The sequence below is a fragment of the Burkholderia gladioli genome (genome assembly GCF_000959725.1).
Lineage (GTDB): Bacteria > Pseudomonadota > Gammaproteobacteria > Burkholderiales > Burkholderiaceae > Burkholderia > Burkholderia gladioli.
Genome location: NZ_CP009322.1, coordinates 113613 through 344298 on the forward strand (window position 1 = coordinate 113613; position 230686 = coordinate 344298).

Consider the following 230686-nt stretch of genomic DNA (forward strand, 5'->3'; position numbering starts at 1 on the left):
TGGAAAATCCCGTTTTCCCACAGCGACTGGCCGGCGCCGCGCACATAGAGCGAGACGCCCACGACGAGACGCTTGCCGCCGTTCGGAAGATCACGGACGGGAATATCGGACATGCAGGTTCTCCCGCGGAAATCGGTCAGGCCAGGAGGCGCTCGACGTAGGCGTCGAGGTTCGCCGGATTATCGATCGACACGCGCTGCAGCAGGGCGTTTGCCTTCGCGCGGTAGCTGTCGAGGTTGGCGTCGTGCTCGCGCCAGGCCTGGTGCAGCACGCGCCCGCCCGTGGCCGAATCGAACTCCGGATAGTAGTAGCCGGCGTCGCCCAGCATCGGCGAATTGTGGATCAGCGGATAAGCGCCGTACAGCACGTCGTAATAGAGGTAGTTCTGCGGGTTCTCCCACTGGTGGGAGATCACCGCGTCGGTGTGCTGGGCCAGGAACGAAGGCAACTCGACGCGCGGCTCGAAGGTGGCCTTGTGGTGGCGCACCAGGTCGAGGCTGTTCGCGAAATGCACGAAGGTGCTGTGCTCCTTCATGTGCATCGAGTTGATCACGAACATGTGCTTCACCGCATCGGGCTGCGCGCGGTAGAACTCGTCGGCGACCAGCATCGGGTAGTGGCAGCTCTTCACCACCGAGATGTTCGGTTCGAGGATCGCGAGCCGCCAGTCGGTGCGGCGGCCCGCCTGATAGCCGAACTGGATGCCTTCCTGCGCGAGCGCGGCGATGCGGCGATCGACGAAATGCGGCGACCAGATATGCGGCATCGAATAGACCGGCGCGCGCATCAGCGTGCGCAGCAGCGGCTTGGCCGTCTTGTCGTCCTTGGGCAGGATCCAGACTTCGTCGTAGGGGCCGCCGTTGAAGATGTGGCCCGAAGGCTGGTTGAAGATCGGCGTTTCGCAGAGGCCGGCGTAGACGTTGCCGACGAAGCACATGATCAGCTTCTTGCCCAGCGTCTTCATGTACTTGAGCCAATCCACCTGCAACTGGGCGCCCATCTCGATCACCACGTCGAGCTGGTGCGAGACGTCGCGCGGATTGACCAGTTCGACGTCGAGTCCGCCGAAATCGAGGCCGGTGGGGATCTGCTTGGCATCCCCGCCGTTGAGGAAATAAATCCGGCCGATGCGGCCGGATTTGCGGAGCATCATCGCCAGGAAGGCGATGTTCTGATGAATACCGTTTTCCCAGATCGCCTGGCCGTCTCTCGCGAACAGCGAGATGCCGACGGTCAGGCGCCTGTCAGGTTCCCCCGCGGGGGACGATGGCAAGGATTCGATCACCAGCTGTATCCATATCCGACACCGTACGTCTTGTTCTGGCCCGAGACGCCGATGCCCAGTTTCAGAATGCCGTTGGTCGTCACGTGCGCGCTTGCGCCGAACGCCATGCCGGACTCGCCGGCGAAGCGCGCGACACCGATCGCCATGTTGACGGTCTTGCCGGGCTCCACCTGCGGCAGCATCGTCAGCGCCGTGGCGGCGGCGATCCCCTGCCGTGCCATCTGGTTGGTCTGCTGGACCGCCTGCTGGGTCTGCGCGAGCTGCGAACCGAGCAGGTTGAGCTGGCTTTGCTGGCCGGAGAAGGATTGTGACATAGAAGTCGACAGCGCATTCAACTGGTTGAGGTTGACTGCGTCCGTGCCTTCCGTGCCCGCCGCGACGTTGGTGATCTGGCGTTGCTGGGTCGAGCTGCCGACCGACACCACGTTGGATCGGCCGCCATCGGTCGAGCCCTGGCCGAGCGCCACCGAGTTCGAGCCGGCGCTGACCGACGGCGCCTGCGCGCCCGGCGCCGACATGTCGGCCGCGTAACCGCCGGCGCTCAGCGAGCGCGTGGTGTTGTTGGCCGCCGTGGTGGACAGCGAGGCCACCTGGGCGCTGACCGTGCCGAGGCTCGAGGACAGCGAGGTGACCGAGTTGTTGGTCGACGACAGGCTGGTGGACAGCGAGCCGATGCTGGTCGAGGTGGCGGTCGACAGCGACGTCACGCTGCTGCTCGTGTTCGACAGGCCGGTGGACAGCGAGCCGGTGGTGGTCGAGGTCGAGGTGGACAGCGAGGAGACCGAACTGTTGGTCGTGGACACCCCCGTCGAGAGCGAGCTCAGCGAGGTGGAGGTGGACGAGGACAGCGCGTTCAGCGAAGTCGAGGTCGAGGTGGACAGCGAGGCCACCGAGCTCGAGAACGCGCCGGCTGCGCTGCTCAGGCTGCTCGACAGCGAGGCCACCGCTGCATTGGTCTGGAACAGCTGGCTGCCGTTTACCGCGTCGGTGCTGGTGGCCGAGATCCGGCCGGCGGCGAGGCCCGTCAACTGCCGTTCGAAACCGGGCGCGCCGATGTTCACCGTGCCGGCCGGGTTGCTGCCGGCGAAGTTGCCGAAGGTGATGCCGCCGACCGTCGCCGAACTCACCGGCACCGCCGTGGTGGTGATCGAGCCGCTGCCGATGGCCACCGAGTTGTCGATGTTCGCGACGGCGTTCGGGCCGATCGCGACGCTGTCCACGCCGGTGGCGATCGAATCCGCGCCCGTCGAGTTGGTGTGGAAGTACTTGATGCCGTTCGAGTTGACGCTGTCGAGCGCATCGCCGACGTTGTTGACGTTCGCGGTGGTGCCGTTGGCCTTGTAGGTCGTGTAGGTCGGTGCCGTCAGCGTGCCGGTGGCCGAGTCATAGGTCGAGCCGCCGCCCAGTGCCGAAGCCACGCTGTTGCCGATCTTGCCCGACGAGTTGGCGATCGAGCTGACCGAGGTCGACAGCGAGCTGACGCTCGACGAGGTGGACGTCGACAGCGAGGCGACGTTGCTGTTGGTCTGCACCAGGCCGGTGGACAGCGAGCCGGTTGCCGTCGACAGGGAACCGATGCTGCTGGTGGTCGAGGACAGGCCGGTGGACAGCGAGCCGATGCTGGTCGAGGTCGAGGACGACAGCGAGCCGATGTTGCTGTTGGTGGTGCTGAGGCCGGACGACAGCGAAGTGACGTTGCTGTTGGTGGTCGAGAGCCCGGTGGAGAGCGAGCCGACGCTGGTCGAGGTCGAGGACGACAGCGAGCTGATGTTGCTGTTGGTGGTGCTGAGACCGGACGACAGCGAAGTGACGTTGCTGTTGGTGGTCGAGAGCCCGGTGGAGAGCGAGCCGACGCTGGTCGAGGTCGAGGACGACAGCGAGCTGATGTTGCTGTTGGTGGAGCTGAGGCCGCTCGACAGCGAGGAGACGTTGCTGTCGGTGGTCGAGAGGCCGGTGGAGAGCGAGCCAACGCTGGTCGAGGTCGAAGACGACAGCGAAGTGATGTTGCTGTTGGTGGAGCTCAGGCCGGACGACAGCGAGGTGACATTGCTGTTGGTGGAGCTGAGGCCGGACGACAGCGAGGTGACATTGCTGTTGGTGGAGCTCAGGCCGGACGACAGCGAGGTGACGTTGCTGTTGGTGGAACTGAGGCCGCTCGACAGCGACGAGACGTTGCTGTTTGTCGTCGACAGACCGCTGGAGACGGACGAGGACAGCGACGAAACATTACTGTTAGTGGAGCTCAGGCCAGACGACAGCGAGGTGACATTGCTGTTGGTGGAGCTCAGGCCGGACGACAGTGACGTGACATTGCTGTTGGTTGTCGACAGACCGCTGGAGACGGACGAGGACAGCGACGACACATTGCTGTTGGTAGAGTTCAGTCCTGACGACAGCGATGTGACGTTGCTGTTGGTGGAGCTAAGGCCGCTCGACAGCGACGAGACATTGCTGTTGGTCGTGGACAGGCCGCTGGAGACGGACGAAGACAACGACGACACATTGCTGTTGGTGGAGCTCAGGCCGGACGACAGCGAGGTGACGTTGCTGTTGGTGGAGCTAAGGCCGCTCGACAGCGACGAGACATTGCTGTTGGTCGTGGACAGGCCGCTGGAGACGGACGAGGACAGCGACGACACATTGCTGTTGGTGGAGCTCAAGCCGGACGACAGCGAGGTGACATTGCTGTTGGTCGTCGACAGACCGCTGGAGACGGACGAGGACAGCGACGACACATTGCTGTTGGTAGAGCTCAGGCCGGACGACAGCGATGTGACGTTGCTATTGGTGGAGCTAAGGCCGCTCGACAGCGACGAGACATTGCTGTTGGTCGTGGACAGGCCGCTGGAGACGGACGAAGACAACGACGACACATTGCTGTTGGTGGAGCTCAGGCCAGACGACAGCGAGGTGACGTTGCTGTTGGTGGAGCTGAGGCCGGACGACAACGAAGTGACATTGCTGTTGGTCGAGCTCAGGCCGGATGACAGCGAGGTGACGTTGCTGTTGGTGGAGCTAAGGCCGCTCGACAGTGACGAGACGTTGCTGTTTGTCGTCGACAGACCGCTGGAGACGGACGAGGACAGCGACGACACATTGCTGTTGGTGGAGCTCAGGCCGGACGACAACGAAGTGACATTGCTGTTGGTCGAGCTGAGGCCGGACGACAGCGAAGTGACGCTGCTGTTGGTGGAGCTGAGGCCGGACGACAACGAAGTGACATTGCTGTTGGTCGAGCTGAGACCGGACGACAGCGAAGTGACGTTGCTGTTGGTGGAGCTGAGGCCGGACGACAGCGAAGTAACGTTGCTGTTGGTGGAGCTCAGGCCGGACGACAGCGAGGTGACATTGCTATTGGTGGAGCTCAGGCCGGACGACAGCGAGGTGACGTTGCTGTTGGTGGAGCTGAGGCCGGACGACAACGAAGTGACATTGCTGTTGGTCGAGCTGAGGCCGGACGACAGCGAAGTGACGTTGCTGTTGGTGGAGCTGAGGCCGGACGACAACGAAGTGACATTGCTGTTGGTCGAGCTGAGGCCGGACGACAGCGAGGTGACATTGCTGTTGGTGGAGCTCAGGCCAGACGACAGCGAGGTGACGTTGCTGTTGGTGGAGCTGAGGCCGGACGACAGCGAGGTGACATTGCTGTTGGTGGAGCTCAGGCCAGACGACAGCGAGGTGACGTTGCTGTTGGTGGAGCTGAGGCCGGACGACAGCGAAGTGACGTTGCTGTTGGTGGAGCTGAGGCCGGACGACAACGAAGTGACATTGCTGTTGGTCGAGCTGAGGCCGGACGACAGCGAAGTGACGTTGCTGTTGGTGGAGCTGAGGCCGGACGACAACGAAGTGACATTGCTGTTGGTCGAGCTGAGGCCGGACGACAGCGAAGTGACGTTGCTGTTGGTGGAGCTGAGGCCGGACGACAACGAAGTGACATTGCTGTTGGTCGAGCTGAGGCCGGACGACAGCGAGGTGACATTGCTATTGGTGGAGCTCAGGCCGGACGACAGCGAGGTGACGTTGCTGTTGGTGGAGCTAAGGCCGCTCGACAGTGACGAGACGTTGCTGTTTGTCGTCGACAGACCGCTGGAGACGGACGAGGACAGCGACGAAACATTGCTGTTGGTCGGAGGCGTCAGGCCGGACGACAGCGAGGTGACGTTGCTGTTGGTGGAACTGAGGCCGCTCGACAGCGACGAGACGTTGCTGTTTGTCGTCGACAGACCGCTGGAGACGGACGAGGACAGCGACGACACATTGCTGTTGGTGGAGCTGAGGCCAGACGACAACGAAGTGACATTGCTGTTGGTGGAGCTGAGGCCGGACGACAGCGAAGTGACGTTGCTGTTGGTGGAGCTGAGGCCGGACGACAACGAAGTGACATTGCTGTTGGCCGAGCTGAGGCCGGACGACAGCGAAGTGACGTTGCTGTTGGTGGAGCTGAGGCCGGACGACAGCGAAGTGACGTTGCTGTTGGTGGAGCTCAGGCCGGACGACAGCGAGGTGACATTGCTATTGGTGGAGCTCAGGCCGGACGACAGCGAGGTGACGTTGCTGTTGGTGGAGCTAAGGCCGCTCGACAGTGACGAGACGTTGCTGTTTGTCGTCGACAGACCGCTGGAGACGGACGAGGACAGCGACGACACATGCTGTTGGTGGAGCTGAGGCCGGACGACAGCGAGGTGACGTTGCTGTTGGTGGAGCTGAGGCCGCTCGACAGCGACGAGACGTTGCTGTTTGTCGTCGACAGACCGCTGGAGACGGACGAGGACAGCGAAGAGACATTGCTGTTGGTAGAACTCAGTCCGGATGACAGCGAAGTGACGTTGCTGTTGGTCGTGGACAGGCCACTGGAGACAGACGAAGACAGCGACGACACATTGCTGTTGGTTGAACTCAGTCCGGACGACAGCGAAGTGACGTTGCTGTTGGTCGTTGACAGACCGCTGGAGACGGACGAGGACAGCGACGACACATTGCTGTTGGTAGAGCTCAGTCCGGACGACAGCGAAGTGACGTTGCTATTGGTCGTGGACAGGCCGCTGGAGACAGACGAGGACAGCGACGAAACATTGCTGTTGGTGGAGCTCAAGCCGGACGACAGTGACGTGACATTGCTGTTGGTTGTCGACAGGCCGCTGGAGACGGACGAAGACAACGACGAGACGTTGCTGTTGGTCGTCGACAGACCGCTGGAGACGGACGAGGACAGCGACGAAACATTGCTGTTGATCGAGCTCAAGCCGGACGACAGTGACGTGACATTGCTGTTGGTCGAGCTCAGGCCAGACGACAGCGATGTGACGTTGCTATTGGTGGAACTGAGGCCGCTCGAAAGCGAAGTGACGTTGCTGTTGGTAGAGCTTAGGCCAGACGACAGCGAGGTGACGTTGCTGTTGGTCGAGCTCAGGCCGGACGACAGTGACGTGACATTGCTGTTGGTGGAGCTCAGGCCGCTCGACAGCGAGGTGACATTGCTCGTTGTCGTTGACAGTCCTGTCGACAGTGATCCAACGCTTGTCGAAGTCGAAGACGACAAGGACGAAACAGTGCTGTTCGTGTTGCTTAACCCAGTGGATAGCGAGCCGATCCCCGTCGACAGCGAGCCGACACCGGTAGACAGCGAACCAATCGTCGTGGAGAGCGAGCTGACGCCGGTCGACAGTGAACTGATACCTGTCGACGCTGATGTCGAAAGGGAGCTGATTCCTGTCGAAACCGAAGTCGATAAAGATGTGACGTTGCTATTGGTTGTCGACAGGCCACTAGAGACGGACGAAGACAGCGATGACACATTGCTGTTTGTGGAGCTCAATCCACTCGACAACGAGGTGACGTTGCTGTTGGTCGTTGACAGACCGCTAGAGATGGACGAGGACAGCGACGAGACATTGCTGTTGGTGGAGCTCAGGCCGGACGACAACGAAGTGACATTGCTATTGGTGGAGCTGAGGCCGCTCGACAGCGAAGTGACGTTGCTATTGGTCGTCGACAGGCCACTAGAGACAGACGACGACAGCGACGAGACATTGCTGTTGGTTGTCGACAGGCCGCTAGAGACGGACGAAGACAACGACGACACATTACTGTTGGTGGAGCTCAGGCCGGACGACAGCGAAGTCACATTGCTATTGGTCGTGGACAGGCCGCTGGAGACAGATGAGGACAGCGACGAAACATTGCTGTTGGTGGAGTTCAAGCCGGACGACAGCGAGGTGACATTGCTGTTGGTGGAGCTCAGGCCAGACGACAGCGAAGTGACGTTGCTGTTGGTGGAGCTAAGGCCGCTCGACAGCGAGGTGACATTGCTGTTGGTAGAGCTGAGGCCGGACGACAGCGAGGTGACGTTGCTGTTGGTGGAACTCAGGCCGGACGACAGTGACGTGACGTTGCTGTTGGTCGTGGACAGGCCACTGGAGACGGACGAGGACAGCGACGAGACATTGCTATTGGTGGAGCTCAATCCACTCGACAATGAGGTGACGTTGCTATTGGTCGTCGATAGGCCGCTGGATACAGACGAGGACAGCGACGAGACATTGCTGTTTGTGGAGCTCAGTCCAGACGATAACGAAGTGACGTTGCTATTGGTCGTCGACAGGCCGCTGGAGACAGACGAGGACAACGACGACACATTACTGTTCGTGGTGCTCAGTCCAGACGACAGCGAAGTGACGTTACTGTTAGTCGTCGACAGACCGCTGGAGACGGACGAAGACAACGACGACACATTGCTGTTGGTGGAGCTCAGTCCGCTCGACAGCGAAGTGACGTTGCTATTGGTCGTCGACAGGCCGCTGGAGACGGACGAAGACAACGACGACACATTACTGTTCGTGGTGCTCAGTCCAGACGACAGCGAAGTGACGTTGCTATTGGTCGTCGACAGACCGCTGGAGACGGACGAGGACAACGACGTCACATTGCTGTTCGTGGAGCTCAGTCCAGACGACAGCGAAGTGACGTTACTGTTAGTCGTCGACAGACCGCTGGAAACGGACGAAGACAGCGACGTCACATTGCTGTTTGTGGAGCTCAATCCACTAGACAGCGAAGTGACGTTGCTATTGGTTGTCGACAGGCCGCTGGAGACAGACGAAGACAGCGATCCGACATTGCTGTTCGTGGTGCTCAGTCCAGACGACAGTGAAGTGACGTTACTGTTAGTCGTCGACAGACCGCTAGAGACGGACGAAGACAACGACGACACATTACTGTTGGTGGAGCTCAGTCCGCTCGACAGCGAGGTGACGTTGCTGTTGGTCGTCGACAGGCCGCTGGAGACGGACGAGGACAGCGACGACACATTGCTGTTGGTAGAGCTCAGTCCACTCGACAGCGAAGTGACGTTGCTATTGGTCGTCGACAGACCGCTGGAGACGGACGAGGACAACGACGTCACATTGCTGTTCGTGGAGCTCAGTCCAGACGACAGCGAAGTGACGTTACTGTTAGTCGTCGACAGACCGCTGGAAACGGACGAGGACAGCGACGAAACATTGCTGTTGGTTGTCGACAGACCGCTGGATACAGACGAGGACAGCGACGAGACATTGCTGTTTGTGGAGCTCAGTCCAGACGATAACGAAGTGACGTTGCTATTGGTCGTCGACAGGCCGCTGGAGACAGACGAGGACAACGACGACACATTACTGTTCGTGGTGCTCAGTCCAGACGACAGCGAAGTGACGTTACTGTTAGTCGTCGACAGACCGCTGGAGACGGACGAAGACAACGACGACACATTGCTGTTGGTGGAGCTCAGTCCGCTCGACAGCGAAGTGACGTTGTTATTGGTCGTCGACAGGCCGCTGGAGACGGACGAAGACAACGACGACACATTACTGTTCGTGGTGCTCAGTCCAGACGACAGCGAAGTGACGTTGCTATTGGTCGTCGACAGACCGCTGGAGACGGACGAGGACAACGACGACACATTACTGTTGGTGGAGCTCAGTCCGCTCGACAGCGAGGTGACGTTGCTGTTGGTCGTCGACAGGCCGCTGGAGACGGACGAGGACAGCGACGACACATTGCTGTTGGTAGAGCTCAGTCCACTCGACAGCGAAGTGACATTGCTATTGGTCGTCGACAGACCGCTGGAGACGGACGAGGACAACGACGAGACATTGCTGTTAGTGGAGCTCAATCCACTCGACAGCGAGGTGACGTTGCTAGTGATCGTCGATAGCCCGCTGGAAATCGACGTCGCGCCCGAGGACAACGATGCCACCGTGCTGTTGGTGCTCGACAGTCCTGACGAAAGGGAAGTCACCGAGCTGGTGGTCGTGGACAGCCCGGTCGAGAGCGATTCAACGCTGGTCGAAGTGGACGACGACAACGAAGTCACGTTGCTGTTGGCCGTCGACAAGCCGCTGGAAATCGAGGTCACGCCGGATGACAGCGAAGTTACCGAGCTATTGGTACTCGAGAGGCCGGACGACAGGGAGGTCACGGAGCTTCTGGTCGTGGACAAACCAGAGGACAGCGACGTGACATTGCTGTTCGTGGAGCTCAGCCCGCTCGAGAGCGAAGTGACATTGCTGTTGGCCGTCGACAGCCCGCTGGAAATCGAAGTCACCCCCGACGACAGCGAAGTCACCGAGCTATTGGTGCTCGACAGCCCCGACGACAGAGAGGTCACCGAGCTGCTGGCGGTGGACAAGCCGGAGGAAAGCGAGCCGACGCTGGTCGAAGTGGACGACGACAATGAAGCCACGTTGCTGTTGGCCGTCGACAAGCCACTAGAAAGCGAGCCGACGCTGGTCGAAGTAGACGACGACAACGAAGCCACGTTGCTGTTAGCCGTCGACAGCCCGCTGGAAATCGAAGTCACCCCCGACGACAGCGAAGTCACCGAGCTATTGGTGCTCGACAGCCCCGACGACAGAGAGGTCACCGAGCTGCTGGCGGTGGACAAGCCGGAGGAAAGCGAGCCGACGCTGGTCGAAGTAGACGACGACAACGAAGCCACGTTGCTGTTAGCCGTCGACAACCCGCTGGAAATCGAAGTTACCCCCGACGAAAGCGAAGTCACCGAGCTATTGGTACTCGACAAGCCCGACGACAAGGAGGTCACCGAGCTGCTGGCGGTGGACAAGCCGCTGGAAAGCGAGCCGACGCTGGTCGAAGTGGACGACGACAACGAAGCCACGTTGCTGTTAGCCGTCGATAACCCGCTGGAAATCGAAGTCACCCCCGACGAAAGCGAAGTCACCGAGCTATTGGTGCTCGACAGGCCCGACGACAGGGAAGTCACCGAGCTGCTGGCGGTGGACAAGCCGCTGGAAAGCGAGCCGACGCTGGTCGAAGTGGACGACGACAACGAAGTCACGTTGCTATTGGCCGTCGACAATCCACTGGAAATCGAGGTCACGCCCGAAGACAACGAAGTCACCGAGCTATTGGTGCTCGACAGGCCAGACGACAGGGAAGTCACCGAGCTGCTGGCGGTGGACAAGCCGGAGGAAAGCGAGCCCACACTGGTCGACGTGGACGACGAGAGCGAAGCCACATTGCTGTTGGCCGTCGACAGCCCGCTGGAAATCGAGGTCACCCCCGACGACAACGAAGTCACCGAGCTATTGGTGCTCGACAGCCCCGACGAAAGCGAAGTCACCGAGCTGCTGGTGGTGGACAAGCCGGTCGAGAGCGATTCGACGCTGGTCGACGTGGACGACGAGAGCGACGCGACGTTGCTGTTGGCCGTCGAGAGCCCACTGGAAATCGACGTCACACCGGATGACAGCGAAGTCACCGAGCTGTTGGTGCTCGACAAGCCGGACGACAGCGAGGTCACCGAGCTTCTGGTGGTGGACAGCCCGGAAGACAGGGACGTGACATTGCTGTTCGTGGAACTCAGTCCCGACGAAAGGGAGGTGACGTTGCTGCTGGCGGTGGACAAGCCGCTGGAAAGCGAGCCGACGCTGGTCGAAGTGGACGACGACAACGAAGCCACGTTGCTATTGGCCGTCGACAGCCCGCTGGAAATCGAGGTCACCCCCGACGACAACGAAGCCACATTGCTATTGGCCGTCGACAGCCCACTGGAAATCGAAGTCACCCCCGAAGACAACGAAGTCACCGAGCTATTGGTGCTCGACAGCCCCGACGACAGCGAACCGATGGAGCTCGTCGTCGACGACAAGCCCGACGACAGGGATGTGACGCGGCTATTCGTGGTGGAGAGCCCGCTCGAGGTCGAGGTCGACAGGCTGGCGATCGAGCTGGTGGTCGTGCTCAGGCCGGTGCTGAGCTGCGAAACCGTCACGGCATCGGTCGGCGCCGAGCCGTCGGCGACATTGGTGATGCGCCGCAGCGCGGTGGCCGAGCCCACCGACACTTCCGAGGTCGGCGCGGCTTGGCCGGTCAGGAAACCGGTGGTGGTGGGCGCGGCCGCGGCGGTGGTGCTGCCCGAGCCGATCGCCACGCTGTTCGCATACTGGGCGGAAGCGTTGGGCCCCAGCGCCACGGCGAACTGGTCCGATGCGGTCGCCCCCGCGCCGGCAGCCAGCGAAGAGGTGGCCGTGGCGACCGAGAACCGGCCGATCGCGATCGAGGTTGCACCCGACGCGGTGGCGCCACCGCTGCCCGTGCTGTTGCCGCCACCGATCGCGATGGCACTGCTGCCGGTCGCGAGCGTGTCGTTGCCGATCGCGGACGCGCCCACGCCTTGCGCGTTTGAACCGGAGCCGACTGCAATCGCGCTCGAGGCAGTCGCCACGGCGTTGTGGCCGAACACGGTGGAAAACACGCCGGTGGCGGTGGCGCCGTTGCCGATGGCCATCGAGGTCGAGCCGGTGGCGGTCGAGCCGTAGCCGAGTGCCATCGAGGCCGCGCCGGTCGACGTCGCGTTCGAGCCGAGTGCGATCGAGCCGGTGCCGCTCGCGGTGGTGCCACTCGGCGCGAATACTCCGAGCACGGCCGCATTGCCGCCGATCGCGATGGTCGAGGTCGAGGCCGCGACCCCGCCGCCGGTCGCGTACTGCGCCTGCGCGACCTGGTTGGTCGCGCCGGCTACCAGCACCGCGGTGGTCACCGCCTTGGCCACGGCCGACTTGTTTGGTTTTCCCCGTGCCGAATCGTTTTCGGAAGCAGCCACCCACGCCCCGAGAGATTCGTTCCAGATCGAGCGGTAATTGCGATTCATGCGGCCTATCTCCACGGACCCGTGCAATGAATCAGGCAGTTTCAGTCGCCGTCTATGCCTTGCGCGGGGAAACCAATCAATTGCGCGGATTCTATTTGAGGCGGCTAATATCAAATGAAAACAACTGCAAACTGCCTGAGATCAACTGTGAAACATTGTTGTCGATTACTGCTCCATCGGTCTGTTAAATTTCTTCAAGAGCCGGTAAATCGTTTGCGTGGAGCCTCCGTGGACGCCGAAAAGTCCGTGTTGAATAGCTTGAAGTTACTGATACTAAAGGATATTCAACAATTTTACAGAATCATTCAGTGATATTTAGAGTATCGAAATTTGACAATCCTGCGATTTTGTACTCTACAATCCGTATTCGGTATTGATAAAAGATAAAACCTTAAGAGAGCCCTCTGTTTGATTATTGAGCAGGTTGGAAACGATTTTTCTAATCGTTTAAGTATCGATATTGCACCGCGGCAAAAATAGGAATTGGGGATGAATCGCTGCGAGCCGCCCGGCGTCGCGGGAGGCTGGTCCCGATGGAATTCCCGGTTTGAAACTCGAGAGGGACCGACGGGGATTTCAGACAGGACGTGGATAATCCTGTCCACGTTCACGGCAGCGCGCCGCCCGCCGGCACGGGCCGCGTCCCAACATGCGGACAGATGGTGACGAAGTGTGTCGTGACGAACGACGCGCGATCGCAGGCGTTGTCGGCCGGCAACAGCCGTGTGCGCATGCAGCAGCTATCGCGATCGATGCACGCGCATGCGATGAAGCGATACGGGGAAGGCAAGGAAAGAAAGGTGCCGATGCAACCAACCGGCCGCGCCCGATGCGAGCGCGGCCGGGCTACTGCTCCGGCGGCTTACTTCTTGATGAACTTCAGGGCGAGGCGGGCCATGCGCGGGACGAACTTCGGACGCAGCAGCCGAGGATCGTAGCCCGCCATGCGGCGCTCGTTCTCGGCCAGGCAGAGTTCGATCAGCTCACGCGGCTTGAGCGCCTCGTTGCCGACCGTCGCCGCGGCATTGGCCGGAAAGTTCGCGTCGTGGGCCACGCCGTCGGTATCGATGCCGCGCGCGATGCCGATGCGGTCGCGGATCAGCGTGATCCAGATCGCCGCGACGCGCAGGAAGAACCACGGCCGCTTCCACCAGGGCAGGTTGCGCCAGTACCAGGCGTACCAGTTCACGAAGAACAGGATGTGGCGGCCTTCTTCCTGGATCACGGGCTCGAAGGTCTCGACCAGTTCCTCCGGGAAGAAGCCTGATTGCTGGGCCGAGCGGAACAGCCCGAAGGCGAAGAAGCTGTCGATGCATTCGCTGAAGCCGGTCAGCACCCAGGCCCATTCGGGATCCGTCGGCGCGGGATAGGGCGGTTCGGGCGCGAGGGCGATGCCATAGGCTTCCACCAGCTTCGACAGCACCACCTTGTGGCGCGCTTCCTCGCCGCCATCCATCTGCAGCGCCGAGCGTAGCAGCGGATCGGCCACGGTGGCCGCGAAGGTGGCCACCCGGATCGAGGCGCGGCCTTCGGTCTGGACCGCGATGTCCCAGATCGGCAGCGCCGTGAGCCGCTTCAGTTCGGCCGGCGATAGCGGCGGCCAGTCGATCACGGCCGGTTTGTAGGGGTTATGAGTGTCGAGGAGCATTCGGCAGAACATCTGCTTGTGCGCCTCTGAGCCGATGCGGACGGGACCGGTGCTGTCATGCGCCCAATGGCGCATGGCGTGATCGGCCGCCTGCTCGTGCTGTAGCGTGTCGGACATGAGCTTGATCTGAGTGTCTGGCGGGAAATCGCAGCTGCTTATTCTTGCATAGGCAGTCGATTTTCGCGTTTTCGGGCCAGGACATTGCCCACGTCCGTCTTGCCGAAGCTCAACTATGCGCGTCGATCCAGATGCGCCCCCAGCGCGAGGCGTAGGCCAGCGCGTGGGCCTCGTCGAAGAAGAAGTCGATCGCATCGAACGAGTAGGCGCGGGAGGGGCCCGCGGCGGTCTTCTCGATGGTCAGGTTCGCGGCGAACAGCCCGTTAGGCTGGCGGGCGGCCGCAGGCGCCATTTCGTAGCCTTTGTAGCGGATCGGACGAATCATTGCAGGACGAAATCGAGTACGGGAGTGTGCAGCGTAAGCCGCGCGCGAGCCGGCCGGAACCAATCTTTCCGGCGAAGCATATGCGTGGCTCGGCGCGAATGCATATGGCCCGGCACGATGCCGCGCGGGCGGATGGAAAACGGAAGGAACTGCAAAAAACAACAAAAAAGGCCCCAAAAGGGCCTTCAGGCATGCCGAAAACGGCAAGAAACCGCAAAGTCGCCAAAATTCGCCGATCCCGCCGCCCGGCCGAAGCCGGCGCGACGCTCAGTTCGAGGCGAGCTTGAGCACCGGGGCGGCGATCTGCGTCGCGGCGCGGTGCGAGGCGAAGGCCAGCGCGAACTCCGCGGCCTGCGCGCCGACCGTCTCGAGCTGGCCGGCGACCTTGGCGTCGGAGCAGGTGTCGGCCGTCTCGAAGCGCGTCTCCAGCGTGTTGACGGCGGCGCCGAACGGCGTCGGCCAGCCGCGCAACGCGTGGACGATCGAGCGCAGCGAGCTCAGCACCGTGCCGGCGGCCTGCCAGCCATAGGCGGTGACGATCACGCCTACCGCGCGTCCATCCAGGTAGGGGCGCTGGTCGGCACGCAGTTCCTCGAGCGTGTCGAGCGCGTTCTTCACCAGGCCGGACACGCCGCCGTGGTAGCCGGGCGTCGCGATGATCACGGCGTCGGCTTCGCGCACCGCCTCGATCAGCTCGATCTGGGATTCGCTCAAGCCTTTTTGTTCCGGCGCGTAATGGGGCAGGGAATGCAGGAACGGGCCGTCGAACAGCCGCGTGCGCGCGCCGGCCGCCTGGGCGCCGCGCAGCGCGAAATTCAGGGCGCGTTCGGTCGACGAAGCCGCGCGGGTGGTGCCGCCGATGCCGACGATGAACGGCCGGCGGTGTTGATCGAATGCAGTCAAGATGTGCTCCCGGGAATGCGGTGCCTGATCAGACAGGCTCGAACGAGCATGTTAACGAGCCGTGCCGGCTGCGGGAAACGACTTTTCGTTCTATCGATATGCCTTTGCGCGAGGCAAGTCCTGGCCGCCGGAGCTCGTTTGGATAGCAGAAATGCTTGGTTCGACCGGCCCCGGCCCGTCGATATGATCGTTTCATGGCACCTCGCTGGTGTCGTCTCTGACATGGGTTGGCCCCGCCCTCGGCAACGTCGGCGGGGCATTTTTTCGTGGTCCCGGCGGCTTGGGGGGCCGCAGCGGAAATCCGGCGCGCCGGGTCCGAGCTTTCGGGCCTAACATGAGGGCCTGCCCAACCAGACCGCTTCGTTTCGATGAGTACCATCCTCCTGACTGGTTTCGAGCCCTTCGGCGGCGACACCCTCAACCCTTCCTGGGAAGCCGCGCGCTGCGTCGACGGCGAAACCCTCGCCGGCGCGCGCGTGGTGGCGCATCGCCTGCCCTGCGTGGTCGAGTCGGCGCCGCGCGCGCTGGCCGAAGCCATCGAGGCGACCGATCCGGCGCTGGTGCTGTGCCTGGGTCTGGCCAGCGGCCGTCCCGACGTTTCGGTCGAGCGAGTCGCCATCAACGTGGTCGATGCGCGGATTCCCGACAATGCCGGGCACCAGCCGATCGACGAGCCGGTGGTGGAGGGCGGCCCGGCCGCCTATTTCTCGACGCTGCCGATCAAGGCGCTGGTGCGCGACCTGCGCGAGGCCGGGATTCCCGCCTCGGTCTCGCAGACGGCCGGTACCTACGTCTGCAACACTGTCTTCTACGCGCTGATGCACTTCGCCGCCACGCAGCGTCCTTCGCTGCGCGGCGGTTTCATCCATGTGCCCTGCCTGCCCGAGTTGGCCGCGCGCCATCCCGGGCTGCCGAGCCTCTCGCTCGATACGCTGGCCCAGGCGATTCGCATCATGGCCGTCACCGCGCTCGAGCGACGCGAGGACATCCGGCTGGGCGCCGGCGCCGTGCATTGAGACGGCGGGGCGCCGTTCGAGATCGGGGCGGGTACCCCAGGCAATCGCTGCGCAATCCTCAGGAAACCTGAGCATTCTCCTTGTCATGGGAAACCGGTGCATGCGCAAGCAACCATCGTCGAGCGCGCGCGAGCCGGTGCCGCGAAGCTTTCAGGCCGATATCGCCGGCCGGGCGGTGGTGCGACCGGGTTGCACCTGCCGCGCCCGGCCGCATCGAACGATCGTGCGCCGAAGGGGCAGCGGGCCGCATCGGCGATCGGACATGTTCTTGTCGAATTGCGACCTCGCCGCTTGTGTTTTTCCGCCGCGATCCGCGCCGCGCGTCGCTCATGCCGCGTTGCGGGATCATGGGGCACGATCCGCGTCCATCAAGGCTTTTCGCTTGACGCGGCGCCGCAAGCGGGCCCTCGCCGCCGCGTCTGCCGCGCCGGTGCTGGCGGAGCACGACAAATACCCGTGTCGTATTTGCGCAAGCGACTGTCGGAATTCGTCGGCTACCCCAAGTTTTTTCTGGCAACCATTGAGGCACGCTCTGATGGTGAGCCCCAGCTACACGAGGAGAAGGTTTCGATGGATGCCCCCAAGGTCGTAGTCGAAGGTCTGTGCAAGGTTTTTGGTAACAACCCGAAGCAGGCGCTCGACATGCTCGCAGCCGGGTCGACGAAGGACGATATTTTCAAGCAGACCGGCCAGGTGGTCGGGGTGCACGACGTATCGTTCGACGTGCAGGAAGGCGAGATTTTCGTGCTGATGGGCTTGTCCGGTTCGGGCAAGTCGACGCTGATCCGCCTCGTCAACCGCCTGGTCGAGCCGACCGCCGGCAAGGTGCTGATCGACGGCCGCGACGTGGCCTCGGTGCGCCGCTCGGAGCTGACCGCGCTGCGCCGCACCGACATGAGCATGGTGTTCCAGTCCTTCGCGCTGATGCCGCAGCGCACCGTGCTGTCGAACGCCGCGTTCGGCCTGGAAGTGGCCGGCGTGGGCCGCAAGGACCGCGAGCGCCGCGCGATGGACGTGCTCGAGCAGGTCGGCCTGGCCGCGTTCGCGAAGAAGCTGCCCGCCGAGCTGTCGGGCGGCATGCAGCAGCGCGTCGGCCTGGCCCGCGCGCTGGCCGTCAACCCCTCGCTGATGATCATGGACGAGGCCTTCTCGGCGCTCGATCCGCTCAAGCGCAAGGAAATGCAGAACGTGCTGCTGCAGCTCCAGAAGGAGCAGCGCCGCACCATCATGTTCGTCTCGCACGACCTGGAGGAGGCGCTGCGCATCGGCACGCGCATCGCGATCATGGAGGGCGGCCGCCTGGTGCAGGTCGGCACGCCGCAGGACATCATCGCCAACCCGGCCGACGATTACGTCCGCGCCTTCTTCGAGGGCATCGACACCAGCCGCTACCTGACCGCCAGCGACCTGATGCAGACCGGCGCCGTGCCGATCGTCTCCAGGCTCGACGCGGCCAACGTGGCCGCCACGCTCAACGGCAGCGCCGAATACGCCTTCGTGCTCGACGAGGCGCGCAAGATCCGCGGCTTCGTCACGCGCGACGCGCTCGGCATGGCCGCGCCCAACGTGCGCCAGATCGAGTCCATCCCGCATGACGCCACGCTCGACCACGTGGTCGAACGCGTGGTCGCCAGCCCCAACGCGCTGCCCGTGGTCGACGACCAGGGCTGCTACTGCGGTTCCGTCGATCGGGCCGTGCTCCTGAAGGCCATCACCCGTTCGCGAGGCTCCCATGTCTGAACTGATTCCGCTCGGCACCTGGGTCGACCAATCGGTCCGCTACCTGCTCGACCACGACGCGAAGACCTTCGACACGATCGGCCAGGTGATCGAGAGCCTGGCCGCGCTGGTCGAGCACGGCCTGCAGGCGATCCCGATGTGGCTGCTGATGGCGATCTTCATCGGCGTGGGCCTCTGGCGCGTGGGTTGGCGCTTCGCGATCTTCACCACGCTGGCCCTGCTGCTGATCTTCGCGACCGGCTTCTGGGACCAGACCGTGATCACCCTGGGGCTGACGCTGTCGTCCACCATCATCAGCCTGGTGCTGGGCATCCCGCTCGGCATCTGGGCGGCCAAGAGCAAGTGGGTGTCGGCCATCGTGCGGCCGATCCTGGACCTGATGCAGACCATGCCGGCCTTCGTCTACCTGATCCCGGCCGCGATGCTGTTCGGCCTGGGCCGCGTGCCGGGGATCCTCTCCACGGTGATCTTCGCGATGCCGCCGGCGGTGCGCCTGACCAGCCTCGGCATCCGCCACGTGAACCGCGAGATCGTCGAGGCCGGGCAGGCCTTCGGCTGCACGCCCTGGCAGCTGCTCTACAAGGTGCAGTTCCCGAATGCGCTGCCCTCGATCATGCAGGGCGTGAACCAGACCATCATGATGGCTTTGTCGATGGTGATCATCGCCTCGATGGTCGGCGCCGGCGGCCTGGGCAACGACGTGCTGGCCAGCATCCAGCGCCTCGACATCGGCCTGGGCTTCGAGAGCGGCCTGTCGGTGGTGCTGCTCGCGATCATCCTGGACCGCATCACGGAGAGCTTCGGCCGTGCCCCGGGCGCTGCCCGCGCGCCGCTGTTCTCGGGCTTCCGCCAGTTGTTCGGCATGAAGCCCGCCGTGCAGGCCTGAGGCCGGCGCTCCCGCCTTTCCCGTTCCATCCGCTTCGCTTCTGTTGCCGGTGCCGGCGGCCGCATGCCGCCGGGGCCGGCTTCGTGCAACCTGCTCCTGCCGGAGAGCGACCGTGAGCCTTGCCGTCGACACCGTTCCCGTCGCCCGCGCGACCTCCGCCCCGTCGCTCGCGCATTTCGGTTTCCTGACGCTGCCGCATTTCTCGATGATCGCCTTCAGCAGCGCCGTCGAGGTGCTGCGCATGGCCAACTACGTGGGCCGCGCCGAGCATTACCGCTGGTCGATCCACTCGCTCGACGGCGGGCCGGTGCAGGCCAGCAACGGCATCGCCGTGCGTCCCACCGAGGCGCTCGACCTGGACGGCCCGCTGCCCGACGTGATGATCGTGTGCGGCGGGATCCGCATTCGCGAGGTGGTCGACGCGCGCACCCGCGAGGCGCTGGCGGGCCTGGCCGCGCGCGGGCTGCCGCTGGGCGGGATCTGCACCGGCGCCTACGCGCTGATGTCGGCGGGCCTGCTCGACGATTACCGCTGCACCGTGCACTGGGAGAATCTCTCGGCGCTGCATGGCGAATTCCCGCAGGTGCGCTTCGCCGACGAACTGTTCGTGGTCGATCGCGACCGGCTCACCTGCACCGGCGGCACCGCGCCGCTCGACCTGATGCTGAACCTGGTGGGCGCGCGGCTCGGCCAGCCCCTGGCCGCCCAGGTATCCGAGCAGTTCATCCTGGAGCGCATCCGCGGCGCCGGCGATCCGCAGCCGATCCCGGTCGATGCGCGCGTCGGTTTCTCGCGCGCCGAGCTGGTGGAGGTGGTGCGGCTGATGGAGGCCAATATCGAGGAACCGCTCTCGCTCGATGAACTGGCGCGCCTGGTGCGGCTCTCGCAGCGCCATCTGCAGCGCATGTTCAAGGTCTACCTGAACGTCTCGCCCACCCACTATTACCTGACGTTGCGCCTGAAGCGCGCGCGCGACCTGCTGCGCACCACCGACGCCTCGATCGCGCGCGTCACGACGATCTGCGGTTTCCATTCGCCCTGCCATTTCAGCAAGGCCTATCGCGCGCAGTTCGGCCACGCGCCGAGCTACGAGCGCCGGGCCACGCCGACGCGCCAGTGAGGGCCTGGCGCATGCCTGCTTGCCTATGAATCGAACGACGTGTTGAACCCAGCTGAGGAGAGAAGAAGATGAAACGATTCCTGATCACGGCGGCCTGCGGGCTCGGGATGGCCGTGGCACCCTGGACGGCGGCGCAGGCGGCCGACCCGCAAGCCTGCAAGAGCGTGCGTTTCGCCGATGTCGGGTGGAGCGACATCGCGGCCACCACCGGCCTGGCCTCGGCCATGCTGGCCGGGCTCGGCTACACGCCGACCAAGACCATCGCCTCGGTGCCGATCACCTTCGCCGGGATCAAGAGCAAGCAGATCGACGTGTTCCTCGGCTACTGGTCGCCGACCATGGACCCGATCATCGCGCCGTTCACCAAGGCCGGCACCATCAAGGTGCTGGCCACGCCGAACCTGACCGGCGCGAAGTACACGCTGGCGGTGCCGGACTATGTCTATCAGGGGGGGCTTAAGTCCTTCGCCGACATCCAGAAGTTCGCCGACAAGCTCAACGGCAAGATCTACGGCATCGAACCCGGCAACGACGGCAATGCGCTGATCAAGAAGATGATCGACGGCAACCAGTACGGGCTCGGCAAGTTCAAGCTGGTGGAGTCGAGCGAGGCGGGCATGCTGGTGGAGGTCAATCGCGCGATCCGCGACAAGCAATGGATCGTGTTCCTCGGCTGGGAGCCGCATCCGATGAACGTGCAGTTCAAGATGGACTACCTGAGCGGCGGCGACGACGTGTTCGGCCCGAACTACGGCGAGGCCCGCGTGCTGACCGCCACGCCGCCCGACTACGCGGCGCGCTGCCCGAACGTGGCGAAGTTCGTCTCGAACCTGCAGTTCAGCACCGAGATCGAGAACCACGTGATGGTGCCGATCATGAACAAGCAAGACCCGAACAAGGCTGCCGCGGCGTGGCTCAAGCAGAACCCGCAGCAGCTCGACAAGTGGCTGGCCGGCGTGACGACCTTCGACGGCAAGCCGGGCCTGCCGGCGGTGAAGACCTACCTGGGCATCCACTGAGGTCGTAGCGGCGTCTTCACGACGTGAAAGAAGGCCGGCCCCTCGGGGCCGGCCTTGTCGTTCGCTGCGGGCGCCGCCGTCAAACCGGGATCGAGCCGCCGCGCAGGCGGATGCCGAGCCGGATCAACTGGATGATGCCGGCCGACAGCAGCCGCAGGCTGGTGGGCAGGTCGCGGCGGCGGATGTCGAGCAGCAGCACGATGCGCACCTCGTCGCTGTCGTTCCAGACCTCGTGCACGAAGGTATCGTCCCACAGCAGGAACTGGCCGTCGTCGAGACGATGCTCGCGGCCGTCGATCTTCAGCACCGCGGCGGCTGAGCCGTCCTCGCGCTTCGGCATCGACAGCACCAGGTAGCCGCGCAGCACGCCGCGGAACGGCCCGCGATGCGGCGGGATGTGCTTGCCGGGGGCGAGGAAGGATAGCGAGGCCGACAGCACGTCGGGCGAGGCGTCGACGATCTCGCTCAGCACTGGGCAGCGTACGCGGTTCTTCTCGAAGCGCACGCCGTAGGCCTGCATGATGAACATGCGCCAGTCGCGTGCGTCGTTGTCCGAAATATCGGCCTGCTCGCGCATGATCTCGTGAAAGCGCGGGATGCGCGGCAGGTCGCGCGCCACAGCCAGCGCCTCGGCGCGGATCGTCTGCCATGCGGCGGTGAAGCGCCGTGCGTCCGGGAACAGGGTCGTCGTGTCGAGCACGGCGGCGCTGCGGATCTTGCGGTCGTAAAGGTGGCGCAAGGTGCGGGCGCCGAAATCGTAGAGAGCGGCCATGATGGGTTTCGATTGGCCCGCCGGGTTTTCGGTTCGCCTTGCAGCACGAAAGCTTGCGACCCTGAATGCGAGCGTTGATCGATCATCCCAGATATGGTTTACGCCTAGCTAGCTGAGCTGTAACAATCTGTGTCAAACGAGCGTTCGGTAATAATGCGTGACGCTTCGACGTGCGACGGCTTTTTGTCTGATGTGACGCGTCGCTTTCAACCGCTTTCAACCACGTTCCGACGCGCCCGTCGTGCCGGCACTAGGCGGCGCCGGCCTGGTCGAAACTGCCGGATGCCAGATGATCGAGCAGGGCCAGCAGGTCCTGGGTCTCCTGCTTGCCGAGAAACGCCTCGAAGCGCTGCTGCACCGGTTTCCACAGCCGCCTGGCATGCCGCAGCCGCTCACGGCCTTCCGGTGTCAGCGAGATCAGCCGGCGGCGATTGTCTTCGGGATCCTTGTCGAGGGTGATCCAGCCATCGCGGATCAGCGGCTTGAGCGTGTGCCCGAGCGCGGAAAGATCCATCACGACCTCGGCGGCCAGCTCGCTTTGGGTGGGAGCGCCGAGCCGCTGGACCGCGCGCAGCAGGTTGTACTGCGCGGCATTGATGCCGGCCGGCTCCAGGGCCTGGTCGTATTGCTGGCTGATGCCGCGGGTCGCGCGCCGGAGCGCTCCGTAACTGCAGACGCTGGGGGTCAGCGGCCGGACGTTCATGGATCGGCTCCTGTTCGATGCACGCATGCGGCGTGGCGGCTCGGGACGAGCGCCGGCCTGCGTCGGCGAATTATGGCATATGCCAGTCATTCGATCCGACATCGCGAGCGGCAGGGCAGGGAAACATCGGCACCTGCTTGCGCTATAAAATGGTATATGCCAGTATTCGGCAACGCCGGATCGCCGGCAACCGATGACTCAATCCGCAGTGAAGCCGGGCGATGGCCCAGGCCGTGGCCCATGAACAGAAAACTTCTCCTCCTGCTTTGCGTGTCGGTGCCGTCCTTCATGATCAACCTGGACGCCAACATCGTCGCGGTGTCGCTGTCCTCCATCGCGAAGTCGCTGCATGCGGATTTCTCGGCGATCGAGTGGGTGATCTCCTCCTACACGCTGGCGTTCGCGAGCCTGTTGATGCCTGCCGGCGCGCTGGCGGACCGCTTCGGGCGCAAGCGGATCCTGATCATCGGTCTGTCGATCTTCACGCTGGCCTCGTTCTTTTGCGGCGCCGCGTCGGTATCGATCGTCCTCAATCTCGCCCGCGCGATGCAGGGCGTGGGTGCCGCCCTGCTGCTGAGCGCGGCGCTCGCGGTGCTCTCGCATGCCTTCCACGGCAAGGAGCGGGCCAAGGCCTTCGCTTTCTGGGGATCGGTGATCGGGGTCGCGGTCATGATGGGGCCGGTCGTCGGCGGCTTGATCACGCAATTGCTGGGATGGCGCTGGGCCTTCTACGTCAACCTGCCGATCGGCGTCGCGATGATCGCGCTCACGGCCTGGACGGTGAGCGAGTCGAAGGATCCCGGCGCCAGCAAGCTCGACGGGATGGGCGTGCTGCTGTTCAGCGGCTTCCTCGGCTTGCTCACCTGGGGGCTGATTTCCGGCAACCGGGAGGGCTGGGGCGATGCTTCCGTGCTGCTGCGCATCGGTGTCGCCCTGATCCTGTTCGTCGCCTTCGTCCTGGTGGAACTGCGGGAGAAGCGGCCGATGGTCGAGCTCGCCTATTTCGCGAAGAAAACCTATCTCGGCGCGAGCGTGGCCGGCATCGCCTATCCCGTGGCATTCCTGACGATGCTGACCTATCTGCCGTTCTTCTTCCAGACGGCGCTGCATCGCTCTCCGCTCGAGGCGGGCCTGCTGATGCTGCCGCTCGCGGTTCCGCTGTTCGCGGTGCCGCGCGTGGTGTCGGTCCGCCTCGAGCATCGCTTGTCCGGGCGTGCGCTGCTTTCCATCGGCCTGGTGCTGGTGGCGGCCGGGCTGGCGGTCGCATCGGTGACGGTGCAACTCCTCAGTTATGCCGCCGTGGTGGTGCCGATGTTCGTCGCTTCGCTGGGCGGCGGCATCCTCAACGGCCAGGTCGCGAAGGTCAGCATGACGGTGATCCCCGTCGAGCGCGCCGGCATGGCCTCGGGCGTCGCTGGCACCTTGCGCTTCAGCGGCCTCGTGCTGGGATTCGCCGCGCTCGGCGCCGTGCTCGTCGATCGCATCGCCGCGGATGTCCAGCTGCATTACCCGTTGCTGGACGCGGGCCGGCAATTAGCCGTGACGCGCCTGATCCTCGACGGCCATCTCGGCGATGCCGCTTCGCTGGCGGGGGCACGGGACGGCTTCGCGCCGATGCTGGAGGCCAGCCTTGCCCAGGGATACACGGGGCTGCTGGCTGTCGCGTCCGCGCTGGCCTTTCTTGCCGCGGCCCTGTGCTGGCGGCTGGTCGATCCGCTCGAAACCCGTCCCCTGGCCAGCGCCGCCCCGCTAGCCGTCCAGGCGCTCCCGGATTGACGCCGGGCGCCGCGAACGCGCCGCCCTCGGTCGTGCGGCGGGCCGGGCCATCCACTCCTCGTACAAGGACAATGCCATGCAGGATCATCAGGAAGCCGGCAGCCAGGCGGCCCCTCATCAAGTTGACTCGGTGAGCGCGAATCCGGAATCGGTTTCGCGCCGCAAGGCGATCGCCGGCCTGGGCTTCTTCGGCGCGGCGATGGCGGCCCTGGTGGGCAACCGCGCCTGGGGGCACGAGAGCGTGCAGGGCAGCTTCGGCAACGAGGCGCTCGCCTTGCCGCCCGGCCCGGCCCACGCAGAGATGGACGAGGAGGAGCGGGCGATCAAGATTGCGCGCGCGATGCAGGCCGGCCCGTCGCAGATCACCCGCGATGCTACCGTGGCCGAGATGGACATGCACGGCAACATGTACAGGATCCTGCGCCAGGGCAGCAACGGCTGGGTCTGCACGCCGGGCAACGAGAACCGGATCGGGGATCCGCCGATGTGCGTGGACCGGGTCGGCATGCAGTGGTTCAAGGACATTCACGACCGCAAGCCGCGCCCGTCCATCACCACGCCGGGGCTTTGCTATATGCTCTGCGGGGCGACCCAGCATAGCAATAGCGATGCCCTGGACACCACCAGCCCGGCGATTCCGATCGGGCCGCACTGGATGGTGCTCTGGCCGTTCGATGCCGCGCATTGCGGGCTGCCCACCGACGTGCGCGACGCGGGCGCCTGGATCATGTTCGCGGGCACGCCCTATGCCTACCTGCACGTCTGCGGTTCGCCCTGGGTGGGCAACTCGTACACGCCGGGGGATCGGGCCGTGTGGACCATGCGCTACGCGAAATCCAATGATTGAGGAGCAGCCTGCATGCCGGAATCGATCGTCGAGCAGGGCGAAGGCGCACATGCGTTGGACACCCTGATATGGAATGCCCTGTCCACGCGGCAGGCCGAATTCGCGGTGCCGGGCGAGCGCGTGCTGCGTTTCCAGCCCGAGGTCGCGCCGTTTGCCGCGCTGGCCGATCTCACGCCCGAATCGTTCGGCGCCTTGCGCGAGTCGATCGAACGATACGGGCCCGCCGCGCTGGTGACGGTCGACGAGATCGAGCCGCCCGAGGGGTTCGACGTGCTGCGGCGCGCGACGCTGATCCAGATGGTCGCCGAGCGCGAACCCGAACCCGTCGCGCTCGAGCACGTGCGGCTCGAGCCCGGCGACGTGCCGGACATGCTGGCACTGACCGCCGCGACCCAGCCGGGGCCGTTCGGGCCGCGCACCATCGAGCTGGGCCGCTACCTTGGCGTGCGCCGGCAGGGAAGGCTGGCGGCGATGGCCGGCGAACGCCTCAGGATCGACGGCCACGCCGAGATCAGCGCGGTCTGCGTCGATCCCGCGTTTCGCGGGCAAGGCCTGGCGGCCGGCTTGATGCGGCTGCTGATGGCGGCCATGCGCGCGCGCGGCGAGATCCCGTTCCTGCACGCGGTGGCGTCGAACCAGAATGCGATTGCGATCTATCGTGCGATGGGTTTCGTCGCGCGGCGCGAACTGCATCTGCTGGTGTTGGGCGACGCCGGGGCCTGATTGCCCGGCACTCTGCGCGAATGTCGGGAATTGCCGTGTCCATGTCGGTTCGCCGGTTTTCTCCAATGTTAAGGTTTGCTGACGAAAACCGACAAAGGAGCATGACCATGGCACTCAAGGGTGAACCACGTGATATGAACCGCTGGCGCGAGGTCGTTCTCGATCCGAGCCTGCGATTTCCGGGCGAATCAGGCGACTATCGCCGCGCACGCGACGAGTTGATGGAGGCGGAGGACGAGCTGCGGCGGCTCAACGAGAAGGTGATCGCCCAGCGCCGCGCCTTGCCGCCGGGCGGCCTGATCCAGGAGGATTACGAATTCGAGCAGGCCGGTGACGGCAGGAAGATCCGCTTTTCCGAGCTGTTCGCGCCGGGCAAGGATTCGCTGGTGATCTACAACATGATGTTCCCGCGCTGGCCGGAAGACCGGCGCGCGGGGGCGCCCTGCGGCAAGACCGCTGCGCTGCCGCTGGTGGAGCAGCCTTGCCCCTCCTGCACCTCGGTGGTGGACGGTCTCGAAGGCGCGGCCTTCCACCTCGCGGAGCGGACCAACCTGGTGGTGGTGGCGAAGACCAGTCCCGAGCGGCTGGGTACCTTCGCGCAGGAACGCGGTTGGCAGAACCTGCGCCTGCTGTCCTCGCGAGGCAACCACTTCAACCGCGACTACTACGCCGAGAAGCCCGATGGCGTGCAGCTCGCGATCCTGAACGTGTTCTCCCGCCACGCGGACGGGATTCGCCATCACTGGGCCAGCGAACTCGCCTTCAAGCACGGCACGACCACGCCGCTCGAGTCGATCTGGCCGATCTATGGAATCCTCGGCGTCACGCGCGAGGGGCCGGGGGATCGGGCAGCCTATCCGAACCTGCAGTACTAGCCCGGTTGCCGGAGGCGGTTCGGATGAATGTTCCTGCCTGGTGGTCTGGCGCGTTGGCGGCCTTGATGATCGCCGCCGCGCTGCCCGGTGCGTGGCGCGTCGCGCTCGCCCGGATACCGGTGGCGGCGAGCGCGGCGACGATGCAGCGTTCGCCGCGGCGTCGCCCGCGCCGCGTCGGCAGGCTCGATGCGGAAATTTCGGCGTCGCTGATGGCGCTGGCGATGACCGGCATGCTGCTGCCGAGTTTCGCGATCCTGCCGGACCGGGCCTGGGCGGCCACGTTCGTGCTGGGCGCGGCCTGGTTCGTCGGGCGGTGCACGGCGGCCGTGCGTGCCGCCGGGTTTCGCGCGCTCGGGAACGGTCACGACTTCACGCAAGTGCTCCACTGCGCGGCGAGCGCCTATATGTTCGCCTCCGCGCCGATCGCATCGATGTGCGCGCAAGCACCCGGTATCGGCAAGTACCTCTCTCTTTCCTCGGCCATCGCCTTCGTGCTGGTCGGCGATTGCCTGCGGGAGGGATGCCGCGCGAGCGTCGCGCGGGCGCTCATGCCCGGCGCTTCGGCCGATGTGGCGAGGTCTGCCTGCCGCATCGTCATGGGCATGGCGATGGCCGCGATGCTGCTCGCCATGCCGTGAGCCGTTCAGGGCTCGACGCGATCGTCCTCCTCGCTCGACGGATGGCCGAGCGCCTGCCGCCTGACCATATGCGGCGGCAGGCCGAACGCCCTTAGAAAAGCGCGGCGCATCCGGTCACGATCGCCGAAGCCCGTCATCTGCGCGACCGCGTCGAGCGAGTGATGGCTTTCCTCCATCAGCACCCGCGCCTCGTCCAGCCGGAGCTGTTCGATCGCCTTGGCCGGCGTGCGGCCGGTCTCGGACTGGAAGGTTCGACCGAACTGACGCGGCGAGAGGTTCGCGACATCGGCCAGTTCCTCCACGCTCAGGCGTTTGCCGAGGTTCGCGCGGGCATAGGTCAGCACGGCCCGGATCCGGTCGGTCCTGGGTTCGAGTTCGAGCAGCGAGGAGAATTGCGACTGGCCGCCGGCGCGGCGGTGATAGAGCACCAGGCGTCGTGCCACGGCACGCGCCGCTTGCACGCCCAGGTCGTCCTCGATCAGGGCCAGGGCGAGGTCGATGCCGGCCGTCATGCCGGCGGAAGTCCAGATCGGGCCGTCGGCGACGAAGATACGGTCCTCGTCGACCTGCACCGACGGATATCGGGCACGCAACTCGGCGGCGCGATCCCAGTGCGTGGTTGCCCTGCGGCCGTCGAGCAGGCCGGCTTCGGCGAGCACGAAGGCGCCGTGGCAGGTGGCGGCGATACGCCGGCAATGCGAGGGCGCTGCGCGGATCAGCTCGATCGTGGCAGGCGAGGCATCTTCCAGGCTCGCGCCCACCACGACCAGGTCGTAGGCCTGCCTGGCGAAGCGCTCGGTCATGACCTCGAAGCCGAGCGAGGTGCGGATCGGTCCGCCGTGTTCCGACACCATCCGGATGTCGTAGACGGGCCTGGCCGCCTGCAGGTTCGCCGTTTCGAACGGGGCTGTCACGGCGATTCCCATTGGCTGATAGCCGGGGAAGAGGAAAAAGGCGATCTTGCGCATGTCCGACCCATGTCTTGAATTGTCGTTAGTGTGACATTTCAGACATGGGTTTGCCACGCCGGCGAGACTCAGCGCAGTTCGTCCTCGATATGCGCGCGAATCACGTCGGCGAACGAAGCGTCGCCGACCAGGCCCAGCGATTCGGCGCGCGAGGTATCCCACCGCCCTGGCCAACTGCCGACGATGGCCACCACGCGCGGGTCGATCTCGTGGCGGATCCGGGCCACCGGCGCGTCGCCGGCCACTTCGCGCAGCGCCTCGATCATCTCGCCCACGCTCACCGAGATCCCCGGCAGATTGATCACGCGACGCTTGCCGAGCCGCTCGCCGTCGAGCTCCAGCCCGGCCACCAGCGCGTCGATCGCGCGGCGCGGCGAGAGCAGCCAGAGCCGCGTGTCGAGCGGCACCGGGCAGACCGCGTCCTCGCCGTTCAGCGGTTCGCGGATGATGCCGCTGGCGAACGAGGAGGCCGCCGCGTTCGGCCGGCCCGGGCGCACGCTGATGGTCGGCAGGCGCAGCACGCGCCCGTCGACGAAGCCGCGCCGCGCGTAGTCGCCCAGCAGCAGCTCGGCGATCGCCTTCTGCGTGCCGTACGAGGATTGCGGGTTGAGCGCGGTCTCGTCGAGCACCACCTCGGGCAGCTCGCCGCCATAGACCGCCACCGAGCTGGTGAACAGCACGCGCGGCCGGTGGCCGAGCGCGCGGCAGACTTCCAGCAGCGAGCGCGAGGCGTCGAGATTGATGCGCATGCCGAGCTCGAAATCGGCCTCGGCCTGGCCGCTGACGATCGCGGCCAGGTGGAAGATCGCGCCGGTTTGCGTATCGATCGCGCGCTCCAGCACGGCGCGATCGGCGATATCGCCGACCAGGGTCTTGACGCGCGCATCGCTGAAGCCGCTCGCCTCGACCACATCGAGCAGCAGCAGTTCGTCGATGCGCTCGGGCGCGCCGTTCGGGCCGGCCAGTTCGCCGCGCGCCAGCAGTTGGGTGGCCAGGCGCCGGCCGAGGAAACCGGCGCCGCCGGTGATCAGGACTTTCATGGAGGTGTCGTTCGCGTGAGGTTACAGGTAGGGGCGCAGCCAGCCGAGCCCTTCGGAGGTGCCGGCTTTCGGGCGGTATTCGCAGCCGATCCAGCCGTCGTAGCCGAGCGTGTCGATCAGCTCGAACAGGTAGGGGTAGTTCAGTTCGCCCAGGTCCGGCTCGTGGCGCTCGGGCACGCCGGCGACCTGGATATGGCCGATGCCGGCGAAGTCGCGCTTGAGCTTCATGGCGATGTCCCCCTCGACGATCTGGCAGTGGTAGCAATCGAACTGCACGCGCAGGTTCGGCGCGCCCACGTCGCGGCAGATCGCCTGCGCATCGTCCTGGCGGTTCAGGAAATAGCCGGGCATGTCGCGCGTGTTGATCGGCTCGATCACCACCAGGACGCCGGCCGCGCGCGCGGCCTCGGCGGCATGCGCGAGATTGCGCAGATAGACCTCGCGATGGCGCGCGCGATCGGCGCCGGCCGGCAGCAGCCCGGCCATCACGTGCAGCTTGTCGTTGCCGAGCACGCGCGCGTAGTCGAGCGCGGTGTCGAAGGCGCGGCGGAATTCGTCCTCGCGGCCCGGCAGCGAGGCGAAGCCGCGCTCGCCGGCCGCCCAGTCGCCCGGCGGCGCGTTGAACAGCGCCTGCACGAGGCCCGCATCGGCCAGGCGCGCCTTCAGCTCGTCGGCGGCGAAGTCGTAGGGAAACAGGTACTCGACGGCCCGGAACCCGTCGCGCGCCGCGGCGGCGAAGCGCTCGAGGAACGGGTGCTCGGTGTACATCATCGAAAGATTCGCGGCGAAGCGTGGCATGGCGGCGGTTCCGTCAGGAGAGTGGAGCGGCGCCGCGCGCTGCCCGTGTCGACACGAGCAGCGCGCGGCGGCGAAAAATCAGCGGTTCACGAGTTTCGCGGGCGTCAGCCACACGGCGATCGAGCCGATCACCAGCATGCCGGCCAGCATGACCATGCCCGAGGCGGTGCTGTGCGTGGCATCGCGCAGGTAGCCGATCACATAGGGGCTCGCGAAACCGGCGAGGTTGCCGACCGAGTTGATGATGGCGATCCCGGCGGCCGCGGCGCCGCCGGCCATGAAGGCGGTCGGCAGCGACCAGAACAGCGGCGCGCAGGTCAGCACGCCGCCCGCCGCGATCGACAGGAACAGGATCGACACGGCGGTATTGTGCGGGAACATGGCCGCCACCGCGAAACCCACGGTGCCCATGGTGGCCGGGATGATCAGGTGCCAGCGGCGCTCGCGGCGCTTGTCCGAGCTGTGGCCGAACAGGTTCATCACCACGATCGCGACCAGGAAGGGGATCGCCGAGAGCAGGCCGATCGTGAAGTTGTCCTGGATGCCGGTGGACTTGACCAGGGTCGGCATCCAGAAGGTCAGGCCATATTGGCCCGTCACGAAGGTGAAGTAGATCAGCGACATCCACCACATGCGCGGATCGGCGAACACGGCGCGCAGCGAATGCCTCTCCTTCGATTTCAGGTGCGGCTGCGCGTCGATCTCGTCCTGCAGCAACTGCTTCTCGCGCTGACTGAGCCACTTGGCCTGGGCGATGCCGTTGTCGAGGTAGAGCAGGGTCGCGATCCCCACCAGCACGGCCGGCACCGCCTCGATCATGAACATCCATTGCCAGCCGTGGAAACCCGCGCCGCCCTGGAATTTCGACATGATCCAACCCGACAGCGGGTTGCCGAAGATGCCCGAAACCGGGATCGCCGACATGAACACGGCGATGATCCTGGCGCGCCGGTGGGTGGGGAACCAGTAGGTCAGGTAGAGGATCACGCCGGGGTAGAAACCCGCCTCGGCCAGGCCGAGCAGGAAGCGCAGCACGTAGAACTGGGTGGGAGTCCTCACGAATGCGAACGCGGCGGAAAGCAGGCCCCAGGTGATCATGATCCGCGCGATCCAGATCTTCGCGCCGATGCGGTGCATCAGCAGGTTGCTGGGCAGCTCGAACAGGAAGTAGCCGACGAAGAAGATCCCCGCGCCGAGCCCGAACACGGTCTCGCTGAAGGCCAGGTCCTGCGACATCTGCAGCTTGGCGAAGCCGACGTTGACGCGGTCGAGGTAGGCGACCACGTAGCAGAGCATCAGGAACGGCACGATGCGCCAGAACACCTTCTTGTAGGTGGCGTCGAGTTCGGCCGGGCCGGCCTGGGCGGCGGCGGGAGTCGCCGTGGCTTGATACGGGGTCATGCTTGTCTCCAGGTGGTGGCGCGCGCGATTCGTTTCGCGCGTCGTCGATGCGCGTGGCCGCCGTTTGTCACGCCGCCACGCCGTCGCGGCTCCGGCGCGAGGCGGAAGCCGCGCTATGCCTTGTCCTACCAGCGCGTGCCGAACACGGCGCCCAGCTCGTCGAGCGCGGCCGCGTCGAGCGGCGCCGGCTTCGGGTCGGTCATCAGCCACAGCCGCGCGGTTTCCTCCAGCTCCTCGAGCACGGCCGAAGCCTGCTCGACGCTCGGCGCCCAGACCACCGGGCCGAGCCGTTCGAGCAGCACGCCGCGAACGCGATCGGCCAGCGCCGCGACCTCGGCCGCCACGGCCGGGTCGCCGGGGCGCCGGTAGCGGATCAGCGGGATGTGGCCGACCTTCATCACGTAGTAGGGCGTGATGGGCGGCAGCACGTCGTCCGCTTGCCAGACGCCGGCCAGGGTCAGCGCCACCAGGTGGGTGGAATGGGTATGGACGATGCCGCGCGATGCGGGGCTGCGTTCGTAGATGCCGCGATGCAGGGCCAGCGTCTTCGAGGCCTTGTCGCCCGAGACCTGCTGGCCGGCCAGGTCCACCTTGGCGATGCGGGCCGGGTCGAGCCGGCCCAGGCAGGCGTCGGTGGGCGTGATCAGCCAGCCGTCGTCGAGCCGCGCGCTGATGTTGCCGGCGGTGCCGACCGCGTGGCCGCGCGCGTAGAGGCTGGCGCCGACCGCGCAGATGGTCTCGCGCAGGGTGTGTTCCGTGCTCATCCGAGGGTCTCCAGTTGCGCGAGCGCCTTGGCGAAGAAGTCGACGGCGCCGAAATTGCCCGACTTCAGCGCCAGCGCGAGCCCGCCGTCTAGCGTCGCCGTGGCCGGCACGCCGGGGTCGATCTGCGCGCCGATCTGCAGCGCGCGCACGCCCAGCGCCTGCACCACCGCGCCCGAGGTTTCGCCGCCGGCCACCACGAAGCGGCGCACGCCGCGCGCCTGCAGGCCGGCGGCGATCTCGGCGAGGGTGCGTTCGACCAGCGCGCCGGCGGCTTCCACGCCGAGCTGCTGCTGGATCGCCTTGACCTGGTCGGGCGTGGCGGTGGCGTAGATCAGCACGGGCACGGGCAGATGCTGTTCGGCGAAGGCGAGCGCCTGGGCGGCCACTGGCTCGCCGCGCGCGGCGGCCAGCGGATCGATGCGGAACGCGGGACGGCCCTGCGTGTCGCGCCATTCGGCGACCTGGGCGTTGGTGGCCCGGGAGGCGCTGCCGGCCAGCACCACGGCCTGGCCGTCCACCCTGGGCAGCGCGGCCGCGTTGCCGCGCTCGGGCAGCAGGCCGGCGCGGCGGAAGTTGGCGGGCAGGCCGAGCGCGATGCCCGAGCCGCCCGTGACCAGCGCGTGGTCGGCACAGGCCTCGCCCACCACGTGCAGGTCCGCGTCGGACAGCGCGTCGGTGATCGCGTAGCGCACGCCGTCGGCACGCAGCGCCGCGAACGCGTCGCGCACCGCCTGCGCGCCGCGCGCGATGGTGTCGTGGCGCACCAGCCCGACCTTGGACGGTGTTTGAGCTTGCAGCACGCGCACCAGGTTCGCGTCCGTCATCGGCGTGAGCGGGTGGTGCTCCATGCCCGATTCGCTGAGCAGCGCGTCGCCCACGAACAGGTGGCCGCGATAGATGGTGCGGCCGTTCTCGGGGAAGGCCGGGCAGGCGATCGCGAGCTGCCGGTCGGCGCCGAGCGCCTTGGCCAGCGCGTCGGCGACGGGGCCGATATTGCCGGCGGCGGTCGAATCGAAGGTCGAGCAGTACTTGAAGTAGATCTGGCGGCATCCTTGCGCGCGCAACCAGTCGAGCGCGGCGAGCGACTGCGCGACCGCGTCGGCGGGGGCGATCGTGCGCGACTTCAGCGCGACGATGATCGCGTCGGCGTCGAGCGAGGCGCCGGCCTCGGGCACGCCGATCGTCTGGATCGTGCGCATGCCGCTCCTGACCAGCATGTTGGCCAGGTCGGTGGCGCCGGTGAAGTCGTCGGCGATGCAGCCCAACAGCGGCTGGGCGGGAGCAGCGGAGGAAGCTCGGGAGGAAGCGGTCATGGCGGCGGTCGGGATCAGCGGGCGGGCGGCAGCGTGATGCCGGGGAAGGTCTTGATCACGGCCGAGTCGTCCTCGCCGCCGTGGCCGGCGCTCGAGGCGCTCATGAACATCTGGTGCGCGGTGGCCGACAGCGGCAGCGGGAACTTGCTGCGGCGCGCCGTATCGAGCACCAGGCCGAGATCCTTGACGAAGATGTCGACCGCCGACAAGGGCGTGTAGTCGCCGTTCAGGATGTGCGGCACGCGGTTCTCGAACATCCAGGAGTTGCCGGCGCTGTGGGTGATCACCTCGTAGAGCGCGTCGGCGTCGACGCCCTCGCGCAGGCCCAGCGCCATCGCCTCGGCGGCCGCCGCGATATGCACGCCGGCCAGCAACTGGTTGATGATCTTCACCTTCGAGCCCGCGCCGTGTTCGGCGCCGAGCCGGTAGACCTTGCCGGCGATCGCGGCCAGCACGTCCCCGCAGGCCGCGTAGGCTTCGGCCGGGCCGGAGCTCATGACGGTCATCTCGCCCGAGGCGGCGCGCGCGGCGCCCCCCGAGACGGGCGCGTCGAGCATCAACAGCCCGGCCGCCTCGACGCGCGCGCCGAGCTGGACCGCGAAGTCGGGCGCGACCGTCGCGCTGGAGATCACCACCGAGCCGGCGCGCATGGCCGGCACCGCGCCCTGTTCGCCGAACAGCACGGCTTCGGTCTGGGCGGCATTGACCACCAGCGTGATCAGCACCTCGCAGCGCGCGCCGAGCTCGGCCGGCGTGGCGCAGGGCACGCCGCCCTCGGCCGCGAACGCGGCCAGCACGTCCTCGCGCAGGTCGCAGGCGTGGACGCGGAAACCGGCGCGCAGCAGCGAGCGGGCGACGCCCAGCCCCATGGCGCCGAGACCGATGACTCCTACTTGTCGTGACATGGATGAACCTTCGTATGAGCGGGTGGCCCGGCCTGGCCGGGCACGGGATCAGCGGATGCCGGCCTGCGCCAGGCGCCGCGCTGCATTGACCATGTGGGTGCGGGCCGCGTTGCTGGCGGCCAGCGCGTCGCCGGCGCGGATCGCGTCGACGATCGCGGCGTGCTCCTCGCGCACCTGGCGCGAGAAATCCTCGCGCGTCGCCTCGTTGCGGCGCGTGACGGCCACGCCGGCTTCCAGGTACTGGTTCAGGAAGCTCAGCGTCTTGAGGAAGTAGGGATTGCCGGTGACGGCGGCGATCGTGCGGTGGAAGGCGACGTCCTCGGCCACGCCATCGAGGCCGGCGGCCACGGCCGCGTCGATCTTCGCCAGCGCCTCGTCGATGCGCATCATGTCGGCGTCGGTGCGGCACTTGGCGGCCTCGGCGGCCACCTCGGCCTCGATCGCGCGGCGCACCGACAGCAGGTGCACCAGCGAGCCCGATTCGACCGCTTCCGCGTAGTCGATCCGCAGCGGCCGGATCGCGCCGTGCGTCGCGATGAACACGCCGCTGCCCTGGCGCGGCTCGACCACGCCTTCGTTCTTCAGGCGCGAGATCGCCTCGCGGATCACCGTGCGGCTCACGCCGAATTCCTGCGCCAGCACCGTTTCGGTCGGCAGCTTGCCGGTGCCGGCGAAGGCGCCGATCTCGATCTGCTTGAGCAGTTGCTGGGCGACCGTGTCGCTCATCGCGCGGGCCGGGATTTTCTCGAACATGGATGGACCGGGTTATCAGGTTATGTGGTCATCATACAAATTTTTGTTCGAGAGGCGGCATGAGGGATTACCCGGGGAAGGCTTGGAAAGTCCGCCGTCTAGTGGAGCCGGGCGTCGAAGAACGCCAGCGCCTTGGCGTTGAAGTCCCGGTGGAAGGCAGCGCGATCGAAGCCCGCGCCATCGGTGCAGAGCGCCGGCGAATCCTGCGCGAGGCTCGCCGGGCAGGGCGGCAGAAACGCGAAATGCGCGGCGCCGGGCACCACGTGCGATTCGGGCTTGGCCGGCAGCGAGCAGGCCAGCGCCGCGATCGTGCCGGCCAGCACGCCGTCGCCGCCGAGCTCGGACGCCCAGAGCTGGATCGGTGCCTTCACGTCCTTCAGGTCCTCGGGATCGGGAAACTCGTTGAGCGGATCGGCCAGCACGTAGGCGCGGATCCGCGGGTCGCGCGCGAGCGGCTGGCTGGGCAAGCGGCGATTGCGGATCTGCTCGCAGATCGGCAGCTTCGGGTCCGGGCAGGGCACGTTGGCATGCACGAAGTCGGGCCGGCCGCCGGCCAGCACCAGGCCCGTGTAGCCGCCGCGCGAGAAGCCGAAGAAACCGATCCGGTCGGCATCGATCGATTCCGCCACCGGCGAGTTCGTCAGCAGGTAGTCGATCAGGCGCCGGATGTCGGCCGGCCGTTCGACGAAGGACGAGATATCGGCGTTGCGGCTCATGTCGGCATGGGTATCGCCGGGATGATCGATCGCGGCGACCACGTAGCCCGCGTCGGCCAGCGTCTCGGCCAGGTCGTGATGATTGAGCAGCGAGCCGCCGTGGCCATGCGAGATCACCACCAGCGGCAACTGCCTGCCGAGCGTCGGGCAGTCGCGCGTGGCGCTCAGCGCATAAGGGCCGATCGTCAGCGCTTGCGCGGCGGCGGCGCAGGGCGTCCAGATCGCGAGCTTCAGCGCGGGGCCGTCGCCGTCGGCGGGAACCTGGGCGAAACGCAGGCCGGCCGCCTGCGAGAGCGTGGTGGACAGACCGAACAGCAGCAGCGCCAGCAGCCAGCGTCTCATCGTGTCTCGCTCCGAGGCGGGCGAGCGCGTCGCGGCGGGGAGCCGCAAGCGCCCTGCAAGGTTCGCATTCCGAACGGGCCGCGCTGTCGCGATGCGCAATCTGCAACGTGCAATGCGTTGAGGGCGCGGCGCCGCCGTGAACGACGACGATGTATAGCCGTGCGCGCGAGGCGCGTCAATCGTGCGCCGCGTCAGGCGGCGGCGCGCCGCTCATCGATCGCGCGCCCTCAGCCGTTGCGCGAGGCCACCAGGAAGGCGCCGAGCACCAGCACGCCCGCGCCCAGCAGGGTCCGCGCCGACAGCGCGCCGCCATGCGCCCCGGCGCTGTCGAGCAGCAGCCCGAACACCAGTTGGCTGGCCACCAGCACGGCGATCGTGGTGCCCGCGCCGAAACGCTGGTAGCCATGGATGCTGGCGAACACGAAGAAGGCGCCGAGCAGCCCGGGCACCAGGCCCCAGCCGCGCAGCGCGCCGGCCAGTTCGCCGAAGCCGGCCTTGCCCGAGCGCATCGCCAGCAGGGTCAAGAGCGCGGCGAGCCCGACCGAGGAATTGACGATCAGCGCGATCAGCACCGTCGAGGCCGATTCGGTGATGCGCGCCATCAGGGTGTTCTGCACCACCACGGCCGCGCCCGCGCCGACCAGCAGGCAGAACGGCAGCCACGGCATCATGGGCGCGGCGCGTCCGGGGTCGGCCGCGCATCCAGCGTCAACTGCATGAATGTCAGGTCCAGCCACTTGCCGAACTTCATGCCGACCTGCTTCAGGGTGCCGGTATGGACGAAGCCGAGCCGCTCGTGCAGGCGCACCGAGCCGGAATTGTTGGCCTCGATGCCGGCCACCATCACGTGCTTGCCGATCGCGCGCGCCCGCTCGATCAGCACCGCCATCAGTTGCGGGCCGAGGCCGCGGCCGCGCTGGTCGTCGCGCACGTAGATCGAGTGCTCGACCGTGCCGCGAAAGCCGTCGAAGGCGCGCCAGTCGCCGAACGAGGCGTAGGCGAGCACCTCGCCGGCTTCGTCGATGCCCACCAGCACCGGATAACCGGCCTTGCGCCGATCGGCGAGCCAGGCCAGGCGATTGGCCGTGTCGACGGCGGTCTCGTTCCAGATCGCCGTGGTCTGCAGGACCGCGTGGTTGTAGATGGCCGTGATACCTTCGATGTCCTGCGGGCCCGCGTCGCGAATTTCCATGCCAGCCTCCTTGGGCTGTCCACTAAATTGAAACGAGTGTACACCATAGTAGACGATATCGATCAACGAATCGGCGCCCGGATTCGCGCCGAGCGCGAGAGCCGCGGCTGGTCGCTGACCAATCTCGCCGAGAATTCGGGCGTGTCGCGCGCCATGATCCACAAGATCGAGCGCGGCGAGAGCAGCCCGACCGCCACCTCGCTGGCCAAGCTGGCGGGGGCCTTCAACCTGAGCATGTCGGCCCTGCTGGCGCTGGCCGAGCTGGAGGACGGGCGGCTGCTGCGGGTGGACGACCAGCCGGTCTGGGTCGATCCGCAAAGCGGCTACGTGCGCCGCCACGTCTCGCCGAAATCGGTGTCGCCGCTGACCCTGGTCGAGATCGACCTGCCGCCGGGTGCCGGGATTCCCATGCCGGCCTCGGCCTACCTGAACATGCGGCAGTTGATCTGGGTGCTGGACGGCACGCTGGTGTTCGTCGAGGGCGGCGAGCGCCATGAACTGCAGGCGGGCGACTGCCTGGAGATCGGGCCGCCCGCCGATTGCGAATTCCGCAACGACAGCGCGGCGAACTGCAAGTACGCGGTGATCGTGCTGAGGAAGGGCTAGGGCGCCCCGCCCGTGCAAGGATCGGGCGCCGTGGGGAATAAAGTCCCGGGCCGGACCGTTCTGTTGTCGAGCCGATGCGCGTCCACGCTGCATCGGGGCTTTCCGTTCGACATCCACAGGAGGCTGCATGGCCCTCGGCTTGAACCGGTTTTTCCTCAGCGACACGCAATCCTTCACCAAGCAGAACTACCTGACCACGGCCGGCGTGTTCCAGGTCGGCGATCAGGTCGACGCGGTCGACCTGCGCAAGGTGGGCGAGGGCCAGCTCAAGGCGGTGCGGATCGCGCCGACCACCCAGGCCGAGATCGCCGACGACTCGCCGATCCCCGCTTACTGGGTGCCGCAAGGTGGCTCCTGCGATATCCCGGTGCTGGCCACCGATCGCAAGTATGTGTTCACGCCGGATTTTTCCGGCTGCTCGCTGCTGGTCGACCAGCTCAACGACCGGACCTTCCGCGTCTATCACGTCACGGGCGGCAGCAGCTATCTGCAGACCGAATACAAGAACCGCCGCGCCTCGAGCTCGAAGCTCGCCGCGGCCCTGACGCACGAGGGCTACGGCACGCGCGAATCGCCCCGCGCGCTGCTGTTCATGATGTTTGATTCGGGGCGCTGGTGGATCTGCTACCAGAGCCAGACGGGCGCCGGCTACGGCCTGGTGGATGGCGACAAGGTGATGCCGGTGGCGGGCTCGAGCGCGCTCGACACGATCCGCAGCGCGGGCCGCATGCCGGTGGCCAACGTGCTGCGGGGCGAGTCGCCGCTGTTCACCGGCGACAAGCTGTGCGACGGACAACTGATCGTGTCGCGCCCGCCCAGCCCGGTGGCGGGGCAGCCGCGGTTGCCGCCGCTGTCGCCCCAGCCCTGGCTGCACCCGGAGGCTTGAGCGCGCCGGGTTCGGGCCGTGTCGGGCCCTTGCTCAGCCCTTGGTCGCGCCGAAGGTCAGCCCCGCCACGAAGTGCTTCTGCATCAGGAAGAACATCGCCACCGAGGGCATCGCGGCCAGCACCGAGCCGGCCGAGACCAGGTTCCAGGAGGTGGTCCACTGCCCCTTGAGGGCGGCCACGCCGACCGTGATCGGCGCGGCGTCGTCGCCCTGCGTCAGGCACAGCGCCCAGAAGTAGTCGTTCCAGACGAAGGTGAACACCAGGATCGAGAGCGCGGCCAGCGCGGGCCGGATCAGCGGCAGGATGATGCGCACGAACACGGTCCATTCGCCGGCGCCCTCGATGCGCGCGGCTTCCACCAGCTCGAACGGCAACTGCTTGATGAAGTTGCGCAGGAACAGCGCGCAGAAGCCGGTCTGGAACGAGAGATGGAACAGGATCAGGCCGCCCACCGAATTGTAGAGGCCGAGCTTGAGCGTGAGGTCGCGCACCGGGATCATCAGCACCTGGATCGGCACGAAATTGCCGGCCACGAACACGGTGAACAGCGAGGCATTGCCGGGAAAGCGGTAGATCGCCAGCGCGAAGCCGGCCATCGCCGCCAGCAGGATCGCGCCGGCCACGGCGGGCACCGTGATCAGCACGCTGTTCCAGAGGTAATGCAGCATCGGCGAGGCGGTCAGCGCCTCGCGGTAGTTGGCGACGATCGCGATGTGTCGTGGCCAGTCCCAGTAGTGGCCCGCGCTCAGTTCCTCGGAGGAGCGCACCGAGGTGAGCAGCACGGCGAGCAGCGGCAGCAGCCACACCAGCAGCGCGAGCGGCAGCGACAGCTTGTAGAGCGCGCGCGAGGCGGGTTTCCAGCGTTCGATCGGAGTCGGAAACATCGGGGTCTCCCGGGTGGCCTGGGGGTCAGCGTTCGCTGCGCAGCAGGTGGCGCAGGTGGAACACGATGTAGAGCATCATGATCGCGAACAGCACGACCGCGATGGCGGACGAATAACCGAGCCGGTAGTACTTGATCGCCTGGTCGTACATGTAGTACGCGAGCACGGTGGAGCTGTCGAACGGGCCGCCGCCCGTCATCACCGAGATCAGGTCGAAGCTGCGCAGCGCGCCGATCACGGTCACCACGATCGCCATGAAGGTGGCTGGCCGCAACTGCGGCAACACCACGTGCCACAGCAGGGTCCAGCCTTTCGCGCCTTCCATGCGGGCCGCCTCGATCTGTTCGGCGTTGAGCGTGGTCAGCCCGGTCAGGTAGAGGATCATGCAGTAGGCGGTTTGCGGCCACAGCGCCGCGAAGATGATGCCGGGCGTGGCGTAGCGCGGATCGCCGAGCACCGGGATGCCGTGCCCGAGCAGCAGCTTGAGCAGGCCGAAGGTGGGATCGTAGAACCACGAGTAGATCAGCCCGACCACCACCCCCGACAACACGAAGGGCGCGAAGAACAGCGACTTCAGCAGCCGCATGCCGGCCAGCGCCTGGTTCAGGTACAGCGCGATCGCCAGGCCGAAGGGCGGCGCCAGCAGGAACAGCAGCAGCCAGATCAGGTTGTTCTTCAGCGCCGTGTAGAAAGTGTCGGCGTGCAGCAGCTCGGCGTAGTTGTCGAGCCCGATGAAGCCGGGCTCGCTCATGCCGTCCCAGTGGTAGAAGGACAGGCGGATCGTCGAGATCACCGGCCACACCACGTAGAGCGCGAACATCAGGCAGGCCGGCGCGAGGAACAGGAAGGCGGCGAGCCGGTGGCGATGCGGCCGCCGGCGACGCGCGGGCGGCGCCAGCGAGCGTTCGCGCCGCGCGGACGCGGGGCGCGCGCCCTCGTCGCCGGGCGGCGCGGCGGTGGGCGAGAGCGACGAGGACACGGACGAAGGCAAGACGGAACGGGGCACGGCCGATCTCCTGAACCTCCGGAAGCGGCGGCGCGCGAGGCTGCGCCGCCGCTTCCGGCTTACTTCCTGTAGATGCGCTGGCGGGCGGCTTCGAGTTGCGCGAGCACCGCGTCGAGCCGGCTCGGGTCGGCCAGGAACTGCTGCATGCCCTTCATGCCCTCGTCGGCCATCTCCTTGGTCATGTCGCGATCGTAGAACTGCGCGAGGCCGCCCTTGGTGCCGGCCAGCATGCGGAACGCGATCTGCGAGATCGGCTCGTCCGGCGCCGGCGACTGGCTGTTCGCCGACAGCGAGCCGAGCCCCTTGGCGAGCTGCGCGCCCACGGCAGGCGTCTCGACGAAGGCGAGGAAGGCGCGCGCCTCGGCCTTGTTCTTCGCCTTGGCGGGAATGTGCAGCGATTCGACCGGCGCATCCTCGGCGGTCGGCACGTTCGGGTCCATGATGGGGAAGCGGAAGAAGCCGATGTCCTGCCGCGCGGCCGGCGTGAAGCCGCCGGTGATGAAGGTGCCCATCAGCATCATCGCGGCCTTGCCCTGGAACAGGAAGGGCTGGGCCGCGTCGAGATCGTAGGACAGCGCGTTGTCGATGAAGTAGCCGGCGTCGATCAACTGCTTCCAGGCGGCATAGACCTTCTTCACGCGCGCGTCGGTATAAGCGACCTCGCCCGCCATCAACTGCTGGTGGAAGGCATTGCCGTTCAGGCGCAGGTCCAGGTAGTCGAACCAGCCCGCGAGCGTCCAGGCATCGCGCCCGCCCACCGCGATCGGCGCGACGCCGGCCGCCTTCAGCTTCTTGCAGGCATCGAGGAATTCGGCCCAGTTGCCCGGCTCGCCGGCGATGCCGGCCTTCTTGAAGGCGCTGCGGCTGTAGAACATGCCCCAGCCGTAGTAGACGGTCGGCGCCGCGTAGGGCTTGCCCTGGTAGGAGGAGGCTTCCTTGGTGGAGGCGTACATGCTGTCCCAGTGGTTCTTCTGCCAGTCCTGGGAGAGATCCTCGAACAGCCCGCGCTTGGCGTAGTAGGCCATGCGCTCGCCGTCATGCCAGTTGACGATGTCGGGCGGCGCGGTCATCAGCCAGTTCGGCAACTGCACCTTGTAGGCCTCCTCGTCGACGAAGGACAGCTTGACCTCGGTGCCGGGATGCGCCTTGCGGAACGCGTCGATCACCTCGCTCCAAACCGCGCGCTGGCTCGCGCCCTTGAAGGCGATATTGACGTTCAGCGTATCGGCCTGCGCGAGCGGCGCGCCGAGGCCGGCGAGCAAGGCGGCGAGCGCGACGTACCTGGCGAGGCCGCGGCGCGTGCGTGACTGATGGATCTGCATCTGCTGTCTCCTTGTCTGGACTGCGTTTTATGGTGTCTCGGTCCTGGCTTATTGCGTGGCGTCGTGCTCGGGCGAGCGATAGGCGGCGACGCCGGCCGCCTCGATGTGCCGCGTGCCGATCACGATCGCCGCATCGGGGATGGCTGCATCGAGCGTGTGGGCACCGGGGCCGTAGTTGAAGACCCAGGTGAGCTTGCCGCGCCGGCTGACGCGCACCGCGTCGCCGAGCGCGACCGGCTCGAGGCCGGCTTCGCGGGCGATGCGGGCGAACAGCGCGGCCGTGGTGGCCTCGTCGAACAGGCTCGCGAGATAGTGCAGCGAGCCGTGGCGCAGCCAGGCCGGGTGGCCGTCCTCGAAGCGCGCGCGAATTTCGGTGGCGGCGTGCCCGGCCTCGACCAGGTCGCGCCAGTGATGCGCCTCGCCCCGGTGCGCGGCCTCGTGTTCGGTCGCGGCGAGTTGTACCGGCTCGGCCAGGTTCGGCCGCAGCGATTCCACGCGCCACACGCGGATCGGCAGGATCGAGGCCAGCGGGCCGGGCGGCAATTCGGCGGGAATCCGCAGCTCGGCCGTCTTCGAGCCGCTGCGCGGGCCCAGCACCACCTGCGCGCCGCTGGCGGCCAGCCGCGCGGCGAAGTCGTCGGGCAGGATCGGCAGCGGCGGCACCACCACCAGGCGGTAGCCGTCGAGCGGCGCGTCGGCCGGCACGATGTCGACGTCGAGGCCGAGCGAGCGCAGCGCCGAGTAGTACTCGACGGCGAAGCGCGGATAGTGGAAGTCGGCGCCTTGCGGGTGGATCTCGAACAGCCATTTCGCGGTGTAGTCGAACACCAGCGCGACGCGGGCGCGTATCGGGCCGCTCGCGTCGGCGTCGCGATCGGCCCGCAGCGCGCGCAGTTCCTCGGCGACGACGGCGGCTTCCTTGCCGCCGAGATCGAGCCGGTTGTCCGGCGTGTTCAGCCCGGCATGCATCTGCTCCTGCGCGAACGGCGCCTGGCGCCAGCGGAAGTAGGACACGCAGCCGGCGCCGTGCGCGAAGGCTTCCCAGCTCCACAGGCGCACCATGCCCGGCAGCGGCGAGGGGTTCCATTGCGCCCAGTTGACCGGCCCCGGCTGCTGCTCCATCACCCAGAACGGCAGCTTCGACATGCCGCGGTAGAGATCGTGGTTGAAGCTGGCGAAATCGGGATGCCCGGTGCGCAGGTAGCGCGCCTTCACCGCCGGCGCGTACCACTGCTCCTCGAGCGCGCCGAGCGGGTAGCTGTCCCAGGCGGCGATGTCGAGATCGGCCGCCACCGGGTAGTGGTCGAACTCGGTGAACAGTTGCATGAAGTTGTGCGCGATCGGCCGTCCCGGCGAATGCGCGCGGATCAGCTCGACCTGCATGCGGTTGTAGCGGCGCACCTCGTCCGAGGCGAAGCGGCGGTAGTCGAGCCGATGCGAGGGATGCGCCTCGGTGACGGTGCCGACCGGCGCGTCGATCTCCTCGAAGCCACGATACTCCATGCTCCAGAACACCGTGCCCCAGGCCGCGTTGAGCGCGCCGATGTTGCCGTAGCGCGTGCGCAGCCAGTCGCGGAAACGCGCCAGCGCGGCCGGCGAGTAGCTGAGCACCGTGTGGTGGCAGCCGTATTCGTTGTCGGTCTGCCAGTAGGCGACGGCCGGATGTTCGCCGTAGCGCCGCGCGACCGCCTCGCAGATGCGTCGTGAGGCTTCGAGATAAACGGGCGAGGAGAAATCGTAGTGGCGCCGCGAGCCGAACTGGCGCGGCCGGCCGTCGGCGCCGATCGCGAGGATCTCGGGATGAAGGTCGATCAGCCATTTCGGCGGCGTCGCGGTGGGCGTGCACATCACCACCTGCAGGCCCGCCGCGCCGAGCGTGTCGATCGCGCGATCGAGCCAGCCCCAGTCGTATTCGCCGGGCGTGGGCTCGATCCGGCTCCAGGCGAATTCGGCGATGCGCACGCGCTCGATGCCGAGCGCCTTCATGCGCGCGGCGTCGTCGCGCCAGAGGGCTTCGGGCCAGTGCTCGGGGTAGTAGCAGACGCCAAGATGCATCGGGGGTTCCTCGTGCGGGTACGTTCGTCAGGTCAGGTCAGGTCAGGGAGGGCAGGGCGGCGGCCTGCGCCGCGCGTGGCGCGATCGCGAAACCGTCGGCGCCGAACAGGTGGCAGGACATGGCGGGTGCGTGCAGGCTGAGGGTGTCGCCGCGCGCCACGCGCAGGCCGCCGGGCGCCTTCGCGATCAGCGTCGCGCCGGGCTGGTCGAGATGCACGTAGCTGTGTTCGCCGAGCGCCTCGACTAGCGTCACGCGGCGCGTCAGCGTCACGGCGGCGGCGGTGGCTTGCGCGCCGTCGTCGCTCGCGGCGAGCACCAGGTGCTCGGGGCGGATGCCGAAGCACACCTCGTCGCCGGGCCGCAGGCGGCTCGGGTCGACCGGCAGCCGCGCGCTTTCCTGGCCGCCCTCGAGCCGGATCGTGACGCCGTGCTCGTCGGCTGCCAGCACCTTCGCCTCGATGAAGTTCATGCGCGGCGAGCCGATGAAGCCGGCCACGAAGCGGCTGGCCGGGCGATGGTAGAGCTCCAGCGGCGCGCCGACCTGGGCGATGCTGCCGTGGCGCTCGGTATCGGCGCCGCTGTGCAGCAGCACGATACGATCGGCCAGCGTCATCGCCTCCACCTGGTCGTGCGTGACGTAGACCACGCTGGCCTCGCCGAACTGGCGATGCAGGCGGCCGATCTCGATGCGGGTCTGGCCGCGCAGCGTCGCGTCGAGGTTCGACAGCGGCTCGTCGAACAGGAACACGCCCGGCTCGCGCACGATCGCGCGGCCGATCGCGACGCGCTGGCGCTGGCCGCCGGAAAGTGCCTTGGGATGGCGCTCGAGCAGGGCGTCGAGCTGCAGGATGCGGGAGGCCTCGCGGACCTTGCGGTCGATCTCGGCCTTGGGCGTCTTCGCCAGGCGCAGGCCGAACGCGATGTTCTCGTAGACCGTCATGTGCGGGAACAGCGCGTAGCCCTGGAACACCATCGCCACGCCGCGCTGCGCGGCGGGCACGTCGTTGACGCGGCGCCCGCCGATCGACAGCTCGCCGCCGCTGACGTCCTCCAGCCCGGCGATCATGCGCAGCAAGGTGGACTTGCCGCAGCCCGAGGGCCCGAGGAACACGCAGAACTCGTGCGCGCCGATTTCCAGGTCGACGTCGCGGATCACCGGCGCCGCGTCGCCATAGGCCTTCCATACATCCTGCAAAACGATGCTGGCCATTCCCGCGTCTCCATGATTTAATTGCGCTCGAAGTGCGATTAAGCGCTTAACCACTCAGCTTCGAAAAAACGATCGTCGAGGCGATCGTCGTTTCCAGGCTCGGGTTGTTCATCGATCATCTAGCGCGATGCGCCAACTGGCAACTATTTTTCCGCTGTCCCAGATATTGACCTCATGCCGACCCTGATCGACGTGGCCCGCGCCGCGGGCGTGACACCCGCCACCGTTTCCAACGTGCTGCGCAATCGCGGCCGGGTGGGCGCGAAGACGCGCGAGCGCGTGCTGGCCGCGATCGAGGCGCTGGGCTACCGGCCGCACCTGGCGGCGCGCGCCTTGGCGGAAGGGCGCGCGCCGACCATCGCGCTGATGGTGTCGAGCATCGCCAACCCCTTCTATCCCGAGTTCGCGCTGGCCGTCGAAAGCGCGCTGCGGCGCAGCGGCCGTTTCCTGATCATCTGCAATACCGAGGGCGATCCCGATACCGGCCGCGCCTATCTCGACCAGATCGCCGGCACCTTGTCCGAAGGCGTGCTGGTGATGAACGCGAACCTGCGTTTCGAGGACCTGCACGCCACCGAGGCACGCGGCGCGGCGGTGGTGCTGTGCATGTGGGAGCGGCCTGATGCGCCGCCGGGGCTGCCCTGCGTGGCGGTCGATTTCCGGCGCGCCGGCGAGCTGGCGGCCAATCACCTGCTCTCGCTCGGGCATCGCCGGATCGGCGCGATCGTCGGCAGCAAGGCCTGGGGCATCCACACGGCGCGCTACGAGGGCTTCGTGGCCGCACTCGACGCGGCGGGCCTCGACGGCGCGGCGGCGCCGATGGTCTACGCGCCCGATACGATGCAGGGCGGCCAGGCCGCCGCGCGCGAACTGCTCGACGCGCATCCCGACCTGAGCGCGCTGTTCACCACCAACGATCTGCCTGCGCTGGGCGCGATCCGCGCGGCGGCCGATGCCGGCATCGCCGTGCCGGCCGAGTTGTCGATCGTCGGCATCACCGATATCCAGCTCGCCAGCGAATTCCGGCCGGCGCTGACCACCGTGACGGTGCCCACCGTCGAGGCGGCCGAGCAGGCGGTGGCCTTGCTCGACGAGTTGATCGCCGCGCGCGACGGCAGCGATTCCGGCCAAGGCGCCGCGCCGCGCATGTCCGTGAGTTCCGAGCCGCGCCTGGTGGTGCGCGATTCGACCGGGCCGGCGCGTCCGATGCGCGACTAGCGCGGGCGCTCGTTGCGTCCGCAACGAGCCGTTTCCGTTCCGTTTCCCGTCATGGCTTGCGCCGCCCATTGCCGGCGGCGGTAATCCTCCGACGATTTCCCTTCTTCCGTCCGACCTTTGTGCGTCGCATCGAGACGCTTGCTCATTGAATGATGTTCGTCATATCATGTTGCATGATGGTCGTCATACTATGGTGATGCGCGGCGCCCGTGAGCCCCGCCCGGCAAGGCGCCGGGGCGTACACGGGCGCCGCGCGCGCATCCGGCCGCTCCCCGTCAGCCAGGGCCGGGCACCCCGCAGCGGTGGCCCGACCTGCCAGGCCCCCCCGATTACAGGAGTCAAGCATGCAAGACAACAACGCCGCCGCAGGCGATGCCGCGGCAGGGCGCGATGCACCCCGCAAACGACGGATCATTCCTTTCGTCATCCTGACGGTCGTGGTGATCGGGGCGGTGGGTTACGGCATCTACTGGTGGTTGAGCGGACGTTTCTACGAGTCGACCGACGATGCCTATGTCGGCGGCAATGTCACGGTGATATCGCCGCGCGTCTCGGGCTACGTGGCGCGCGTGCTGGTGGCCGACAACGCGCTGGTCCATGCCGGGCAGCCGCTGATCGAGCTCGATCCGGCCGATTTCACGGCGCGCCTCGATGCGGCGCAGGCCGAGGTCGACGCGGCCAAGGCGGCGCTCACGCGCCTCGACGCGCAGCACCAACTGGTGGAGGCCGACATCGCGCAAGCCCAGGCGCAGGCCGATGTCGACACCGCCTCGCTGCAGTTCGCCAATCGCGACGCCGAGCGCTACAGCAATCTCGCCGAATCGCATTCGGGCACGCAGCAGGATTCGCAGCGCGCGCAAACCTCGCTCGACCAGGCTCGCGCCCGCGTGCGCGCCTCGGCGGCGGCGGTCAACGCGCAGCGCCGCCAGTTGACGGTGATCGAGGCGCAGAAGGTCGAGGCGCAGGCGCGCGTGGAGCAGGCGCAAGCCTCGATGCGCAATGCCAGGCTCGATAACGGCTACACCACGCTCTACGCGCCGGTCGACGGCTACGTCGGCAATCGCTCCGCGCATCCCGGCACCTACGTGGCGGCCGGCACGCAGTTGATGTCGCTGGTGCCCGCCAAGGGCCTGTGGATCGACGCGAACTTCAAGGAAGACCAGATCCGTCACATGCGCATGGGCCAGGCCGTCGAGATCGAGGCCGACGTCGACTCGGGCCTGAAGATCGAAGGGCACGTGGAGAGCCTGGCGCCCGCCACCGGCTCGGTGTTCAGCGTGATCCCCGCGCAGAACGCCACCGGCAACTTCACCAAGATCGTGCAGCGCGTGCCGGTGCGTATCGCGCTCGATCCGGCCGTCGCCTCGGTCGGCGCGCTGCGTGCCGGATTGTCGGTGGTCGCCACCGTCGATACCCGATCGGTCGCGCGATGAGCACGCCCGCCCAGGGAGCCGCGAGCGCCCATCCCCCCGTGCTGCCGTTCGCGGTGATGTGCATCGGCATGTTCGTCGCGCTGCTCGACATCCAGGTGGTGGCCGCCTCGCTGCAGGACATCGGCGGCGGCCTGTCGGCCGGCCAGGACCAGATCGGCTGGCTGCAGACCGCCTACCTGATCGCCGAGATCATCACGATTCCGCTGTCGGGCTGGCTCACGCGCGTGTTCTCCACGCGCTGGCTGTTCGTGGCCTCGGCGATCGGCTTCACGATCGCCAGCATGCTGTGCGGGCTGGCCTGGAGCATCGGCAGCATGATCCTGTTCCGCGCGTTGCAGGGCATGCTCGGCGCGTCGATGATCCCCACCGTGTTCACCTCGTCCTTCCACTACTTCCAGGGCAAGCGCCGGCAGATGTCGGCCGCGGTGATCGGCACCATCGCGGCGGTGGCGCCGGCGCTCGGGCCGGTGATCGGCGGCTGGATCACCGACACGATGTCGTGGCGCTGGATCTTCTACATCAACGTGATACCGGGCCTCCTGGTCGCGCTCGGGGTGGCGACCATGGTGCGCATCGACGAGCCGGACCTCTCGCTGCTCAAGGATGCCGACTATCCCGGCATCGTGCTGATGGCGGTGTTCCTCGGCTTCCTCGAGTACGTGCTGGAGGAGGGCTCGCGCTGGAACTGGTTCGACGATGCCGACATTCGCCACTCGGCCTGGATCTCCGGCATCGCCGGCGTGTTGTTCGTGTGGCGCAGCCTGGTATATGCGCATCCGGTGGTGGACCTGCGCGCCTTCGGCAACCGCAACTTCACGATCGGCTGCATCCTGTCCTTCATCACCGGCATCGGCATCTTCAGCACCATCTACCTGCTGCCGCTGTTCCTCGGCTACGTGCGCGGCCTGTCGGCGCTGCAGACCGGCGCGATCGTCTGCGCCACCGGGCTGGGCGGCTTCCTCGGCGTACCGGCCTACATGTCGCTCGCCAACCGGGTCGACACGCGCTACCTGATGATGTTCGGTCTCGCCATGTTCGGCCTGTCGATGCTGAGCTTCGCGCAGATCACGCACGAATGGGGCGGCGACCAGTTGTTCTGGCCGCAGATCATCCGCGGCCTGCCGCAGGTGTTCGCGGTCGCGCCGGCCGTCACGCTCGGGCTCGGCAGCCTGCCGATGTCGCGCGTGAAGTATGCGAGCGGGCTGTTCAACATGATGCGCAACCTGGGCGGCGCGGTCGGCATCGCGATCTGCGGGGCGATCCTCAACAACCGCACGAACTTCCACTTCGAGCGCATCGCCAGCGCGCTGACGAGCAGCAATGCCGCCATGCAATCGCTGCTCGACGGCTCGCGGGCGAGCTTCGGGCAGGCCTTCGGCGACACCGCGCACGCGGCCTCGGCCACGCTGCTGCAACTGCGCGCGCTGGCGTTCCGCGAGGCCTCGACGATGGCCTACGCCGATGCGTTCCTGGTGATCGGCGCGGCCTTCGCGCTGGCCGTCCTGCTGGCCCCGATGCTGCGCAAGGTAGGTGCGCCGCCGCCCCCGAGCCGCGACTCCGGACACTGACATGGATGCGAACAAGATGGTTTCGATGAATACCGAGCGGCGCCTGCCATGGCGCGCGCTCGCGCCGGCCGCGCTGGCGAGCCTGCTGCTGGCGGGCTGCATGGTCGGCCCCGACTATCACCGGCCCGAGCTGGCGATGGCCGACCACTATCATTCGGGCGCCGCGCTCGGCCAGCTCGCGAGCGACGGCAATACCGACCTGGCCCGCTGGTGGCGCGGCTTCGACGATCCGGTGCTGACGCGCATCGTCGAGCGCGTGCTGGCGCAGAACCTCGACCTCGAGGCTGCCCAGGCGCGCGTGATCCAGGCGCGCGCGGCGGCGGGGCAGGCCGCGACCGGCTGGCTGCCGCAAGGCAGCCTGGACGGCAGCGTCACCGAGCAGCGCCAGTCGCTGGTGAGCCCGTTCGGCACCGTGGCGAGCCAGTTCCCCGGCTACAAGCGCAACATCACGGTCGAGCAGATCGACGTGGGCGCGAGCTGGGAGCTCGATCTGGCGGGCGGCCTGCATCGCCAGGCCGAGGCGCTGCGCGACGAGGCCGACGCGGCCGAAGCCTCGCGCATGGGCACGCGCGTCTCGGTGGTGGCCGAGGCCGCCGACGCCTACTTCCAGCTGCGCAGCGCGCAGGCCGCGATCGTGCTGTTGCGCGAGCAGATCGATACCGACCAGGCCTATGTGCGCGTGATGGACGACCGGGTCCACCAGGGCGTCGCGCTCGATCGCGAGCGCGACGACGCCGAGGCCACGCTCGCGCAGGATCGCGCGCTGCTGCCGGGGCTGCGCACGCTGGCCGAGCGCCAGCGCAACCGGCTCGACGTGCTGATGGGCGACGCGCCCGGCACCAACGCGGCCGCGATCGGCGATACGCCGCCCGACATGTGGGTTTCGCCGGGGCTACCTGCCGACCTGCGCCCGGCCGACCTGTTGCGGCGGCGGCCCGACGTGATTTCGGCCGAGCGCAAGCTGGCCTCGTCGACGGCCGGCATCGGCGCGGCGCTCTCGCAGTATTACCCGGATATTTCCCTGTCCGGGCTGCTCGGCTTCGATCGCATGAACAACGGCAGCCTGTTTACCGCGCGTGCCTTCGAACCCACCGCGCTGGCCGGGCTGCACTGGCGCCTGTTCGATTTCGGCCGCGTCGATGCCGAGGTCACGCAGGCCAAGGGCGCGCGCGCCGAGGCCTTCGCGCGCTACCGGCAATCGGTGCTGCGCGCCAGCGAGGACGTCGAGAACGCGCTGGTGGCGCTGGCCGAGGCCGGCGAGAACACCGATCAGTGGCGCGCGGCGGTGAGCGCGAACAGCCGCGCCGAGCAGTCGGCGCAGCGCAGTTACCAGCAGGGCGCGGCCGCCGAGGGCGACCTGCTGCTGCGCCGGCGCAGCCTGCTGGAAGCGCGCCGCGCCTGGGTGCTGGCCAGCGGCGATCGCGCGCGCGCCACGGTGGCGGCCTATCGCGCGTTGGGCGGCGGCTGGGCGCCGGAAGCGCCGCGGGATTCGCACGAGGCGGCGCTGGCGAGCAATGCATCGGCATCGACGCAGCCGGTAGCGGGGACGCCGCACGCGAACGCGACGCCGTAAGGGCCGCGCGCCCGCTGCCCGGCCTCGCGCCCTGCGAATGGGGGCGGGTCGCGGCAGGGGCCGGCATGGTATGTTGTAGCGTTATTTGGCGAGGTGAGACGGATGCGATACAGCCCCGAGCACAAACAGGAAAGCCGCAATCGCGTGCTGGCGGCGGCGGCGCGCGCGATCCGCGAACAGGGTCCGGACAACGTCAGCGTGGCCGCCGTGATGGCCGAGGCGGGGCTCACGCATGGCGGGTTCTACGCGCATTTCGCATCGAAGGGCGCGCTGATCGTGGCGGCCATCGACTTCATGTTCGACGAGACCGCCGCGCGCCTGGACAAGCGCATGAACGGCAAGCCGCCGCGCGAGGCGCTGCTCGCCTATATCGACCACTACCTGTCGGCCACGCATTGCGCCGCGCGCAACACGGGTTGCCCGATCGCGGCGCTCGGCTCGGATATCCCGCGCCTCGACGACGAGACGCGCGCGGCCTTCGCGCGCGGCATGGAGCGGCAGCACCAGCGCATCGCGGCGCAATTGCAGTTGCTCGGTTACGAGGATGCCGATTCGATGGCGCGCTCGATGCGCTCGGAGATGTTCGGCGCGCTGCTCAGCGCGCGGCTGGTGGGCGGCGAGGCGCGCGAGGAGATTCTGGAGACTTCGCGGCGCGTGTTGTTGAAGCGGTTTCATCTTGAAACCGAAGCGGTGGAGTGAGTCGGGAGTGGATCGGGGCGCGCCGCGACGAGCAACGGCTCGCCTGTTCCTTCAGATGCGCTATTGAGGTCTGAATATTCTCCGCGTCGAATTTCCATTGTCGACGCCCACGTGATATCCCTTGTCGGTTTTTCTTTCGCATAAGAATATATGCGGCCAGCCCTGCCGGGACGCGTGAGAGACGTTCGTTTCAGCGGGCTGCCTTTATGAACCTGCAGGAAATAAAAAATCTCGAGTGTGGGGGTGGGCGTGATCTCGATAGTGTCGAAACCTCGGCATTCGCCGATGGGCGTGATTGCACGAGTATCGATCGCGCTGCTGTTCATCGTGGGCATTGCAACCAGCGCCCGGGCTCAGCAGATGGATTTCGGTGGCATGTACGGCATGGGCGGAACGCCGCCGGGTACCTATTTCAACAACCCGGCCACCCATGCGCCGTCGTGCCCGGGGGGCTATACCGCTTATCAGGTGCTCGGCACGTCCAACGTGGACTGGCCAGCCTTCTGGTGCGGGCGTCCGCATGTCAGCGGTGTCGATCCGCTATTCGATTTTGGCGGAACCTACGCTTATTCATCGAGCACGGCCCAGGGTGCCGTGCCATGGAAAGGCTATAACGCCTACGTCAATCCGTTCACTCATACGGATACCTGTCCACCGGGATATTCGAGCAGCCAGGTTCTGGGCACACCGAACGTCGACAACACGCTGTACTTTTGCTATCGGCCCCATCAGGCAAGTGGCCCGTCGATGACATTCGGCGGCATGACGGGAGACGGGCTGCCGCCTTATCCGAATCCGGCCACCGGCACCAGCTACACCTGTCCCCAGGGTTATGTGCGATACAGCGCCTACGGAACGCCTGGCGTCGATTATGCGATCTTCTACTGCGGAATCGCGGTCGATGCGTCGTCCGTCAAGGCCGGCGATGGCTCGCTTGGCATTGGCGAGCCATTCGTATCGAACACCATTGTCAACAACTGGGGACTGCAGGATCAGATCAATGGCATCCTCTCGCTCCGTCCGCGTGTCGTCAGGATGTGGATGTTGAATTGGCAGGAATTCAGCGGCATATCGGCCGGTGTCGTTCAGCCGAATCCCGCCAACCTGGCGCTTTACCAGCAATCCGTCGATCAACTGGTGCGGGCCGGTGTGACCGTGGTGGGAATGGACAACTCCTATCCATCCTGGATGACCGGCTCCAGCACGACGGCCGATTCGGCGAGCATTCCGTGCCCGGGCAGCGGTGCACCCTACACGACATTTCTCGCCAACTGGCAGGCTACCTGGAAGGCACAAGCGCTGGCATTTCCCGGCATCGCCCAATGGGAAATCGGAAACGAGCTCAACGGCGCAAGGACGCTGTTGCCGATCCAGACCGGCGCCGGTTCGTGTGGCAAGACAACGTTCAATTATGCCGATCGCCTCAGGATTTCCCTCGATCTCATGTACTGGGGAGATCGCGGCGTCAAAGCTGGTAATCCGGGCGCAACGGTGTACATGCCGGCCGCGGCGCCTGTCACGGCGGATGACATTGCCTCGAACGATCCGAGCCTGAATGGAATCGCAAGGTATCTGGGCGACATCTACCGGGCCATCGCCGCGAATGGCGCTCTGTCGACGAACAAGCGTGATTATTTCGACGGGGCGAACTGGCATCCCTACATCGCCCAGGACGCCACCATGAGCACCTGGGTTGCCACCAACCAGGCGGTGCACGATGTCCTGGCAATCAATGGGGACGGCGGCATTCCGGTCCTGCTGTCGGAGGACGGCTATACCACGCCCAACACGTCGGCTTCACAGCAAGCCATGCTCGACACGATCAATCTCACGCAGACGAACCTGCCCTGGGTCCGGTACCTGATCTGGTTCAGGGCGTTCGCCAACAGCCCGGATCCGGAATACGCCATCCTGCTTGGATTCCCGTTCCAGCAAACCTTGTCGTCCCAGGTGTTTTGCCAATTCACCGGATGCAGCAATCTCCCGTATCGGCAGTATTGACAGGGGAGCAGGCATCACGCCACGAGACCCGAGCGGCGGATGTCCCGCGCCGCGAACCTCGTCGATAATCGCTCGTAGTCCAATTACAAAATCTCACCGCTAGGGCCGCAAGATGCAAGGGCGAAAATGGATGGGGGCTGACTGCTGGCAGCGATGCTTGCGTGGCTGCCAGCAGCATGGGCTACGCCCACCGACGTGTCGGCTGGTTCTTTTGTCTTCCTCAGCCCGGAAACCGCCTGCGCAGCGAACGCGCAGAACTGCATCACCACCAACGCCGCGGCGGCGGGGGCGGCGGTCGATGCGCTGGTCCAGGCCGGTGGCGCATTCTTCCTGCTGCCGTCCCTGGACCGGTTCGATCCGCAGATGCTCGAATCCGCCATCGCGTCCCGCCACAAGACATTCCTCAGCTTCGAGGAATGGGCCTCCCAGGCGGCGCGATCGTCCGGCAAGTTCGATTGCGCGTCCTATACGGCAAACCGCATCGTCCCGTTCCTGTTGCCCTTGAAGGCTGCCTATCCCGACGCGTTCTACGGCTTCAATCTTGCCGACGAGCCCGGCAGTTCGGTTCATGCGGACCTGGGACAGTTGCGCGCCTGCCTGAAGCAGCAACCCCAATTCGCGTCGATGAAGATCTTCGTCAACCTGGGGCCGGCCAATGCGAATTCGGCGGCCCTGAACGATTACCGCTCGCCCAAGGCAGATATCCTGTCTCCGGCCGAGTACGGGGTGGACTGCAGCAGCAATACCATTGCCAACCGCAGCCTGACCAACATGGTGATTGCCAATTACGGCACCTATGTCCGTTCGGCCATCAACAACATCGGGCCGGACATCCTGGCGTTCGACAATTATCCGTTTACGCCTACTTTCGATACCTGCTCCGCGGCGCGCGAATTGATCACCAGCGAGAACATGAGCAATATCGCCGGCATCGCGCGTACCGCCGGCATTGCCTCGGTCGCCTACCTCCAGAACATGCGCACGCCGCCCGGCGTCACCCCGGTGAGATTCGACAGCGCGGGGTTCCACGCGCTGCGCTGGTACTCGGCCTGGTTCTTCACGTTCGGCGGGCAGGGTTTCGCGAACTTCCTCAGTCATGACGCGTCGGCGAGCGTCGCGGGAATCCCGATGCAGGGCATGCTCTCGATCGACAACACGCCGCGCGATCTGCTCAACGAGCAGCAGTCCACCTTCGGGATGAACAGCCAGGTCCAGGCGAACCTCCAGGGATATCCGTTCCAGGATTTCGTCGCGCCCTGGTTGGGTGTCAACACCGGCACCGTGGTCGGCTGGCTGCCCTCGACGGATCTGATGGCGGGCGAATATGGCACGCCGGCCGGCGGCCGCGTGATGCTCTTCATCGCAAGCCGGCCGATCACGGGCACCGTCGGCACGACGCTCGGGCTCAATCAATGGTGGGCGAAGATCGAGCAGCTCGATTTCAATACCGGCACGTGGAAGGTGGTGGGCACCAGCACCAATGCCATCACGGTGTCGCTGGGCGATTTCCCGGGCGCGCTCTATCGTCTATCGAGCCAGCCCTGAACGAAGGGCGGACCTCGGTCCGCCTCACCCCTCCCGCCGATTCCCATGCTCGTCCCGCTCCCGCGCGGGCGGCATGTGCAACAAGGCCTCGACCCGCTCCATTCTCTGCCGGGCCAGCTCCGGCTGCCGGCTCACCATGCTGATCACCAGCATCTCGCAGAGCGCGAGCGCCGGCACCGAACTCTCCAGCACCTCGTAAGGCCGCCCGTGCACGCGCAGCACCACCTCGGCGAAGGCGCCGATCGGCGACATCCATTCGTCGGTCAGCAGCAGGATCCGCGCGCCCTGCCGATGCGCGGTGGCGGCGAACTCGATCACCGATTCCTGGTAGCGGCGGAAGTCGAGCAGCAACAGCAGGTCGCCGGGCCCGATGTCGGCGAGGATGCCCCACGACGAGGCCAGGTCGGGCTGGATCAGCGCCACGTTCGGCCGCGTGTAGGCGAGCGAATAGGCCAGCGAGGACGCCAGGAACGACGAATAGCGCCCGCCGCCGCAATGCACGCGCAGGCGCTCGTCCGACAGCAGCGCGACCGCGCGCCCGAAGGCGGCCTCGTCGAAATGCGCCTTGGTGTCCTGCAGCGAGTCGGTCAGCCGGTCGAGCATCGAAGCCGGCGTCGGCTCGCCGCTCAACTCCGAGCGCGGCATGTCCATCCGGCTCAGCGGTGAATTCATGGCCGCGTCGATCTCCGCGTGCAGCGCCTGCTGGAAGGCCGAATAACTGTCGAAGCCGAGCTTGAGCGCGAAGCGGAACACGGTGGGCGCGCTCACGCCGGCCACCTCGGCCACCTCGGCGATCGGCAGCAGCCCGAGGCTCGGGTAGCGCTCGAGCAGCGCCGCGGCGATCCGGTGCTCGGAGGCGGTGAAATCGGGCGGGGCCGACAGCAGGGTGGTGCGGATCGTCTTGCTCATGGTGCCGGGGTTTCGCTTGCCGCCTATATGGATGGAGAGGAGAGAGCCTGTAACGGACATTACATCCTGCCCGCGAGGAAAAGGCGAAGCAAGGGCGTCGAGCGCGGGTATACACCGGGATTTTGTCCACATATTGCACATGCTACGATCGCCGTCATTCCGATATGTACCGAACGTTACATCCATCGGCAAGGCGGGCAGGCGCATTTCCGGGGGGATCGCGGCTCGGCCGTGAACCCGTCCCCCATGGAGCGCTTATCCGATGCGGCGATTTCTTCTCGTAGTCACCGTCCTGACGTTGGCCGTCCAATCGATTGCCCAGGCGGCATCGGAGCCCGCCGTCGAGGCGCAGCACGGCATGGTGGTGTCCTCGCAGCATCTGGCCTCCGAGATCGGCGTGCAGATCCTCAAGCAGGGCGGCAATGCCGTCGACGCGGCGGTGGCGGTCGGCTACGCGCAGGCCGTGACCAACCCCTGCTGCGGCAACATCGGCGGGGGCGGCTTCATGACCCTGCACCTGGCCGACGGCCGCGACCGCTTCATCAATTTCCGCGAGAAGGCGCCGGCCGGCGCCTCGGCCAATATGTACCTCGACGAGGCCGGCAACGTGAAGCCCGGCGAGAGCCTGTACGGCTATCGCGCGGTCGGCGTGCCGGGCACGGTGGCGGGCCTGAACCTGGCCGAGCGCAAATACGGCAAGCTCACGCTGCGCCAGGTGATGGCACCGGCGATCAAGCTCGCCCGCGACGGCTTCGTGCTCACACGCGGCGACACCGACATCCTCGATACCACCACCAAGCGCTTCCGCAGCGATCCGGACGCGGCGCGCATCTTCCTGCGCGCCGACGGCTCGCCGCTGCAGCCGGGCGACCGGCTGGTGCAGAAGGATCTCGCGGCGACGCTCGAGAACATCGCCCGGCACGGCGACGAGGCCTTCTATCACGGCAGGATCCCGCAGGTGGTCGAGGCGGCCTCGAAGCAGGGCGGCGGCGTGATCAGCGCGGCCGACTTCGCCGCCTATCGCGCCGAGGACACCGAGCCGCTCAAGTGCGACTATCGCGGCTACACCTTCATCTCGGCGCCGCCGCCGAGCTCGGGCGGCGTCACGCTGTGCGAGACGCTGAACATCCTCGAAGGCTACGACATGCGCGCGCTCGGCTACCACTCGGCCGCGGCGGTGCACTACATGACCGAGGCGATGCGCCATGCCTACCTGGACCGCAACACCCTGCTGGGCGACCCGCACTTCATCGACAACCCGCTCGACAAGCTGCTGAGCAAGGACTACGCGGCCGAGCTGCGCAAGACCATCAGCGAGGACAAGGCCTCTTCGTCGAAGGACGTGATCCCGGGCTTCAGCGTGCATGAGAAGCCGGAAACCACGCACTACTCGATCATCGACGCCGACGGCAACGCGGTCTCGACCACCTACACCGTCAACGGCCGCTTCGGTGCCGTGGTGATCGCGCCGGGCACGGGCTTCTTCCTCAACGACGAGATGGACGACTTCACCGTCAAGGTGGGCGTGCAGAACCTGTTCGGCCTGGTGCAGGGCACGCGCAACGCGATCGCGCCGGGCAAGCGGCCGCTCTCGTCGATGGCGCCCACGGTGGTGACCAAGGACGGCAAGACCTTCATGGTGATCGGCTCGCCGGGCGGCTCGCGGATCATCACGATCACGCTGGAAACCGCGCTGAACGTGATCGACTACGGGATGGCGCCGCAGGACGCGGTGGACGCGCCGCGCATCCATCATCAGTGGCTGCCCGACGAGGTCTATTACGAAACCCTGGGCCTGTCGCCCGACACGCTCGCGATCCTGCGCAAGATGGGCTACAAGATGGTCGAGCAGACCCCCTGGGGCGCCGCCGAACTGGTGCTGGTCGGCCTGCCCGGCACCGAGGTGGCCAGCCGCGTCAGCTCGGGCAACGATTCCTCGGTGTCCGGCATCGTGCGGCCCGGCTTCATCTACGGCGCGAACGATCCGCGCCGTCCCGCCGGCGCGGCGGTCGGCTACTGATCGATCGCTGGCGCCGCCTCGCCCCGCCGATATCGCGGCGGGGCGGCTCTCTCGGTTCTCTCTTCTCCCGCGGGCGCGTCCGATGACGATGCGCCCGTGTCTTTTCCGGCGGCCCGATTTCTTCCCGGGCGCTCGATCGTTGACGCTGGTGGAACAGTGATGCCCATTCCGGGCGGATGATCTTTGCGGCGCGCTCGCGCATCATCGATGCCAGTCCCCGGTCCCGACCGGGAGCCCCGTTCGGCAAGGCGGGCCCGCGCATCGTGGGCGTCCCGCCTGCCACGACCCGCTGGAGTCCCGCTCGATGCCGCGCCGCCTGCTTCGCCTGTTCCCGAGTTTCGTCGCGCTGCTGGCGATGCTCGGCATGACCGCCTGCAGCGGCAAGCCCGAACCCGACGCCGCCCGGAACCTGACCATGAAGCCCTCCGTCACCTATCTGCACCTGCTGCGGCATACGCCGTTCTTCACCGCGCTGTCGACCGAGCAACTGCAATGGACCATCGATCATTCGCGCGAATGGGAAGCCCAGGCCGGCGCCGTGATCGCCACCTGCGACGAGGCCGTCGACACCGATGCGCCCTACTGGATCCTGCTCGACGGCGGCTGGCGCGTCGAGGCACGCGATCGCGCGTTTCCGGCCGGGCACGCCGATCCCGGCAAATGGTTCAGTGCAACCGTGGCGAACGGTGCGTCCTGTCGGCTCGTCACCACCGAGACCAGCTACGTGATGCGCATTGAACGCCAGGAAATGCAGCAGATGCTGGCGCGCGGTTTCGGATTCGGCGCGCATCTCGAGGCGGGGGAGGCTTACTACCGGCGCTTGTTCGCCGGCGAGTGAGCCGGGCGCGCGATCACGATGCCCGCATCATGTCGGCATGGATCTTCGTGCCGGCATGACAATCCATGTCGCTTTTCGCGACATTGTTTCGTGTCGCCGAGCGAAACCGGTGCAGCCGCCCGAAGGCTCGGGCCAACTACACGAAACTCGACAAAATTGTTCCCGGCTTCCGCTCAACTTCCGGGGCTCGATGCCGTTAATCCTGCCGACAAATCAGGTTGCGCCCACACGCATGGCGCGCAACGCCTTGGGGAAGGAAGTCATGAACATACAGTCGGGTTCCGGCAATACCGCGGCCGGATCGATCTCGTCTGTCACCTCCACATCGCGTACCGGCAACGGACGTGCGATGCGGACGGCGACGAGCCAATCGAACGCGACGGCACGCTCGGCCGTCAGTCATGCCGCGTCGACGCAGAACACCGGCACGCAGCAGGGCAGCAAGACCGGCACGCAAAACGGCGGCAAGCCCGCCAGCAATTCGACCAGCACCGCGAACACCTCGAATACCGCGAACACCTCGAATACCGCGAACGGCTCGAAAGCCGCGAGCGGCGCGAATGGCTCGAAAGGCAGTAACAGCAGCAGTTCGATCACCGACGATCCGAACTGGCTGCCCAAGCTCAGGAAAAGCATCTCGGGCTGGCGCCAGCAACTGGCCGACGCGCACCATCGCTGGTGGACCTCGCGCCACGATCGCGGCGCACGCAATGCCGCCCGCAAGGACGAGCGCACGCTGCAGGCGTCGATCGCCAGCGCGAACCAGTTCATCGATACCGAGTTGCGCAGCGAACGCATCCGCGTCGGCTCGAAGATCAACACCAGCGCCTGAGGCACGCGTCGACGGCCGCGCCATGCAATGCGCAGCCGCCGCGCCGTCTCTTCATCCGCCAGGAGAACCAGCATGATCATCCCGCCGGGATCCGCCAGTTACACGAGCGCTTTCGATACCTCCTCCTCGGGCACCGGCAACGGCGACCGCGACAGGCAACGCCGGGCCGAGGCCGCGGCCGCGGCCGGCACGGCCAACGCGGCGAATGCTGCGTCTGCCGGCAAGGCGGCGCAGCCCGTGAGTTCCGCCGGTGCCATCGGCAGCGATGCCGCCGGCAAGGCAGCGGCCGCGACGTCGCCGAACCCGGCGTCCACCGCAGTCACCACGGCCTCGACCAGCGCATCGAGCGACGCGAAGTCCTCGAATGCTTCCACGTCCTCGGGCACGTCACCCGCCGCGAGCACCGCGAAACCGGGCAAATCCGGCGGCGCGGCGGGCGCGAGCGGCAGCGGCCAGTCGAACAGCGGCGTCGCCTTGATCGAGCAGGTGATCAAGCGGCTGGAGCAGATGCTCAAGCAGGTGGAGAAGCAGCTCGCGCAGGCCCACAACGAGACCGAGCGACAGGCCCTGCTGCAGGAGATCGAACTGATCAGCGGCCAGTTGCAGCAGGCGCTCGCGGCGCTGTCGAAGGCCATGAACGGCCAGACGGGCGGCGCGACCTCGGTGGACATCCACGCCTGAGCGGATGCCCTGCTATTTCTCGATCATGGCATCGACGAAGCGCGCGGCACGACGGTCGAATTCCCGGAAATCCGCGCCGCAGGTCTTCCTGACGAGAAACCGGAACAGGTAGCGGCCGGCGACGACGTGCTCGAATTCGTAGTTGGCCGACCATGCCCCGGCGTCCCGGACGCTGACGGTGTCGCCGAACGCGTCGTCGAACACACGATAGCGAATCGGCGTGGACACGCTCGCGGCCGAATCGGCATACAGCCGGAACCCGTCCTGATCGGCGAGCCGGTAAGCGCCCGCTGCTGCCTGCTGCGCCTGGTCGGGCCCGCGGGGAACACCCATCACCACCAGGTGATCGCCTGGCGGGCAGGTGGTGGCGCTGCTGAATTCGAGTCTCGGGATCGGGCGGTTGATGGCGAAGAAGCCGGTGTTCACGATCGGCTCGAGATCGCCAGCGATCGTGAATGTCTGGCGGGAGCCGTCATCGGCCGGGATGTTCACGTGGATCGACTTCGCGGAAGCTTCGGCAGCCTGTTGCCGATACGTCCAGCCCCAGGCCAGCAGGATCGCGGCCAGCGTGGCGACACACCACCAGGTCTTTTTCATCGCGTATCGGCCCCGTGCTCTCTCATTCGTCCTGATTCGATGGAGCAATCGCCGGCGGGGCCGGCGACGCATCGATAGTGGCGAATATACGATATTGCGCGCGAATCTATCCGCGCATCGGGGCGGGGCCGCCCCGACGGCGAGCCACACGCCGGCGGCTCAGCCCCCGCGCGGCGCGAGCAGCCGCTCCGCCACGCCCACGATGTCGCGCATCGCGTGCTGCAAATGCTCGCGCAGCAGCGCGGCGCCGCCGCGCACGTCGCGCGCGCGGCTCAGCTCGATCATCTCTAGGTGCTCGCGACGCGTGTGCTCGCGAATCGGCACGTTCACCACCTGAAAACGGAAATAGCGCTCGTTGCGATCGTTGAGGCGGCGCAGCGTCTCGATCGCCAGATCCAGCCCCGAAGGTGCGTAGAGCGTTTCATGGAAACGCCAGTTCAACTGCCCCCAGGTGGTCTCGGTCGCCTCGTCCATCTGCAGGACCAGCGCGCGGGCGGCCTCGAAGGTCGTCTCGCTGGAGGCCGGCATCGCGCGGCCGAAGATCCAGGGTTCGAGGCGCAGGCGGATCTCGAAGGTCTCGCGCACCTCGTCGGCCGAGATCGCGCAGACATAGGCGCCCTTGTGCGGAATGATCGTCACGAAGCCCTCGCCCTGCAGACGCGTGATCGCCTCGCGCACCGGCACGCGGCTCACGCCGAGTTCCTCGGCCAGCGCTTCCTGGCGCAGCGGCGCGCCGGGCGGCAGCTCGCCGCGCAGGATCTTGCCGCGGATCGCCTCCAGCGCGAGATCGACGGTGGTCGAACGAACCAGCTTGCCGGAGGACGGCGAGCGGGCAGGGGAGGAGCCGGGCGGCTCGGACAGGTCTTGCATCGTCATCGTGATTCCTGAATTACAGGCCAGATCATGCCACAGACAGTGCTTGACACCAAAAAACGCGTACAGCATATTGGATACAATCTACAGTGTTCAGGATATCGCAGCACGCTGACAGGTTCGATCCGGCCCCGCGGGCCGATCCCCCATCCTTTCAAGAGGTCAAGGCTCATGCGCTGGAGCAGGACATTTACGGTGGTGAACTGCCACGCCGAAGGCGAGGTCGGCAACGTGGTGACGGGTGGCGTGTTCGACGTGCCCGGCACCAGCATGTTCGAGAAGATGATGTACCTGGAGGAGCAGGCCGACGAACTGCGCCGCATCGCCATCTTCGAGCCGCGCGGCTCGGCGAACCAGAGCGTGAACTTCATCCTGCCGCCTACCGACCCGCGCGCGCAGATGGGCTACGTGATCGCCGAATCGACCGAATACCCGGCCATGTCGGGTTCGAACACCATGTGCGTGGCCACCGTGCTGCTCGAGACGGGCATCCTGCCGATGGTCGAGCCGGTCACCAACCTGCTGCTCGAATCGCCAGCCGGGCTGATCTCGATCCGTTGCGAATGCTCGAACGGGAAAGTCACCAAGGTCGAGTTCACCAACCAGCCGGCCTTCGCCAACCATCTCGACCAGATGATCGAGGTGGAGGGCGTGGGCACGCTGAAGGTGGACGTCGGCTACGGCGGCATGACCTACGTGATCGTCGACGCCGAGGCGCTCGGCTTCGGCATCACGCCCGACGAGGCGCGCGAGCTGTGCGAACTCGGCCAGATCATCAAGGCCGCCGCCGCCGAGCAACTGCCCTCGCCGCATCCGCTCAATCCCTACATCAAGGGCATCACGCAGACCGAATTCGTGCTACCGGTGCGCCGCGAGAACGGCGTGCTGAAGTCGCGCAACACCGTGATCGTCTCGCCGGGCCGCTGCGATCGCTCGCCCTGCGGCACAGGCACCTCGGCGCGGCTCGCGGTGCTGCACGCGAAGGGGCTGATCAGCGTCGGCGAGACCTTCGTGCACGAGTCGATCATCGGCTCCATCTTCGAAAGCCGCATCGCCTCGCTGACCAAGCTCGGCGATCGCCCCGCGGTGGTGCCGGTGGTATCGGGGCAAGCCTGGATCAGCGCGATCTCGCAGGTCGGCGTCGATCCGACCGACCGCTTCCAGACCGGTTTCACGCTGTCGGATACCTGGCTCGAGGCCGTCGACGACAAGCTGATCAAGTCGCGCCAGTAAGCAGCAAGGCATCGATCGACCACGCGGCGCGAGCCGCGTATCGTCACGGAGGACACAGCAAGGCACGGCAGGATCGGAACCGTGGGTTCCGCTCATTTTGTTATTGAGGATTCCGGATCGTTACGGCACCTGGAGCCAGGCCGCCGCCCCGGCTCTCCAGTTGTTGAACCAACCCGTAGGACATGACATGAACAATCTGACCAAGGCAGTGGCAGCGTGCAGTCTTTGCGTGGCGTCGGCGTGGGCGATGGCCGACTCGACGGTGACGATCGGGCTTTCCGGCCCGCTGACGGGCCCCCAGGCCGGCAGCGGCAAGGACAACGAGAACGGGGCGAAGCTGGCGATCGCCGATCTCGATGCGAAGGGCATCACGGTGGGCGGGCAGACGGTCAAGCTCGCACTCGATTCGGAGGACGACCAGGGCGACCCGAAGGTGGGCGTGCAGATCGCCCAGAAGCTGGCCGACAGCCATGCGCTGGCGGTGCTCGGTCCGAACAACTCGGGCGTGGCGATTCCCGCCTCGCGGATCTACCAGAACGCCGGCGTGGCGACGCTGCCGGTGGCCACCAACCCGGCGCTGACCGCGCAGGGCTACAACACGATCTTCCGGATCGGCGCGAGCGACGCGCAGCTCGGCAGCTCGATGGCCGATTTCGCGCAGAAGGTGCTGAAGGCGAAGAAGGTGGCGGTGATCGACGATCGCACCGCCTACGGCCAGGGCCTGGCGCAGGAGTTCATCAGCGAGGCGCAGAAGATCGGCCTGACCGTGGTCGGGCGCGAGTTCACCAACTCGAACGCGGTGGATTTCCGCGCGATCCTGACCAACCTGAAGGAGAAGGCGCCCGACGCGATCTTCTACGGCGGTTACTCGGCGCAGGCGGGCCCGATGCTCAAGCAGATGCGCTCGATGGCGATTCCGGCCAAGCTGCTCGGCGGCGACGGCATGTGCTCGGCCGAGCTGCCGCAACTGGCCGGCGACGCCTCGGTCGACGCCTACTGCGCGCAGGGCGGCACCGCGCTCGACAAGACGCCGGCCGGCCATGCCTTCGTGCAGCGCTACAAGTCGACCTATCACGTCGACATGCTGGTGTATGCGGCGAACTTCTACGACGGCGTGATGATGATCGCCAAGGCGATGCAGGCCACCGGCACCACCACCGATCGCGCCAAGATCCGCGGCTACCTGGCGGGCATCGAATACGACGGCATCGCCGGCCATTATTCGTTCGACGCCAACGGCAACCTGAAAGGCGCGCCGACCACCGTCTACACCTTCCGCAAGAACACCCTCACGCCATACTGAGCGCGCATCCGGATGAATGGCGATTCATCCGGTCAAGCGGGGCGGCGTTCGCGCGTCGGTGCTCCCCGCGGGCTGCGAGGTGACGGCGGGCACTCCCCCCGCCCGCCGTCACCAAGCGGTTTTCCTGCTGGTTTCTTTTCCTTCCCGGGATTCAGAGCGAAGGCGGATGGCCTGGCGAGCCGTCGTGCGTCGCCGCGTCGAGCAGCTCGGCCGCCGCGATTTCCGCGGCTTCGGCTGTTTCCCCCGGCACCTCCGCCGCCGCGCCCCCTTTCTCCCGATACGCCGCCGGCGTCGCCCCGAATTGCTTGCGGAACTCGCGCCCGAGATGCGAGGCATCGGAGAAGCCGCAACTGGTGGCGATGTCGGCCACGGTGCGATCCGAGCTGGTCAGCAGCCACGCGGCGGTGCGCAGCCGGACCTGCTTGGCGAAGGCCTGAGGGCTCTTGCCGGTTTCCGCCTTGAACAGCCGCTCGAGCTGCCGGGCCGACAGATCCAGCTTGCAGGCCAGCTCGTCGAGCGGCAGCGCGCGCCCGACATGCTGCTCCATCAGCAGGATCGCGCGCTTGACCTTCGGGTGCGTGGCCGGCTCCAGCCCCGGCGGATGCGGCTGCGGGGCGTTGCCCTTCTGCATCTCGCCCACCAGCAGGATGCGCAGCGCCTTCTGCACGGTGGCGTGATCGAAGTGGCGCAGCAGGATCGCGGCGGCCACGTCGATCGAGGCGCGCCCGCCCGAGCAGGTGATGCGGCGCCGGTCGATCACGAACAGCCGGTCGGCGATCAGCCGCTCGGCGTCGACGTTCGGGAAGCGCTCGATGAAATCCCAGTAGTGGAACCAGCTCACGCAGATCCGGTGCGCGTCCAGCACGCCGGCACGCATCAGCGCGAACACGCCGGTGCAGATCCCCACCACGTTGGCGCCGCCCTCGGCCGCGCGCCGGATGAACTGCAGCGCCTCGGGGCTCGCCTGCGGCCCGGAATGCAGCAGCCCGCCCACCACCACCACGTAGTCGTAAGGCTCGCCGCCGGCGTCGAAGGTCTCCCAGGGCGTGATCTGGATCCCGCAACTGGCGCGCACCGGCGCCAGCGTGTCGCCGATCACGCTCCAGGCGCAGCGCACCGGCTTGCTGTAGTCGCCGTCGTCGGCCGACAGCCGCAGCATGTCGACGAAGCCGGAAAAGGCGGTCAGCGTGAAATTCGGCAGCAGCACGATGCCGAAGCGCAGCCGGGTGGGGGCCGGGTCGGCGGAGAGGAGCGAGGCGGGCAGGTCGGGCGTCATTGCAGCGTGTTCAGGGAAAGCGAGAAGCCGGGGGCGCCCCGGCCGGTGGCGGCGCCCCGTGTGTCGAGCGTCGCCGATCGCCGGCGGGCGGACTTGCGTTTTTCCGTCGCGAATCATCGCCAAAACGCACAATCCGGCCCCGCCGGCGCCGGGGTGGCGGCGGCATCCCACTTCGATGCCGGTTTTGTTCTATCGGCGGATTTTACGCTTTGATGTACTGACGCCATTGTCCAATCCCCGCGTTTCCACCGGAGAAGCTCCCAGATGAACGTCAGCGTTTTCGATCTGTTCAAGATCGGCATCGGCCCGTCGAGCTCGCACACGGTCGGCCCGATGATCGCGGCATGCCGGTTCGCCTCGCATGTCGAGGACGCCAACCTGCTGGCCTTCGTGCGGCGCGTGCGGGTCGAGCTGTACGGCTCGCTCGGCGCCACCGGCAAGGGCCACGGCACCGACAAGGCGGTCCTGCTGGGCCTGGAAGGGCACCTGCCCGACCTGATCGACCCGGACCTGATCGAGCCTCGCCTGAAGGCGATCCGCGCCGAGAAGACCCTCTGCCTGCTGGGTCGGCGCTCGGTGCGCTTCGAGGAGAAGGAGGACATCGGCTTCTACCGCCGCATGATGGCCGGCACCAGCGTGGTCCACCCGAACGGGATGCGCTTCCAGGCCTTCGACGAGAACGGCCAGTTGCTGGTGGAGAAGGAGTATTACTCGGTCGGCGGCGGCTTCGTGGTGAACCGCGACGGCGACCGCGTCAACGGCGTGCGCGCGGCGGCCGAGGTGCCGTACCCGTTCCGCACCGGCGACGACCTGCTGCGCGCGAGCCGCGAGAGCGGCCTGTCGATCGCCGAGCTGACCTTCCGCAACGAATGCGCGCTGCGCCCGGCCGAGGAAGTGCGTGCCGGCCTGCTGGCGATCTGGAACACCATGGCGGCCTGCGTCGAGCGCGGCTGCAAGGTGGAGGGCGAACTGCCGGGCCCGATGCGCGTGAAGCGCCGCGCCGCCGAGCTTTACCACCGCCTGCGCAACCGCTCCGAGGAATCGCTGCGCGATCCGCTGTCGATGCTCGACTGGGTCAATCTCTACGCGATGGCCGTCAACGAGGAGAACGCCGCGGGCGGGCGCGTGGTGACGGCCCCCACCAACGGCGCGGCCGGCGTGATCCCGGCGGTGCTGCACTACTACGTGAAGTTCGTGCCGGGCTCCAACGAGCAGGGAATCATCGACTTCCTGCTGACCGCCGCCGCGATCGGGATCATCTACAAGGAAACCGCCTCCATCTCGGGCGCCGAGGTGGGCTGCCAGGGCGAGGTGGGGGTGGCCTGCTCGATGGCCGCCGCCGCGCTGGCGGCCGTGATGGGCGGCAACCCCGACCAGGTCGAGAACGCCGCCGAGATCGGCATGGAGCACAACCTCGGCATGACCTGCGACCCGGTGGGCGGGCTGGTGCAGATCCCCTGCATCGAGCGCAACGCGATGGGCGCGATCAAGGCGCTGAACGCCTCGCGCATGGCGCTCAAGGGCGACGGCACGCATTACGTGTCGCTCGACTCGGTGATCAAGACCATGCGCGAGACCGGCGCCGACATGAAGACGAAATACAAGGAAACGTCCCGCGGCGGCCTCGCCGTGAACGTCATCGAGTGCTAAAGGAAGGTACCTGGAAATGAGCCGCTACTCCGTATTCAGCCTGTTCCGCAACGGCCTGTCGTACCACGAGAACTGGGAACGCCAGTGGAAGAGCCCCGAACCGAAGAAGGAATACGACGTGGTGATCGTCGGCGGCGGCGGGCACGGCCTGGCCACCGCCTACTACCTCGCCAAGGAGCACGGCATCACCAACGTGGCGATCCTCGAGAAGGGCTGGATCGGCGGCGGCAACACCGCGCGCAACACCACCATCGTGCGCTCGAACTATCTGTGGGACGAATCGGCCGGCCTCTATGAAAAGGCCATGAAGCTCTGGGAAGGGCTTTCGCAGGACCTCAACTACAACGTCATGTTCAGCCAGCGCGGCGTGATGAACCTCGCGCACACGCTGCAGGACGTGCGCGACACGCAGCGCCGCGTCAACGCCAACCGCCTGAACGGGGTGGATGCCGAGTTCCTCACGCCAGCGCAGATCAAGGAAATCGAGCCGACCATCAACCTGAACAGCCGCTACCCGGTGCTGGGCGCCTCGATCCAGCGGCGCGGCGGCGTGGCCCGCCACGACGCGGTGGCCTGGGGCTTCGCGCGCGGCGCCGACCGCGCCGGCGTGGACATCATCCAGAACTGCCAGGTGGTCGGCATCCGCCGCGACGGCGACCGCGTGACCGGCGTCGATACCGTCAAGGGCTTCATCAAGGCCAAGAAGGTGGCGGTGGTGGCGGCCGGCAACACCACCACGCTGGCCGACATGGCCGGCGTGCGCCTGCCGATCGAGAGCCACCCGCTGCAGGCGCTGGTGTCCGAGCCGATAAAGCCGGTGGTCAACACGGTGGTGATGTCGAACGCGGTGCACGCCTACATCAGCCAGTCCGACAAGGGGGATCTCGTGATCGGCGCCGGCATCGACCAATACACCGGCTTCGGCCAGCGCGGCAGCTTCCAGATCATCGAGGGCACGCTGGAGGCGATCGTCGAGATGTTCCCGGTGTTCTCACGCGTGCGCATGAACCGCCAGTGGGGCGGCATCGTCGACGTCTCGCCCGACGCCTGCCCGATCATCAGCAAGACCGACGTCAAGGGCCTCTATTTCAACTGCGGCTGGGGCACCGGCGGCTTCAAGGCCACGCCCGGCTCGGGCTGGTGCTACGCGCACACCATCGCGCGCGACGAACCGCATCCGCTGAACGCGCCCTTCGCGCTGGACCGCTTCTACAGCGGCCACCTGATCGACGAGCACGGCGCTGCCGCCGTCGCCCACTGAGCCACCACCACGAGGAGAACCGAACATGCTGCTGATCAACTGCCCGTGGTGCGGACCGCGTGCCGAATCCGAATTCTCGTGCGGCGGCGAGGCCGATATCGCCCGCCCGCTCGACACCGACGCGCTGTCGGACCGCGAATGGGGCGACTACCTGTTCATGCGCGAGAACCCGCGCGGCGTGCATCGCGAGCAATGGCTGCACACGCAAGGCTGCCGCCGCTGGTTCAAGGCGACGCGCGATACGGTGAGCTACGAAATCCAGGGCTACGAGACGTTCGGCGTGCCCGCACACGACGCACAAGAGGGCAACACCAAATGAGCCAGAAAGACCGCCTCGGCGCGGGTGGCCGGATCAACCGCGCGATTCCGCTGACCTTCACGTTCAACGGCCGCACCTACCAGGGTTTCCAGGGCGACACGCTGGCCTCGGCGCTGCTCGCCAACGGCGTGCACTTCGTGGCGCGCAGCTTCAAGTACCACCGCCCGCGCGGCATCGTGACGGCCGACGTGGCCGAGCCGAACGCGGTGGTGCAACTGGAGACCGGCGCCTACACGGTGCCGAACGCGCGCGCCACCGAGATCGAGCTGTACCAGGGGCTGGTGGCCTCGAGCGTCAACGCGGTGCCCTCGCTCGAGCACGACCGCATGGCGATCAACCAGAAGTTCGCGCGCTTCATGCCGGCCGGCTTCTACTACAAGACCTTCATGTGGCCGCGCAAGTTCTGGCCCAAGTACGAGGAGAAGATCCGCGAGGCGGCCGGCCTGGGCAAGGCGCCCGAGGCGCTCGACGCCGATCGCTACGACAAGCAGTTCGCGCATTGCGACGTGCTGGTGGTGGGCGGCGGGCCCACGGGCCTGGCGGCCGCGCATGCGGCGGCGGTTAGCGGCGCGCGCGTGATCCTGGTCGACGACCAGCGCGAGCTGGGCGGCAGCCTGCTGTCCTGCCGCGCCGAGATCGACGGCCGGCCCGCACTGCAATGGGTCGAGAAGATCGAGGGCGAACTGGCCAAGCTGCCCGACGTGAAGATCCTCACGCGCAGCACCGCCTTCGGCTACCAGGACCACAATCTCGTCACCATCACCCAGCGCCTGACCGAGCACCTGCCGGTGTCGATGCGCAAGGGCAGCCGCGAGCTGCTGTGGAAGGTCCGCGCCAAGCGCGTGATCCTCGCCACCGGCGCGCAGGAGCGGCCGATCGTGTTCGGCAACAACGACCTGCCGGGCGTGATGCTGGCCGGCGCGGTGTCGACCTACGTGAACCGCTACGGCGTGCTGCCGGGCCGCGAGGCGGTGGTGTTCACCAACAACGACCGCGGCTACCAGGCCGCGCTGGACCTCAAGGCGCACGGCGCCAAGGTCACCGTGGTGGATTCGCGCGCGGCCGGCAACGGCGCGCTGCCGGCCGCCGCCAAGCGGCACGGCATCGCGGTGCTGAACGGCTCGGTGGTCACCAGCGCGAGCGGCAAGCTGCGCGTGCAATCGGTGGAGGTGGCCAGCTACGCGAACGGCAAGGTGGGCGCGCGCGGCGCCACGCTGTCCTGCGACCTGCTGGCGATGTCGGGCGGCTACAGCCCGGTGCTGCACCTGTTCGCGCAATCGGGCGGCAAGGCCCACTGGCATGACGAGAAGGCCTGCTTCGTGCCGGGCAAGGCGATGCAGCCCGAAACCAGCATCGGCGCGGCGGCCGGCGAGTTCTCGCTGGCGCGCGGCCTGCGCCTGGCGGTCGACGCCGGCGTGGACGCGGCCAAGGCGGCCGGCTTCAACGCCGCCCAGCGCCCCGTCGCGCCGCAGGCGACCGACGCCGCCGAGGCGCCGCTCGAGCCGCTCTGGCTGGTCGGCAGCGGCGAGCAGGTGACGCGCGGGCCGAAGCGCTTCGTCGATTTCCAGAACGACGTGGGCGCGGCCGATATCCTGCTGGCGGCGCGCGAGGGCTTCGAGTCGGTCGAGCACGTCAAGCGCTACACGGCGATGGGCTTCGGCACCGATCAGGGCAAGCTCGGCAACATCAACGGCATGGCGATCCTGGCGCAGGCGCTCGGCAAGACCATTCCCGAAACCGGCACCACCACCTTCCGGCCCAATTACACGCCGGTCACCTTCGGCACCTTCGCGGGCCGCGAGCTCGGCGATTTCCTCGATCCGATCCGCAAGACCTGCATCCACGAATGGCATGTCGAGCACGGCGCGCTGTTCGAGGACGTCGGCAACTGGAAGCGCCCCTGGTACTTCCCGAGGAACGGCGAGGACCTGCACGCGGCGGTGGCGCGCGAGTGCCTGGCGGTGCGCAACAGCGTCGGCATCCTCGATGCCTCGACGCTCGGCAAGATCGACATCCAGGGCCCGGACTCGGTCAAGCTGCTGAACTGGATGTACACCAACCCCTGGGGCAAGCTCGAGGTGGGCCGCGCCCGCTACGGGCTGATGCTCGACGAGAACGGCATGGTGTTCGACGACGGCGTGACGGTGCGCCTGGGCGAGCAGCACTACATGATGACCACCACCACCGGCGGCGCCGCGCGCGTGCTGACCTGGATGGAGCGCTGGCTGCAGACCGAATGGCCCGACATGAAGGTGCGCCTGTCGTCGGTGACGGACCACTGGGCCACCTTCGCGGTGGTCGGCCCGAACAGCCGCAAGGTGGTGCAGAAGGTCTGCCAGGACATCGACTTCGCCAACGCGGCCTTCCCGTTCATGAGCTATCGCGACGGCACCGTGGCGGGCGCCAGGGCGCGCGTGATGCGGATCAGCTTCTCGGGCGAGCTGGCCTATGAAGTCAACGTGCCGGCCAATGCGGGGCGCGCGGTGTGGGAGGCGATCATGGCCGCCGGCGCCGAGTTCGACATCACGCCCTACGGCACCGAAACCATGCACGTGCTGCGCGCCGAGAAGGGCTACATCATCGTCGGCCAGGACACCGACGGCTCGATCACGCCGCACGACCTCGGCATGAGCGGCCTGGTGGCGAAATCGAAGGACTTCCTGGGCCGGCGCTCGCTGTCGCGCTCGGATACCACCAAGTCCAACCGCAAGCAGTTCGTCGGCTTGCTGACCGACGACCCGGCCACCGTGCTGGAGGAAGGTGGCCAGATCGTCGAGCCCAATGCCGCGGCCAACGCCGAGGGGCTGACGCCGATGATCGGCCACGTCACCTCCAGCTACTACAGCCCGATCCTCAAGCGCTCGATCGCGCTGGCGGTGGTGAAGGGCGGCCTGAGCAAGATGGGCGAGTCGGTGGCGATCTCGCTGGCCAACGGGCGCAAGATCAACGCCAGGATCACGAGCCCGGTTTTCTATGACACCGAAGGGGTACGTCAGAATGTGGAATGAAACGCGCAACCAGTCCTCGGTGGCCTCGCAGGCGGCCGGCCCGCGGCTCGAATCGCCGCTGATCGGCGCCCAGGACGTGCTCAAGCCCCACCAGGCCCGCGCCTCGCAGAAGTTCCAGCTGCGCGAGCGGCCCTTCCTCGATCTCGTCAACGTGCGCGGCGAGTTGTCGGATCCGGCCTTCGTGGAGGCCTTCGAGCGCGTGGTCGGCTGCCGGCCGCCGGCCAGGCCGAACACGGTGGCGCGCGGCGCCGACTACGACGTGCTCTGGCTCGGTCCCGACGAGTGGCTGGTGCGCTCGAACGGGCCGGTGGCCGCCGGCCTGCTGGAAGGCAAGCTGGCGCCGGCGCTGGTCGGGCTGTACGCGGCCGCGGTCGATATCGGCAGCGGCTACACGGTGCTGGAGATCAGCGGCGAACGCGTGCGCGACGTGCTCGCGCGCGGCTGCCCGCTGGACCTGCATCCGCGCCTGTTCGGCGTCGGCCAATGCGCGCAGAGCCACTACTTCAAGGCCTCGCTGACCCTGCTGCCGACCGGCGAGCAGAGCTACGACCTGGTGATCCGCCGCAGCTTCGCCGACTACTTCTGCCGGATCATGCTCGACGCCGCGGCGCCGCTGGTCTCATGAAGCCGGTCGACGATCCGTTCGCGGCGCTCGGTACTGCCCGCGCCAAGGGGCGCGGCTGGAGCGTGTTCATCGAGGAGCTGAAGGTGCCGGCGCGGATCGGCATCCACGCGCACGAGCACGAGGCGCCGCAGCCGATCGTGATCGACGCGCGGCTCGGCTATCGCTGCGAGCCGGTCGAGCAGGGCGCGATCGGCTTCGTCGACTACGACGGCTACTGCACGCGCGTCGCCGCCTGGCTCGCGCACAAGCCGCATACGCGCCTGCTCGAGACGCTGGTGGTCGAGCTGGCGGCGCTGTCCTTCGAGGAATGGCCGGCGCTGGAAGCGGTCACGCTGTCGATGCACAAGCCGAAGATCCGGCCCGGCACGCGGCGCGTCGGTGTCGAGCTGGACTGGACGCGGGCCGATTACCTGGCCTGGCGCGAGGCGGTCGAGGCGCGTCGGCGCGGGGCGGGCATCGCTGCGCGGGTGGGCGGCACGGGAAGTCTCGGCGCGGACTTCACCGCGCATTGAGCGGCGCTCGCGCCGGCGGGCTTGCCGGCATCAGTGCGCGGCGAGCCGGCTCGACTGGCTTTCGAGTTCGCGCAGGCGCGCGACGATGTCGTCGAGCTGGGTGCGCTCGGCATCCTGCAGGCCGCCGCGTGCCAGCACCGCCTCGAGCCGTGCGAGCCAGAGGGCGATTCGAGCCGGCTCGCCGGGCGTGAGCCGCGCCACCAGTTGCTCGAGCGTGGACAGGTCGGCCTCGATGGCCGTCGGTGCTGCGTCGTCCGTTGCTGAGTCCTCGTTACGATCGCCTGGCATGGTGTCCTCGGTCTGTTGCTGGGTTGGCGCCTCGATGGTGATCGGCGCCGCGTCGCGGGACCGGTCTCTCAGGCCGGCAAGACGATGCCCGGCCGTGGCCGGGCATTCGCGACATTGTGGTCGAAGCGGATGACGCTGGCGAGACACGCGAGCGAAAAACGGCCCGAATGTCCCCTCCAGTGCGTCATCCTCATCCTGTCATCGCCATTGCATCGTTGCGCGGGCGTGCTCAGTGATGGTCCTTGTTGCGCATCGCATCCTTCGCGGCGTCCTTGACGTCGCCATAACCCTTGCGGGCCTCGCCCTCGGCCTGCTGGAGATCGCCCTTGACCTCCTGCTTGGTATTGCCGGTGGCCTTGCCGACCGCCTCGTTGACCTTGCCCTTCACTTGCTCGGCCGTGCCCTTGATGTGTTCCTTGTTCATGATTCACCTCCAGGTTTGAGTGCTTGCAGATCAGCCTGTTGACGGATCGACGCCCGCCGTCACGGGTACCCACTTCCTTGCCGCGCCCCGCTGGCGGCGCGCGGGCGTGACGCTCAGTTCACGTTTTTCTTCTTCAGCTCCGGCGGCAGCCCTTCGAGCAGATCCGCCATCTCGTCGGCGTGTTCCTCCTCGACCGCGAGGATCTGCTCGAACAGGCGGCGCGTGGTCGGATCGCGATCGCCGATGTACTGGACCATCTCGCGGTAGCTGTCGATCGCGATCCGCTCGGCCACCAGGTCCTCGTTGATCATCTCGACCAGGGTGCTGCCTTCCACGTACTCGGCGTGGCTGCGCTGCGCAAGCTGGTTCGGCGCGAGATCGGGACTGCCGCCGAGCTGGACGATACGCGCCGCGATCATGTCGGCATGGCTCTGTTCCTCGTTCGAGTGCGCGAGGAATTCCTCGGCGATGCCCGACGAGTGGATGCCCTTGGCCATGAAGTGATGGCGCCGGTAGCGCAGCATGCAGACGATCTCGGTGGCCAGCGCCTCGTTGAGCAGGCGCAGCACCGTCTCGCGGTCCGCGTGGTAGCCGGCGGTCACGGCGCCTTCGTCGACATGCTGGCGGGCGCGTTCGCGCAGGGTTTTCACATCCGTCAATTGCGTGTTGTGGGCCATCGCAGTTCCTCTTTGTCGGTCTGTCGAATAAGACGGCGGCTGGCGTTTCGCCTGGGGCGAAGCCGGCTGCCTCCGGCGAGGATCAAGCAGGAGCCGTGCCTGTCCGGGCATGCAGGCGCTGACGGCGCGATGCCACGGGGCTTCGCGGGCATGGCGGGCTGACGGGCGTGCTTGCGTGGCGAGGGTGCAGGCAAGCCTGGCGGGAAGGGCTTTGTAATTTGTACAGACGCGAGCATCGAGGCGCATTTCGGCGTGCCGGGGCGCTTATTTGCCCTGGCGCGAGCGGGCGGTGGGCCGCGTTTGCCGTGTTTTCGTCGATTGCGGCGGCCTCGCCGCCAGCGAGGGCGAGCGCTCCTCCAGCGCCGGCGCCGCCTCCCGCTCGCGCTCCGCGCGCCCGGCACCGGCGAACTGCTGCCGGTAGGCCAGCGGCGTGAGCGCCCTGGCCGCCTTGAACTGCCGGTTGAAATTCGCCGCGTTCGGAAAGCCCGAGCGCTCGGCGATCACCGAGACCTGCATGCGCGTATCGGTCAGCAGCCGGCAGGCATGGCCGATCCGCACGCGCGTGATGTAGCGGCCGACGCTCTCGCCGAGATGGCGCGTGAACTGGCGCGTCAGCGAGCGCTCGGACAGGCCCGCGGCCCTGGCCAGCGCGGCCAGTTGCAGCGGCCGCGCGAACTGCGTGTCGATCAGCGCCAGCACGCGGTCGAGCCGCCCCGCCTCGGGGCTGGCGCGCGCGCCCTCGACCGCGCCGAAGGCGCTGGGCGCGGCCAGCGAGGCCGCTGGCGCCCCCGCCAGCCGGTGCAACACCTCCAGCACCGCCGCCAGCCGCCGCTGCGGCTCGGGCGACAGCAGCGCGTCGAGCCGCTCGCGCATCGCCGCGCTGGCGCCGGCCTCGAAATGCAGCCCGCAGGCGGCGCGCCGCAGCAGATCGCGCAGGACGTTGTGTTCGGGGCAGACGTCGGCGAGCCTCTCGATCCAGTCGCCGTCGAACCAGACCACGATCGCGACCTGCGCCGCCGCCGCGTCGATCGAGCGGTTCGAGGCCCAGGTGTGCGGCAGGTTGGGCGGCACCAGCACCAGGTCGTCGGCGCCGTAGGCGGCCACCGAATCGCCGATATAGCGCTTGCCCTGGCTGTTCAGGGTCAGCGTCAGTTCGTACTCCGGATGGTGATGCCACTCGAAGGGGATCCGCGACAGCCGGCGATGGTAGATCCGCACCGAGCAGCCCTGGCCGAAATCGACATGTTCGTAAGCGGGTTTCATGGCCGGATCCGCAATGAGAATGGCGGGATCGTATCACTTCCGTCCACCGTGCCGACATACGATCCGTCTCACCCACAACAGCAGACGGAGACGACATCATGGCCCTCTACATCGACGACCTGCCCGCCGCCATTCGCCAGGCCAAGCGGGAATTGCGCGCGGCGCTGCCCCATTATCGCGAGGTGTTCGCCGAGGTCGAGGCGGCCATGCGCGAGGCGGTGCGCGAGATCGCCGAGGAGCGCGCGCGCGGCGCGGCGGTGATCCCGGAGATCGAATTCGCGGCGATCGTCGCCGGGCGGGTGAGCGAGGCGCAGCTCGCGCGCGTGAAGTCGCGCGGGGCCTGCGTGATCCGCGGCGTGTTCGAGCGCGAGCGCGCCGAGCGCTGGGATCGCGAGATCGCCGACTACGTGGAGCGCAATCGACTCGACGCACGCCTCGAACATCGCGCCGAGGACAAGTACTTCGGCCAGCTGGCTTCCAGCAAGCCGCAGATCCATGGCGTGTACTGGTCGGCGCCGCAGGTGGAGGCGCGCCAGTCGCCGGAGTTGACGCAGGCGCGCGTGTTCCTGAACCGGCTGTGGCGCGCGCACAGCGAGGGGCGCCGCCATTTCGATCCGGACCAGGTGCCGGCCTATGCCGACCGGCTGCGCCGCCGCCCGCCCGGCTCGGCTTCGCTGGGGCTGTCGGCGCATTGCGACGGCGGCTCGGTGGAGCGCTGGATCGAGGCCAACTTCCGCCGCGTCTATCGCCACGTGTTCGCCGGCAACTGGCGCGACTACGATCCCTTCGACGCGGCCTGGCGCACCGAGGTCGAGGAGATCGCCTCGCCGGCGGTCTGCTCGATGTTCCGCACCTTCCAGGGCTGGACCGCGCTGACCGCGCAAGGCCCCGGCGACGGCACGCTGCAACTGGTGCCGATCGCCAACGCGATGGCCTATGTGCTGCTGCGTGCCTTGCAGGACGACGTCGCCGAGGACGACCTGTGCGGCGCGATGCCGGGCCGCGCGCTATCGATCCGCCCCGAGTATCACGCGCCGCTGTTCGAGGCGCTCTCGTCGATCCCGCTGATGCAGCCGGGCGACACGGTGTTCTGGCATGGCGACGTAATCCACGCCGTGGAGGACGCGCATCGCGGCGCCGGCTACAGCAACGTGATGTACATCGCCTCGGCGCCGGGCTGCGCGAAGAACGAGGCCTATCTGCGCCGGCAACTGCCGAGCTTCCTCGCCGGCGAGAGCCCGCCCGATTTCCCGGCCGATCACTTCGAGGTCGATTTCGACGGCCGCGCGAGCGCGGTGGACCTGACGCCGCTCGGGCGCGCGCAGCTCGGGCTGGACGAGGTGGAGACGGCGGCGCGCTGAGGCGCCGCTGGCGGCGGCGATGGCGATGGCACGCCGGCGATCGCGCCGCGCGCCGCGTGATCGTGCCGCCGCGCGCCGGCGCTCAGGGCGTGGCGCTGCTGCAATACTCGGCGAAGCCGGGGCGCGCCGAGAGCCGCTGCTGGTAATAGGCCTCGACGGCCGGCAGCGAGGGCTGCTGGAACGGCGTGCCGAACCAGCGATGCACCGACAATCCGATCGCGATATCGGCGATCGAGAAATGCTCGCCGGCCACGAAGGCGCCGGTGTCGGCGAGCCGCGCGTCGAGGATGCGCATCAGCCGGGTCCAGCCCGCGATCGCCTCGGCGGTGGCTTGCGGATCCTGGTGCGCGGGCGACTTGCGCACGAGGCCCAGGAAGGCGTAGCTCCAGGCGCGGTTGAGATCGGCGGCCTGCCAGTCGAGCCACTGGTCGACGCGCGCGCGGGCGATCGCCTCGGCCGGGTAGAGCGCCGCGCCGCCGTAGCGCGTGGCCAGGTAGCGGATGATGGTGTTCGATTCCCACAGCACGAGATCGCCGTCGCGCAGCACCGGCACCAGGCCGTTCGGGTTCAGCGCCAGGAATTCGGGCGTGTTGGGCGAGCGGAAGCCCGCGCCCCAGTCCTCGCGCTCGAACGGCAACTGCAGTTCGGCACAGGTCCACAGCACCTTGCGCACGTTGATCGACGGTATCTTTCCGAGAATGTTCAGCATGGCGGCTCCGCTCGCGGGGAAGGGGGAAGGCGAGCCGGCAGTGTAGGCGAGCGCGGGCCGATCGGCCATGCACAGTTGAGCGGCGCGTGCGCGGGAGAGTGTGCGGAGGCTGGGCGGGACGGTGCCTCGACAATTCTGCACATCCGGGTTTTTTGCCGCTTGGCATGATGCCTGACGATATCGGCATCGACGGAAACAGGATCATGCGTTTCGGGTGGAGATTACTGGCTGCCGGCTTGCTCGTCGCGACGACGGGCGGATGTTCCAGCCTGACCGGCCTTCTGTATTGCCAACAAAGCGGGATCCGGATCGTGGACCTGCGCTGCTTCCCGCTGACTTCTCCTTGAACGTGGGCGAATCGGAAAGGCCACTGGGACATTTCCGATTGCCGTCCTGGCGATACCCTCAGAACCGCTGCCGGATTCCCAGGCTCACCAGCGCCTGCGAGCGGGATGCCGAGGAATGGCCGTTGCCCTTGTCGGATACCGAGGCGCTGGCCGCCACCACCTGCCCGTTCGCGTCCAGCGTGCTGCCCGAGGCGTGTTGCCAGCCGGCCAGCAGGTAGACGGTGGTGCGCCGCGAGAGATCGTAGGTCGCGCCGGCTGAGACGTTGTGATAGACGGCGCGCTCGTCGAGCCCGTCCAGTTCGCTGCCGCGCGTGTAGCTGTAGCCGAGGAACAGTTGCGCGGCCGGGCTTGCCTGCCAGCGCGTGAACACGCCGGCGATGTTGAAGCTGGCGTGGCCGCGGAACAGCGACTGCGCGCCGGCGCGGTACTGCACGTTGCTGTAGTTGACGCCCACCACCGTCGAGCCGAAATCCCAGGTCGCGCCGGTCGCCACGATCTGCTGCGTCTGCGCGCTCGCGTAGCCCTCGCTGATCGATGAGTTGAAGGTGCCGTCGTCGCCGCTGGCCCAGCCGCCGGCGCTGCTGTCGCCGGGGCCGGTCTTGCTGTTGTCGGAGCGCTCGAAGCCGGCGCCGAGCTTGAGCGGCCCGTTCGCGTAACCGGCGCCCACGCTCCAGGTGCCGCGACGCTTGACGCTGCCGGCCTGGTTGCCGAAGCCGTACATGGCGCCGAAGCTGAAGCCCGCGTAGTTCGCGCTGGTGTACTTGACCGAGTTGTCGACGCGCACCGTCTGGTCGAGATCGTCGATATCGCCCGGATGCGCGCCGAAGCCGCCGATATAGCTGACCGGCGCCACGCCGGACACGAAATCGTCGAGCGGCGTGTACTGGCGGCCGAGCGTGAGCGTGCCGTAGCGCGGGTTGCCGAGGCCGACGTAGGACTGCCGGCCGAACAGGCGGCCGCCCTGGCCGGCGCGGCCGTTGCTGACGTCGAAACCGTCCTCGAGCGTGAAGATCGCGCGCCAGCCGTCGCCGAGCTGCTCGGTGCCGCGCAGGCCCCAGCGGCTGCCCGACAGGTTGCCCGAGCTCAGGCCCAGGTCGGAATGGCCGGTCGCGCCCGGCCCGGTGCCGGTGCGCTCGTTGCTGCGGTAGGTGATGCCGGCATCGACGATGCCGTAGAGCGTGACGGACCCCTGCGCGGAGGCGGCGGTCGCCAGGCTCAGCAGCAGCGGGGCTGCGGTCAGTTGCTTTTTCATGATGAGCGAGTGTCGTTTTATGTGGTCGGGCCGGACGAAGCGGGGCGTCCGGTGATGCGGCGAGGGCGAGTGCGGAGGCGGCGGCCTGGCCGGGATCGACGGCCGGGGCGGTGCGGCATGCCGATGACGGGATCGGCCGCGGCTGGCGCGCATCCTGCAGCCGCTCGCCTCCGTGTGCGTCATGCTAGATGGGACCGGTTCCAGAATGAAGCGCGGCGACGTCAATAGACCGTTGCGTATCGCGTGAGAGTCGGCGGGAGGGGAGCAGTTGTCGTACCTGCTGCGCCGCTCCCGGCAGGGGGCGAGCGCGCTAGACGCGCGAGGCGATCGGTACCTCGAGCCGGCGCTTGGCGGGACGCGAGAGCCAGGCCCGCAGCGGCGCGTCGACGTAGCGGTCGAGCAGGGCGACCAGCACCAGCATGCCGGCCACGAAGGCGGCCAGCGCGGGCTTGCCGTACACGGCGTGCCGATGCGGCTCCAGCAGCCGGTAAGCCAGCAGCAGCACCGGCACATGGAGGATGTAGAGCCCGTAGGAGACGCGGCCGAGCGTCTCGAAGGCGGGCGCGAGCCAGGCCGTCGGCTCGAACGAGGTGGCGGCATGGACGATCAGCGGGATCGCCACGAACACCTCGGCGATCGCGGCCGGGCCGGCCCAGCGCGGCGGGATCTTCGCGCACAGCATCAGCAGCACGGCGGCCAGCGCCAGCAGCGAGACGGCGGCGCTGGCCGGCCGCGGCCCGCCGCGCCGCAGCCGGAACAGCAGCGCGCCGGCCGAGAACGAGAAGCCCACCCGCGCCAGCGCGAGATACCACTTGCCGAGATCCCAGCCCTCGTCGATGCCGTGATGGTCGAGCGCGTAGCGCAGCATCACGATGGCGCACGGAATCATCGCCAGGACCAGGATGCGCGGCACCGCGCGCCGCACGATGGCCGCGAAGGCGAGGTTGGCGACGATCTCGTAGAACAGCGACCAGGCCGGGTTGTTGACCAGGTAGAGCGGCGTGGCGCGCGAGGGCAGCATCAGCAGCGACAGCAGCACGAACAGCGTGGTGGCGAACAGCGACGGAAGCGGCCGGCCGTGCTGATGCGCCATCGCCACGAAGTGGCTCGCCAGGCCCAGCACGATGCCGATCAGGTAGAGCGGGTAGAGCCGGATCAGCCGCAGTTTCGCGAAGGCGAGGAAACCGAGCGCGCCCGAGCGCAGCCGTGCCTCATAGGCGTTGGCGACCACGAAGCCGCTGATCGCGAAGAACAGGTCGACCGCCAGGTAGCTCTGCGGGAAGCTCGGCGAATGGAACAGCAGCGGCGCGTGGCGAAACACGATCAGGATCGCGGCGAGCCCGCGAATGGCATCGAGGTTGGCGTACTTCCACTTCGTCATGGTGAATGAAGCGCGTTCTCTGGTGGCGCGGCGGCCGGCGCCGGCTGGCGACCGGGGCGGCTCGACGGTGATGGGCGGCAGGCAGCGGCGAGGCCATGGCGAGGGCAGCGGCGAGTCGCTGGCCGTCGCGGGCGGTGCCGCGGGTGCTGAATATCGGCGGGCGTGATTGTAAGCCGGGATGCGAGGCGCTTGCAGAGGCTTTTCCGCTTGCTTGCGGGTCGCCAGGCGAGTGGAACAGGAGGGGTAAGCGAAGCGGACTTCAGTTCGATGACGCGGCAATGCCCCCGTGCCGGCCGCTGTTTTCGATGGCGCCGACACGGCCGCGTGCGATACTCGCCGCTCGTCCGCGCGAGCGGAGCCAGTCACCGGAGGAGCCGCCGTGTTCGCGAGTTATGATCCGACCCATACGGGTTTCGTCGCCGAGATCGACGGCTGTCGTTGTGTCATCGAGGGCATCGCCTCGCCGATCGCGGACCAGATCGACTGGCGCTGGACCATCTCGATCGCGCACCTGGACAATCCCGACGGCATGGATCCCGACAAGTTCGACGTGCTGGCGACGGGGGAGACGGTGACGCCGCTGCAGGCCTCGCAGCAGATCGTGGCCTGGCTCGATGCGCATCCGCCCGAGGACGATGAGGAGGAAGACGCTTCGCCGGAAGGCGGCGAGGGGCGCTGAGCGGCGCTTCTTGCGCCGCCCGCGCCTGAAAGGAACCTGGCTTCGAGGGGCGGCGCGCCCCTCCTTGCCTCAGCGCCAGGCTTGCGTGAACTCCGCGATCACGCGCGTCAGGTGCGCCTGCATCGCCTCGCGCGCAGCCTGCGCGTCGCGCGCCATGATGGCCGAGAAGATCCGCTGGTGCTCGTCCTGCGAGGCCTCGCGCAAGGCCGTGTCGTGGAAATGCTCCTCGATCTTGCGCCACAGCGGATCGGCCCGCGAGCCGTCCCACATCGCCGCCACCATGTGCCTCAGCACCGCATTGCCGCTGGCTTCGGCGATCCCCAGATGGAATTCCCGGTCGGCCGCCTCGTTGGCGGCCTTGTCGGCCATGTTCTCGCGCATCGCGCGCAGCGCGGCGAACAGGCGGTCGAGATCGGCGTCCTTGCGCTCGGTGGCCGCCAGCGCGGCGATTTCCGCCTCGATCAGCGCCCGCGCGCGCAGCGTCTCGATCGGCCCCGGCCCGCGCGGCAGATCGAAGGGCGTGGGCCGCGCCTCGCGCGTTTCCGCCACGTAGATTCCCGAGCCGACCCGCACCTCCACCACGCCCCGTACCTCCAGCGCGATGATCGCCTCGCGCACCTGGGTACGGCTCACCGCGAAGCGCTCGGCCAGCGTGCGCTCCGAGGGCAGGCGCGCGCCGGCACCCACGTCGCCCGAGGCGATCAGTTCGTAGATCTGTTTTGCCAGCCCGACGTAGGAACGGTCGGCCGCGTCGGCTTCGGCGGCGCGGCCCGGCGGCGTGGAAAAGACTTCGGCCATGCGATGTGCTCTCGAGATAAGGCACCGGCCGGGAAGGGCCGGCCGGGGGAACGCGAAAAATGGTACACCAGTTTGGCCGGCCGCCGGCCACGGTCGATCCGGCCTCGGCCGAAATCCTTGCCGGCCGGCCCGCTGGGTCTGGTCGACATGTTTTCTCAACTGGTAAACCACTATTCCGCCGAATTGGTTGACCAGTGAGAATCTGGTCTAACCAGGCGGGGCCGGACCACCCGGCGCGCCGCCATGCGACGTTCATGAAGGAGGAGCGCACGGTGAAGATGTCCTTTCGTTGGTACGGCGATGCCGATCCCGTTTCGCTGCAGTACATCCGCCAGATTCCCGGCGTCACGCAGATCGTGTCGGCCGTCTACGACGAGCCGGTGGGCGAGGTCTGGCCGCTGGCGAAGATCGAGGCGCTGAAGGCGAGGATCGAGGCGGCCGGGCTGCGCTTCGAGGTGGTCGAATCGGTGCCGGTGCACGAGGACATCAAGCTCGGCAAGCCCTCGCGCGATCGCCTGATCGCCAACTACCAGCAGACCCTGCGCCACCTGGCGGCGGCCGGCATTCGCGTGGTCTGCTACAACTTCATGCCGGTGTTCGACTGGACCCGCACCGAGCTGGCCAAGACGCTGGAGGACGGCTCCACCTGCCTGGCCTTCAGCACCGCCGAGGTGGAGCGCATCGATCCGGCCGAGGGCATCTCGCTGCCGGGCTGGGATTCGAGCTACCAGCCCGGGCAGTTGCAGGCCCTGCTGGCCGAGTACCGCGAGATCGACGAGGCTCGGCTGTGGGCCAACCTCGAATACTTCCTGAAGGCGATCGTGCCGGTGGCGGCCGAATGCGGGATCCGCATGGCGATCCATCCCGACGATCCGCCGCGCCCGATCTTCGGCTTGCCGCGCATCGTCAAGAATCGCGACGACCTGGCCCGCATCCTGAAGGCGGTCGATCACCCGGCCAACGGCCTGACGCTCTGCTCGGGCTCGCTCGGCGCGGGGCCGCAGAACGACGTGGAGGCGCTGGTGCGCGAGTTCGGCGCGATGGGCCGCATCCACTTCGCGCATATCCGCAACGTCAAGATCACGCCCGAGGGCGACTTCGAGGAATCGGCGCACCTGTCGAGCTGCGGTTCGCTCGATATCGCCGCGATCGTGAAGGCCTACCACGACACCGGCTTCACCGGCTACGTGCGGCCCGATCACGGCCGCATGATCTGGGGCGAAACCGGCAAGCCCGGCTACGGGCTCTATGACCGCGCGCTGGGCGCGGTCTACCTGAACGGGCTCTGGGAAGCGCTGCAGAAGTTCGATCACGCCTGAGCCGCGCGCGGATGCGGGCGCGGCGCCATGAGGCCCGCGCCCGCGTTTCATCGCGCGAGACGCGATACACCACCGACTACACCGACAAGCACGCCAACGTGCGACCGATGACGTCCGCCTGACACGGGCTGACGCGCCGGCAACCCAACGAAGCGGAGACCTTCGATGCCGAACATCCGATGGGCGATGATCTTCATGTGTTTCCTCGCCAACGTCATCAATTTCGTCGATCGCGCCAACCTCGCGATCGCCGCGCCCAGCATCCGCGCCGAGCTCGGCCTCGATGCGGTCGGCATGGGCCTGGTGCTCAGCGCCTTCTTCTGGACCTACGCGTTCCTGCAACTTCCGGCCGGCTGGTTCATCGACAAGGTCGGCGTGCGCGTCGCGCTGGCGCTGGCGGTCGGCTGGTGGTCGGTGTTCACGGTCGCCACCGGTGCCGCGCGCGGGCTCGGGCAACTGGTCGGCATGCGCCTGATGCTGGGCGTCGGCGAGTCGGCCGCGATTCCCTCGTTCGCCAAGGTCGCCTTCAACTGGTTCCCGCGTCGCGAGCGCGGGCTGGCCAGCAGCATCTTCGACAGCGGCTCGCGGGTGGGCTCGGCCCTGTCGCTGCCGCTGGTGGCCTGGCTGATCTCGCTGATCGGCTGGCGCGGCTCCTTCGTCGTGACGGGCGGGCTGGGCATCGTCTGGGCGCTGGCCTGGTGGTTCATCTACCGCGACCCGGAGCGCTATCGCTCGATCGCGCCGGCAGCCGTCGATGCGTTGCTGGCCGAGCGGGCCGGCGCGGCCGACGTCGGCGGCAAGCCGGGCGCGCCCGCCGCGTCGGGCCCTGAAACCGCCGCGCCGCGCGTGTCCTGGCTCGACCTGTTCCGCTATCGCACCATCTGGGGAATGATGATCGGCCTGTTCTGCCTGAACTTCGCGATCTACTTCTTCATCACCTGGTTCCCGAGCTACCTGCTGCAATCGCGCGGCTTCTCGCTGGCCTCGCTCGGCACGCTCGGCATGCTGCCGGCGCTGGTCGCGATCCCGGGCGGCTGGCTCGGCGGCTACGTGTCCGACGCGCTGTTCCGGCGCGGCTGGAGCGCCACCGCCGCGCGCAAGACCTGCCTGGTGGGCGGCATGCTGGCTTCCTCGTCGATCGCCTTGTCGGCGCTGGTCGACAACGTCGGCCTGTGCCTCGCGCTGTTCTCGCTGTCCTATGCGGGGCTGTCGTTCGCCGGCGCCAACGTCTGGACCCTGGTGGGCGAGGTGGCGCCGTCGCCGGCCCATGTCGCCTCGATCGGCGGGATCCAGAACTTCGCCGGCAACCTGGCCGGCATCTTCATCACCACCTTCACGGGCGTGATGCTGTCGATCACGCGTGGCTCCTTCGTGGTGCCGCTGGTGGCGGCCGGCACGCTCTGCGTGGTGGGCGCCTTGTCCTACCTGTTCCTGGTCGGCCGGGTCGAGCCGCTGCCGCCGCTGCGCGGCGGCGCGCCGGCCGGCGGGCGCGCCAGCGCGGCCTGATGATGCGAATGCGCCGGCGCGGCCGTTGCCGCTGGCCTCGCATCGGACGTCGCCATCTTCGGCGCGTGCGGGGCGAGGCCTTGCGGCGGGTGCTGTCGCAGGCGGCGCCGCTCAGTCGATGAGCCCGACGCGGCGCGCGGCCGAGGCGAGATAGAGCGGCGAGGGATCGCGCTGGTATTCGCGCCAGCAGGTGTAGCTCATCTTGATCACGTGCTCGTCGTCGGCCTGCACGGCGCGGCGCAGGATCTCGTCCCAGTCGGCATCGACGCGCGGCAGCGGCTTGTCGACATCGAGCGGCACCTCGATGCTCGCGTAGGCGGCGCACAGCGCGACCCACAATTCGGGCAGGCTGCGCGCGACCAGTTGCGGCGGAAGTTGCGCGAACAACAATCGCGAGGCATGCGTGGCCGTCACGGTGTGCAGCACGGTGAAGTCGGGCGCGCGCCAGTAGGCGGCGATGGTGGCCGCGGCGATCCCGTCGAGCAGGTGCCCGGTCTCGGGCGGCGCGAGCAGGGCCTCGCGAAAGCGCGGGTGCTTCGCGACCAGGCGCAGGCGATCGGTGATGAAGTCGCCGCTGATCTCCCGCTTGTCGATGGCGCGTGCGGCCTGCACGAAGGCGGTATCGATCCGCTCGGCGCGCGGCCGCGAGGCGGGGTCGATCTCGATCGGCAGGTGCCCCGACACCAGCGCCGCCAGCGCGGCGGCGATCTCTCCGTCGTGCGCGGCCTCGATGCCGTAGGCCAGCCGGATCACCGCGTGGAAGGCGCCCGAGGCCGGCGCCAGCGGCATCTGCTTGAGCACCGCGACGATCACGGCCGTCGCGCCCTCGTCGCCGATCCAGTCGACGAAGCACAGCCGCAGCGCGCCGAAGGCCTTGCCGTCGCCTACGTGGCGCCGCCAGTCGCCACGCGCGATGCGGGTGTCGACGGCGGGCGCGGGCAGCGCATATTCGCGCGACCACATGTCGAAGTAGGCCTGCAGGCGCTCGGGCGACGCGCCCATGCGCGCCAGCGCGACCAGCGCCATCGGCAGGTGGTTGGTGGTGCCTTTCGCCTTCAGGTCGAAGCGGGCGTTGGCGTCGAGCAGCGTGTTCAGCAGGGTGTCGGTGTGGTGTGTCGACATGGTTCCTCTCCTGGTCCAGGATGCGGGTCTCGATTCTAGAAGTTCAAGTGCGCTTGAGAACAAGCAAACCCCTTCGCGCGTGATGGGAACGTCGCGAGCGGGGGCATCGAGAGACAAGCAGATCCCGTACCGGGAATGCGGCCGTGAGGCTGGCGCCGGCGAGCAGGAGCGGCGCGGTGGGGAATGGCTGCGAGACGGAAGGCAATCGGAAGGCAATCGCTCAATAATCGCGGCGATTTCGCACGAGCGAGCAAGTGTGCGGATGCACTATTCGCTTGTCGATATCCGGCCATGCGCGAGCCGAATAGGATTGCGAGCCGAATGCTGAATGATGCGTGGCACTGGATCGAAACGCGCGAATGGCATGTGTCTTCAGTGGCGGGGCTCTTCGCGCCCACTCGAGTAAAAATCCCCATGCCCTTGCAATAAGGTGCTATTCGATCGATGGCGGTGTGCCGATGCCGAGCAGGCCATCGTTCCAGGCTTGTCGTGAGTTTTTTTAGTCCGCAGCCGTCTATCGATATACCGATTAATTGGTGGTGCGCCTTTCATGGCGGCAACAAAATCGTCGATTGCATCGCTTTCCGATCTCGACCGACATCATGAACCCCTCCGATTCCGGCACGACGCAGCAAACCACGCGCGGCCGTTTGCTGAACCTTATTACGGCGTTCGGCAGCGCGATGTTGTTCGCCGTATCGTCCGCTGCCCTGGCGGCCCAGGCCGACATCACCACCCCTGCCCCGAAAGGCACCCTGGTGTTCTGCAGCGAGGGCAGCCCGGCCGGTTTCGATCCTGGCCAGTACACCACCAGCACCGATTTCGACGCCAGCACCAACACCGTCTACAACGGCCTGGTGCGCTTTCGCCAGGGATCGCTCGATCTCGAGCCGGCGCTGGCCGAAAGCTGGGAAAGCTCGCCCGACCAGCGCATCTACACATTTCACCTGCGCCACGGCGTGAAGTTCCAGACCACCGCCTGGTTCCGCCCCTCACGTGATTTCAATGCCGACGACGTGTTGTTCACCTTCAATCGCATGCTCGATCCGCAGCAGCCGTTCCGCAAGGCCTATCCGACCAGCTTCCCGTACTTCAGCGACCTCGGCTTCGACAGGAACATCGCGAGCATCGATCGCGTCGACGACTACACGGTGCGCTTCGTGCTGAAGTCGCCCGACGTGATCTTCGTGCGCAACCTGGCGATGAGCTTCGCGGCGGTGCTGTCGGCCGAGTACGCGGGGCAGTTGCAGGCGCGCCACCGCGAGGCCGACATCAACCAGTTGCCGGTTGGCACGGGGCCCTTCGTGTTCCGCTCGTACCAGAAGGACGCGCTGATCCGCTACGACGCGAATCCCGACTACTGGCGCCCGCAGGACGTGCGGCTCGCGCACCTGGTGTTCGCGATCACGCCCGATCCGGCGGTGCGGATCCAGAAGCTGGCCAGCGGCGAATGCCAGGTGTCGGTGTTCCCGCGCCCGGCGGACCTGCAGACGGTGCGCCGCAATCCCTCGCTGAAGCTGGTGTCGGGCGTCGGTTTCAACGTCGGCTTCGTCGCCTACAACACTCAGCATCCGCCGCTGGACCACGTCGAGGTGCGTCGCGCGCTCGACATGGCGATCGACAAGCCGGCCATCATCCAGGCCGTGTTCGCCGGCGACGCGAAGGTGGCCACCAACCCGATGCCGCCCGCGCAATGGTCCTACAACCCCGCGCTGAAGGACGCGCCCTTCGATCCCGCCAAGGCGCGCGCGCTGCTCGCGCAGGCCGGCTTTCCCGATGGTTTCGAACTGACGCTGTGGGCGATGCCGGTGCAGCGGCCCTACAACCCGAACGCGCAGTTGATGGCACAGATGATCCAGCAGGACTGGGCGAAGATCGGCGTGCGCGCGAGGATCGTCAGCTACGAATGGGGCGAGTACAACCGGCGCGCCAAGCAGGGCGGCGAGCACGACGTGCTGCTGTACGGCTGGTCGGGCGACAACGGCGACCCCGACAACTGGCTCGGCGCCTTGCTCGGCTGCGATGCCGTGCATGGCGGCAACGTGTCGAAGTGGTGCGATCCGGGCTTCAATGCGCTGATCGAGAGGGCGCGCGCCGATCCGAACCAGAAGGAACGCGCGGCGCTCTATGAACGCGCCCAGCTCATCTTCAAGCAGCAGGTGCCGTTCACGCCGATCGCGCATTCGATCGTGTCGATACCGATCTCGAAGCGCGTGCAGGGGCTCGTCTTCACGCCGCTGGGCAATCATCGCTTCGACGGCGTCTGGCTGCAGTGAGACCTGACGATGCGCCGGTTGGCGATGCAACCGGCGTGCGCGACGTTCAGGGCTTGTCGGGATGAAGGAGGAAGCGCCGCAGCGAGGCGGTGAAGGCTTCGGGCTGTTCGAGCATCGGCAGGTGGCCGCAATCGCGCAGCACCTCGTAACCCACGCAGCCTTCCAGCGCCCATTCGGGCACGTTCCACCCGCCGCGCGAGCGTTCGCCGGCGAGCAGGTAGACGGGATGACGCTCGACCACCTCGTGCAACTGCTCGAGATAAACGGTGTCGCCGGTAACTTCGACCACCGAGCGGCCCATCGCGCGCAGCGTCGAGGCCGGCTGCGCGTCGAGCCAGCACTCGGCGACATGCGCCAGCCCGGGGGTGACCTTGGCGATGGCGCCGCGCAGCCAACGCGCGGGATCGGCGCGAAAGCCGGCCAGCATCGTTTCAGCTTCGACGGGCGTCATGCGCCCGACCGAAGCGGACCAGAACGCGTCGTCGAGCGTGAAATTGCCTTCGATGTTCACGATCCGGCGCACGCGTTCCGGGTAGGTCGCGGCGAACAGCATCGCGATCGCGCCGCCCACCGAATGGCCGACCAGATCGACCACGTCAAGCTCCGGCCGTGCATCGAGGCAGGCGCGCAGGTGCTCGACCTGGGCCGGCAGCGAGATGCGCTCGAACGGCACCTCGCGATGTTCTCCATAGCCGAGCAGGTCGGGCGCGAAGTGCGGCGCATCGTAGGCTGCGGTCTCGAACGATCCGATGAAGCCGTGGACGAACACGGCGGACGGCTGGCTGGGCATGGCGCGATTCATGTCTGGGAAGGGGCGGGGCCGAGCTCGGCGAGCAGTTCGTCGAGTTCGAGGCAGTGGGTGCGATCGTGGTCGAGCAGCTCGCGCACGAGTTCCTCCAGCGTCATGCGGCGCACGCCGTCGCGCAGCCCGCAACGGGCGAGCTGATCGGCATCGAGCCGCTTCAACGTATTGCAGAGGCGCCGGCGCGAGGCGCGGAAGGCGGCCAGCGCCGCCTCGTGATCCTGTTCCTGGTAGCCGCGCTGCTCGGCCAGGGCGGTGCCGTCCACCGAGTCGAGCACCGGCAGCGCGGCGGTGCGCACGGCCTGGATGCGGGCGGCGAACACCGTATCGAGGTCGCGCAGATGGCAGGCGTGCTCGACCAGCGAGAAGCCGGTGCCTTCCGGGCGCTGCCGGTGCCGCGCCGGCGGCAGGCGCGCGACGAAGCCGGCCAGCGTCTCGGGCATGGCCGCCAGCGCCTCGATCACCTCGGCGAACGGCAGCCGCAGCGGCCGCGCGCTGAACACGGCGCCATAGCTGAACAGCGTGCCGCCGATGCGCCCGCGCGCCTGCACCAGCTCATGGCCGTGGCGGCGCATCATCTCGGCCACCATCGCGCCGCAGAACTGCCGCGCCGTGGTATCGCCTTCCACTTCCGGAAATTTCTCGGCGACATCGTCGCGAATCGCCGCGATCGCGGCTACGCCGATCCGCGACAGCGCCGCGAATTCGACGTAACGCTCGGGCAGGTCGATCAGCGCCTCCAGTTGCCGGCCGAGCGGCGTGGCACGGAAGCGATCGAAACGGGAATGCATGGCTCGTTCGCGGATCAGATAACGTCGCGAAACGATACGTTATGAAAAAAATCCGGTCAAGGCCGGCGCTCGGGAGCGGGCTCGTCGCCGGAAAAGCAATGGCCCGCGCGAGCATCGCGCGGGCCGCGAGGCCGGGTAGGGCGAAACTCAGTGCCAGGCCTGCTCGGCGAACTTGCCCTCGTCGAGATCGGCGATCAGCGTCGGCCCGGTCGGCTTCCAGCCGAGCCGCGCCTGCGTCAGCGCGCTGGAGGCCGGCATGTCGAGCTGCACGAACATCGCCATCCAGCCGAAATGCGCGGCCGCCTCGCCCGGCTCGATCGAGACCACCGGCAGCTTCAGCCCGCGCCCGAGCACCTCGGCGATCTCGCGGCTGCGGATGCCTTCCTCGCCCACCGCGTGGTAGCGCGCGCCCGGCTGTGCCTTCTCGATCGCGAGGCGATAGAGCCGCACCGCGTCGGACAGATGGCCGGCCGGCCAGCGGTTGTTGCCTTCGCCGACATAGGCCACCACGCCCTTGTCGCGCGCGATCGCCACCAGCGGCGAGACCAGCCCCTGCCGATACGGGTTGTGAACCTGCGGCAGCCGCATCACCGACACGTTCACGCCGGCCTCGAGCAGCGCATTGCCCGCTTCCTCGGAGCCGATGCGCGGATTCGGATGCCGGGTGTTGAACACGTCCTCGCTGGCCGGCTCGCCGTGCTCGCCGCTGCCCACCCCGGTGCCGGAGGTGATCAGCAGCGGGCGGTTCGAGCCATTCAGCGCCGAGCCGAGCGCCGCGATCGCACGCTTGTCCTTCTCGCAGTTGGCCACGAAGTTGCTGAAGTCATGGTCGAAGGCCGCGTGGATCACGGCATCGGCCTGGGCGGCGCCGCGGCTCAGGCTGTCGGGATCCTCGAGCGTGCCGTGATGGGCTTCGGCGCCGGCCGCGCGCAGCGCCTGCGCGCCCGCCTCGGAACGGGTCATGCCGAGCACCTGATGGCCGGCCTGAATCAGTTCGGGAACCAGGGCCGAGCCGATGAAACCGGTCGCGCCCGTCAGAAAAATACGCATGGTGAACTCTCCTGGGTCGTCACGAGGCGTACTATCCGGTGTCTGCTTATCCCGTTAAAGTAGTGACTTTATCGTAGTAAAACGACTAACAGGCTTGCCATGAGCGTCGATCCCGCCCGTTCCCTGGGCGACTTCCTGCGCAGCCGGCGCACCCGGCTCGATCCCGCCAGCTTCGGTTTCGCGGGCCGCCGGCGCACGCCGGGGCTGCGTCGCGAGGAGGTCGCGCAGCGCGCCAACATCAGCCCGACCTGGTACACCTGGCTCGAACAGGGGCGCGGCGGCGCGCCCTCGGCCGAGGTGCTGGAGCGGATCGCGGGCGCGCTGCTGCTGACCGACGTCGAGCGCGAGCACCTGTTCATGGTCGGGCTGGGGCGGCCGCCCGAGGTCCGCTATCGCTCGGTGGCGGGCGTCAGCCCGCGCCTGCAACGCGTGCTCGACTCGCTGGAGGCGAGCCCCGCCATCGTCAAGACGCCGACCTGGGACGTGGTGGCCTGGAATCGCGCGGCGGCCGTGGTGCTGACCGACTACAGCCTGCTGCCCGTCGGCGGGCGCAACATCCTGCGCTTCCTGTTCGGCAATCCGGCCGTGCGCGCCAAGCAGCACGATTGGGACGCGGTGGCGCGCTTCGTGGTGGGCGCGTTTCGCGCCGACGTGGCGCGCGCCGGGATCGCCTCCGAGGTGGGCGACCTGGTGGACGAGCTGTGCGGGATCAGTGCCGAATTCGAGGCGCTGTGGCGCGACAACGAGGTGCTGAGCCACGGCGAGGGCGATGGCGTGAAGCATCTCAAGCATCCGCTGCTCGGCTCGATCGAGCTCGAATATTCGGCCTTCGCGGTGGATGGGCGGCCCGACCTCGGCGTGATCGTCTACACGCCCGTCGATGCCGGCATGGCGGCGCGGATTCGCGAACTCGCGCACGAGTATGGCGCCGCCCTGGCCGAGCGGGAAGGCGCGCAGCCGGGGCCGGCCTAAGCGAGCGGGAAGAAGCGGGCACGCGTTGGTGCGCGCCCGCCGGGCCTACGTTTCAAGCCCCAGCCGCCCAGACCGTCACGCCGGCCGCGTCGATCGCCACGCGGCAGGTGGCGATGTCGTCCACGAAGGCACCCTCGACGGCGAGCTCGAAGGCGTGGCCGCCGAGCATCACGCGCGCGTGGCGTTCGCCGTCGCGCAATTCCACCGATTCCACCTGTGCCTCGTAGGCGCCTTGCGCGTCGACGCGGATCGACCTCGGCGCGACGCGCCACATCACGGCGTCACCCGGCGCGAGACCCGTATCGACCTTCGCCGCCTCGAGCACCGCGCCTTCGCCGATCGCCACGCGCCTCGGCGCCGCCAGCGTGCCGGCCCCGAGGTTGCGCAGCCCGAGCAGCTCGCCCACGCGCGGATTGGCCGGGCGCGCGAACACCTCGGCCACCGGCCCCGCCTGCAGGGTCTCGCCGTGATCGATGACGAGCAGCTCGTCGGCCAGTTGCGCGGCCTCGTCGGGATCGTGCGTGACGATCACCGTCACCGCGCCGATCTCGCGCTGCAGCGCGCGCAGCGAGCGCCGCAACTGCCGGCGGCGCGGCGTGTCGAGTGCCGAGAACGGCTCGTCGAACAGCAGCAGATGGCTGTGCCGCGTCAGCGCCCGGGCCAGCGCGACGCGCTGGCGCTGGCCGAGCGAGAGCTGCCGCGGCAGGCGCCGCGTCAGCGCGCCCAGCCCCAGGTGCTCGACCCAGTAGCGCGCCGCCACCGGATCGGCATCGACCGGGAAGGCGAGCTGGCGCGCCACCGTCAGGTGCGGGAACAGCCCGTAATCCTGCGGCATGTAGCCGATCTGGCGATGCTCGGGCGGCAGCGCGCCGAGCTCGGTCGCGCCCAGCGTCACGCTGCCCTCGTCGTTGTGCTCGAGCCCGGCGATCAGCCGCAGCGCGAGCGACTTGCCCGAGCCGGAAGGCCCGACGATCGCCAGCCGCCGCGAAGCCGGCGCCCAGTCGACGGCGAGCCGGAACGCGCCGAGCCGCTTGCGCAGCCGGATCGCGAGCCGCGCCTCGGTCGCGTCGGCCAGGGCTTCGGCGTCGAGCGGCGCGGCGGTGCGCGCCAGCGGCGGCTCGTCGCCGTTCTCGGTCGCGGCCGCTTCGTCGCCATCGCGCGCGCCGAGCCGCAGCACCGACAGCATCGCGCAACCCACCGCGATCGCCAGCGTCGGCAGCAGCAGCGGCATCATCGCCGGCAGCCCCTGGCCGCCGAACACCACGTAGGTATAGACCGGCAGCGAATACGGGTGATAGGCCACCATCACGGTCGCGCCGAACTCGCCGAAGGCGCGCAGCCAGGCCAGCACCAGCCCGGCGCGGATCGACGGCCAGGCGGCCGGCAGCGCGACGCGGAAGAAGCGGCTGCCGGCGCGATGGCCGAGCGTGGCGGCGACATCCTCGAACACCGGGTCGAGCGCGGCGAAGGCCGAGCGCGCGGCGACGATCAGGAAGGGCGCGGCCACGAAGGTTTCCGCCAGCACGATGCCGGCGAAGGAATCGGTCAGCGCGCCGCCGCTCCACTGGCCGAGCGGGCTGTAGGGGCCCAGCAGGAACAGCAGCAGCACGCCGCTGGTGAGCGGCGGCAGCGCCAGCGGCAACTGCACGATGAAGCCGATCGGCGTGGTGGCGCGCGAGCCGGAGCGCGCCAGCCAGTAGCCGAGCGGCACCCCGCAAACCAGGGTGAGCAGGGCGGCCAGCGTGGCGCTGCCGGCCGACACGCCGACCGCCGACCAGGTGGCGCCCCAGTCGACGCCGGCCCAGTCGGCCTGGCCGATCTGGGGGATGGCGGCGAGGAAGGGGGCGCAGAGGTAGACCGCCAGCAGCAGCGAGAGCAGCCGCAGCGGTCCGGCGACGCGTCGCGTCATGGCTGGGCGGCGTCGATCACGGCCTGCAGCGAGGGCGGCAGGGCCTGTGCGTTGCCGCTCACCTTGGGCGTGACCACGTCGACGCCGTGCTGCTTGAGCAGGGCGCGGCCCTGGGCGCTCAGCAGGAAGTTGGCGAAGCGCGCCGCGCCGGCCTGGTTGGGCGCATCGGACAGGATCGTCAGCGTGTAGCTGGCCTTGGCCTGCAGCTCGGGCGCGGGCGCCACGGCCGGGATCTTCAGGTCCGAGGTCTCGGTCGAGTAGAAGAAGCCCGCGTCGAGCTGGCCCGATTGCAGGCGGCCCACCAGGGTTTCCTCGGGCAGCACCTGTTCCGGGTTCTCCGCCGTGCCGAGCGTCTTCTCGACCAGGTCCGGCTGGTGGTAGAAGCTCGCCGCCTTGCTCATCATCTCCACCGTGAAGGCGCCCTTCGGATCGAGCTTCGGATCGGTGCGGCCGATGCGGATGCCCGGCTCCTGCAGCACCTGGTCCCAGCGCTTGGTCTTGAAGTCCTTGGCGAAGCGGCTCTTGGCGTTATAGCCGATCAGCAGCGGCGACTCGGCGAAGTTGACGTACCAGGCCACGTGGCCGCCGTTCTCCTCGCCCATCAGGCCGGTGTTGACCTTCGGGCTCGCGCTGATGAACACGTCGCCGCGCCGCAGCTTGCCCTTGATCTCGTTGGCGATCTTGTTCGAGCCGGCCGCGTAACCGTGGAAACGCAGCCCGGTCTCCTTCTCGAAGGCGGGGCCCACGCTGCGCTCCATCAGGTTGACCAGCGAACCCGCGTACAGCACGTTCACGGTGTCGTTGTCGGCGGCCTGCGCGTTGGCGGCAAAGGCACTCGCGACGACGGCGCCGCACACCAGCAGCTTGCGAAACATGGATTCACTCCGTAGCGTTATAGAGGTCCGTATATTACGGTGGGACGGCGCGATTTGGGCGGAAACGACGGAATCGCGGCGGTGATTCGTTGCGTTTACACTGGCGTCCTCGATGCGCCGGCATCTCGGCCGGCACCAACCTGACAGGAGACCTCCATGCGCACGAGTGCCCGTAACCATTTCGTCGGACAGATCGTCGACGTGAAGCCCGGCGCGGTCAACGACGAGGTCACGCTGCGTGCCGCCGACGGCCTCGAGATCGTCGCGATCGTCACCCACGGCAGCGCCGAGTCGCTGGGGCTGGCCGCCGGCAAGGCCGCATTCGCGCTGGTCAAGGCCTCGTCGGTGCTGGTGATGGTGGACGTCGACGCGGGGCGCGTCTCGGCGCGCAACTGCGTGGCCGGCACGGTGGCTTCGCTGACCAAGGGCGCGGTCAATGCCGAGGTCGCGATCGCGGCGCCGGGCGGCGCGCAGGTGGTGGCGATCGTCACCAACGACAGCGTCGATCGCCTGGGCCTGGCACCCGGCAAGCCGGCCAGCGCGATCTTCAAGGCCTCCAGCGTGATCATCGGCGTGGACGCCTGAGCGGAGCCGCCCGATGAGCACCGAAGCGCCGCCGCTCCTGGCCGGCCATCCCGGCCCCGGCATCCTGAGGATCGAGGGCGACGTGCTGCGGCCGATGTCGCTGTCGCTGGCCGAGCTCGCCGCCTTGCCGGCCACGCGCTGCGAGCCCTTCGCGCTGCGCTGCTTCACCAGCGGCCGGTACATCCGCGACGTCGAGCCGTATCGCGGCGTGCGTCTGACCGAGCTGTTCACGCTGGCCGGGCTGCACGATCCGGCCAGCGGCGATTTCAAGCGCACCGTGTTCCTGGCGATCGGCCACGACGGCTACGTGGTCACCTTCTCGTGGCACGAGCTGTTCAATACCGCGATCGGCGAGCAGGCGATCGTCGCCTACGAATGCGGCGGCCGCGCCTTGGGCGAGGCGGGCGCGCCGCTGCTGTTCTCCGGCGCCGACATCTCGCCGGCGCCGCGTCACGTGAAGCGGCTCGCGTCGCTGGTGGCGCGCGTGATCGCGCCGTGAGCGCCCCAGGGGAATTTGTCGATGCCGGGATTTTTTCCTCGAAAAATGACTCGATGTCCTTATCCGGATGAAGATGGGATGGCCCATCGGGAGAAACGAGTCATGAGGAAATTCCGTTCCATGCTGGTGCTGGGCATGCTGGCGGCCGCCGGCGCGCAGGTGTCCTGCCTGGCGGCGCCCGCAATCGGCGCCGACGATCACGCCGCGGCGCAGGGTACAGCCGCCGGCAAGTCCGCGGCCCCGCCGAGATTGACGGTGGGCGTCAGCGATCCGAACACGCGCCTGATCCTGCCGTGGTTCCTCGCCGACACGATCGACGCCGTCAATTCGCGCAGTTCGCTGAACGAGACGCTGCACAAGTTCAAGCGGGATCTGTAGCCCTGCCTCGCGCGGCCCTGGACGGGGCCGCTCGACCCGATCGCATCCGCGCCGGACACAGCCGGCCGGGATGCGATTTTTCATTGGGCGGCCGATTTCCCTCGCGACTGTCCTCGCGATTGCCCGCGATCTCGCTGGCAGGAGCCCGCCGTGCCCCGTGCCGGCTCCCTCCCTTTACGGCAAGGCCGCCGCGCTCACGCCCTCGGGCAGGCTGGCGCCGTCACGCACGAACAGCGGCAGCGTGTCGACGTCCGGCACCCAGGAGCAGGCGTGCTCCCGGGCCATTTTCATGTGACGGGCTCCTTTCTCGGCTCCGCGTCAGGCGGGGCCGTCGCGCGGCGAATCGGCGAATCGGCGGCTCGCGAGGCGGCTGGCCCATCGTGTATGCTTTCGCGCATGAGCAAACCCGATCTCCCTTCGACCGAGCCCGCGCCCGAGGCAGCCGAGTCGTCCTCCTTGCCGCCGGGGCCCCCGCAAGTCAATTTCCGGATGCGGATCCGGCGCGGCGACACGGTCGCGCTCGGCCCCGGCAAGGTCACCCTGCTCGAGGCGGTGCGCGAGCACGGCTCGATTTCGGCGGCCGCGCGCCATCTCGGCATGTCCTATCGCCGCGCCTGGCTGCTGATCGACGAACTGAACCGCTCGCTGCGCGCGCCGGCCACGCATTCCGAGCAGGGCGGCGCGAGCGGCGGCGGCTGCACGCTGACCCCGGTTGGCGAGAAGATCATCGCGCTCTATCGCGAGATCGAGGAAGAGGCGAAGCGGCATTGCGACAGCCAGATCGCCGAGCTGACGGGCTTGATGCAGTCCTGAGGCGGTTTTGAGTCGGCCCTGATGCCGTCTCTCGATGCGGGCGCCGGGGCGGCGCCCGTGGGTGGTTCGGCGCTCAGCCGTGCCGCGTCGCGATGGCCGCCGCCGCGCGTTCGGCCGAGCGCGCCAGCCCCGCGATGGCATCCACCACCTCGGCCAGGTTGGCCGCCTTGATCCTCCTCAGCGGCACCCCCTGCTTCGCGCAGGCTGCCGCGATGCCGGCCAGCGCTTCGCAGGCCACGGCATCGGTCGCCACCACCACCAGATCGGCTTCGGCGACTCGCGACATCCAGCTTCCCGCGCTCGTGTCGGTGCCGTCGTGCACGGTGGCCGAGCCGCCCGCCGCGTCGATCAATCGCGCGAGCGCCGCATTCGATCCCTCCCGCCCGCCGACATAGACGATCCGCCGGCCGCGCATCGCGCGCAGCGACGGCCGCGCCAGGTCGACGCCGCCCGGCACGGCCGCGAAGGCCTGCTCGAGCACGGCGGCCTCGCGCTTGGCCGCGTTCAGCACATGCAGGGCGTCGTCGAGCTGTTCGCGCAGCATCCGCACGCGAGCCTGCTCCACCTCGAGTGCCTGCTCGGCCGCCGCTGCGTGGCCGGCCAGCAGCACCGCGTTGGCGTCGCGTTCTGCCAGCGCGCGCCGCAGCCGAGCAAGCTCGGCCTGCGCGGCTGCGGCGCCGTCGCCCGCCTCAGAGCAGCGATCCGGCGACGGCGACATCCGGCTCGGCCGCGACGGCGGCACGGCGGGTGGGGGCTCGACGCGCCGCACGGCGCGGCGCGGCGGGAGCTTGGGGGGAGTGTCCATCGGCAGCCTCCTTCGAGGGGCGCGCGGCGGCCAGCGTGTCGCGCGTCCGGCTTTCGAGCACATGCTCGACGCACAGGCCGATCAGCTCGGCGTCGAGGCGTTCCAGCGAGAGCGCCGCCTCGCGCAGCGCGGCGGGGCCGGCCGAGGGCGGCGGCGCGAAGATCACGTCGCGAAAGGTTTCGGCGCGCGTGACGCGCTCGACCAGCCCGCGCAACTCGGCGAGCCGGCGAAAGCGCGCGCGCTCCGCGCTCAGCACCAGGGCGGCGAGCAGCACGTCGAAGCGCGGCGAATCGACCGCGGCATGCCCCGCATGCGCGGCCGCGGCGGGGTAGGCCGCCGGCGGCTGGGCGTCGGCGAACAGCGCGACGAAGCGCACCAGGCTGCCGCGCAGCCGCGCGAACGCGTCCACCACGTCGACGATCAGCGCCGCGCGTTCGGTATCGTCGCGGCGCCGCACGGGCACGATCCGCGCCGACAGTTCGCCATGCCGGACCTCATCGTCCGTCCATTGTGTTGACATGCTCATGCACCTGTCGCGCCACGCGCGGCTGCGGACCCGAACAGCGGGCCATCGCGCCGCCGGCACGATCCTGTAGATCGGGTTGAGAGATGTTGCGTAATATACAACTAAATATAGCGATGCCGATATGTACGGCATCCCGGGATCGGCACGACAGTCGTGCCGGCCCTCAGGCGATGGATGCTGGAGATCCGGATCGCGCATCCGACGCGGCCGTTCGGCGCGTTCTACGAGGATCGGCTGATCTCGGGCGGCGGGATTCGTTGAATCGCGGGGCGAAGCGATTGCGCTGGAATTCGGGCGGCTGCGGCGGCGAATTCCGGCGTGGAGGGGAATGTGACGCCGCATTCGCATTGCTCCGACTTGCTGCCATCCACCCGTCAGCCGCGCGCCAGCCCCTGCTTGCTACACTGTCCGGCATCCCCGCCCGTTCCCGGTGAATCGCGATGAAGCCGACCCTGCTGGTCCTGATTCCGCTGCGCGACGACGCGCGCGCCGCCATCGCCGCGCAGTTCGACCTGATCCATGCCCCCGACGAGGCCTCGCGCGCGCAGGCCGTGGCCGAGCACGGCGCCAAGGTCGAGGCGGTGCTGACCAACGGCAGCACCGGCCTCACCGAGGACGAGCTCGCGCGCCTGCCCGGGCTCGTCTTCCTCAATGCGCTCGGTGCCGGCTACGAGAACCTGCCGGTGGCGGCGGCACGCCGGCGCGGCATCGCGATCGCGCACGGCGTGGGCGCCAACGACGATTGCGTGGCCGATCACGCCTTCGCCCTGCTGCTGGCGACGGTGCGCGGCGTGGTCCGGCTCGATGCCGCCTGCCGGGCCGGCGTCTGGCGCGACGCGCTGCCGATGCAGCCGAATTTCTCGGGCAAGCGGATCGGCATCGTCGGGCTGGGCCGGATCGGCGCCAAGATCGCGCGCCGCGCGGCTGCCTTCGATCTGGAGATCGGCTATCACAACCGCCGGCCGCGCGAGGGCGCCGAATTCCGCTACTTCCCGGCCGTGGTCGAGCTGGCGCGCTGGGCCGACTACCTGGTGGTCGCCACGCCCGGCGGCGCCGACACGCGGCACCTGATCGACGCGGCGGTGCTGGCGGCGCTCGGCGCGCGCGGTTTCCTCGTCAATGTCTCGCGCGGCAGCGTGGTCGACACGGCCGCGCTGGCCGCCGCGCTGCGCGACGGCCGGATCGCCGGTGCCGGCCTGGACGTCTATGAAGGCGAGCCCGAGCCGCCCGCCGAACTGGTCGGGCTCGATTCGGTGGTGCTGACGCCGCACGTGGCCGGCACGTCGCCGGAGGCGCGCGATCGCACCATCGAGCTGTTTCTCGAGAACGCCGCGCGCCACTTCGCCGGGCAGCCGCTGCTCACGCCGCTGCAAGCCTGAGCCGGCCCAGGCGAGGTGACGAAGGGCGGCTTCATGCGAAGCGAAAGGCCGGGCGCGCGAATGGCGTACTTCCCGGTTTCCGCGCAAAACCCCCCTCGAAAAGCCCGATTTCCTGCGGAAAACCGTATCGAAATGCGTGACGCGAAGCGGCGTATCGAAATGCGAAGCGCCTGCGAACAGCCGCTTCGCGAGCCTCGATCCGCGACACTTCCTGGCATCGCGCCGCCCGCTTTCTCCGTACCAACCCTTGCGGATTGCTTCTTCCTGCTTGCTTTTGCGCTTTCGCCAACGCCGAAAACGATGCAATTTCGCAACTGATTCGACAGCGAATCGACACGTCTCTTTGGCCTGACGAGCCGAAGCAGTACACTCGCGCCGCGGTCATCCCGACATCCACCGCGCCGATACCGGCCAACGCGGCGACACGTTCGCGCAACCGGTTCGGGCGCTGCCGGCACAACCGGCCATCGCTTCGATAACACTCAATTCACACCGCACCCGATTCGGTGCTGCCTCGCTCGCCGTGCTCGCGCACGGCCCGGCAGCGCCGTTCGCAGGAGACGACCTTGCTCAAGAAAATGACCGCCGCCGCGGCAATCGCCGCTTTCGCTTCCCTCGCGCACGCCCAGAGCAGCGTGACGCTTTACGGCCTGATCGACACCGGCATCAGCTACGTCAACCACAGCGCGGTGGGCACCACCGGCTCGGCCAAGCGCTTCAAGTACGACGACGGCGTGGCGCAGGGCACGCGCTGGGGCCTGCGCGGCTCGGAAGACCTCGGCTCCGGCCTGAAGGCGATCTTCTTGCTCGAGAACGGCTTCAACACCGGCACCGGCGCGATCAACCAGGGTGGCGCGATGTTCGGCCGCCAGGCCTATGTGGGCCTGTCGAAGAACGGCATCGGCTCGCTGACCTTCGGTCGCCAGTACACGTTCTCCACCGACGTGCTCGGCAACCAGTATTCGGCCGGCACCAACACCGTCGCGGGCAACTACGCGTACCACATCAACGACTTCGACCAACTGGTGAACAGCCGCATCAACAACGCGGTCAAGTTCTCGTCGGCGAACTTCTCGGGCGTCACCTTCGGTGCCCTGTACGGCTTCTCGAACCAGGCCGGCGCGTTCAGCGGCTCGGCGCCGGTGAACGGCTCGACCGGTTCCTCGCGTGCCTACAGCTTCGGCCTGAACTACGCGGCGGGCGCCTTCTCGATCGGCGCGGCCTACACCGACATCAGCTACCCGAGCGCCGAAGTCCCGGCCTTCCCGACCTCGATCGCCAACGTGGCGGCGGGCGGCACCGGCGGCGGCAAGGACCTGCGCACCTTCGGCGTCGGCACGCGCTACCAGCTCGCCAACGCGGCCCTGTTCGCGCTGTACACGAACACCCGCATCGAGGCGCTGAACGGCGCGACCACGGCGCTCGACGCGGTGGACGTGGGCGGCCGCTACAACTTCACGCCGGCTCTCGCGGGCGGCCTGGCCTATACCTACACGCGCATGCACGACGCGTTCGGCGGCCACTGGAACCAGGTCGACGCGAGCCTCGATTACGCGCTCTCCAAGCGCACCGACGTCTACCTGCTGGCGATCTACCAGAAGGCTTCGGGCCGCAACGGCGCGCAGGACGTGCAGGCGCAGATCGGCTCGAGCACGGCCTTCTTCGGCCCGTCGGGCAACGGCACCAGCAACCAGGTGGCCGCGCGCGTGGGTATCCGCCACAAGTTCTGATGTCCTGATCGATATCGCTTCGGAGGGGCCGCTCGCGGCCTGTCCGGAACGAGACAGCGCCGGTCCCGCGCAAGCGGGCCGGCGCTTTTTCATTGGCGTGGCGATATCAGCGCGGCTGGGCTTCGACGGGCGCCACCACGTCCGCCTGCGCAAGCTCGGGCGGGTTTGCCGCCTTGGCCTCGGCCTGGCCCTGGCCTGGCTCGACGCGCGGCCCCAGTTCGCCTTCCCACTTCGCCAGCACGGCGGTGGCGATGCTGTTGCCGAGCACGTTGGTGGCGGTGCGCCCCATGTCGAAGAACTGGTCGATGCCCATCACCAGCAGCAAGCCCGCCTCGGGCAGGTGGAACATCGGCAGGATCGCCGCGACCACCACCAGCGAGCCGCGCGGCACGGCGGCCATGCCCTTGCTGCTGATCATCAGGATCAGCAGCATCGAGACCTGCTGGCCCAGCGACATCGGCACGTTGAAAGCCTGCGCCACGAAGATCGCCGCGAAGGATTGATACACCATCGAGCCGTCTAGGTTGAAGGAGTAACCGAGCGGCAGCACGAAGCCGACCAGCCGCTTGCGGATGCCGAAGCGCTGCAGCACCTCGATCAGCTTCGGGTAGGCCGCCTCGCTGCTGGCGGTGGAGAAGGCGATCATCACCGGCTCGCGGATCGACACGGCCAGCTCGCGCATGCGCGGGCCCAGGCAGGCGCGGCCGATCGCGTACAGCGCGAGCCACAGCGCGGCGAGCGCGACATAGAACCAGCCGATCAGCTTGCCGTAGGTGAGGATCACCGCCAGCCCCTGCACCGTCACCACGCCCGCGATGGCCGCGAAGATGCCGAGCGGCGCGAAGCCCATCACGGCATGGGTGGCCAGCAGCATCACCTCCACCAACCCGTCGATGGCGCCTTTCAGGAAGCGCCCGGGCTCGCCGCGCAGCTTGCCCAGCGCGATGCCGAAGAAGGCCGAGAACACCAGGATCTGCATGATCTCGTTGTTCGCCATCGCCTCGGTGATGCTGCGCGGGAACAGATGCGTGAGGAAGTCCTTCAGGTTCAGCGCGTCCGTCTTCAGGTGGGTGGACTGGCTCGCGGCGGGCAGCGCGATGTCCAGATGCGCGCCCGGCTGCGCGAGATTGACGAAGGCCAGGCCCAGCGCCAGCGAGACCAGCGAGGCGCAGGCGAACCAGCCGATCGCGCGCAGGCCGATGCGGCCGATCGTGCCGGTGTTGTCCATGCTGGCGATGCCCGACACCAGGGTGGCGAACACCAGCGGCGCGATGATCATCTTGATCAGCCGCAGGAAGATGTCGGTGACGATCGCGAAGTTCGCGGCGATCGCGTTGGCCTCGGCGGCACTGCCCGCGGCCAGGTGGCAGGCATAACCGACCGCGACGCCGAGCGCCATCGCGAGCAGGATCCAGCGGGTGAGCTTGCGTTGCGGATTCATCTCGGGACTCCTGATTGACGGGGCTCAGGCGGGACGCGCCAGCGCGACGGCCTCGACCTCGACGGCCGCGCCGTAGTGCAGCTCGCTCACGCCGGCCACCGCGCGCGCCGGGCGATGCGCGCCGATCCACTCGGCGTAGAGGCGGTTGAAGACCGGCCACATGGCGATATCGGTGACGTAGACACGCACCTGCACCAGTGCCGCACGCGTCACGCCGGCTTGCGCCAGGCAGCCGTCGAGATTGGCGAGCACCTGGCGGACCTGTTCCTCGAAGGGGCGCGCGGCGAGCGGCTCGCCGGCCGCCGACACGGGCAACTGGCCCGAGACGTGGACCAGGCCGGCGGCCACGCAGACATGCGAGTAATGGCCGGCGGGCGGCGCGATGCGCGCGCAATTGGCGGTGAGGATCGGCAGGGCCGTATCGAGTTCGGACATGTTGGGGACTCCGGAGGAATGGACGGGCGGCGGCGAACGGATTCGCGAACTGGACGAAATATACAATAATAGAAAAAATGTACAATAGCGGGAATGACCGATTGCCGGTCGGTAACGGGCGCGCCAGGATGGCGTGCCCCCGCGCGAACGAAACATGGATGAGGAAGGAGCCCGACGATGAGAAACCAGGCCGAATTGCTGCTGCTCGACAAGAACGTGGTGGAGCGCCTGCTGACGCCCGATGACGTGCTGGCCGCCGTCGAGACCGCCTTCGACCTGCACCGGCGCGGCGCCGGGCGGGTGTTTCCGGTGATCCGCGAGCCGCTGGCCGGCGGCGGCGTGTTCGGCATCAAGGCCGGCGACGTGCCCGACGAGGCGCTGCTCGGCTTCAAGGCGGCCGGCTTCTGGCCCGCCAATCGCGGCCTGGGCGGTGAGCCGCACCAGGCCACCGTGATGCTGGTCGATCCGGCCACCGGGCGGCCGCGCTGCGTGATCGACGGCAATGCGATCACCACCATGCGCACCGGCGCGGCGGGCGCGCTCGGCCTGCGCGCGCTGGCGCGGCCCGACAGCCGCCGGCTGTGCGTGTTCGGCACCGGCGTGCAGGCGGGCGTGCAGCTGGATTTCGCGCTGAGGCTGCTGCCTTCGATCGATTCGGTGGTCTATCTGACGGCTACGCGCGAGCCCGATCCGGCCTTCGAGGCGCGCTTCGGCGCGCGCTGCGCGATCTCGGCGGCGCGCGACGCCGATGCGGCGGTGGCCGGCAGCGATATCGTGATCACGGCCACGCCGGGCGGCGGCGCGCTGTTCGGGCTGGAGGCGGTGGGGCCCGGCACGCACCTGAACGCGGTCGGCGCCGATACCAAGGGCAAGCGCGAGCTGCCGGCGGGTTTGCTCGACCGCGCGCGGCTGGTGGTCGACGATCGCGCGCAGGCGCGCCAGATCGGCGAGGCGCAATGGGCGCCCGAGCGCGAGTGCGCCGAACTCGGTGAACTGCTGGCCGCGCCCGGGGCCTTCCCGCGCGGCGCCGACGAGATCACCGTATTCGACATGACGGGCCTGGCGCTGCAGGACCTGACCGTGGCGCGCATGCTGCTCGAGCGCGCCGAACAGGCGCGGCTCGGCACGCGCGTGGCCTGGCCCTGGTGAGGCGGGAGGTGCTCGGCCGCGCTTACCAGCCGTAGAAGCGCGGCCAGGTCTGCACCGAGCCGTCGGCCGCGATCGCCTGGTACTCGGGATGCTGGGCGCCGGTGGCGCAGGCGTGGTTAGGCAGAATCCGCAGCCGCGTGCCGATCGGCAGGCGCGTGGCGATGTCCCGATCGGGCTCGCCCACGCGCTGCAGGATGCCGTGCTCCTGGTTCGCGCTGCCGAGCAGGTAGCCGTCGAGCACGCTGCCGTCCTCGGCGCATACCAGCCCGTAGCCGAAGTCCCGCGTCTGGCGCTGGGTGCCGCGATCGCGGCTCATCGCCATCCAGCCCGCGTCGACGATCGCCCAGCCTTTTTCCTCCTGGTGGCCGATCACGGTGGTCAGCACGCTCAGCGCGATCTCGTCAGTGCCGCACACGCCGACGTTGTGCATCACCAGGTCGAACATGACATACACGCCCGCGCGCACCTCGGTCACGCCCTCGAGCCGCTCGGCCGACAGCGCGGTGGGCGTCGAGCCGATGCTGACCACCGGGCAGGGCAGGTCCGCCGCGCGCAGCCGCTCGGCCGCCAGCACCGCGCCGGCGCGTTCCTGCTCGGCGATCCGCACCAGGTCCTCGTGGCGGTGATAGTCGTAGCTCGACCCCGCATGCGCGAGCACGCCGCCGAGCTTCATGCTGCCGTCCACCAGCGCGCGGCCCACCTCGATCAGGCGCTCGTCGGCGGGCGCGAGGCCGGAGCGATGGCCGTCCACGTCGATCTCCACCCACACCTCGAAACTCGCGCCCTGCTCGCGGCCGAAGGCGGCGATCGCCTTGGCCGAAACCAGGCTGTCGGCCACCAGCTTCAGGTCGCAGCCGCGCCGGATCAGCGCCAGCGCCTGGGGCAGCTTGCCGGGCACCATGCCGACCGCGTAGACGATGTCGTCGATGCCCTGCGCGAAGAACTGCTCGGCTTCCTTGAGCGTCGAGACCGTGATGCCGTGCGCGCCGGCCGCGAGCTGGGCGCGCACCACCGGCTCGCACTTGGTGGTCTTCACGTGCGGGCGGAAGCGCACGCCGAGCGCGTCCAGGCGCTGTTGCATGCGCTCGATGTTGCGCTGCATGCGCGGCACGTCGATCAGGGCCGACGGGGTGGGGAGCGTGTCGATTCGCATCATGGGATCCTTCGGGGAGCGCGGCGCGGGCAAGGCCCGGCCGCGTCGGGTTTCGGTTCGAGCATGATAGGGGCGCTGCGCCCCGCCGGGATTAAGCGCGGCGAAACCGGGCATTCAGCGCGCCTGAATGCCGGCGTGCCGCCTTCTGTCTTAAGCTGCGGGTTCGATGCGCGGTTCGCGTGCCTTCATCGAGTTTGACAAAAAGTATCGATTTGGACAAAATATCTCGAATCCGGTCCAGCCGACCGAGCTCGATTTCCATCGATCCGTCCCAGTGAGTCCCTCATGAGCCAGCCGAACCTCCCGACCTATGCCGATGTCGCCGCCGCCGCCGAACGCATCGCGGGTCACGCCCACCGCACGCCCGTGCTGACCTCGCGCACCGTTGACGAGGAACTGGGCGCGCAGGTCTTCTTCAAGTGCGAGAACCTCCAGCGCATGGGCGCCTTCAAGTTCCGCGGCGCCTTCAACGCGCTGTCGCGCTTCAGCGAGGCGCAGCGCAAGCACGGCGTGGTGACCTTCTCCTCGGGCAACCATGCGCAGGCCATCGCGCTGTCGGCCAGGCTGCTCGGCATGCCGGCCACCATCGTGATGCCGCACGACGCGCCGGCCGCCAAGGTGGCCGCCACGCGCGGCTACGGCGGCCGCGTGGTGATCTACGACCGCTACCGGGACGACCGCGAGCAGATCGGCCGCGCGCTCGCCGAGAAGGAAGGCCTCACGCTGATCCCGCCTTACGACCACGCCGACGTGATCGCCGGGCAGGGCACGGCGGCCGCCGAGCTGTTCCAGGAAGTGGGCGCGCTCGACGCCGTGTTCGCGCCGCTCGGCGGCGGCGGGCTGCTGTCGGGCACCGCGCTGGCCACCCGCGAGCTGTCGCCGGGCGCCGAGCTCTACGGCGTCGAGCCCGCGGCCGGCAACGACGGCCAGCAATCCTTCGCCGCGGGCTCGATCGTCCATATCGATACGCCCAAGACCATCGCCGACGGCGCGCAGACGCAGCATCTCGGCAAGCTGACCTTCCCGATCATCCGCCGCGACGTGAACGCGATCCTGACCGCCAGCGATGCCGAGCTGGTCGAGTGCATGCGTTTCTTCGCCTCGCGCATGAAGATGCTGGTCGAGCCGACCGGCTGCCTGTCCTTCGCGGCGGTGCGCCAGCGCAAGGCGGAGCTCGAGGGCAAGCGCGTGGGCGTCATCGTCAGCGGCGGCAATGTCGACCTGGAGAAGTTCTGCGCGCTGATCGGCGCGGCGGGCTGAGAATTCGGCGGGCCGCGCCGGGCCCGCCGAGCCATCGAAGCCTTCCAGGCAAGCGGGAGGTCGTTGCGAGTGCAACGACCTCCCGTTTTTCATTGCGCCGCGGTGCCGGCCGAGCGCCGCCACGGCGGCGGATCGAGCGCGCGCCTGGCGGCCTCGAGGAACAGGCGCTGGCGGATCGTCAACTGCCGGCGATCCGGCACCAGCGCCATCACCGGCGCCGGCGCGAGCCGCCAGCCCGGCAGCACGCGCACCAGCCGCCCGGCCGCGATCAGCGGCGCCGCATCCCATTCCGAACGCTCGATGATGCCCAGGCCCGCCGCGGCCCAGTCGCTGATCACGGTGCCGTCGTTGGAGCCGAGCAGGCCGCTCACGCGCACCGTCACCGGCTTGGCCGGCGGCGCGCCGCGGCGGGACGGCACGTCGGGCGTGAAGCGCCAGCGCAGTTGCTCCTCGTCGTTCTCGCGCAGGCACAGGCAGGGATAGCGCGTCAGCTCGGAGGGATGCGAGAGCACCAGGCGCCGCGCCAGCTCGGGGCTCGCGCACAGCAGCCGCTCGTTGGACGCGAGATGGTGGGCGATCCAGGACGAGGCGCGGATCTGGCCGATATGCACCACCACGTCGGCTTCCGGCGCGGCCGCGAAAGGGTTGTCGGCCAGTTGCAGCGAGATCTGCAGTCGGGGATGGTCGCGATGCAGGTCGCGCACGATCGGCGCGACGTGGGCGCGGCCGAAGCCGAACGGCGCGACGATGCGCAGCTTGCCGCCCACCTGGCCGCTGTCGCCGGCCAGGCGCGCCGGAATCGACTCGATCCGCTCCAGCAGTTCGACGGCTTCCTGCAGCAGTTGCCGGCCTTCCTCGGTCAGCGTCACGCCGCGCGCCTCGCGCAGCGCGAGGCGCAGCCCGAGCCGTTCTTCCAGCCGCTGCAGGCGCGAGGTGACGGCCGGCGGCGTGAGATCGAGCAGGCGCGCGGCGGCGGCCAGCGAACGCGCGGCGCCGAGCGCGCGGATCATGCGCATGTCGTCGAGATCGAGCAAGGGCGTTCCGGTATCGATGGGGCGGCAGAGGGCGTCGTGCCGGCCCGTTCATCCCGTCCGCTCGGGCGAGCGGATCAGGGCGTCCACCGGTACACGACGATGCTGGAGCCATTGTAATTGTCCTTGGTCAGCACGTACTGGCCCGTCGAGCTCAGGTAGGCGCGCAGGCCGAACATCGAGTCGACGTCGTTGCCGACGTCCATCGAGGCGGTATTGGTGTTGACCAGGGTGGTGACCAGGCTGCCGGTGGCGAGGTCGAACACGTCGATGTTCGGCACCGTGTGCACGTAGCCGACGAACAGGTAGCGCCCGGCCACGGCGATCGTCTTCGGGTTCGGGCTCGCCAGGTCGATCACCGGGCTCGGCGTGCGATTGCCCGCCATCCAGCCGTGATAGATCTCGATATGGCCGTTCATCGCGGTCCAGTCCCAGTAGCCGGCGAAGCCCTGCGCCAGCACCATGGTGTCGGTCGAGGGCTGATAGATCACGCGCGAGGTCGGCTGCGAGCTGGCCGGCACCGGCATCGCCACGCCCTTGCCCCAGGACGGCGCGCCGCTCGCGCTGAAGCTGGCGAACGGCCAGTGCGTGACCTGGCTGGAGCCCTGCAGGCCGGCCCAGACATCGCCGTTGTCGTCCAGGCAGAAGCCGCCCGTGACGATCGCGCTGGCGCCGAACAGCTTGCCCGGCAGCGAGCCGTCGGGGATCGCGATATAGCCGCTGGCGGCCGGGTTGAAGTGATAGAAGTTGTAGATGTCGGGGTTCTGTCCGTTGGCCACCAGGATGCGGTTGCCGCCGACACTGACCAGTTGTCCGAAATGCTGGCCGCGCTGGTAGTCGGTCATCGACAGGCGCGGATCGTTCGGGTAGGTGAAGGGATCGACCGTATTGGCGACGAAGTTGCCGCCGGTGCTGCCCGAATAGATGTTCATGCCGCTGTAGAACAGCGCGCCGTCGGTCACCGGATCGGGCGCGGCCAGCGCCTCGAAGTTCAGCGCCTGCAGCTTCCAGATCAGGTTGCCGTTGCCGTCGTAGGCCTGCAGGTCGGTCGGGCCGTTGCGGCCCAGGTCCCAGCCGCCGCCCCAGGGATTGTTGAGCACGTACAGCGTGCCGGCCGCGTCGCGGCCGATGCCCACCACGCGCGTGAAGCGCTTGTCGCCCACCTGGCCCTTGATGCCGGTGGTGGTGTCGAGGTAGCCGCCCGTCACGCCGAAGGTGCCGACCAGGGCCGGCTGGCCCGTCACCGAGTAGCGCTTGATGTTCATGTCCGGGCCCGAGTCGCCCACCATCAGCTGGCCGGTCGGCGTGTCGTAGTAGAGCGCCGAGGGCCGCGCGCTGGCGCCCATCTGGATGGTGTTGAGCAGGGCGCCGGCCGCGCTGTACTCGACGATCGTGCCGGTGTTCTTCTGCGCGATCCACAGGTTGCCGGCTGCATCGAGCGCCAGCGCGCCGGGGCTGGCGATCTGGATGTCGCGCTGCCAGACGCCGTCGGTGCTGAACACGCGCACGCGGTTGCCGAAGTAGTCGCTCGCGTACAGCGTGGTGCCGGTGGTGGCCAGGCCGGTGATCACGTCGTACTTGCTGATGTTGCTCCACACGCTGACGTTGATGGTCAGGTCGCGCAGCCCGGTGGAGCGGTTGTAGCGGCCGACGAAGCCGCTCTGGTTCTTGCCCTGCAGCGGGGTGAAGATCGAGGTGGCGTTGCCGGTGATCGCGCCGCCCTGGAACTCGGCATGCGTGCCGATCGAGCCGAGCGTCTTGCCGTTCTGGTAGACGCCCACGCCGCCGGCGTTCTCGTCCCAGAACGAGGCCGTGTAGACCACGCCTTCCGGCGCGATCCACAGCGAGCGCGCGCCGTTGCCGACGTGCGAGGCGATCGTGCCGTAGGTGTTGGCGATCCAGTCGGTGGCGTATTGCGCGTGGCCGAGCGGGGCGAAGGCGGCCAGGCAGGCGGCGGCGATGGCGGCGGCGGCGCGAAGACGGGGCTTGGACATGTGAGGTCTCCTGACGAGGGACGGGCGGCGAGGGCGGGGGGCCGACAAACGTCAGACAGATATCACAGAGAAATCGGAAAAAAATTCCGCAGCTTCGAATCGGGCCGCGAGGGGCGCGGGAAAGCGGCGATTGTCACGGTTTCGTGACAGACCTGTCGCCCCGCTGACATGTTGATGTTGGGGGCGACAGGGATGATGGCGTGCCCGCGAATTCCATGGTTACCGATTCATTTCCGAGTGCGACGCCTCATTGCCAGGCGGCCCAGATCAGATAGCCGTTCAGCGCGAGGATCAGCAGCGTCGCGCTGGCCGCCACCGCGAGCAACGCGCGGCTTGGCGCGAACGCGCCCATCAGCTCGCGCCGCGCCGAGAGCACCAGCAGCGCGATCATCGGCATCGGCAGCACGAAGCTCAGCACCACCTGGCTCAGCACCATCGCATGCGTGACGTCGCAGCCGGCCGCCACCACCGCGAAGGCGGGCACGATGGTGATCGCGCGGCGCAGCCAGATCGACAGGCGGCGATGGATGAAGCCCTGCATCACGATCTGCCCGGCCATGGTGCCGACCACCGAGCTGGAGATGCCCGAGCTCAGCAGCGCGACCAGGAACAGCGCGCCGGCGGCCGGCCCGAGCACGGGGATCAGGGCGTGATAGGCCTGGCCGATGTCGCTCATGTCGGGCGCGCCGTGATGGAAGGCCGAGGCGGCGGTCAGCACCATCGCCAGGTTCACGCCGCCGGCCAGGCCGAGCGCGACCACCACCTCGCGGTTCGAGAAGCGCAGCAGGCGGCGGCGCTCCGTGTCGTTGCGCGGCGCGGTGCGCTGCTGGGTGAGCCCCGAATGCAGGTAGAGCGTGTGCGGCATGATGGTGGCGCCGATGATGCCGACCGCCAGCGTCAGCGCGGTGCGATCGCTCAGTTGCGGCACCACCAGGTGCCACGCCACCGAGCCCCAGTGTTGCGGCGCGATCAGCAGCTCGCCCAGGTAGCTCGCGCCGATCAGGCCGACCAGGGCCGCGATGGCCGCCTCGAGCGGGCGGAAGCCGCGTTTCTCGAGTAGCAGGATCGCGCAGGTGGCCAGCGCGGTGGCCACCATGCCCGCCATCAGCGGCAGGTGGCAGAGCAGCGCGAAGGCCAGCGCGCCGCCGAGGAACTCGGCCAGATCGGTGGCCATCGCGGCGATCTCGGAGGCGATCCACATGGCCCACACCAGCGGCGCCGGGAAGTGGTCGCGGCACAGCTCGGCCAGGTTGCGGCCGGTGACGATGCCGAGCTTGGCCGACATCGCCTGGAACAGCATGGCCACCAGGTTGGCGGCCAGCACCACCCACAGCAACTGATAGCCGTAGGCGGCACCGGCCTGGATATTGGTGGCGAAGTTGCCGGGGTCCATGTAGCCGATCGAGGCGACCACGGCCGGCCCGACGAAGGGCAGCAGCGCGACGAGCCCTCGGCGGCGCCCTTCGAGCACGGCGCGCGCGGCTTGTTCGGTGCGTTCGGTGGAAAGGCCCGGCAGCGCGAGGCCGGCGGCGAGTTTGCTCGGAATGGAGGACATGTCGTATTGGGATTGTGGGCTGGAGGGAGGGCCTGTCTCGGTCTCGTGGCGCGGCCGGCGGGAAGGCGCCGGCCGCGCCGCGGCGCATCAGAGCGGCACGACGTCGGGGCGCGTGCGCGGGAACTGCGCGATCACCTCGGGCGCGAGCTTCAGGTGCGCCTCGACCAGTTGCGGCGGCGTGTGGGCCAGCCAGTCGGACAGCGAGACCTCCTGGTAGCGGTCGGTCTTGAAGATCTCCAGGAACACCAGGTCGGTGGTGCCGGTGTTCTGCACGTAGTGGCCGAGGCTCTTCTTCACGTAGCCGATATCGCCGGCGCGGAAATCGGCCGTCATCGCCTTGGGGCCGGTGTCGAACACCGTCATGCGCGCCTCGCCCTGAATGTAGTACTGCCATTCATCGGCGTTCGGGTGCCAGTGCAGCTCGCGCATGCCGCCCGGATGCACGGTCACCAGCGCCGCGGCCACCGTCTTCGAGGCGTTGAAGTTGCTGCTGTCGGCGATCCGCACCTCGCCGCCGCGCGTCTTCACCAGCGGCCGCAGGTCGCCGAGCGAGAACACGAAGGGATAGGGCGGCGAGCCCTTGGACGAGGCGGCGGCGCGCTGCGCCTCGGCCAGCGGCCCCGGCATGTCTCCCTGGAAGATCCACAGGTTGTCGGTCGGGATGTTGCGAAACGAATCGGCCGGCACGCCGAAGTTCAGCGCCAGCACCTCGGGCGGCGTATGCGCGATCCAGTCGGTCAGCAGCAGGGTGTTGAATTCGGAAGCCTTGCCGTCGTCGAAGGCGATCATGAACTCGCAGCCGTCCGAGCCGATTCCCTGCAGCGAATGCGGCAGCCCCGGCGGGAAATACCAGAGGTCGCCCTGCTTCACGTCGGCCACCTGCGGGCGGCCCAGTTCGTCGAGGATGGTGATCCGGCAGCGGCCGTCCAGCATCACCGCCCATTCGGCTTGCTGGTGCCAATGCATTTCGCGAATGCCGCCGCGCGTCAGGCGCATATTCACGCCGGAAATCGTTTCGGAAATTGCAAAATCGTCTTGCGTAACCTGGCGTGCCCAACCGCCATTCTGGATTCGCTTATGCGCGTTATTGAACGAGGACCAGAATAAGGGCATGCCGTCCACGTCGGTGGCGGGCGGATCCTGGAATGCGGGGAATTGATTGGCGAGCGGCGGATTCTTCGGGCCCGGGTCCACCAGGCTACGCGGATTGGCGGCATTGATCGCGCCTTCCGGCGGGCTGTCGGGATTGCCGAAGGAAGCGGCTTTCGCCGAGGCGGCGACGCCCGCCGCGGCGAGCGCGCCGGCCGTTTGCGCGAGCATCTTGCGACGTTGCAGATTGGTCATGCCTGACTCCGTTATGGGTTTCGGGATTGCGGGGATGCGAATTGCCATTCGAATTTCAATCGAGTGATTCGGGGTGGTGAATTCGTGTGATCAGTTAAATGCAAATCCGATGAAAATAAAAATGAATAGTTGAAATGGATTGATGACTTTCCCTGATTCGCCTTTGGTTTGTAATTCGTGTGATGAGGCGTTGATTTTTATTTCAATGTCGTTAGTTGTTTCGGAATATATCGATTGTTGATGAATTTGGTTTTATTGTTTCGATTGTTGAATCGATGTGCGGTGAGGTGCGCGGATCGGGCGCCAGTAGCTGAAGCAGGGCGCCGGTAGCACAGGCAGGAAGCGAGCGTTCCGAAAAAGAGGGAGGTATGTACGGTGAGGTTCGTGGAGTCTTTGATTGCCGCCGTGATTCGGTCAATAAGACGATTCCTATAGGAAAAATAGGACTATCCAAGTCCATTTCTCATGTTTCATAATTTCGCCATGCCGATCCGGATTGATGGGTCGACTGATGCCGGTTCTCCAGAGTCGCTTGATTAATTCGATTACCGTCGAATGGACGCAATCATTGCGTCGGCCTCGTTGCGCCTGCGCTTCGGGGAATGAACGATATGCCAGCTCCTGGCGGTTGCATCTGGTATCTCGAAATGCGGATGGCATGTCGTCTCCGCTCGTCTCGGCCCGGTTTTACCCGGCCGCCTGGATGTGGTCGCCACCCAAGATGTGGTGAATATTTTTTATTGAAGACATAAGAAAGGCCGTCGTGAATAAAATATATAAAACCGTTTGGAATGCGGCGCTGTCGTCATGGGTGGCGGTGTCGGAAGTCGATGTGTTCAAGGGAGGCGGATGTCGCGCCGCGCTTTCGCCGGTCAATTCGCCGCGAGAAATCCGGCTCGGCCTGAGCAAGATGGCCGTGGCGGTACTCCTTTGTTACGGAGGTATCGAATCCTCCTGGTCGGGGTCGATCGTGAATTGCGCAGAGAAGGGCAAATACGCCTATGGGTCCTGGGGGGAGACGAGCGAATCTCTCGTGTGGACTCGCAACCAACGTCAAACGATGCCGTTAGGAATGAAATGCGGCGGAAGTGGCTTCTATCTCGGGGAGGACAAAGGGGGGACGGATGCGCCAAAGGAGGGCAACGGTCCCGCATTTATAGCGATAGGGCAGATGGAGTCGAATAAGGAAGACGAGAATAACAAAGATGTGTTGGGGAAAGGCAAGGTAGCGATTTATGGCCCGACGGGCGTCGGTTTGGCCAGCAAGGGAGGCATCACGCTGAGTGGCCGCGGCATCGTGCTGTCGAGCGCCACCGAAGGCATGGTGCTGGTGGGAGGGGGCGGCATCGCGCTGTCGAGCGGGACCAAAAGTATCTCGCTGGTGGGAGGGGGCGGCATCACGCTGTCTGGCGGTAACAAAGGCATCTCGGTGAATAAAGAGCGGATCACCAATCTTGCCGATGGGACGGAAGATCAGGATGCGGTCACCAAGTCGCAATTGCGGAAAGCCATCGATGGCGAGACCACGTCGTCGTTGAGCAGCCTGAACACTATCAACAGCAACGTCAGATCGCTGTCTTCGTCCGTCTCCAGTGGGTTGTTGACGACGGACAGCCACGTCACCTCGTTGTCGAGCGGGCTGAGCAGTATCAACAGCAACGTCGGTTCGCTGTCGTCAGGCTTGAGCACGACCAGCAGCAGTGTCACGTCGTTGTCGTCGGGCCTGAGCACGACCAGCAGCAACGTCACGTCGCTGTCGTCAGGCTTGAGCACGACCAGCAGCAGCGTCGCATCGTTGTCGTCGGGCTTGAGCACGACCAGCAGCAACGTCACGTCGCTGTCGTCAGGTTTGAGCACGACCAGCAGCAGTGTCGCATCGTTGTCGTCGGGCCTGAGCACGACCAGCAGCAACGTCACGTCGCTGTCGTCGGGTTTGAGCACGACCAGCAGCAACGTCACGTCGCTGTCGTCGGGCCTGAGCACGACCAGCAGCAACGTCACGTCGTTGTCGTCGGGCTTGAGCACGACCAGCAGCAACGTCACGTCGTTGTCGTCGGGCTTGAGCACGACCAGCAGCAACGTCACGTCGTTGTCGTCGGGCTTGAGCACGACCAGCAGCAACGTCACGTCGTTGTCGTCGGGCTTGAGCACGACCAGCAGCAGCGTCACGTCGTTGTCGTCGGGCTTGAGCACCACCAACAGCACCGTCACGTCGTTGTCGTCGGGCCTGAGCACCACCAGCAGCACCGTCACCTCGTTGTCGTCGGGCCTGAGCACCACCAACAGCACCGTCACCTCGCTCTCGTCGGGCCTGAGCACCACCAACAGCCACGTCACCTCGCTGTCCTCCGGCTTGTCCTCGACCACCAGCAACATCGGCTCGTTGTCCACCGGCCTTGCGCAGACCAACAGCAGCGTCGCTTCGCTATCCACGTCCACCTCGTCGAGCGTCGGTTCGCTGTCGACCTCGATCAGCTCGATCGCCAGTTCCTCCGGCAGGATCGGCAGCGGCGTGGCCTCGGCATTGGGCGGTGGCGCGACCTACGACCCGGCCACCGGCACCTTCACGGCACCGACCTACACGACCCACAAGGCCGACGGCACCACCGCGAAGGTCGACAACGTCGGCGATGCGCTCGACAGCATCAATTCGAACGGCATCAAATACTTCCACACGAACGCGAAGGGCAAGGATTCGATCGCGAGCGGCGTCGACAGCATCGCGATCGGCCCGAGCGCCACGGCGAACGCGGACAACTCGGTTGCCATCGGCAAAGGCGCGATTGCCTCGGCCGCGATGCCGGTAAGTTCCGCGACGATCGGTGGAAGCACCTTCGGTAACTTCGCCGGCAGCAAGCCGATCGGCACGGTGAACATCGGCGCGCCCGGTTTCGAGCGGCAACTGACGGGTCTCGCAGCCGGCCGGATCTCGGCAGGCAGCACCGACGCCGTGAACGGCAGCCAGCTGTTCCAGACCAATGCGGCGGTCGCCTCGCTGTCGAGCAGCCTGAGCACTACGGCGGGCACGCTTTCGAACTCGGTCGCCTCGCTGTCCACCTCCACCGCGGCATCGCTGAGCAAGCTCTCCTCGTCCATTTCTTCCCCGATCCTGCAGGGCTCGCTGTCGACGGGCGTGTCGTCGTCCAACGGCTCGGTATCCTCGCCGCCCACCTCGGTCGGTTCACTGTCCACCGGCCAGTCGAATTCGGGCACCACGCTGGCCTCGCTGTCCACCGGCACCTCGCCCAACCCCGGTTCGCAGCCCCCCGGCACCTCGGCCACCACCGGCTCGCTGTCCACCAGCGTCGGCGCCACCAGCGTTCAGACGGCCTCGCTTTCGACTTCGGCGCCCGACAACACCCTGCGCTTGCCTACCGCGGGCGGCTACGCGGGCGACATGTCGGCGCCGGGCGCCAAGGCGCCCTCGGTCACGACCGGCTCGAACTCGGTGGCGCTCGGCCAGGGCTCGACCGACGGCGGCCGCTCGAACGTGGTGTCGGTCGGCAGCGCGGCCCAGCAACGGCAGATCACCCATGTCGCGCCCGGCACGGAAGGCACGGACGCCGTCAACCTCAACCAGTTGAATGCGGTGTCGACTTCCATGTCGCAAGCGCTGGCCGGCCAGCAAAACCAGCTCGACGGTCTGGGCACGCAAGTTCGGCGCACGGCCGACATGGCACGCCGGGGCATCGCCGCGGTCGGGGCGATGGCCTCGATCCCGCAACTCGACGCGAACTCGAATTTCGGCATGGGGCTGGGTACCGCCAGCTTCGCCGGGCAGAAGGCGATCGCGGTGAACATGCAGGCGCGCATTTCGGACAATTTGAAGGCGGCGGTGAATGGCGGTTTCAGTGGCGGCCAGGCCGTGGTGGGCGCGGGGATGTTGTACCAGTGGAAGTAGCTCGCCGCCGGGAGACGCGCTTGCCAGCGCAGCGCGAACCTGGCCGCGCGATAATGCGCGGGCGGCGCGCAGCGGCACGCCGCGCGACGGCGGCACCCACGGGGGATCTCTCGCATGGCTAAGCACGAACATACCTATCGCATATCGGTCGAGTGGACCGGCAACCGCGGCACCGGCACCTCGGCCTATCGTGACTATGGACGCGATCACCTGATCCGCGCGGACGGCAAGCCCGACGTGCCGGGCTCGTCCGATCCCGCCTTTCTCGGCGACGCGAAGCGCTGGAACCCCGAGGACCTGCTGGTGGCCTCGCTGTCGGCCTGCCACAAGCTCTGGTACCTGCACCTGTGCGCCGAGGCCGGTATTGCCGTGCAGGCCTATGTCGACGAGGCCGTCGGCACCATGATCGACAGTCGCGAGGGCGGCAGCTTCACCCAGGTGGTGCTGCGTCCGCGCGTGACGATCCGCGCCGGCGACGATGCCGAGCGCGCGGCTGCGCTGCATCACGATGCGCATCGTGCCTGCTACATCGCCAATTCGATGAATTTCCCGGTGACTTGCGAGCCCGTGATCGAGCACGCACCGGGCTGATCACAGGTTTCGGATAACGAAGGAATCCGGCGTGCCGCCTCGCCGGATGAGACCCGGAGCGGTTGCGCAAGGGAAGAAACGCACGCGCCCTGAACAGGCGCGTGCCGGATGAAGCGGCCTTCGATCAGGCGCCGTGCAGCGGCAGGATCTCGATCCAGTTGGCGCCCTTGCCGCATTCGATGCGGGTGGCGGGCGTCAGCGCACCGGTGGCCGCATCGACACGATACAGCGAGATGGACGTCGACAGCTCGCCGCTGGCCGCCAGCAAGGAACCATCGGGCGAGAGGCGGATGCCGCGCGGCTGCGGCTCGGTCTCGATGCAGCTCGCGTAATGCAGCTTGCGGTTCTCGTCGACGCGGAACGTGATCAAGCGGTTCGCGGTGCGCTCGGTGGCGAACACGAAGCGGCCGTCCGGCGAGACCTGCAGGTCGGCGGCCCAGATCACGGGCGAGGTCGGCGCGGGCGGGCGCGGCGCGCCGTGCGCCAGGTGCGCGATGCTCGGCGCGAGATCCGATTCCACCGGCTCGCCGAGTTCGCCCGTCACCGGATCGCGCGGAATCGCCAGCACGGTGCCGTGGAATTCGCCGATCACATAAAGCGTCGCGCCGTCCGGCGCGAGGCGCAGATGGCGCGGCCCGAAGCCGGCCGGCGTGGCCAGCTCGCCGCGCGCGATCAGCGCGGCTTCCTCGCCGGCGCGCGCGATGCCGTAGAACAGGACGCGGTCGGAGCCGAGCGAGGCCGCGTAGACATAGCGGTCGTCGTCGGAAACGATGATCGAGTGCGCGTTCTGGATCCGGTCGATGAACTGCAGCGGCGCGCCGTCGCCGCTCTCGACACGTTTCGCATCCCACACGAACAGCCGGCTGCCGCCGTAGGAGGCGCCGAACAGCAGGCGTCCCGCGCGATCGACCGACAGATAGGCGAGGCTCGCGTCGATCGGCGTCGAGAAGCGCTGCGTGAGCGTGCCGTCGGCGCCGATGTCGTAGCCGACGATGGTCGGCTGCGTGCCGCGCGTCGCGACATAGAGCCGGCGGCCGTCGTGCGTCGGCGCTTGCGGCATCACCACGCTGCCGGCCGGCGTGCGCGCGATCGGCGCGAGGCGCGCTTGCGCGGCATCCAGGTGATAGACGGAGAGATCGCCGTCCTCGGCGTTCGAGACGGTGACGAGGTGGGTGGGGGACAGCGCTGTGCTCATCGGGATCGCGGAAGGAGTCGTGAATGGGACGTGACGGACGACGCTCGCTTGGGCGGGGGCATCGTCCCGTAAGTGTTACGTCATCATATGACATCGCGAAAGGCTGGCGCAATCGCCGAGGCCGACAACTCAGCGTAAACGCGGAGATTGTCCCGGTGTGTCGGGGAAAGACGGGGCGAGCGGGGGGCGTTTGGCCCTTGGTTGTACGACAACATGGGCTCGATTGAGCGAAGAAGGCGCCGCGGTGCCGAAACCGCGCCCGCCTTCCGGCTTGCCCGCCCTCAATCCATCGCGACCGGCTTGCCCTCGTAGCGCGCCGCGTCGCTGCCGTCGTCGGCGGCGGTCAGTTCCTCCAGCGCGAGCCCGCGCGTCTCGATGCCGAGCCAGGCCACCGCCAGCGCCGCCACCACGAAGGACAGCGCGCCGAGCGTGAACACGCCGCCCTGGCCGAACAGCGGCAGCACCACGCCCACCGCATACGGCCCGATCAGCGAGCCGACGCGGCCGATCGCCGAGGCGAAGCCCGAACCGGTTGCGCGCGCACCGGTGCCGTAGAGTTCGGGCGTGTAGGTATAGAGCGCGGCCCACATGCCGAACAGGAAGAACTGCATCACCAGCCCGGTGCCGATCAGCAGCGCGACGCTCTGGCCGTGCAGGGCCGTCTGGCCATAGACGTAGGCCATCACGCCGCCGCCCACCAGCGAGGCGATGGTGGTCGGCTTGCGGCCCCAGCGCTCGATCAGCCAGGCCGCGCAGAGGAAGCCCGGCACGCCGCCCAGCGAGATCAGCACGGTGTAGAGCACCGACTGCGTGACGGCGTAGCCGGCTTGCTGCAGCAGCGCGCCGAGCCAGGAAGTCAGGCCGTAGAAACCGAGCAGGGCGAAGAACCACAGCAGCCAGACCATGGTGGTGCGGCGTCGGTAAGGGCCGCTCCAGATCTCGCGGAACGCGCCGCGGCCGCGCGCGGCAGGTGGCTCGGCCAGCCGCGACGGTGCCGGCAGCCGGCTCAGCCCGGTCGAGCGCATTACCTTGGCCTCGATGCCGTCGAGGATCCGGTCGGCCTCCGCGACGCGGCCATGATGCTCGAGCCAGCGCGGCGATTCGGGCACCAGGCGGCGCACCACCAGCACGAACACGGCGGGGATCGCGAGCAGCGCGAACACCATGCGCCAGCCCAGCGCCGGCAGCACGAAGTACGACACCACGCCGGCGCAGATGAAGCCGAGCGGCCAGAAGCCGTCCATCAACGCGATCAGGCGGCCGCGCTTGGCGGCCGGCACAAATTCGGAGAGCAGCGTCTGCGCGACCGGGAATTCCATGCCCATGCCGATGCCGAGCAGCACGCGCCAGGCGATCAGCGCCTCGACGCTCTGCGCGGTCGAGCACAGCCAGGAGGCCGCGCCCCACAGCACCATGCTCCACTGGAACACCGGGCGGCGCCCGAAGCGGTCGGCCAGCAGCCCGGCCACGGCCGCGCCCAGCACCATGCCGAAGAAGCTCGCGCTGGCCACCAGGCCGGCGGCCGCGGTGCTCAGGCCGAACTCCTTGCGGATCGAGCCGAGCACGAAGGTCATGGTGCCGAGGTCGACCGAGTCGAAGAAGAACGCGATCGCGACGATCACGAAGATCAGCTTGTGATAACCGGAGAACGGCAGGCGTTCGAGGCGGGCGGCGGCGCTGGCGCGCGCGGCGCAAGGAGCGGGAGGGGCGGAAGGGGCGGCGGCGGGCATGGCGTCCTCTGGCAGGGGCCGGCCTCGGAACGAGGCGGCGCCGTGTCAGTAGACGTGGCCATTAATCCCCGCCATAGAACGAATTCGGCATCGCACTGGAACAGGCGCGCCATGGCCGCGGCGCGCCTCGGTGTCGCGGGCGAGGCTTATTTCTTCAGGCGATAGCCGGTGCGGAAGATCCAGGCCACCACGAACAGCAGGGCCACCAGGAAGGCCAGCGTCATCGCCAGGCTGATGCCCACGTGCACGTCGGCCAGCCCGAAGAAGGCCCAGCGGAAGCCGCTCACCAGGTAGACGATCGGGTTGAACAGCGTGACCACGCGCCAGAACGGCGGCAGCATGTCGACCGAGTAGAAGCTGCCGCCGAGGAAGGTCAGCGGCGTGACGATCAGCAGCGGCACCAGCGAGAGCTTCTCGAAGCTGTCGGCCCAGATGCCGATCACGAAGCCGAACAGGCTGAAGGTGATCGAGGTCAGCACCAGGAACAGCACCATCCAGGCCGGATGCAGGATGTGCATCGGCACGAACAGGCTGGCGGTGATCAGGATGATCACGCCCAGGATCACCGACTTGGTGGCGGCCGCGCCCACGTAGGCGGCCACGATCTCCCAGTAGGACACCGGCGCCGACAGCACCTCGTAGATGGTGCCGGTGAAACGCGGGAAGTAGATGCCGAACGAGGCGTTCGAGATGCTCTGCGAGAGCAGCGACAGCATCACCAGGCCCGGCACGATGAAGGAGCCGTAGCTGATGCCGTTCACGGCGCTGATGCGCGAGCCGATCGCCGAGCCGAACACCACGAAGTAGAGCGAGGTGGAGATCACCGGCGCGATGATGCTCTGGGTCAGGGTGCGGGCGGTGCGGGCCATTTCCGCGCGGTAGATCGCGCGAATCGCATGGAAGTTGGTCATTCGTTGTCCTGTCGGGCGGTCAGGCGGGGGTGGCGGTTTTCGAGGCGGTGCGGCCGCTGTCGATCAGGCTCACGAAGATTTCCTCGAGCGAGCTCTGCGAGGTCTGCAGGTCGCGGAAGCGCACGCCGGCCTCGGCGAGCGCGCCGAGCAGGGTGGCGATCGCCTGCTCGCGTTCGGCCTCGTAGGTATAGACCAGCTCGTTGCCGTCCTTGGCCAGCTCGAGGCGGAAGCCCGCCAGCGCGGCCGGGATCGCGGCCAGCGGCGCGTCGAGCTGCAGCGTGAGCTGCTTCTTGCCGAGCGAGCGCATCAGCTCCGTCTTCTCCTCCACCAGCATGATCTTGCCGCCGTTGATGATGCCGATGCGGTCGGCCATCTCCTCGGCTTCCTCGATGTAGTGTGTGGTGAGCACGATGGTCACGCCGTCGGCACGCAGCTGGTCGACCAGCTTCCACATGTCGCGACGCAGCTCGACGTCCACGCCGGCGGTGGGTTCGTCGAGGAACAGGATGCGCGGCTCGTGCGAGAGCGCCTTGGCGATCATCACGCGGCGCTTCATGCCGCCCGACAGCGTGATCAGCTTGCTGTCGCGCTTGTCCCACAGCGAGAGGTCCTTCAGCACCTTCTCGATATGGGCCGGGTTCGGCGCCTTGCCGAACAGGCCGCGGCTGAAGGAGACGGTGTTCCAGACCGATTCGAAGGAATCGGTGGTCAGCTCCTGCGGCACCAGGCCGATCATGGTGCGCGCGGCGCGGTAGTGGCGGGCGATGTCGTGGCCGCCCACCGAGACGCTGCCCTCGCTGGGCGTGACGATCCCGCAGATGGTGCTGATCAGGGTGGTCTTGCCGGCGCCGTTGGGGCCGAGCAGCGCGAAGATCTCGCCGCGGTGGATCGAGAGGTTGACGTCGTCGAGCGACTTGAAGCCGGACGCGTAGGTTTTCGACAGATGGGAGACGGTCAGTATCGGTTCTTGGCTCACGGTCGAATCGGGGCGGTGCGGCGGCCGGCGCGCGCGGGGGAGCCGCGCGGGCACCGGAGCCGCCGGTGTCGGGAACGCTATGGTACCAATCGCGCTATGGATATGCGCGAGACAGGATAGCGAGGTGAGGGGGAAGCGTTCGATTCGGGCAGGGTAGCGCGAATCGATGACGGGAAGTGCGGGTTGGGGAAAACAATCCCCGTCGATGCGGGGAATTTGTTTGTCAGTGGCGGCGAATGCGATTCGAAACGATGCGCCGGCGCAGCTTCAGCGCGCGCCCTCGTGCCGGCTGCGGACGATCATCAGGATGCCGGCCCCGGCCACCGCGGCGCCGAACAGCATGCGCCAGCTCAGCGGTTCGCGGAACATCGCCCAGGCCCACACCAGGGTGACGGCGGGGCTCAGGAACAGCACGCTCGACACGCGCGCGGACGAGGAGCGCTTCAGGCACAGCCAGTAAAGGCCGTAGCCGCCGAGCGTGGAGAGGATCGCGGTCCACGCCATGCCGGCCGCGAAGCCCCAGGTGGGCACCGGCCTCAGGCTGCCTTGGGCGCCCTGCAGGAACAGGAAGAGGATGCCGGTCACCACGCAATGCAGCCACAGGGCGGCGATCGGGTTCAGATGGCCGGCCCCGGTGGAAAGCCGCTTGCGCCAGACCGCGGCGCCCGCCAGGCACAGCATGCCGGCGATCGGCAGGCCCAGCGCCCAGATGGGCGCGGCGCCGAGCCGGAAGGCGTCGCGGCTGGCCAGGAGCACGCCGACCACGCCCAGCACCAGCCCGGTCCAGACCCCGGCCGGGCTGCGTTCCCTGAAGACCAGGGTGGAGATCAGCACCGTGCCGACCGGCAACAGATCGGCGATCAAGGCCGAGAGGCCGGCCGACACGCCGAACTCGATGCCCTTGGCCACGCCGGCCAGATAGCCCCCCATCGCCATTGCGCCGATCGCGGCCTCGCGCAACAAGGTGGCGCGCGACGCCGAGCGTATCTCGCGCGCCACGAACGGCCAGAGGCCGATCGACAGCACGACGCAGCGCCAGAACACCATCAGGTAGATCGGCGCGTAATCGGCGGCGAAGCGCAGGCCGACGAAGCCGGAGCTCCAGGCCAGCACCATCAGGCATTCGAGTATCGGCAGCGGGATCTGGCGCGCTTCGAGGCTCGCGGCGCCAGGGGCGAGGCAGGATGGCTCGGCTTTGTTCATGCACCCAGCCTAAGTGCCCGACGTCGATTAGAAAATCAAAATATACTAGCCGAGTCGTTCAATAAACTTGAACCATATGGACACCATTCTCGACATCGAGCTGCTGCGTACCTTTCATGCCGTGGCGCGCCTGGGCAAGTTCCGCGCGGCAGCGGAGCTGGTGCACAAGAGCCCGGCGGCGGTCAGCATCCATATCCAGCGGCTGGAGGCCGTGGCGGGCGGCAGGCTGCTGGAGCGGGACAACCAGAGCGTCACGCTGACGGCGCTGGGCAAGCGCCTGCTGGCCAGCACCGGCGAGTTGCTCAGCGCGCATGACCGCGTGCTCCAGGAGATTCGCGGGAAGTCGGTGGCGGCGCGCATCGTGCTCGGGTTGCCCGATGAATACGCGGCGCACGTGATCCGGGACCTGCTGCCCGGGTTCTCGGCGAGCTGGCCGAACGTGGTGATCGAGATCCGCACCGGGCCGAGTTTCGAGCTGCGGGAGCTGGTGGCGCGAGGCAAGCTCGACCTGGCCTTGGTGGTGCAGCCGATGCAGGCGCATCGGCGCGCGGATCTCCTGACGGTAACCACGCCGGTCTGGGCTTGCAGCCGCGCCTTCGTGCTCGATGCGGATCAGCCGCTGCCCTTGGCGCTGTATGCCGAGCCTTGTCCGTATCGCCTTGCCATGACGAGCGCGCTCAAGCAGACCGGCGCGGCCTGGCGCGTGATCATCGAAAGCGCGTCGAGCCAGGCCATCAATGCCTGCGTGGAGGCGGGGCTGGGGGTGACCCTGGTGGATCGGGCGCGTGTCACGTCGCGCATGCGCGTGCTCGATGGACTGCCGCCGATCGACGAGCACGAGATCATCCTGATCCGGAATCCGGAAGGTGACGAGAAGGAAGCGATTGAATTATTGGTCGCGACGTTTCGGGAACAGTTTCGTTTGCATGCTCCCGATTGAACGGCACGTCGTCGTGCGTCACGAACATCCGAGGTGTAGAGAACCCGACCCGACGTACGGCTTCCTCGAGTTCCACTTCCCGCGGATCGGTCTGAGGCGGCTTCAGGCTGGCTTCGATGCCCGCCAGGGCGAGTTCGCGGGAAACGCGCCGATGGATTCTCCACGCAACAAACGCAGGACGACAGCACGTTTGAACATGACAAAATTTTTCTGAAAAAAATGCCCGGGTAAACCCAGGCGAACAGTTCAAACCACGATCAGGGGCAATCGCCATGGATCAACTGGCATTCGAGGCCAATTGGATGATGCTCAAGTCGCTATTTTCCAGATGCCTGCTTGCCCGTCATCCGAATAATCCGGAAGCATCCTACCAGGTCGCTTGTTGAGCGATGGCGCCGGCGTTGGCCTGCTGCGATACCTGCGTGATAATCTGGCTCGCCGCGGAGAATGAGGTATTCATGTAAATTTTCGTGAAGGAATGGCCCAGCATATCGTAGTCAAGGTGCAGATACATCCAGAGGTTCGGCGGCAACGCGGTCTTGCCGAGGAGGGGGATCACGAGGTCCGACGTCGAGGTCAGGTAGCTGGAACCTGGTAGCAGGTAACGCGCGGCATTGCCGACATTGACCGTGCTGACGTTGCCTCGTGCCTGCGCAAGCTCGGTGATCAGCACATTGGCTCCGAAATTGGCGTACAGAGTGCCCTGCGAGTGGCCCACCAGCACGATTTTTCGGTTTTGCTTCAGATACTCGCGGTATTGCTTCAGGTGCTCCGGTAATTCAGGAATTTGGTTGTTGCTGAGGATATCGATATATTTCTGCTTGAGCGCCGCATCCATGCCATTGGCCGGAACGCTGCCGCCGTCAATCATCCGCCAGAAGTCAGCCGGACTCGAACCCTCGATCCACTTTTGCTTGAATACCTGATAGATGTCCCACAACACACCGTCGCTTGCATTGTAGGCGTTTCCGTAGACGTAGGCGTTGTTTGCATTGCGCGCATTCATCTGGGTCTTGAGGACCTGCAGGCTCGCGACGGCATCGTCAAAGGAGTTGTTGATGCCGTTGACGAAGACGATCGCGGTATTCGACGGGGCGGTCGAAATGGCCGGCGCCGCATTCAGCTGCATGGAGTAGGGCAGCGCGAGCAGCGATCCGGAAATCATCAGGCTGACTAATTTTCTCATCGGAGAGCGTCCTTTGGTGAGGGAAGGGCACGGCAAGGGGGTGCTCAGTTCTGCCGCAAGCTCGGATCGAAGCGGCAGGGCCGGGCACCGGGATCGTTGAAATACTGGCCGCCGGCCAGCGATTGAAAACGGATATAGGCCTGCGTGTCGGCCTCCGTGTCGAGCATGACCGCCCGCGTGTTCTTGATCCGGTCGAGCATTGCCTGCTGGTCGACGCCGGATTTGGCGAGCACGCCCTGGCTCAACGCGCAGGCGATGCCCTCGGCGATGGCATTGCCGGCTTCCTTCGCATCGGCGGGCGTGTGAACCTCGTGAATGGCCTGGCGCCAGCCCTGGGCGATCTGCGTGAGCGCCTCGCGGGTGACAGCCGAGTTCGCGTATTGGGTGGCGATATGCTCGGTGACTCGGGCCGGAAGGGGCGGCGGGGGGCGGCCTTGCCCCACGGCCGATGACGATACGCCGGAGAACGCGTTAGCCATCGGCGCATCGGCCGGCGGGTCGATATGGGTGGGCCGATCGGCCGATGCCGAGGTCTCTCTCGCCACGATCGCGAAACACAAGCATGCCAGCAGCCCTGCCGCGAGTATCGCGGCAACGACGTATTTCCAACGCATTTTTTGTCTCCCACGATTTCTTCTTTGTTGAGAATTTCACTGAATCTTTAAAATTGAATCGGGTGCCTCGCTATTCGACAGGGTTCAAAAAACCAATAGGGTCTGGGCATCAGTCGAGATGGGTCCGAGAAGGGAGCGATCTTCACGCTACATTTTTTGCGAATCTATAAGAAGAATCCGAGGCGTCACTTCCAGTCGCGAGGCCACCCAAACAAAAAAAAGCGCCACTCGCCTTGAAAGGCGAGTGGCGCTCCACATTCCAGCCGCTCAGCGCGGGCTCAAACCAATTCCACCGCCCTCAAGGGCTTCCCACCCCGTGCCGGTGCACCATTCGCCACGAAGTATTTCGCTGTCGACCTCGCCAGCGGTGCCTTGCCGCGAATCCGATCCGCGATCTTCTCCGCGATCATGATGGTCGGCGCGTTGAGATTGCCGGTGGTGATGATCGGCATGATCGACGCATCCACCACCCGCAGCCCCTCGATGCCGTGCACGCGGCCCTGGTGATCGACCACGGCCATGTCGTCATAACCCATCTTGTTCGAGCACGAAGGATGGAAGGCCGTTTCCGCGCGCTGCCTGACGAAGGCATCCAGCTCCGCATCGCTCTTCAGGTTCGCGCCCGGGTTCAACTCCTCGCCGCGATAACGGTCCAGCGCCGGCTGCCGCATGATCTCGCGCGTGGCGCGGATCGCGTCGCGGAACTCGCGCCAGTCGAGCGCCTCGGCCATGTAGTTGAACAGGATGCTCGGATGCGCGTTCGGATCGCGCGACTTCAGCTTCACGCGGCCGCGGCTCGGCGAACGCATCGAGCCCACGTGAGCCTGGAAGCCGTGCATCTCGATCGCGTTCGAGCCGTTGTAGTTGATCGCCACCGGCAGGAAGTGATACTGGATGTTCGGCCAGAGGTCGTCGTCGCGCGTGCGGATGAAGCCGCCCGCCTCGAAATGGTTGCTGGCGCCCAGGCCGGTGCCGTTCAGCATCCATTCCAGGCCGATCTTCGGCTGGTTCCACCATTTCAGCGCCGGGTAGAGCGAGACCGGCTCCTTGCAGGCGTACTGGATGTACATCTCCAGGTGATCCTGCAGATTGTTGCCGACGCCGGGCAGGTCCAGCACCACCGGGATGTCGAGTTCCTTCAGCCAGGCGCCGGGGCCCACGCCCGAGCGCTGCAGCAGTTGCGGCGAGGCGATCGCGCCGCTGCACACCAGCACCTCGCGGCGCGCGTGCGCGGTCACGGGCTGGCCGCCGCGCAGGTAGGTCACGCCGGTGGCGCGCTTGCCGGTGAACAGCACGCGATCGGCCACGGCGTGCGTGACGATCTCGAGGTTCGGCCGCGCGCGGGCCTGGTCGAGGTAGCCGCGCGCGGTTGAAGCGCGGCGGCCCTTGGGCGTGACGGTGCGATCCATCGGCCCGAAACCTTCCTGCTGGTAGCCGTTCAGGTCGTCGGTGCGCGGGTAGCCCGCCTCGACGCCGGCTTCCACCATCGCCTCGAACAGCGGATTCACGCCCGGCTTGCTGGTGGTGACCGACACCGGGCCGTCGCCGCCGTGATAGTCGTTGGGGCCGACGTCGCGCGTCTCCGCCTTGCGGAAGTAGGGCAGGCAGTCGAGGTAGGACCAGTCTTCCAGGCCCTGGTGGGTAGCCCAGTTGTCGTAGTCGAGCGCGTTGCCGCGGATGTAGCACATGCCGTTGATCAGCGAGGAGCCGCCCAGGCCCTTGCCGCGCCCGCATTCCATGCGGCGGTTGTCCATGTGCGGCTCGGGATCGGTCTCGTAGGCCCAGTTGTAGCGGCGCCCCTGCAGCGGGTAGGCGAGCGCCGCCGGCATCTGCGTGCGGAAGTCGAAGCGGTAGTCGGGGCCGCCCGCTTCCAGCAGCAGCACCGTGACATCGGCGTCCTCGGTCAGCCGCGTCGCGAGCACATTGCCGGCCGAACCGGCGCCGCAGATGATGTAGTCGTATTCGCGCGTCGTCATGACTTGGCTCCTTTCTTGGCTTGTTTCAGAACACGGGGTTGTAGCGGCCCAGCTCGACTTGCACCGACTTGATGCGCGTGTAGTGCTCGAGCGTGGTGATGCCGTTCTCGCGGCCCACGCCCGATTGCTTGTAGCCGCCCACCGGCATCTCGGCCGGCGATTCGCCCCAGGTATTGATCCAGCAGATGCCGGCCTCGAGCCGGTGGATCGCGCGGTGCGCGCGCGACAGGTTCTCGGTTACCACGCCCGCGGCCAGGCCGTAGTCGGTGGCATTGGCGCGCTCGATGGCTTCCTCCTCGGTGGTGAAATCGAGAATGCTCATCACCGGCCCGAAGATCTCCTCGCGCACCACCCGCATCTCGTCGCGGCATTCGGCGAACACCGTCGGCGCGACGTACTGGCCGTTCGCGAAGTGCCCTTGCGTCAGGCGCTCGCCGCCGGCCAGCAGCTTCGCGCCCTCGGCCTTGGCGCTCTCGATGAAGCCGAGCACCTTGTCGAGCTGGGCGGGGCTCACCAGCGGGCCGAAGTTGGTGGCCGCGTCGGACGGCTTGCCCACCCGGATGCGCGCCACGCGCTCCAGCACGCGCGCGATGAAGGCGTCCTTCACGGCGCGGTCGACGAACACGCGCGTGCCGTTGGTGCAGACCTGGCCGGCGCTGAAGAAGTTGGCGGTCACGGCGATATCGGCGGCGCGCTCGAGATCGGCATCGGCGAACACGATCAGCGGAGACTTGCCGCCCAGCTCCATGGTCACTTCCTTCAGCGAGGACGCGCCGGCCAGCGACATCACCTTCTTGCCGGTTTCCACGCCGCCGGTGAACGACACCTTGGCGATGCCGGGATGGGCCGTCAGCATCGCGCCCACCGCGCCGTTGCCCTGCACCACGTTGAACACGCCGGCCGGCACGCCGGCCTCGGTATAGATCTCGGCGAGCTTGAGCGCCGACAGCGGGGTGACCTCGCTGGGCTTGAAGATCATCGCGTTGCCGGCGGCCAGCGCCGGCGCGGTCTTCCAGCAGGCGATCTGGATCGGGTAGTTCCAGGCGCCGATCCCGGCGCACACGCCGAGCGGCTCGCGCCGCGTGTAGACGAAGGATTCCTCGCGCAGCGGGATCTGCAGGCCCTCGATCGCGGTGGCCAGGCCCGCGTAGTACTCGATCACGTCGGCGCCGGTGACGATGTCCACCGCCAGCGTCTCGGCGATCGGCTTGCCGGTGTCGCGCATCTCCAGCTCGGCCAGCTCGTCGTTGCGCTCGCGCAGCAGCTCGACGGCGCGGCGCAGGATGCGCGAGCGCTGCATGGCGGTCATCGCGGCCCACACGCGCTGGCCCTCGCGCGCCGAGTCCACGGCGCGCTGCACGTCGGCCTCGCCGGCCTGCTGGATGGTGGCGAGGTGCTCGCCGGTGGCCGGATCGAAGCTGTCGAAGGTGACGCCGCTGGTGGCGTCCACGTAGGCGCCGCCGATGTAGAGTTTTTGCAGACCGTAGACCGTCATGAAGTTCTCCTGATCAGTGAGCAGCGAGGCTCGGCGCCGCCGCTTGCGGCGCGAGCTGCTGGTCGATGTATTGGTTGGCGAGCCGCTGGGCGGTGCGGGTGTCGATCGGGCCGCCTGCCAGCGCGCCGCGCAGCCACAGGCCGTCGATCAGCGCGGCCAGGCCCACCGCCGCGTCGCGCGCGCGTTCGAGCGGCAGCAGCCTGGCGAACTCGGCGCACAGGTTCGAGTGCAGCCGCCGCGTATTGACCCGCTGCAGCCGGCCCAGTTGGGGCTGGTGCATGCTCTGCGACCAGAACGCGAGCCAGGTCTTCATCACCGGCGCGCTGACCTGGGTGTCGTCGAAGTTGGCGGCAACGATCGCGCGCAGCCGCTCGCGCGGCTCGGGCGCCGCCGCGCCGCGCCGGCGCGAGGTGGCGAGCCACAGATCGCGCAGCACGTGGCGCATGGTGGCCTCGAGCAGGCCGTCCTTGTCGCCGAAGTAATGGCTGACGATGCCCGTCGAGATCTTGGCCCGCTGCGCGACCAGGGCCAGCGTGGTGCCGGGCAGGCCGGCCTCGTCGATCGTGTAGAGCGTCGCCTCGATCAACTGCGCGCGTCGGACTTCGCGCATTCCGAGTTTGGGCATGGCGGGGAAGGTGGCTGGAGGACAGAAGGCCGCATCCTAGCTATTTTTTATTGAACGTTCAATCAACAAAAAACGGGATGGCGCCGCCATGCCCGCAAGCGGGGCGTCGAACTTGTCGGTTGGTCGAAAGAATTACCCGGAACTCGCTTGGGGCTCGGTCGGCGTTACCAATCCTTGGTCCGGAAAACAGAATGAGATGCTCTTGTAAAACAGTGAATTATGTTTAAGACGTTTGATTGGTGAAATTTTTTCGTATTCAAATTGGTCTGGAATCGTAAATTCGTTGCCTTGATGACAGTGATTGCGGCCGGTCCGACTCGGTTGTCGTTGCGCCCCGCCTTTGGAGGGCTCGGTTGCTGTCATGCAACAATGCGTCCAAATCGTTGACTGCAAAGAGGTCTATCGAATGATTCCGACCCGAAATGCTGCACCTGATAGATCTGACAGGACGGTGCCGGGCGTCTAGCACAAAAAATATGACAACGCCATGAAGGCCGTTTTTTCATGAGGATTTTCGAGGTAATTTTCCACGGAACATGGCTGTCGCAATGCAAATTCCCAACACTAAAATTAATCTGAATTGGTTGAATTTTTGTTGTCCCGCGTATTAGTATTCATACCCATGCAGATGTACCGGACGGTGCAATTTGTCAGTGATGGGGCAGCATCGAATCGGAAATAACGACACGCGTCTGAAGTCATTCTTACGAGGCGCCGGGGGCCACGAGGTTGTTGGGCGGAAAAATTTTCGCGTCAGACCGAGGGCGGCCGCATCGTCACGAGACGGTGAGGACTCCGGCACAGGGAAGTAGCCGCCACGCTGTTTGCCGCGTGGTCGTGTTACGGGGGGCGCGCTCGCGCGAGCGGCGCGTATCGCATTTGTTTGCCGGGTTCCTTGCCGGAGATATGCCATGGCTATCGAGAAACTGGTCGTTCCGCTGCCTAACGGCTTGAAGGTGTACGTCGAGCATCACGTCTTCGATCCGTCCTATCCGACGGTGATCCTCATCAATGGCGCGCTAGCGACCACCGCATCGTTCGGCCAGACGGTGCGCTATCTCGGTGAACGTCTCAACTCGATCTGTTTCGACCTGCCCTACGCGGGCCAGTCCCGGCAGCACAACACCAGCAAGTTCGTGCTGACCAAGGACGACGAGGTCGAGATCCTGCTCCATCTCTGCGAGCGCTTCAGCCCGAGCTACCTGCTGTCGGTCTCGTGGGGCGGGGTGGCGTCGCTGTTCGCGCTCGCGCGCGGCTGCCCGAGCGTGCAGCGCGCCGTGATCGCGTCGTTCTCGCCCTTCCTCAACGACGCGATGGTCGATTACGTGACGCGCGCGCGCGACCACATCGCGGCGGGCGAGAACCTGCACGCGGCGCAGTTGCTGAACGACACGGTGGGCCGCTACCTGCCGCGCATCATGAAGCTCTACAACTATCGCTACCTGACCAAGCTGCCGCGCGACGAGCAGGACCAGGTGGCCTTCCACGTCAACCAGATCCTCGAGATGCAGCCCGAGAAGTACCTCGACGAATTCACGCGGATCGGTTGCGGCGTCAAGTTCATCAACGGCGAGCTCGACGAATACACCACGCCGGCCGAGGTGCGCCGCCTGGGCGCCTATGTGCGCCGCGCCGAGTTCGAGACGATTCCCAAGTCCGGCCACTTCCTCGACCTGGAGGGGCGCCAGCAGCAGGAGAGCGTGCGCCGCGCGATACTCGGCTACTTCTGCGAGGAGCGCGGCGTCACCGCCAAGGACGGCGCCTTCGAGTCGCTCTCGCCGATGCCGGTGCTGTCCTGATCCACGGCGGTTTCCGTTGTTTTGCTTCCCGTCGCGAATGCGGCGGGCGAGCCGGGTGATGCGCCCGACTTGCCCTGATCGCGCGAGCGAGCGGGCAGGCGAGGCGACGGCTGCCGATGATTCCCTCCAGCGCAACACAGGCGGTGTCGATGTCGAAGATGATCATCACGGCGATCGGGTCGGCGGGTGATGTATACCCGCTGCTCGGCGTTGGACGCGCGCTCGCCGAGCGCGGGCACGAGGTCGTGTTCTGTACCCATCCGCAGTTCGAGGCCAGCGCGCTGCGCTGCGGCTTTCGCTTCGTGGCGATCGGCACCGCCGAGGAATACGCGCAGGCGATGGCCGATCCCGCGCTGTGGAACCCGCGTACCTCGTTTCGCACGCTTTGGGGCGTGATCGCGCCGTCGATGCGCCCGCATTTCGACAAGCTGTCCGAACTGATCGACCGGGACACGGTGCTGGTCGGCACGCTCTGGGCGTTTTCGGCGCGGCTGTTGCAGGAGTGCCACGGCACGCCCTATGTCTCGGTGCAGGTGTCGCCCTCCACCTTGCTGTCGGCGCATGCGCCGCCCACCCACAAGCGCCTGACGATTCCGCGCTGGCTGCCGCTGGGCGTGCGCGCCGCGGTGATGACACTGATCGAGCGCGGCGTGCTCGACAAGGTTTGCGGGCCGCGGCTGAACGCGTTGCGTGCCGAACTGGGCCTCGCGCCGGCGCGGCGCATCCTGGGCCGCTGGCTGCATTCCACCGACGGCGTGCTGTGCCTGTTCCCGGCCTGGTTTGCGGCCCCGCAGCCCGACTGGCCCGCCCGGCACCGGCTGGCCGGCTTCCCCTTGTTCAACGACATCGACGATCCGGCGCCCGATCCGGAACTCGAGGCGTTCCTCTCCTCGGGCGAGCCGCCGGTGGTGTTTACGGCCGGCTCGACGCTGGTGGATGGCGCCGGGTTCGCCGCGGCCGTGAACGCGGCGATGCGCGCCACTGGCGTGCGCGGCATCCTGATCACGCCCGATACGGCGCGCCGCGACGGCGAGCCCGATGCCTCGCGGTTCCTGCGCCGGCGCTACCTGCCGCTGCGCAAGCTGCTGCCGCGTTGCCGCGCGCTGGTGCATCACGGCGGCATCGGCACGGCCTCGCTGGCCTACGAGGCCGGCATCCCGCAACTGGTGATGCCGTCCGCGCACGACCAGTTCGACAATGCCCAGCGCGTGGCCGACAGCGGCTGCGGGCTGCGGCTCGATGCGCCGGTCGATGGCGCGGCCCTGTCGGCCGCGCTGGCGAGGATCCTCGCGGACGCCGGCATGGCCGGGCGCTGCGCGGCGATCCGCGCGAACATGGCCGGCGCGCCCGACGGCTGCGAGGAAGCCGCGCGCATCATCGAGGATTTCGCGCCGTCCGCTGCGCGTGCCGCCCGCGCGCCGGGTGCCGACGATGGCGCCGAACCGGCTTCGGCAGCCGTGTCGCCCGCCGCCGCCGGCCTGGCCGCCGTGCAGGCATCGCGCGCATGAGCGGCGTGCCGATCGCCGATGCGGCGCAGCCCGGCATGAGCTCCGCCTCGACGCTCGACGCGCCGGGCGAGCTGACGCGCGCCAGCGGCGGCGCCGCGCCGCCCGGCGAGGCCGAGCAGCCCATGCGCGGCGCGCGCCTGGCGCTGCTGACCTTCGCGCTGTCGCTGGCCACCTTCATCGAGGTGCTCGACTCGACCGTCACCAACGTGGCCGTGCCCTCGATCTCGGGCAGCCTGGGCGTGTCGAACAGCCAGGGCACCTGGGTGATCAGCTCCTACTCGGTGGCGGCCGCGATCGCGGTGCCGCTGACGGGGTGGCTCGCGCGCCGCTTCGGCGAGCGGCGCCTGTTCGTCACCTCGATCGTGCTGTTCACGCTGACCTCCCTGCTGTGCGGCATGGCCAGCGACCTGAACGTGCTGGTGGTCTGCCGCGCGATGCAGGGGCTGTTCTCCGGGCCGATGGTGCCGCTCTCGCAGACCATCCTGATGCGTGCCTTCCCGCAGGACAAGCGCACGCTCGCGCTGGCGCTATGGGCGATGACGGTGCTGCTCGCACCGATCCTCGGCCCGGTGGTGGGCGGCTGGATCGTCAGCAATTACTCCTGGCCGTGGATCTTCCTGATCAACCTGCCGGTCGGGCTGTTCTCGTTTACGGTCTGCGTCTCGCTGCTCAAGCCGGCCCGCGACGACGGCCGCGCCGGCCCGATCGACGTGGTCGGCATCGCCCTGCTGGTGATCGGCGTGGGCGCGCTGCAGGCCATGCTCGACCTCGGTCACGATCGCGGCTGGTTCGATTCGACGCTGATCCGCACGCTGGCCATGGTGGCCGCGCTGTCTATCGTCTCGCTGTTGATCTGGGAGCGCGGCGAGGCCCACCCGGTGGTGGACCTGAGCCTGTTCCGCGATCGCACCTTCTCGTTCTGCGTGCTGATCATCTCGCTGGGGATGATGGTGTTCTCGGTGGTGGGCGTGGTGTTCCCGCTCTGGCTGCAGACCGTGATGGGCTACAACGCCTTCCATTCGGGGCTGGCCGCCTCGCCGCTCGGGGTGCTGGCGCTGTTGTTCTCGATCCTGGTGGGCCTCTATTCGAGCCGCTTCGACGCGCGCGTGCTGGCCAGCTTCGGCTTCCTGGTGTTTGCCTGCGTGCAATGGCACAACGCGCATTTCTTCACGCTCAACATGACCTTCCTGCAGGTCATCACGCCCGGGTTGATCCAGGGCATGGGCCTGCCGTGCTTCTTCGTGCCGCTCACGGCGGCCACCCTGTCGCGCATCCCGGACGACAAGCTGGCGGCCGCCTCCAGCCTGTCGAACTTCCTGCGCACGCTGTCGGCCGCGTTCGGCACGGCGATGAGCGTGACGCTGTGGGAGAACCGCGCGACCTTCCACTACGACGTGGTCTCGCAGGCGGTGCGCAAATCCGATGGCAACACCCAGCGCTACATCGACGCCCTGCATGCCAGCGGCATCAGCGGCACGCGCGAGCTGCTGTCGATCAGCAACGTGGTGCAGAAGCAGGCCTACATGATGGCCACCAGCGACATGTACTTCATGGCCAGCATGACCTGCCTGCTGCTGGCCTGCCTGATGTGGATGACGCGCCCCAGGCGCGGCGCCGCGATGACGATCGGACATTGAGGGGAGCCGCGCCATGACCGCCAGCGCCGGGCCGCTCGCCAACGATACGGGGAACACCATGACACTCGGGGCATTGATCATCCTCTACCATCCGAGCGCGGCGCAGCTCGCGCGGATCGGCGAACTGGCGCGCGACTGCGATGCGCTGGTGGTGGTCGACAACACGCCCGGCGGCGATCCCGCTGCGCGCGCGCTGGCCTTGCGCGAGGGCATCGAGCTGATCGCGCACGGCAATCGCGGCGGCATCGCCGGCGCCTACAACGCCGGGCTCGCCGCGCTCTACGCGCGCGGCATGGATGCCGTGGCGCTGTTCGACCAGGACTCGAGCGTGCCGCCGCGCTTCTTCTCCACCATGCGCGAGGTCTGCGCCGGTTTCGGCGCGCGCGCCTTCCTGGCGGGCCCGCGCATCTTCGACGAGAACGAGCAGCGCTACCTGCCCGAGCTCGCCACCAACGGCGTGACCGTGCAGCGCCTGGCGATGCGCGCCGACACGCCGGCGCAACGCTGCGCCTTCCTGATTTCCTCGGGCAGCGTGATCTCGCGCGAGGCCTACGCGCGCCTCGGCCGCTTCGACGAAGCGCTGTTCATCGACCACGTCGATACCGAATACTGCTTTCGCGCGCTGGCGCGCGACGTGCCCGTCTACGTGGTGCCCTCGCTGGTGCTGCCGCATCGGATCGGCAACAAGCGCCGCCATCGCTTCGGCCCGTTCGAGATCTCGGCCATGAACCATCCCTGGTATCGCCGCTACTACAGCGCGCGCAACGCCGTGCAGCTCGGCATGCAATACGGCATGCGCTTCCCGGTGGCGATCGTGCCGAACCTGCTGACCTTGTGGCAGGTGGTGCAGATCGTGCTCTGCGAGGACGACAAGGGCGCCAAGCTCAAGGGCATCTGGTTCGGCATCGCCGACGGCCTGTTCGGGCGCCTCGGCTCGCTCGACGAGGCACGCCCCGGCTGGGCCGCGCGACTTGGCGAGAGGGTGCGCCACGGATGAAGCGGAGCTTCCTGCCGGCGCGTCCGGCACTCGCGGGCGGCGTGCTCGCGGCGATTCTCGCGCTGGCCGGCTGCGTGCCGTCCGGCTTCAAGACCACCGTGCAGCCGCGCATGCCCGGCGCGAATGCGCTGGCCGGCCTGGCCACGAGCGGCACCGCAGGGCAGCCGGCGGGTGCGTGGCCCGCGCCCGACTGGGTCAGGCAGCTCGGCGACGCGCAGCTCGACCAACTGGTGGCCGAAGCCTACGAGAACAGCCCGAACCTGCAGGCCGCCAAGGCGCGCATCGCGATCGCCCAGGCGCAGTTGCAGCAATACGACTCGATGACGGGGCTGGTCGGCACGGCCGGCGGCTCGGTCACCAAGGCGCGCGTGCCGCGCAGCGACGGCGTGGCCAACGTGCGCGCCGGCGGCGTGAACGTGCCGGTGGACCTGTTCAGCGACCCCGGCATCTCGTCCTCGTCGCTGTATGCCGGCTTCAACTACCAGATCGATCTCTGGGGGCGCAACGCAGCCGCCACGCGCGGGCTGCTGTCGAACCGCGATGCCGCGCGCGTCGACGCCGAGCAGGCGCGGCTCACGCTCGCGGTGGCGCTGGTCACGCTGTATTGCCAGCTCGACCAGGCCTATGCGCAGCGCGACTTGTTGCAGGAGAAGCGCCGCGCCAGCGACCAGATCGACGCGGTGCTGCGCGAGCGCGCGGCGCGCGGCATCGACAACGCCTACGACGCGAACGACGCCGCCATCAAGCGCGGACGTCTGATCAAGCAGCTCGCGCAGGTCGACGAGCAGATCCAGCTGGCCCAGGTGCAGATCGGCGTGATGACGGGCAAGGGCCCCGAGCGCGGGCTCGCGTTGAAGCGCCCGCATCCGGGCGACCTGGTCGATGCGCCCTTGCCGGCGCAACTGCCGGTGGACCTGCTGGGCCGGCGGCCCGACATCGTCGCCGCGCGGCTGCGCGTGCAGGCCGCGTTCTCGGCCGTCGACGGCGCCAAAGCCGATTTCTACCCGAACCTGAATCTCTCGGCGATCGGCGGGCTGTTCGCGCTGACGCCGGCCGGCCTGTTGAAGGGCCGCGCCTTCGGCGGCTCGATCGGGCCGGCCGTGACCCTGCCGATCTTCGATCGCGGCCGGCTGAAGGCGAAGCTGGCCGGCGACGTGGCCAATGCCGACCTCAGCATCGCGCTCTACAACAAGACCGTCGACGAGGCGCTGGGCCAGGTGGCCCGCCAGTTGACCCAGTTGCGCACCGTCGATACCTTGCTCGCCGAGCAGCAGCACTCGGTGGACGCCGCGCAGAAGATCGTCGACATCGCCGACGAGCGGCACCGCCGCGGCTTCGGCATGGAGAAGGACGTCAACAACGCGCGGCTGACCCTGGTGGACGAGCGCACCCAGTTGATCGACCTGATGGCCGAGCGGCGTGCCTTGCGCGTCGGGCTGATCGATGCGCTGGGCGGCGGCTTCGACGTCACGAAGCTGGCCGCGCCCGCGATCGCGCATGACGAGCTTGCTTTCCCCGCCCACGACCGACTCACCGATTCGCACTTCGACTGACCGCATGCACGACGACAACAACAAGGCGCGCCGCGAAGCCACCGGCGCAACGCAGGATGCAGGCCGGCTCGAGGCGAAGCGCGCGGCGCGGCGCCGTCACTTCGCGCTGTTCTTCGGCCTGGTGGCGATCCTGGCGATCGTCGCCGCGATCTACTGGTTCCTCAGCGGGCGTTACCGCGAGGAGACCGACGATGCCTACGTGGCCGGCAATATCGTGCAGGTCGCCGCGCAGGTGCCGGGCACCGTGATCGACGTGCTGGTCAGCGACACGCAGCGCGTGAGCGCGGGGCAGACGCTGGTGCGGCTCGACGATGCCGAGGCTGCGGTATCGCTGGCGCAGGCCAGGGCGCAGCTCGCGCAGGCGGTGCGGCAGGCGGCCAACGCGGGCGTGTCCAACGCGATGTATGCCGATGCGGTGAGCGCGCGCCAGGCCGACCTGGAGGTGGCGCGACGCGCCTACGAGGCGCGCGCGCATGCCAGCGTCGAGGTGGTCTCGCCCGAGGAGCTGGCGCGTGCCCGCGCGCAGATGGTCGGCGCGCAGGCGCAACTGGCCGCCGCCCAGGCGCAGCTCGAATCGGCGCGCGTGCTCGGCAGCCGGCTCGCGGTGGAGGACAACCCCTCGGTGGTGCAGGCCGCCGCGCAGTTCAAGCTGGCCTGGCGCAACCTGAAGCGCGCCACCATCGTCGCGCCGGTGGACGGCACGGTCGGCCAGCGCTCGGTGCAGGTCGGCCAGCAGGTCGGGCCCGGCGTGCCGCTGCTGTCGTTGATCCAGTTGAAGGCGCTGTGGATCGAGGCCAATTTCAAGGAAGGGCAGATCCGCAACATGCGTGCCGGGCAACCGGTCAGCATCGTGTCGGACATCTATGGCTCGAAGGTGGTGTATCGCGGCCACGTGGAGGGTTTCTCGGCCGGCACCGGCAGCGCCTTCTCGATGCTGCCCTCGCAGAACGCGGCCGGCAACTGGATCAAGGTGGTGCAGCGCGTGCCGGTGGTGATCTCGATCGAGCCGGCCGATCTCGCCGCGCATCCGCTGCGCATCGGCTTGTCGATGCAGGTGACGGTCGACACGCATGAGCGCGGCGGGCACCTGCTCGACAACGAATCGCCCTTGCCGGGGCAGAGCACGCGCGTGCACGACAGCGTGGCGGCCGAGGCCGACGCGGCGGCGGACGCGGTGATCCGGGCCAACAAGAGCCGCTGACACCAATCATCAAGCCGGGCGGCCCTTCATCCGTCCTGCAATTGCTGCCGCGTGTTGCGCGTCGAGTCGTAGTGCGTTTGACCGTCGTAGGCCAGGTTGATCTGCCGGTTGCCGGTGACGAAGGTGTTGGTGTCGTCGAGGGTCAGCCCGCCGATCGGGTCGATCACGAGCGGCCCCGACGGCTGGATGATCCGCACCGGCCGCTGCAGGACGGTCGCTATCAGTTGCGGGGCGAAATCCCCGCCGATATTGCGCCAGCTGCGGCTGGTCAGGATGTCGTCGACGATCCGGTTCAACTGCTCGCCGGTGGTGAATACCTGGAAGTAGGCGGCGTTGTCGAGGATCAGCTGCGCCACGCGCTGCCGCAGCACCGCCGGGTCCGCCGCGATGCCGTCCAGGTAATGGATCTGGTCTAGCACCGCCGCGTAGAAGCAGTTGCCGTCGCCGGCCACCGGTTGCGACGCCAGGCCCTCGTCGTTCAGATGGATATCGAGGTTGCGCTGGTTGATGTCGATAAAGCCTTTTTTCGCGAACTCGGCGATCACGTCGAGCAGCAACTGGCGGGCGTTCCAGATCTGGTCGAACGCGTCCTGCGTGCCGCCCTTGTCGGGATGGTGCAGCAGCAGCAGCTTATGGCTTTCCTCCTTGATCAGCTTCCAGAGGCTCGGCAACAGCACCACCTGGTCGCGGTTGTGGACGCGGGCCGACAACCCCAGCGTCTCGAGCGCCGCGTTGATCCTCTCCAGCGAAACGTTGCGCGGGTCGGTGCCGACGTCGGCGCCGGGGTCGACGAAGTCGTCCCCGTCGTCCTCGGTGTCGCTTTCGTCGCTGTAGTAACCATCGACGGTCTCGAGCAGCTCGTCCACCAGCGAATCGCCGAGGTAGTCCTCGAGGCTTTCCAGGTCGTAGCGGTCGGCGTCCTTGCTGAAGCCGAACAGCGCGCGGCCCGCCACCTGGCCGCCCTTCGGGGCGCCGCCCTTGGTCGCCCAGGCCGACACGAACAGGCCGTTCTTGCGATTGAAGGCCTGCTGGAACGTCAGTTGTCCCAGCGCGATGCGCCGCAACAGCGCGCGCGCGAGCTTGTCGGCGCCGGGCACGCGCGTGCTGTGCGGCTCGATGAATTGCGTGAGCAGCAGGAACAGCGACCTGGCCTGGCTCTGGCGGTCCTTGCCGCTGGTTTCGCCCGATTCGATCGCGCTCAGGATGTCGAATGCCACCTCGGCATCCTGGCCCTTGAAGTGCGCGATGACGTCGTCGTAGTTGCTGGGGATCTGCTTGTCCGAATACGCGGACGAGTCGAGATAGAGGAACGGTTGGCCGCCGAATCCGCGCCGGTAATAGCCCCGCGTGTCGCCCAGGTCGATCTGCGAATAGGCGGGGTTGATGTCGGGATTGAGTTGCGGGTTGTACGGGATCAGGGCCTGGCCGGCGTCGGGGTCGCCCCCGAGCAGGCGCGCGAGGTCCGCTTCCTTGTAGCCGTAGTTGAACTTGGCCTGCTTCTTGATGATGCGTCGCCGGCCCTTCGGGCGAGCCTTCTTGAACTTGTTTCTGACGCGCGACCTCGCCAGTTTCTCGAACAGGCGCTTGCGTTCCTCGTCATTGAACTTGCCCAGTTGGGCAGGGCCGGCGGCAGCGGGGCTCGCGGCGGCGGGGAGCGGCGCGAGCGTGGCCGGCGTGCCGGCCGCGCGATCGGGCGATAGGCCCGCGGCCTTGCGGCCCATCACGTCGGCCTCGCGTTCGAGGGCGTCGTCGTCATTGACGGGCAGCCCGGCCGCCTGCGTGGTGGTCGCGACGCGGCCTTGAGCCTGTTGCACGAGGTGCCAGGCCTCGTGCGGCAGGTGCGCCTGCTTGCCCGGCGCGATGTGAATCTCGTGGCCCCGCGCATAGGCATGCGCCATCAGTTGCGCCGGCCGGGACGAGTTGTAGCTGACCTTGACCTTGTCGAGGCTGTAGCCGGACAGCGATTCGATGCCGGCCTTCAGCCGATCGGGCAGGCCGGTGCGGTTGGCCGGCGCGTTCCGGTTTGCCGGCCCGGCCGCCGTGGACGACCCGGCGGAATCGGGGCCGGCCGCCGCGTTCGTGGCGCGCCGCTGCAAGGGGCTGCCGGCAGCCGCTGCGTAGTGGAACTCGCCCATCGCGACCAGATGCTCGGCCTGCGGCGCGAGGCCGGGCGCAGACGCGGATTCCCGAGCTTCGACGCGCTTGGGCGCCATGGCGGGCGCGATCAGGCTGGTTTTCCTGGAGCCGGGCATCGTCGTTCTGTCCTGGACGGGCAATGCGGAGTCGAAGCAGCAAGGTCCGGCAAGTATAACGGCCCCGGGCGCGGCCGGATGCCGTCCTGTCGATCCTTCCGCCCGCCGAGATTTTCCGCGGATATTGCCCCAGCCAATTCAAATAAAATCGGCATGGCGGATTATCGAATATCATATTGATGTAACTACTTAAAAGTTGGATAAAATCCATGAGTTCGAAAATTTTCCATTTACCTATCAAAGTAAACAGGTGTATTTTCGAGGAAAAATACTATCCTTGCTTCCGGTAAGTTTCGCGCGCGGCAACGGCCCAGGAAGCCCGATCCGCCAATCGAGCCTGTTCGTCGATGGCATGGAAAACCATGCTGGACATGAATTCTCGGCGCTTCTTTCAATTCCGGATATTGCAACGGTGCCTTCGCCGTGGCCGGTCCGTGCAATGGATTCCGTTTCGATCAATTCGCCGGTCAATATCAAAATGAAAATCGCCGGACTGATTTTGCATGTAGTGCCTTGTGGTTGAAAGTGTCTGGCCGATTAAAGATGGATAAATGTTCCATTACCCTCAGGAGATGATTTTGAACGCAAAAATGATAAATGGTCTGGTGATCGGGCTTTCCAGTCTCGTGCTGGCGGCATGTGGCGGAGACGACGGCGCCGGCGGCGCGAGCCTGCTGAAGGCGCAGGCGACGCCCTCGGTGCAGGCGGCGGCGAACACGGCGGCCGCGGCGGCGCTGCCCTCGAATTTCATTTTCAGTGCCTACAAGGACATCACGATCAACCTGAACTGGAACACCAACGTCATCTCGACGGCGGTGACCGGTTCGCTGCAGCCGGTCCTGAGCGTGCTGCCGGCCAAGCTGAAGACGCTGACCTGGTCGTTCGCCACCGGCGAGTGCGGCAGCGAGAGCTGGTCCGGGCTGACGGGCTCGCAGGTGGCCGCGGCCAACGTGCAGAACATGGTCAACGCGGGCCGCAACTACATCATCTCGACGGGCGGCGCGGCCGGTTCGTTCAGCTGCGGCTCGGACGCGAACTTCACCAAGTTCATCAACACCTATAACTCGGCCAACCTGAAGGGCATCGATTTCGATATCGAGGCCGGCCAGAGCCAGGCCGTGATCAACGCCCTGGTGCAGCGCGTGAAGGCCGCCCAGCCTAAGTACCCGAACCTGCGCTTCAGCTTCACGCTCGCCACGCTGGGCGGCAACGCGGCGCAGAGCCTGGGCGACACGGGCGTGGTGGTGATGAACGCGATCAAGGCCGCCGGCCTGCAGAACTACACCATCAACCTGATGACGATGGACTACGGCAGCGCCAACGCCAGCAACTGCACGCTCAACGGCAGCGGCCAGTGCGACATGGGCAAGTCGGCGGTGGCCGCTGCCAACAGCCTGCACAACTACTGGGGCGTGCCGTACAACCAGATCGAGCTGACTCCGATGATCGGCGGCAACGATACGCAGGGCGAGACCTTCACCCTGGCCGACGTCGCCACGGTGTCGAGCTTCGCGCAGCAGAACGGGCTGGCCGGCGTGCACTTCTGGTCCTTCGACCGCGACAACGACTGCACGCAAAGCTGGGCGTCGCCGACCTGCAACAGCTACGGCCAGGCCGGCACGCTGGGCTTCACGAACCGCTTCATCTCGGCGCTGGGGCTGTGAGCGCCTGAGTACCCGAGCCTGGCCTGACGGGCCGCGCCTTCCTCGAGGAAGGCGCGGCCTTCGCATGTTTATCGTGCGGCGCGCGCGTCGTGCCAGGTCAACGCGGCGCCAGCACCGATTCCGGCGGCGAACAGGGCCGTTGCCAGCATCGCGTGGCCTCGCGCCGAAAGCAGCGAGGCCAGCGGCACCAGCGCCAGGATCACCAGATTGTTGAGCGTTTCGGCGCTGGCTAGCACCGTGCCCTTGTCGCCGGATGAGCGCTCGGCCAGCACCGTGGTGGCCAGCGGCGCGCCGATACCGAGCGCGGCACCCCAGGCCGCGAGGCAGGCCAGCGCCGCCGCCAAGGGCAGCGGCCACGCGTGAAAGGCCAGCACCGAGACGAGCAGCACGATCACCACCGTCCTCAACGCGCGTTCCTCGCCGCTGGCCAGCTTACGCAGCCGCCCGGCCGCCAGGTTGCCGATGCCGAGCCCGATGCCGAACACGCTCATGCTCAGTCCGAGCCGCGAATCGTCGAAACCATGGCGCCGTCGCAATACTTCGCCCGATAACAGAAAGGCGGACACGGCGGTGCCGTTCCAGAGTCCTTTTGCCAGCAGCGGCCGCGTGATGGACGCAATGCGCAGCCAGCGCCAGCTGCCTGGATCGGGCGATACGCACGGCGGCGCGTGGTTGATCGACAGGCGGCGCACACCGAGCAGGAGCACGAGGAGGCAGCCCGCCGAATTCGCCAGGAACGGCGTGCGCCAACCGGCCCAGGCGGTGAGCGAGCCCGCCATCGCCGGCCCGAAGGCGATGCCGAGCGTCATGCCCAGCATGACGGCACCCATTGCCGAGGCGTGGCGCGCTCGTGGCACCTGTTCGGCGACCAGCGCGAACGCGCTCGGAATGATGATGGCCGAAGCCAGGCCGCCGAACACCCGCAAGCCGATCGCTACGCCGAGCTCGGGTGAGAATGCGATGCCCAGCCCGTCGATCGCGAACGCGAGCAGGGCAAGACATAGCAAACGACCGCGCGCGACCCGATCGGCGAGCTTGCCGAGCAGGGGCGCGGCGATCGCATAGGCCAGCGCATAGGCGGAGACCAGCCACGCGACGCGTGCGGTATCGGCGCCGAAGGCGGCGCCCAGCGGCGCGAGCATCGCCGAGAGCATGAATTCGCCGGTGCCGACGAAGAACACCGACAGCGACAGCACGAGCAGCAAGGCGCATTCGGCGCGAGTGCGCCGCGAGATAGTCGAAGCGGGCAAGGGAGCCTCCCGAAGACAGGAAACGAATGGGGAACATCGGCCGGAAAGGAGCCGTGAAGCGGAACGAAGGGGGAAACGCCGGCGCGAAAGGCCGGGAGGGTAAAACCGGGCGAGAGGTGAGTCCGTGGCGCGAAAGGCCGCGAATGAGGCGAGGCGGGAGCGGATGCCGCACCTTGTGCCGATCCGTTTCGCGATCATGGCGCGCTGCCGCGATGCGGTCAAGCGGCCCGCGAAATCCCGCTTCCGCGTCCCGGCGGCGCTCACATCGCAGCGCAACAAAAGCTGCGCACATTGCGCAATCCACGGCAATCCCTCGCATTGCCGATGTCGGCCACGGTCAACCGCGTGTCGGGTTTTGCACGCCGTGCGCCCCGGCCCGCGGACTACCCTCTGTGGGCTTGCTGCCCGACCCGCGCGCGGCCGCGCCGGGCGACGCGCAGCACCCAGCCAGACAGACAGGAGACGAAGCGATGAGCAGCAATCGAGGAGTCGTGTATCAGGGCCCGGGCCAGGTCGAGGTGCAGAAGATCGACTATCCGCGGATGGTCGATCCGAGCGGTCGCAAGATCGGCCATGGCGTGATCCTGAAGGTGGTCAGCACGAACATCTGCGGCTCCGACCAGCACATGGTGCGCGGCCGGACCACGGCGCCGGTCGGCCTGGTGCTCGGCCACGAGATCACCGGCGAGGTGATCGAACTGGGCGGCGACGTGGAGACGCTCAAGATCGGCGACATCGTCACGGTGCCGTTCAACGTGGCCTGCGGGCGCTGCCCGATGTGCCGCGAACAGAGCACGGGCGTGTGCCTGAACGTCAATCCGGCGCGCGCCGGCGGCGCCTATGGTTATGTCGACATGGGCGGCTGGATCGGCGGCCAGGCCGAATACGTGCTGGTGCCCTATGCCGACTTCAACCTGATCAAGTTCCCGGATCGCGACCAGGCGATGGCGAAGATCCGCGACCTGACCTGCCTGTCCGACATCCTGCCCACCGGCTATCACGGCGCCGTCACGGCCGGCGTGAAGCCGGGCTCGACCGTCTATATCGCGGGCGCGGGCCCGGTGGGGATGGCGGCGGCCGCCTCGGCGCGCCTGCTCGGCGCGGCGGTGACGATCGTCGGCGACATGAACGCCGAGCGTCTCGCGCACGCGCGCAAGGTCGGTTTCGAAACCGTCGACCTGTCCAAGGACACGCCGCTCGGCGAGCAGATCGCGGCGATCGTCGGCCGCCCCGAGATCGATTGCGCGGTGGACTGCGTGGGCTTCGAGGCGCACGGCCACGGTTCGTCCGGCCATGCCGAGGAGGCCCCCGCCACGGTGCTGAACTCGCTGATGGAGATCACGCGGCCGGCCGGCGCGATCGGCATTCCGGGCCTCTACGTGACGGACGATCCGGGCGCGAAGGACGCCGCCGCCAAGCACGGCAGCCTGAGCATCCGCTTCGGCCTGGGCTGGGCCAAGTCGCATACCTTCCACACGGGCCAGACGCCGGTGCTGAAGTACAACCGCAACCTGATGCAGGCAATCCTGTTCGACCGCCTGCCGATCGCCGAGATCGTCAACGTCACGGTGATCTCGCTCGACCAGGCGCCGGAAGGCTATCGCAAGTTCGATGGCGGCGCGCCGCGCAAGTTCGTGATCGACCCGCATGGGCTGATCGCGGCCTGAATCCGCGGGTAGTCGACTGGAAACGGCCCGCGCCTCGGCGCGGGCCGCTTTGTTTGTTGCGCGTGCAACGGGTGGGAAAGACGCAGCCGCCGCTCAGCCCACGAACTCGCGTGCACCGAGCGCCTCGGCCGCCGCCGCGACCGGCGCTTGCCAATCGCCCAGCGTTGGCTGGCGGAACAGCCGCATGGTGGGATACCAGGGCGTGTAGTCGACGTGGTTCAGCCAGCGGCTGTCGCCGGCCTGGGAGAGCAGCAGCCAGACCGGGCGCCCCAACGCGCCGGCCAGGTGCGCCGCGCCGGTGTCGATCGAGACCAGCAGGTCGAGCCGGTCCAGCACGGCGGCCGTGTCGGCGAAGCTGCGCAGCGCCGGCGCGAGATCGACGATGCCGTGCCGGGCGATCGCGACGCGCTCCGCCTCGCTGGGCTCGCCCACCTGCAGCGAATAGAAGCGGCAGCCGGGCTGCGCCAGCAGCGGCGCCAGGGCGTCGAGCGCGATCGAGCGATAAGGCTCGTGACGCACGCCGGAATTGCTGCGCCAGACCAGCCCGATGCGCGCCTGGTTCGGCGCGTCCAGCGCGGCGCGCACGGCTTCGGGCAGGGCGGCTGCCGGCGGCGCCTCGAGATAGGGCTGGTCGAAGCGTGGCTGGTAGGGGGTGGCCTGGTAGCGCGCGAACAGGTTGAACAGCCAGGTCACGCAATCGCAATCCTCGGCCAGCGAGCCGATGTGCGGGCCCGACTCGCGCACCAGGCCGTCGCTGCGCAGCACGCCGCGAGCCACCTCGGGGACCTGCACGTCGATCGATGCGGCGCCTTCCTGCTTCAGGCACGCGAGGTAGCGCGAATGCATGAACAGGTCGCCCGCGCCGCCTTCCATCATCACCAGCACGCGCTTGCCGGCCACCGAATCCTGATGGCCGAGGAACTTGCGTTCGGCCCATTCGAAGCTGCCTCGATGGCCGGGGTAGAGCGTCTCGACGATGACTTGCCGATGCGTGGCGTCGCGCAGTTCCCGGTAGAGCCGGTGCGCCTCGCGATAGCGGCCCTGGCCGTAGCGGGCGATGGTCTGCTCGAAGCGCACGATGTAGAGGTTCGGGTCGCCGGCCAGGCCGGCCTCGGCGCGCGTGAGCAGCGCCTCGGCCTCGGCGAAGCGGCCGAGATAGTTCATCTCCACGCCCGCCAGCGCGAGCGCGAAGGGCGTCTCGGCGGCGGCCGCGCAGCGCCCGGCCTGCTCGATCGCGGCGGCGGCATGGCCGGCCTCGCGCAGCCGGCGCGCAAGCGCCAGCCCCGCGTCGCCGTGCGGGTCGTTCAGGTAGGCGAGATAGGCGCTCGCCAGCGCGGCTGGGTCTTGCACGTGCGTCCCGGGGGCGGAGGCGCCGGGCGGCAGCCCGTGTCCGCCCGGGGCGGGGACGTCAGGCGTGCAGCGCGAGCACCGGTTGCGATGCGCCGATCGGCAGCATCGCTTGCGCCAGCGGTGCCACCTGCTTGCGGCGCTCGCGCGTGGGCGCGGTGCCGAAGGCGTCGCGATAGCTCTTGCTGAAGTGGCAGGCCGACTGGAAACCGCATGCCATTGTAATGTGCATGATCGACATGTCGGTCTGCAGCAGCAGTTCGCGCGCGCGACGCAGGCGCAGCGTCAGGTAGTAGTGGGTGGGCGTCATGCCCAGGTGCTCGCGGAACAGGCGCTGCAACTGGCGTTGCGACATGTTCGCGAGCCGCGCCAGTTCCTCGCGCGAGAGCGGCTCCTCGATATTGTTCTCCATCAGCGCGATCACCTCGAACAGCGACTTGTTCGCGGAACCGAGCCGCGCCACCAGCGGCATGCGCTGCTGGGCGCTGGTATCGCGCACGTGCTCGACGATGAACTGCTCGGCGATCTGGGTGACGCGCGCGGTGCCCACGCGCGGCGCGATCAGGTTCAGCATCATGTCGAGCGGCGCCACGCCGCCCGTGCAGGTGATGCGGTCGCGATCGATCACGAACAGTTCCTTGAGGAAGCGCGTGTCGGGGAATTCCTCCTTCAGCGCCGACATGTTCTCCCAGTGGATCGCGCAGGCGTAACCGGCCAGCAGGCCCGCCTTGGCGAGCGCGTAGGTGCCCGTGCACAGGCTGCCGAGCGCCACACCGGCACGCGCGAAGCGGCGCAGCGTGGCCAGGTGCTCGGCGGTGGTGGCGCGCTGCACGTCCACGCCGCCGCAGACGAACACCACGTCGGGCTGGCCGACGCATTCGGCGGGCGTGGTGTCCACGCTCAGGCCGTTGCTGGCCGTGACCGGGCCGCCGCCAGGCGAGACCACCGACCAGCGATAGAGCGGCTGGCCGCTGAGGTAGTTGGCCATCCTCAGCACTTCGATCGCGTTGGTGAAGGCGATCATCGTGAAGTTCGGCAGCGGAACGAACGCGAAGTGGGATAACGACGCGGTGCGGTCGGGGGACATGGGGAGCGTTCCTTGAATCGGGAATCGGCGCGCCGGGGAACACGGCTCGGCTATTGTGGAATCCCGCGCAACAAGCATGCCATACGGCTAAACCCTGATCGCACCGTGCGTCGGGGCTTCGCGCCTGGTGCTGCGGCGCACCGCGGCGGGGAGCCTCTGCACCGCGCCGATCCTTGCGGCGCGCATTCGGCACCGTGCCGGTGCCGCCCGGCTAGGGGTAGACCCGTAGCCCGCCCATCCGCCTGGAAACGACCCGCCATCTGCCCGTGAACGACGGCCGCGCGGGCGATTGCGGGCGGACTTGTACAAAACGGACGCGCATGTCGGAAAAGGCAAAGAAAGCGTCTGAATTCATCAATCGGCAAAAAATCCGAACGACAAGAATAGAGCCGTCGGCAGCCGCTCCCGAAACCCGCCCTGAAGCCTTGCAGGACGGGCCTCTCGGGGAAAACGCCAGCCGCCCGATCCACCGACCGATCGCCCACACTACGCGACAATCTGGAGAACCCCATGAGCACGCTGCACCAGGACAGCATCATCATCGATGGCCTGAACATTTCGAAGTTCGATCGGTCGGTCTTCGAGGATATGCACAAGGGCGGCGTGACGGCCGCCAACTGCACGGTGTCGGTGTGGGACAGCTTCATCAAGACGGTCGACAACATCGGCACGATGAAGCAGCAGATCCGCGAGAACAGCGAGCTGCTCACGCTCGTGCGTACCACCGAGGACATCGCCCGCGCCAAGTGCGAAGGCAAGACCGGCGTGATCCTGGGCTTCCAGAACGCCCACGCCTTCGAGGACAACCTGTCCTACATCGAGGCCTTCGCCGACATGGGCGTGCGCGTGGTGCAACTCTGCTACAACACCCAGAACCTGGTGGGCACCGGCTGCTACGAACGCGACGGCGGCCTGTCGGATTTCGGCCGCGAGGTGATCACCGAGATGAACCGGGTCGGCATCATGGTCGACCTCTCTCACGTGGGCGGCAACACCTCCTCGGAAGCGATCGCCTTCTCGAAGAAGCCGGTCACCTATTCGCACTGCCTGCCCTCGGGCCTCAAGGAACACCCGCGCAACAAGAGCGACGAGCAACTGCGCGAGATCGCCGACGCCGGCGGCTTCGTCGGCGTGACCATGTTCGCCCCGTTCCTCAAGCGCGGCATCGACGCCACCATCGACGACTACATCGAGGCGATCGACTACGTGGTGAACCTGATCGGCGAGGACACGGTGGGCATCGGCACCGATTTCACGCAGGGCTACAGCACCGAATTCTTCGACATGCTCACCCACGACAAGGGCCGCTACCGCCGCCTGACCAACTTCGGCAAGGTGGTGAATCCGGAAGGCATCCGCACCATCGGCGAATTCCCGAACCTGACCGCCGCGATGGAACGTGCCGGCTGGAAGGAGTCGCGCATCCGCAAGATCATGGGCGAGAACTGGGTGCGCGTGTTCAAGGACGTGTGGGGCGCCTGATCCTGGCCTGACAACGCTTTTCCCTTATCGATCCCGCCCGCGCCCGCTCGTGCAGCGAAGGCGCGCGGGGGAAGTCGCGCCCGGCGACGGGCGCCGCGAGCCATTCCTGGAGTCAACGATGCAACCGCAACTGCCGATCGACGTCGATCCCAACACCGGCGTCTGGACCACCGACGCGCTGCCGATGCTGTACGTGCCGCGCCACTTCTTCACCAACAACCACGTGGCCGTCGAGGAAGCGCTGGGCCAGGACGCCTATGCGGAGATCCTCTACAAGGCCGGCTACAAGTCCGCCTACCACTGGTGCGACAAGGAAGCGGCGCTGCACGGCCTGAGCGGCATGGCGGTCTTCGAGCACTACCTGAACCGTCTTTCGCAGCGCGGCTGGGGCCTGTTCAAGATCATCGAGGCCGATCCGGCCAGCGCGCGCGCCCGCATTGAGCTGCGCCATTCCTCCTTCGTGCTGCAGCAGCCCGAGAAGATCGGCAAGCTCTGCTACATGTTCGCGGGCTGGTTCGCCGGCGCGATGGACTGGGTCAACGACACCACGCCGGAAGGCAAGGGCGCGCCGCGCGCCTTCTCGACCGAGGCGCATTGCGCCGGCGAGCATGCCGACCATCACGGCCACTGCGTGTTCGAAGTCTCGCCGCTCGCCGCCTGATCCACCTTCATACCCATACGCCTGACTGAGCCCGCCAGAGGTCGCCCCCAATGCGTTATCCGAACCTGTTCAAGCCCATGACGCTCAACCAGCTGACCTTGCGCAATCGCATCGTCAGCACCGCGCACGCCGAGGTGTACGCGGAGCCGGGCGGCCTGCCGGGCGACCGCTACATCCGCTACTACGAAGAGAAGGCGAAGGGCGGCGTGGGCCTGGCGATCTGCGGCGGCTCCAGCCCCGTGTCGATCGACAGCCCGCAAGGCTGGTGGAAGTCGGTCAATCTGTCGACCGACAAGGTGATCGATCCGCTCACGCGCCTGGCCGACACGATGCACAAGCACGGCGCCAAGATCATGATCCAGGCCACCCACATGGGCCGCCGTTCCTCCTTCCACGGCGAGCACTGGCCGCACCTGATGTCGCCCTCGGGCGTGCGCGAGCCGGTGCACCGCGGCAACGCGAAGATCATCGAGATCGAGGAAATCCGCCGCATCATCGGCGATTTCGCGGCGGCCGCCAAGCGCGTGCAGGCCGCCGGCATGGACGGCATCGAAATCTCGGCCGCCCACCAGCACCTGATCGACCAGTTCTGGAGCCAGCGCTCGAACCACCGCACCGACGAATGGGGCGGCAGCCTCGAGAACCGGCTGCGCTTCGGCATCGAGGTGCTGAGCGCGGTACGCGAGGCGGTGGGCAAGGACTTCTGCGTCGGCCTGCGCATGTGCGGCGACGAATTCCACGAGGACGGGCTCGACCACGAGAGCCTCAAGGAGATCGCCCAGGCGATGTCGGAGACGGGCCTGATCGACTACCTCAGCGTGGTGGGTTCGGGCGGCGACACCCACAACACCATCGCCAACTGCATGCCGCCGATGGCGCTGCCGCCGGAGCCCTTCGTGCATCTCGCGGCCGGCATCAAGTCGGTGGTGAAGATCCCCGTGATGCACGCGCAGAGCATCCGCGACGCGGGCCAGGCCGAGCGCCTGCTCGCCAACGGCATGATCGACCTGGTCGGCATGACGCGCGCGCAGATCGCCGATCCGCACATGGTGATCAAGATCCGCGACGGCCGCGAGGACGAGATCAAGCAGTGCGTGGGCGCGAACTACTGCATCGACCGCCAGTACAACGGCCTGGACGTGCTCTGCATCCAGAACGCGGCCACCTCGCGCGAGGCGACCATGCCGCACATCGTCGAGCGCTCGCGCGGGCCGAAGCGCAAGGTGGTGGTGGTCGGCGCCGGTCCGGCGGGCCTGGAGGCCGCGCGCGTGGCCAAGCTGCGCGGCCACGAGGTGGTGCTGTTCGAGAAGAACGCGGAAGTGGGCGGGCAGGTGATGATCGCGGCCAAGGCGCCGCAACGCGAGCAGATGTCCGGCATCATCCGCTGGTTCGACATGGAGACCCGGCGCCTGGGCGTCGATCGCCGGCTCGGCGTGGCCGCCGACGAGAAGATGATCATGGCCGAGAAGCCCGACATCGTGGTGCTGGCCACCGGCGGTTCGAGCTTCACCTGGCAGGTGCCGGGCTGGGGCGTGGCCGAAGGCCGTGCCGTCAGTTCCTGGGACATCCTGACCGGCAAGGTCGAGCCCGGGAAGAACGTGCTGCTGTTCGACGGCGTGAGCACCCACGCGGGCGCCGGCGTGGCCGACTACATGGCCAGCCGCGGCTCGCAGGTGGAGATCGTCACGCCCGACGTGAAGGTGGCCGACGATTGCGGCGGCACCACCTTCCCGATCTTCTACCGGCGCCTCTATGCCTATGGCGTGATCCACACGCCGAATTACATGCTGGACCGCGTCTACGAGGAAAACGGCAAGACCATCGCGGTGCTGCGCAACGAATACACGGAAGAGCTCGAGGAGCGCGCGGTCGACCAGGTGGTGATCGAGAACGGTTCCTCGCCGAACGACGAACTGTACTGGAAGCTCAAGCCCGAATCGCTGAACCGCGGCCAGATCGATCCGCACACGCTGTTCGCGGCCGAGCCGCAACCCTGCCTGTCGGAGGAACTCGGCAACGGCCGCTTCCTGCTGTTCCGTGTCGGCGACTGCATCTCGATGCACAACGTGCACGGCGCCATCTATGACTCGCTGCGTCTCGTGAAGGACTTCTGACGATGAATCCGGCTTTCCTGATTACCGCGCTGCTGTGGCTGTCGGTGGCGGGGCTCGCGTTCGCGGTGGCGCGCCGCTCGGCGTTCTGGCGCGTGGGGCGCGCCACCGCGCCCGGCGCCTTCGGCATCGCCAACCTGTTCACCATCCCCAAGCGCTATTTCGTCGACCTGCACCACGTGGTGGCGCGCGACCCGTATATCGCCAAGACCCACGTGGCCACGGCCGGCGGCGCGATCGCCGCGCTCGGCCTGGTGTTCGTCAACTACGGCCTGGCGATCTATTCGCCCTGGCTCGACAAGCTGATCTTCCTGGCCTCGCTGGCGATGCTGGTCGGCGCCGTATTCGTGTGGCGCCGCCGCGCCGCCAGGAACGTGCCGGCACGTCTTTCGCGCGGCCCCTGGAACACGCTGCCCTGGCTGCTCGGCTCGTTCGCGCTGGGCCTCACGCTCTACGCGATCGTGCCGGCCGGCGCGATGTCGGGCGCGGTGGCGGTGATCTGCGCCGTGCTGATCGCGATCGGCGCGTTCGCGATGACCTTCGGCGCGGCGCGCGGCGGCCCCATGAAGCATGCCATCGCCGGCCTGCTGCACCTGGCCTTCCATCCGCGCCAGGAGCGCTTCGCGGCGACGCGCGAGAGCTATACCGGCAACGGCTCGGCCGTGCCGCCGACGGCGCTCAAGCTGCCCGACATCGGCAAGCACGAATACGGCGTGGGCAAGCCCGTCGAATTCCGCTGGAACCAGCTGCTGAGCTTCGACGCCTGCGTGCAATGCGGCAAGTGCGAGGCGGCCTGCCCGGCCTTCGCCTCGGGCCAGCCGCTGAACCCGAAGAAGCTGATCCAGGACCTGGTGACGGGCATGGCGGGCGGCACCGACGCGGCCTATGCCGGCAGCCCGACGCCGGGCATCGCGGTGGGCCGCCATGGCGGCGAGCCTAACGGGCCTATCGTCTCGGGCCTGATCGAGGCCGACACGCTGTGGTCCTGCACCACCTGCCGCGCCTGCGTGCAGGAGTGCCCGATGCTGATCGAGCACGTGGACGCGATCGTCGACATGCGCCGCAACCAGACCCTGGTGCACGGCACGGTGCCGGGCAAGGGCGCCGAGGTGATCGCGAACCTGCGCGAGACCGGCACCCAGGGCGGCTACGACACGGCGGCGCGCTACGACTGGTCGGTCGACCTGGAGGCGCCGGTGGCGCAGCCGGGCCGCCCGGTCGACGTGCTGATCGTGGCCGGCGAGGGCGCCTTCGACATGCGCTACCAGCGCACGCTGCGCGCCCTGGTGAAGGTGCTGAACAAGGCCGGCGTGGATTACGCCGTGCTCGGTCGCGTCGAGACCGATACCGGCGACACCGCGCGCCGGCTCGGCGACGAGGCCACCTTCCAGCAGATGGCGAAACGCCTGATCGCGACGCTCGACGAGTTGTCGTTCAAGCAGATCGTCACCGCCGATCCGCACGTGATGCACAGCCTGCGCAACGAATATCGCGCGCTCGGCGCCCGCTACACCGTCAAGCACCACACGGCCTTCGTGGCCGAGCTGGCCGAAGCCGGGAGGATCGCGCCGAAGGCCAGCGAGACGCTGCGCGAAAAGACCATCACCTATCACGATCCCTGCTATCTCGGCCGCTACAACGGCGAGACGGACGCGCCGCGCAAGCTGCTGAAGTCGATCGGCATCCAGGTGGTGGAGATGGAGCGCAACGGCCTGCGCGGCCGCTGTTGCGGCGGCGGCGGCGGGGCACCCCTGACCGACATCCCCGGCAAGCAGCGGATCCCGGATATCCGTATCGCCGACGCGCGCGCGATCGGCGCCGAGGTGGTGGCGGTGGGCTGCCCGAATTGCACCGCGATGCTCGAAGGCGTGGTCGGCCCCCGGCCGGACGTGCTCGATGTCGCCGAACTGGTCGCCGCCTCGCTGGAGTGAATCGATGAACACCATCAAACGTATCGATCCGCGCCGGCCCTTCGTGGTCACGCCGGCCGGACTCAAGCGCATCACCCTCGGCGAGGTTGCCGTGGCGGGCGGCAACGTCGCGCTCTGGACCGGCCACGGGCATGGCAAGGACGCGCCCAAGCCGAGGCGCGAGATCGAGGCGGCCGAGCATCGGCTGCTGGTGGTGGCGCATCCGGAGCGCGGCTCGCTCGACGATCACAGCTGCCAGGTGCTGGCCGCCGCGGCGTTGCTGGCCGACGCGCGCACCGAGGTGGTGCTGCTGTCATTCGGGGAGCTGAAGGACGAGGTGGCCGCGCTCGGTGCCGATCGCCTGATCGAGCTGACCGGCTTCGAGCGCCGCGCCTTCGCGCCCGACGCTGAGCTGCGCGCACTGCTGGCTTGCGCCGAGGCGCTCGCGCCGCGCCATGTATTCCTTCCCGACAACGCCACCGGCGACGGCGACCTGGGCCGTCGCTACGCCGCCGCGCTCGGCGCGAGCGTGGCCGTGCAGGTGGTTGAGATCGACGCGAAGCATGTGGGCGTCTACGCCGATGCGAAGCGGGCCTTCTCGACACGCGCGCTGCCCGAGGTGGTGCTGCTCGCGCCCAACGCGGTCGAGCCGAAGCTGCCCTTCGTGGGTGCCGGCGAGCGCATCGACGCGCCGTTCTCGCTCGGCGCCGATCGTATCGGCGCTTATCGCGACCTCGGCCTGGAGGAGATCGACGCGGCCCAGGTCGCGCTGGAGGAAGCCGACTTCATCGTCTCGGCCGGCAACGGCGTGACCGATATCGGCGCGTTCGAGCAATTGGCCGGCGTGTTCGGCGCCGCGATCGGCGCGAGCCGCGTGGCGGTCGACAACGGCCACTTCACGCGCGACAAGCAGGTGGGCGCCACCGGCAAGACCGTCGAGGCCAGCGTCTACATCGCCTTCGGCATCTCGGGTGCGGTCCAGCATCTGCAGGGCATCAAGGATTGCCGCCACGTGATCGCCGTGAACCTCGATGCGAGCGCGCCGATCGCCAAGCGCGCCAACCTGACCGTGGTGGCCGACACGCAGGCGACCATCGCCGCCCTGATCGAACAAGTGAATGCCGCGCGCGCGGCACGCGGCCGGGCCGAGCAACACGGCAACCGGCACCTGGAAGGAGTGGCTGCATGAACGCCCCGCGCAAACTCGCGAAGCTCGCCGTGCTGGTTTCGGTGGGTCGTCATCCCGTCAGCGGCACGCCGCGCTACAGCCGCAACGACGCCGCGGCGCTGGAGTTGGGCCGCAAGCTGGCCGGCGAACACGGCGCCCAGCTCGACGTGCTGCATGCCGGCGACGCCGCCAATCCGGCGCTGGCCGATTATCTCGCGCTCGGCGCGCGCAAGGTTGAGGTGCTCGAATGCGGGCCCGGCGACGACGCCGTCGCGCCGCTGGCCGAGCGCCTGGCCGGCTATGACCTGGTGCTGACCGGCACGCGCGCCGAAGGCGCCTTCGACACCGGCCTGCTGCCTTACCAGCTCGCCGCACGGCTCGATGTCGGTCTGGCCGGCACGGCCGTCGATATCGAGTTCGCCAACGGCGAGGCGGTGATCCGTCAATTCCTGCCCAAGGGCCTGCGCCGCAAGGTGGCGGTGCGCCTGCCGGCGCTGGTGGCCGTCCATCCGCTGGCCAATGCCCAGCCGCGCTACGCCTTCGCGCGCCAGCAGGCCGGCAGCATCGCGCCGGTGCGCGTGGCGGTTCGCACCTCGGCCGATTCGGCGGCCTGGCACACCGGGCCGGTGGAGCGCAAACCCGTCAAGCTCGCGGCCGCCGAGAAGCGCTCCGGGCATGCGCGGATGCTGTCCGCGACCACTACCGAAAGCCGCGGCGGGAACGTCGTAATTGAGGGGAGTTCGGTCGAAAAAGCACAAGTGATCCTGGCGTATTTGCGCGAGCATCAACTGATCGATTACTGAAATCGCTGACCCATGCCTGTCGGCAAGAACCAAGGATTGAGTCCGGAGCAAACGATGAATCAAACGGCAGACGTTCGCGCGCTGGTGGAGCGCCGCAAAGCGGGTTACAGCCTGGAGGCCCCGTTCTACCTGAGCGAGGAGATCTTCCAGCTCGACATGGAGGCGATCTTCCGCAAGCACTGGATTCAGGTCGCGATCGAACCGGACGTTCCGGAACCGGGCGACTACGTGACTGTCGAGCTGGGCAGCGATTCGATCCTGATCGTGCGCGACGACGACATGGAAATCCGCGCCTTCCACAACGTGTGCCGGCATCGCGGCGCGCGCCTCTGCAACGAGGACAAGGGCTCGGTCGGCAATATCGTCTGCCCCTATCACAGCTGGACCTACAACCTGAGCGGCGCGCTGATGTTCGCCGAGCACATGGGCGAGAAGTTCGACCGCTGCAAGCACAGCCTGAAGTCGGTGCACCTGCAGAACCTGGGCGGCCTGCTGTTCGTCTGCCTGGCCGACGAGCCGCCGGCCGACTTCGAGAACCTGCGCGCCGCGATGGAGCCCTACCTGCTGCCGCACGACCTGCCGAACACCAAGATCGCCGCGCAGATCGACATCATCGAGGAAGGCAACTGGAAGCTCACGATGGAGAACAATCGCGAGTGCTACCACTGCGTCGCGAACCATCCCGAGCTGACCATCTCGCTCTACGAATACGGCTTCGGCTACCAGCCCTCGCCGGCCACCGCCGAAGGCATGGCCGCCTTCGAGCGCACCTGCGTGGAGCGCGAGCAGCAATGGGGCGAGCTGGGCCTGCCCTCGGTGGAGGTCGATCGCCTGCTGGACACCACGGGCTTTCGCACCCAGCGCCTGCCGCTCGACCGTGCCGGCGAATCGCAGACGCTCGACGCCAAGGCCGCCTCGAAAAAGCTGCTCGGCGAGTTCGAGCGCGCCGACCTCGGCGGCCTGTCGTTCTGGACCCAGCCGAACTCCTGGCATCACTTCATGGCCGACCATATCGTCACCTTCTCGGTGATCCCGCTGTCGGCCGGCAAGACCCTGGTGCGCACCAAGTGGCTGGTGAACAAGGACGCCAAGGAAGGCATCGACTACGACGTGAAGAACCTCACGGCCGTGTGGAACGCCACCAACGATCAAGACCGTGCACTGGTGGAATTCTCGCAGCGCGGCGCGGCCAGCAGCGCCTACGAGCCGGGCCCGTATTCGCCCTACACGGAAGGCCTGGTCGAGAAATTCTCGGCCTGGTACATCGGCCGCATGGCCGACCACCTCGGCGTTTGACCCCAGCACTGACAGGAACAGGCGGAGCAAGACATGATGCGAGATGCCGCGAACTTCGAACCGGTGGACAGCCGCGTGACGCAGCCCGAATTCTGGCGCGCCGTGCCGGAACGCTGGACGAGCGACGTCGAGGAAACGCTGATCTGCTGCCACGTGCGGCAGGAAACGCACGACGTGAAGAGCTTCTTCTTCCGCTCGCCCTCGGGCCGCTCGTTCGCCTTCGAGCCGGGCCAGTTCGTCACGCTCGAGCTCGACATCGACGGCGAGACCATCAACCGCTGCTACACCATCTCGTCCTCGCCGGCGCGGCCGCATACGCTGTCGATCACGGTCAAGCGCGTGCCGGGCGGCAAGGTCTCGAACTGGCTGCACGACAACCTGCTGGCCGGCGCGCAGGTACGCGTTCTCGGCCCGGCCGGCGAATTCACCTGCGCGCGGCATCCGGCGCGCAAGTACCTGTTCCTCTCGGCCGGCTCCGGCATCACGCCGCTGATGTCGATGAGCCGCGCGCATCACGATCTCGCCGAGGATCGCGACATCGTGTTCGTGCACAGCGCACGCACGCCCGACGACATCATCTTCTCGCGCGAGCTGGACCTGATCGCCGCCAACCAGACCAATTTCCGCACCTCGTTCGTTTGCGAGCGGATCGGCACGCGTACCAACTGGCACGGCGTGACGGGTTATCTCTCGCTGCCGTTGCTCAAGCTGATCGCGCCGGATTTCATGGAACGCGAGATCTTCACCTGCGGGCCGGCGCTCTATATGAAGGCCGTGCGCGACCTGCTCGACGAAGCCGGTTTCGATCGCAAGCAGTATCACGAGGAAAGCTTCTCGTTCGAGACGCTGCTCGACGAGGCCGCGCCCGAAGTGGTGGAGACGCTGGTGGAGGAGGGCGTGCCGGTGCCCGATACCACGCACTACACGGTGAGCTTCGCCAGGAGCCACCGCGAGATCAGCTGCGGCGCCGACCAGCATGTGCTCGAGGCCGCGCGCCAGGCCGGCGTGCGCCTGCCTTCGTCGTGCTCGCAGGGCATGTGCGGCACCTGCAAGGTCAAGCTTGTGTCGGGCCAGGTGGAGATGAAGCACAACGGCGGCATCCGCCAGCGCGAGATCGACCAGGGCATGGTGCTGCTGTGCTGCAGCAAGCCCTTGTCGGATCTGGTGGTCGACAAGTAAGGCACTGGTCGGAGCAATACCGCGGGAAATCCGGCGCGTCGCGTATGAGCAAGGACGTGTCGGAAAACGACGATACCGGGGAATTGTGGTTACGGAACCTAGAGAGACCCCATAGAGCAACGCTACGGATTGCTCAGGACAACCCCAAGGAGATCGACCATGAATTTCATCGGAAAGCTGGCCTGGTGCGGCGCCTTCGCGGCGCTGCTGACGGCCGTGGCGCCCGCGGCAGTCGCCGATACCAAGCCGACCATCAAGATCGGCTACGTGGAAGGCTGGGATGACAGCGTCGGTACCTCGAACGTGGCCGCGCAGATCATCGAGAAGAAGCTCGGTTATCCGGTGCAACTGGTGCCGGTGGCGGCCGGCGTGATGTGGCAGGGCGTGGCGCGCGGCGACCTCGACGCGACGCTGTCGGCCTGGCTGCCGGTGACGCACGGCGCGTACTGGGATCAGTTCAAGAGCAAGGTGGTCGACCTCGGCGTGAACTACCCGGGCGCGAAGATCGGCCTGATCGTGCCGACCTATGTGAAGGCCAAGAGCATCGCCGACCTCGAGGGCGAGAAGGCCGACTTCGCCGGCCGCATCGTCGGCATCGATGCCGGCGCCGGCGTGATGCGCAAGACCGATGACGCGATCAAGGCCTATGGCCTGTCGTACAACCTGATGGCGAGTTCGGGCAGCGCGATGACGGCCGAGCTGGCGCGCGCCGAGAACGCGAAGAGGCCGATCATCGTGACGGGCTGGGTGCCGCACTGGATGTTCGCGAAGTGGGACCTGCGCTTCCTCGACGATCCGAAGAAGGTGTTCGGCGAAGCCGAGCACGTGGACAGCGTCGCGAATCCGAACCTGGAAACCAAGGCGAAGCCGGTGGTGGCCTTCCTGAAGAAGTTCCAGTGGAAGCCGGGTGAGCTCGATGCGGTGATGCTGGCGATCCAGGGCGGAGCGAAGCCCGATGCGGCCGCCGAGCAGTGGATTTCGCAGCACGGTGACCGCGTCAAGAGCTGGACCGACGGCGCGCAATAAGCCGGCGAGACTGGCAGAAAGATAACAACATTCAAGACAACGAAGTAAAAAATGCCCGTCCGATCGATGGTCGGACGGGCATTGTTTTGCTCGAAAAACCGCATATTTCCAGGCATTTTGTGAAAAGCTTGTTACACTATGCCGCTTGTGCGGACTCTTACTAGGAGGTTCTGGATGAGTCAAGCAGGACTGCGCGCGCGCAGCACCAGCGAGGTCGACAAGACCATCTCACATGCAGAAGAAGGCCGCTCACTGCATCGCGGCCTCAGTTGGAAAGATGCATTTTGGGTCACCAGCGGCGTACCGGCAGGTGTGCTGTTCACGATCGGCGGCGTGTGCGCCACCGTCGGCCAGCCCGCGTGGGCCATATGGATTGGCGCAATCACGATGGGCCTGTTGCAAAGCGCGACTTATGCGGAAATATCGGGGCTATTTCCACATAAATCGGGCGGCGCGTCCGTGTACGGCGCGATTGGTTGGGTACGCTACGGCAAGCTGATCGCCCCGGTTTCGGTGTGGTGCAACTGGCTGGCCTGGTCCCCGATGCTGGCGCTCGGCTGCGGCCTGGCCGCGAGCTATGCGCTCACCTCCCTGTTCCCCGCCGATGCCGCGATCCAGCACTGGCAACTGACCATCGCCAATCTCGGCTTCATCAAGCCTGGGCTCACGTTGCGCATCAACGCGACCTTCGTGATCGCCACGATCCTGCTGCTGATCACGTTCCGGCTCCAGCACAGCGGGGCGTCGAAGGCTGCCAAGACGCAGCGCATTCTCGGTATCGCATCGCTCACGCCCTTGCTGATCGTCGGTATCGTTCCGTTCGTGACGGGCGATGTGCCGATGTCGCATCTCTTGCCGCTGCTCCCGCTCGGGCACGATGCGCAGGGCAATCTCACCGCGGCGACGTTCGGCAGTTGGAACGGGCAGGGCGTGGTGATGGCGCTCGGCGCGATGTTCATGGCCGGCTGGGCTTCCTACGGCTTCGAGACGGCGGTCTGTTACACGCGTGAATTCAAGGATCCGGCGCGCGATACCGCCAAGGCGATCTTCTGGTCCGGCGCGTTGTGCCTGATCGTGATGACCCTGGTGCCGATGGCCTTCCAGGGCGCGCTCGGCACCAGCGCGATGCTCGATCCGAAGATCGGCGACGGCACCGGCGTGGCCGCCGCGATGGCGAAGATGGTGGGCGGCGGTGCCTGGGTGGCCAATGCCATCGTCGTGATGCTGATGCTGTCGATCCTGCTGATCGTGATGACTTCGATGATGGGGTCCTCGCGCACGCTGTACCAGGCATCGGTCGATGGCTGGCTGCCGCGTTACCTCTCGCATGTGAACGAGCACGGTTCTCCGACGCGCGCGATGTGGACCGACCTCGGCTTCAACCTCGTGTTGCTGATGATGTCGGACTACATGACGGTGCTGTCGATCTCGAACGTCTGCTACATGATCTTCGTGTTCCTGAATTTGCAATCCGGCTGGATCCATCGCATGGATCGCGGCGAGTGGAAGCGGCCGTTCAAGTGCCCGACATGGTTGCTGGTGGCCGGCTCGATCTGCGGTTACCTGAACCTTGTTTATGTGGGCGCGGGGGCGAACCTGCAAGGCGAGGGAACGTTGCGCAATGGGCTGATCGCGATGCTGCTGATCGTGCCGGTGTTCCTCTATCGCCATTACTGGCAGGATCGCGGGCGGTTCCCGAAGCAGATGCAGAAGGATATGGAACTGGCGGTGCCGCGACGGCATTCCATCTACGAGATGCTGCCTTATGCAGCGCTGATCGTGGCGGCGCTGACGATCGCGGTGTCTTACTACCTGGCCTGGCATTGATGAAAAAGCGGAGCCTTCGGGCTCCGCTTTTTATTTGGGTCAGCGCAATACCTCCACATGATCGGCGTCGACCTTGGCGTGACCCCAGCCCTTGCGCTCGAACTTGCCGAATATCTTCACCTCGTTCTTCTCGTTGACGGGCTTGCCCGGCACCCAGCGCCAGATCTTGTCGTCGATCTCGAGGTGGATCGTGCCGGTGGAGTCGGCGAATTCGTAGTCTTCCCCGCCGAGATGCCGGACGATGTGGCCTTGCAGTTGCACGGGCTGGTCGTGCCAGCCGTTTGCGAGGATGTCCTTCACGGTGGTGATGGTGTTCGCGGAAGGGCCGGTGTATTGGGCCTGGGCGTTGGAAGCCAGCAGGCTGGCCAGGGCGACTGTCATGATTCCGGCGAAGTGCTTCATGATCTTCTTCCTGTTCTTGGCTGGCTGTCGCGCTGGGGATGCCGCGTGGCAAGCCGTGGCCGGGGTTCGGGAATCGGAAGATTAAGCAGATCGGCGGGAGACGTCGAAGCGGCACGGCGCCACATTGGACGAGTAAGAATGAGTGCCTCACAGGGGGCATCTGGCGTAGCTACTTTTTTTGCATGGCTTCCAAGGCTTGGCGATGCGATTGGCAAGGAGTTACAAAAATGCGCTTATTTTTGGAAAAAAATTCCGAGTCATTCCGGCGAGAATTGCCCCAGCCAAAGTACACGTGAGCATGTTTCGCGACACAACGCCTATGTGAGGACGCCGGTGCAATCCCTAGAGACTCGCCCGAAGCAGCGCTCGACATGCAGCGTCATGTTGGGATTTTATGCATACATTTCCGCTCATGTGGCCATCCATTTCTTTTTTCATACATCCGACAGGCTGTTCGTGACTTTCATCTCGGCATGCACGCCAGTTTTCGGCATTGTCGCGCTGGGTTGCCATTTGATATGTAAATATCGACATTGATCGCTGGTTTCCGGCCGCATGTCGCAAGGCGATGTAATCGTCATGACACTACATGCTGTCGCATCACCAGGCGTTTCATGGCCAGGCGCATGAGCACGAGAGCGAGCGACGTCACTGCCATGATGCAGGTGGAATAAGCGGCGGCCTGTGAAACGAAGCCGTTTTCATCCAACTGCATGACGGCGACCGAAGCGAGATTCAGCGAGGGAGTGACAAGAAAGACGACGGCCGAGAGCGTCACCATCGAGCGCATGAACAGAAAGAAAAATACGCTCACAGCCGTCGCGGCGACGAAGGGCAGCACGGCGTCCTGAAGTGCGTGACGCAGGCCCCCTCCCAGGCAATCCACGACCTCCTCGAGTACCGCCGGCGCTGCGCGCAATCCGGTGCTCATCGTCAGAAAACCCTGCGTGTGGTAGTGGTAGAAGTTGCAGAGCACGATAACGCTGGCGCTGCCGTAAAGCCAGGTCCCCAGCGGCCCGCCATTGAACGCGAGAATGTAGGCGAGGCCCACTACCATCCCCGGCACGGCGGCCGGCAACACGGCCACGGTGTAAATCAACCGCGATACCGCGCCCGGCATGCTGCGCGCGCCGTAGCTCAGGCAGAACAACAGCACCACGCCCAGCGCGGCGGCCGCGAGCGAGATTTCCAGTGATGTGAAGATTGCGCCATATCCGCCGGACAACTCGCCCCCGTAATTGGCGAGTGTCAAGTCGAGCCGGTACGGCCACAAGCGCACGAAGCTGGCAAAGACGACGGTGGCGACGGACGCCAGGATCGGCAACAGCGCGAGCAGGCAGCCGAAGCCGAGCAGTCCGTCACGCGGGAGATTCACGCCGGGAGTCACCGGTACACGGCTTTCCGATGCACCGCCGAATTGCCGCTGGGAGGCCACGCGCTCGATATATACCGAGGCGAGCGAGGGTAGCAACAGCACCATGCCGACTGCCGCCCCCATGCCGAAGTTCATCTGCCCGGAAACCTGGTTATAGATTTCCGTGGCGAGCACGTGATAGTTTCCGCCGATCACCACCGCATTCCCGAAGTCCGTGATCGTCACGGTGAACACGACGAAGGCCGCGGACAGCAGGCCAAAGCGCGTGTTCGGCAAGGTGAGTGCAAGGAATTGCTGCCAGCGTCGAGCGCCGAGCACATCGGCGGCATCGTAGTAGCGGGCGTCGGATTGTGCGAGGGCGGCGCCGATAATGAGCACGGCCTGCGGCAAGGCATAGATCACGTCGGCGATCAGGAGTCCCCAAAAGCCGTAGATGTCGATGTCCCAGCCAGTCCACTTGTGTACCAGGCCATTGCGTCCGAGCAGGAACAGCATGCCGAGGCCTTGCATCAGCGAAGGCGCGAGCATGGGGAGCAGCAGCGTCGCGCGGATCGCGTTCGGGGCAGGCAGGCGCGAGCGTTGCAGGGTGAACGCGATCATGAAGCCGAGGACGATGCTCACGAGCGTCGTCGCGGTACTCAGCACAAGGCTGTGCCACGCAGCATCGAGCATGCCGGGGGTGCGCCAGAGGGCGACGTAGTTGTCCAGTCCCAGTCTTGCGTTGCCATTCAGCAGGCTGTGCCACGCGATGACCGCAAGCGGGTAGAGAAAGAAGAGCGCGAGGCAGGCGAGCGGCACCACGACCATCGCGACACGCAGCACGGGGCCCATCGTGAAGCTTGTACGCGCGGCGCGCGAGCCGGTCTTGCCGGCGAGCGAGGCGTTCATGCCGCCACCCATGCGCAGCGATCATTGGCGACGGAAAGGGTAACCGGCGTACCGGCTTCCATTGGCAATCCGCGTGCTTGTTCCGCGAGCAGTTCGCGGCCACACCACTGCACGCGTATGCGCGTGGTGCTGCCGAGGAAGATCGATTCGATCACGCGCGCGGGTGCCGTTTCGCCATGTTCACACGGCGACACCATGAGATCCTCGGGCCGCACGCATGCCTCGAATGCGGTATCGGCGCCGCCCGGATGGTGCTGCATCAAGTTGGGGAGCGCGTCGCGTACCCATGACGCCGGCAGCAGGTTCGACGTGCCGACGAAGCTTGCCACGAAGCGCGTGCGCGGGCGCTCGTACAGCTCGCGCGGCGAACCGATCTGCTCGATGCGCCCGTGATTCATGCAAATGATCTTGTCGGCGAGCGTAAGCGCCTCTTCCTGATCGTGCGTCACCATGATGGTGGGAATACGCAGACGGCGCTGGACATCGTGAATTTCCCGGCGCATTTCGACGCGCACCTGGGCATCGAGCGCGGAGAGCGGCTCGTCGAGCAGGAGGAGGGCGGGATCGACAGCGATGGCGCGCGCGATCGCGACGCGTTGCTGTTGACCACCGGAGAGTTGGCCCGGATAGCGGCCGGCAAGATGTGGCAGGCGAATCAGCTCGAGCAGTTCCTGGCAACGCGCTTCGATCCGGGCGCGCGGTTCGCCGCGAATTTTCATCCCATAGCCGATGTTCTGCGCGACAGTCATGTTCGGGAACAGCGAATAGGACTGGAACACGATGCCGAAGCCGCGCTCGCGCGCGGGAATCTCCAGCAACGAGCGCTCGCCCATCATGACCTTCCCGCCATCGGCATCGAGCAGCCCGGCGATGATACGCAGCAGGGTAGTCTTGCCGCAACCGCTCGGACCCAGCAGACAGACGAACTCGTCCTCCCGCACGTCGAAATCAATGCGTTCGAGCGCGACGTGCCCGGAAAATGTCTTGATGAGATCGGATACGGTGAGATGCATGGTGACTTCCCAGTGTGGCCAAGGCGGGGTTGTCCGGCATTGCGCCGGACATGGACAGGATGCGGGACCGCGCGATTGCGCTCAATGCATCACGTCGGTCTTGAAGCGTTTGAGTACGGCATCGTGCATCTTCGCGGAAGCGGCGAAGTCCATCGGATACAGCACCTTGGCGACGTCGGCGGGCAAGCCATCGGCGATCTGTTCGGGAGTCGGCTTGATGCCGGGCGTCGTGACGATTTCCTTGTATTGCTGGTAGAGCTTCGCGGCGGCAGGCGAGGCGACCCATTCGAGGAAGCGCTGGGTATCGGCCTGATGCGTCGAGCTCTTGAGCATGCCCGAGCCTTCGAGCTCGTAACCGACATATTTCGACGGAATCACCATCTTCACCGGGAAGCCGGCCTTGATCGACTGCATGGCGACGAACGCGAACGATGCGCCGACGGCGTATTCACCGGTGCGGGCGAGCTTGCAGGGTTGCGAGCCAGACGGCGTGAACTGCGCGACATTCGCGCCGAGACCCTTGAGGATCTGCCAGCCTCTTTCCTCCCCCGCGCCTTGCAGGATCGCCGCGATCTGCAGGTAACCCGTTCCTGAAGAGGCCGGATCGGGCATCACCAGATTGCCTTTGTAGACCGGCTTCGCGAGGTCTTCCCACGAGGTCGGCATGGGAAGCTTCTTCGCGGCGAGCGCTTCGGTGTTCACGCAGAGCGCGGCCATGTAACCCGTTGCGGCAAACCATTTGCCGGCCGGATCGCGGAACTGCTTCGGCAGACTGGAGATGGTCTTGCCGCTCACCGGCGCGAGTTGGTCCGCGATGCGCGGATCCAGCAGGTTCGTGAGCGCCTCGCCCCAGACCGCATCCGCGTGCGGCGCGCCGGATTCGGCGATGAGGCGCGCGGCGAGATCGCCGGTGGACAGGCGCAGGACGTTGACCTGCACATCAGGCATCGCCTTTTTCGCGGCGGCAAGGTACGTGGCGATTTCGTCGCTTTCCAGTGCGGAGTACACCGTGATCTGTCCGGCCAGGGCGGCGTTCGAGATCGTGCACGCGAGCAGCCCGAGGGCGAAAAGCGAAGTCAGTGTCTTGCGGATACGCATTGCGTTCTTCCTGTAAGAGTAAGAGGCGACCGAAGAAGGAACCCCACAACGTCACGAGGCGCGTGCTGTTGCCGTCGGTGTCGGACCATGTCTCGATGATGTGTTGTTTTGGGGATGTTTGCAGAATATTGGCATTGGGTCTAGCAATCAAAAATATCTGCTGCCATGATGGCGTCACCGCGAAAGCGGGCCTTCGCGCGCCTGGCTCGCGAGCGGGCTTGCCATACTATTTTTGACACGGCAGCGTCAGCGCTGCCCCGGAAGAGGGCGTTCAAGATGAATCAGGAAAGCGACGACGTGCTGGGCGGATTCGAGGCATTTGCAGTACAGCTCGCCGACGAGGCGCGCGAGATCTCGCTGCGCTATTTCCGCAAGAAGCTCGATGTCGAGACCAAGTCGGACGAGAGCCCGGTGACCATTGCCGATCGCGAGATCGAGGCACATATCCGCGCGCGGCTCGCGCAGCGTTTCCCGGCGCACGGCATTTTCGGCGAGGAGCACGGGCGGGAGCGAACCGACGCACGGTACGTCTGGGTTATCGATCCGATCGACGGCACGCGCAGTTTCGTGACGGGCTGGCCGATCTGGGGAACGCTGTTCGCGCTGCTGAGAGACGGTGAACCGATACTCGGTGTCATCGATGTGCCCGTGACCGGCGAACGATGGATCGGCGGCGAGCCGGGCGCCTTCGACGTCCAGGGTCAGGCCTTGCGCACGAGCGGGTGCACGAGTCTCGCGGCGGCAAATGTCTACGCGACATCTCCGGATATCTTTGATGCCAATGAACTGCCGGTGTTCGAAGCGGTGTGCCGCGCGGCCGCCAGCCGCCGGTTCGGTGGCGATTGCTACTGTTACGCGATGGTCGCGTCGGGCTATGTCGATGCCGTCGTCGAAGCAGGCTTGCAGCCTTATGACTATCTGGCTATCGTGCCGGTCGTGGAGGCTGCGGGTGGGCGCGTGACCGACTGGCAGGGCCGCGCGGTCGGCATGGAAAGCGATGGGCGGATTGTCGCCGCGGCTACGCCCGAACTGCATGCGCAGATCATCGAGTTCACCCGTCGCCTGTGAGCGCGGAAGTTGGACCGAACACGCAAGAAGGAGGAAGACAGTCCATGTTGGTTGAGGAGCGATATCGCCGTATTCGCACGCTGCTGAAGTCGCACGGCACGGTGTCGGTAGAGCATATGACGCAAGCGCTCGGCGTCTCGCGCGAGACGGTTCGCCGCGACCTTGTCGAACTCGAGACGGCGGGCGAAATCCGGCGCGTGCATGGCGGCGCCATGCTCGTGGAGAGCGAGCTGCCGATCAGCGTGCGAGCGGGCATTCGCGTGAAGGAAAAGCGTGCGCTCGCCCGCGGAGCGCAGGCTTATATCGGTAGCGGTCAGACGCTGTTCATCGATGCGGGCACAACCACGGCCATTCTTGCCGAAGCACTCGGTTCGCTGAGCGGGCTGCACGTCGTCACGAACTCGGTTGCCGTCGCCAACGAATTGAGCGGTGAGCGCGCCGCGAAGTCGGGGGGGCATTCGGTGCACCTGCTTGGCGGGACGTTCAATGCGTCGATCGGCGCGACGTATGGAGGTGCCGCGATCGCCGAGGTGCATCGCTTCTACGCCGATGTCGCCTTGCTGTCGCCGGTTGGCGTGGATGCGCTCCATGGTGCGACGAGCTTCGTGCAGGAGGAGGCGGAGATGGCCGATGCCATGAGCCGTAACGCGAGGCAGACCATTGTCCTCGCCGATTATTCGAAGATCGGTGTGCGCAGCCGAGTGGTGTCATGTCCCATCGAGCGCATCTCGGCCATTGTCACGAACACCCGGGCGGCGAAATCGCCTCATGCACAGGCGTTGGACCAGGTGGTGTCCGCGATCGACTACGTCTGAACATACCTCGCGCAGGTCGGAGCATCCGGCCTGCCCGTTCACGTCGGCGCGGTGATTGCGCCGATGGCGCGGGAAGCCGCCCCGCGCCGGCGGGTGTCGCGCTTCATTACGTCTCCGAAATCGCAGCCGTCGACCGACGCGCGCTCATATTCATCGTGACAGCGCTGCGAGGAGCCGCTTTCTCCTTCGTGATCTTGGACGAACCGGTAGCCGGCGTGGCGCGCATCGGCGAACGCGTGCTGGCCGCGTTTGGGATACGAATGAGGAATCCAGGGGATCGCTGGATCCAGGTTCGGCCCGGCGAAAAGTTGATTTCACTTGCGACACCGTTTGCGGATCCGGCGATGACTGGGTGCCAGGTGCCAATTCGCGGCGGAAACGTCTTTTGCGCACGCCGGGGAAAAATTTCTACTCGATCGTTTCGTTGAATTATTTCAGTAATTGATTCTTTTGCCGAAATAGCATGTAACGACAACCACATCGGGGTAGGCCAATGAAGAAATTGACTGTAGGACAAAAACTTGCCGGCGCCTTTGGCGTCGTCATCCTCATATCGTTGCTCGGCAGCGCGATCTCCATCATCAATTTCCTGCGCCTGAACGAAGCCAACGGATGGAATATCCACAGCTATGGCGTGCTGCGCGCCAACGACGATATGTTGGCCAGCATGGTCAACATGGAGACGGGAGTGCGGGGCTATGTGATTTCCGGAGATGAAAAATTTCTCGATCCCTATCGAACCGGTCAGAGCCAGTTCGCGAAATCGTATGAGGTAATACACGCTCTCACCGTCGATAATGCCGCGCAGCAACGGCGTTTGGATGAGCTGCAGCAATTGCGCCAGGAGGTCGGCGACGTCGACCAGAAGCTGATCGCGCTCAGGCGTGACGTCAACGCAGGCACCCAACAGCAGAGCGCATTGGTCGACTATTTCACCCAGGGGAAAGACAAGCAGTTCATGGATCGCTACCGCGCGGTGTCGGCTGAAATCAACGGCGCCGAGCAGATCCTGCTCGACCAGCGCTCCGGCGATGTCATGGCGCTGAGTGCCTCGACGAAGGTGTCGCTGGCTGTCTCGGGGCTTGTGACGATCATTCTCGCGATCGTGCTGGGCGTGGTCATCACGCGCGGCATTATTCGATCATTGGGCGGCGAGCCCGCCGAGGCGGCCCAGGTGGCGGCCCGCATAGCGCAGGGCGATCTCTCGGTTTCGGCACCCACTCGGAACGATGATCGCGCGAGCCTGATGGCTTCCCTGGAAGCCATGCGGCTGCAACTCAGAGGCATCGTATCCGGAATCCAATCGTCTGCCGAAGCGATTACGGCTTCCGCGGGTGAAATCGCCCAAGGCAACCTGGACTTGTCTCAACGAACCGAGGAGCAAGCGGCTTCGCTGGAGGAGACTGCCGCCAGCATGGAGCAATTGACCTCGACCGTCCGCCAGAATACCGACAGCGCGAAGCAGGCGAACATGCTTGCCGCCAATGCTTGCGACGTGGCCGTGCGTGGTGGGACGGTGGTCAGCCAGGCTGTCGAGTCCATGCAGTCGATTTCGGAAAGCTCGGGCAAGGTGTCCCAAATCATTTCCGTCATCGAAGGCATTGCGTTCCAGACGAATATCCTCGCCCTCAATGCCGCGGTCGAGGCCGCGCGCGCGGGTGAACAGGGGCGGGGCTTCGCCGTCGTGGCTGGCGAGGTCCGCACGCTCGCCCAGCGCAGCGCAAGTGCTGCCAAGGAGATCAAGGATCTCATCGAAAGTTCGGCCGAGCGCGTAGCGGCAGGGGCCGAGCAGGTCAATCTAGCGGGATCCACCATGTCCGAGATCGTCAAGTCGGTGCGCCAGGTGACGGACATCATGGGTGAGATCGCTTCGGCGTCCGAGGAGCAGGGGACCGGCATCGAACAGGTGAACACCGCGGTAAGCCAGATGGACGCGGTGACACAGCAGAATGCCGCGCTGGTGGAACAAGCCTCCGCGGCAGCGCAAGCCATGGCGGAGCAGGCCACGACGCTACGCGATGCGGTCAGATTCTTCAGGATTGGCGCGGCGGGCGGGCTGGGGAGCCGCGATGGCTTACGCAGTCCTGTGTACAACTAGGTAGACACGTTGGCATCGCGGATTGATTCTGCAGCAGTCCGATGTCCGTTCGTCCAGGTTCGCCGCCGGAAGGCGCGCGAGCCGATCCGCTTTCGAGTCGAACCGGGGCGCACTTTCGCCGCGCGCTCGACTAGGTCCGGCTCGACACCGAGCGCCTCGCCAGCCTCGCACGGCACGCCCTTCGGTCGAGAGCCGACACGGCCGTGGGCAGCGTCGCGCGATCGCTGGCGACCTCGCGTCGATGATGCGCGAAGTCGCAGCCAATATGGAATGCATCCTGACTTCGCCTAATAGGACATGACCGCGGCTGCGAAGCACTCGATGCCGGGAGGTACCGGCTCTCTCCGGATTGAACCAATCGGTGGTACGCGCATTCCGCATGACGCCTGAAGTCTGATAATCCCGCCTCGATGAGGCATCACTTCCGAACGTATTCGTTTCGCCGACAACGTTTGCGCGCGAAATATTAGCAAATCTTCATTGCGTCGAAATTTTGTCGGGATACGAAAACCGGCCTGTCGAAATTCCAATTGAAGTTGCATGAAAATTTCCCGATGGGCGTTGCATCGACATTGTGTGGGCGAATGTAAACACGGTGTCATCGATCCGAATTCGGCAAGCCTTGCCGACCATGCACGACGCCGACAGTTACCGCTCACAATCCTTCGAAATTCCTGACGTTTGGCTTTGACGCAAACATTTGCAGTGGTGCAGGATTAACCAGTGCAGTGGCCCATGTCGCCATTCACTCCATCCGGAAAGCCGCACGGCATCCCGCCATGTACGGCTGAAACGTTCTCGATCCCGTCCCTTCTTCCGTTCCGATCCTCTCGGAAATGAGCAATCACTCGGTCGTTCCCAGCTGGTCCTTATTCGTATCGAGATGAAGTCTGCTACTCCGCGTCAAATTTCAATGCATTGACTGAAATCAATTTCCCCTGAACTTCACGCAGGCATTTCCGCCGAATGTGACAAATCTCAATAAGTAGTGTCATGTTGGCGGCTTGATTGATTCCGACAACAACACGGCGAGAACAGACATTCGCAAATCGGCGGGCGAAGGTCGCCCCTATGCTACGGCGCATAAAACAGAAATGTAAGAAATTGTTAAGGGGTCGCAATGATGCAGAGTGTGCCGAATCATTCATCGGGGTTAAGCGTGAATCGTGGTAGAAGCGCGGGCACTGAGCGTCAACGAGCAAGCGTAATCGTCCTGTTGCTCGAGGGTTTTTCCATCATGCACATGGGCAAGCTGGCTGCCGTTTTTGAACTCGCCAATCAGCTTGGGCAGGCCAGAGGCACATTGGACGACCATTACGAATTGCGCTTGTATTCCGTCCATGGGGGGCCGGTCCGTTCGTCCTCGGGTGTCGGCATCTGGACGGAAGCGGCCCGCACACTGGAAGCGAGCAAGGTGCATGCGATGTTCGTATTGAGCGGACAGGGTGGTATGGGCGAGCTCAACGAACAGCTGATCACCTGGGTCAGACATGCGCACCAGCGCGCACGCGTGGTTCGGTGCAGTGGTGGCGGCCAAAAGTTGCTCAAGCAAATCCATCTGTCGCAAAAGGCAGGCGAAAAGTCCTTGGGGGCCGGCGCCAGCTTGTTCCCCGGATGCGCCGGCGGCGAAGCGTCGGGCGATGAGGACGACGGCCCGTTCTCGGATGCGTTGTCGATCGTGCGGGTGGACATGGGCTACGAAATCGCACAGGAAATCGTGATGTGCATGGTCTCCGGTGCGAACCGGAAACTGACCGACGTGCTGTTCGGTGCACGCGTCGCCCGTGCCAGCGCCTCGATCCGGATGGCGGCGCATCACCTCCGGTTGAACAGCGAGAATCGAATTTCCATTGCCGACGCCGCGCAGGCCGCGGCAATGAGCGAGCGCAATTTCCTGCGGCGCTTCAAGAACGAAATCGGTGTCACGCCTACCGAATTCGTGCTGAAAACCCGCCTCGAGAAGGCGTGTCGCATGTTGATCGAAACGGACCTTCCGGCAGACAAGGTCGCGCGACGGACGGGCCTCGGAAGCGGCGATCGAATGGCAAAACTGTTTCGTCAGCACTTGCAGATTTCGCCAACCGAATATCGGGCAGCCACGCGAAAAAACAGCGACGTGTTGATTGACACGCTCTACGCGTCGGATCTCGGCAACTGGATGAATCGTGCGCCATCCTAGTCCGTCGAACTGGATGCGTCGACCGTCCAGGGGCGATCGGCAGGATTTCGTTGCGCGAATAAAAGCCCATTTCCCAATGTCGGTGTTTCCTGTCATGGCGGCAATACCGTCGCGAAACAGGAAATGTTCGAATCTGCGCGCCTGCCTGTTGCGAGCTGGCCGGAATTGCCGCAATCGTGGAGCGACCCGACGCCGGCTGCTTTGAAACGGCATCGCGGCATCGATTCGCCGCCGGTATCGGAGGCGGTGTCGCCGCGGCAATTCCCGGAATCCATCCGTGCCGGCGCATCGGCAGTCCTTTTCATCCAGAGAGCGAGCTTTCGGCTGTCGGCATGGCCTGTGCCTGCCGCATAACGGTGATGCCTCGTGATATCCGACGAAGCATCGTCCAGACGCTTGAAACGCGAGCATGAACCGTTGCGCGCGAGCGGTGTTTTCGACTTGCCTGCGCTTCGATTGATTCGTGGAATCGATCGAATAATGGATTCATGCAACGGTCTTGATTTGTTCCGCCATCAACGAGGCGGATTCGGACGCAGGCGATAACAGCATGGGGCGCGGCGAATATGATGCGCTGCGGAAACATCGAGCAACCGGCATCGCGAGGTACGGTCGCGGCGAGTTCGAATGCCTGCCCCTGACGAACGTCGTGCCGCGCATGATGCGGCTGCTGCAGCGTCAACGGCCGTTGGATGATGAATTAGGAGTTCATATCAATGAATGCGTTGATAAACCGTGCGACCGATGTCGGGCTGATTGTGCTGGGCGCGTTCATTCCTGCCTTGATCGATGCCACCAATGGAGCGCGCGGGACCCTGTTCGATGGTGGACTCGTCGCCTTTGCCGCCGCGCTGGCGTTGTCGGTATTTCCCGCATGCGGCATCTACGAGCCGGCTCGCAGGCGCTCGGTGCTGCGCCTGCTCGGCCGGACCGGCATGGCGTGGGTCGTCGTGCAGGGCATCAGTACCGCGCTGCTGTACCTGCTGCATCGCGTGCACGTGCTGTCGAGCGAATGGTTCGTGTACTGGACGCTTGCCAGCGGGATCGGCTTGATAGCGTTTCGCGCGCTGACCCTGGCGATCTTCGGGATCATCGCGCACGGGAGCAGGCAGGTGCGCGCGGCGGCGATCGCCCACACCGATATGCGCGGCCACCGCGCGGCCGGACGCTTCAAGCGGATGCTCAAGCGCGGCTTCGACCTGGTCGGCGCGTCGGTGTTGCTCGTGGTGCTCGCCCCGGTATTGCTGGGCATCGCCTGGGCCGTACGACGCGATCGCGGGCCGGCGATCTTCGGGCACGAGCGGGTCGGCCGTGACGGCAGACGGTTCAAGTGCCTGAAGTTTCGCTCGATGGTGACGAACGCCGATGTGGCGCTCAAGACGCTGCTGGAACGCGACGCCAACGCCCGTGCGGAATGGGACCGCGAATTCAAGCTGAAGAACGATGTGCGCATCACCCCGATCGGTCGCCTGCTCCGCAAGACGAGTCTCGACGAACTGCCGCAACTATTGAACGTGCTGAAAGGCGAGATGAGCCTGGTGGGCCCCCGTCCTATCGTCGAGGCGGAACTGAAGCGCTATGGCGGCGACGTGCGCTATTACCTGATGGCGAAGCCCGGAATGACTGGTCTCTGGCAGGTCAGCGGCCGCAACGACACCGATTACTCGACACGCGTGTCGCTCGACGTGGCCTACGTGCGCGATTGGTCGCTGCGTCTGGACATGGGAATCCTGCTTCGGACACTTCGTGTCGTGGTGCGAGGTTCGGGGGCGTATTAGTTGCCATCGCGCCCGAACCTCGAGGCGGCCGATGTCGTTCCAAATTGAAAAGTGCGAGGTGGTAATGCAGAGGTTGCATCAAACGGGGTTGGCACACGGACGCAGGCCGTATCGATCATGGGGCCGGCTCGTGATGATCCTGCCGCTCTGTGCGTGGCTAGGCGCCTGCGGTGTCGCGCCCGGCATGAGCATGCAGCAGCCGGTGTCGATCCCGCTGGAAAGCGGTACGACGCCGGACCATCGTGCCGCGCTGCCGATTCCGGTCACTAACATCGACTTGTCCTTGATCCGGCGCATGCACGAGATTGAACGTAATGGACGCGGCGTTGCCCCGGATATCGTCGCGTCCCCGGAGGCCTACACCATTGGTCGAGGCGATGTGCTGCAGATCACCGTCTGGGACCATCCCGAGCTTGCGCTCGCGCAGGGTGCGTCGCCACAGGCCATGGCGAGGACTGCCGATGCGCCGCCGGGATTCGTGGTCGACCAGGACGGCACGCTGCAATTTCCCTTTGCGGGCCGGTTTCCGGTTGCCGGTTCGACGGTCGAGCAGGTGCAGGCGCAGCTCGCGCGACGTCTCGACAAGACGTTCAATGATCCGCAGGTCACGGTGCGTATCGCATCGTTCCGTGCGAAGCAGGTGTATATCGAGGGCGAGGTGCATGCGCCCGGCTCGCAAGCCTTGAACGATATTCCGATGACGATTTACGACGCGATCGGTCGGGCCGGCGGCTTCTCGTCGACAGCGGACCAGAGCCGCATCGTGCTGGTGCGTGACGGCATCGAGCGCCGCGTCGACCTGGTCGAAATGGCCGAGCAGGGGCGCAATCCGTCGAAGATCGTACTGCGCGACGGCGATCTCGTCCGGGTGCTGTCGCGTGACGACAGCGGCGTGTTCGTGATGGGCGAAGTCAACAAGCCCGTGACGGCGCTGCCGATGCGCAATGGACGACTGACGCTGAGCGATGCCATCGCGCAGGCCGGCAGCCTGAATGCGAACACGGCCGACGCCGCGCAGCTCTATGTGGTACGCGGGATGCAGGGCGAGCAGCCGCAGGTCTTCCATCTCGACGCCCATTCGCCGGTCGCGATGGTGCTGGCCAATCAGTTCCAGTTGAAACCCAAGGACATCGTGTATGTCGACGGCAACGCTCTCGTGCGCTTCAGCCGTGTACTCAGCCTGTTGCTGCCGGCCATCAACGCCGGGCTGACCACGGCGATCGCCACCAAATGATGGACTCCATCCTGGTCGTCTGCGAGGGCAACATCTGCCGCAGTCCGATGGCCGAAGCGATGCTGCGTCAGGCGGTGCCCGGGCGTCGCGTCGCATCCGCCGGTCTGAACGCGCTGGTCGGCATGCCGGCCTCGCCCTACGCGCAGGAGGTGATGCGCATGCGCGGCCTCGACGTGTCGACGCATCGCGCGCAGCAGATCGGCCGCTGCTTGTGCGCCGACGCCGACTTGATCCTCGTGATGGCCCGTGGCCAGCGCCTGTCGCTCGAGAGCCGGTTCCCGTTTGTACGGGGACGCGTGTTTCGTCTCGGCGAACACACGGATTTCGACGTGCACGATCCGTACCGCCAGCCCAGATTCGTATTCGAACGCTGTGCGCGATTGATCGAGCTCGGCGTGTCGGAGTGGTCGAGGCGCCTTCGTATCGTTTGACGCGCCGATGATCGGTGCGCCACGTCAACCCCATAAGCCTTCCATCGTTGCCATGATCCAAGCCCCAGCCCCGTCGCAGCACACCACCGAAGACGGCAGCGAGACCGACTTCGTCGCGGTGCTCGACATCCTGCTGGAAAGCCGCTGGCTGATCGCGAGCATTACTTGCGTCGTGCTCTTCGCCGGCCTCTCCTATGCGATTTTCAGCAAGCCCGTATTCGAGGCCAACATCATGGTCCAGGTCGAGGACAGCCCCGACACCTCGGCCGCCAAGTCGCTGCTGAGCGACGTCTCGGCGCTATTCGACGTCAAGTCCTCGGCCGCCGCCGAGGAGCAGATTCTCGCGTCTCGACTGGTCGTCGAACGCGCGGTCGACAAGCTCAAGCTGTTCATCGACGTATCGCCCAAGCGCTTTCCGCTGATCGGCGACTGGATCGCTCGCCATCACGATGGCCTGTCCGATCCCGGGCTGGCCGGCTTTGGTGGCTATGCATGGGGGGCCGAGCAAATCGACGTGGCGCGCTTCGACGTGCCCATCAGGAACGAAGGGGACACGTTCACGCTGACGGCCCTCGCCGGCGGGCGCTACCGGCTCGAAGGCGGAGACCTCGACGCGGCGGTCGAGGGAACGGTCGGCAAGCTCGAGCATTTTCCCTCGCCGCGCGGCCCGATCGTGCTGCAGATCGCGTCCGTCACGGCGAAACCGGGCGCCGCCTTCCTCCTGGTGCGCAACTCGCGGTTAAAGACGGTGGAGGACATCCGTGACCGCCTCAATGTGCAGGAACGCGTCAAGCAGTCGGACGTCGTCGTCGCGAGCTTGCAGGACACCGATCCGAAATGGGTCAGCGACACGATGAACGAGATCGGTCGACAGTATGTGCGGCAGAACATCGAGCGGAAATCGGCGGAAGCCGCGCAGTCGCTCGAATTCCTGACCGCACAGCTGCCGCAGCTCAAGCAGCAACTGGCTGATTCCGAGGCGCGCCTGACGAAGCTGCGCAACGAACGAGGCACGGTCGATCTCAGCGAGGAAGCGAAGCTCGCGCTGGCGCAGACCGCCGATGCGAGGACGCGCCTGCTCGAACTGCAGCAAAAGCGCCAGGAGCTGATGTCGCGATTCACGGCGCGGCATCCCAGCGTCGTCGCGATCGACGAGCAGATCGCCGCGTTGGGCGCCTACCGCGGTGAGGCCGAGCAGCAGATCCGGCGCCTGCCGGACCTTCAGCAGGAAACTGTGCGCTTGATGCTGGATGCGAAGGTCAACACCGATCTCTATACGGCCTTGCTGAACAATATGCAGCAATTGCAGCTCGTCCAGGCGGGCAAGGTCGGCAATGTGCGTCTGGTCGATACGGCGGCGGTGCCGGAAGTGGCGGTGCGACCGAAGAAGGTGCTGGTCGCGCTGGCGTCCCTGCTGCTCGGGTTGCTCGCCGGATGCGGCACCGCGATCGTGCGCTCGATGCTGTTTCATGGCATCTCCGATCACAACGAGATCGAACGTCGTCTCGGCCTCGCGGTATACGCCACCGTCCCGAACAGCGAGCATCAGCGCGAGCTGGCCCAGGAAGCCGCGCGCAAGCGGGGCCACCAATCGATACTGTCGATCGCCTTCCCGGGAGATCCGGCCGTCGAGTGCCTGCGCAGCCTGCGCACGGCGCTGCAGTTCGCGATGCTCGAGGCGAAGAACGACATCGTGCTGATCGCCGGGCCGGCGCCGAATGTGGGGAAGACCTTCGTGTCGTCGAACCTCGCGGTCCTCATGGCGGGCGCCGGCAAGCGCGTGCTGCTGATCGACGGCGATATCCGCAAGGGCTGCCTGCATGACTATCTCGGCGTGCCGCGCGGCCGCGGTTTCACGGATCTGGTCGAAGGCAGCGCGTGCGTGGACGATGTCGTTCGTCGCGACGTGATCGAGGGCATCGATTTCATCTCGGCCGGGACCATGCCAAAGAACCCCGGCGAATTGCTGCTCAACCCCAGTCTCGCGACACGACTGGGCGATTTGTCTTCTCGTTACGACATCGTCGTGATCGACTCGGCGCCGGTACTCGCGGTGCCCGATACCGGCATTCTCGGCGCGCTGGCCGGGACGGCACTGCTCGTCACGATGGCTGGCAAAACGAAACTCGGTGAGATCGGCGAATCCGCCAAGCGTTTCGCGCAGAACGGCGTTCGCCTGAACGGCATCGTCTTCAATGGCGTCAACCCGCGGCTCGGACAGTATGGATACGGGTCGAAATACGGCGGTTATCGCTATATCCCCTACGAATATGGGACTCAAGATGCGTGAGGCGTCTGCCGTCGAGGTTGGCGTTCCGCTCCGCGTGGCGGCTCGGGCTGCATGCATGGAGGCGCGATGATCAATGCGCGGGATTCGATCGTGTCGCTCGCCGGCGTGGTGATCGGGCAGATCGCACTATTTTTTTGCATCTTCCTGATCGGACGATGGTTCGGGCCGGCCTCGCTCGGCGAGTTCAACTACCTGCTGGCGCTCGCGACCTTCGCTGGCACGCTACTGGCTTTCCGCTATGAACTCGCGTGCGTCGACGACGTGCCGGCAGTGTCGTTCAACGCGTTCGTCCACGTGACGGCGCTGAGTCTGGTCGTGATCTCGTTGCTCGGCGTCGCGATCCTTGTCGCCGGCGGCGGCGAGCTCCGTATCGTCGCGGTCTATGCGTTGGCCATGTTCGTGCAACTGGCTGCCGGGTCCTACCTGAACAGCATGCGGCGCTACGGATCGATTGCCTTGTCGCGCGTGGTGGTCAACGGCGCGTTTCTCGTTGGTCTTCTGCTGTCGCTCGCCTGCCGCGCTTGCGTGCAGATCGACGCATTCGCGATATATGCATGGGTGAACGCGTCGGTGTCGGGCGTGATGATCGTGGCGATCCTGTTGTCCGGCTATCGCTCGGGGTATTCGTTTCGGCTGTCGCGCGAGTTCTTCATGCGGAACCGCCGGTTCGCGTTGTATGTCCTGCCGTCGACCTTGTGTGCGTCCGTGTTGACCTACGCGCTGTCGATCGCGATCCCGCACTGGTTCGATGCGCAGAGCGCCGGCAACTTCGCGGCTGCGTACCGATTCGGCTTCTTTCCGGTGTCGCTGATCGCGCAGAGCGTCGGCGGCGTGTTCCGGCGCGACGCGATCGGAGCCATGGCGCGCGCGGATGCGCGGACAGCGGTTCCGCGCGTGTACTGGACCTATGCTCGCGCGCTCATGGTACTCGCCGCGGTGTACATGGTCGGCGGACTGTCGCTGTTCGCGCCGCTCGTCGACCTGTTCTTCGGCGAAGGGTGGCGAGGCGCTGTCGGGTTCTATTACATCCTGATGCCGCTGTTCATGATGCAGCTGATCTACGTGCCGCTATCCCAGGTCTTCCTCGCGACCCAGGCGCAGCGCATCGATTTCCTGTTCCAACTGAGCTGCGGCGGGTGTCTCGCCGGCGCGCTGTGCATCGCGTGGATATCGAACCTGTCGGCCCCGGCGAGCATACGGATCTTTTCCCTGACCGGCGCAGCGCTGATGGTGGTCGGGATCGGGCTGACGTACCGGGTCCTCGATACGAGCCTTCCCCCGTCACGGGCGCCGGCGTGACCTTGCTGATGCGAAGAACGAACTCATCATGATCCTGATCGTCATCGATTCCCTCGAGCGCTACTACTTCGCCACTCGCCTGATAGGCGCGGTCCGGCACGAATACCGGTTCGCCTTCCTGACCAGCGAACCGCTCGCGCACCTCGGTTTGCTGCTGGGCGGTTACCGTTCGGTGTACCTGAACCGGATGATGCCGATCGAGGTGCCCGACAGCGCTTATGTCGACCGCATGCCTTACTCGTCGTCGATCGAGGTGCTGAACGGGCAGATCGGCGAGGCGCGAGCCAAGCGGGAGGCGGCTTCGATCTTCCACATCGCCTCGAAATTCCTGTGCAGTTCGCGGGTCGAGCAGTGCGTGATGTGGAACGGGCAGCAACTGGTGTGTCGCGCGGTGCGGCAGGCGTGCGAGGCTTACGGCATCGCGACCTGCTTCATGGAGATCTCGAATCTGCCGGGCAAGCTGTTCGTCGACGCCCTGGGCGTCAACGCGCTGTCGACCATCAGTCGCAATCCGGCACTCATCGATCGGCTGCCTTTGCCCGACGAGGACACGCATGCACGTTGGCTGTCGACTTATGAGCGCTATAAGCGCATGCCGTTGCCGCAGGCAAGCACATCATTCGCGCGCAAGGCGGCCTCCGCGGCCAATTACCTGTTGAAGTCGGTGAGCCGAGGCGTCGCGCGCCGGCGCCTGACCAGCGTGCGCGCGCGCAACGCGATTCGCGTGCCGCGTCAGGCGACCCATATGTCGCCCGATACGCTGCGGACCCGCCGCTATGTGTTTCTGCCTCTGCAGGTTTCCGGCGACACGCAGATCAAGCTGCACTCCGATGTCGACAATCTCGACGCAATCCGCCACGCGTCCGAATTCGCGATGCACGAAGGGGCCGACCTGTTCGTGAAACCGCATCCGGCCGAGACCGACGAGAACGAGATCGAGGCAATCCTGCGCTTGTGGGAAACCTATCACTTCGAGATCGTCACATCGCCGACCACGGAACTACTCCGACATGCGCAAGCCGTCGTCACGATCAATTCGACGGTCGGACTGGAGGCGATGCTGTACGGAAAGCGCGTGGTGTCGCTGGGCCGTTGTTTCTACAAGGAATTCGATCGCCATCGGCTGCTCAGGTACATCCATTCGTTCCTGATCGACGACATCGACTACTTCGGCACCGATCGCGTCCCCGCCCACGCGGCCAGGCGCGTGTTCGAAAGGGCGGCACCGACATGAGCGTCACGTTGCGACAGACCGCCGAGGCAATCATCGAAGACTGCCGCCGCAATATGTTCATGAAGCCGCGCGCGGTGGTGATCTTCTACCGCGTCGTGCATTACCTCGCGTGCCGGAGCCGGTTTACGCTGCTGGCCGGCGCGCCGTTGATCCTGCTCTACATCGTGCTGTGTGACTGGCTGATGGGCATCGAGATTCCGGTGAAGACGAAGATCGGCAAGGGGCTCACGATCCATCACGGCACCGGGCTGGTAATCAACGGCTACGCGGTGCTCGGCGATTACTGCACGTTGCGGCACGGTGTGACCATCGGCAACACCATCGACAGGAACGGCTCGATCGGCGGGGTGCCGACGATCGGCGATCACGTCGAGTTCGGCGTGCACAGTGTCGCGCTTGGCTCGATTCACATCGGCGACCGGGCGCGCATCGGTGCCGGCGCCGTGGTGCTTCGCGACGTGCCTGCCGGCAGGGTAGCGGTCGGCGTGCCGGCACGTATTCTCGATAAAGAACAGGAACCGAAATGAAGGTGTTCATTCTGCATCCCGGCAAGGCGAACTATCCGGAGATCGCCGCCTACGGTGATCGCCTGAGAGTACATGGCTTCGAGGTGCTTGAAGGCGATCTCGACGCATATACGCGCTTTCCAGGTCGGCATGCCTGCATCCTGTGGTGCATCATGGGTTTCTATCGCGTGCTGCCGCCCGCACGGTTCGTGATCCACGATTATCGGTCGCTGTCGGTGGGCCGGCTGGCCGCCGTGAAGGATCGGGTGAAGCGCGTGCTGAACGTGCGGCCCGACCTGCGCATATTTCAAAACGAACGGATGCGCACCGCGATGGCGTTTCGCGACGGCGTGAGCGAACTGTTGTTGCCGATGGGTGTTCCGGACTGGCTCTTCGATCCGGCCGACGCTCATGTCGATGCCGCCGGATCGAGCGGGCGCGACACCGGGCGCGCACCTTCCGCACGGTTCTGCTATATCGGCGAAATGAGCCGCGAGCGCGGCTTTCACCGGGTGCTGGCCGCGTACCGCGACGCACGGCGCGATGCGTCGGACACGCTGGTCCTGGTTGGCGCGCCGGAGCCAGGAATCCGGACGGAATTCGCCGACACGCCGGGTATCCGTTTCGTCGGGCGCGTACCGCAGCCCGACGCGATGCGCATCGTCCGCGACAGTGAATATGCGGTCTGCTTCTTTCCATATCACCGGCCACATTGCTTCCAGACGCCCACGAAGCTACTCGAATATGCATCTCTGGGCAAGAAGATAGTGTGTAACGACGCGCCATCGAATATTCGCACTGCGAATGAGTTGGGCGTGCAATGCCACTTCACCGGCGAGACGATCTTCGACGAATTGTTTCCAGTGTCGAGAATCCGCGCGGTTCGTCCCGACCCGGCCGCGATGAGATCGCTCGAATGGGGGCGTGTCATCGAGAGGTCGGGGGTGCTCGCCCATATCGATGCGGCAGCGGGGCGCCGTTCCTGTGTCTGAGTCGCCATCCGCCGTTGTTGCGCGACGGCCGTTACCTCATGGAATCCGGATCCCGATGAAGATCGTCCACATAGTTGAATCCAGCGCGACGGGCACATTGTCGATGGTGCGCCTGATCGCGAATCGCCTGGCGCGTGAAGGCCACAAGGTGCATATCGTCTACTCGCTCCGCCCGAACACGCCGCCCGAGCTCGCCGCGATGTTCGATGCGCGGGTATCGCTGCATCATGTCCAGATGAAGGAAGCGGGCTTGCTGCGAACCGTCGTGCAATTGCGTGCGGCGCTCAACGAGATCGAGCCGGACGTCGTCCATCTGCATTCGTCGTTCGCCGGGTTCCTTGGACGATTGTCGACGCTGTTCGCCTTGCCGAACGCGGCGTTCTTTTATAGCCCGCACTGCATCTCGTTCATGCGGCGCGACATCTCCGGCTTGAGGCGCCTGGTATTCGTCGGCCTCGAATGGATCGCGAGCGTTCGTAAATGCCTTTATGTGGCGTGCTCGGAAAGCGAGGGGAGGGCGATCCGTGCATGGCTTCGCCAGCCCGTGGTGGTGGTCGAGAACGCGGTGAGCTGCGTGCCGTCGTCCGCGAGTCCGGGGCACGTCAGGCAACCGGTGAATGAAATCGCGTGTGTGGTGACCGTCGGCGGGATCCGCGTGCAGAAGAATCCCGAGTTATTCGCGCGGATCGCCCATCGCATGCGCGCGCGCGGGACGCGCTTCGTTTGGATTGGCGATGGCGACGAGGCCGCGAAGGCAAGGCTTGCCGATGCAGGCGTCGAGATAACCGGCTGGCTGCCCCACGACGAGGTGGCAAGGCGCCTCGAACGCGCGGACGTGTATCTGTCGACATCGTCTTGGGAAGGCATGCCCGTATCGGTCATCGAGGCGATGCTGGCCGAGCGTCCCGTCGTGGTGTCCGACTGCGCCGGCAACGTGGACGTGGTGCGCCATCTGCAGACCGGCCTGATCTATGCGAGTGCCGCGGATGCGGTCGCGTGGCTCGAACGCCTCGCCGGCGACATGGCGCTGCGTCGCGAGCTGACCCGCCTGGCGCTCCGGGAGGCGCGTCATCGCTACGGCGAAGACCGCTTTTTCGGAGAGCTGGCGCCGCTCTACGCGGCGGGTGCGGCTCGCTGACAACGACGTCCGGCGGCGCTCGCGCGGCATGCGCATCGTCGCCTCTATTTTGTGGAGAACCGTGTGAATATCCTTATCACGCCCGACGTCAGCGTCGGTAATGACTTGCCCTTCGTCCTGTTCGGCGGACTCAACGTGGTCGAAAGCCTGGACTTCACGCTCGAGGTCTGCAATGCGTTCGTCGAGGTGACGCGTCGTCTCGGCATTCCGCTGGTGTTCAAGGCGTCCTTCGACAAGGCCAACCGCTCGTCGATCCACTCCTACCGAGGCCTTGGCTTCGACGAGGGACTCAAGGTTCTCGACGAAGTCAAGCACCGGTTCCGCGTGCCGGTGATCACCGACGTGCACGAGGTGTGGCAGGCCGTGCCGGTGTCACAGGTGGCCGACGTGCTGCAGGTGCCGGCGTTTCTCGCGCGCCAGACCGACCTCGTGGTCGCGATCGCGCGGACCGGCAATGTCGTCAACATCAAGAAGCCGCAGTTCATGAGCCCGACGCAGATCGGGCATGTCGTGTCGAAGTGCCGCGAGGCCGGCAATGAGAAGCTGATCCTCTGCGAGCGTGGCACCTCGTTCGGTTACGACAACCTCGTCGTCGACATGCTGGGTTTTCGCCAGATGCGCGATTCGACGGGCGATTGTCCGGTGATCTTCGACGTCACGCACAGTCTCCAGATGCGCGATCCGCACGGTGCCGCATCGGGCGGTCGGCGCCGCCAGGTGCTCGATCTCGCGCGTGCCGGGATGGCGATCGGGCTGGCGGGGTTGTTCCTCGAGGCGCACCCGGATCCCGACAGGGCGCGCTGCGACGGACCGAGCGCATTGCCGCTCGCGCTTCTCGATGCGTTCCTGCAGCAGGTGAAGGCGGTCGACGACCTGGTCAAGCGGCTCGCGCCGCTCGAGATTCGATGAGCGGCGCCATGTATCGGGGGACGGTGAGCCTGGTGCTGTTCGACGTCGATGGCGTGCTGACCGACGGCTTGCTCCACGTGACGGCCGAGGGGGAGTTCATGAAGAGCTTTCACGTGCACGATGGCGTGGCGATCGCGCTGCTGCGCGCACATGGGATTCGCACCGGTGTCCTGTCGGGCAGGCACAGCGACGCGTTGGCTTGGAGGGCTCGGCAGCTGGGCGTCGACGTGGTCGTGACCGGCTGCGTCGACAAGGATGTCGGTTATGCGGATATCAAGGCGCGATATCGAATCGAGGATCACGAGATCGCGTATGTCGGCGATGACGTGAATGACCTGCCTGTCATCGAGCGTGTCGGCGTATCGTATGCGCCAGCCGATGCGCATCGGCTGGTGTGCGCGCGTGTCGACCATGTCGCGCGCACGGCCGGCGGCCGTGGCGTCGCGCGCGAGGTGGCGGAGCATCTGCTTGGGGGTGCCGGGCTCTCGCTCGATGACGCGTACCGACCTTTGCTCGCGCAATGGAGCGGCCATGCCATCGTTCAATAGCGGCCGGACGGCGCGCGTCGTGATTCCGGCTCGCTACGGCTCGACGCGACTTCCCGGCAAGCCGCTCGTCGATCTGAACGGCGAGCCGATGATCGTCCGCGTCCATGCGCGCGTGCGCCAAGCGCTGCCGGATGCCGACATCGTGGTTGCGATCGACGACGCGCGCGTGGCCGATGTGCTGGCCGCGCGTGGCATCCGTTTCGCCATGACGGATCCCGGTCATGCATCCGGCACCGATCGCGCCGCGGAGGTCGCGCGTGAATTCGGCTGGCTCGACAGCGACGTATTGCTTAACGTGCAGGGCGACGAACCGCTCGTGCCGATCGCGCTTCTGAAGGCGTTTGCCGATTTTTGCCTTGCGGCGCCGAAACTCGGTGTCGCGACGGTGGCATGCCCGATCGGCGATATCGCGCTGCTCGACGAGCCGAGCATCGTCAAGCTCGTCGTCGATCAGCTTGGCCGGGCGCTGTACTTCTCGCGAGCGGCCATACCCTTCTGTCGCGACGGTCGGCCGACCCAGGCGGCCGGTCCCGAGGGCGGAGCATTGATCCGCCATGTCGGCCTCTATGCCTACTCGAACGCTGCCTTGCAGGCACTGGCGAGCGCCGCGCCATGCGAGCCGGAGCAACTGGAGAAGCTGGAGCAGTTGCGCGCGCTCTGGCTGGGCATGCGGATCGACGTGATGCGCTGGCCCGACGCGCCGCCCGCCGGCGTCGATACATCCGACGACGTGGCTCGTGTCGTCTCCCTTCTCAAACGACAAGTTCATGACGAGACAGAACCATCTTGAATCCGCGCGGCAGGTCTTCGATATCGAATCGAGGGCGTTGGCCGGCGTGGCCGCCCGTCTCGACGCGAGTTTCGAGCAGGCAGTCGAGCTCATCCTGGCGTCGAACGGCCGCGTTGTCGTGTGTGGGATGGGCAAGTCCGGCATCGTCGGCAGGAAGATTGCCGCGACGCTGTCGAGCACCGGTACGCCCGCCTTCTTCATGCACCCTGGCGAGGCCTACCACGGGGACCTGGGCATGGTGACGCCGGGTGACGTGTTTCTCGCGATTTCCAATTCCGGCGAAACCGACGAGGTGATCAAGCTGATTCCATTCCTGCGCGGCAATGGAAACGTGCTGATCGCGCTGACCGGCAACTCCGCGTCGACGCTTGCACGCGCCGCGCGCGTTCACCTGGACGTCGGCGTGGAACGCGAGGCCTGCCCGCTGCAGCTCGCGCCGACCGCGTCGACCACGGCGACGCTCGCGATGGGCGATGCGCTGGCGGTGACGCTGATGCGCGCGCGGGGCTTCCAGCCGGAACACTTCGCACGCTTCCATCCGGGGGGCTCGCTCGGCCGCCGGCTGCTGTGCACGGTCGACGATGAAATGAATCGCGAGAACCTGCCGTTCGTGAACGAGGACACCCCGACGCTGGACGTGCTGGATGCGATGACGCACGGCCGGCTCGGGCTTGCGATAGTGAGGCGCGTGCCGGGATGGGGCATCGTGACCGACGGCGATATTCGTCGGGCGATCGAGCGGCATGGCGATGCTGTGTTGCGTCGCACGGCGGCGGACATGATGTCCATCGCCCCGTCCACCGTGCGGCCCGGCACGCGGATCGAGGATGCCCTGCTGCTGATGCAGCAGCAGGGCATCGGTGCCTTGCTGGTGATCGACGGCTGCGAGGTCGTCGGTGTGTTCAAGAAATAGGCGGGCTCGATGTCCACGCACCTCGCCAGGCACCCGCGAGTCGCGCCTGGCGCCGGCCAGGCTTACTGCAGGTTTTGCGTCAGGGCCTGGCTGTCGGTGTTTTGACGGAACTGGCGCACACGCAGGAAGGTGATGAAATTCGAGTCGTGCTGGCTCGCCGCGCCGCCTTCCTGGTCGTCGAACGCGACGCGCAGCACGGCGATGATGTCGCTGCCGTCGAACTGCCAGTCGGCGTACTGGAAGCCGTGCCGCTTCATGTCCTCGTGCTGCAGCAGGAGGCGGTGCGCGGTCCACTGCCGTAGATCGGGCGATGACAGCAGAACCAGCGTGTTGCGGATGCGCTCGAGATTGACGCGCCCGGCACTGTCTGGCACCGCGTTCGTGATGGTCCAGTATCGCTTCGATTGCGGGTCGAAGCGGATCGTGAATTTCTTCCCGGCACCGGGCAAGTCGACAAAATCGCGCGCCGGGTCGAACGACAGAGTGCGGCCTTCGTCGCGGGTCGCCACCAGCGCGGCCTTTTCCCGGCCGTTTGCGGTGTTCACCCGCAGCATGACGACGGGAGTGTCGTGCTGCCGGCCCACCATGTTGCCTTCTTCCCACGACAGGAACTTGCCGTCCAGCCAGCGTTTGTCCGACGGCAGATGCGCGGACACGCGCCAGTTGCGCGCATCGAGCAGATCACGATCGAGGGGCGCGGACATCACCAGCGCACGCAGGTCACCGTCCTCGACGCTTTCGTATGCACGCCAGACACGCCCGTGATCGGCGAGTACGGGAATCGGGCCGGTGATGAAGCGCCCCGCCCGGGACAGCAGCCCGGTGGACGCGTCGACCGGCGTGGTCCAGGATGCGCCGCCGTTGTCGGACCGGCGAATCGACGGCGTGCCCATCGCGCGGTTGGTGCCCATCAGGTAGAGGGCGCCGTTCAGCACGAACAGCGACGACCAGTATTGGTCCGGCACATCGCCTAGCCTCGACCAGGTCAAGCCCTTGTCGCGCGACCTGAACACCGAAACCCGGTCTTGCGGCGCCGCCGGGCCGAACGTGTCGAAGCTGGCGACATAGTCGCCGTTCGGTAGCACGGCCAGCGACGGGGAGCCGAGGTACACACGCGTGGCGGCCGGGCTGTGCGCGATGACCTCGCCGGGCGGTGCGGGTACGGGGGCGGCGTGCGCGGCCATCACGGCGTAGTTCATGCACAGCGCCGCGATGAGTGCCTGTTTCGCCGCGCGCCATGTCGAGGCGGCTCGGATCGATGTCATGTGAGCTGCGCGAGCGGGGTGCGCCCGGATGGATGGACGACGGGGCGGGCGAGAGCGCACCGACGAGGCTCGCTCTGCTCGGCCAGCACGAGGAACAGCAGGATGGTGAGCCAGAGCATGCCATAAAGCACGTGATACTTGAACAGCAGGATCGGCAGCAGGTAGAGCAGGTATTTGCGCCGGCCCTTGCGGCCAAACAGGGCGAGCAGCGTGCCGAAGAACACGACGCAACCCAGCACGCCGCTGGCGAACACTAGGTAGATGTAGAACGAACTGTCCCGCACCTGGTAGCCGCGCAGGTGAGTCTTCCCGACGTTGTTGCGCTCGTCCCAGAACAGGCCGCCACCGAACACGTTCGCGACGGCGTCGCGCTCGGTCAGCTCGGTCAACACCAGCGTACGACTGCCGACCGAATCGTAGTCGACGGATTGGTTGACCCGTTGGTCATAGACGCTGTAGAGCCAGGGCACGCACGCCAGTGCGACGGCCAGGACGGCGAGCCGGGTCCGCAGCCGCCCGCGCCCGGCGAGCATGTGCAGTCCACAGAGCGCCGCGCAGACCGCCATCGATGCCACGGAGAAACTGAGCAAGGCGGTGGCGAAGCCGACGATGGGCGCGAGTGTGATGCGTCGCTGCGACAGCAGGAGCAGCACCGCGCCCGGCACGACCGTCATCGCATAGAACGACGGTTCGGAATACAGGCCCAGCGCGCGGATGGAAATCAAGCTGTCGCTCAGCGCCTTGGTCGCATAGAGTGCCTCGGAATCGGCTTCGCGGACATAGCTGTCGAAGTCGATGAAGGAGCCGGTCGCGAGGTAATAGACGAGCTGGAAGGTGAAGAAGGCGGCGTGGATGTAGATGAGCGCGCGGCATGCCGTGTCGAGTGATGACCGCGTGAGCGCGCCGGCGGCGAACATCCAGTAGCTCAGCGCGATATACGCCTGGATCAGCACGAATTTGATGAAGAAGTTGACGTAGAAATCGCCAAATGCCGACAGGATGAAGGCGAGGGAGGTGCTGGCCAGCCAGTATGCACAAGCCGGAAACAGTTGTCGCTGGTGGTTCATCAGCGTGGGTGCGCGCAGGAAGGCGAGCGTGCAGAGCAGGAAATACGCGGCGAAGCTTGCGCGCACGCTGAAGGCGTTGAGCGAGAAAAACACCACGCTGGCGGAAAAGAGCAAGGTCGACATGCATGCGCCCGATCGGAGACTGCGGATTCACTGCGTGCAGGCGGTTCCGGCACCGCGCGGCGAGAAGCCGGGCCGCGCGGGCAAGGTGCCTGGCGGGCAGGGCTGGCTTGCGCGCCGACGCGCAAGCGGAACCGCTTCGTCGCTTTCGAGGAAGCGGTTCCGAGGACCGAGCATAGTGGCCCGAAAGGCCGGGCGAGGGGCGTTGTCTGATCAGGACGGTATTCCGTCGTTTCCGGCAGGGTCGGCGCCGCGCAGCGGCGCGGGATGGCCGCTCGAGCCATGCCGAATTGCGTCGAGCGGCCTTGCGATGTGTGCTCTTGCGCGACGGCGGCGCTCAGGGCGGCAGTGCGAAGCGCCCGCACAGGAACGGAGAATACAGCTCGATCGCCGCCTGAATCGGTGCGTGACGACCATAGGCGAGGGCCGATACCGCCAACAGCGAACCCGCGATCAGCGTGCGATTCCGGACATTCAGGCGCGGCGCTCCATGCCGCGATGCGAAGGCCAGCGCAATCGTCGAGCCGACCAGCCAGCCAGCGATGACTTCCGACGGTGTGTGCGCGCCGTCGATCACGCGTGAAATACCGATCAGCGCGCCGAGCCCCAGCCCGAGCGACACGCCCGCCCCCGATCGTGCATCGCCGTTCAGCGCGAGCACGCAAGCCATCGGCCACACCGCGGACGCGAGCATCGTGTGCCCGCTGATCACGCGGAAATCGATCGAGCGAATCTGGACCCCGCAGCCCGCGTACAGCATCTTGGTGACGCCAACCGAGACCATTCCAGCCGCGAGCATCAGCGCCCAAGTGATCGCCTGATCCCGCCCGGTGGTCGAACACGTCAACCACGCGAGGCAAACGATGGCCAGAGGCAAGGTCATCGCCGCATCGCCGAGGTCGCTGACCATGCCCCACGTCATCGGGTTCATGCCGACTTCCCGGTTAAACGGCCGGTTGCAGCGCCATCCGCGCGGCGAGATAGTCTTCGAAATCCGCAGCCAATTCGGGGTGCCGCAGCGCGAACTCGACCGTCGCCTTCAGGTATCCGAGCTTGCTGCCGCAATCGAAGCGCGTTCCTTCGTAGCGGTGGGCGAGTACCTGCTCGTGGGCGAGCAGCGACTGGATCGCGTCGGTCAATTGCAGTTCGCCGCCGGAACCGGGCCGCAGCGCGCGTAGATGCTCGAACACCTTCGGCTTCAGTACGTAGCGGCCCACCACGCCCAGATTGGACGGTGCCTTGGCCGGCTCCGGCTTCTCGACGATCCCCGACAGCTTGAACAGGTTGTCCTCCCAGCGCTTGCCCTCGATCACGCCGTACGAGCTCGATGCCTCGGGCGCGATTTCCTCCACGCCGATTACCGACGCGTGATAGTGATCGAACACGTCGATCATCTGGCGCAATACGGGTGTGGGGCCGTCGAGGAGGTCGTCGGCCAGCATGACCGCGAAGGGTTGGTTGCCGACCAGCTTCTCCGCGCACAGCACCGCATGACCGAGTCCCAATGCCTCCGCCTGGCGCACGTAGAAGCAATCGACATGACTCGGCTTGATGCTGCGAACCAGCGACAGCAGCTTTTCCTTCCCGCGCGCTTCGAGCTCCGCCTCGATTTCGTAGGATTTGTCGAAGTGATCCTCGATGGCGCGCTTGCTGCGACCGGTCACGAAAATCATCTCCGTGATACCCGCGTTGATCGCTTCCTCGACCGCATATTGAACCAGCGGCTTGTCCACGACCGGCAGCATTTCCTTCGGGCTGGCCTTGGTGGCGGGCAGGAATCGCGTGCCGAGGCCGGCGACCGGAAATACGGCTTTTGTCACTTTCAACATGGTTTTCGGACTCCATCCGTTCAGAGTAGGACATCGACATTTCGGAGGAGAGGCGACGATGCGGTTGTCGCTGGCCGATGCCGCGCCGCTCGCGCTTATGGTTCTGCACCCCGTCCGAAAATCGTACGGAGGTATCGGTTTCGGGGAGTGACCGAATCTAGGCTCAATCCGACAGTGGGAAATCGCTGATCACGAATCGCCATCGCCGATGCCGCGAATGTCGGATGCCGTCTAGGAATTGTCGGCATGACGCCGATCGCGTGCCATAGACTCGGGCATTCAATACAGGACGGTCAGACCGGCGCCGCATGCAAGGTCGCCGTCGGCTCGGGAGCAATCATGAACGGTCAGGGCGATATCGTCGACGCAATCACGGCATTCAACCGCGCGTACCTCTTGCTCGCACAGCGCATATTGCGCGCCGACCGCGAACAGGGCAAGCGTCAACTGGGTGTCACGGACGAGGTTGCCGCGTGGATCGTCGCCATGACGCCGGAGCAGATCGACGAGCACGCGGCCTCCACCGAGCTGTGTTGCGAAATCCGCGTCGAGAATATTCCTGGACGCGGATGATCCGTTTCCGATTTTGCCTTGGCGGGTGCTTCGCACGTCGTTCAAGGGATCGCATCCCTGCCATCTTGCTGTCGACGTATCTGTTCCGTCCTTTGACACTTCATGAAACATGGAGAGGCCGCATGTCCGGTTATCGCGAATTGAAGGCACAAGCCGACGAATTGATGAAGCGCGTCGAGGAAGCCCGGCTCGCCGAACTCGAGACTGTCATCCATGAGGTTCGTGCCCGGGTGGCCGAATACGGCCTGACGTCCGGACAGATATTCGGCCCGCACCGCGCCTCGAAGGCGATGCGGCGAAAGCGTGCCTCGATGCCCCGGTATCGCGATCCCGAGACCGGCGCGACATGGAGTGGCCGTGGTCGCGAGCCTCGCTGGATCAAGGGTGGTCGTCGCGAACTTTTCCTGATCAAGGCCAGCACCGGCTGAACGCGTGGCGGCGCAATGGGAGGCAGCGGAATACAGCCGTCGCCGCGTGGGCAGGCCTGCATGAACGCATGTGCATGGCGCACCGCGCGAGCACGTCGCCTCGCTGCATCTTGGCGATGTATGACCCGTCAGTTCAACTCAGCTTGTTTGCCCTCGCTATACGCGTTGCATGTCGCCATGCCGGGTGATCCGGGCCCTCGTGCATATTTCATCTCGGCTATGGTCAATAGCCGTTCGACAATACCGGCCTTCGGGTCGGCACGAGGCTCGATAGCGGGAGTTTGAAAAATTCAATCGGGCAATTGAAAGACGAAATCGTGCTGAACATTCCCCGCGCCTGAATGGCCGCTTGCACGCGGGCAAGCCGCGCGTTCCGAGGGGAGATGCCGAAATCCCTTCCACTGTTCCCTGCCGGTTTTGACAGGTCATGAAGCCCAAACCGTTCAGCGGCTACCGTATCGCGCCGCGTCACCGGATCAATTATTTTCCACGCGCGTCAACTTTTTGACCGACATAAGATCGCGCCTGTCGTATTCATTGATCAATGGCATTTCGATCGAATTTCGACTGGTGGAGAAGGGCGCTGGATGCCGAAACCATGCGAGCCGAGGCCAATTCCGGCATTGCATAGGTTGCGTGGCAAATCGACGGGGCCGGTACATTTCGATCATCGAAAAAGAAATTCAAAGTTTTTCATCGCGTGCCGTAAACAAGCTGGAGAGATAGTGCTCGGGGCCTCCAATTTCTTGTGCCGCTCGATCCTCGTATCCGTGCCATGGCACCTGTGATCGCGCGACTTACCGAATGCTTCATTCGGTTTTTGGGAAAAGGAACGCACTATTGAAAATAGCGTCCTTTTGCAAGGAAACGTATCGTGAAGATTTCCGACCTGAAAATCGGGGTTCGCTTGAGCGCGGCATTCGGCATCGTGGTTGCGCTGCTGATCGGCACCACACTGCTGGGCGTGCGCAATATCGAGTCGAGCGTGGTCAGAATGAACGGCATTGTCAGTCAACGTTATTCGCTGATCGCATCGAGCACCCAGATCAAGAACAACGGCTACAAGGCCAGCGGCATCCTCAGCAACCTGCTGTTGGCGACCAATGCGGACCAGGCGAAAAAGTATATGGACGACTATGCCGTCATCCGCAAATTGAACGCCGACACTTACGCGAAATTCGAAAAACAACTGACCGACGAGCAGAGCAAGGCGCTGTTCAGAAGCCAATTCCAGGCGCGCAGCGACTATGGCCAGAGCGTCAAGAAATTTTTCAGCCTGATCGCCGCCAACAACCAGGAAGCCGCTCGCGATGTCTACCAGGGCGAGATGGCGCGCCTGCAGGACGATTACTACACGCTGGTCGACAAGATGGTGGACTTCCAGGCCGGCGAGATGAGCGCCGACGTTGACAAGGCGACCGCCGAGGGCCGCCGGGCCAAGTTGCAGATGGGGATCATCGCGCTCTGCGCATTGCTGATCTCGGTGTTCACGGCATGGTTCATCACGCGCAGCATCACCCGCCCGATCCGTAGCGCGGTCGTGCTGGCCGAGGCCGTGGCCGGCGGCGACCTCACCCACCGCCTGGACACCACCGGCAAGGACGAGGTTTCGCGCCTGCTCGCGGCACTGGGCAAGATGACGGACAGCCTCAACGTCATCGTGGGAAGCGTGCGCACCGGCACGCACGCCATCACGCTCGCCTCGCAGGAGGTGGCTAGCGGCAACATGGATCTGTCCACCCGCACGGAGCAGCAGGCGAGCGCCCTCGAACAGACCGCCGCCGCGATGGAGCAACTCACCTCGACGGTCAAGCAGAACGCGAGCAACGCGCAGCAGGCCAACCAGATCGCAGGCGATGCGTCGGCGGTAGCGGTGCGAGGTGGCGAGGCGGTAGACCGCGTGGTGGACACCATGAACACGATCAACGCGTCCTCGCGCAAGGTGGTGGAGATCATCAGCGTGATCGAAGGCATTGCGTTCCAGACCAATATCCTCGCCCTGAACGCAGCCGTGGAAGCCGCGCGCGCCGGCGAGAACGGCCGTGGCTTCGCGGTGGTGGCAGGCGAGGTGCGTAGCCTCGCGCAACGCAGCGCGGTGGCTGCCAAGGAGATCAAGGCCTTGATCGACGAGTCGGTCGACCAGGTGGACACGGGCACCGGCATCGTCGAGCAGGCGGGCGACACGATCCGGCAGGTCGTCAAGAGCATCACGGCCGTGTCGTCGATCGTCAACGAGATGAGCGCGTCGAGCCTGGAGCAGAGCGACGGCATCGAGCAGATCAACCACGCCATCACGCAGATGGACCAGGTCACGCAGGAGAACGCCGCCCTCGTCGAGGAAAGCGCGGCGGCCGCCCAGGCGCTGCGCAACCAGGCCGACGCGCTGGCCAGCACCGTTGCCGCGTTCCGGCTCGACGGTGATGCGCACCGCACCGGTGGCCTGGTGCCTCGCCCCACCCGACACGCATCCAGCATGCCCCTGCTCTCCGCCACCTGAGGGGGCCATGAATCGGAGGTGACCGACATCAAGGACGGAGACACGAGCCGTATGCGTACGGGTCGATGACGTATGACGGAGCGCCTATACAAGACACGCAGGCGCTCCGGCCGGATCGCGATCCGTTGGTATGCTCATCCCCGTGGCAGTGATCCGTGAACTGGCGGGGAGTGCGCGTACCGGAGTCCGGATGGCGAGATTCGATTAACCGATTCTGTCCATACAGGCACTCGTCATGTTTAGTCGATATCCCGAATACGCTACCCCTGTCGGTTTCGCCCGCGCCGAGGTGCGGGACGCCTCGCGGAGCGCCAAGCCTTTGTTGATCGGCCGCTTCATCGACGCGCACCGCCATGCCGGCTTCCGCGTGGCCGACATCGATCCGTTGCGGCTCGCCGCCTGCCCCGATGTGCCCGAACTCGACCCGGGCTTCCATGGGCTCGCCCCCGATGAACCGCTCGACACGCCGCTCGTCGGCTTCGAGACGGCGCGCACGGTCGGCGAGTTGGCGCAGCGCCTCAAGCAGATCTACTGCGGCGCGCTCGCGCTCGACTGCAGCGGCGTGCGCGACGAGACGCGACGACGCTGGTTGTTCGGAAGGATGGAGTCGACCGCATCGAATCCGGTGCCTTCGCTCGGGCAGCGACACGCCGTGCTCTGCCAACTGTTGGCGGCCGAAACGTGGGAGCGCGTGGTGGCCGAACGGTTCGCCGACGCCAAGCGCTTTTCGCTCGAAGGATGCGAAAGCCTGATCCCGCTGTTGGCCGCGGTGATCGACAACGCCGGCCGCCACGGCATCGTCCGGCTGTTCCTCGGCATGCCGCATCGCGGCCGGCTCAACGCGCTCGTGAACGTGATGGATGCGAGCGCGGCGGACGTCCTCGCCCGACTCGATCCCGATTCGGACATCGCCGCCACGCAAACCGACCTGCCGTATCACCTCGGCGCAACCACGCGCAAGCGTACCCCGCACGGCGCGGTCACCGTGCAGTTGGCTCACAACCCATCCCATCTGCAAAGCGTCTACCCGGTGGTGGTCGGCATGGCGCGTGCCTGGCAGGACGCGCATGGCGAGGCTGGCTGCCTGCCCGTCGTGGTGCACGGCGATGCCGCGTTCGCCGGGCAGGGCGTCGTGACCGAGACGCTCAACCTCGCGCGCCATGCCGGTTACTCGCCCTCCGGCACCCTTCATGTGATCGTCAACAACCAGATCGGGTTCACCACGCCCAACAGGATGGATGCCGCGGCGCATGTCTACTGCACCGACGTGGCGCGCGGCGTGGATGCGCCCGTCTTGCGCGTGAACGCCGATCGGCCGGACGAGGTGATGCGTGCCGTGGCGGTCGCGCTGGACTACCGAATGACCTTCCGGGCCGACATCCTGATCGACTTGATCGGCTACCGTCGCCTCGGCCATTCGGAGCACGACCTGCCGACGCTCACGCAACCGGCGTTGCAGGCGGTGATCGGCGCGCACCCGGGCGTGGTCGACCTGTACCACGCGTCGCTCGGCGGCACGGCGCCGCTGGACGGGCTGCGGCGGGCGGCCCTGCAGGTGTTGCTGCACGGACATGCCGGCGCGCCGGATTCGGCGCGGCACGCGAGCAGGGAGGCCGACGCCACGACGACACCGCTCGCCGAACTGTCGCTCGAGCGGCTGCGCAGGTTGACCGACGCGCTCACATGCGTGCCGCCCGGCGTGCGGATCCACGAGTTCATCGCAAGGATGACGGCCCGCTGGCGCGACACGGTCGCTGACGAAGCCGGCCGCGTGGACTGGAGCTTCGCCGAGAACCTCGCCTACGCGTCCTTGCTCGACGACGGCTTCGGCGTGCGGCTCTCGGGCATGGACGTCGGGCGCGGCACCTTCATGCACCGGCAGGCCGTTTGGCACTTCCAGGACGGCGGCGAACGCGTCGGCGAGATGCACGTGCCGCTCGGCGCGCTATCGGCCGGCCAGGGACGCTTCGACATCGTGAATTCGCCCTTGACCGAGGAGGCGGTGCTCGGCTTCGAGTATGGCTACAGCCTGGCGGCACCCGAGGTGCTCACGATCTGGGAGGCGCAATTCGGCGATTTCGTGAACGGCGCCCAGGTGTTCGTCGACCAGTACATCGCGGCCGGCGAGCACAAGTGGGGCTGTCGATCGCGACTGACCGTGCTGCTGCCGCACGGGCACGAGGGCGTGGGGCCGGAGCACTCGAACGGCTACCTCGGGCGTTTCCTGCAGCTGTGCGCGGACGAGAACATGCGGGTGGCGTGCCCGTCGACGTCGGCGCAGTGGTTCCACCTGCTGCGAGGACAGGCCGCCGCGCGCCAGCCGAAGCCGCTCATCGTCATGTCTCCGAAATCTCAGCTGTACGGTGACGCGCGCTCGCATTCGGCCATGCCGTCGCTGCTGGAAGGCGCGTTCGCCACCGTGATCCAGGACGATTCGGTAACCGATGCGATGCGCGTGAGGAAGGTCGTGTTGTCGAGCGGCAAGTTCCATTACGCGCTGCGCGACGCCCGCGACGCCGCCGGCGACACGAGCATCGCGCTGGTGCGCGTCGAGCAACTGTACCCGTTTCCGCGACTGGAGCTGGCATGCGTGCTCGGGACCTTCGGCAATCTCGAGGAAGTCGTCTGGGCGCAGGAGGAGGACGTGAACCAGGGGGCCTGGCGGTTCGTGCGTGACGAACTGGAAGCGGTGCTGCCCAGTGCTTGCCGGCTGACGGCGGTGTGCCGGGCGGCGAGCGCCTCGGGCGCTCATTCGTCGGTGCGTGCGCATCAGGCCGAGCAGCGCCGGCTGGTGGCAAGCGCGCTGGGCGAACTCGTGCCACCGGCAGGAGGGCATGCTGGCGCCGAGGCGTCGCGCGTCGGCGCCGTGGAGCATGTCGAGGCGGCCGCGGCATGAGATAGCCGAGCGTGCGTGGGCAGGCCGCCGCGCGCGATGCGGCGGCCGGGCGACCTGCACCCTATGCTTCGTCATACGCTCGCCGAGCGTAAGGCCCGGGCCCGGCCGCGTCGGTACGGTCATGCGGCCGTCGCGCGTTTCGGGCGTCTCGTTGAACAGTGTTTCGAGCCATTCGAAATGCCCGACCCTGGGCTCGCGCGAGCGCCCCGACAAAATCTAAAATAAGACGGAGTACCCATCATTTCAGGGCCGTGAGGCATTTTCGTGGAAGGAGGCTGCATGGATCTGTTCGATATCGTGCAGGCGCAGATGGAAACCGTGAAGCTGCCGCTCTATGCGGTGACCGTTTCCGCCGTGGCGCAGGTCAATACTCCCCTCGTCGCCATCCTGCACTGGCACGGATTTCGCCGAGCCACCCCGCTCGTATTGCCTGGTGTCGACATTCCGGCGCGGCCGGTGCCGGGCTCGGCGATCCAGATCGGCGCGCCGTGGCACAGCTTCGAGGCGGTCGATATGGCGCTGCTCGATGCCGCCTGGCGCCTGGGCGCGTGGGAGGTGGAGCGCATCGAACGGCGCGCCTGCAACGTGATCGGCGCGTCTGGCGCGGAGGCGCTTGCCTGCCGCCGTGCATTCGGCGACTACGGGGAAGGTTCGCCGACGGGCGAGCATCTGCTCGACGGCGCGCCGGATCGGGAAGGACTCATGCATTTGGCGGCGCGCCGAGGCTACCTGCGTTGGCTGTTCCGCCCGGTCAAGGGCGGCGTGCTTCGCGCGCTGGACGAGCCGGACGACTCGCTGGACGCCGACGGCGGCCGCACGTCGCCCTGTCCGGTGGTGCCCAACCCGCGCGCTCGTGGCGTTCCGGGCCGAATCGTGTATCGGTTGGGATCGGTGAGACACATCCTGCTGCGCTGAAACTTTTTGTTACACATTCGGGCGACATCCGCCTCTTGAAGCGTGTGCGCTCCGCCTCTATTTCGCATTCCGCCGAACATGGCACGGCCGGCGCGTCGCGCGAAGCACCTGCTTGCGCCCCGACGCGCGGCCGGATTCCCTTTGGTTATCTATCTATCGCTCAGGAGATGGAAATGCAGATTCGTCCCCTCTACGACCGGGTGATCGTCAAGCGAATCGAACAGCAGCGCACGACGGCTTCCGGCATCGTCATCCCAGACTCCGCCGCAGAAAAACCCGAACAAGGCGAGGTGATCGCCGTCGGCAGTGGCCGGCTGCTGCAGGATGGCACGCAGCGCGCGCTCCAACTGAAAGTCGGTGATCAGGTCATCTTCGGCAAGTATTCCGGCCAGACCGTCAAGGTCGATGGCGAGGAACTGCTCGTCATGCGCGAAGAAGACGTGATGGGCGTGCTCGAAGCGGGCCAGGATGTCGCCCGCCAGGCTGCCTGACATTGTTCGTGTCGCGGACAGCGTCCTCATTTTCTTTTCGCCGGGCTGTTCGCGACGTGCTGAGTCAACGACTTTTCCCGGAGCAACGACATGAGTGCAAAAGACGTGAAATTCCATGACAGCGCCCGCGCCCGCATCGTCAAGGGCGTGAACGTGCTGGCCGACGCCGTGAAGGTGACCCTCGGTCCGAAGGGCCGCAACGTGCTGATCGAACGTGGTTTCGGTGCGCCGACGATCACGAAGGACGGAGTGTCCGTCGCCAAGGAAATCGAACTGAAGGATCGCTTCGAGAACATGGGCGCCCAGGTGGTCAAGCAGGTCGCCTCGAAGACGGCCGACGTGGCCGGTGACGGTACCACGACGGCTACGGTGCTCGCGCAGGCGATCGTGCAGGAGGGCATGAAGCATGTCGCCGCCGGCATGAACCCGATGGACCTGAAGCGCGGCATCGACAAGGCGGTGGGTGCCGTGCTCGACGAACTGCGCAAGCTGTCCAAACCGATCTCGACCAACAAGGAAATCGCTCAGGTGGGTTCGATCTCGGCGAACTCGGACGAGGCGATCGGCAAGATCATCGCCGACGCGATGGAGAAGGTCGGCAAGGAAGGCGTGATCACCGTGGAGGATGGCAAGTCGCTCGACAACGAGCTCGATGTCGTCGAGGGCATGCAGTTCGACCGGGGCTATCTGAGTCCGTACTTCATCAACGATCCGGAAAAGCAGGCCGCCTACCTCGACGATGCGCTGATCCTGCTGCACGACAAGAAGATCTCCGCGATTCGCGACCTGCTGCCGATCCTCGAAGCGGCAGCCAAGGCCGGCAAGCCGCTGCTGATCGTGGCCGAGGATATCGAGGGCGAGGCGCTCGCCACGCTGGTGGTCAACGCGATGCGCGGCATCCTGAAGGTGGCGGCCGTCAAGGCGCCGGGCTTCGGCGACCGCCGCAAGGCCATGCTCGAGGATATCGCCATCCTCACCGGGGCCACGGTGATCGCGGAAGAAACCGGCAAGCAGCTCGAAAAGGCGACGCTCGAGGACCTGGGGCGAGCCAAGCGTGTCGAGATCCGCAAGGAAGACACGATCATCATCGACGGAGCGGGCGAGGCCAAGCGCATCGAGGCCCGGGTGAAGCAGATCCGCGCGCAGATCGAGGACACCACCTCCGACTACGACCGGGAGAAGCTGCAGGAGCGGGTTGCGAAACTCGCGGGCGGCGTCGCGGTCATCAAGGTCGGTGCCGCGACCGAGGTCGAGATGAAGGAGAAGAAGGACCGCGTCGACGACGCGCTGCACGCCACTCGCGCGGCCGTCGAGGAGGGCATCGTGCCGGGCGGTGGGGTGGCGCTGCTGCGCGCGCGTGCCGGGCTGTCTTCCCTGAAGGGCGCCAACGCCGAGCAGGACGCGGGCATTCAGATCGTGCTGCGCGCGCTGGAAGCGCCGCTGCGCGTCATTGCCTCGAACGCGGGCGACGAACCGTCGGTGGTGATTGCCAAGGTGCTCGAAGGCAAGGGCAATTTCGGCTATGACGCTGCCAGCGGCGAATACGGCGACCTGGTGGAAACCGGCGTGGTCGATCCGACCAAGGTGACGCGAACCGCGCTGCAGAACGCGGCATCGATCGCGGGCCTGATCCTGACCACGGACGCCACCGTCGCCGAAGCACCGAAAGACGAAAAGCCGGTGCCCGCGACCGCGCCTGAAATGGACTATTGATCGGAGGTCCGGCCCGGTCTTCCACCATGGATGGCCGGGCCCGGGGCGCTTGTTCGACAGCCAGGTTGCCGCCAGCCTTCGATATGGTTTCTCTATGTCGGGTGGACACGATGTGGTGGGAGACAGGCCGGTCTCCCCCCCCTCGAGTCGTTCATGATCAAGCCGCCTTGTCGCCTCGCGGGTCCCACGACCTAGGGGTATTGGCGAATGGGGCGAGGGTTGCGGCCTTGCTCGTCGGTGGCCGTGGCGTCTCTCGTCGGCCGTGACGGCCCCGAGCCTGCCGAGGTGCCCGCCCGTGTCCTGGACTTAAGCACCATTGAAGCAATGACGAGTTCGACCGTGCACATGCTCTATCCCTCCCACCAAGCCGTTCTGGACGGTTTGCGCCACGTTTGCCTGCGCCAGGTGGTGCGACACCGGCATGACGCCATCGTGGATACGCTGGCTCGCTGGGGTTTTGTGATGTGGGTGCGCCAGCCGATCCGACGCTCGCAATTGGAGGGCTCCCCACTATCTGGCGGCGTGCCGGTCCCGGAATACGTCGCCGAATTGACCGATAACGGCCGTGGCTGCCTGGACTGGCTTGCTGCTCTGGAACGGACACGATGGTGGGACGTGTTGCGTATGAAACCGTATCCATTTCCGCGCGGTCCCCGCACCGACCAGTCACCCGACCCCGGCCCAATGCAAGGTCATTCGCCGGCGGTAGCATGAGCTATCTTTGCGCAGAGCGCCGGTTGCGCCTTTCAGGCTGGCTTTGCGTTCGTCGAGAAGCAGGGCTACGCGTCGACGCGCGAGCACGGACCAACGCGCAGGTGCCGGTCTGAACCCGTGGCCGACCAACTGAGGTTCGGCCGGAATCATGCTGCTGTGCCGGATGCCGACGTGTGGCTGCCGTGCTTGACTACCGTTCGATTCACTCCAAGCGCTTCGCCGCGGTAGCTGCTGCATCGGCGAAATGCTATCGCCGGTTGTCACTGGTCGGCATCGTTCCCGATTCCAGGTATCCAGCGACTCTTCCACCTCGCCAATGGCGATAGTCGTCTGTTCCCCCCTCTCTCCGGGATCGACCAGCCTGAAAATTTTCGGGCGGCAGTGTCACTTTTCCCGCTTCGTTGCACAAGGCAAATGAGGGCGTCCGACCGTTCGCGACGCTTGCCTCGTCCACGAAGGGAGAAACCGTGATCGATCATTTCGGTAATGCCGTTCCGGCATTCCTGCAGGAGGAAGCCGCGCCTTGCGGTAGGGAACCGCTTTGGCGCGTATCGGCACACCAGGTCCAACCCCGCCAGCGGGCACCAGGGACATCGCTGTCGCGTGGGGCGCCCCTGGAATTCCGCGCGTAGGCAATCAAACCAATTCACGGATGCAGGTGCGTCACCGGTTCAACCATGACGCCAGCCTCGATCGCGTTGTCGCGGTCATGTTCGCCACCGCGTTCCAAAGGATTATTTTATATGTGCAATATTCATGGTTTGTTAATAAGCCTTCTCCAGGTGCGAGAGATATTGCTTGCTCCGATTCGTTCGATTCTCAACGAGTTTGCGCTGACGGAACAGCAATGGCGGATTATTTCCGCTCTTGCGAACGACGATGCGGTCGGGCTCGGGCCTGGGCAAATCGCGAAGCAGTGCTGCATCCTTCATCCCAGCCTCACGGGCATACTGAGTAGATTGGAGCGGGATGGCGTCGTTACGCGAGAAATTTCGAATATCGATTCGCGAAGGCAGCTGATTAAATTGACGGCGCGCGGCAGGAGGCTATTCTTGACAATCAATGAGCGAATGGAGGTGCGGTATCGTTTGATCGAGGAAGTATATGGACATGAAAATCTGCAGAATGTATTGACTGCGCTTCATGGATTAAAGAATTAGGAGGGCGCTTGATTTATGTTCAAAGGCGTCATGACGCACACCGGCGAGATCCCTCATGCACTCGCACCGGCATCGTCCTTCGGCGACGCCGGTGCGCGAAGCCGCTGTCGATACGGCGCCCAACCGGTCTCCGTCGTAGTTCAAGATTCCTAAGGGGCCAGTTCAAAACCCCGTGAGGGGGATGTTGTGCGGGACACCTGAACAAAGGATGTCGAGTGCGGACGCGGCGACCATTGATGGCGACGACAAGGTGCAGGCGGCACGCGCGACCGAGACGGATCACGGCTGGGCGCCGAACAGCGATTCCAGGGGGTATTGCCGCTTGACGAATGGCGACTTGATGATCACGTAGCTGAAATATTTCGCAATGCCGATGTTCTGCTCGAGCAGCCCTTCCACGATGGTCTGGTAATGGCTCACGCTGCGCGTGATGAACTTCAGCAGATAGTCGTAGCCCCCGCTGGCGAGATGGCACTCGACGATCTCGTCGACATTGCGGATCGCCGCGACGAAACGCTCGAAGTCCTCGCGGCGGTGGTCGGCCAGCGTGACCTCGGTGAACACCACCTGCACGTCGCCGAGCTTCTCGAGCTGGATATGCGCGCCGTAACCGCAGATATAGCCGGCCTTCTCGAGCCGTTTCACGCGAATCAGGCACGGGCTCGGCGACAACCCCACCGCATCGGCCAGTTCGACATTGCTCATGCGGCCTCGCTTTTGCAAGTGGGAGAGGATACGCAGATCGATTCGATCCAGCTTGCTGTCCGTCATGGTCTTCAAGACGCCGATTAATGGAATGTCTGGTTACTTTAGAGGCGAACGGTTGTCGTTACAAGCCCGCCACCGCCCTCAAGCGTGCTGCACGTGCGCCTCGTCGAGCGCGCGCAGCACGCCCGGCTCCGCCAGTACGTCGTCGAGTGTCTTGCGCAAGCGCTCGAACAGCAGGTCGAACTCGCCCGCGGAAAAGCTCAAGGCGGGGGCGAAGCCGAGCACGCCGTCGCCGAACGCGCGAAACACCAGGCCGTTGGCGTAAGCGGCCGCCGCGATCCTGTCGGGCACCCCCAGCAGCGGATCGAAGCGCGTCTTGCCCGCCTTGCTCGACACCAGTTCGAGCGCACCGAGCAGGCCGATCGAGCGCGCGTCGCCGACCAGCGGATGCGCGCGCAGCGCGTCGAGTCCCGCCGCGAAACGCGGTGCCATGGCCTGGCCGTTCGCGAGCAGGCCGCCTTCGTGATAGAGCTTCAGCACCTCGAGGGCGATGGCCGCGCTGACCGGATGCGCGGAATAGGTATGGCCGTGGCCGACCACGGCCGACTCGCCGCGGCTGCCGGCGATTCCCTCGTAGATTTCCTCGGACATGAGCACCGCGCCCATCGGCGCATAGCCGGCGGTCAGGCCCTTCGCGACGGTCATCAGGTCCGGCTCCACGCCTTCGGCCTCGCAGGCGAACAGCGGGCCGGTGCGCCCGAAACCGGTGATCACCTCGTCGGCGACGAACAGGATGCCCAGGCGCCGGCATGCGTCGCGCATCGCCTTCAGCCACCCGGGCGGCGGCACGATCACGCCGCCCGAGCCCTGCACGGGCTCGCAGAAGAAGGCCGCGACCCGGTCCGCGCCAAGTTCGGCCACCTTGGTTTCCAGCGCGTTCACCGACGCGTCGATCAGCGCCTGCGGATCGTCGCCGAGCGGATGGCGATAGGGGTAGGGCGACGCAATGTGGTGCTGCTCCGCTCGCGGCACGTCGAAATGACGATGGAAGGCGGGTAGCGCGGTCAAGCCCGCGCCGAGCGACGAGGAGCCGTGATAGCCGCGCTCCAGCGCGATCATGTGCTTCTTCGAGGGGCGGCCGGTGGCGTTGAAGTAATGCGTGATGAAACGCAGGGCGGAGTCGATCGCGTCCGAGCCGCCGAGCGTGAAGTACACCCGCGTGAGCGAAGCGGGGGCGAGCGCGGTGAGCCGCTCGGCCAGTTCGATGGCGGGCTGCGAGCCGAAATGGAAGTAGCCGGTGGCATAGGGCAGCTTCGCCATCTGTTCGGCCGCGGCCTTCACGATGCTGTCGCGGCCATAGCCGACGTTCACGCACCACAAGCCCGAGAAGGCGTCCAGCAGCGTATGGCCTTGCGCGTCGCGCAGGAACACGCCGTCCGCGGATTCGAGCACGGTGACGCCGCGCGCCTCGTGCGCCCGGTAGTTGACGACAGGGTGGATCAGATGTTGACGATCGGCTTCGATCAGCGCGGCGTGGTTCATGGCGGGGCGGACTCTCGTCGGGTGTCAGGGGTGAAACCATGCTACCGGGCGAGAAATGCGCGTGTCGCTTCAATTCGAGCGCGCAAACGCACGGGCAAGGCGTTTGCGCGCGGTACTTCGGCATCTTCTGCTGCCGGCCTCGTTGGCCGCTTGCCGGTCGGGTCAATAGCCGCGCGCGCGATCGACGAGGCCGATCATCGGCTGCCCGGCGCGGTGCCGCGCGAGGTTCGCCAGCACCGCGTCGACCGCCGTGTCGGGTCGCGTCGCGCTCGCGATATGCGGGGTGAGCCGGATGCGCGGATGCGTCCAGAACGGATGGCCCGCCGGCAGGGGTTCGGGATCCGTCACGTCGAGGATCGCGCTGTCGAGCCGGCCGCTGTCGAGCGCCGCGAGCAGCGCGGCCGCGTCAAGCTGCGGCCCGCGCCCGACCTGAACCAGCGAGGCGCCCGCCGGCAGCGCGTCGAACACGCGCTGGCCGAGCAGGCCGCGGGTGTCGTCGGTCAAGGGCAGCAGGCAGATCAGGATATCGGTGCGGGCGAGGAACGTGTCGAGCGAGGCCTCGCCCGCGTAGCACTCGATGTGGTCCAGCGCGCGCGGCGTGCGGCTCCAGCCCGCGCACGGGAAACCGAAGCGGCGCAGCATGTCGAGCACGGCCTGGCCCAGGGTGCCGAGCCCGAGCACGCCGATGCGTGTCTCGGCCGCCGCGCGCACCGGCTTCTCGCGCCATACCTGCGCACGTTGCTGCGCGGCGTAGTCGAACAGGTCGCGATGAATGCTCAGCACGGCTTGCGTCACGTACTGGACCATGCCCTCGACGATGCCGGGCTCGATCATGCGCACGATGGGAATATGCGCGGGCACGCGCGACAGGTCGAACTGGTCGATGCCGGCACCCACGGAGAACACGATCTCGAGATTCGGCAGCAGCGCGAGCGGGTCCTCCGGCGGCTGCCAGGCGGCAAGATAGCGGACCGATTCCGGATCGCCGATATCCGGCCAGATCCGGAAGGGGAGTTCGGGGGCCAACGTCGCGAAGCGCCGTGCCCATTGCGCGCCCCGCACCGGATCGGCCTTGTACAGGAAGCTCATCGTCGTGCCGCTCAGCCGAGTGCCTGGTTCACGATCCCGAACGTGCGCAGTGCCGACTCGCGCGTCGGTGTCGCGCCGCGGGTCATGGCGAGCACGGTGTCGACGCGCGGCAGCCCGAGCCCCTCCAGCCAGTCCGACAAGCCGCTGTCTCCGGGCACGTCGAGCCTCACGAACATGCCCTCGTGCAGCGCCAGCCAGTGGCTGATCAATGCTTGCGCGCGAAGCGCGTCCGGCGCTACCACCGGGCCGATCGCATGGCCGCGGCCGAAACGGCGAAACAAGGCGAAGCCGAGCAGCTCGCCATCACGATCGAGCGCGATGCCGTTTGCCACGCCCAGCAGGGCCTCGATCACCGCGTCGCGTCGGTAGCCGGCTGCCCGTGACGCGAGCGCGGCAAGCCGCGGCCCGTCGTTCGCGCCGAGCGGGCGCAGGCGCTCGCCGGACGGCAGCGATATCAGCGGCGGCCGAAAGGCGGCGCCCTGGTGCTGGTCGATCGTGCCGGTCGCGGTGAAGCCGAACTTCGCGTAGAGCGGCTCGCCGGCCGGCGTGGCATGCAGGAAAATGGTCCGTGTGCCCAGGCTGTCGACCACGCGGCTGAACAGCTCGCGCCCGATACCGCGGCCCTGCTGCTCGGGCGACACGATGACCATGCCGAGCGACGCATGCGAGGCGTCGTAGCTCCAGCCCAGCGCGGTACCGACGATGCCGTTCCCGCTCTCGGCGACGAAGCCGGCGCCGAGTTGGTACACGAAGCGCCAGTCGTCGAGGCGGTGAGGCCATTTGACTGCCTCCGACAGTTGATGCGCGGCGGGCAGGTCGGTTTCGGTCAAGCTGCGATAGATGAGCGTGCTTGAAGAAGGGTGATCGGTCACGCTGGACTCCGAAGCGTTGGAAGATGTCCTCCCCACTTTGCCAGCGCGTCCGCGGCCAGGATAGGACGATTCGCCTGTTTTTTAGCGGCAGGCCGGCAGCGGCCTGCGACGACCCGACGGCCCACCGGGGCGAGGCTCGGCGCCGCCTGGCAAGGCGCGCCGCAGATCGTGCCGCGCGGCGACGGCAACACGCGGCGGTTCTGCGTTTCGGGCGGCGTCGAACGACATGCGAAAGTTTTTTTGCCCTGTTCCAATTTTGTCGAACCCAGCCCGTCCCCGGCCCTGCCGGGGCTTCACACCGACAGGACGTCATCATGATTCAATTTGAACCGAAATTCATCACGTTCGACTGCTACGGCACGCTGACCCGCTTTCGCATGGCGGAGATGGCGCGCGAGGTCTATGCCGACCGGCTGTCGCCGGTGGACATGGAGCAATTCGTGCGCGCGTTCGCCGGCTACCGTCTCGACGAGGTGCTCGGTGCATGGAAGCCCTACCGCGACGTGGTGGTCAATGCGATCCGGCGTACCTGCAACCGGCTCGACGTGAAGTTCGACGAAGCCGAGGCCGAGCTTTTCTATCTGGCGGTGCCGAGCTGGGGGCCGCATCCGGACGTGCCCGCGGGCCTCTCGCGGCTGGCCAGCAAATACAAGCTGGTGATCCTGTCGAACGCTTCGGACGATCAGATCATGAGCAACGTCGACAAGCTCGGCGCGCCGTTCCACGCGGTGTTCACCGCCCAGCAGGCCCAGTCGTACAAGCCGCGCATGCAGGGTTTCGAGTACATGTTCGGCAAGCTCGGCTGCAAGCCCGAAGACGTGCTGCACGTATCGTCGAGCCTGCGCTACGACCTGATGACCGCCGAGGATCTCGGCATCAAGCACAAGGCCTTCGTCAATCGCGGCCACGAACCCGGCACCCCGTTCTACAACTACTACGAGGTTTCCGACATCGGCCATCTCGCGACGCAGCTCGGCCTCTGAACGGCAGCGCGCCGGCAGGCGCCGCGCGCGGCGCGCCACTCCCGCCGGGGGCGGGGTTCGAACGCGGCTCGGCATGGCCGTGACGGCGTTTTTCCTTCGAGCGTGCGATCAGCGCACGAATTGAGGGTAATTCCCAGGGCCGCGCCATTCAAGGCGAGGCCTCCCGGGCCGATATCCGTACCATTCGGTTAACCTCGGGAGGCCCCGCATGAAATTGTCCACGAAACTGCTGATGCTGGTCGCCGCCGCGCTGCTCGGCATCGTCCTGCTCGCCGCGTTGTCGCTGCACACGCTGCGCGGCGCCCTGGTCGACAGCCGCCGCGACGAGATCGTCATTCTTCTGGAGAAGGCCGAGCACCTCGTCGATTCGTATCGCGCGATGCAGGCTAGCGGCGCGCTCACGCAGGAGCAGGCGCAGCAGCAGGCCAAGGCCGCGCTGTCGGCGCTCAACGCGAATTCGCGGAGCTACTACTGGGTGACGACGTCGGACGGCGTCAATCTGGTGCACCCGAACGCCAAGTTCATCGGCACGCGCGCCAAGGGTAACCGCACCACGGACGGCCTCACCGACAGCGAAGCCTATCGTGCCGGCATGGCCCGCGATCATTTCGCGCTCGTCGACGTGCTGGTCAAGCGCAGTCCCGACGCGCAGGCGGAGCCGAAGCTGCAGGGCGTGGTCGCCGTTCCGGGCTGGGATTGGTGGATCGGCACGGGCTTTTTCTACGACGACATCGACGCGGCCTTTACCCGGCTCGCCCTGTGGCTGGGTGCCATCACCCTGGTGATTGCCGCGGCGCTGGCGACCATTGCCTGGGGCGTGCTGCGCAGCGTCCGGCGCACCTTGGGCGGCGAGCCGGTGCAGGCCGCGCGGGTCGCGGCCCGCATCGCCGCCGGCGAGCTGGATGTGCGGTTCGACACGGCCCGCGCCGAGCCGGGCAGCCTGCTGGTGGCGCTCGGCGACATGAAGACGCGATTGAGCGAGACGATCGCCGAAATCCAGGCCACCACCCATTCGATCGCGCTCGGCGCGGGCGAGATCGCGCAGGGCAATCAGGACCTGTCGCAGCGCACCGAGCAGCAGGCGGCCTCCCTGCAGGAAACGGCGGCGAGCATGGAGCAGATCACCTCGACGGTCAAGCAGAACGCCGACAACGCGCGCCAGGCGAATGCACTGGTGAGCCAGGCGAAGGAGGCGACGGAGCTCGGCGGCGCGGCCGTGCGCGACGTGATTGAAACGATGCGCCTGATTTCGGACGGGTCGGTGCGGATCGCCGAGATCACCGTCGTGATCGAGAGCATCGCGTTCCAGACCAATATTCTCGCGCTCAACGCCGCGGTCGAGGCGGCCCGGGCCGGCGAGGAGGGGCGGGGGTTCGCCGTCGTGGCCTCGGAGGTTCGCTCGCTGGCGCAGCGCAGCGCGGCGGCCGCGAAGGATATCAAGGGCTTGATCGGGACCTCGGTCGAGCGGGTCGGCGACGGCAGCCGGCTGGTCGAGGCCGCGGGCGAGCGGATGACGGAGATCGTGCGCTCGATCGACCGGGTGGCCGGCATCATGGGCGAGATTTCCGCGGCGTCGGCCGAGCAGAGCACCGGCATCGAGCAGGTCGGCCTGGCCGTCGCGCAGATGGACGAAGTCACCCAGCAAAACGCCGCGCTCGTCGAGCAGGCGGCCGCCGCCGCGGCCTCGCTGGACGAGCAGGCGGCACGCCTGCGGTCCGCCGTTTCCGTCTTCAGGCTGGCGGCCTGACGGCCGGCGCGGCTCCCCGCGGACGCGGGGCCCGAGTCTGTCCGGCGCGCCGCCTCCCGGGCGCGCCACGCCACGCATCCTCGCTCGAGGATCGCGACCCGCCCACGAGAGCAGCCGCTCCCGTTCCCGCCTGGCCACGTGAACGCGCCGGCCGCCGCCGGCATGGGCATCGGCTTCGTCCTCCGAAGGTTGCGCCCACAAGTATCCGGCATGCCTCCCGACACCCGGGCCCACGCGCGCGGCGACCGCGATCGCGGCTTCCCGGCTGAGACCGCCTGATCCCCGCCCCTCAATCATCCGATCTTTCCTTTCCCCGGCCTGCCCGTGCACGCAGCAAATCATGCTGCGCAGGCGGTTCAAAACGGTCGAATCGTATCGTGCGGGCGCGCCGAATCGCGACAACCACCATTTTGGCGATGCTTAAATGAATTGCATGTACACGACGTTGCACGCGCCACCAGCAGGCCGGCGCAGCGGGATTCTCGAATCAGGCTGGAACCCAGGACCCACTTTCCACAGTCAGGAGCAGTTCGGATGAGCGACGATATCGACAACGGCGGCAAGGGCGGCTTCACGCGCCGCGACATGATGCGGGCCATGGCGGCGAGCGGCATGATGGCCGCCGGCGGCACGGGCCTGCTCGCGGGCGCCGCCCCCGCCTTCGCCGAGCCGGCGCCCAAGCGCGGCGGCAAGATCCGGGTTGCGAACGAGTCCGGCTCGACGGCCGATACGCTGGATCCCGCCAAGGGCTCGACGGGCGCCGACTACATTCGTTTCTTCATGTTCTACAGCGGCCTCACGCAGCTCGATGCGAGCCTGACGCCGCAGATGAATCTCGCCGAGTCGCTGCAGACGACCGACGCGAAGACGTGGATCATCAAGCTTCGCAAGGGCGTCACCTTCCACGACGGAAAACCGGTCGGGCCGGCCGACGTGGTGTTCTCGCTGATGCGCCACAAGAACCCGGCCACCGCCTCGAAGGTCAGGCCGCTCGCCGAGCAGTTCGCCGACGTGAAGGCGAGCGGCCCGGACGAGGTCACCCTCACGCTCGTCAGCCCCAATGCCGACCTGCCGGTGATTCTCGCCACCCCGCAACTGGTGGTCGTCAAGGACGGCACCGCCGATTTCACCGCCGGCATCGGCTGCGGCCCCTACAAGCTCAAGTCGTTCAAGCCGGGCGTGTCGACCGTCGGGGTGCGCAACGACAGCTACTTCAAGCCCGGCATGCCCTACCTCGACGAGATCGAGCTGATCGGCATCAGCGACAGCGCCGCGCGCCTGAATGCGCTGCTGTCGGGCGACGTGCACCTGATCAACGCGATCGATCCGCGCTCGACGCAGCGGGTCGCCTCGACGCCGGGTTATGCGCTCAAGGAAACCAAGTCGGGGCTCTATACCGACCTGATCATGCGCAGCGAGAACCCGATCACCGCGAATCCCGACTTCGTCGAAGGGATGAAGTACCTGTTCGATCGCGAGCAGATCCGCTCGGCGGTGTTTCGCGGCTATGCGGTGATCGGCAACGACCAGCCGATTCCGCCCGGCCATCGCTACTTCAACGCCTCGCTGGCGCAGCGGCCTCACGACCCGGACAAGGCGAAGTTCCTGTTCCAGAAGGCCGGCGCGCTGGGCACCACGCTGCCGCCGATCTATGCGACGTCCGACGCGAACGGCTCGATCGAGATGGCGGTGCTGCTGCAGCAGGCCGGCCAGAAAATCGGGCTGAACCTGCAGGTCAACCGCGTCTCGCCCGACGGCTACTGGTCGAACCACTGGATGAAGCATCCGCTCGGCTTCGGCAACATCAACCCGCGCTCGAGCGCCGACGTGCTGTTCACCCAGTTCTTCAAGTCGGATGCGCCGTGGAACGAGTCGGGCTGGAAGAACGCGAAGTTCGACCAATTGCTGCTGGCCGCCCGTTCCGAAACCGACGACGCCAAGCGCAAGCAGATGTACGGCGAGATGCAGGTGATCGTCGCCCAGCAGGGGCGCGTGGGCATCCCGGCGTTCATCAGCTTCCTCGACGGCTATGACAAGCGGATCTCGGGCCTGGCCTCGATACCGACCGGCGGGATGATGGGCTTCATGTTCGCCGAGCACGTGTGGTGGAACGCCTGACGCCGCCGCGCTCCAACGCCGCGCGGCCGGCGCGGGCCACCGTGCCGGCCGCGTGCGATCCATTCCGGAGGGCCGCTTCATGAATCGAATCCTGCTCGGGCTGATCGGCCGGCGCATCGCCATCACCGCGGTGACGCTCCTGATCGTGTCCGGGATCATCTTCACGATGACCAACCTGCTGCCCGGCGACGCCGCGCAGGCCGCGCTCGGCCAGTCGGCGACGCCCGAAACGGTTGCCGCGCTGCGCCTGCAGTTCGGCCTCGACATGCCGGCCTACCTGCGCTACCTGCACTGGCTCGCGGGCTTGCTGCACGGCGATTTCGGCCGTTCGCTGTCGGGCGACATGCCGGTGGCCGAGATGATCGGTTCGCGCCTGCCGAAATCGCTCACGCTGGCGGCCATCACCACGGTCGTGTCGGTACCGGCGGCACTGCTGCTGGGCATCCTCGCGGCGGTCAAGCGCGAATCGATCGTCGATCGCCTGATCAGCCTCGGCACGCTGTCCCTGGTCGCGACCCCCGAGTTCCTGATCGCGACGCTGGCGGTGCTGGTATTCGCCGTGAAGCTGCGCTGGTTGTCCGCGCTCTCGTACGGCGGCTCGATCGACAGCCTGCACGACTTCCTGCGCGCCTACGCGATGCCGGTGCTGACCCTGTGCGCGGTCGTGATCGCCCAGATGGCGCGGATGACGCGGGCCGCGGTGCTCGAGCAATTGAGCGCGTCCTATGTCGAGATGGCCGTGCTCAAGGGGGCCAGCCCCGCGCGCGTCGTGCTGCGCCATGCGCTGCCGAACGCGGTTGGGCCGATCGCCAACGCGATCGCGCTGAGCCTGTCCTATCTGCTCGGCGGCGTGATCGTGGTCGAGACGATCTTCAACTATCCGGGACTCGCCAGCCTGATGGTCGATGCCGTCAGCAATCGCGATTTCCCGCTGATCCAGGCCTGCACGCTGATCTTCTGCATCGCCTATCTGACGCTCGTGCTGCTCGCCGACCTCTGTTCGATCGTGTCCAACCCGAGATTGCGGACCTGAGCGGTCCGCCCCTTTCCGAGATGCCGCCCATGTACCCGACCGAACCCGTATCGCGCAGCAGCGCTGCGCCGCCGTCAGGCGATCCGCAGCCGGCCGGCGGCGGCGCGACGCCGCCGGCCGCCCCGATTCCCGATCCGCCGCGCCGGCCGCGCCGGCCGCGCGCGGCGCGCATGCCGCTGACCGCCGGAGGCCGCGTGGGGTTGGCGATGGTCGCCTCGATGCTGTTCATCGCCGTGTTCGCGCCGCTGCTCGCGCCGCACGACGTCGGCACGCTGGTCACGCAGGATGTGTTCGCGCCGTTCGGCGGCAAGCTGCCGCTCGGCTCGGATTACCTCGGCCGCGACATGCTGAGCCGGATCCTGTACGGCACCCGGCTGACCGTGCTGCTCGCGCTCGCGGCGGTGCTGCTCGCCGCGTTCACCGGCACCACGCTGGGCCTGCTCGCCACCGTGTCGGGCCGCGCGATCGACGAGACGATGAGCCGGCTGCTCGACGCGCTGACGTCGATTCCGTCGAAGATGTTCGCCCTGATGTTCGTCGCGGCGTTCGGCTCGTCGCTGCCCCTGCTGGTCCTCACCGCCGCGGTGAGCTACATGCCGGGGTCGTACCGGATCGCGCGCGCGCTGGCGGTGAACATCAGCACGCTCGAATTCGTGCAGGTGGCGCGGGCCCGCGGCGAGAGCGCGCTGTACATCGCCTGCGTCGAGATGCTGCCGAACATGATCCACCCGATGCTCGCCGATACCGGGCTGCGCTTCACCTTCGTGGTGCTGCTGCTCAGCGGGCTCAGCTTTCTCGGGCTGGGGGTGCAGCCGCCCTATGCCGATCTCGGCTCGCTGGTGCGCGAGAACATCGCGAGCCTCGGCGACGGGTCGGCCGTGGCCATCATGCCCGCGCTGGCGATCGCGGTGCTCACGGTGGGCGTGAACCTGTTGATCGACGGCCTGCCGCATCGCGGCCGCCGCAAGGGTGCCGCCGGCGCCGCGGGAGGACACTGATGGCATACGAATCGAATCCGCTCGTCGAGGTGCGCGGGCTGCGCGTGGTCGGCGGGCGTCCGGGCGGCGAGGAGACGACCATCGTGGATGGCGTCGACTTCGAGATCCGGCGCGGCGAGGTGCTCGCGCTGATCGGCGAGTCCGGCTCCGGCAAGACCACCATCGCGCTGTCGCTGATGGGCCACGCGCGCGCCGGCTGCCGTATCGCCGGCGGCTCGGTCAGGCTCGCCGGCACGGACCTGTGCACGCTGTCCGCGTCCGCCCTGGCCGCGTTGCGTGGCCGCAAGGTGGCCTATATCGCGCAAAGCGCGGCCGCCGCCTTCAATCCGTCGCGCACGATCCTCGACCAGGTGATCGAGAGCGCGCTGATCCACCGGACGATGACCCGGCCGGCCGCCCGGGCGAAGGCCGTGGAATTGTTCCGCGCGCTCGCCTTGCCGGAGCCGGAGGCGATCGGCAAGCGCTATCCGCACCAGGTGTCGGGCGGCCAGTTGCAGCGTCTGATGGCCGCGATGGCGCTGATCACCGATCCGGAGCTGGTGATCCTCGACGAGCCGACCACCGCGCTCGACGTGACCACGCAGATCGACGTGCTGCAGGCCTTCAAGAGCGTGATCGGGCGTTACGGCATGAGCGCGGTGTACGTATCGCACGACCTGGCGGTAGTCGCGCAGATGGCCGACCGGATCGTGGTGCTGAGCGACGGCGTGATCCGCGAGGCGGGCGATACCGGGCAGATCCTGCACGCGCCGGCGCACCCTTACACGCGCAGCCTGGTCGCCGCGGTCACGCCCGGCGCGGGCGAGCGCGCCGAGAAGCCGGCGCCCGCCGCGCCGGCGCCGCTGCTCGAGGTGCGCGGCGCGGTGGCCGGTTATGGCGGCCGCGTCGCGAAGGGCAGGCCGGAGAAGCGGATCCTTCACGAAGTCGACCTGCGCATCGGGCGCGGCCAGACGGTCGGCGTGATCGGCGAGTCGGGGTCCGGAAAGACGACGCTCGCGAAGGTGATCGCGGGCCTCGTGCCGGCCACCTCCGGCGAGATCCTGCTGGACGGCGAGCCGCTCGCGCTCGACATCGGCAAGCGCACGAAGGAGCAGCACCGTCGGGTGCAGATCGTGTTCCAGAATGCCGATACCGCGCTGAACCCGGTGCATACCGTCGAGCGCACGCTGGCGCGGCCGCTCGCGTTCTATCACGGCATCAAGGGCGCGCCCGCGCGGCGGCGCGTGGCGGAACTGCTCGAGCTGGTGCGACTGCCGCACGCGGTGGCCGCGCGGCGCACGGGCGAGCTCTCCGGTGGCCAGAAGCAGCGCGTGAACCTCGCGCGCGCGCTGGCGGCGCAACCCGACCTGATCCTCTGCGACGAGGTCACCTCGGCGCTCGATACGGTGGTGGGCGCCGCGATCATGGAGTTGCTGCGCGACCTGCAGGCGAAGCTGGGCGTGTCCTACGTGTTCATCACCCACGACATCGCGAAGGTGCGCGCGATCAGCGACGAGATCGTCGTGCTGTACGCGGGCCGCCGCGTCGAGACCGGCAGCCGCGAGGCCCTGTGCGCCCCGCCTTACCACCCGTATGCGCACCTGCTGGTGTCGTCCGCGCCGGAGTTGCGCGCGGGCTGGCTCGACGAGGCGGCCGAGCGTTGCCATCGCCCGCTGGTGTCGATCGGCGACAGCGCGGAGCACGCCGGGCTGTGTCCGTTCCTGGCGCGCTGCGCGATGCGGGTCGACGGCCTGTGCAATCGCGTGGTGCCGCCGCTGCGCACGCTCGACAGCGGCGCCCGCGTGCTGTGCCATCGCAGCGAGGCCGATCTCGCGAGCTTCCAGGTCGAGCCCTCGGTCGAAGCCGTTCCGGCGCGACCGCTTGGCCTGTCGCGCGCGTGAGCCTCGCGGTGCCTGGCGTTGCGCATGACGTGCCGCCGAGCTGGGCAAAAACAGTGGATTGCACCTGCATCCCGCGCGAATACGCGACAACCGCGCTTTTTGCCGATGATTAAATGTTTGTCGAGGGACGATCGTCGATCGTCGACGCTGCACTGTTCGAGAAGGATCCGATGAAATTCGAATCGTACTGGCTGGATACGCGCCCCGAGTTTCGAGACGGTTGCGAGGGGCCCGTCGAAGGGCGCGCCGAGGTCGCCGTGATCGGCGGCGGCTTCACCGGCTTGTCGGCGGCGCTCGCGCTGGCCAGGCGCGGCGTCTCGGTGGTCGTGCTCGAGGCCGCGCAGGTGGCGGGCGAGGCGTCCGGACGCAATGGCGGGCAGTGCAACACCGGCGTGGCGCAGGATTACGCATCGCTCGTCGCACGCATCGGTGCCGAGCCCGCCAGGCAGTTCTATCGCGCATACGAAAGCGCCGTGAAGAGCGTCGAGACGATCGTGACCGAGCACGCGATCGACTGCGATTTCCGGCGCGCGGGCAAGCTGAAGCTGGCCGCCAAGCCGGGCCATTTCGCGGCGCTCGCCGCCAGCTTCGACGCGCTGCGCCGCGACGTCGATCCGGACATCGAGCTGATCGAGCCCGGACGCATTCGCGACGAGATCGCCTCCGACGGCTTTCATGGCGGGCTGCTGCAGCACAAGGGCGTACAGATGCACATGGGCAAGTTCGGCGTCGGCCTCGCGCGGGCGGCCGCGCACGCGGGCGCGCGCATCCATGAGCAGGCCGCCGTCACGCGGCTCGAACGGCTCGGCGGCGAGCGCCACGTCATCACCAGCACGCGCGGCACGCTGGTGGCCGAGCGCGTGCTGATCGCGACCGGCGCCTCGCAGCATGGCCCGTTCGGCTGGTTCAGGCGCCGCATCGCGCCGGTCGGCAGCTTCATCGTCGTGACCGAGCCGCTTCCGGAAAAGCAACTGCGGCGCTTGTTCCCGCATCGTCGGGCGTACGTGACATCGCGCCAGATCGGCAACTACTTTCGCGTGACGCCCGACGACCGGCTGCTGTTCGGCGGCCGCGCGCGCTTCGCGATGTCGAGCCCGCGCTCCGACGCGAAAAGCGGCGCGGTGCTGCGTGCCGGCATGGCCGAATACTTTCCCGAGCTGGCCGGGGTGCGGCTCGATTACTGCTGGGGCGGGCTGGTCGACATCACCGCCGACCGCCTGCCGCGCGCGGGCCAGCACGATGGACTCCATTACTCGATGGGCTATAGCGGCCACGGTGTGCAGATGTCGGTGCACATGGGCCAGGTGATGGCCGACGTGCTGTATGGGGCGACCGCGTCGAATCCGTGGCGCGAGCTCGACTGGCCGGCGATGCCGGGCCATTTCGGGCATGCGTGGTTCCTGCCGCTCGTCGGTGCGTATTACCGCATGCAGGATTGGCTGCATTGAAGCGCGCTCCGGGAGGATTCGACATGACAGCACGATTGGTTCGCCTGCCCGTGGCAGCCGCGCCGTGCGTGGCACGCTCCGTGTCGTCGGCGATCGACGACGTGCTGCGCACCATCGACGCCTCGTTCGCGCAGCCGCTGAGCCTCGACATGCTCGCGGCCGTGGCCGGATTGAGCGTGTCGCGTTTCACCGCGCGTTTTCGCAATGAAGTCGGCTTGTCGCCGCATCGCTATCTGTGCCTGGTGCGGGTGCGGCGGGCGCAGGATCTGTTGTGCGACGGGCTCGCTCCGTCGCTGGTCGCGACCGAGGTCGGCTTTTTCGATCAAAGCCATCTGTGCCGGCACTTTCGGCGCGTGCTCGGCGTCACGCCGCGCGATTTCGTGATCGGGCGTCCCGGCGGCGTTTCCGCACGACGGCCGTCGATGCGCACGCGAGCCGAATGCCGCGATGCGTCCCGCCATGCCGCCTAGCCGCTCGCGGTTCGCGCCGAGGCTTTTCGCGCAGGGCGGCCGCGCGGCCTCCGTTACCGTCATTCCGGCTCCGACGCCGGCATGTCTTCCACCATCTTCGCGCGACGCGCAGGAGCAAGCATGACCGCAGCCTTGGTGTTGCACCGTGCCGACGGCACGCCTTTCCCGACCGTCTTTCGCAGGCAGGCATGCGGCGAGGCGGATCCTTTCGCACCCTATCGCGAGTTCGCGTGGCAGGGACCGGACGCGATGGCCGTGGGTCGCATCGACTTCACGGGCGCCCTCGATATCCCGAGCTTTCCCCATATCGAGACCATCGTGGTCGTCGACGGCGTGCTGACGATCGATGTGGACGGCGCCGAGCCATGCGTGATCGGGCCGCGCGAGGGCGTCGTCATCGGCGCCGGCACGGCCTTGCGCGTCAGCGCGCCCGCTGCGGTGCGCCTGCTGTTTTGCTCGGCGGGGTGCGCGCGCCCGACCAAGCGCGGGGTGTTCCGGCTGCGGGCCGATGCCGACTTCAAGCCATCCGGCTCGCTGCCGCCGGAGGTGCTGCTCGGCCCGGCGCCGCAATGCCGGAGCGACAACGTGTTCGTCGAGGACGGCGCCGGCTGCTGCGCGGGCACCTGGGATTCGACGCCCTATCACCGGATCGTCCGCCCGCATCGTGTCAACGAGTTCATGCAACTGCTGTCCGGCGGCGTGCGTTTCGCCGCGCCCGACGGCAGCGTGCTGTCGCTCGGCGCCGGCGATGCGCTGTTCGTGCCGCGCGGCGCGTCGATCGGGTGGGAAAGCAGCGAGCGCGTGGCGAAATTCTTCGTCGTGCAGAACCTTGACGTATCGAACGAACGAGACTGAACATGTCCCCTCCGCTGCGCCAACTGGAAACCTCGTCGGTACTGCCGGCCACCGCGGATGTCGTCGTGATCGGCGGCGGCATCATCGGCGCGTTCACCGCCTACTACCTGGCACGGCGCGGCGTGTCGGTGGCCCTGGTCGAAAAGGGGCGCATCGGCGCCGAGCAGTCCAGCCGCAACTGGGGCTGGTGCCGCCAGCAGAACCGCGATGCGCGCGAATTGCCGATGGCGAGCAAGAGCCTCGATCTCTGGGAGCGATTCGCCCTCGAATCGGGAGAGGACCCGGGCTTTCATCGCTGCGGGCTGCTGTACCTGAGCAACGACGAGGCCGAGCTCGCCCGCTGGTCCAGCTGGGGCGAGTTCGCGAAGACTGCCGGCGTGACCACCTACATGCTCGACAGCCGGCAGGCCGGCGAGCGCGGGCGCGCGACCGGGCGGCAATGGAAGGGCGGGGTGTTCTCGCCGAGCGACGGCACCGCCGATCCGGCGAAGGCGGCGCCCGCCGCGGCCGCCGCCGCCATGAAGCTGGGCGGCAGCATCCATCAGCGGTGCGCCGCGCGCGGCATCGAGTTCGAGGGCGGGCGGGTCAGCGGCGTCGTCACGGAAGCCGGCGTCATCAAGACCCGTACCGCCGTGCTCGCCGGCGGGGCTTGGGCTTCCTCGTTCTGCCGCCAGCTCGGTATCCGTTTTCCGCAGGCCTCGGTCCGTCAGTCGATCCTCAGCGTTTCGCCGGTGGCGCATCGCTTGCCGGACGCCCTGTACACCTCCGGCGTGTCCGTGACGCGTCGCGGCGACGGGCGGTATGCCTTGGCCATCAGCGGCCGCGCACGGGTGGACCTGACACCGCAGTTCCTGCGCTTCGCGCCGCAATTCCTGCCGATGTTCGCCAAGCGCTGGCGCAATCTCCTGCCGGGCGGGCTCGAGGGCGTGCGCGGCGGCCACGAGACCTTGACGCGCTGGCGGCTCGATGCGCCGACCCCGATGGAGCGGGTGCGCATTCTCGATCCGAAGCCCGACCGGCCGACCGTGGACGAAACCTATCGGCGCGCGGTCGAGTTGCTGCCCGAGTTGCGCGAATCGACCATCACGCACGCCTGGGCCGGCTTCGTCGACAGCACGCCCGACGGCGTGCCGGGAATCGGCGAGGTGCCGGGCATGCCGGGCTTGATTCTCGCCGCCGGCTTTTCCGGGCACGGCTTCGGCATTGGTCCGGGCGCGGGGCACTTGATCGCGGATCTCGCCACCGGCGTGGCGCCGATCGTGGACCCCGTCCCGTATCGTCCCGCCCGCTTCAACGATGCCAGCCGGAGCAAGGTGGCGGATTTCTGATTCGAGGCAATCGGGTGAACCAGGATCGCGCCGCGCCCGAATACGGGACGGCTGGCTTCCCGGTACGCCAATCGAGGAGTGTGATGCGTTTCAGTTCCTACTGGCTCGACACCTGCGAGCCATTCGCCGGCCGCTCCCGGGAGTTGCCCGGTGGAAGTTGCGACGTGCTGGTGGTGGGCGCGGGCATTACCGGATCGGCGGCCGCATTGGCGCTGGCCAGGAAAGGCGCGAGCGTGGTCGTCTGCGAGGCGGGCACGGTGGGTCAGGCGGCATCCGGGCGCAACGGCGGCATGTGCAACAACGGGTTCGCGCAGGATTACGCCTCCCTGTCGAGGCGCCTGGGGACGGAATTGGCCAACCGCCTCTATCTCGCGTTCGACGCGGGCGTGGACATGGTGGAACGGCTGATCCGCGAGGAATCGATCGACTGCGATTTCGCGCGCTTCGGCAAGCTCAAGCTCGCCGCCAAGCCCGAGCACTACGACAGGCTGGTGCGCAGCCAGGCCTTGCTGGCCGCCGGCGTGGATCCCGATACGCGCGTGGTGTCGAAGGCGGAACTGCGTGACGAGATCGGCTCGGACCGTTATCACGGCGGCTTGCTTCTGAGCAAGAGCGCGGGCATGCACGTGGGCCGCTACGTGCGCGGCCTGGCGAATGCCGCGCAGGCGCGCGGTGCGCATGTCCTCGAACACACGCCGGTTCTCGGCCTGGCGCGGCAAGCGGGCGGGGCCTACGTGGCGCGCACGCCGCTCGGCGCGATCCGCGCTCGCCAGGTGCTGCTCGCCAGCGGCATTTCGCAGATCGGGCCGTTTGGCTGGATCCGGCGCAGGATCGTGCCGGTCGGCGCCTTCATCATCGTCACGGAACCCTTGCCGCGTGCCGTGCTCGATCGACTGCTGCCGACCCGCCGGATGGTCACCGACACCCGGAATTTCGTCAATTTCTTTCGCGAGACGCCCGACGGGCGGCTGCTGTTCGGGGGCCGTGCGCGATTTGCCGCGTCCGATCCGCGATCGGATGAAAAGAGCGGACGGATTCTGCAAAGGCAGATGGTCGCCGTGTTCCCCGAGCTGGCCACGGCGCGCATCGATTATTGCTGGGGCGGCATGGTCGACATGACGGCCAACCGGCTGCCGCGCGCGGGCGAGCGCGACGGCATGTATTACTCGATGGGCTACAGCGGCCACGGAACGCACATGGCCACCCTGATGGGCACCTTGATGGCGGAGATCATGGACGGGCGCGCCGATCTGAATCCATGGAGCAGTTTCGATTGGCCGGCGATTCCCGGCCATTTCGGCAAACCATGGTTCCTGCCGATGGTCGGCGCATGGTATCGAATCAAGGACTTCCTGCAATGAATGCACGTGTCGATTCAACGATTTCCCGCCTGGCGCAGGCGGGAAGACTGGACGGCTTCTTCGTCGGCGGCGACTGGGTGAGGCCCGAGGGCGGCGCACGGGCCGAACTGGTCTGCCCGTCCACCGAGGACAGGCTGTGCGAGATCCCGCTCGGTAGCGCCCGCGACGCCGAGCGCGCCGTGCAGGCCGCGCGGGACGCGTTCGAGGGCTGGGCCGCCACCTCGCCCGCGCAGCGCGCCGCGCTGCTCGGGCGCATGCATGCCTTGATGCTGGCGCGCGCCGAGCAGTTCGCGATGGCGCTCACGATGGAAATGGGCGCGCCGATCGGCTATGCGCGCGGTGCCCATGTGCCGCTCGCGGCGGAACATATCCGCGTCGCACGCGACAACCTGGCGGACTACCCCTTCATCAGGCGGCGCGGAACGACCGCGATCGCGCGCGAGCCGATCGGCGTGTGCGCGCTGATCACGCCGTGGAACTGGCCGATCTACCAAATCACGGCCAAGGTCGCGCCGGCGCTGGCTGCAGGCTGCACGGTCGTGCTCAAGCCCAGCGAGCTGTCGCCTCTCAGCGCGATATTGTTCGCGGAACTGGTCGCGGATGCCGGCGTGCCGGCGGGGGTGTTCAACCTGGTCAGCGGCAGCGGCGAACAGGTGGGGGCCGCGCTGTCCTGTCACCCGGAGGTCGACATGGTGTCGATCACCGGCTCGACCCGGGCGGGCGTGCTGGTCGCGCAGGCGGCCGCGCCAACCGTCAAGCGCGTCGCGCAGGAGCTGGGCGGCAAGTCGCCGAACCTGGTGTTGCCGGATGCGGACCTGCAGCGGGCGATCGCGCCCGGCGTGGCCGCCGCGTTTCGCAACATGGGGCAATCATGCAGCGCGCCGACCCGCATGATCGTGCCGCGCGGCGTGCTCGGCCAGGTCGAGGCACTGGCCGAGCGGGCAATGCAGGACATGGTCGTCGGCGATCCGTTCGAGGCGGCCACCACGCACGGGCCGCTGGCCAATCGCGCCCAGTTCGAGCGGGTCGCGCGAATGATCGAGGCGGGCCTGGACGACGGGGCGAAGCTCGTCGCCGGCGGCCCCGGACGGCCCGCCGGATACGACCGCGGCTTCTACGCGCGGCCGACGATCTTTTCCGAGGTGCGCACGGACATGACGATCGCGCAGCAGGAAATCTTCGGCCCGGTTCTCGCGATCCTGCCTTACGACAGCGTCGACGAGGCGGTCGCCATCGCGAACGATACGGTCTACGGGCTCGGCGCCCATGTGCAGGGCACCGACCGGGAGCGCGTGCGCGAGGTGGCCGCCCGGATCCGGGCGGGACAGGTGCATCTGAACTATCCGGCATGGGACCCGCAGGCGCCGTTCGGCGGCTACAAGCAGTCCGGCAATGGGCGCGAGTACGGTATCGAGGGCATGGAGGAGTACATGGAGATCAAGTCGATCGTCGGTTTCTACGACTGATTCTTTACGACTGATGCGTGCGCCGCGCGCCGATCGGACCGCGGCTGAGAGTAAAAGCGTCCCACCTTTCGAAGGTACCGAAATTGGACAATCCCGTCATTCCGGATTCCTGGCTGCAAGACCATCATGCACACTGGGCGCAACTGCGGCGCGACCTGCATGCGCATCCCGAGCTGCGATTCGAGGAGCACCGGACGGCCGACGTCGTCGCCCGCGAGCTCGAGGCGCTCGGGTATGCGGTGTCGCGCGGGCTGGGCGGCACCGGCGTCGTAGCCAGCCTGCCGGGCGCGGACCCGGGCCGCGGCATCGTGTTGCGAGCCGACCTGGACGCGTTGCCGATCCAGGAAGCCAACGATTTCGCGCACGCATCGTGCTCGCACGGGATCATGCACGCATGCGGCCATGACGGTCATACGGTGATGCTGCTCGGGGCCGCGCGCGCGATGAAGGAACTGCCGCAGTTGCCCGGTACCGTCCACTTCGTGTTTCAACCGGGAGAGGAGGGCGGCGCCGGCGCGCGCAAGATGATCGACGACGGGCTCTTCGAGCAATGTCCGACGGAAGCGGTATTCGGCATGCACAACTGGCCTGGTCTGCCGGCAGGGCACTTCGGGCTGCGCACCGGCCCGATCATGGCGGCGGGTTCGCGCTTCAGGATCAAGGTCACCGGCAAGGGGGCCCATGCGGCGCAGCCGCATCTGGGCATCGATCCCATACCGCTGGCCTGCTCGATGGTGCTGCAGTGCCAGACCATCGCGGCACGGCACAAGGATCCCGTCGACCCCGCCGTCATTTCCGTGTGCATGTTCCAGGCAGGCACGACGGACAATGTCATTCCCGACACGGCGGAGCTGCGCGGCACGATCCGCACGCTGTCGTCGGCGTTGCAGCAGAAGCTGCAGACGGACGTTCAACTGGCGTGTGCCGGACTTGCCCGCGCCTACGGCGCGCAGGTCGACGTGGAATTCTTCCAGTACTATCCGGCGACGGTCAATGCGCCGGCCGAGACGGCATTGTGCGAAGCGGTGATTCGCGAGACCTTCGGTGAAGCACGTCTTCGTCGCGACGTGCCGCCGAACATGACCTCCGAGGATTTCGGCTTCATGCTGGAAGAGCGGCCCGGCGCCTACGTGTTGATCGGCAATGCGCGGGCCGGCGCTGCCGCCCCGGCACTGCATCATCCGAAATACGACTTCAACGACGACATCATTTCGGCGGGCGTTCGATACTGGGTCGCCCTGGCACGGCATTACTTCATGCGCTCACCGTGAACTTCGTTCGTGGCGAGCGGCTTTGGCGGGATGAACGGTCCGTGACGGACGACGTGTCGCGTGCCCATGAGCCGCGAAGTTACCGAACCTCGACACCTGGTTCGCCGTTGACGACGGGCGCGGAATTCACGTCGCCTTGCACCAGTCGACCGACTTCCTGGAAGACCATGTCCGCCAGCTCGGCGGGCACGCCCCAGTAATCGAAGATGCCGCCGGCGGCGCTGTTCTGCCCGCAGGTCACGAATACGCCCGTACCGAAGCGGCGCTTGAGATGCGTGGCGAGCCAGCCGACGAAGCCGCTGTTGTCGGCATCCTCGGGAAAATGGAAGCGAAACAGGCCGAAGCGCTCGTATCGTGTCTCGTCGCATGGAACCAACTGGCTCCAGACGTGATCGTCGCGCACCAAGGCAAGCGCGTCGCTTCTCGCCGCGTCGGGAAACCGGTTCAGCGGAAATTCGTCGAAACGGTACAAACCGGGATAGACGACCAACTGCGCCTGCGTGATGACGCGCCGCAGGCGCAACTCGGTTTGTTCGGCGGTTTCGCGTGAAATATCGACCATCGGGGCACTCTCGATGAACTCGCGCGGCGATCGTCTCATCGCCGGCGACGTGCGGTTCGCTCGGGCCGGATGGCCGGAGCGCGCCGTTTTGCTCGCTGTATGGCTCGTCGTGTCGCGATGCTCGGCTGGCAACAATCTAACACTCGACTCTCGCGGGGGAATTTGATAATTCCGAAGACTGACTTCGGCGTTTTCGAAGTCGGGCGTCAAGCCGAGGTATCGGCGTTCCGGTTGCCTTGTCGGCCGATGGCTTCGCGCACCGCGTCCAGAACGAGTTCGACAAGCCGCTCGTGGGCCGGGCTTGCGTCGCTGTCGGCACGGTAGAGCGCGAGCGCAATGCTGGGCAGTGCCGGCAGGCCCAGCGCGGCGTGATCTAGCACCTCCACACCATGCGGCACGGCCACGGCGGTGCGCACGGCCACGCCGAGCCCCGCCTCGGCTGCCGCCCACATGCCGGACAGGCTTGGCGTCGAAAACACCAGGTTCCAGGCGATTCCAGCCTTGTCCAAGGCCGAAATGGCGGCGGCGCGGAATGGGCAGGGCTGCTCGAACACGATCAGCGGAACCGGGCCCGCCGCGAGCGTGTCCAGATCGAGCAAGTCCGGGCGGCCGATCCATGCCATCGGGACGTCGGAGATCGGGTATTCGCGCGACGCCGGATCGCCGTCGTTCCAGGCGAGCGCGACATCGAGCGCGCCCTTGAGGACCTTGTGCTTCAAGGGTGCGCTGCGCTCGACGTGCATCTCGACCCGCACCTTCGGATGGGCCCGAGTGAACCGCCCCAGCACGCCCGGCAGGAACGTATCGGCGAAATCCTGCGGCATGCCGAGCCGAATCCAGCCTTCGAGCTCGGTGCCGCGAACCGTGTCGAGCGCCTCGTCGTTCAGTTCGAGCAGACGCCGCGCATACCCGAGCAAGGCCTCGCCGGCGGCGGTCGGCGCGAGGCCTCTTCCGGTGCGTCGCACCAGTTGCGCGCCGACCTGATCCTCGAGCTTCCGTAGTTGGGTGCTCACGGCGGATTGGGAACGTCCGAGCCGCTCCGCGGCGCGCGCGAAGCTGCCCAGTTGGAAACCGAGGACGAAGGTCCGCAGCACGTCCATGTCGAGATTGGTTCGAGCAGCCATGTATCGAAATACTTGCGATGGAGGTGGTCGAGCGCGACACATGTCGGGTTGGGATTATCGCACGCTGCATCGCTTCATCCGCCTCGGCCGGCCGTGTCGCGCACGGGGCTCGGATTCCGTTCGCCGATGCACGCATGCCGGCGGTCTTGCCGTGCCGGCAAGGCCACGAAGCGATGTGTCGCGGGAGGCAACCGAACCGAACAATCGCGACATGCGACGAGCCGCAGGCGGTGCGAGGCGAGCTGGCCGACGACGACATGAGTCACGCCACTCGGCTGCGCGATCCGCGGCGGCGCGCGTCGATTGCCCGCGCCCCTTACCGCAGCACGGCTTCGGCAACGCCGGCCAGCGCACCGAGCAGGACGACCGCGAGCGGGGGTATTTTCCAGCGAGCCAGCAGGAAAAATCCGATCGCCGCGACGGCGAAGTCGATCGAGGCGTTCACCGCGCTGGTCCACACGGGCGAGTAGAGCGCGCTTGCCAGCAGCCCGACGACCGCCGCGTTGACGCCGGCAAACACCGCCGCCATGGCGGGCCGGGCCCGCCATGCCTGCCAATAGGGCAGCGCGGCAAGCACGAGCAGCAGCCCGGGCAGGAAGATGCCGAGCGTGGCCAGTAGCGCACCGGCCCAATGATTCGGTGCCGCGGGCATGATCCAGCCTAGGAAGGCGGCGAAGGTGAAGAGCGGGCCCGGCACCGCCTGCGCGGCGCCGTAGCCGGCGAGGAAGGCGTTCGGCGAGACCCAGCCGGTCGCCACCGTTTGTTGTTGCAGCAGCGGCAGCACCACATGGCCGCCCCCGAACACCAGCGCGCCCGAGCGGTAGAAGCCGTCGAACACGGAAAGGGCGCGGCTCGCAGTCGATGGCGCCAGGGTCGGCAGCCCGGCCAGCAAAACGCAGAACAGCAGCAGCGCGATACCGCCTGCCCGTCGCGACACCCTGAATGCATCCGCGTGAAGCTGCCTGCGGTTCGTGCCCGGCAAGGTCGCGCCCCTGCACAGCAGAAGACCGAGCGCCGCGCCGAGGGCGATCCCGATCAGTTGCGCATACACCGTTCTCAGGACCGCCAGCAGGGCGAGTGTCGCGAGCGCGATAAAGGCCCGGCGGCGATCGGGACAGAGTCGCCGCGCCATGTCCCACACGGCTTGCGCGACCACGGCGACGGCCACCAGCTTGAGGCCGTGAACCAGGCCTTCGCCCAGCGGGCCGCCCAGGCTCGGGGCCAGGGCCGCGAAGGCGATCAGCAGCAGGACGGAGGGCAGGGTGAATCCGAGCCAGGCGGCCAGCCCTCCGAGCCAGCCGGCCCGCAGCAGGCCGATGGAGAAGCCGACCTGGCTGCTGGCCGGCCCCGGAAGGAACTGGCACAAGCCGACCAGATCCGAATAGGCCTCGTCGTCCAGCCATCGGCGGCGCTCGACGAACTCGCGGCGGAAGTAGGCCAGATGCGCGACGGGACCGCCGAAGCTGCTCAGCCCCAGCTTGAGGAAGACCGCGAGAACCTCGGACGCCGTGCCGCCGCGCGGCGGGTTCGACGAGGGCATCATGCTATCGGCGTCCATGGGTATCGGAATCTCAAGGATGAAAGTTCGTCGCGCGTGGGAGGCGCCGGGTGGTTCGACGCGGGAGCCGGGATGGCGAGTCCGGCCAAGTCATCGCGAGGTTCCGCTACGCAGTGGACAGGGCCTCGCCAACGGCCATGCCAGGCGGCCTCAGTCCGCGTCCCGCTTCAGCGCGCCGCCGACCCATCGCGCTTCGGAGGCCATCAGATGCGCCCGCATCGCGGTCTGCGCGGCGATCGGGTCGCCCGACTGCAGCGCCCGCAGGATTTCCCGATGTTCGTTGACCGCATCGGTCCAGGTTTGCGCGCTTTCGGTGTGGCCGCGCATCGCCGCGGCGATCGGGTCGTGGCGGCTGTCGAACAGCTCGCCCACGAAACGCGCCAGCACCGAATTGCCGGCCGCCTCGGCGATCAGCATGTGGAATTGCCGGTCGGCATCCACCGGCGTCTTGCCGGCCGCGGCGAACCGGTGCATGCGGTCCACCGTTCGCTTCAATCGATCGGCCAGGGCGGCCGTCATGCGCGCGGCCGCCAGCGCCGCGACGCTGCCCTCGATGGCCGCGCGCGCCTGCATCAGCTCCGAAGGGCTGTCGCCCAGCGCGCCCACAGCGCTTTCATCGTCGGCGCCGGGATCGCGCACATAAACGCCCGAGCCCACACGGATCTCGACGCGGCCGCCGATCTCCAGCGCGATCAGCGCCTCGCGCAAGGACGGACGCGACACGCCCAACCTCAGCGCGAGCTCGCGCTCGGCCGGCAAGCGCTCGCCGACGGGAAACTCACCCTGGCGAATCAGCGTGAGGATATCGGCGGCTATCGATTGGTAAAGCCGCTTGGGCTCTTGTGATTTCATAAACGGCCAGCATCCAGTTCACGGAAAACGCCTGGAACAGCGTCGTGGCGCAGTCTAGCAGCGGCCGACGCCGCCCCGCAAATGTGCCGTCGGCGGCATGCCGTCAGATTTGGTCAGGTCAATTTGTAAATTTACATATTGGCTTGACCAATCTGGGGGATTGCGTTTTAATGTGCCGAAATTGGACTGGCCAGCGGCACGAGGCCAGCCGTCACAGGAGACAGGATGAGCACGCCTCGCAGCCAGCGGGACCTTGCCGGCAAGTCGAACCACCTGGCCGCGGATCGCGAGATCCTGCGGCTGGAGAGCATCCGCAAGCAGTTTCCCGGCGTCATCGCGCTCGATGGCGTGAACCTCGACCTGCGCCGTGGCGAGGTGCACGCCATCTGCGGCGAAAACGGCGCGGGCAAGTCGACGCTGATGAAGATCATCAGCGGCCAGTACCGCCCGGACGGCGGCAGCATCCGCTATCGCGGCGAGGCGGTGGAGTTCCGCTCCACCTCCGATGCGCAGGCGGCCGGCATCGCGATCATCCACCAGGAACTGAACCTGGTTCCGGACCTGTCCATCGCCGAGAACCTCTACCTGGCGCGCGAGCCCAAGCGCGGCCCCTTCGTCGACCGGCGCCGGCTCAACGCCGATGCCGCGGCATGCCTGGCGCGTATCGGGCTCTCGCTTGCGCCCACCACGAAGGTCGGCGCGCTGTCCATCGCGCAGCAGCAGATGGTGGAAATCGCCAAGGCGCTGTCGCTCGATGCGCAGGTGCTGATCATGGACGAGCCGACGTCCTCGCTGACCGAATCGGAAACCGTCCATCTGTTTCGCATCATCAAGGAATTGCGCGCCGAGGGCGTGGCCATCCTCTACATCTCGCATCGTCTCGACGAGATGGCGGAGGTGGTCGATCGCGTCACGGTGCTGCGCGACGGCCGCCATATCTCGACCGACGATTTCGCCGCGCTGACCGTCAACGACGTGGTGGCGCGCATGGTGGGGCGTTCGCTCGACGATGCCTATCCGCGGCGGCAATCGGTGCCGACCGACGAGATGCTGCTGAGCGTCGACGGCCTGCGGCGAGCAGGAGTGTTCGGGCCGCTGTCCTTCGAGTTGCGCAAGGGCGAGATCCTCGGTTTCGCCGGCCTGATGGGCGCGGGGCGCACCGAGGTGGCGCGTGCCATCTTCGGTGCCGATCCGCTCGACGGCGGGACGGTGTCGCTGCACGGCCGCCCGGTCACGATCCGCTCGCCGCGCGAGGCGATCCGCCATGGCATCGCCTACCTCTCGGAAGACCGCAAGAAGGAAGGCCTGGCGCTGGGCATGCCGGTCGCCGCCAACGTGACGCTGGCCAACGTGCGCGGCGTGGCCTCGCGCGCCGGCTTCCTGCGCTTCCACGAGGAGGCGCGCGTGGCCGAGCGCTACGTGCAGGAGCTGGCGATCCGCACGCCCTCGATCAACCAGGTCGCGCGCAACCTGTCCGGCGGCAACCAGCAGAAGGTCGTGATCGGCAAGTGGCTCTATCGCGGCTCGCGGATCCTGTTCTTCGACGAGCCCACGCGCGGCATCGACGTCGGCGCGAAGTTCGCGATCTACGGCCTGATGGACCGGCTCGCCGCCGAGGGCGTGGGCGTGGTGCTGATCAGCTCGGAGCTGCCGGAGCTGCTCGGCATGACGGACCGCATCGCCGTGTTTCACGAAGGCCGCATCACTGCCGTGCTCGACACGGCACACACCAGTCAGGAGGAGATCATGCACTACGCTTCGGGGCGCACCCATGCTTGAAATGACATCGGATCGCACTCACGCCGCCAATCGATCCGCCCAGCAGCGGCGACGCGAACTCATTCAGAAATTCGCGGCGCTGGGCAGCCTCGTGATTCTCGTGATCGCGTTCTCGATCACGAGCACCGCGTTCTTCTCGGTCGACAACCTGATGACGGTGGGCCTGCAGGTCACCTCGATCGCCTATCTCGGCGTGGCGGCGACCTGCGTGATCATCACCGGCGGCATCGATCTGTCGGTCGGCTCGGTGCTGGCGCTGGCCGGCGTGTGCGCGGCGCTGCTCGCCAAGACCGGCGTGCCGGTGCCGCTGGCGATGCTGGGCGGGGTCCTGGTCGGCGCGCTGTGCGGCTTCATCAACGGCATCTGCGTCACGCGCATGGGCCTGCCGCCGTTCATCGCCACGCTCGGCATGATGCTGGTCGCGCGCGGCATGGCGCTGCAGATCACCGGCGCGCGTCCCGTGTCCGACCTCGGCGACGCCTTCGGCGCGCTCGGCAACGGCGCCTTGTTCCGCGTCTCCCATCTCGGGCCCGACGGTTTCCCCGATACCACCTTCCCGGGCATTCCCTACCCGGTGGTGATCATGGTGTTGCTGTTCGTGGTGGTTTCCGTGCTGCTGTCGAGGACCTCGCTCGGCCGCCACATCTACGCG

195 protein-coding genes and 2 pseudogenes (2 of these 197 only partly in view) are annotated in these 230686 nt (G+C 66.8%); 111 read left to right on the top strand and 86 right to left on the bottom strand.

Going from position 1 to position 230686, the window contains the following annotated elements; genetic code table 11:
* The 8 genes from BM43_RS01855 to BM43_RS01900 form a co-directional block, all read right to left on the bottom strand.
* On the bottom strand, positions 1–113 hold the start of the coding sequence (locus tag BM43_RS01855; protein WP_036054279.1) for a DUF2827 domain-containing protein. The gene continues 1039 nt to the left of window position 1, outside the view; the window shows 113 of its 1152 coding nt (coding positions 1–113); the start codon lies at positions 111–113; its stop codon lies off the left edge, out of view.
* Positions 114–136: 23 nt separating this feature from the next.
* Complete coding sequence (locus BM43_RS01860; RefSeq protein ID WP_013689421.1) at positions 137–1285, bottom strand: DUF2827 domain-containing protein; 1149 nt, start codon at positions 1283–1285, stop codon at positions 137–139.
* Complete coding sequence (locus BM43_RS41945) at positions 1282–5541, bottom strand: YadA family autotransporter adhesin (RefSeq protein WP_483398712.1); 4260 nt, start codon at positions 5539–5541, stop codon at positions 1282–1284. Before BM43_RS41945 ends, BM43_RS01860 begins: the two co-directional genes overlap by 4 nt.
* Positions 5542–5810: 269 nt before the next feature.
* Positions 5811–12434 (bottom strand): ESPR-type extended signal peptide-containing protein, encoded by a 6624-nt coding sequence (locus tag BM43_RS42645; RefSeq protein ID WP_414630053.1) that lies wholly within the window; start codon positions 12432–12434, stop codon positions 5811–5813.
* Between the two features lie 607 nt (positions 12435–13041).
* On the bottom strand, positions 13042–13167 hold the full coding sequence (locus BM43_RS42455; protein ID WP_255222473.1) for a hypothetical protein: 126 nt from the start codon (positions 13165–13167) through the stop codon (positions 13042–13044).
* 129 nt (positions 13168–13296) lie between these two features.
* Entirely contained in the window at positions 13297–14199 is a 903-nt protein-coding gene (locus tag BM43_RS01890) for a hypothetical protein (protein ID WP_013689425.1), read from the bottom strand.
* A gap of 109 nt (positions 14200–14308) precedes the next feature.
* Positions 14309–14524, bottom strand: coding sequence for a hypothetical protein (locus BM43_RS01895; protein ID WP_013689426.1), 216 nt, complete (start codon positions 14522–14524; stop codon positions 14309–14311).
* A gap of 267 nt (positions 14525–14791) precedes the next feature.
* Complete coding sequence (locus BM43_RS01900; protein WP_017917979.1) at positions 14792–15427, bottom strand: NADPH-dependent FMN reductase; 636 nt, start codon at positions 15425–15427, stop codon at positions 14792–14794.
* 368 nt (positions 15428–15795) lie between these two features.
* On the opposite strand from BM43_RS01900, the gene pcp reads away from it, so the two are divergent.
* Complete coding sequence (gene pcp, locus BM43_RS01905; RefSeq protein WP_036054274.1) at positions 15796–16443, top strand: pyroglutamyl-peptidase I; 648 nt, start codon at positions 15796–15798, stop codon at positions 16441–16443.
* Positions 16444–16501: 58 nt separating this feature from the next.
* On the opposite strand, the gene BM43_RS40065 is transcribed toward pcp, so the two are convergent.
* Positions 16502–16792 carry a hypothetical protein gene (locus BM43_RS40065; protein WP_144417615.1) on the bottom strand — a complete coding sequence of 97 codons (291 nt, stop codon included), beginning with the start codon at positions 16790–16792 and terminating at the stop codon, positions 16502–16504.
* 221 nt (positions 16793–17013) lie between these two features.
* Between BM43_RS40065 and BM43_RS01910 the strand changes: the two genes are divergently transcribed.
* From BM43_RS01910 to BM43_RS01925, 4 genes are all read left to right on the top strand, one after another.
* The gene (locus BM43_RS01910; protein WP_013689429.1) at positions 17014–18183 is read left to right on the top strand and encodes a quaternary amine ABC transporter ATP-binding protein; all 1170 of its coding nucleotides are present in this window, start codon (positions 17014–17016) and stop codon (positions 18181–18183) included.
* Positions 18176–19069, top strand: a complete 894-nt coding sequence (gene choW, locus BM43_RS01915; protein ID WP_025100362.1) for a choline ABC transporter permease subunit — start codon at positions 18176–18178, stop codon at positions 19067–19069. Before BM43_RS01910 ends, choW begins: the two co-directional genes overlap by 8 nt.
* Positions 19070–19181: 112 nt before the next feature.
* A complete protein-coding gene (locus BM43_RS01920) occupies positions 19182–20189 on the top strand; it encodes a GlxA family transcriptional regulator (protein ID WP_017917977.1) in 1008 nt (335 codons plus the stop codon).
* A 68-nt stretch (positions 20190–20257) separates the two neighbouring features.
* Positions 20258–21208 (top strand): choline ABC transporter substrate-binding protein, encoded by a 951-nt coding sequence (locus BM43_RS01925; RefSeq protein ID WP_013689432.1) that lies wholly within the window; start codon positions 20258–20260, stop codon positions 21206–21208.
* Between the two features lie 79 nt (positions 21209–21287).
* Here BM43_RS01925 and BM43_RS01930 read toward each other — a convergent pair whose 3' ends face one another.
* Positions 21288–21980: an aspartyl/asparaginyl beta-hydroxylase domain-containing protein gene (locus tag BM43_RS01930; RefSeq protein WP_036054268.1), complete on the bottom strand. Its 693-nt coding sequence runs from the start codon at positions 21978–21980 to the stop codon at positions 21288–21290.
* Positions 21981–22230: 250 nt separating this feature from the next.
* Positions 22231–22683 carry a MarR family winged helix-turn-helix transcriptional regulator gene (locus tag BM43_RS01935; protein WP_036040341.1) on the bottom strand — a complete coding sequence of 151 codons (453 nt, stop codon included), beginning with the start codon at positions 22681–22683 and terminating at the stop codon, positions 22231–22233.
* Between the two features lie 156 nt (positions 22684–22839).
* On the opposite strand from BM43_RS01935, the gene BM43_RS01940 reads away from it, so the two are divergent.
* From BM43_RS01940 to BM43_RS01960, 5 genes are all read left to right on the top strand, one after another.
* A complete protein-coding gene (locus BM43_RS01940; RefSeq protein WP_230676354.1) occupies positions 22840–24459 on the top strand; it encodes an MFS transporter in 1620 nt (539 codons plus the stop codon).
* A 76-nt stretch (positions 24460–24535) separates the two neighbouring features.
* The gene (locus BM43_RS37395; protein ID WP_052409091.1) at positions 24536–25306 is read left to right on the top strand and encodes a hypothetical protein; all 771 of its coding nucleotides are present in this window, start codon (positions 24536–24538) and stop codon (positions 25304–25306) included.
* Between the two features lie 12 nt (positions 25307–25318).
* Positions 25319–26029, top strand: coding sequence for a GNAT family N-acetyltransferase (locus BM43_RS01950; protein ID WP_036054264.1), 711 nt, complete (start codon positions 25319–25321; stop codon positions 26027–26029).
* Between the two features lie 107 nt (positions 26030–26136).
* Positions 26137–26904 carry a DUF899 family protein gene (locus BM43_RS01955; RefSeq protein ID WP_157693241.1) on the top strand — a complete coding sequence of 256 codons (768 nt, stop codon included), beginning with the start codon at positions 26137–26139 and terminating at the stop codon, positions 26902–26904.
* A gap of 23 nt (positions 26905–26927) precedes the next feature.
* Positions 26928–27542 (top strand): DUF5134 domain-containing protein, encoded by a 615-nt coding sequence (locus BM43_RS01960; RefSeq protein ID WP_080741972.1) that lies wholly within the window; start codon positions 26928–26930, stop codon positions 27540–27542.
* 5 nt (positions 27543–27547) lie between these two features.
* Here BM43_RS01960 and BM43_RS01965 read toward each other — a convergent pair whose 3' ends face one another.
* The 11 genes from BM43_RS01965 to BM43_RS02015 form a co-directional block, all read right to left on the bottom strand.
* Positions 27548–28510: a GlxA family transcriptional regulator gene (locus tag BM43_RS01965; RefSeq protein WP_036054262.1), complete on the bottom strand. Its 963-nt coding sequence runs from the start codon at positions 28508–28510 to the stop codon at positions 27548–27550.
* Positions 28511–28578: 68 nt separating this feature from the next.
* On the bottom strand, positions 28579–29550 hold the full coding sequence (gene denD / locus BM43_RS01970) for a D-erythronate dehydrogenase (protein WP_036054261.1): 972 nt from the start codon (positions 29548–29550) through the stop codon (positions 28579–28581).
* Between the two features lie 21 nt (positions 29551–29571).
* Positions 29572–30348, bottom strand: coding sequence for a 2-oxo-tetronate isomerase (gene otnI / locus BM43_RS01975; protein WP_036054260.1), 777 nt, complete (start codon positions 30346–30348; stop codon positions 29572–29574).
* Between the two features lie 78 nt (positions 30349–30426).
* Positions 30427–31749: an MFS transporter gene (locus BM43_RS01980; protein WP_036054256.1), complete on the bottom strand. Its 1323-nt coding sequence runs from the start codon at positions 31747–31749 to the stop codon at positions 30427–30429.
* Positions 31750–31874: 125 nt separating this feature from the next.
* Complete coding sequence (otnC, locus tag BM43_RS01985; protein ID WP_036040350.1) at positions 31875–32513, bottom strand: 3-oxo-tetronate 4-phosphate decarboxylase; 639 nt, start codon at positions 32511–32513, stop codon at positions 31875–31877.
* Positions 32510–33826, bottom strand: a complete 1317-nt coding sequence (otnK, locus tag BM43_RS01990; protein ID WP_036054254.1) for a 3-oxo-tetronate kinase — start codon at positions 33824–33826, stop codon at positions 32510–32512. The genes otnC and otnK overlap by 4 nt, the downstream gene beginning before the upstream one ends.
* Before the next feature lie 14 nt (positions 33827–33840).
* Positions 33841–34731 (bottom strand): L-threonate dehydrogenase, encoded by an 891-nt coding sequence (gene ltnD, locus BM43_RS01995; RefSeq protein WP_036054252.1) that lies wholly within the window; start codon positions 34729–34731, stop codon positions 33841–33843.
* 48 nt (positions 34732–34779) lie between these two features.
* Positions 34780–35484, bottom strand: coding sequence for a FadR/GntR family transcriptional regulator (locus BM43_RS02000; protein WP_025100378.1), 705 nt, complete (start codon positions 35482–35484; stop codon positions 34780–34782).
* 98 nt (positions 35485–35582) lie between these two features.
* Entirely contained in the window at positions 35583–36542 is a 960-nt protein-coding gene (locus BM43_RS02005) for an alpha/beta hydrolase family protein (protein WP_036054249.1), read from the bottom strand.
* Between the two features lie 227 nt (positions 36543–36769).
* Positions 36770–37213: a DMT family transporter gene (locus tag BM43_RS02010; RefSeq protein WP_025100380.1), complete on the bottom strand. Its 444-nt coding sequence runs from the start codon at positions 37211–37213 to the stop codon at positions 36770–36772.
* On the bottom strand, positions 37210–37734 hold the full coding sequence (locus BM43_RS02015) for a GNAT family N-acetyltransferase (RefSeq protein WP_036054247.1): 525 nt from the start codon (positions 37732–37734) through the stop codon (positions 37210–37212). Before BM43_RS02015 ends, BM43_RS02010 begins: the two co-directional genes overlap by 4 nt.
* 36 nt (positions 37735–37770) lie before the next feature.
* Between BM43_RS02015 and BM43_RS02020 the strand changes: the two genes are divergently transcribed.
* Positions 37771–38340, top strand: a complete 570-nt coding sequence (locus tag BM43_RS02020; protein ID WP_017917968.1) for a helix-turn-helix domain-containing protein — start codon at positions 37771–37773, stop codon at positions 38338–38340.
* 127 nt (positions 38341–38467) lie between these two features.
* A complete protein-coding gene (locus BM43_RS02025; protein WP_052409090.1) occupies positions 38468–39226 on the top strand; it encodes a hypothetical protein in 759 nt (252 codons plus the stop codon).
* 33 nt (positions 39227–39259) lie between these two features.
* Here the strand turns inward: BM43_RS02025 and BM43_RS02030 are convergent, their stop codons facing one another.
* The 5 genes from BM43_RS02030 to BM43_RS02050 are packed head-to-tail and all read right to left on the bottom strand — an operon-like array spanning position 39260 to position 45704.
* A complete protein-coding gene (locus BM43_RS02030) occupies positions 39260–40111 on the bottom strand; it encodes a carbohydrate ABC transporter permease (RefSeq protein WP_017917966.1) in 852 nt (283 codons plus the stop codon).
* Positions 40112–40136: 25 nt separating this feature from the next.
* Positions 40137–41117 (bottom strand): carbohydrate ABC transporter permease, encoded by a 981-nt coding sequence (locus BM43_RS02035; RefSeq protein WP_036054246.1) that lies wholly within the window; start codon positions 41115–41117, stop codon positions 40137–40139.
* Positions 41118–41176: 59 nt separating this feature from the next.
* Positions 41177–42439: an ABC transporter substrate-binding protein gene (locus BM43_RS02040; protein ID WP_036054244.1), complete on the bottom strand. Its 1263-nt coding sequence runs from the start codon at positions 42437–42439 to the stop codon at positions 41177–41179.
* A 48-nt stretch (positions 42440–42487) separates the two neighbouring features.
* Positions 42488–44494, bottom strand: a complete 2007-nt coding sequence (locus BM43_RS02045) for a beta-galactosidase (protein WP_036054242.1) — start codon at positions 44492–44494, stop codon at positions 42488–42490.
* A gap of 37 nt (positions 44495–44531) precedes the next feature.
* The gene (locus BM43_RS02050; RefSeq protein WP_036054238.1) at positions 44532–45704 is read right to left on the bottom strand and encodes an ABC transporter ATP-binding protein; all 1173 of its coding nucleotides are present in this window, start codon (positions 45702–45704) and stop codon (positions 44532–44534) included.
* A 174-nt stretch (positions 45705–45878) separates the two neighbouring features.
* On the opposite strand from BM43_RS02050, the gene BM43_RS02055 reads away from it, so the two are divergent.
* From BM43_RS02055 to BM43_RS02085, 7 genes are all read left to right on the top strand, one after another.
* Positions 45879–46922, top strand: coding sequence for a LacI family DNA-binding transcriptional regulator (locus BM43_RS02055; RefSeq protein WP_036054237.1), 1044 nt, complete (start codon positions 45879–45881; stop codon positions 46920–46922).
* A 344-nt stretch (positions 46923–47266) separates the two neighbouring features.
* Positions 47267–48355 carry an HlyD family secretion protein gene (locus BM43_RS02060; protein ID WP_017917962.1) on the top strand — a complete coding sequence of 363 codons (1089 nt, stop codon included), beginning with the start codon at positions 47267–47269 and terminating at the stop codon, positions 48353–48355.
* Positions 48352–49923, top strand: a complete 1572-nt coding sequence (locus tag BM43_RS02065) for a DHA2 family efflux MFS transporter permease subunit (RefSeq protein ID WP_036040373.1) — start codon at positions 48352–48354, stop codon at positions 49921–49923. Before BM43_RS02060 ends, BM43_RS02065 begins: the two co-directional genes overlap by 4 nt.
* A gap of 1 nt (position 49924) precedes the next feature.
* Positions 49925–51496, top strand: a complete 1572-nt coding sequence (locus tag BM43_RS02070) for an efflux transporter outer membrane subunit (RefSeq protein WP_063769137.1) — start codon at positions 49925–49927, stop codon at positions 51494–51496.
* Positions 51497–51598: 102 nt separating this feature from the next.
* Positions 51599–52195, top strand: coding sequence for a TetR/AcrR family transcriptional regulator (locus BM43_RS02075; protein WP_017917958.1), 597 nt, complete (start codon positions 51599–51601; stop codon positions 52193–52195).
* A gap of 243 nt (positions 52196–52438) precedes the next feature.
* On the top strand, positions 52439–54196 hold the full coding sequence (locus BM43_RS02080; RefSeq protein WP_144417616.1) for a hypothetical protein: 1758 nt from the start codon (positions 52439–52441) through the stop codon (positions 54194–54196).
* A 153-nt stretch (positions 54197–54349) separates the two neighbouring features.
* Positions 54350–55741, top strand: coding sequence for a hypothetical protein (locus BM43_RS02085; RefSeq protein ID WP_144417617.1), 1392 nt, complete (start codon positions 54350–54352; stop codon positions 55739–55741).
* Positions 55742–55765: 24 nt separating this feature from the next.
* Here BM43_RS02085 and BM43_RS02090 read toward each other — a convergent pair whose 3' ends face one another.
* Complete coding sequence (locus BM43_RS02090; protein WP_036054231.1) at positions 55766–56650, bottom strand: MurR/RpiR family transcriptional regulator; 885 nt, start codon at positions 56648–56650, stop codon at positions 55766–55768.
* A gap of 262 nt (positions 56651–56912) precedes the next feature.
* On the opposite strand from BM43_RS02090, the gene ggt reads away from it, so the two are divergent.
* From ggt to BM43_RS40070, 3 genes are all read left to right on the top strand, one after another.
* Positions 56913–58670 (top strand): gamma-glutamyltransferase, encoded by a 1758-nt coding sequence (gene ggt / locus BM43_RS02095; RefSeq protein ID WP_036054229.1) that lies wholly within the window; start codon positions 56913–56915, stop codon positions 58668–58670.
* 304 nt (positions 58671–58974) lie between these two features.
* Positions 58975–59508, top strand: coding sequence for a hypothetical protein (locus BM43_RS02100; RefSeq protein WP_013689465.1), 534 nt, complete (start codon positions 58975–58977; stop codon positions 59506–59508).
* A gap of 37 nt (positions 59509–59545) precedes the next feature.
* Positions 59546–60340 (top strand): hypothetical protein, encoded by a 795-nt coding sequence (locus BM43_RS40070; RefSeq protein ID WP_144417618.1) that lies wholly within the window; start codon positions 59546–59548, stop codon positions 60338–60340.
* A gap of 98 nt (positions 60341–60438) precedes the next feature.
* Here the strand turns inward: BM43_RS40070 and BM43_RS02110 are convergent, their stop codons facing one another.
* A complete protein-coding gene (locus BM43_RS02110; protein WP_036054226.1) occupies positions 60439–60834 on the bottom strand; it encodes a hypothetical protein in 396 nt (131 codons plus the stop codon).
* Between BM43_RS02110 and BM43_RS02115 the strand changes: the two genes are divergently transcribed.
* Positions 60815–61021, top strand: coding sequence for a plant Invertase/pectin methylesterase inhibitor family protein (locus BM43_RS02115; RefSeq protein ID WP_045577432.1), 207 nt, complete (start codon positions 60815–60817; stop codon positions 61019–61021). The two genes, BM43_RS02110 and BM43_RS02115, sit on opposite strands and share 20 nt — an antisense overlap.
* Positions 61022–61033: 12 nt before the next feature.
* Here the strand turns inward: BM43_RS02115 and BM43_RS02120 are convergent, their stop codons facing one another.
* Positions 61034–61666 carry a hypothetical protein gene (locus BM43_RS02120; protein ID WP_124083628.1) on the bottom strand — a complete coding sequence of 211 codons (633 nt, stop codon included), beginning with the start codon at positions 61664–61666 and terminating at the stop codon, positions 61034–61036.
* A 111-nt stretch (positions 61667–61777) separates the two neighbouring features.
* Complete coding sequence (locus tag BM43_RS02125) at positions 61778–62494, bottom strand: GntR family transcriptional regulator (RefSeq protein ID WP_017917952.1); 717 nt, start codon at positions 62492–62494, stop codon at positions 61778–61780.
* A 168-nt stretch (positions 62495–62662) separates the two neighbouring features.
* Between BM43_RS02125 and BM43_RS02130 the strand changes: the two genes are divergently transcribed.
* A complete protein-coding gene (locus BM43_RS02130; protein ID WP_025101264.1) occupies positions 62663–63724 on the top strand; it encodes a proline racemase family protein in 1062 nt (353 codons plus the stop codon).
* A 187-nt stretch (positions 63725–63911) separates the two neighbouring features.
* On the top strand, positions 63912–65027 hold the full coding sequence (locus BM43_RS02135) for a branched-chain amino acid ABC transporter substrate-binding protein (RefSeq protein WP_036054220.1): 1116 nt from the start codon (positions 63912–63914) through the stop codon (positions 65025–65027).
* A 151-nt stretch (positions 65028–65178) separates the two neighbouring features.
* On the opposite strand, the gene BM43_RS02140 is transcribed toward BM43_RS02135, so the two are convergent.
* Positions 65179–66303 carry a GlxA family transcriptional regulator gene (locus tag BM43_RS02140; protein ID WP_036054215.1) on the bottom strand — a complete coding sequence of 375 codons (1125 nt, stop codon included), beginning with the start codon at positions 66301–66303 and terminating at the stop codon, positions 65179–65181.
* A 264-nt stretch (positions 66304–66567) separates the two neighbouring features.
* Between BM43_RS02140 and BM43_RS02145 the strand changes: the two genes are divergently transcribed.
* Genes BM43_RS02145 through BM43_RS02170 form a run of 6 tightly spaced genes read left to right on the top strand, consistent with a single transcriptional unit; the run spans position 66568 to position 73678 of the window.
* On the top strand, positions 66568–67953 hold the full coding sequence (locus tag BM43_RS02145; protein WP_025101260.1) for an L-serine ammonia-lyase: 1386 nt from the start codon (positions 66568–66570) through the stop codon (positions 67951–67953).
* 16 nt (positions 67954–67969) lie between these two features.
* A complete protein-coding gene (locus tag BM43_RS02150; RefSeq protein ID WP_013689471.1) occupies positions 67970–69214 on the top strand; it encodes a sarcosine oxidase subunit beta family protein in 1245 nt (414 codons plus the stop codon).
* A gap of 25 nt (positions 69215–69239) precedes the next feature.
* Positions 69240–69533 carry a sarcosine oxidase subunit delta gene (locus tag BM43_RS02155; protein ID WP_013689472.1) on the top strand — a complete coding sequence of 98 codons (294 nt, stop codon included), beginning with the start codon at positions 69240–69242 and terminating at the stop codon, positions 69531–69533.
* Positions 69530–72541, top strand: a complete 3012-nt coding sequence (locus BM43_RS02160) for a sarcosine oxidase subunit alpha family protein (protein ID WP_036054214.1) — start codon at positions 69530–69532, stop codon at positions 72539–72541. The genes BM43_RS02155 and BM43_RS02160 overlap by 4 nt, the downstream gene beginning before the upstream one ends.
* The gene (locus tag BM43_RS02165; RefSeq protein WP_036054213.1) at positions 72531–73166 is read left to right on the top strand and encodes a sarcosine oxidase subunit gamma; all 636 of its coding nucleotides are present in this window, start codon (positions 72531–72533) and stop codon (positions 73164–73166) included. Before BM43_RS02160 ends, BM43_RS02165 begins: the two co-directional genes overlap by 11 nt.
* On the top strand, positions 73163–73678 hold the full coding sequence (locus BM43_RS02170) for a dihydroneopterin aldolase (RefSeq protein ID WP_036054212.1): 516 nt from the start codon (positions 73163–73165) through the stop codon (positions 73676–73678). Before BM43_RS02165 ends, BM43_RS02170 begins: the two co-directional genes overlap by 4 nt.
* A 30-nt stretch (positions 73679–73708) precedes the next feature.
* Here BM43_RS02170 and BM43_RS02175 read toward each other — a convergent pair whose 3' ends face one another.
* The 4 genes from BM43_RS02175 to BM43_RS02190 form a co-directional block, all read right to left on the bottom strand.
* The gene (locus BM43_RS02175) at positions 73709–73966 is read right to left on the bottom strand and encodes a hypothetical protein (RefSeq protein WP_036040402.1); all 258 of its coding nucleotides are present in this window, start codon (positions 73964–73966) and stop codon (positions 73709–73711) included.
* Positions 73967–74195: 229 nt separating this feature from the next.
* The gene (locus tag BM43_RS02180; protein WP_025101254.1) at positions 74196–74390 is read right to left on the bottom strand and encodes a CsbD family protein; all 195 of its coding nucleotides are present in this window, start codon (positions 74388–74390) and stop codon (positions 74196–74198) included.
* A 113-nt stretch (positions 74391–74503) separates the two neighbouring features.
* A complete protein-coding gene (locus BM43_RS02185; protein WP_013689478.1) occupies positions 74504–75067 on the bottom strand; it encodes a ferritin-like domain-containing protein in 564 nt (187 codons plus the stop codon).
* A gap of 264 nt (positions 75068–75331) precedes the next feature.
* Positions 75332–76330, bottom strand: a complete 999-nt coding sequence (locus tag BM43_RS02190) for a helix-turn-helix domain-containing protein (RefSeq protein ID WP_036054210.1) — start codon at positions 76328–76330, stop codon at positions 75332–75334.
* 98 nt (positions 76331–76428) lie between these two features.
* Here BM43_RS02190 and BM43_RS02195 point away from each other — a divergent pair, with 98 nt between their 5' ends.
* Positions 76429–77691, top strand: a complete 1263-nt coding sequence (locus tag BM43_RS02195; protein WP_036054209.1) for a DUF1479 domain-containing protein — start codon at positions 76429–76431, stop codon at positions 77689–77691.
* Between the two features lie 82 nt (positions 77692–77773).
* On the opposite strand, the gene BM43_RS02200 is transcribed toward BM43_RS02195, so the two are convergent.
* Positions 77774–78400, bottom strand: coding sequence for a glutathione S-transferase family protein (locus BM43_RS02200; protein ID WP_036054208.1), 627 nt, complete (start codon positions 78398–78400; stop codon positions 77774–77776).
* Between the two features lie 164 nt (positions 78401–78564).
* Here BM43_RS02200 and BM43_RS02205 point away from each other — a divergent pair, with 164 nt between their 5' ends.
* Positions 78565–78747 (top strand): hypothetical protein, encoded by a 183-nt coding sequence (locus BM43_RS02205; protein ID WP_036054206.1) that lies wholly within the window; start codon positions 78565–78567, stop codon positions 78745–78747.
* 58 nt (positions 78748–78805) lie between these two features.
* Here BM43_RS02205 and BM43_RS02210 read toward each other — a convergent pair whose 3' ends face one another.
* Together BM43_RS02210 and BM43_RS37400 are read right to left on the bottom strand one after the other, a co-directional pair.
* Complete coding sequence (locus BM43_RS02210; protein ID WP_036054204.1) at positions 78806–79999, bottom strand: porin; 1194 nt, start codon at positions 79997–79999, stop codon at positions 78806–78808.
* A gap of 310 nt (positions 80000–80309) precedes the next feature.
* Entirely contained in the window at positions 80310–81380 is a 1071-nt protein-coding gene (locus BM43_RS37400) for an acyltransferase family protein (RefSeq protein WP_052409088.1), read from the bottom strand.
* Positions 81381–81759: 379 nt separating this feature from the next.
* Between BM43_RS37400 and BM43_RS02220 the strand changes: the two genes are divergently transcribed.
* A complete protein-coding gene (locus BM43_RS02220) occupies positions 81760–82059 on the top strand; it encodes a hypothetical protein (protein ID WP_013689484.1) in 300 nt (99 codons plus the stop codon).
* 69 nt (positions 82060–82128) lie between these two features.
* Here the strand turns inward: BM43_RS02220 and BM43_RS02225 are convergent, their stop codons facing one another.
* Positions 82129–82857, bottom strand: coding sequence for a FadR/GntR family transcriptional regulator (locus BM43_RS02225; protein ID WP_036040421.1), 729 nt, complete (start codon positions 82855–82857; stop codon positions 82129–82131).
* A 272-nt stretch (positions 82858–83129) separates the two neighbouring features.
* Between BM43_RS02225 and uxuA the strand changes: the two genes are divergently transcribed.
* Entirely contained in the window at positions 83130–84176 is a 1047-nt protein-coding gene (uxuA, locus tag BM43_RS02230; protein WP_172535124.1) for a mannonate dehydratase, read from the top strand.
* Between the two features lie 165 nt (positions 84177–84341).
* Entirely contained in the window at positions 84342–85682 is a 1341-nt protein-coding gene (locus BM43_RS02235; protein WP_036054201.1) for an MFS transporter, read from the top strand.
* A 111-nt stretch (positions 85683–85793) separates the two neighbouring features.
* Here the strand turns inward: BM43_RS02235 and BM43_RS02240 are convergent, their stop codons facing one another.
* Positions 85794–86804, bottom strand: a complete 1011-nt coding sequence (locus BM43_RS02240) for a questin oxidase family protein (RefSeq protein ID WP_013689488.1) — start codon at positions 86802–86804, stop codon at positions 85794–85796.
* A 683-nt stretch (positions 86805–87487) separates the two neighbouring features.
* Between BM43_RS02240 and BM43_RS02245 the strand changes: the two genes are divergently transcribed.
* Complete coding sequence (locus BM43_RS02245; protein ID WP_042283944.1) at positions 87488–89080, top strand: ABC transporter substrate-binding protein; 1593 nt, start codon at positions 87488–87490, stop codon at positions 89078–89080.
* Positions 89081–89126: 46 nt separating this feature from the next.
* On the opposite strand, the gene BM43_RS02250 is transcribed toward BM43_RS02245, so the two are convergent.
* The 3 genes from BM43_RS02250 to BM43_RS02260 all read right to left on the bottom strand — a co-directional run bounded on the left by BM43_RS02250 (position 89127) and on the right by BM43_RS02260 (position 91723).
* On the bottom strand, positions 89127–89870 hold the full coding sequence (locus BM43_RS02250; RefSeq protein WP_036054200.1) for an alpha/beta fold hydrolase: 744 nt from the start codon (positions 89868–89870) through the stop codon (positions 89127–89129).
* 8 nt (positions 89871–89878) lie between these two features.
* A complete protein-coding gene (locus tag BM43_RS02255; protein WP_036054197.1) occupies positions 89879–90673 on the bottom strand; it encodes a DinB family protein in 795 nt (264 codons plus the stop codon).
* A gap of 147 nt (positions 90674–90820) precedes the next feature.
* Positions 90821–91723 carry an SDR family oxidoreductase gene (locus tag BM43_RS02260; protein WP_036054194.1) on the bottom strand — a complete coding sequence of 301 codons (903 nt, stop codon included), beginning with the start codon at positions 91721–91723 and terminating at the stop codon, positions 90821–90823.
* A gap of 99 nt (positions 91724–91822) precedes the next feature.
* Between BM43_RS02260 and BM43_RS02265 the strand changes: the two genes are divergently transcribed.
* Positions 91823–92695, top strand: a complete 873-nt coding sequence (locus BM43_RS02265; RefSeq protein WP_036040433.1) for a helix-turn-helix transcriptional regulator — start codon at positions 91823–91825, stop codon at positions 92693–92695.
* Positions 92696–92747: 52 nt separating this feature from the next.
* Here the strand turns inward: BM43_RS02265 and BM43_RS02270 are convergent, their stop codons facing one another.
* Positions 92748–94604, bottom strand: coding sequence for an ABC transporter ATP-binding protein/permease (locus BM43_RS02270; RefSeq protein WP_036054191.1), 1857 nt, complete (start codon positions 94602–94604; stop codon positions 92748–92750).
* On the bottom strand, positions 94601–95479 hold the full coding sequence (locus BM43_RS02275; RefSeq protein WP_036054189.1) for an extracellular solute-binding protein: 879 nt from the start codon (positions 95477–95479) through the stop codon (positions 94601–94603). The genes BM43_RS02270 and BM43_RS02275 overlap by 4 nt, the downstream gene beginning before the upstream one ends.
* A 156-nt stretch (positions 95480–95635) precedes the next feature.
* On the opposite strand from BM43_RS02275, the gene BM43_RS02280 reads away from it, so the two are divergent.
* The 4 genes from BM43_RS02280 (at position 95636) to BM43_RS02295 (ending at position 97754) form a co-directional block, all read left to right on the top strand.
* A complete protein-coding gene (locus tag BM43_RS02280; protein ID WP_013689496.1) occupies positions 95636–96064 on the top strand; it encodes a TOBE domain-containing protein in 429 nt (142 codons plus the stop codon).
* Between the two features lie 13 nt (positions 96065–96077).
* On the top strand, positions 96078–96563 hold the full coding sequence (locus BM43_RS02285) for a molybdopterin-dependent oxidoreductase (RefSeq protein ID WP_013689497.1): 486 nt from the start codon (positions 96078–96080) through the stop codon (positions 96561–96563).
* Positions 96564–96665: 102 nt separating this feature from the next.
* A complete protein-coding gene (locus tag BM43_RS02290; RefSeq protein WP_036040440.1) occupies positions 96666–96941 on the top strand; it encodes a hypothetical protein in 276 nt (91 codons plus the stop codon).
* Between the two features lie 384 nt (positions 96942–97325).
* Entirely contained in the window at positions 97326–97754 is a 429-nt protein-coding gene (locus tag BM43_RS02295; RefSeq protein WP_230676352.1) for a winged helix-turn-helix domain-containing protein, read from the top strand.
* A 73-nt stretch (positions 97755–97827) separates the two neighbouring features.
* On the opposite strand, the gene BM43_RS02300 is transcribed toward BM43_RS02295, so the two are convergent.
* Both BM43_RS02300 and BM43_RS41230 read right to left on the bottom strand, forming a co-directional pair.
* A complete protein-coding gene (locus tag BM43_RS02300; protein ID WP_052710557.1) occupies positions 97828–98472 on the bottom strand; it encodes a DUF2325 domain-containing protein in 645 nt (214 codons plus the stop codon).
* The gene (locus BM43_RS41230) at positions 98444–99079 is read right to left on the bottom strand and encodes a hypothetical protein (RefSeq protein ID WP_052710558.1); all 636 of its coding nucleotides are present in this window, start codon (positions 99077–99079) and stop codon (positions 98444–98446) included. The genes BM43_RS02300 and BM43_RS41230 overlap by 29 nt, the downstream gene beginning before the upstream one ends.
* A gap of 446 nt (positions 99080–99525) precedes the next feature.
* Between BM43_RS41230 and BM43_RS02310 the strand changes: the two genes are divergently transcribed.
* Positions 99526–100464, top strand: a complete 939-nt coding sequence (locus BM43_RS02310; RefSeq protein ID WP_036054186.1) for a 2-hydroxyacid dehydrogenase — start codon at positions 99526–99528, stop codon at positions 100462–100464.
* Between the two features lie 566 nt (positions 100465–101030).
* Positions 101031–102194 carry a porin gene (locus BM43_RS02315; protein ID WP_036054185.1) on the top strand — a complete coding sequence of 388 codons (1164 nt, stop codon included), beginning with the start codon at positions 101031–101033 and terminating at the stop codon, positions 102192–102194.
* 106 nt (positions 102195–102300) lie between these two features.
* On the opposite strand, the gene BM43_RS02320 is transcribed toward BM43_RS02315, so the two are convergent.
* Both BM43_RS02320 and BM43_RS02325 read right to left on the bottom strand, forming a co-directional pair.
* Positions 102301–103635, bottom strand: coding sequence for a dicarboxylate/amino acid:cation symporter (locus tag BM43_RS02320; RefSeq protein ID WP_042283909.1), 1335 nt, complete (start codon positions 103633–103635; stop codon positions 102301–102303).
* A gap of 24 nt (positions 103636–103659) precedes the next feature.
* Complete coding sequence (locus BM43_RS02325) at positions 103660–104070, bottom strand: RidA family protein (RefSeq protein ID WP_025100058.1); 411 nt, start codon at positions 104068–104070, stop codon at positions 103660–103662.
* 177 nt (positions 104071–104247) lie between these two features.
* Here BM43_RS02325 and BM43_RS02330 point away from each other — a divergent pair, with 177 nt between their 5' ends.
* Positions 104248–105219 (top strand): ornithine cyclodeaminase family protein, encoded by a 972-nt coding sequence (locus BM43_RS02330; RefSeq protein ID WP_036054183.1) that lies wholly within the window; start codon positions 104248–104250, stop codon positions 105217–105219.
* 22 nt (positions 105220–105241) lie between these two features.
* Here the strand turns inward: BM43_RS02330 and BM43_RS02335 are convergent, their stop codons facing one another.
* The gene (locus BM43_RS02335) at positions 105242–106372 is read right to left on the bottom strand and encodes a DSD1 family PLP-dependent enzyme (RefSeq protein WP_036056908.1); all 1131 of its coding nucleotides are present in this window, start codon (positions 106370–106372) and stop codon (positions 105242–105244) included.
* 285 nt (positions 106373–106657) lie between these two features.
* Between BM43_RS02335 and BM43_RS02340 the strand changes: the two genes are divergently transcribed.
* Positions 106658–107632: a threo-3-hydroxy-L-aspartate ammonia-lyase gene (locus BM43_RS02340; RefSeq protein ID WP_036054180.1), complete on the top strand. Its 975-nt coding sequence runs from the start codon at positions 106658–106660 to the stop codon at positions 107630–107632.
* An 89-nt stretch (positions 107633–107721) separates the two neighbouring features.
* Here the strand turns inward: BM43_RS02340 and BM43_RS02345 are convergent, their stop codons facing one another.
* The 4 genes from BM43_RS02345 to BM43_RS02360 form a co-directional block, all read right to left on the bottom strand.
* Entirely contained in the window at positions 107722–108666 is a 945-nt protein-coding gene (locus BM43_RS02345) for a LysR substrate-binding domain-containing protein (RefSeq protein WP_036054177.1), read from the bottom strand.
* 74 nt (positions 108667–108740) lie between these two features.
* Positions 108741–110657, bottom strand: a complete 1917-nt coding sequence (locus BM43_RS02350) for an NHL repeat-containing protein (protein WP_036054175.1) — start codon at positions 110655–110657, stop codon at positions 108741–108743.
* A gap of 247 nt (positions 110658–110904) precedes the next feature.
* Complete coding sequence (locus BM43_RS02355) at positions 110905–112212, bottom strand: Nramp family divalent metal transporter (protein ID WP_036054173.1); 1308 nt, start codon at positions 112210–112212, stop codon at positions 110905–110907.
* 87 nt (positions 112213–112299) lie between these two features.
* Positions 112300–113556, bottom strand: a complete 1257-nt coding sequence (locus tag BM43_RS02360) for an oxalate decarboxylase family bicupin (protein WP_025100051.1) — start codon at positions 113554–113556, stop codon at positions 112300–112302.
* Positions 113557–114319: 763 nt separating this feature from the next.
* Here BM43_RS02360 and BM43_RS42805 point away from each other — a divergent pair.
* From BM43_RS42805 to BM43_RS02375, 3 genes and pseudogenes are all read left to right on the top strand, one after another.
* Positions 114320–115039, top strand: a pseudogene (locus tag BM43_RS42805) (ESPR domain-containing protein); the annotation flags it as partial.
* Between the two features lie 39 nt (positions 115040–115078).
* Positions 115079–117457, top strand: a pseudogene (locus BM43_RS42655) (YadA family autotransporter adhesin); the annotation flags it as partial.
* Between the two features lie 114 nt (positions 117458–117571).
* Entirely contained in the window at positions 117572–118048 is a 477-nt protein-coding gene (locus BM43_RS02375; protein WP_036054169.1) for an OsmC family protein, read from the top strand.
* 124 nt (positions 118049–118172) lie between these two features.
* On the opposite strand, the gene BM43_RS02380 is transcribed toward BM43_RS02375, so the two are convergent.
* The 5 genes from BM43_RS02380 to BM43_RS02400 form a co-directional block, all read right to left on the bottom strand.
* Positions 118173–119243 carry a lactonase family protein gene (locus BM43_RS02380; protein WP_036054166.1) on the bottom strand — a complete coding sequence of 357 codons (1071 nt, stop codon included), beginning with the start codon at positions 119241–119243 and terminating at the stop codon, positions 118173–118175.
* Positions 119244–119524: 281 nt separating this feature from the next.
* Positions 119525–120973 carry an MFS transporter gene (locus BM43_RS02385; RefSeq protein WP_036054163.1) on the bottom strand — a complete coding sequence of 483 codons (1449 nt, stop codon included), beginning with the start codon at positions 120971–120973 and terminating at the stop codon, positions 119525–119527.
* 146 nt (positions 120974–121119) lie between these two features.
* Complete coding sequence (locus BM43_RS02390) at positions 121120–121884, bottom strand: ABC transporter permease (protein WP_013689514.1); 765 nt, start codon at positions 121882–121884, stop codon at positions 121120–121122.
* A 19-nt stretch (positions 121885–121903) separates the two neighbouring features.
* A complete protein-coding gene (locus BM43_RS02395) occupies positions 121904–122860 on the bottom strand; it encodes an ABC transporter ATP-binding protein (RefSeq protein WP_036054161.1) in 957 nt (318 codons plus the stop codon).
* A gap of 267 nt (positions 122861–123127) precedes the next feature.
* A complete protein-coding gene (locus BM43_RS02400; RefSeq protein ID WP_042283877.1) occupies positions 123128–124063 on the bottom strand; it encodes a DMT family transporter in 936 nt (311 codons plus the stop codon).
* Between the two features lie 76 nt (positions 124064–124139).
* Here BM43_RS02400 and BM43_RS02405 point away from each other — a divergent pair, with 76 nt between their 5' ends.
* The gene (locus BM43_RS02405) at positions 124140–125003 is read left to right on the top strand and encodes a LysR substrate-binding domain-containing protein (RefSeq protein ID WP_036054159.1); all 864 of its coding nucleotides are present in this window, start codon (positions 124140–124142) and stop codon (positions 125001–125003) included.
* A 367-nt stretch (positions 125004–125370) separates the two neighbouring features.
* Here BM43_RS02405 and BM43_RS02410 read toward each other — a convergent pair whose 3' ends face one another.
* The 5 genes from BM43_RS02410 to betI form a co-directional block, all read right to left on the bottom strand.
* The gene (locus tag BM43_RS02410; RefSeq protein ID WP_036054158.1) at positions 125371–126189 is read right to left on the bottom strand and encodes an alpha/beta hydrolase; all 819 of its coding nucleotides are present in this window, start codon (positions 126187–126189) and stop codon (positions 125371–125373) included.
* 44 nt (positions 126190–126233) lie between these two features.
* Positions 126234–126803 carry a hypothetical protein gene (locus tag BM43_RS02415; RefSeq protein WP_036054156.1) on the bottom strand — a complete coding sequence of 190 codons (570 nt, stop codon included), beginning with the start codon at positions 126801–126803 and terminating at the stop codon, positions 126234–126236.
* A 278-nt stretch (positions 126804–127081) separates the two neighbouring features.
* A complete protein-coding gene (betA, locus tag BM43_RS02420; protein ID WP_036054155.1) occupies positions 127082–128779 on the bottom strand; it encodes a choline dehydrogenase in 1698 nt (565 codons plus the stop codon).
* A 25-nt stretch (positions 128780–128804) separates the two neighbouring features.
* Positions 128805–130274: a betaine-aldehyde dehydrogenase gene (gene betB, locus BM43_RS02425; protein ID WP_036054153.1), complete on the bottom strand. Its 1470-nt coding sequence runs from the start codon at positions 130272–130274 to the stop codon at positions 128805–128807.
* Between the two features lie 13 nt (positions 130275–130287).
* Positions 130288–130899, bottom strand: a complete 612-nt coding sequence (gene betI / locus BM43_RS02430; protein WP_036040480.1) for a transcriptional regulator BetI — start codon at positions 130897–130899, stop codon at positions 130288–130290.
* Between the two features lie 911 nt (positions 130900–131810).
* Between betI and BM43_RS02435 the strand changes: the two genes are divergently transcribed.
* From BM43_RS02435 to BM43_RS02460, 6 genes are all read left to right on the top strand, one after another.
* A complete protein-coding gene (locus tag BM43_RS02435; protein ID WP_036054152.1) occupies positions 131811–132698 on the top strand; it encodes an alpha/beta fold hydrolase in 888 nt (295 codons plus the stop codon).
* Positions 132699–132847: 149 nt separating this feature from the next.
* Positions 132848–134206 carry a glycosyltransferase gene (locus BM43_RS02440; RefSeq protein WP_036054151.1) on the top strand — a complete coding sequence of 453 codons (1359 nt, stop codon included), beginning with the start codon at positions 132848–132850 and terminating at the stop codon, positions 134204–134206.
* 35 nt (positions 134207–134241) lie between these two features.
* Positions 134242–135843 (top strand): DHA2 family efflux MFS transporter permease subunit, encoded by a 1602-nt coding sequence (locus BM43_RS02445; protein WP_036056905.1) that lies wholly within the window; start codon positions 134242–134244, stop codon positions 135841–135843.
* Positions 135844–135901: 58 nt separating this feature from the next.
* Positions 135902–136840: a glycosyltransferase family 2 protein gene (locus BM43_RS02450; RefSeq protein ID WP_036056904.1), complete on the top strand. Its 939-nt coding sequence runs from the start codon at positions 135902–135904 to the stop codon at positions 136838–136840.
* On the top strand, positions 136837–138393 hold the full coding sequence (locus BM43_RS02455; protein ID WP_036054149.1) for an efflux transporter outer membrane subunit: 1557 nt from the start codon (positions 136837–136839) through the stop codon (positions 138391–138393). The genes BM43_RS02450 and BM43_RS02455 overlap by 4 nt, the downstream gene beginning before the upstream one ends.
* Positions 138394–138397: 4 nt before the next feature.
* A complete protein-coding gene (locus BM43_RS02460; RefSeq protein ID WP_036054148.1) occupies positions 138398–139594 on the top strand; it encodes an HlyD/EmrA/EmrK family protein in 1197 nt (398 codons plus the stop codon).
* Positions 139595–139620: 26 nt separating this feature from the next.
* Here BM43_RS02460 and BM43_RS40075 read toward each other — a convergent pair whose 3' ends face one another.
* Positions 139621–141846 (bottom strand): eCIS core domain-containing protein, encoded by a 2226-nt coding sequence (locus BM43_RS40075; protein WP_111946564.1) that lies wholly within the window; start codon positions 141844–141846, stop codon positions 139621–139623.
* Positions 141847–142042: 196 nt separating this feature from the next.
* Here BM43_RS40075 and BM43_RS40080 point away from each other — a divergent pair, with 196 nt between their 5' ends.
* Positions 142043–142369 carry a hypothetical protein gene (locus BM43_RS40080; RefSeq protein ID WP_144417619.1) on the top strand — a complete coding sequence of 109 codons (327 nt, stop codon included), beginning with the start codon at positions 142043–142045 and terminating at the stop codon, positions 142367–142369.
* A gap of 67 nt (positions 142370–142436) precedes the next feature.
* Complete coding sequence (locus BM43_RS02470) at positions 142437–143510, top strand: glycoside hydrolase family 18 protein (protein ID WP_226285043.1); 1074 nt, start codon at positions 142437–142439, stop codon at positions 143508–143510.
* Between the two features lie 68 nt (positions 143511–143578).
* On the opposite strand, the gene BM43_RS02475 is transcribed toward BM43_RS02470, so the two are convergent.
* Positions 143579–144958, bottom strand: coding sequence for an MFS transporter (locus BM43_RS02475; RefSeq protein ID WP_080741971.1), 1380 nt, complete (start codon positions 144956–144958; stop codon positions 143579–143581).
* A gap of 272 nt (positions 144959–145230) precedes the next feature.
* Between BM43_RS02475 and fdhA the strand changes: the two genes are divergently transcribed.
* Positions 145231–146427, top strand: a complete 1197-nt coding sequence (fdhA, locus tag BM43_RS02480) for a formaldehyde dehydrogenase, glutathione-independent (protein ID WP_025099089.1) — start codon at positions 145231–145233, stop codon at positions 146425–146427.
* A 93-nt stretch (positions 146428–146520) separates the two neighbouring features.
* Here fdhA and BM43_RS02485 read toward each other — a convergent pair whose 3' ends face one another.
* A complete protein-coding gene (locus BM43_RS02485; RefSeq protein ID WP_036054138.1) occupies positions 146521–147777 on the bottom strand; it encodes a glycosyltransferase family 9 protein in 1257 nt (418 codons plus the stop codon).
* 58 nt (positions 147778–147835) lie between these two features.
* On the bottom strand, positions 147836–148861 hold the full coding sequence (locus tag BM43_RS02490) for a GlxA family transcriptional regulator (protein WP_013689550.1): 1026 nt from the start codon (positions 148859–148861) through the stop codon (positions 147836–147838).
* Positions 148862–149371: 510 nt separating this feature from the next.
* On the opposite strand from BM43_RS02490, the gene BM43_RS02495 reads away from it, so the two are divergent.
* From BM43_RS02495 to BM43_RS02540, 10 genes are all read left to right on the top strand, one after another.
* Complete coding sequence (locus BM43_RS02495) at positions 149372–150343, top strand: dipeptidase (RefSeq protein WP_036054134.1); 972 nt, start codon at positions 149372–149374, stop codon at positions 150341–150343.
* 118 nt (positions 150344–150461) lie between these two features.
* Positions 150462–151004 carry a DUF5943 domain-containing protein gene (locus BM43_RS02500; protein ID WP_017917800.1) on the top strand — a complete coding sequence of 181 codons (543 nt, stop codon included), beginning with the start codon at positions 150462–150464 and terminating at the stop codon, positions 151002–151004.
* 50 nt (positions 151005–151054) lie between these two features.
* Positions 151055–153118 carry an NADH:flavin oxidoreductase gene (locus BM43_RS02505; RefSeq protein WP_036054133.1) on the top strand — a complete coding sequence of 688 codons (2064 nt, stop codon included), beginning with the start codon at positions 151055–151057 and terminating at the stop codon, positions 153116–153118.
* Positions 153119–153120: 2 nt separating this feature from the next.
* A complete protein-coding gene (locus tag BM43_RS02510; RefSeq protein ID WP_036054132.1) occupies positions 153121–155046 on the top strand; it encodes a (Fe-S)-binding protein in 1926 nt (641 codons plus the stop codon).
* Between the two features lie 4 nt (positions 155047–155050).
* The gene (locus BM43_RS02515; RefSeq protein WP_036054131.1) at positions 155051–156214 is read left to right on the top strand and encodes an electron transfer flavoprotein subunit alpha/FixB family protein; all 1164 of its coding nucleotides are present in this window, start codon (positions 155051–155053) and stop codon (positions 156212–156214) included.
* The gene (locus BM43_RS02520) at positions 156211–156996 is read left to right on the top strand and encodes a drug:proton antiporter (RefSeq protein WP_036054130.1); all 786 of its coding nucleotides are present in this window, start codon (positions 156211–156213) and stop codon (positions 156994–156996) included. The genes BM43_RS02515 and BM43_RS02520 overlap by 4 nt, the downstream gene beginning before the upstream one ends.
* A 54-nt stretch (positions 156997–157050) precedes the next feature.
* On the top strand, positions 157051–158292 hold the full coding sequence (locus BM43_RS02525; RefSeq protein WP_036054129.1) for an aromatic ring-hydroxylating oxygenase subunit alpha: 1242 nt from the start codon (positions 157051–157053) through the stop codon (positions 158290–158292).
* Between the two features lie 33 nt (positions 158293–158325).
* Positions 158326–159471 (top strand): FAD-binding oxidoreductase, encoded by a 1146-nt coding sequence (locus BM43_RS02530; RefSeq protein WP_036054126.1) that lies wholly within the window; start codon positions 158326–158328, stop codon positions 159469–159471.
* 159 nt (positions 159472–159630) lie between these two features.
* Positions 159631–160497: a glycine betaine ABC transporter substrate-binding protein gene (locus tag BM43_RS02535; RefSeq protein ID WP_036054122.1), complete on the top strand. Its 867-nt coding sequence runs from the start codon at positions 159631–159633 to the stop codon at positions 160495–160497.
* Positions 160498–160671: 174 nt separating this feature from the next.
* Positions 160672–162324 (top strand): trimethylamine N-oxide permease, encoded by a 1653-nt coding sequence (locus BM43_RS02540; RefSeq protein WP_036054121.1) that lies wholly within the window; start codon positions 160672–160674, stop codon positions 162322–162324.
* Between the two features lie 39 nt (positions 162325–162363).
* Here BM43_RS02540 and BM43_RS02545 read toward each other — a convergent pair whose 3' ends face one another.
* Positions 162364–162726: a NirD/YgiW/YdeI family stress tolerance protein gene (locus BM43_RS02545; protein WP_036054119.1), complete on the bottom strand. Its 363-nt coding sequence runs from the start codon at positions 162724–162726 to the stop codon at positions 162364–162366.
* Positions 162727–162864: 138 nt separating this feature from the next.
* Here BM43_RS02545 and BM43_RS40085 point away from each other — a divergent pair, with 138 nt between their 5' ends.
* A complete protein-coding gene (locus tag BM43_RS40085) occupies positions 162865–163263 on the top strand; it encodes a hypothetical protein (RefSeq protein ID WP_133167905.1) in 399 nt (132 codons plus the stop codon).
* 40 nt (positions 163264–163303) lie between these two features.
* Here BM43_RS40085 and BM43_RS02550 read toward each other — a convergent pair whose 3' ends face one another.
* The 3 genes from BM43_RS02550 to BM43_RS02560 form a co-directional block, all read right to left on the bottom strand.
* Positions 163304–164989, bottom strand: a complete 1686-nt coding sequence (locus tag BM43_RS02550) for an ABC transporter permease subunit (RefSeq protein ID WP_036056903.1) — start codon at positions 164987–164989, stop codon at positions 163304–163306.
* Positions 164986–166002, bottom strand: coding sequence for an ABC transporter ATP-binding protein (locus BM43_RS02555; protein ID WP_036054117.1), 1017 nt, complete (start codon positions 166000–166002; stop codon positions 164986–164988). Before BM43_RS02555 ends, BM43_RS02550 begins: the two co-directional genes overlap by 4 nt.
* Positions 166003–166083: 81 nt before the next feature.
* A complete protein-coding gene (locus BM43_RS02560; RefSeq protein WP_172535125.1) occupies positions 166084–167100 on the bottom strand; it encodes an ABC transporter substrate-binding protein in 1017 nt (338 codons plus the stop codon).
* 276 nt (positions 167101–167376) lie between these two features.
* On the opposite strand from BM43_RS02560, the gene hisN reads away from it, so the two are divergent.
* The 4 genes from hisN to BM43_RS02580 all read left to right on the top strand — a co-directional run bounded on the left by hisN (position 167377) and on the right by BM43_RS02580 (position 173260).
* Positions 167377–168168, top strand: a complete 792-nt coding sequence (gene hisN, locus BM43_RS02565; RefSeq protein WP_036054115.1) for a histidinol-phosphatase — start codon at positions 167377–167379, stop codon at positions 168166–168168.
* Between the two features lie 44 nt (positions 168169–168212).
* Positions 168213–168983, top strand: coding sequence for a DeoR/GlpR family DNA-binding transcription regulator (locus BM43_RS02570; protein ID WP_036054114.1), 771 nt, complete (start codon positions 168213–168215; stop codon positions 168981–168983).
* A gap of 493 nt (positions 168984–169476) precedes the next feature.
* Positions 169477–171081, top strand: a complete 1605-nt coding sequence (locus BM43_RS02575; protein ID WP_036054113.1) for a methyl-accepting chemotaxis protein — start codon at positions 169477–169479, stop codon at positions 171079–171081.
* Between the two features lie 1120 nt (positions 171082–172201).
* Positions 172202–173260, top strand: a complete 1059-nt coding sequence (locus BM43_RS02580) for a helix-turn-helix domain-containing protein (protein WP_172535126.1) — start codon at positions 172202–172204, stop codon at positions 173258–173260.
* 92 nt (positions 173261–173352) lie between these two features.
* Here BM43_RS02580 and BM43_RS40090 read toward each other — a convergent pair whose 3' ends face one another.
* Positions 173353–173754, bottom strand: coding sequence for a hypothetical protein (locus tag BM43_RS40090; RefSeq protein ID WP_144417620.1), 402 nt, complete (start codon positions 173752–173754; stop codon positions 173353–173355).
* 222 nt (positions 173755–173976) lie between these two features.
* On the opposite strand from BM43_RS40090, the gene BM43_RS02585 reads away from it, so the two are divergent.
* The 13 genes from BM43_RS02585 (at position 173977) to BM43_RS02645 (ending at position 187322) form a co-directional block, all read left to right on the top strand.
* A complete protein-coding gene (locus tag BM43_RS02585) occupies positions 173977–175038 on the top strand; it encodes a sugar transferase (RefSeq protein ID WP_036054109.1) in 1062 nt (353 codons plus the stop codon).
* 64 nt (positions 175039–175102) lie between these two features.
* Complete coding sequence (locus tag BM43_RS02590) at positions 175103–176272, top strand: polysaccharide biosynthesis/export family protein (RefSeq protein WP_036054108.1); 1170 nt, start codon at positions 175103–175105, stop codon at positions 176270–176272.
* Positions 176269–176703 carry a low molecular weight protein-tyrosine-phosphatase gene (locus BM43_RS02595; RefSeq protein WP_017917789.1) on the top strand — a complete coding sequence of 145 codons (435 nt, stop codon included), beginning with the start codon at positions 176269–176271 and terminating at the stop codon, positions 176701–176703. The genes BM43_RS02590 and BM43_RS02595 overlap by 4 nt, the downstream gene beginning before the upstream one ends.
* 52 nt (positions 176704–176755) lie before the next feature.
* Positions 176756–178993, top strand: a complete 2238-nt coding sequence (locus BM43_RS02600; RefSeq protein ID WP_036054104.1) for a polysaccharide biosynthesis tyrosine autokinase — start codon at positions 176756–176758, stop codon at positions 178991–178993.
* A 66-nt stretch (positions 178994–179059) separates the two neighbouring features.
* Positions 179060–180292, top strand: a complete 1233-nt coding sequence (locus BM43_RS02605; RefSeq protein ID WP_036054101.1) for a lipopolysaccharide biosynthesis protein — start codon at positions 179060–179062, stop codon at positions 180290–180292.
* Positions 180293–180320: 28 nt separating this feature from the next.
* On the top strand, positions 180321–181526 hold the full coding sequence (locus tag BM43_RS02610; RefSeq protein WP_036054099.1) for a capsular polysaccharide export protein, LipB/KpsS family: 1206 nt from the start codon (positions 180321–180323) through the stop codon (positions 181524–181526).
* Positions 181523–182053, top strand: coding sequence for a serine O-acetyltransferase (locus BM43_RS02615; RefSeq protein WP_013689575.1), 531 nt, complete (start codon positions 181523–181525; stop codon positions 182051–182053). The genes BM43_RS02610 and BM43_RS02615 overlap by 4 nt, the downstream gene beginning before the upstream one ends.
* Positions 182050–183024, top strand: coding sequence for a glycosyltransferase (locus BM43_RS02620; protein ID WP_036054096.1), 975 nt, complete (start codon positions 182050–182052; stop codon positions 183022–183024). Before BM43_RS02615 ends, BM43_RS02620 begins: the two co-directional genes overlap by 4 nt.
* 55 nt (positions 183025–183079) lie before the next feature.
* Positions 183080–184162, top strand: coding sequence for a glycosyltransferase (locus BM43_RS02625; RefSeq protein WP_036054093.1), 1083 nt, complete (start codon positions 183080–183082; stop codon positions 184160–184162).
* A gap of 63 nt (positions 184163–184225) precedes the next feature.
* The gene (gene kdsA, locus BM43_RS02630) at positions 184226–185071 is read left to right on the top strand and encodes a 3-deoxy-8-phosphooctulonate synthase (protein WP_036054090.1); all 846 of its coding nucleotides are present in this window, start codon (positions 184226–184228) and stop codon (positions 185069–185071) included.
* Positions 185068–185619 (top strand): KdsC family phosphatase, encoded by a 552-nt coding sequence (locus BM43_RS02635; protein ID WP_036054088.1) that lies wholly within the window; start codon positions 185068–185070, stop codon positions 185617–185619. Before kdsA ends, BM43_RS02635 begins: the two co-directional genes overlap by 4 nt.
* A complete protein-coding gene (gene kdsB / locus BM43_RS02640; RefSeq protein ID WP_036054086.1) occupies positions 185603–186409 on the top strand; it encodes a 3-deoxy-manno-octulosonate cytidylyltransferase in 807 nt (268 codons plus the stop codon). Before BM43_RS02635 ends, kdsB begins: the two co-directional genes overlap by 17 nt.
* Positions 186387–187322, top strand: a complete 936-nt coding sequence (locus BM43_RS02645; protein WP_036054084.1) for a KpsF/GutQ family sugar-phosphate isomerase — start codon at positions 186387–186389, stop codon at positions 187320–187322. The genes kdsB and BM43_RS02645 overlap by 23 nt, the downstream gene beginning before the upstream one ends.
* Positions 187323–187384: 62 nt before the next feature.
* Here BM43_RS02645 and BM43_RS02650 read toward each other — a convergent pair whose 3' ends face one another.
* The 4 genes from BM43_RS02650 to galU form a co-directional block, all read right to left on the bottom strand.
* The gene (locus BM43_RS02650; RefSeq protein ID WP_036056902.1) at positions 187385–188521 is read right to left on the bottom strand and encodes a sialidase family protein; all 1137 of its coding nucleotides are present in this window, start codon (positions 188519–188521) and stop codon (positions 187385–187387) included.
* Between the two features lie 62 nt (positions 188522–188583).
* Entirely contained in the window at positions 188584–189777 is a 1194-nt protein-coding gene (locus BM43_RS02655; RefSeq protein WP_036054083.1) for a hypothetical protein, read from the bottom strand.
* Positions 189778–190111: 334 nt separating this feature from the next.
* On the bottom strand, positions 190112–190705 hold the full coding sequence (locus tag BM43_RS02660; protein ID WP_036054082.1) for a phosphatase PAP2 family protein: 594 nt from the start codon (positions 190703–190705) through the stop codon (positions 190112–190114).
* A 13-nt stretch (positions 190706–190718) separates the two neighbouring features.
* On the bottom strand, positions 190719–191603 hold the full coding sequence (galU, locus tag BM43_RS02665) for a UTP--glucose-1-phosphate uridylyltransferase GalU (RefSeq protein WP_013689585.1): 885 nt from the start codon (positions 191601–191603) through the stop codon (positions 190719–190721).
* Between the two features lie 246 nt (positions 191604–191849).
* Here galU and BM43_RS02670 point away from each other — a divergent pair, with 246 nt between their 5' ends.
* The 9 genes from BM43_RS02670 (at position 191850) to hpaR (ending at position 202990) form a co-directional block, all read left to right on the top strand.
* On the top strand, positions 191850–192176 hold the full coding sequence (locus tag BM43_RS02670; protein ID WP_230676347.1) for a flagellar transcriptional regulator FlhD: 327 nt from the start codon (positions 191850–191852) through the stop codon (positions 192174–192176).
* 122 nt (positions 192177–192298) lie between these two features.
* Positions 192299–192604, top strand: a complete 306-nt coding sequence (locus BM43_RS02675; RefSeq protein WP_013689587.1) for an H-NS histone family protein — start codon at positions 192299–192301, stop codon at positions 192602–192604.
* Positions 192605–193478: 874 nt separating this feature from the next.
* Positions 193479–195101: a methyl-accepting chemotaxis protein gene (locus BM43_RS02680; protein WP_036054081.1), complete on the top strand. Its 1623-nt coding sequence runs from the start codon at positions 193479–193481 to the stop codon at positions 195099–195101.
* Positions 195102–195336: 235 nt separating this feature from the next.
* Positions 195337–197997, top strand: coding sequence for a 2-oxoglutarate dehydrogenase E1 component (locus tag BM43_RS02685; protein ID WP_036054080.1), 2661 nt, complete (start codon positions 195337–195339; stop codon positions 197995–197997).
* A 279-nt stretch (positions 197998–198276) separates the two neighbouring features.
* Positions 198277–198912: a hypothetical protein gene (locus tag BM43_RS02690; RefSeq protein ID WP_036054078.1), complete on the top strand. Its 636-nt coding sequence runs from the start codon at positions 198277–198279 to the stop codon at positions 198910–198912.
* Between the two features lie 173 nt (positions 198913–199085).
* Positions 199086–199403: a co-chaperone GroES gene (locus BM43_RS02695; RefSeq protein ID WP_013689591.1), complete on the top strand. Its 318-nt coding sequence runs from the start codon at positions 199086–199088 to the stop codon at positions 199401–199403.
* A gap of 90 nt (positions 199404–199493) precedes the next feature.
* Positions 199494–201116, top strand: coding sequence for a chaperonin GroEL (groL, locus tag BM43_RS02700; protein ID WP_036054076.1), 1623 nt, complete (start codon positions 199494–199496; stop codon positions 201114–201116).
* A 345-nt stretch (positions 201117–201461) separates the two neighbouring features.
* Positions 201462–201830 carry a hypothetical protein gene (locus BM43_RS40100; protein ID WP_133167908.1) on the top strand — a complete coding sequence of 123 codons (369 nt, stop codon included), beginning with the start codon at positions 201462–201464 and terminating at the stop codon, positions 201828–201830.
* 743 nt (positions 201831–202573) lie between these two features.
* Positions 202574–202990 (top strand): homoprotocatechuate degradation operon regulator HpaR, encoded by a 417-nt coding sequence (hpaR, locus tag BM43_RS38225; RefSeq protein ID WP_036054074.1) that lies wholly within the window; start codon positions 202574–202576, stop codon positions 202988–202990.
* 279 nt (positions 202991–203269) lie between these two features.
* On the opposite strand, the gene BM43_RS02705 is transcribed toward hpaR, so the two are convergent.
* The 4 genes from BM43_RS02705 to BM43_RS02720 all read right to left on the bottom strand — a co-directional run bounded on the left by BM43_RS02705 (position 203270) and on the right by BM43_RS02720 (position 207201).
* Positions 203270–203761: an Lrp/AsnC family transcriptional regulator gene (locus BM43_RS02705; protein WP_013689600.1), complete on the bottom strand. Its 492-nt coding sequence runs from the start codon at positions 203759–203761 to the stop codon at positions 203270–203272.
* Between the two features lie 78 nt (positions 203762–203839).
* Positions 203840–205240 carry an aspartate aminotransferase family protein gene (locus tag BM43_RS02710; RefSeq protein WP_036054072.1) on the bottom strand — a complete coding sequence of 467 codons (1401 nt, stop codon included), beginning with the start codon at positions 205238–205240 and terminating at the stop codon, positions 203840–203842.
* A 162-nt stretch (positions 205241–205402) separates the two neighbouring features.
* On the bottom strand, positions 205403–206329 hold the full coding sequence (locus tag BM43_RS02715) for a 2-hydroxyacid dehydrogenase (protein ID WP_036054070.1): 927 nt from the start codon (positions 206327–206329) through the stop codon (positions 205403–205405).
* An 11-nt stretch (positions 206330–206340) separates the two neighbouring features.
* Positions 206341–207201: a GNAT family N-acetyltransferase gene (locus BM43_RS02720; protein ID WP_036054067.1), complete on the bottom strand. Its 861-nt coding sequence runs from the start codon at positions 207199–207201 to the stop codon at positions 206341–206343.
* 314 nt (positions 207202–207515) lie between these two features.
* Here BM43_RS02720 and BM43_RS02725 point away from each other — a divergent pair, with 314 nt between their 5' ends.
* The 13 genes from BM43_RS02725 (at position 207516) to BM43_RS02785 (ending at position 224159) form a co-directional block, all read left to right on the top strand.
* Positions 207516–208184, top strand: a complete 669-nt coding sequence (locus BM43_RS02725) for a haloacid dehalogenase type II (RefSeq protein ID WP_036054065.1) — start codon at positions 207516–207518, stop codon at positions 208182–208184.
* A 208-nt stretch (positions 208185–208392) separates the two neighbouring features.
* Positions 208393–209931 carry a methyl-accepting chemotaxis protein gene (locus BM43_RS02730; RefSeq protein WP_036054064.1) on the top strand — a complete coding sequence of 513 codons (1539 nt, stop codon included), beginning with the start codon at positions 208393–208395 and terminating at the stop codon, positions 209929–209931.
* Between the two features lie 534 nt (positions 209932–210465).
* Entirely contained in the window at positions 210466–212049 is a 1584-nt protein-coding gene (locus BM43_RS02735) for an ABC transporter substrate-binding protein (protein ID WP_036054063.1), read from the top strand.
* 79 nt (positions 212050–212128) lie between these two features.
* Positions 212129–213082 carry an ABC transporter permease gene (locus BM43_RS02740; protein WP_013689607.1) on the top strand — a complete coding sequence of 318 codons (954 nt, stop codon included), beginning with the start codon at positions 212129–212131 and terminating at the stop codon, positions 213080–213082.
* Between the two features lie 29 nt (positions 213083–213111).
* Positions 213112–214080, top strand: a complete 969-nt coding sequence (locus tag BM43_RS02745) for an ABC transporter permease (RefSeq protein ID WP_036054062.1) — start codon at positions 213112–213114, stop codon at positions 214078–214080.
* On the top strand, positions 214080–215960 hold the full coding sequence (locus BM43_RS02750) for an ABC transporter ATP-binding protein (protein ID WP_036054059.1): 1881 nt from the start codon (positions 214080–214082) through the stop codon (positions 215958–215960). The genes BM43_RS02745 and BM43_RS02750 overlap by 1 nt, the downstream gene beginning before the upstream one ends.
* Positions 215961–216130: 170 nt before the next feature.
* Positions 216131–217408 (top strand): NAD(P)/FAD-dependent oxidoreductase, encoded by a 1278-nt coding sequence (locus BM43_RS02755; protein WP_036056899.1) that lies wholly within the window; start codon positions 216131–216133, stop codon positions 217406–217408.
* A gap of 23 nt (positions 217409–217431) precedes the next feature.
* The gene (locus tag BM43_RS02760) at positions 217432–217878 is read left to right on the top strand and encodes a helix-turn-helix transcriptional regulator (RefSeq protein ID WP_036054056.1); all 447 of its coding nucleotides are present in this window, start codon (positions 217432–217434) and stop codon (positions 217876–217878) included.
* A 120-nt stretch (positions 217879–217998) separates the two neighbouring features.
* Complete coding sequence (locus BM43_RS02765) at positions 217999–218733, top strand: cupin domain-containing protein (protein WP_036054053.1); 735 nt, start codon at positions 217999–218001, stop codon at positions 218731–218733.
* Between the two features lie 2 nt (positions 218734–218735).
* Positions 218736–220061, top strand: a complete 1326-nt coding sequence (locus BM43_RS02770; RefSeq protein ID WP_036054051.1) for an NAD(P)/FAD-dependent oxidoreductase — start codon at positions 218736–218738, stop codon at positions 220059–220061.
* Positions 220062–220144: 83 nt separating this feature from the next.
* A complete protein-coding gene (locus BM43_RS02775; protein WP_036054049.1) occupies positions 220145–221422 on the top strand; it encodes an NAD(P)/FAD-dependent oxidoreductase in 1278 nt (425 codons plus the stop codon).
* Positions 221419–222888, top strand: a complete 1470-nt coding sequence (locus BM43_RS02780; protein WP_036054047.1) for an aldehyde dehydrogenase family protein — start codon at positions 221419–221421, stop codon at positions 222886–222888. Before BM43_RS02775 ends, BM43_RS02780 begins: the two co-directional genes overlap by 4 nt.
* Before the next feature lie 83 nt (positions 222889–222971).
* Positions 222972–224159, top strand: a complete 1188-nt coding sequence (locus BM43_RS02785; protein WP_036054045.1) for a M20 aminoacylase family protein — start codon at positions 222972–222974, stop codon at positions 224157–224159.
* Between the two features lie 79 nt (positions 224160–224238).
* Here the strand turns inward: BM43_RS02785 and BM43_RS02790 are convergent, their stop codons facing one another.
* The 4 genes from BM43_RS02790 to BM43_RS02805 form a co-directional block, all read right to left on the bottom strand.
* Entirely contained in the window at positions 224239–224931 is a 693-nt protein-coding gene (locus BM43_RS02790) for a DUF6196 family protein (protein ID WP_226285048.1), read from the bottom strand.
* Positions 224928–225845 (bottom strand): LysR substrate-binding domain-containing protein, encoded by a 918-nt coding sequence (locus tag BM43_RS02795; protein ID WP_036054041.1) that lies wholly within the window; start codon positions 225843–225845, stop codon positions 224928–224930. The genes BM43_RS02790 and BM43_RS02795 overlap by 4 nt, the downstream gene beginning before the upstream one ends.
* A gap of 316 nt (positions 225846–226161) precedes the next feature.
* On the bottom strand, positions 226162–227403 hold the full coding sequence (chrA, locus tag BM43_RS02800; protein ID WP_036054038.1) for a chromate efflux transporter: 1242 nt from the start codon (positions 227401–227403) through the stop codon (positions 226162–226164).
* A 150-nt stretch (positions 227404–227553) separates the two neighbouring features.
* Complete coding sequence (locus tag BM43_RS02805; protein ID WP_036040624.1) at positions 227554–228255, bottom strand: FadR/GntR family transcriptional regulator; 702 nt, start codon at positions 228253–228255, stop codon at positions 227554–227556.
* 225 nt (positions 228256–228480) lie between these two features.
* On the opposite strand from BM43_RS02805, the gene BM43_RS02810 reads away from it, so the two are divergent.
* Together BM43_RS02810 and BM43_RS02815 are read left to right on the top strand one after the other, a co-directional pair.
* Positions 228481–230034, top strand: a complete 1554-nt coding sequence (locus BM43_RS02810) for a sugar ABC transporter ATP-binding protein (RefSeq protein WP_036054035.1) — start codon at positions 228481–228483, stop codon at positions 230032–230034.
* On the top strand, positions 230027–230686 hold the 5' portion of the coding sequence (locus BM43_RS02815; protein ID WP_013689621.1) for an ABC transporter permease. It continues 372 nt past the right edge of the window; the window shows 660 of its 1032 coding nt (coding positions 1–660); it begins with the start codon at positions 230027–230029; its stop codon lies beyond the right edge, outside the window. Before BM43_RS02810 ends, BM43_RS02815 begins: the two co-directional genes overlap by 8 nt.

Bases quoted from the DNA above. Each gene is read 5' to 3' on its own strand.
- BM43_RS42645 (WP_414630053.1), bottom strand. From the start codon at position 12,434: ATGAATCGCAATTACCGCTCGATCTGGAACGAATCTCTCGGGGCGTGG.
- BM43_RS42455 (WP_255222473.1), bottom strand. From the start codon at position 13,167: ATGCGCACACGGCTGTTGCCGGCCGACAACGCCTGCGATCGCGCGTCG.
- BM43_RS01890 (WP_013689425.1), bottom strand. From the start codon at position 14,199: ATGTCCGACACGCTACAGCACGAGCAGGCGGCCGATCACGCCATGCGC.
- BM43_RS01895 (WP_013689426.1), bottom strand. From the start codon at position 14,524: ATGATTCGTCCGATCCGCTACAAAGGCTACGAAATGGCGCCTGCGGCC.
- pcp (WP_036054274.1), top strand. From the start codon at position 15,796: ATGAGTACCATCCTCCTGACTGGTTTCGAGCCCTTCGGCGGCGACACC.
- BM43_RS40065 (WP_144417615.1), bottom strand. From the start codon at position 16,792: ATGATCCCGCAACGCGGCATGAGCGACGCGCGGCGCGGATCGCGGCGG.
- BM43_RS01910 (WP_013689429.1), top strand. From the start codon at position 17,014: ATGGATGCCCCCAAGGTCGTAGTCGAAGGTCTGTGCAAGGTTTTTGGT.
- choW (WP_025100362.1), top strand. From the start codon at position 18,176: ATGTCTGAACTGATTCCGCTCGGCACCTGGGTCGACCAATCGGTCCGC.
- BM43_RS01925 (WP_013689432.1), top strand. From the start codon at position 20,258: ATGAAACGATTCCTGATCACGGCGGCCTGCGGGCTCGGGATGGCCGTG.
- BM43_RS01930 (WP_036054268.1), bottom strand. From the start codon at position 21,980: ATGGCCGCTCTCTACGATTTCGGCGCCCGCACCTTGCGCCACCTTTAC.
- BM43_RS01935 (WP_036040341.1), bottom strand. From the start codon at position 22,683: ATGAACGTCCGGCCGCTGACCCCCAGCGTCTGCAGTTACGGAGCGCTC.
- BM43_RS01940 (WP_230676354.1), top strand. From the start codon at position 22,840: ATGCCAGTATTCGGCAACGCCGGATCGCCGGCAACCGATGACTCAATC.
- BM43_RS37395 (WP_052409091.1), top strand. From the start codon at position 24,536: ATGCAGGATCATCAGGAAGCCGGCAGCCAGGCGGCCCCTCATCAAGTT.
- BM43_RS01950 (WP_036054264.1), top strand. From the start codon at position 25,319: ATGCCGGAATCGATCGTCGAGCAGGGCGAAGGCGCACATGCGTTGGAC.
- BM43_RS01955 (WP_157693241.1), top strand. From the start codon at position 26,137: ATGGCACTCAAGGGTGAACCACGTGATATGAACCGCTGGCGCGAGGTC.
- BM43_RS01960 (WP_080741972.1), top strand. From the start codon at position 26,928: ATGAATGTTCCTGCCTGGTGGTCTGGCGCGTTGGCGGCCTTGATGATC.
- BM43_RS01965 (WP_036054262.1), bottom strand. From the start codon at position 28,510: ATGCGCAAGATCGCCTTTTTCCTCTTCCCCGGCTATCAGCCAATGGGA.
- denD (WP_036054261.1), bottom strand. From the start codon at position 29,550: ATGAAAGTCCTGATCACCGGCGGCGCCGGTTTCCTCGGCCGGCGCCTG.
- otnI (WP_036054260.1), bottom strand. From the start codon at position 30,348: ATGCCACGCTTCGCCGCGAATCTTTCGATGATGTACACCGAGCACCCG.
- BM43_RS01980 (WP_036054256.1), bottom strand. From the start codon at position 31,749: ATGACCCCGTATCAAGCCACGGCGACTCCCGCCGCCGCCCAGGCCGGC.
- otnC (WP_036040350.1), bottom strand. From the start codon at position 32,513: ATGAGCACGGAACACACCCTGCGCGAGACCATCTGCGCGGTCGGCGCC.
- otnK (WP_036054254.1), bottom strand. From the start codon at position 33,826: ATGACCGCTTCCTCCCGAGCTTCCTCCGCTGCTCCCGCCCAGCCGCTG.
- ltnD (WP_036054252.1), bottom strand. From the start codon at position 34,731: ATGTCACGACAAGTAGGAGTCATCGGTCTCGGCGCCATGGGGCTGGGC.
- BM43_RS02000 (WP_025100378.1), bottom strand. From the start codon at position 35,484: ATGTTCGAGAAAATCCCGGCCCGCGCGATGAGCGACACGGTCGCCCAG.
- BM43_RS02005 (WP_036054249.1), bottom strand. From the start codon at position 36,542: ATGAGACGCTGGCTGCTGGCGCTGCTGCTGTTCGGTCTGTCCACCACG.
- BM43_RS02010 (WP_025100380.1), bottom strand. From the start codon at position 37,213: ATGATGCCGTGGCTGCCGTTCTGCCTGCTGGTCGGCGCGGGCGCGGCC.
- BM43_RS02015 (WP_036054247.1), bottom strand. From the start codon at position 37,734: ATGGAAATTCGCGACGCGGGCCCGCAGGACATCGAAGGTATCACGGCC.
- BM43_RS02025 (WP_052409090.1), top strand. From the start codon at position 38,468: ATGGCCCTCGGCTTGAACCGGTTTTTCCTCAGCGACACGCAATCCTTC.
- BM43_RS02030 (WP_017917966.1), bottom strand. From the start codon at position 40,111: ATGTTTCCGACTCCGATCGAACGCTGGAAACCCGCCTCGCGCGCGCTC.
- BM43_RS02040 (WP_036054244.1), bottom strand. From the start codon at position 42,439: ATGCAGATCCATCAGTCACGCACGCGCCGCGGCCTCGCCAGGTACGTC.
- BM43_RS02045 (WP_036054242.1), bottom strand. From the start codon at position 44,494: ATGCATCTTGGCGTCTGCTACTACCCCGAGCACTGGCCCGAAGCCCTC.
- BM43_RS02050 (WP_036054238.1), bottom strand. From the start codon at position 45,704: ATGGCCAGCATCGTTTTGCAGGATGTATGGAAGGCCTATGGCGACGCG.
- BM43_RS02055 (WP_036054237.1), top strand. From the start codon at position 45,879: ATGCCGACCCTGATCGACGTGGCCCGCGCCGCGGGCGTGACACCCGCC.
- BM43_RS02060 (WP_017917962.1), top strand. From the start codon at position 47,267: ATGCAAGACAACAACGCCGCCGCAGGCGATGCCGCGGCAGGGCGCGAT.
- BM43_RS02065 (WP_036040373.1), top strand. From the start codon at position 48,352: ATGAGCACGCCCGCCCAGGGAGCCGCGAGCGCCCATCCCCCCGTGCTG.
- BM43_RS02070 (WP_063769137.1), top strand. From the start codon at position 49,925: ATGGATGCGAACAAGATGGTTTCGATGAATACCGAGCGGCGCCTGCCA.
- BM43_RS02075 (WP_017917958.1), top strand. From the start codon at position 51,599: ATGCGATACAGCCCCGAGCACAAACAGGAAAGCCGCAATCGCGTGCTG.
- BM43_RS02085 (WP_144417617.1), top strand. From the start codon at position 54,350: ATGCTTGCGTGGCTGCCAGCAGCATGGGCTACGCCCACCGACGTGTCG.
- BM43_RS02090 (WP_036054231.1), bottom strand. From the start codon at position 56,650: ATGAGCAAGACGATCCGCACCACCCTGCTGTCGGCCCCGCCCGATTTC.
- ggt (WP_036054229.1), top strand. From the start codon at position 56,913: ATGCGGCGATTTCTTCTCGTAGTCACCGTCCTGACGTTGGCCGTCCAA.
- BM43_RS02100 (WP_013689465.1), top strand. From the start codon at position 58,975: ATGCCGCGCCGCCTGCTTCGCCTGTTCCCGAGTTTCGTCGCGCTGCTG.
- BM43_RS40070 (WP_144417618.1), top strand. From the start codon at position 59,546: ATGGATCTTCGTGCCGGCATGACAATCCATGTCGCTTTTCGCGACATT.
- BM43_RS02125 (WP_017917952.1), bottom strand. From the start codon at position 62,494: ATGACGATGCAAGACCTGTCCGAGCCGCCCGGCTCCTCCCCTGCCCGC.
- BM43_RS02130 (WP_025101264.1), top strand. From the start codon at position 62,663: ATGCGCTGGAGCAGGACATTTACGGTGGTGAACTGCCACGCCGAAGGC.
- BM43_RS02135 (WP_036054220.1), top strand. From the start codon at position 63,912: ATGAACAATCTGACCAAGGCAGTGGCAGCGTGCAGTCTTTGCGTGGCG.
- BM43_RS02140 (WP_036054215.1), bottom strand. From the start codon at position 66,303: ATGACGCCCGACCTGCCCGCCTCGCTCCTCTCCGCCGACCCGGCCCCC.
- BM43_RS02145 (WP_025101260.1), top strand. From the start codon at position 66,568: ATGAACGTCAGCGTTTTCGATCTGTTCAAGATCGGCATCGGCCCGTCG.
- BM43_RS02150 (WP_013689471.1), top strand. From the start codon at position 67,970: ATGAGCCGCTACTCCGTATTCAGCCTGTTCCGCAACGGCCTGTCGTAC.
- BM43_RS02155 (WP_013689472.1), top strand. From the start codon at position 69,240: ATGCTGCTGATCAACTGCCCGTGGTGCGGACCGCGTGCCGAATCCGAA.
- BM43_RS02160 (WP_036054214.1), top strand. From the start codon at position 69,530: ATGAGCCAGAAAGACCGCCTCGGCGCGGGTGGCCGGATCAACCGCGCG.
- BM43_RS02165 (WP_036054213.1), top strand. From the start codon at position 72,531: ATGTGGAATGAAACGCGCAACCAGTCCTCGGTGGCCTCGCAGGCGGCC.
- BM43_RS02170 (WP_036054212.1), top strand. From the start codon at position 73,163: ATGAAGCCGGTCGACGATCCGTTCGCGGCGCTCGGTACTGCCCGCGCC.
- BM43_RS02175 (WP_036040402.1), bottom strand. From the start codon at position 73,966: ATGCCAGGCGATCGTAACGAGGACTCAGCAACGGACGACGCAGCACCG.
- BM43_RS02180 (WP_025101254.1), bottom strand. From the start codon at position 74,390: ATGAACAAGGAACACATCAAGGGCACGGCCGAGCAAGTGAAGGGCAAG.
- BM43_RS02185 (WP_013689478.1), bottom strand. From the start codon at position 75,067: ATGGCCCACAACACGCAATTGACGGATGTGAAAACCCTGCGCGAACGC.
- BM43_RS02190 (WP_036054210.1), bottom strand. From the start codon at position 76,330: ATGAAACCCGCTTACGAACATGTCGATTTCGGCCAGGGCTGCTCGGTG.
- BM43_RS02195 (WP_036054209.1), top strand. From the start codon at position 76,429: ATGGCCCTCTACATCGACGACCTGCCCGCCGCCATTCGCCAGGCCAAG.
- BM43_RS02200 (WP_036054208.1), bottom strand. From the start codon at position 78,400: ATGCTGAACATTCTCGGAAAGATACCGTCGATCAACGTGCGCAAGGTG.
- BM43_RS02205 (WP_036054206.1), top strand. From the start codon at position 78,565: ATGATGCCTGACGATATCGGCATCGACGGAAACAGGATCATGCGTTTC.
- BM43_RS02210 (WP_036054204.1), bottom strand. From the start codon at position 79,999: ATGAAAAAGCAACTGACCGCAGCCCCGCTGCTGCTGAGCCTGGCGACC.
- BM43_RS37400 (WP_052409088.1), bottom strand. From the start codon at position 81,380: ATGACGAAGTGGAAGTACGCCAACCTCGATGCCATTCGCGGGCTCGCC.
- BM43_RS02225 (WP_036040421.1), bottom strand. From the start codon at position 82,857: ATGGCCGAAGTCTTTTCCACGCCGCCGGGCCGCGCCGCCGAAGCCGAC.
- BM43_RS02235 (WP_036054201.1), top strand. From the start codon at position 84,342: ATGCCGAACATCCGATGGGCGATGATCTTCATGTGTTTCCTCGCCAAC.
- BM43_RS02240 (WP_013689488.1), bottom strand. From the start codon at position 86,804: ATGTCGACACACCACACCGACACCCTGCTGAACACGCTGCTCGACGCC.
- BM43_RS02245 (WP_042283944.1), top strand. From the start codon at position 87,488: ATGTTGTTCGCCGTATCGTCCGCTGCCCTGGCGGCCCAGGCCGACATC.
- BM43_RS02250 (WP_036054200.1), bottom strand. From the start codon at position 89,870: ATGCCCAGCCAGCCGTCCGCCGTGTTCGTCCACGGCTTCATCGGATCG.
- BM43_RS02255 (WP_036054197.1), bottom strand. From the start codon at position 90,673: ATGCATTCCCGTTTCGATCGCTTCCGTGCCACGCCGCTCGGCCGGCAA.
- BM43_RS02260 (WP_036054194.1), bottom strand. From the start codon at position 91,723: ATGCGTATTTTTCTGACGGGCGCGACCGGTTTCATCGGCTCGGCCCTG.
- BM43_RS02265 (WP_036040433.1), top strand. From the start codon at position 91,823: ATGAGCGTCGATCCCGCCCGTTCCCTGGGCGACTTCCTGCGCAGCCGG.
- BM43_RS02270 (WP_036054191.1), bottom strand. From the start codon at position 94,604: ATGACGCGACGCGTCGCCGGACCGCTGCGGCTGCTCTCGCTGCTGCTG.
- BM43_RS02275 (WP_036054189.1), bottom strand. From the start codon at position 95,479: ATGTTTCGCAAGCTGCTGGTGTGCGGCGCCGTCGTCGCGAGTGCCTTT.
- BM43_RS02280 (WP_013689496.1), top strand. From the start codon at position 95,636: ATGCGCACGAGTGCCCGTAACCATTTCGTCGGACAGATCGTCGACGTG.
- BM43_RS02285 (WP_013689497.1), top strand. From the start codon at position 96,078: ATGAGCACCGAAGCGCCGCCGCTCCTGGCCGGCCATCCCGGCCCCGGC.
- BM43_RS02290 (WP_036040440.1), top strand. From the start codon at position 96,666: ATGAGGAAATTCCGTTCCATGCTGGTGCTGGGCATGCTGGCGGCCGCC.
- BM43_RS02295 (WP_230676352.1), top strand. From the start codon at position 97,326: ATGCTTTCGCGCATGAGCAAACCCGATCTCCCTTCGACCGAGCCCGCG.
- BM43_RS02300 (WP_052710557.1), bottom strand. From the start codon at position 98,472: ATGTCGCCGTCGCCGGATCGCTGCTCTGAGGCGGGCGACGGCGCCGCA.
- BM43_RS41230 (WP_052710558.1), bottom strand. From the start codon at position 99,079: ATGTCAACACAATGGACGGACGATGAGGTCCGGCATGGCGAACTGTCG.
- BM43_RS02310 (WP_036054186.1), top strand. From the start codon at position 99,526: ATGAAGCCGACCCTGCTGGTCCTGATTCCGCTGCGCGACGACGCGCGC.
- BM43_RS02320 (WP_042283909.1), bottom strand. From the start codon at position 103,635: ATGAATCCGCAACGCAAGCTCACCCGCTGGATCCTGCTCGCGATGGCG.
- BM43_RS02325 (WP_025100058.1), bottom strand. From the start codon at position 104,070: ATGTCCGAACTCGATACGGCCCTGCCGATCCTCACCGCCAATTGCGCG.
- BM43_RS02330 (WP_036054183.1), top strand. From the start codon at position 104,248: ATGAGAAACCAGGCCGAATTGCTGCTGCTCGACAAGAACGTGGTGGAG.
- BM43_RS02335 (WP_036056908.1), bottom strand. From the start codon at position 106,372: ATGCGAATCGACACGCTCCCCACCCCGTCGGCCCTGATCGACGTGCCG.
- BM43_RS02340 (WP_036054180.1), top strand. From the start codon at position 106,658: ATGAGCCAGCCGAACCTCCCGACCTATGCCGATGTCGCCGCCGCCGCC.
- BM43_RS02350 (WP_036054175.1), bottom strand. From the start codon at position 110,657: ATGTCCAAGCCCCGTCTTCGCGCCGCCGCCGCCATCGCCGCCGCCTGC.
- BM43_RS02355 (WP_036054173.1), bottom strand. From the start codon at position 112,212: ATGTCCTCCATTCCGAGCAAACTCGCCGCCGGCCTCGCGCTGCCGGGC.
- BM43_RS02360 (WP_025100051.1), bottom strand. From the start codon at position 113,556: ATGACCAATCTGCAACGTCGCAAGATGCTCGCGCAAACGGCCGGCGCG.
- BM43_RS02375 (WP_036054169.1), top strand. From the start codon at position 117,572: ATGGCTAAGCACGAACATACCTATCGCATATCGGTCGAGTGGACCGGC.
- BM43_RS02380 (WP_036054166.1), bottom strand. From the start codon at position 119,243: ATGAGCACAGCGCTGTCCCCCACCCACCTCGTCACCGTCTCGAACGCC.
- BM43_RS02385 (WP_036054163.1), bottom strand. From the start codon at position 120,973: ATGCCCGCCGCCGCCCCTTCCGCCCCTCCCGCTCCTTGCGCCGCGCGC.
- BM43_RS02390 (WP_013689514.1), bottom strand. From the start codon at position 121,884: ATGACCAACTTCCATGCGATTCGCGCGATCTACCGCGCGGAAATGGCC.
- BM43_RS02400 (WP_042283877.1), bottom strand. From the start codon at position 124,063: ATGAACAAAGCCGAGCCATCCTGCCTCGCCCCTGGCGCCGCGAGCCTC.
- BM43_RS02405 (WP_036054159.1), top strand. From the start codon at position 124,140: ATGGACACCATTCTCGACATCGAGCTGCTGCGTACCTTTCATGCCGTG.
- BM43_RS02410 (WP_036054158.1), bottom strand. From the start codon at position 126,189: ATGAGAAAATTAGTCAGCCTGATGATTTCCGGATCGCTGCTCGCGCTG.
- BM43_RS02415 (WP_036054156.1), bottom strand. From the start codon at position 126,803: ATGCGTTGGAAATACGTCGTTGCCGCGATACTCGCGGCAGGGCTGCTG.
- betA (WP_036054155.1), bottom strand. From the start codon at position 128,779: ATGACGACGCGCGAATACGACTACATCATCTGCGGCGCCGGTTCGGCC.
- betB (WP_036054153.1), bottom strand. From the start codon at position 130,274: ATGACGGTCTACGGTCTGCAAAAACTCTACATCGGCGGCGCCTACGTG.
- betI (WP_036040480.1), bottom strand. From the start codon at position 130,899: ATGCCCAAACTCGGAATGCGCGAAGTCCGACGCGCGCAGTTGATCGAG.
- BM43_RS02435 (WP_036054152.1), top strand. From the start codon at position 131,811: ATGGCTATCGAGAAACTGGTCGTTCCGCTGCCTAACGGCTTGAAGGTG.
- BM43_RS02440 (WP_036054151.1), top strand. From the start codon at position 132,848: ATGTCGAAGATGATCATCACGGCGATCGGGTCGGCGGGTGATGTATAC.
- BM43_RS02445 (WP_036056905.1), top strand. From the start codon at position 134,242: ATGAGCTCCGCCTCGACGCTCGACGCGCCGGGCGAGCTGACGCGCGCC.
- BM43_RS02450 (WP_036056904.1), top strand. From the start codon at position 135,902: ATGACACTCGGGGCATTGATCATCCTCTACCATCCGAGCGCGGCGCAG.
- BM43_RS02455 (WP_036054149.1), top strand. From the start codon at position 136,837: ATGAAGCGGAGCTTCCTGCCGGCGCGTCCGGCACTCGCGGGCGGCGTG.
- BM43_RS02460 (WP_036054148.1), top strand. From the start codon at position 138,398: ATGCACGACGACAACAACAAGGCGCGCCGCGAAGCCACCGGCGCAACG.
- BM43_RS40075 (WP_111946564.1), bottom strand. From the start codon at position 141,846: ATGCCCGGCTCCAGGAAAACCAGCCTGATCGCGCCCGCCATGGCGCCC.
- BM43_RS02470 (WP_226285043.1), top strand. From the start codon at position 142,437: ATGATAAATGGTCTGGTGATCGGGCTTTCCAGTCTCGTGCTGGCGGCA.
- BM43_RS02475 (WP_080741971.1), bottom strand. From the start codon at position 144,958: ATGATCGCGAAACGGATCGGCACAAGGTGCGGCATCCGCTCCCGCCTC.
- fdhA (WP_025099089.1), top strand. From the start codon at position 145,231: ATGAGCAGCAATCGAGGAGTCGTGTATCAGGGCCCGGGCCAGGTCGAG.
- BM43_RS02490 (WP_013689550.1), bottom strand. From the start codon at position 148,861: ATGTCCCCCGACCGCACCGCGTCGTTATCCCACTTCGCGTTCGTTCCG.
- BM43_RS02495 (WP_036054134.1), top strand. From the start codon at position 149,372: ATGAGCACGCTGCACCAGGACAGCATCATCATCGATGGCCTGAACATT.
- BM43_RS02500 (WP_017917800.1), top strand. From the start codon at position 150,462: ATGCAACCGCAACTGCCGATCGACGTCGATCCCAACACCGGCGTCTGG.
- BM43_RS02505 (WP_036054133.1), top strand. From the start codon at position 151,055: ATGCGTTATCCGAACCTGTTCAAGCCCATGACGCTCAACCAGCTGACC.
- BM43_RS02510 (WP_036054132.1), top strand. From the start codon at position 153,121: ATGAATCCGGCTTTCCTGATTACCGCGCTGCTGTGGCTGTCGGTGGCG.
- BM43_RS02515 (WP_036054131.1), top strand. From the start codon at position 155,051: ATGAACACCATCAAACGTATCGATCCGCGCCGGCCCTTCGTGGTCACG.
- BM43_RS02520 (WP_036054130.1), top strand. From the start codon at position 156,211: ATGAACGCCCCGCGCAAACTCGCGAAGCTCGCCGTGCTGGTTTCGGTG.
- BM43_RS02525 (WP_036054129.1), top strand. From the start codon at position 157,051: ATGAATCAAACGGCAGACGTTCGCGCGCTGGTGGAGCGCCGCAAAGCG.
- BM43_RS02530 (WP_036054126.1), top strand. From the start codon at position 158,326: ATGATGCGAGATGCCGCGAACTTCGAACCGGTGGACAGCCGCGTGACG.
- BM43_RS02535 (WP_036054122.1), top strand. From the start codon at position 159,631: ATGAATTTCATCGGAAAGCTGGCCTGGTGCGGCGCCTTCGCGGCGCTG.
- BM43_RS02540 (WP_036054121.1), top strand. From the start codon at position 160,672: ATGAGTCAAGCAGGACTGCGCGCGCGCAGCACCAGCGAGGTCGACAAG.
- BM43_RS02545 (WP_036054119.1), bottom strand. From the start codon at position 162,726: ATGAAGCACTTCGCCGGAATCATGACAGTCGCCCTGGCCAGCCTGCTG.
- BM43_RS40085 (WP_133167905.1), top strand. From the start codon at position 162,865: ATGAGTGCCTCACAGGGGGCATCTGGCGTAGCTACTTTTTTTGCATGG.
- BM43_RS02550 (WP_036056903.1), bottom strand. From the start codon at position 164,989: ATGAACGCCTCGCTCGCCGGCAAGACCGGCTCGCGCGCCGCGCGTACA.
- BM43_RS02555 (WP_036054117.1), bottom strand. From the start codon at position 166,002: ATGCATCTCACCGTATCCGATCTCATCAAGACATTTTCCGGGCACGTC.
- BM43_RS02560 (WP_172535125.1), bottom strand. From the start codon at position 167,100: ATGCGTATCCGCAAGACACTGACTTCGCTTTTCGCCCTCGGGCTGCTC.
- hisN (WP_036054115.1), top strand. From the start codon at position 167,377: ATGAATCAGGAAAGCGACGACGTGCTGGGCGGATTCGAGGCATTTGCA.
- BM43_RS02570 (WP_036054114.1), top strand. From the start codon at position 168,213: ATGTTGGTTGAGGAGCGATATCGCCGTATTCGCACGCTGCTGAAGTCG.
- BM43_RS02575 (WP_036054113.1), top strand. From the start codon at position 169,477: ATGAAGAAATTGACTGTAGGACAAAAACTTGCCGGCGCCTTTGGCGTC.
- BM43_RS02580 (WP_172535126.1), top strand. From the start codon at position 172,202: ATGATGCAGAGTGTGCCGAATCATTCATCGGGGTTAAGCGTGAATCGT.
- BM43_RS02585 (WP_036054109.1), top strand. From the start codon at position 173,977: ATGAATGCGTTGATAAACCGTGCGACCGATGTCGGGCTGATTGTGCTG.
- BM43_RS02590 (WP_036054108.1), top strand. From the start codon at position 175,103: ATGCAGAGGTTGCATCAAACGGGGTTGGCACACGGACGCAGGCCGTAT.
- BM43_RS02595 (WP_017917789.1), top strand. From the start codon at position 176,269: ATGATGGACTCCATCCTGGTCGTCTGCGAGGGCAACATCTGCCGCAGT.
- BM43_RS02600 (WP_036054104.1), top strand. From the start codon at position 176,756: ATGATCCAAGCCCCAGCCCCGTCGCAGCACACCACCGAAGACGGCAGC.
- BM43_RS02605 (WP_036054101.1), top strand. From the start codon at position 179,060: ATGATCAATGCGCGGGATTCGATCGTGTCGCTCGCCGGCGTGGTGATC.
- BM43_RS02610 (WP_036054099.1), top strand. From the start codon at position 180,321: ATGATCCTGATCGTCATCGATTCCCTCGAGCGCTACTACTTCGCCACT.
- BM43_RS02615 (WP_013689575.1), top strand. From the start codon at position 181,523: ATGAGCGTCACGTTGCGACAGACCGCCGAGGCAATCATCGAAGACTGC.
- BM43_RS02620 (WP_036054096.1), top strand. From the start codon at position 182,050: ATGAAGGTGTTCATTCTGCATCCCGGCAAGGCGAACTATCCGGAGATC.
- BM43_RS02625 (WP_036054093.1), top strand. From the start codon at position 183,080: ATGAAGATCGTCCACATAGTTGAATCCAGCGCGACGGGCACATTGTCG.
- BM43_RS02635 (WP_036054088.1), top strand. From the start codon at position 185,068: ATGAGCGGCGCCATGTATCGGGGGACGGTGAGCCTGGTGCTGTTCGAC.
- kdsB (WP_036054086.1), top strand. From the start codon at position 185,603: ATGCCATCGTTCAATAGCGGCCGGACGGCGCGCGTCGTGATTCCGGCT.
- BM43_RS02645 (WP_036054084.1), top strand. From the start codon at position 186,387: ATGACGAGACAGAACCATCTTGAATCCGCGCGGCAGGTCTTCGATATC.
- BM43_RS02650 (WP_036056902.1), bottom strand. From the start codon at position 188,521: ATGAACTACGCCGTGATGGCCGCGCACGCCGCCCCCGTACCCGCACCG.
- BM43_RS02655 (WP_036054083.1), bottom strand. From the start codon at position 189,777: ATGTCGACCTTGCTCTTTTCCGCCAGCGTGGTGTTTTTCTCGCTCAAC.
- BM43_RS02660 (WP_036054082.1), bottom strand. From the start codon at position 190,705: ATGAACCCGATGACGTGGGGCATGGTCAGCGACCTCGGCGATGCGGCG.
- galU (WP_013689585.1), bottom strand. From the start codon at position 191,603: ATGTTGAAAGTGACAAAAGCCGTATTTCCGGTCGCCGGCCTCGGCACG.
- BM43_RS02670 (WP_230676347.1), top strand. From the start codon at position 191,850: ATGACGCCGATCGCGTGCCATAGACTCGGGCATTCAATACAGGACGGT.
- BM43_RS02675 (WP_013689587.1), top strand. From the start codon at position 192,299: ATGTCCGGTTATCGCGAATTGAAGGCACAAGCCGACGAATTGATGAAG.
- BM43_RS02685 (WP_036054080.1), top strand. From the start codon at position 195,337: ATGTTTAGTCGATATCCCGAATACGCTACCCCTGTCGGTTTCGCCCGC.
- BM43_RS02690 (WP_036054078.1), top strand. From the start codon at position 198,277: ATGGATCTGTTCGATATCGTGCAGGCGCAGATGGAAACCGTGAAGCTG.
- BM43_RS02695 (WP_013689591.1), top strand. From the start codon at position 199,086: ATGCAGATTCGTCCCCTCTACGACCGGGTGATCGTCAAGCGAATCGAA.
- groL (WP_036054076.1), top strand. From the start codon at position 199,494: ATGAGTGCAAAAGACGTGAAATTCCATGACAGCGCCCGCGCCCGCATC.
- BM43_RS40100 (WP_133167908.1), top strand. From the start codon at position 201,462: ATGCTCTATCCCTCCCACCAAGCCGTTCTGGACGGTTTGCGCCACGTT.
- hpaR (WP_036054074.1), top strand. From the start codon at position 202,574: ATGTGCAATATTCATGGTTTGTTAATAAGCCTTCTCCAGGTGCGAGAG.
- BM43_RS02705 (WP_013689600.1), bottom strand. From the start codon at position 203,761: ATGACGGACAGCAAGCTGGATCGAATCGATCTGCGTATCCTCTCCCAC.
- BM43_RS02710 (WP_036054072.1), bottom strand. From the start codon at position 205,240: ATGAACCACGCCGCGCTGATCGAAGCCGATCGTCAACATCTGATCCAC.
- BM43_RS02715 (WP_036054070.1), bottom strand. From the start codon at position 206,329: ATGAGCTTCCTGTACAAGGCCGATCCGGTGCGGGGCGCGCAATGGGCA.
- BM43_RS02725 (WP_036054065.1), top strand. From the start codon at position 207,516: ATGATTCAATTTGAACCGAAATTCATCACGTTCGACTGCTACGGCACG.
- BM43_RS02730 (WP_036054064.1), top strand. From the start codon at position 208,393: ATGAAATTGTCCACGAAACTGCTGATGCTGGTCGCCGCCGCGCTGCTC.
- BM43_RS02735 (WP_036054063.1), top strand. From the start codon at position 210,466: ATGAGCGACGATATCGACAACGGCGGCAAGGGCGGCTTCACGCGCCGC.
- BM43_RS02740 (WP_013689607.1), top strand. From the start codon at position 212,129: ATGAATCGAATCCTGCTCGGGCTGATCGGCCGGCGCATCGCCATCACC.
- BM43_RS02745 (WP_036054062.1), top strand. From the start codon at position 213,112: ATGTACCCGACCGAACCCGTATCGCGCAGCAGCGCTGCGCCGCCGTCA.
- BM43_RS02750 (WP_036054059.1), top strand. From the start codon at position 214,080: ATGGCATACGAATCGAATCCGCTCGTCGAGGTGCGCGGGCTGCGCGTG.
- BM43_RS02755 (WP_036056899.1), top strand. From the start codon at position 216,131: ATGAAATTCGAATCGTACTGGCTGGATACGCGCCCCGAGTTTCGAGAC.
- BM43_RS02760 (WP_036054056.1), top strand. From the start codon at position 217,432: ATGACAGCACGATTGGTTCGCCTGCCCGTGGCAGCCGCGCCGTGCGTG.
- BM43_RS02765 (WP_036054053.1), top strand. From the start codon at position 217,999: ATGACCGCAGCCTTGGTGTTGCACCGTGCCGACGGCACGCCTTTCCCG.
- BM43_RS02770 (WP_036054051.1), top strand. From the start codon at position 218,736: ATGTCCCCTCCGCTGCGCCAACTGGAAACCTCGTCGGTACTGCCGGCC.
- BM43_RS02775 (WP_036054049.1), top strand. From the start codon at position 220,145: ATGCGTTTCAGTTCCTACTGGCTCGACACCTGCGAGCCATTCGCCGGC.
- BM43_RS02780 (WP_036054047.1), top strand. From the start codon at position 221,419: ATGAATGCACGTGTCGATTCAACGATTTCCCGCCTGGCGCAGGCGGGA.
- BM43_RS02795 (WP_036054041.1), bottom strand. From the start codon at position 225,845: ATGGCTGCTCGAACCAATCTCGACATGGACGTGCTGCGGACCTTCGTC.
- chrA (WP_036054038.1), bottom strand. From the start codon at position 227,403: ATGGACGCCGATAGCATGATGCCCTCGTCGAACCCGCCGCGCGGCGGC.
- BM43_RS02805 (WP_036040624.1), bottom strand. From the start codon at position 228,255: ATGAAATCACAAGAGCCCAAGCGGCTTTACCAATCGATAGCCGCCGAT.
- BM43_RS02810 (WP_036054035.1), top strand. From the start codon at position 228,481: ATGAGCACGCCTCGCAGCCAGCGGGACCTTGCCGGCAAGTCGAACCAC.